180 protein-coding genes and 2 pseudogenes (1 of these 182 cut by a window edge) are annotated in these 230686 nt (G+C 73.9%); 79 read left to right on the top strand and 103 right to left on the bottom strand.

Going from position 1 to position 230686, the window contains the following annotated elements; genetic code table 11:
- Both AQJ30_RS25490 and AQJ30_RS25485 read right to left on the bottom strand, forming a co-directional pair.
- Positions 1-225, bottom strand: partial view of a glycoside hydrolase family 2 gene (locus AQJ30_RS25490; RefSeq protein WP_067238437.1) — the 5' end (the start) only. It extends 2169 nt beyond the left edge of the window; the window shows 225 of its 2394 coding nt (coding positions 1-225); it begins with the start codon at positions 223-225; its stop codon lies off the left edge, out of view.
- Between the two features lie 231 nt (positions 226-456).
- Positions 457-1470, bottom strand: a complete 1014-nt coding sequence (locus tag AQJ30_RS25485; protein WP_067238434.1) for a LacI family DNA-binding transcriptional regulator — start codon at positions 1468-1470, stop codon at positions 457-459.
- A gap of 153 nt (positions 1471-1623) precedes the next feature.
- Between AQJ30_RS25485 and AQJ30_RS25480 the strand changes: the two genes are divergently transcribed.
- The 4 genes from AQJ30_RS25480 (at position 1624) to AQJ30_RS25465 (ending at position 6831) form a co-directional block, all read left to right on the top strand.
- Entirely contained in the window at positions 1624-3447 is a 1824-nt protein-coding gene (locus AQJ30_RS25480; RefSeq protein WP_067238432.1) for a glycoside hydrolase family 2 protein, read from the top strand.
- A 163-nt stretch (positions 3448-3610) separates the two neighbouring features.
- Positions 3611-4954, top strand: coding sequence for an ABC transporter substrate-binding protein (locus AQJ30_RS25475; protein WP_067238428.1), 1344 nt, complete (start codon positions 3611-3613; stop codon positions 4952-4954).
- Positions 4955-4988: 34 nt separating this feature from the next.
- Positions 4989-5894 carry a carbohydrate ABC transporter permease gene (locus tag AQJ30_RS25470; protein ID WP_067238425.1) on the top strand — a complete coding sequence of 302 codons (906 nt, stop codon included), beginning with the start codon at positions 4989-4991 and terminating at the stop codon, positions 5892-5894.
- A gap of 1 nt (position 5895) precedes the next feature.
- A complete protein-coding gene (locus AQJ30_RS25465) occupies positions 5896-6831 on the top strand; it encodes a carbohydrate ABC transporter permease (protein ID WP_067238421.1) in 936 nt (311 codons plus the stop codon).
- A gap of 24 nt (positions 6832-6855) precedes the next feature.
- Here the strand turns inward: AQJ30_RS25465 and AQJ30_RS25460 are convergent, their stop codons facing one another.
- Positions 6856-7785 carry a LysR family transcriptional regulator gene (locus AQJ30_RS25460; RefSeq protein WP_067238418.1) on the bottom strand — a complete coding sequence of 310 codons (930 nt, stop codon included), beginning with the start codon at positions 7783-7785 and terminating at the stop codon, positions 6856-6858.
- Positions 7786-7856: 71 nt separating this feature from the next.
- Here AQJ30_RS25460 and AQJ30_RS25455 point away from each other — a divergent pair, with 71 nt between their 5' ends.
- Both AQJ30_RS25455 and AQJ30_RS25450 read left to right on the top strand, forming a co-directional pair.
- Positions 7857-8744, top strand: a complete 888-nt coding sequence (locus AQJ30_RS25455; protein WP_067238415.1) for an SDR family NAD(P)-dependent oxidoreductase — start codon at positions 7857-7859, stop codon at positions 8742-8744.
- A gap of 123 nt (positions 8745-8867) precedes the next feature.
- On the top strand, positions 8868-9290 hold the full coding sequence (locus AQJ30_RS25450) for a PPOX class F420-dependent oxidoreductase (RefSeq protein ID WP_067238413.1): 423 nt from the start codon (positions 8868-8870) through the stop codon (positions 9288-9290).
- Between the two features lie 52 nt (positions 9291-9342).
- On the opposite strand, the gene AQJ30_RS25445 is transcribed toward AQJ30_RS25450, so the two are convergent.
- From AQJ30_RS25445 to AQJ30_RS25435, 3 genes are all read right to left on the bottom strand, one after another.
- A complete protein-coding gene (locus AQJ30_RS25445; protein WP_067238411.1) occupies positions 9343-10311 on the bottom strand; it encodes a pyridoxal-phosphate dependent enzyme in 969 nt (322 codons plus the stop codon).
- 256 nt (positions 10312-10567) lie between these two features.
- The gene (locus AQJ30_RS25440; RefSeq protein WP_067238410.1) at positions 10568-11971 is read right to left on the bottom strand and encodes an MFS transporter; all 1404 of its coding nucleotides are present in this window, start codon (positions 11969-11971) and stop codon (positions 10568-10570) included.
- Positions 11964-13877, bottom strand: a complete 1914-nt coding sequence (locus tag AQJ30_RS25435) for a glycoside hydrolase family 15 protein (RefSeq protein ID WP_079084311.1) — start codon at positions 13875-13877, stop codon at positions 11964-11966. Before AQJ30_RS25435 ends, AQJ30_RS25440 begins: the two co-directional genes overlap by 8 nt.
- Before the next feature lie 216 nt (positions 13878-14093).
- Here AQJ30_RS25435 and AQJ30_RS25430 point away from each other — a divergent pair, with 216 nt between their 5' ends.
- From AQJ30_RS25430 to AQJ30_RS25400, 7 genes are all read left to right on the top strand, one after another.
- A complete protein-coding gene (locus tag AQJ30_RS25430) occupies positions 14094-16739 on the top strand; it encodes a winged helix-turn-helix domain-containing protein (protein ID WP_067238408.1) in 2646 nt (881 codons plus the stop codon).
- A gap of 134 nt (positions 16740-16873) precedes the next feature.
- Positions 16874-17392, top strand: a complete 519-nt coding sequence (locus AQJ30_RS25425) for a hypothetical protein (RefSeq protein ID WP_067238405.1) — start codon at positions 16874-16876, stop codon at positions 17390-17392.
- A 155-nt stretch (positions 17393-17547) separates the two neighbouring features.
- Positions 17548-17745, top strand: a complete 198-nt coding sequence (locus AQJ30_RS25420; RefSeq protein ID WP_067238403.1) for a hypothetical protein — start codon at positions 17548-17550, stop codon at positions 17743-17745.
- Between the two features lie 21 nt (positions 17746-17766).
- Positions 17767-18381, top strand: coding sequence for an HdeD family acid-resistance protein (locus tag AQJ30_RS25415; RefSeq protein ID WP_067238401.1), 615 nt, complete (start codon positions 17767-17769; stop codon positions 18379-18381).
- A gap of 154 nt (positions 18382-18535) precedes the next feature.
- Positions 18536-19012, top strand: coding sequence for an SHOCT domain-containing protein (locus AQJ30_RS25410; RefSeq protein WP_067238398.1), 477 nt, complete (start codon positions 18536-18538; stop codon positions 19010-19012).
- 27 nt (positions 19013-19039) lie between these two features.
- The gene (locus tag AQJ30_RS25405) at positions 19040-19492 is read left to right on the top strand and encodes a DUF7144 family membrane protein (RefSeq protein WP_067238396.1); all 453 of its coding nucleotides are present in this window, start codon (positions 19040-19042) and stop codon (positions 19490-19492) included.
- A 33-nt stretch (positions 19493-19525) separates the two neighbouring features.
- Entirely contained in the window at positions 19526-20479 is a 954-nt protein-coding gene (locus tag AQJ30_RS25400; protein WP_079084293.1) for a YhjD/YihY/BrkB family envelope integrity protein, read from the top strand.
- On the opposite strand, the gene AQJ30_RS25395 is transcribed toward AQJ30_RS25400, so the two are convergent.
- Positions 20445-21779, bottom strand: a complete 1335-nt coding sequence (locus AQJ30_RS25395) for an MFS transporter (RefSeq protein WP_245727111.1) — start codon at positions 21777-21779, stop codon at positions 20445-20447. The genes AQJ30_RS25400 and AQJ30_RS25395 overlap by 35 nt on opposite strands.
- Positions 21780-21938: 159 nt before the next feature.
- Here AQJ30_RS25395 and AQJ30_RS25390 point away from each other — a divergent pair, with 159 nt between their 5' ends.
- Positions 21939-22490, top strand: coding sequence for a CGNR zinc finger domain-containing protein (locus AQJ30_RS25390; protein ID WP_067238394.1), 552 nt, complete (start codon positions 21939-21941; stop codon positions 22488-22490).
- Between the two features lie 18 nt (positions 22491-22508).
- On the opposite strand, the gene AQJ30_RS25385 is transcribed toward AQJ30_RS25390, so the two are convergent.
- Entirely contained in the window at positions 22509-23996 is a 1488-nt protein-coding gene (locus AQJ30_RS25385) for a DHA2 family efflux MFS transporter permease subunit (RefSeq protein ID WP_211279113.1), read from the bottom strand.
- Positions 23997-24069: 73 nt separating this feature from the next.
- Between AQJ30_RS25385 and AQJ30_RS25380 the strand changes: the two genes are divergently transcribed.
- The 6 genes from AQJ30_RS25380 (at position 24070) to AQJ30_RS25355 (ending at position 29446) form a co-directional block, all read left to right on the top strand.
- Positions 24070-24501 carry a MarR family winged helix-turn-helix transcriptional regulator gene (locus tag AQJ30_RS25380; protein WP_067238391.1) on the top strand — a complete coding sequence of 144 codons (432 nt, stop codon included), beginning with the start codon at positions 24070-24072 and terminating at the stop codon, positions 24499-24501.
- Between the two features lie 102 nt (positions 24502-24603).
- Positions 24604-25740, top strand: coding sequence for a molybdopterin-dependent oxidoreductase (locus AQJ30_RS25375; protein ID WP_245727110.1), 1137 nt, complete (start codon positions 24604-24606; stop codon positions 25738-25740).
- Entirely contained in the window at positions 25737-26168 is a 432-nt protein-coding gene (locus tag AQJ30_RS25370) for a hypothetical protein (RefSeq protein ID WP_245727109.1), read from the top strand. Before AQJ30_RS25375 ends, AQJ30_RS25370 begins: the two co-directional genes overlap by 4 nt.
- Positions 26169-26289: 121 nt before the next feature.
- Positions 26290-27342: an NAD-dependent epimerase/dehydratase family protein gene (locus tag AQJ30_RS25365; RefSeq protein WP_067238386.1), complete on the top strand. Its 1053-nt coding sequence runs from the start codon at positions 26290-26292 to the stop codon at positions 27340-27342.
- A 147-nt stretch (positions 27343-27489) separates the two neighbouring features.
- Positions 27490-29022 carry an MFS transporter gene (locus AQJ30_RS25360; RefSeq protein ID WP_245727108.1) on the top strand — a complete coding sequence of 511 codons (1533 nt, stop codon included), beginning with the start codon at positions 27490-27492 and terminating at the stop codon, positions 29020-29022.
- Positions 29023-29104: 82 nt separating this feature from the next.
- Complete coding sequence (locus tag AQJ30_RS25355) at positions 29105-29446, top strand: DUF5713 family protein (RefSeq protein WP_067238383.1); 342 nt, start codon at positions 29105-29107, stop codon at positions 29444-29446.
- A 214-nt stretch (positions 29447-29660) separates the two neighbouring features.
- Here the strand turns inward: AQJ30_RS25355 and AQJ30_RS25350 are convergent, their stop codons facing one another.
- The 3 genes from AQJ30_RS25350 to AQJ30_RS25340 all read right to left on the bottom strand — a co-directional run bounded on the left by AQJ30_RS25350 (position 29661) and on the right by AQJ30_RS25340 (position 33562).
- Positions 29661-30563: a geranyl diphosphate 2-C-methyltransferase gene (locus AQJ30_RS25350; RefSeq protein WP_067238693.1), complete on the bottom strand. Its 903-nt coding sequence runs from the start codon at positions 30561-30563 to the stop codon at positions 29661-29663.
- A gap of 43 nt (positions 30564-30606) precedes the next feature.
- Entirely contained in the window at positions 30607-32040 is a 1434-nt protein-coding gene (locus AQJ30_RS25345; RefSeq protein WP_067238381.1) for a family 2 encapsulin nanocompartment cargo protein terpene cyclase, read from the bottom strand.
- A gap of 106 nt (positions 32041-32146) precedes the next feature.
- On the bottom strand, positions 32147-33562 hold the full coding sequence (locus tag AQJ30_RS25340; RefSeq protein ID WP_067238379.1) for a family 2B encapsulin nanocompartment shell protein: 1416 nt from the start codon (positions 33560-33562) through the stop codon (positions 32147-32149).
- A 345-nt stretch (positions 33563-33907) separates the two neighbouring features.
- Here AQJ30_RS25340 and AQJ30_RS25335 point away from each other — a divergent pair, with 345 nt between their 5' ends.
- Positions 33908-34537: a dihydrofolate reductase family protein gene (locus AQJ30_RS25335; RefSeq protein ID WP_067238690.1), complete on the top strand. Its 630-nt coding sequence runs from the start codon at positions 33908-33910 to the stop codon at positions 34535-34537.
- Here the strand turns inward: AQJ30_RS25335 and AQJ30_RS25330 are convergent.
- Positions 34510-35514 carry a MerR family transcriptional regulator gene (locus AQJ30_RS25330; RefSeq protein WP_067238378.1) on the bottom strand — a complete coding sequence of 335 codons (1005 nt, stop codon included), beginning with the start codon at positions 35512-35514 and terminating at the stop codon, positions 34510-34512. The two genes, AQJ30_RS25335 and AQJ30_RS25330, sit on opposite strands and share 28 nt — an antisense overlap.
- A 3-nt stretch (positions 35515-35517) precedes the next feature.
- Positions 35518-36240 carry a HEAT repeat domain-containing protein gene (locus tag AQJ30_RS25325; RefSeq protein WP_067238376.1) on the bottom strand — a complete coding sequence of 241 codons (723 nt, stop codon included), beginning with the start codon at positions 36238-36240 and terminating at the stop codon, positions 35518-35520.
- A gap of 114 nt (positions 36241-36354) precedes the next feature.
- Between AQJ30_RS25325 and AQJ30_RS25320 the strand changes: the two genes are divergently transcribed.
- Positions 36355-37035, top strand: a complete 681-nt coding sequence (locus tag AQJ30_RS25320) for a TetR/AcrR family transcriptional regulator (RefSeq protein ID WP_067238373.1) — start codon at positions 36355-36357, stop codon at positions 37033-37035.
- A gap of 56 nt (positions 37036-37091) precedes the next feature.
- On the opposite strand, the gene kynU is transcribed toward AQJ30_RS25320, so the two are convergent.
- The 9 genes from kynU to paaA form a co-directional block, all read right to left on the bottom strand.
- The gene (gene kynU, locus AQJ30_RS25315; protein ID WP_067238371.1) at positions 37092-38360 is read right to left on the bottom strand and encodes a kynureninase; all 1269 of its coding nucleotides are present in this window, start codon (positions 38358-38360) and stop codon (positions 37092-37094) included.
- Positions 38357-39205, bottom strand: a complete 849-nt coding sequence (locus AQJ30_RS25310; protein WP_067238368.1) for an alpha/beta hydrolase family protein — start codon at positions 39203-39205, stop codon at positions 38357-38359. Before AQJ30_RS25310 ends, kynU begins: the two co-directional genes overlap by 4 nt.
- On the bottom strand, positions 39195-40043 hold the full coding sequence (locus tag AQJ30_RS25305) for a tryptophan 2,3-dioxygenase (protein ID WP_067238358.1): 849 nt from the start codon (positions 40041-40043) through the stop codon (positions 39195-39197). The genes AQJ30_RS25310 and AQJ30_RS25305 overlap by 11 nt, the downstream gene beginning before the upstream one ends.
- Positions 40044-40128: 85 nt before the next feature.
- On the bottom strand, positions 40129-40905 hold the full coding sequence (locus tag AQJ30_RS25300; RefSeq protein WP_067238355.1) for a glucose 1-dehydrogenase: 777 nt from the start codon (positions 40903-40905) through the stop codon (positions 40129-40131).
- A 123-nt stretch (positions 40906-41028) separates the two neighbouring features.
- A complete protein-coding gene (locus AQJ30_RS25295; RefSeq protein WP_067238688.1) occupies positions 41029-42195 on the bottom strand; it encodes a 2Fe-2S iron-sulfur cluster-binding protein in 1167 nt (388 codons plus the stop codon).
- 8 nt (positions 42196-42203) lie between these two features.
- Positions 42204-42719 (bottom strand): 1,2-phenylacetyl-CoA epoxidase subunit PaaD, encoded by a 516-nt coding sequence (gene paaD, locus AQJ30_RS25290; RefSeq protein WP_169808497.1) that lies wholly within the window; start codon positions 42717-42719, stop codon positions 42204-42206.
- A 41-nt stretch (positions 42720-42760) separates the two neighbouring features.
- The gene (paaC, locus tag AQJ30_RS25285) at positions 42761-43561 is read right to left on the bottom strand and encodes a 1,2-phenylacetyl-CoA epoxidase subunit PaaC (protein WP_067238353.1); all 801 of its coding nucleotides are present in this window, start codon (positions 43559-43561) and stop codon (positions 42761-42763) included.
- Positions 43545-43856 carry a 1,2-phenylacetyl-CoA epoxidase subunit B gene (locus AQJ30_RS25280; RefSeq protein ID WP_067238350.1) on the bottom strand — a complete coding sequence of 104 codons (312 nt, stop codon included), beginning with the start codon at positions 43854-43856 and terminating at the stop codon, positions 43545-43547. Before AQJ30_RS25280 ends, paaC begins: the two co-directional genes overlap by 17 nt.
- Positions 43853-44926 (bottom strand): 1,2-phenylacetyl-CoA epoxidase subunit PaaA, encoded by a 1074-nt coding sequence (gene paaA / locus AQJ30_RS25275; protein ID WP_067238347.1) that lies wholly within the window; start codon positions 44924-44926, stop codon positions 43853-43855. The genes AQJ30_RS25280 and paaA overlap by 4 nt, the downstream gene beginning before the upstream one ends.
- A gap of 356 nt (positions 44927-45282) precedes the next feature.
- Between paaA and AQJ30_RS25270 the strand changes: the two genes are divergently transcribed.
- Genes AQJ30_RS25270 through AQJ30_RS25260 form a run of 3 tightly spaced genes read left to right on the top strand, consistent with a single transcriptional unit; the run spans position 45283 to position 47905 of the window.
- Positions 45283-45531 carry an acyl carrier protein gene (locus tag AQJ30_RS25270; RefSeq protein ID WP_067238345.1) on the top strand — a complete coding sequence of 83 codons (249 nt, stop codon included), beginning with the start codon at positions 45283-45285 and terminating at the stop codon, positions 45529-45531.
- Positions 45531-47015, top strand: coding sequence for a class I adenylate-forming enzyme family protein (locus tag AQJ30_RS25265; protein ID WP_067238343.1), 1485 nt, complete (start codon positions 45531-45533; stop codon positions 47013-47015). The genes AQJ30_RS25270 and AQJ30_RS25265 overlap by 1 nt, the downstream gene beginning before the upstream one ends.
- A gap of 2 nt (positions 47016-47017) precedes the next feature.
- Positions 47018-47905 (top strand): enterobactin synthetase, encoded by an 888-nt coding sequence (locus AQJ30_RS25260; protein WP_245727107.1) that lies wholly within the window; start codon positions 47018-47020, stop codon positions 47903-47905.
- Here the strand turns inward: AQJ30_RS25260 and AQJ30_RS25255 are convergent.
- Complete coding sequence (locus AQJ30_RS25255; RefSeq protein ID WP_067238340.1) at positions 47839-48504, bottom strand: MBL fold metallo-hydrolase; 666 nt, start codon at positions 48502-48504, stop codon at positions 47839-47841. The two genes, AQJ30_RS25260 and AQJ30_RS25255, sit on opposite strands and share 67 nt — an antisense overlap.
- Positions 48505-48589: 85 nt before the next feature.
- Between AQJ30_RS25255 and AQJ30_RS25250 the strand changes: the two genes are divergently transcribed.
- Positions 48590-49012 carry a MarR family winged helix-turn-helix transcriptional regulator gene (locus tag AQJ30_RS25250; protein WP_067238338.1) on the top strand — a complete coding sequence of 141 codons (423 nt, stop codon included), beginning with the start codon at positions 48590-48592 and terminating at the stop codon, positions 49010-49012.
- 90 nt (positions 49013-49102) lie between these two features.
- Here the strand turns inward: AQJ30_RS25250 and ccrA are convergent, their stop codons facing one another.
- The 3 genes from ccrA to AQJ30_RS25235 form a co-directional block, all read right to left on the bottom strand.
- A complete protein-coding gene (ccrA, locus tag AQJ30_RS25245) occupies positions 49103-50332 on the bottom strand; it encodes a crotonyl-CoA carboxylase/reductase (protein WP_067238335.1) in 1230 nt (409 codons plus the stop codon).
- A gap of 61 nt (positions 50333-50393) precedes the next feature.
- Positions 50394-54227, bottom strand: a complete 3834-nt coding sequence (locus AQJ30_RS25240; protein ID WP_067238681.1) for a type I polyketide synthase — start codon at positions 54225-54227, stop codon at positions 50394-50396.
- Positions 54220-62964, bottom strand: coding sequence for a non-ribosomal peptide synthetase (locus tag AQJ30_RS25235; protein ID WP_067238334.1), 8745 nt, complete (start codon positions 62962-62964; stop codon positions 54220-54222). The genes AQJ30_RS25240 and AQJ30_RS25235 overlap by 8 nt, the downstream gene beginning before the upstream one ends.
- A gap of 481 nt (positions 62965-63445) precedes the next feature.
- Here AQJ30_RS25235 and AQJ30_RS25230 point away from each other — a divergent pair, with 481 nt between their 5' ends.
- Positions 63446-64774 (top strand): phthiocerol/phthiodiolone dimycocerosyl transferase family protein, encoded by a 1329-nt coding sequence (locus AQJ30_RS25230; RefSeq protein WP_067238331.1) that lies wholly within the window; start codon positions 63446-63448, stop codon positions 64772-64774.
- Between the two features lie 98 nt (positions 64775-64872).
- Entirely contained in the window at positions 64873-65391 is a 519-nt protein-coding gene (locus AQJ30_RS25225; RefSeq protein ID WP_067238329.1) for an RNA polymerase sigma factor, read from the top strand.
- Positions 65392-65542: 151 nt separating this feature from the next.
- On the opposite strand, the gene AQJ30_RS25220 is transcribed toward AQJ30_RS25225, so the two are convergent.
- Positions 65543-66283 (bottom strand): LuxR C-terminal-related transcriptional regulator, encoded by a 741-nt coding sequence (locus tag AQJ30_RS25220; protein WP_067238314.1) that lies wholly within the window; start codon positions 66281-66283, stop codon positions 65543-65545.
- A 645-nt stretch (positions 66284-66928) separates the two neighbouring features.
- On the opposite strand from AQJ30_RS25220, the gene AQJ30_RS25215 reads away from it, so the two are divergent.
- Positions 66929-68197 carry a helix-turn-helix domain-containing protein gene (locus tag AQJ30_RS25215; RefSeq protein WP_067238312.1) on the top strand — a complete coding sequence of 423 codons (1269 nt, stop codon included), beginning with the start codon at positions 66929-66931 and terminating at the stop codon, positions 68195-68197.
- A gap of 276 nt (positions 68198-68473) precedes the next feature.
- Entirely contained in the window at positions 68474-70447 is a 1974-nt protein-coding gene (locus AQJ30_RS37280) for a lamin tail domain-containing protein (RefSeq protein ID WP_079084291.1), read from the top strand.
- A 72-nt stretch (positions 70448-70519) separates the two neighbouring features.
- Here AQJ30_RS37280 and AQJ30_RS25205 read toward each other — a convergent pair whose 3' ends face one another.
- The 3 genes from AQJ30_RS25205 to AQJ30_RS25195 are packed head-to-tail and all read right to left on the bottom strand — an operon-like array spanning position 70520 to position 73280.
- Positions 70520-71179, bottom strand: a complete 660-nt coding sequence (locus tag AQJ30_RS25205) for a response regulator (protein ID WP_067238311.1) — start codon at positions 71177-71179, stop codon at positions 70520-70522.
- A complete protein-coding gene (locus AQJ30_RS25200) occupies positions 71176-72423 on the bottom strand; it encodes a sensor histidine kinase (RefSeq protein ID WP_067238308.1) in 1248 nt (415 codons plus the stop codon). The genes AQJ30_RS25205 and AQJ30_RS25200 overlap by 4 nt, the downstream gene beginning before the upstream one ends.
- A gap of 23 nt (positions 72424-72446) precedes the next feature.
- Entirely contained in the window at positions 72447-73280 is an 834-nt protein-coding gene (locus tag AQJ30_RS25195; protein WP_067238306.1) for a CPBP family intramembrane glutamic endopeptidase, read from the bottom strand.
- A 239-nt stretch (positions 73281-73519) separates the two neighbouring features.
- On the opposite strand from AQJ30_RS25195, the gene ppk2 reads away from it, so the two are divergent.
- Both ppk2 and AQJ30_RS25185 read left to right on the top strand, forming a co-directional pair.
- On the top strand, positions 73520-74476 hold the full coding sequence (gene ppk2, locus AQJ30_RS25190; RefSeq protein ID WP_079084290.1) for a polyphosphate kinase 2: 957 nt from the start codon (positions 73520-73522) through the stop codon (positions 74474-74476).
- Between the two features lie 238 nt (positions 74477-74714).
- Positions 74715-75872 (top strand): chitinase, encoded by a 1158-nt coding sequence (locus tag AQJ30_RS25185; protein ID WP_079084289.1) that lies wholly within the window; start codon positions 74715-74717, stop codon positions 75870-75872.
- 33 nt (positions 75873-75905) lie between these two features.
- Here AQJ30_RS25185 and AQJ30_RS25180 read toward each other — a convergent pair.
- Positions 75906-76591 (bottom strand): annotated as a pseudogene (locus tag AQJ30_RS25180) (imine reductase family protein).
- A 96-nt stretch (positions 76592-76687) separates the two neighbouring features.
- Between AQJ30_RS25180 and AQJ30_RS25175 the strand changes: the two are divergent.
- Complete coding sequence (locus tag AQJ30_RS25175; RefSeq protein ID WP_067238300.1) at positions 76688-77050, top strand: winged helix-turn-helix transcriptional regulator; 363 nt, start codon at positions 76688-76690, stop codon at positions 77048-77050.
- 34 nt (positions 77051-77084) lie between these two features.
- Here the strand turns inward: AQJ30_RS25175 and AQJ30_RS25170 are convergent, their stop codons facing one another.
- The 4 genes from AQJ30_RS25170 to AQJ30_RS25155 are packed head-to-tail and all read right to left on the bottom strand — an operon-like array spanning position 77085 to position 82461.
- Positions 77085-78776, bottom strand: coding sequence for an ABC transporter ATP-binding protein (locus tag AQJ30_RS25170; protein ID WP_067238298.1), 1692 nt, complete (start codon positions 78774-78776; stop codon positions 77085-77087).
- Positions 78769-79725: an ABC transporter permease gene (locus AQJ30_RS25165; protein ID WP_067238296.1), complete on the bottom strand. Its 957-nt coding sequence runs from the start codon at positions 79723-79725 to the stop codon at positions 78769-78771. Before AQJ30_RS25165 ends, AQJ30_RS25170 begins: the two co-directional genes overlap by 8 nt.
- Before the next feature lie 4 nt (positions 79726-79729).
- Positions 79730-80815: an ABC transporter permease gene (locus AQJ30_RS25160; RefSeq protein ID WP_067238294.1), complete on the bottom strand. Its 1086-nt coding sequence runs from the start codon at positions 80813-80815 to the stop codon at positions 79730-79732.
- Complete coding sequence (locus AQJ30_RS25155) at positions 80812-82461, bottom strand: ABC transporter substrate-binding protein (protein WP_067238291.1); 1650 nt, start codon at positions 82459-82461, stop codon at positions 80812-80814. Before AQJ30_RS25155 ends, AQJ30_RS25160 begins: the two co-directional genes overlap by 4 nt.
- Positions 82462-83045: 584 nt before the next feature.
- Between AQJ30_RS25155 and AQJ30_RS25150 the strand changes: the two genes are divergently transcribed.
- The 4 genes from AQJ30_RS25150 to AQJ30_RS25135 all read left to right on the top strand — a co-directional run bounded on the left by AQJ30_RS25150 (position 83046) and on the right by AQJ30_RS25135 (position 86803).
- Positions 83046-84074, top strand: a complete 1029-nt coding sequence (locus tag AQJ30_RS25150; protein ID WP_067238289.1) for a transporter substrate-binding domain-containing protein — start codon at positions 83046-83048, stop codon at positions 84072-84074.
- 13 nt (positions 84075-84087) lie between these two features.
- The gene (locus AQJ30_RS25145) at positions 84088-85314 is read left to right on the top strand and encodes an MFS transporter (protein WP_067238288.1); all 1227 of its coding nucleotides are present in this window, start codon (positions 84088-84090) and stop codon (positions 85312-85314) included.
- Positions 85315-85401: 87 nt separating this feature from the next.
- A complete protein-coding gene (locus tag AQJ30_RS25140) occupies positions 85402-86238 on the top strand; it encodes an LLM class flavin-dependent oxidoreductase (protein WP_067238286.1) in 837 nt (278 codons plus the stop codon).
- Positions 86239-86269: 31 nt separating this feature from the next.
- Positions 86270-86803: a nucleoside deaminase gene (locus tag AQJ30_RS25135; RefSeq protein ID WP_067238281.1), complete on the top strand. Its 534-nt coding sequence runs from the start codon at positions 86270-86272 to the stop codon at positions 86801-86803.
- Positions 86804-86900: 97 nt separating this feature from the next.
- Here the strand turns inward: AQJ30_RS25135 and AQJ30_RS25130 are convergent, their stop codons facing one another.
- The 8 genes and pseudogenes from AQJ30_RS25130 to AQJ30_RS25100 all read right to left on the bottom strand — a co-directional run bounded on the left by AQJ30_RS25130 (position 86901) and on the right by AQJ30_RS25100 (position 98334).
- Positions 86901-87353 carry a cupin domain-containing protein gene (locus tag AQJ30_RS25130; RefSeq protein WP_067238279.1) on the bottom strand — a complete coding sequence of 151 codons (453 nt, stop codon included), beginning with the start codon at positions 87351-87353 and terminating at the stop codon, positions 86901-86903.
- A 65-nt stretch (positions 87354-87418) separates the two neighbouring features.
- Positions 87419-88684, bottom strand: a complete 1266-nt coding sequence (locus AQJ30_RS25125) for an MFS transporter (protein WP_079084288.1) — start codon at positions 88682-88684, stop codon at positions 87419-87421.
- 8 nt (positions 88685-88692) lie between these two features.
- Positions 88693-89949: an ATP-grasp domain-containing protein gene (locus tag AQJ30_RS25120; RefSeq protein WP_067238674.1), complete on the bottom strand. Its 1257-nt coding sequence runs from the start codon at positions 89947-89949 to the stop codon at positions 88693-88695.
- Positions 89950-90028: 79 nt separating this feature from the next.
- A complete protein-coding gene (locus AQJ30_RS25115; protein ID WP_079084286.1) occupies positions 90029-91303 on the bottom strand; it encodes an ATP-grasp domain-containing protein in 1275 nt (424 codons plus the stop codon).
- Positions 91300-92604 carry a cysteine synthase gene (locus AQJ30_RS39525; protein ID WP_425424171.1) on the bottom strand — a complete coding sequence of 435 codons (1305 nt, stop codon included), beginning with the start codon at positions 92602-92604 and terminating at the stop codon, positions 91300-91302. Before AQJ30_RS39525 ends, AQJ30_RS25115 begins: the two co-directional genes overlap by 4 nt.
- Positions 92578-93546, bottom strand: a pseudogene (locus AQJ30_RS39520) (ATP-grasp domain-containing protein); the annotation flags it as partial. The pseudogene AQJ30_RS39520 and the gene AQJ30_RS39525, both read right to left, overlap by 27 nt.
- A gap of 82 nt (positions 93547-93628) precedes the next feature.
- On the bottom strand, positions 93629-94237 hold the full coding sequence (gene epsC / locus AQJ30_RS25105) for a serine O-acetyltransferase EpsC (protein ID WP_067238274.1): 609 nt from the start codon (positions 94235-94237) through the stop codon (positions 93629-93631).
- Between the two features lie 62 nt (positions 94238-94299).
- Positions 94300-98334 (bottom strand): amino acid adenylation domain-containing protein, encoded by a 4035-nt coding sequence (locus tag AQJ30_RS25100; RefSeq protein ID WP_245727106.1) that lies wholly within the window; start codon positions 98332-98334, stop codon positions 94300-94302.
- A gap of 1245 nt (positions 98335-99579) precedes the next feature.
- Between AQJ30_RS25100 and AQJ30_RS25095 the strand changes: the two genes are divergently transcribed.
- From AQJ30_RS25095 to AQJ30_RS25085, 3 genes are all read left to right on the top strand, one after another.
- The gene (locus tag AQJ30_RS25095) at positions 99580-101766 is read left to right on the top strand and encodes a discoidin domain-containing protein (RefSeq protein ID WP_067238264.1); all 2187 of its coding nucleotides are present in this window, start codon (positions 99580-99582) and stop codon (positions 101764-101766) included.
- Between the two features lie 134 nt (positions 101767-101900).
- Complete coding sequence (locus AQJ30_RS25090; RefSeq protein ID WP_067238262.1) at positions 101901-102992, top strand: DUF1996 domain-containing protein; 1092 nt, start codon at positions 101901-101903, stop codon at positions 102990-102992.
- A gap of 84 nt (positions 102993-103076) precedes the next feature.
- Entirely contained in the window at positions 103077-105515 is a 2439-nt protein-coding gene (locus AQJ30_RS25085; protein ID WP_067238260.1) for a beta-glucosidase H, read from the top strand.
- A gap of 36 nt (positions 105516-105551) precedes the next feature.
- On the opposite strand, the gene AQJ30_RS25080 is transcribed toward AQJ30_RS25085, so the two are convergent.
- On the bottom strand, positions 105552-106595 hold the full coding sequence (locus AQJ30_RS25080; protein ID WP_067238257.1) for a LacI family DNA-binding transcriptional regulator: 1044 nt from the start codon (positions 106593-106595) through the stop codon (positions 105552-105554).
- Positions 106596-106671: 76 nt separating this feature from the next.
- Positions 106672-106902 carry a hypothetical protein gene (locus tag AQJ30_RS25075; RefSeq protein ID WP_245727105.1) on the bottom strand — a complete coding sequence of 77 codons (231 nt, stop codon included), beginning with the start codon at positions 106900-106902 and terminating at the stop codon, positions 106672-106674.
- Between the two features lie 178 nt (positions 106903-107080).
- Between AQJ30_RS25075 and AQJ30_RS25070 the strand changes: the two genes are divergently transcribed.
- Positions 107081-107734: a carbonic anhydrase gene (locus tag AQJ30_RS25070; RefSeq protein WP_067238254.1), complete on the top strand. Its 654-nt coding sequence runs from the start codon at positions 107081-107083 to the stop codon at positions 107732-107734.
- Positions 107735-107812: 78 nt separating this feature from the next.
- Here AQJ30_RS25070 and AQJ30_RS25065 read toward each other — a convergent pair whose 3' ends face one another.
- Together AQJ30_RS25065 and AQJ30_RS38110 are read right to left on the bottom strand one after the other, a co-directional pair.
- Positions 107813-108547: a dienelactone hydrolase family protein gene (locus AQJ30_RS25065; RefSeq protein WP_067238252.1), complete on the bottom strand. Its 735-nt coding sequence runs from the start codon at positions 108545-108547 to the stop codon at positions 107813-107815.
- Positions 108548-108639: 92 nt separating this feature from the next.
- Positions 108640-108894, bottom strand: coding sequence for a winged helix-turn-helix transcriptional regulator (locus AQJ30_RS38110; RefSeq protein WP_107119698.1), 255 nt, complete (start codon positions 108892-108894; stop codon positions 108640-108642).
- 150 nt (positions 108895-109044) lie between these two features.
- Between AQJ30_RS38110 and AQJ30_RS25060 the strand changes: the two genes are divergently transcribed.
- Both AQJ30_RS25060 and AQJ30_RS25055 read left to right on the top strand, forming a co-directional pair.
- The gene (locus AQJ30_RS25060; RefSeq protein WP_067238251.1) at positions 109045-109587 is read left to right on the top strand and encodes an MOSC domain-containing protein; all 543 of its coding nucleotides are present in this window, start codon (positions 109045-109047) and stop codon (positions 109585-109587) included.
- A gap of 125 nt (positions 109588-109712) precedes the next feature.
- Entirely contained in the window at positions 109713-109994 is a 282-nt protein-coding gene (locus AQJ30_RS25055; RefSeq protein WP_067238248.1) for a hypothetical protein, read from the top strand.
- Positions 109995-110019: 25 nt separating this feature from the next.
- Here the strand turns inward: AQJ30_RS25055 and AQJ30_RS25050 are convergent, their stop codons facing one another.
- The 3 genes from AQJ30_RS25050 to AQJ30_RS25040 form a co-directional block, all read right to left on the bottom strand.
- Positions 110020-110460 carry a VOC family protein gene (locus tag AQJ30_RS25050; protein ID WP_067238246.1) on the bottom strand — a complete coding sequence of 147 codons (441 nt, stop codon included), beginning with the start codon at positions 110458-110460 and terminating at the stop codon, positions 110020-110022.
- A 59-nt stretch (positions 110461-110519) separates the two neighbouring features.
- Positions 110520-111026, bottom strand: a complete 507-nt coding sequence (locus tag AQJ30_RS25045; RefSeq protein WP_067238244.1) for a DUF6584 family protein — start codon at positions 111024-111026, stop codon at positions 110520-110522.
- Between the two features lie 103 nt (positions 111027-111129).
- The gene (locus AQJ30_RS25040; protein ID WP_067238243.1) at positions 111130-112119 is read right to left on the bottom strand and encodes a magnesium and cobalt transport protein CorA; all 990 of its coding nucleotides are present in this window, start codon (positions 112117-112119) and stop codon (positions 111130-111132) included.
- Between the two features lie 80 nt (positions 112120-112199).
- Between AQJ30_RS25040 and AQJ30_RS25035 the strand changes: the two genes are divergently transcribed.
- The 5 genes from AQJ30_RS25035 (at position 112200) to AQJ30_RS40140 (ending at position 115349) form a co-directional block, all read left to right on the top strand.
- Positions 112200-113036: a helix-turn-helix domain-containing protein gene (locus AQJ30_RS25035; protein WP_079084308.1), complete on the top strand. Its 837-nt coding sequence runs from the start codon at positions 112200-112202 to the stop codon at positions 113034-113036.
- A gap of 153 nt (positions 113037-113189) precedes the next feature.
- Complete coding sequence (locus AQJ30_RS25030; RefSeq protein ID WP_067238238.1) at positions 113190-113882, top strand: SDR family NAD(P)-dependent oxidoreductase; 693 nt, start codon at positions 113190-113192, stop codon at positions 113880-113882.
- 119 nt (positions 113883-114001) lie between these two features.
- A complete protein-coding gene (locus AQJ30_RS25025; protein WP_067238235.1) occupies positions 114002-114379 on the top strand; it encodes a MerR family transcriptional regulator in 378 nt (125 codons plus the stop codon).
- A gap of 108 nt (positions 114380-114487) precedes the next feature.
- The gene (locus tag AQJ30_RS25020) at positions 114488-114838 is read left to right on the top strand and encodes a cupin domain-containing protein (RefSeq protein WP_067238233.1); all 351 of its coding nucleotides are present in this window, start codon (positions 114488-114490) and stop codon (positions 114836-114838) included.
- Positions 114839-115091: 253 nt separating this feature from the next.
- Positions 115092-115349, top strand: a complete 258-nt coding sequence (locus AQJ30_RS40140) for a GNAT family N-acetyltransferase (protein WP_067238231.1) — start codon at positions 115092-115094, stop codon at positions 115347-115349.
- Between the two features lie 12 nt (positions 115350-115361).
- Here the strand turns inward: AQJ30_RS40140 and AQJ30_RS25010 are convergent, their stop codons facing one another.
- Complete coding sequence (locus AQJ30_RS25010) at positions 115362-116165, bottom strand: TetR/AcrR family transcriptional regulator (RefSeq protein WP_067238229.1); 804 nt, start codon at positions 116163-116165, stop codon at positions 115362-115364.
- A gap of 149 nt (positions 116166-116314) precedes the next feature.
- Between AQJ30_RS25010 and AQJ30_RS25005 the strand changes: the two genes are divergently transcribed.
- Positions 116315-118027: an MFS transporter gene (locus AQJ30_RS25005; protein ID WP_067238226.1), complete on the top strand. Its 1713-nt coding sequence runs from the start codon at positions 116315-116317 to the stop codon at positions 118025-118027.
- A 43-nt stretch (positions 118028-118070) separates the two neighbouring features.
- On the opposite strand, the gene ligA is transcribed toward AQJ30_RS25005, so the two are convergent.
- On the bottom strand, positions 118071-120158 hold the full coding sequence (gene ligA / locus AQJ30_RS25000; RefSeq protein ID WP_079084283.1) for an NAD-dependent DNA ligase LigA: 2088 nt from the start codon (positions 120156-120158) through the stop codon (positions 118071-118073).
- A gap of 96 nt (positions 120159-120254) precedes the next feature.
- On the opposite strand from ligA, the gene AQJ30_RS24995 reads away from it, so the two are divergent.
- Both AQJ30_RS24995 and AQJ30_RS24990 read left to right on the top strand, forming a co-directional pair.
- Positions 120255-120848, top strand: coding sequence for a helix-turn-helix transcriptional regulator (locus AQJ30_RS24995; protein WP_067238665.1), 594 nt, complete (start codon positions 120255-120257; stop codon positions 120846-120848).
- Positions 120849-120990: 142 nt separating this feature from the next.
- Positions 120991-121863, top strand: a complete 873-nt coding sequence (locus AQJ30_RS24990; RefSeq protein ID WP_067238221.1) for a class I SAM-dependent methyltransferase — start codon at positions 120991-120993, stop codon at positions 121861-121863.
- A 50-nt stretch (positions 121864-121913) separates the two neighbouring features.
- Here the strand turns inward: AQJ30_RS24990 and AQJ30_RS24985 are convergent, their stop codons facing one another.
- The 10 genes from AQJ30_RS24985 to AQJ30_RS24940 all read right to left on the bottom strand — a co-directional run bounded on the left by AQJ30_RS24985 (position 121914) and on the right by AQJ30_RS24940 (position 135689).
- On the bottom strand, positions 121914-122783 hold the full coding sequence (locus tag AQJ30_RS24985; protein WP_067238218.1) for a class II glutamine amidotransferase: 870 nt from the start codon (positions 122781-122783) through the stop codon (positions 121914-121916).
- 219 nt (positions 122784-123002) lie between these two features.
- Entirely contained in the window at positions 123003-124178 is a 1176-nt protein-coding gene (locus AQJ30_RS24980; RefSeq protein WP_067238664.1) for an AI-2E family transporter, read from the bottom strand.
- A 163-nt stretch (positions 124179-124341) separates the two neighbouring features.
- Positions 124342-125412 carry a glycoside hydrolase family 43 protein gene (locus AQJ30_RS24975; RefSeq protein ID WP_067238215.1) on the bottom strand — a complete coding sequence of 357 codons (1071 nt, stop codon included), beginning with the start codon at positions 125410-125412 and terminating at the stop codon, positions 124342-124344.
- A 129-nt stretch (positions 125413-125541) separates the two neighbouring features.
- Positions 125542-125904: a hypothetical protein gene (locus AQJ30_RS24970; protein WP_067238213.1), complete on the bottom strand. Its 363-nt coding sequence runs from the start codon at positions 125902-125904 to the stop codon at positions 125542-125544.
- A gap of 310 nt (positions 125905-126214) precedes the next feature.
- Positions 126215-127477 carry an MFS transporter gene (locus AQJ30_RS24965; protein ID WP_067238210.1) on the bottom strand — a complete coding sequence of 421 codons (1263 nt, stop codon included), beginning with the start codon at positions 127475-127477 and terminating at the stop codon, positions 126215-126217.
- 64 nt (positions 127478-127541) lie between these two features.
- Entirely contained in the window at positions 127542-129833 is a 2292-nt protein-coding gene (locus AQJ30_RS24960; RefSeq protein WP_067238207.1) for an AMP-binding protein, read from the bottom strand.
- Positions 129830-133102 carry an FAD/NAD(P)-binding protein gene (locus tag AQJ30_RS24955; protein ID WP_245727101.1) on the bottom strand — a complete coding sequence of 1091 codons (3273 nt, stop codon included), beginning with the start codon at positions 133100-133102 and terminating at the stop codon, positions 129830-129832. Before AQJ30_RS24955 ends, AQJ30_RS24960 begins: the two co-directional genes overlap by 4 nt.
- A complete protein-coding gene (locus AQJ30_RS24950) occupies positions 133099-133560 on the bottom strand; it encodes a cobalamin B12-binding domain-containing protein (protein WP_245727100.1) in 462 nt (153 codons plus the stop codon). The genes AQJ30_RS24955 and AQJ30_RS24950 overlap by 4 nt, the downstream gene beginning before the upstream one ends.
- A gap of 147 nt (positions 133561-133707) precedes the next feature.
- Positions 133708-134766 carry an EamA family transporter gene (locus AQJ30_RS24945; protein ID WP_067238200.1) on the bottom strand — a complete coding sequence of 353 codons (1059 nt, stop codon included), beginning with the start codon at positions 134764-134766 and terminating at the stop codon, positions 133708-133710.
- Entirely contained in the window at positions 134730-135689 is a 960-nt protein-coding gene (locus AQJ30_RS24940; RefSeq protein WP_067238197.1) for a LysR family transcriptional regulator, read from the bottom strand. Before AQJ30_RS24940 ends, AQJ30_RS24945 begins: the two co-directional genes overlap by 37 nt.
- Positions 135690-135966: 277 nt before the next feature.
- On the opposite strand from AQJ30_RS24940, the gene AQJ30_RS24935 reads away from it, so the two are divergent.
- Both AQJ30_RS24935 and AQJ30_RS24930 read left to right on the top strand, forming a co-directional pair.
- Positions 135967-140112, top strand: a complete 4146-nt coding sequence (locus AQJ30_RS24935; protein WP_159052387.1) for a type I polyketide synthase — start codon at positions 135967-135969, stop codon at positions 140110-140112.
- 271 nt (positions 140113-140383) lie between these two features.
- A complete protein-coding gene (locus tag AQJ30_RS24930; RefSeq protein ID WP_067238192.1) occupies positions 140384-141013 on the top strand; it encodes a TetR/AcrR family transcriptional regulator in 630 nt (209 codons plus the stop codon).
- A 38-nt stretch (positions 141014-141051) separates the two neighbouring features.
- On the opposite strand, the gene AQJ30_RS24925 is transcribed toward AQJ30_RS24930, so the two are convergent.
- Positions 141052-141549, bottom strand: coding sequence for a GNAT family N-acetyltransferase (locus tag AQJ30_RS24925; RefSeq protein WP_067238189.1), 498 nt, complete (start codon positions 141547-141549; stop codon positions 141052-141054).
- A gap of 212 nt (positions 141550-141761) precedes the next feature.
- On the opposite strand from AQJ30_RS24925, the gene AQJ30_RS24920 reads away from it, so the two are divergent.
- Both AQJ30_RS24920 and AQJ30_RS24915 read left to right on the top strand, forming a co-directional pair.
- The gene (locus AQJ30_RS24920) at positions 141762-142916 is read left to right on the top strand and encodes a S1 family peptidase (protein WP_067238187.1); all 1155 of its coding nucleotides are present in this window, start codon (positions 141762-141764) and stop codon (positions 142914-142916) included.
- Between the two features lie 232 nt (positions 142917-143148).
- The gene (locus AQJ30_RS24915) at positions 143149-144666 is read left to right on the top strand and encodes an alpha/beta hydrolase domain-containing protein (RefSeq protein ID WP_067238658.1); all 1518 of its coding nucleotides are present in this window, start codon (positions 143149-143151) and stop codon (positions 144664-144666) included.
- 67 nt (positions 144667-144733) lie between these two features.
- Here AQJ30_RS24915 and AQJ30_RS24910 read toward each other — a convergent pair whose 3' ends face one another.
- Positions 144734-146086, bottom strand: coding sequence for a helix-turn-helix domain-containing protein (locus AQJ30_RS24910; RefSeq protein WP_245727098.1), 1353 nt, complete (start codon positions 146084-146086; stop codon positions 144734-144736).
- Positions 146087-146356: 270 nt separating this feature from the next.
- On the opposite strand from AQJ30_RS24910, the gene AQJ30_RS24905 reads away from it, so the two are divergent.
- The 4 genes from AQJ30_RS24905 to AQJ30_RS24890 all read left to right on the top strand — a co-directional run bounded on the left by AQJ30_RS24905 (position 146357) and on the right by AQJ30_RS24890 (position 149625).
- Positions 146357-146731 (top strand): hypothetical protein, encoded by a 375-nt coding sequence (locus AQJ30_RS24905; protein WP_079084280.1) that lies wholly within the window; start codon positions 146357-146359, stop codon positions 146729-146731.
- Positions 146732-146787: 56 nt separating this feature from the next.
- Positions 146788-147312 carry a hypothetical protein gene (locus AQJ30_RS24900; protein ID WP_067238181.1) on the top strand — a complete coding sequence of 175 codons (525 nt, stop codon included), beginning with the start codon at positions 146788-146790 and terminating at the stop codon, positions 147310-147312.
- Positions 147313-147562: 250 nt separating this feature from the next.
- Positions 147563-148603: a tetratricopeptide repeat protein gene (locus AQJ30_RS24895; protein WP_067238179.1), complete on the top strand. Its 1041-nt coding sequence runs from the start codon at positions 147563-147565 to the stop codon at positions 148601-148603.
- Positions 148600-149625, top strand: a complete 1026-nt coding sequence (locus tag AQJ30_RS24890) for a polyprenyl synthetase family protein (protein WP_067238177.1) — start codon at positions 148600-148602, stop codon at positions 149623-149625. The genes AQJ30_RS24895 and AQJ30_RS24890 overlap by 4 nt, the downstream gene beginning before the upstream one ends.
- Positions 149626-149664: 39 nt before the next feature.
- Here AQJ30_RS24890 and AQJ30_RS24885 read toward each other — a convergent pair whose 3' ends face one another.
- The 6 genes from AQJ30_RS24885 to AQJ30_RS24860 form a co-directional block, all read right to left on the bottom strand.
- Positions 149665-150954, bottom strand: a complete 1290-nt coding sequence (locus AQJ30_RS24885) for an alginate lyase family protein (protein ID WP_067238174.1) — start codon at positions 150952-150954, stop codon at positions 149665-149667.
- On the bottom strand, positions 150951-152645 hold the full coding sequence (locus AQJ30_RS24880) for a glycosyl hydrolase family 28-related protein (protein ID WP_067238171.1): 1695 nt from the start codon (positions 152643-152645) through the stop codon (positions 150951-150953). Before AQJ30_RS24880 ends, AQJ30_RS24885 begins: the two co-directional genes overlap by 4 nt.
- A 23-nt stretch (positions 152646-152668) precedes the next feature.
- Positions 152669-153898, bottom strand: a complete 1230-nt coding sequence (locus AQJ30_RS24875; RefSeq protein WP_067238169.1) for a glycoside hydrolase family 88 protein — start codon at positions 153896-153898, stop codon at positions 152669-152671.
- 92 nt (positions 153899-153990) lie between these two features.
- On the bottom strand, positions 153991-155145 hold the full coding sequence (locus AQJ30_RS24870; RefSeq protein ID WP_067238654.1) for an alkane 1-monooxygenase: 1155 nt from the start codon (positions 155143-155145) through the stop codon (positions 153991-153993).
- Positions 155146-155341: 196 nt separating this feature from the next.
- The gene (locus AQJ30_RS24865) at positions 155342-156016 is read right to left on the bottom strand and encodes a TetR/AcrR family transcriptional regulator (RefSeq protein WP_079084279.1); all 675 of its coding nucleotides are present in this window, start codon (positions 156014-156016) and stop codon (positions 155342-155344) included.
- Between the two features lie 182 nt (positions 156017-156198).
- Positions 156199-157635, bottom strand: a complete 1437-nt coding sequence (locus tag AQJ30_RS24860) for a hypothetical protein (RefSeq protein ID WP_245727096.1) — start codon at positions 157633-157635, stop codon at positions 156199-156201.
- 281 nt (positions 157636-157916) lie between these two features.
- On the opposite strand from AQJ30_RS24860, the gene AQJ30_RS24855 reads away from it, so the two are divergent.
- The 5 genes from AQJ30_RS24855 (at position 157917) to AQJ30_RS24835 (ending at position 163265) form a co-directional block, all read left to right on the top strand.
- Positions 157917-158873: an ABC transporter substrate-binding protein gene (locus tag AQJ30_RS24855; RefSeq protein WP_067238166.1), complete on the top strand. Its 957-nt coding sequence runs from the start codon at positions 157917-157919 to the stop codon at positions 158871-158873.
- Entirely contained in the window at positions 158870-159859 is a 990-nt protein-coding gene (locus AQJ30_RS24850; protein WP_245727094.1) for an amino acid ABC transporter permease, read from the top strand. Before AQJ30_RS24855 ends, AQJ30_RS24850 begins: the two co-directional genes overlap by 4 nt.
- 8 nt (positions 159860-159867) lie before the next feature.
- The gene (locus AQJ30_RS24845) at positions 159868-160620 is read left to right on the top strand and encodes an amino acid ABC transporter ATP-binding protein (RefSeq protein WP_067238642.1); all 753 of its coding nucleotides are present in this window, start codon (positions 159868-159870) and stop codon (positions 160618-160620) included.
- The gene (locus AQJ30_RS24840) at positions 160617-161867 is read left to right on the top strand and encodes a M20 family metallopeptidase (RefSeq protein ID WP_067238165.1); all 1251 of its coding nucleotides are present in this window, start codon (positions 160617-160619) and stop codon (positions 161865-161867) included. Before AQJ30_RS24845 ends, AQJ30_RS24840 begins: the two co-directional genes overlap by 4 nt.
- Positions 161868-161963: 96 nt before the next feature.
- Positions 161964-163265 (top strand): cyanophycinase, encoded by a 1302-nt coding sequence (locus AQJ30_RS24835; RefSeq protein WP_067238162.1) that lies wholly within the window; start codon positions 161964-161966, stop codon positions 163263-163265.
- A 46-nt stretch (positions 163266-163311) separates the two neighbouring features.
- On the opposite strand, the gene AQJ30_RS24830 is transcribed toward AQJ30_RS24835, so the two are convergent.
- The 5 genes from AQJ30_RS24830 to AQJ30_RS24810 form a co-directional block, all read right to left on the bottom strand.
- On the bottom strand, positions 163312-164199 hold the full coding sequence (locus tag AQJ30_RS24830) for a MurR/RpiR family transcriptional regulator (RefSeq protein WP_067238159.1): 888 nt from the start codon (positions 164197-164199) through the stop codon (positions 163312-163314).
- A 210-nt stretch (positions 164200-164409) separates the two neighbouring features.
- On the bottom strand, positions 164410-165168 hold the full coding sequence (locus AQJ30_RS24825; RefSeq protein ID WP_067238157.1) for an anti-sigma factor: 759 nt from the start codon (positions 165166-165168) through the stop codon (positions 164410-164412).
- A complete protein-coding gene (locus tag AQJ30_RS24820; RefSeq protein ID WP_067238155.1) occupies positions 165165-165749 on the bottom strand; it encodes a sigma-70 family RNA polymerase sigma factor in 585 nt (194 codons plus the stop codon). The genes AQJ30_RS24825 and AQJ30_RS24820 overlap by 4 nt, the downstream gene beginning before the upstream one ends.
- A 213-nt stretch (positions 165750-165962) precedes the next feature.
- A complete protein-coding gene (locus AQJ30_RS24815; RefSeq protein WP_245727092.1) occupies positions 165963-166652 on the bottom strand; it encodes a GAF and ANTAR domain-containing protein in 690 nt (229 codons plus the stop codon).
- A gap of 71 nt (positions 166653-166723) precedes the next feature.
- On the bottom strand, positions 166724-167302 hold the full coding sequence (locus AQJ30_RS24810; RefSeq protein ID WP_079084278.1) for a MarR family winged helix-turn-helix transcriptional regulator: 579 nt from the start codon (positions 167300-167302) through the stop codon (positions 166724-166726).
- Positions 167303-167423: 121 nt separating this feature from the next.
- On the opposite strand from AQJ30_RS24810, the gene AQJ30_RS24805 reads away from it, so the two are divergent.
- On the top strand, positions 167424-169511 hold the full coding sequence (locus tag AQJ30_RS24805; protein ID WP_067238152.1) for an MMPL family transporter: 2088 nt from the start codon (positions 167424-167426) through the stop codon (positions 169509-169511).
- A 257-nt stretch (positions 169512-169768) separates the two neighbouring features.
- Positions 169769-171337: an alpha-L-arabinofuranosidase B gene (locus AQJ30_RS24800; protein WP_067238149.1), complete on the top strand. Its 1569-nt coding sequence runs from the start codon at positions 169769-169771 to the stop codon at positions 171335-171337.
- Positions 171338-171428: 91 nt separating this feature from the next.
- On the opposite strand, the gene AQJ30_RS24795 is transcribed toward AQJ30_RS24800, so the two are convergent.
- Entirely contained in the window at positions 171429-172451 is a 1023-nt protein-coding gene (locus AQJ30_RS24795; RefSeq protein ID WP_067238146.1) for an LLM class flavin-dependent oxidoreductase, read from the bottom strand.
- A gap of 159 nt (positions 172452-172610) precedes the next feature.
- Here AQJ30_RS24795 and AQJ30_RS24790 point away from each other — a divergent pair, with 159 nt between their 5' ends.
- The 9 genes from AQJ30_RS24790 (at position 172611) to AQJ30_RS24750 (ending at position 189740) form a co-directional block, all read left to right on the top strand.
- Positions 172611-174149 (top strand): cryptochrome/photolyase family protein, encoded by a 1539-nt coding sequence (locus tag AQJ30_RS24790; protein ID WP_067238143.1) that lies wholly within the window; start codon positions 172611-172613, stop codon positions 174147-174149.
- 94 nt (positions 174150-174243) lie between these two features.
- Positions 174244-175071 (top strand): class II glutamine amidotransferase, encoded by an 828-nt coding sequence (locus tag AQJ30_RS24785; RefSeq protein WP_067238140.1) that lies wholly within the window; start codon positions 174244-174246, stop codon positions 175069-175071.
- Positions 175072-175185: 114 nt separating this feature from the next.
- The gene (locus tag AQJ30_RS24780) at positions 175186-176196 is read left to right on the top strand and encodes a LacI family DNA-binding transcriptional regulator (protein ID WP_067238137.1); all 1011 of its coding nucleotides are present in this window, start codon (positions 175186-175188) and stop codon (positions 176194-176196) included.
- Between the two features lie 280 nt (positions 176197-176476).
- On the top strand, positions 176477-179863 hold the full coding sequence (locus AQJ30_RS24775; protein ID WP_067238635.1) for a CARDB domain-containing protein: 3387 nt from the start codon (positions 176477-176479) through the stop codon (positions 179861-179863).
- A 234-nt stretch (positions 179864-180097) separates the two neighbouring features.
- On the top strand, positions 180098-184384 hold the full coding sequence (locus AQJ30_RS24770; protein ID WP_079084277.1) for a discoidin domain-containing protein: 4287 nt from the start codon (positions 180098-180100) through the stop codon (positions 184382-184384).
- 251 nt (positions 184385-184635) lie between these two features.
- Positions 184636-186048, top strand: a complete 1413-nt coding sequence (locus AQJ30_RS24765) for an extracellular solute-binding protein (RefSeq protein ID WP_067238133.1) — start codon at positions 184636-184638, stop codon at positions 186046-186048.
- A gap of 67 nt (positions 186049-186115) precedes the next feature.
- Positions 186116-187075: a carbohydrate ABC transporter permease gene (locus tag AQJ30_RS24760; RefSeq protein ID WP_067238130.1), complete on the top strand. Its 960-nt coding sequence runs from the start codon at positions 186116-186118 to the stop codon at positions 187073-187075.
- 16 nt (positions 187076-187091) lie between these two features.
- A complete protein-coding gene (locus AQJ30_RS24755; RefSeq protein ID WP_067238126.1) occupies positions 187092-187967 on the top strand; it encodes a carbohydrate ABC transporter permease in 876 nt (291 codons plus the stop codon).
- 165 nt (positions 187968-188132) lie between these two features.
- On the top strand, positions 188133-189740 hold the full coding sequence (locus tag AQJ30_RS24750; RefSeq protein ID WP_067238123.1) for a glycoside hydrolase family 13 protein: 1608 nt from the start codon (positions 188133-188135) through the stop codon (positions 189738-189740).
- Between the two features lie 194 nt (positions 189741-189934).
- On the opposite strand, the gene AQJ30_RS24745 is transcribed toward AQJ30_RS24750, so the two are convergent.
- From AQJ30_RS24745 to AQJ30_RS24725, 5 genes are all read right to left on the bottom strand, one after another.
- Positions 189935-190600 carry a DUF3618 domain-containing protein gene (locus AQJ30_RS24745; RefSeq protein WP_067238120.1) on the bottom strand — a complete coding sequence of 222 codons (666 nt, stop codon included), beginning with the start codon at positions 190598-190600 and terminating at the stop codon, positions 189935-189937.
- Entirely contained in the window at positions 190576-190995 is a 420-nt protein-coding gene (locus AQJ30_RS24740; protein WP_067238117.1) for a phage holin family protein, read from the bottom strand. Before AQJ30_RS24740 ends, AQJ30_RS24745 begins: the two co-directional genes overlap by 25 nt.
- A 1-nt stretch (position 190996) precedes the next feature.
- Positions 190997-191719, bottom strand: a complete 723-nt coding sequence (locus tag AQJ30_RS24735; protein ID WP_067238114.1) for a hypothetical protein — start codon at positions 191717-191719, stop codon at positions 190997-190999.
- 115 nt (positions 191720-191834) lie between these two features.
- The gene (locus AQJ30_RS24730; protein ID WP_067238111.1) at positions 191835-192440 is read right to left on the bottom strand and encodes a dihydrofolate reductase family protein; all 606 of its coding nucleotides are present in this window, start codon (positions 192438-192440) and stop codon (positions 191835-191837) included.
- 92 nt (positions 192441-192532) lie between these two features.
- Positions 192533-193810 (bottom strand): ROK family transcriptional regulator, encoded by a 1278-nt coding sequence (locus tag AQJ30_RS24725; protein ID WP_067238109.1) that lies wholly within the window; start codon positions 193808-193810, stop codon positions 192533-192535.
- Positions 193811-194027: 217 nt separating this feature from the next.
- On the opposite strand from AQJ30_RS24725, the gene mmsA reads away from it, so the two are divergent.
- The 4 genes from mmsA to ypfJ all read left to right on the top strand — a co-directional run bounded on the left by mmsA (position 194028) and on the right by ypfJ (position 199202).
- Complete coding sequence (mmsA, locus tag AQJ30_RS24720) at positions 194028-195578, top strand: multiple monosaccharide ABC transporter ATP-binding protein (protein ID WP_067238106.1); 1551 nt, start codon at positions 194028-194030, stop codon at positions 195576-195578.
- Complete coding sequence (gene mmsB, locus AQJ30_RS24715) at positions 195575-196873, top strand: multiple monosaccharide ABC transporter permease (RefSeq protein WP_067238103.1); 1299 nt, start codon at positions 195575-195577, stop codon at positions 196871-196873. The genes mmsA and mmsB overlap by 4 nt, the downstream gene beginning before the upstream one ends.
- 158 nt (positions 196874-197031) lie before the next feature.
- On the top strand, positions 197032-198141 hold the full coding sequence (locus AQJ30_RS24710; protein ID WP_067238100.1) for a substrate-binding domain-containing protein: 1110 nt from the start codon (positions 197032-197034) through the stop codon (positions 198139-198141).
- 170 nt (positions 198142-198311) lie between these two features.
- Positions 198312-199202 (top strand): KPN_02809 family neutral zinc metallopeptidase, encoded by an 891-nt coding sequence (gene ypfJ / locus AQJ30_RS24705; protein WP_067238098.1) that lies wholly within the window; start codon positions 198312-198314, stop codon positions 199200-199202.
- Positions 199203-199247: 45 nt separating this feature from the next.
- Here ypfJ and AQJ30_RS24700 read toward each other — a convergent pair whose 3' ends face one another.
- The 22 genes from AQJ30_RS24700 to AQJ30_RS24595 all read right to left on the bottom strand — a co-directional run.
- Positions 199248-199571 (bottom strand): hypothetical protein, encoded by a 324-nt coding sequence (locus AQJ30_RS24700; RefSeq protein WP_067238633.1) that lies wholly within the window; start codon positions 199569-199571, stop codon positions 199248-199250.
- A gap of 112 nt (positions 199572-199683) precedes the next feature.
- Complete coding sequence (locus tag AQJ30_RS24695) at positions 199684-201069, bottom strand: MFS transporter (protein WP_067238095.1); 1386 nt, start codon at positions 201067-201069, stop codon at positions 199684-199686.
- Between the two features lie 109 nt (positions 201070-201178).
- Positions 201179-201478, bottom strand: a complete 300-nt coding sequence (locus AQJ30_RS24690) for a hypothetical protein (protein ID WP_159052386.1) — start codon at positions 201476-201478, stop codon at positions 201179-201181.
- Positions 201475-202371 (bottom strand): 4'-phosphopantetheinyl transferase family protein, encoded by an 897-nt coding sequence (locus AQJ30_RS24685; RefSeq protein ID WP_067238089.1) that lies wholly within the window; start codon positions 202369-202371, stop codon positions 201475-201477. Before AQJ30_RS24685 ends, AQJ30_RS24690 begins: the two co-directional genes overlap by 4 nt.
- Positions 202355-203527 carry an acyl-CoA dehydrogenase family protein gene (locus AQJ30_RS24680; protein WP_067238087.1) on the bottom strand — a complete coding sequence of 391 codons (1173 nt, stop codon included), beginning with the start codon at positions 203525-203527 and terminating at the stop codon, positions 202355-202357. Before AQJ30_RS24680 ends, AQJ30_RS24685 begins: the two co-directional genes overlap by 17 nt.
- A complete protein-coding gene (locus AQJ30_RS24675) occupies positions 203524-204258 on the bottom strand; it encodes an acyl-CoA dehydrogenase family protein (RefSeq protein ID WP_079084276.1) in 735 nt (244 codons plus the stop codon). The genes AQJ30_RS24680 and AQJ30_RS24675 overlap by 4 nt, the downstream gene beginning before the upstream one ends.
- Positions 204255-205112, bottom strand: coding sequence for a beta-ketoacyl-[acyl-carrier-protein] synthase family protein (locus AQJ30_RS24670; RefSeq protein ID WP_067238084.1), 858 nt, complete (start codon positions 205110-205112; stop codon positions 204255-204257). Before AQJ30_RS24670 ends, AQJ30_RS24675 begins: the two co-directional genes overlap by 4 nt.
- Positions 205113-205116: 4 nt before the next feature.
- A complete protein-coding gene (locus tag AQJ30_RS24665) occupies positions 205117-205407 on the bottom strand; it encodes an acyl carrier protein (RefSeq protein ID WP_067238081.1) in 291 nt (96 codons plus the stop codon).
- Positions 205408-205552: 145 nt separating this feature from the next.
- A complete protein-coding gene (locus AQJ30_RS24660) occupies positions 205553-206863 on the bottom strand; it encodes a type III PLP-dependent enzyme (protein WP_067238078.1) in 1311 nt (436 codons plus the stop codon).
- Positions 206856-208280: a preATP grasp domain-containing protein gene (locus tag AQJ30_RS24655; RefSeq protein ID WP_067238075.1), complete on the bottom strand. Its 1425-nt coding sequence runs from the start codon at positions 208278-208280 to the stop codon at positions 206856-206858. The genes AQJ30_RS24660 and AQJ30_RS24655 overlap by 8 nt, the downstream gene beginning before the upstream one ends.
- Positions 208281-208351: 71 nt before the next feature.
- Positions 208352-209281 carry a 3-oxoacyl-[acyl-carrier-protein] synthase III C-terminal domain-containing protein gene (locus AQJ30_RS24650; RefSeq protein WP_067238071.1) on the bottom strand — a complete coding sequence of 310 codons (930 nt, stop codon included), beginning with the start codon at positions 209279-209281 and terminating at the stop codon, positions 208352-208354.
- Positions 209278-210678, bottom strand: a complete 1401-nt coding sequence (locus AQJ30_RS24645) for a glutamate synthase-related protein (RefSeq protein WP_067238068.1) — start codon at positions 210676-210678, stop codon at positions 209278-209280. Before AQJ30_RS24645 ends, AQJ30_RS24650 begins: the two co-directional genes overlap by 4 nt.
- Positions 210675-211802, bottom strand: coding sequence for an asparagine synthetase A (locus AQJ30_RS24640; protein WP_245727090.1), 1128 nt, complete (start codon positions 211800-211802; stop codon positions 210675-210677). Before AQJ30_RS24640 ends, AQJ30_RS24645 begins: the two co-directional genes overlap by 4 nt.
- Before the next feature lie 14 nt (positions 211803-211816).
- Positions 211817-213109, bottom strand: coding sequence for a methylaspartate mutase (locus AQJ30_RS24635; RefSeq protein WP_067238065.1), 1293 nt, complete (start codon positions 213107-213109; stop codon positions 211817-211819).
- The gene (locus AQJ30_RS24630) at positions 213106-213654 is read right to left on the bottom strand and encodes a cobalamin-dependent protein (RefSeq protein WP_067238062.1); all 549 of its coding nucleotides are present in this window, start codon (positions 213652-213654) and stop codon (positions 213106-213108) included. Before AQJ30_RS24630 ends, AQJ30_RS24635 begins: the two co-directional genes overlap by 4 nt.
- Positions 213655-213891: 237 nt before the next feature.
- Positions 213892-214095, bottom strand: a complete 204-nt coding sequence (locus AQJ30_RS24625; RefSeq protein WP_067238060.1) for an MbtH family protein — start codon at positions 214093-214095, stop codon at positions 213892-213894.
- A gap of 3 nt (positions 214096-214098) precedes the next feature.
- Positions 214099-221496 carry a non-ribosomal peptide synthetase gene (locus tag AQJ30_RS24620; protein ID WP_079084275.1) on the bottom strand — a complete coding sequence of 2466 codons (7398 nt, stop codon included), beginning with the start codon at positions 221494-221496 and terminating at the stop codon, positions 214099-214101.
- Between the two features lie 205 nt (positions 221497-221701).
- A complete protein-coding gene (locus AQJ30_RS24615; RefSeq protein ID WP_067238058.1) occupies positions 221702-226246 on the bottom strand; it encodes a condensation domain-containing protein in 4545 nt (1514 codons plus the stop codon).
- Positions 226243-228144: a non-ribosomal peptide synthetase gene (locus AQJ30_RS24610; protein WP_245727088.1), complete on the bottom strand. Its 1902-nt coding sequence runs from the start codon at positions 228142-228144 to the stop codon at positions 226243-226245. Before AQJ30_RS24610 ends, AQJ30_RS24615 begins: the two co-directional genes overlap by 4 nt.
- Positions 228078-229130 (bottom strand): TauD/TfdA family dioxygenase, encoded by a 1053-nt coding sequence (locus AQJ30_RS24605; protein WP_067238055.1) that lies wholly within the window; start codon positions 229128-229130, stop codon positions 228078-228080. Before AQJ30_RS24605 ends, AQJ30_RS24610 begins: the two co-directional genes overlap by 67 nt.
- Before the next feature lie 70 nt (positions 229131-229200).
- On the bottom strand, positions 229201-230001 hold the full coding sequence (locus AQJ30_RS24600) for a thioesterase II family protein (protein ID WP_067238054.1): 801 nt from the start codon (positions 229999-230001) through the stop codon (positions 229201-229203).
- A gap of 94 nt (positions 230002-230095) precedes the next feature.
- A partial coding sequence (locus AQJ30_RS24595; protein ID WP_159052385.1) for a phosphopantetheine-binding protein occupies positions 230096-230686 on the bottom strand: 591 nt, incomplete at its 5' end.

Raw genomic sequence — 230686 nt, 5'->3', positions numbered from 1 at the left:
CGGGACCTGCGCGGTCCAGGGCGTCGTCATGGGGGAGGGCTTGGGGGTCCAGGCGGCGGCCTGCGCGGCAGCCCTGTCGGTCACGGCGGTCTGCGCCGCGGCGCTGCCGGCCGAGACCGACGCGGCCCCGCACAGCAAGGCCAGGGCGGCGAACAGGGCCGCCGCGGTGGAGCGCAGGGTGCGGGGGCGGGCGGTGTGCGGGTCCGGCGGCGGTGACGAGCCCATGGGCTGCTCCTCGGGGGCGTGGGGCGGAGCGCTGACGGCGGTGCTGGCAGGTGCATGACATGCAGAACGGGACGCAGAGGAAGCCGGCGTGCGGGGAGCGAGGTGCTGCGCGGCGGCTGGAAGCGTCGATCCGACCCCGGTTTTACATCGTTGCAAGGGCGGTGTAAAGGGTCGCCGCAGCGGACGGCGGCGACCCCGTGATCCACTCGACCCGCCTGCCGCTGGGCCCGTTCACCCCCCGCTGCTCTCCCGCACGACGAGCCGGTGCTCCACGACGTGGTCGGTGGCGTCCTCGGTGCCGTGCCGTTCGATGCGGTCGAGCAGCAGGGAGACCGCGGAGTCGGCGATGGCCGCCTTGTCGGGGGCGACCGTCGTCAGGCTGGGCACGCTGAAGCGGCCCGCCTCGATGTCGTCGAACCCCACCACGTCCAGGTCGCGCGGGGCGGCGAGCCCCGCCTCGTGCAGGGCGCGCAGGGCACCCAGGGCCAGGTGGTCGTTGAGGCACAGCAGTGCGTCGGGGCGCACGTCCCTGCGCAGCACCGCACCCACCGCCCGGGCGCCGTCCTGCCAGTGGAACGCGTCGACCGGCACGACCAGGTCGGCGTCGAAGGGCACGCGGGCCGCGCGCAGCGCCTCGCGGTAGCCGCGGGTGCGCAGCCGGTCGGTGCCCTGCCGGCCGGTCAGCGCCCCGCCGACGACGGCGATGGAGCGCCGGCCGCGGGCCAGCAGGTGCTCGGTGGCCTCCCGGGCGGCCGCCACGTTGTCGATGCCCACGTGGTCGGCGGAGCCCGGCTGGGAGCGCTCGCCCAGCAGGACGACCGGCAGGCGCGTGTCCCGCGTCGCGAGGTCGCGCGGCAGCAGGGACAGCGGGCTGAGGATCGTCCCGTCGGTGAACTGCGCGTCGAAGCCGTGCAGCGCGGCCAGCTCCCGCTCACGCACCCCGCCGGTCTGGTGCAGGAGCACGGTCAGGCCGCGCCGGTCCGCCGCCGCCATCACGTGCTTGGCCAGCTCCGCGAAGTACGCCACGTCCAGTTCGGGCACCGCGAGCGTGATCATCCCGGTGCGGCCCTTGCGGAGCTGGCGCCCGGCGATGTTGACGCGGTAGCCGAGGGCCTCGATGGCCTCGCGCACGGCGCTCCTGGTCTTCTCCGAGACGTGCTCGTAGTCGTTGATGACGTTCGAGACGGTCTTCGGTGAGACGCCCGCGTACTCGGCGACGTCCTTGATCCGGGGTCGGGGGGCCACGCTCCTCCTCGTTCTCGTAGCTGGCGTGATCCTATCGACTGTCACGAAAAGGTTGCGGCCGGATCCTGTCCCTCGCCGACATATTTACATCGATGTAATCGGCGTGGTGCCATAGGCCCGCACCGCAACGCACCAGGCAACACGAGGAGCCCCATGCCCGTCCCGCACCCGTCGGACCTGCCGCGCCCCGAGTACCCCCGGCCCCAGTTCGTCCGCGACGCGTGGCTCAATCTGAACGGCACCTGGCAGTTCGAGACCGACCGCTCCGACAGCGGACGGGAGCGCGGGCTGGCCGGGCGCCCGCTCGCGGACACCATCACCGTGCCCTTCTGCCCCGAGTCGGCCCTGTCGGGGATCGGGGACACGGACTTCCTGGAGGCGGTCTGGTACAGGCGCACCGTGACGGTGCCCGCCGACTGGGCCGGCTCCCGCGTCCTGCTGCACTTCGGGGCCGTGGACCACGACACCACGGTCTGGGTGAACGGCGTCGAAGTGGCCCGCCACCGCGGGGGCTTCACCCCCTTCACCGCCGACCTGGACGGCGTCGCCGAACCGGGCGCCGAGGCGACGGTCGTGGTCCGCGCCCGCGACAGCCGGCACGGCCCGCAGGCGCGCGGCAAGCAGGCCACCTGGTACGCCAACTCGCACTGCCACTACACCCGGACCACCGGCATCTGGCAGACGGTGTGGATGGAGCCCGTGCCCCGCTCCGTCGCCCTGAAGCGGCCCCGCATCACCCCGGACGTCGCCTCGGGCAGCTTCTTCCTGGAGCTGCCGCTCACCGCCAACCTGCCCGGCCACCGGGTGCGCGCCGTGCTCAGCGACGCGTCGGGGGAGGTCACCGCCGCCGCGACGCGTGCCGACCTCGACCTGGCACCCCGGCTCGTGCTCACCGTGCCCGAGGACCGGGTGCGCCTCTGGGCGCCGGAGGACCCGCACCTGTACGGGCTGCGCCTGGAGGTCCTGGACGCCGACGGCACGGTCGTCGACGCGGCCGACTCCTACGCCGGTCTGCGCTCGGTGGCGGTCCGGGGCAGGAGCGTCCTGATCAACGGGCGCCCGGTCTTCCAGCGGCTGGTGCTGGACCAGGGCTACTGGCCCGAGAGCCTGATGACCGCCCCGAGCGACGAGGCCCTGGTGCGGGACATCGAACTCGGGCTGGCCGCCGGGTTCAACGGCGCCCGCCTGCACCAGAAGGTGTTCGAGGAGCGCTACCTCTACCACGCCGACCGCCTGGGCTACCTGGTCTGGGGCGAGTTCGGCGACTGGGGCTGCGAGACCGGCGAGCGGGACGACAACCAGCGCCCGGACGCCAGTTACGTCGCCGAGTGGCTGGAAGCCGTGGAGCGCGACTACTCGCACCCCTCGATCGTCGGCTGGTGCCCGCTCAACGAGACGTACCAGCACCTGCACGACCGCATCACCCAACTCGACGACGTCACCCGGGCGATGTTCCTGGCCACCAAGCGGGCCGACCCCACCCGGCCCGTCATCGACGCCTCCGGCTACGCGCACCGCGTCCCGGAGACGGACGTGTACGACTCCCACTGCTACGAGCAGGACCCGGCCGCCTTCGCCAAGACGATGTCCGGCCTCGCCGAGGGCAGGCCCTACGTCAACGCGGCCCCCGACGGGCGCCCCTGGTCGGTGCCGTACCGCGGACAGCCGTACTTCTGCAGCGAGTTCGGCGGCATCTGGTGGGACCCGCAGGAGGCCGCCCGGGCGTCCGGCAACGAGGCGGACGCCTCCTGGGGCTACGGCGAACGCCCGCGCACCGAGGAGGAGTTCCTCACCCGGTTCGAAGGACTGACCGGCGTGCTGCTCGACGACCCGGACATGTTCGGCTACTGCTACACCCAGCTCACCGACGTCTTCCAGGAGCAGAACGGGCTCTACCGCTTCGACCGCTCCGTGAAGCTCGACATCGAGCGGATCCGGCGCGCCCAGACCCGCCCGGCGGCCTACGAGCGCGACTGACCTCTCCGCGCACGACCGCACCCGTCCGGCCCCCCTCGTCCGGACCGCATGCTTCCAGACACTTCCAGGCACGCTTTACAACGATGTAGATGAGAGGGTGGTCCGGTCACGGGCGGCGCGGGAACGCGCCCGGCCGCACCACCCGGGTCAGGGAAGGAGCCGTATGACCGACCGGCCGGACACCAGGGAGAACCGGGGCCCCACACGCCGCCGGCTGCTCGCCGCCGGACTCGCCTCCGGGGCGGTGGTCCTCGGCGGCGGAGCACTCAGCGGCTGCGGCTCCGCCCAGGCCGCGGACACTTCGACCGTCCGCCTGTGGGACCTCTTCAGCGGCGCCGACGGCGGCCTGCTCAACGACATGGTCGAGGCCGCCCGGCCCGACATGCCGGGCAGCCGCATCGAGCGCACCGTCCTGGAGTGGGGCACCCCCTACTACACCAAGCTCGCCATGGCCTCGGCCGGCGGGCGCGGCCCCGACGTCGCCGTCGCGCACATGTCCCGGCTCGCCGGCTACGCGCCCACCGGGCTGCTGGACCCCTGGGACCTCGACGTGCTCGCCGAGTACGGCGTCACCGAGGAATCCTTCACCCGGGCCGTCCGGGACCGCACCCGGTACCGGGGCAAGACCTACGCCGTGCCGCTGGACACCCACCCGTTCATCGTCTTCTACCACCCCGAACCGGCCCGCAAGGCCGGGCTGCTCACGGCCGACGGCAGCCTCGACACCGAGGCGTTCTCCTCCCCGGACGCCTTCCTCGCCGCCGGCCGCGAACTGGCCAGGGCCTCCGGCGAGCAGGGCATCGCCTTCGGCTACGTCACCGACACCGCGCAGGGCTGGCGGCTGTTCTACGGGCTGTACCGGCAGACCGGCGGCCGGTTCGACCTGCCGGAGGGCGGGCCCGCCGAGGTCGACGTCGACCGCATGGCCGAGGTCATCGGCTTCATGGCGAAGATCGTCGACGGGCGGGTCAACCCCAGGCGCCTCGACTACGCCGCCGCGATCGCCGCCTTCGCCAACCGGCAGACCGCGATGATCCTCTCCGGCGAATGGGAACTGGGCACCTTCCGCACGGCCGACCCCCAGATCGGCGCGGCACCCTTCCCGACCGTGTTCGGCACCCCCGCCGTGTACGCCGACTCGCACTCCTTCGTCCTGCCGCACCACCCCGACCCCGACCCCGGGCGCCGCCGCCGCACCCACCGGGCCGTGGCCGCGCTGCTGAAGGCGGGCCAGATCTGGGCCACCGCCGGGCACATCCCCGCCTACGGCCCGGTCACCCGCACCAAGGCCTACGCCGCGCTCCAGCCGCAGTCCCACTACGTCCAGGCCCAGCAGCACGTCGTCCTGGACCCGGCGGTGTGGTTCGCCGGCGCGGGCTCCGACTTCCAGAACTCCATGTCCCAGGTCCTCCAGCAGGCACTCCTCGACGGGCTCTCGCCCGACCGCGCGGCGCGCGCGATGGTGCGGCGCCTCAACACCTTCCTGTCCCAGCCCAGCCCGGCCTGACCCGGCCACGACCTTCCGCGCAGGAGGAACGACGATGTCCTCTCCCCACGCCTCGCCCCGCTCCGGGGCCCCGTCGGTGCGCCGGCTGCTCCCCCCGGGTCTGCTGTTCGCGCTCCCCTTCCTCGTCCTGTTCGCCCTCTTCATGGTCTGGCCGCTGGTCCAGGGCCTGTGGATGAGCCTGACCGACACCTCGCTGTCGGCCCACACCCCCGGCTTCGTCGGCCTGGACAACTTCACCGAGGCCTTCCAGGACGCCGAGATGTGGCGTGCCCTCGGGCACACCGTCTGGTTCACCGTGCTGTCGACGGTCCCGCTGGTCGTGGTCGCCCTCGGCATGGCCCTGCTCGTGCACACCGGGCTGCCCGGCCAGTGGGTGTGGCGGCTCGCCTTCTTCGCGCCCTACCTGCTGCCCGTCGGCGTGGTGAGCCTGCTGTGGATCTGGCTGTACCAGCCCGACCTGGGCCTGCTCAACCACCTCCTCGACATCGTCGGGATCGGGCCCGTCGGCTGGCTCAGCGACGAGTCGGTGGCGATGTGGGCGGTCGCCCTGACCACCCTGTGGTGGACGGTCGGCTTCAACTTCCTGCTCTACCTGGCCGCCCTGCAGGCCCTGCCGGACCACCTGTACGAGGCGGCCGCCATCGACGGGGCCGGCGCCTGGCGGCGGCTGCGGTCGATCACCCTGCCCCAGCTCAGCCGGATCACCGTGGTCGTCACGGTGCTCCAGGTCCTCGCCTCGCTGAAGGTGTTCGACCAGATCTACCTGCTCACCAAGGGCGGCCCCAACGGCTCGACCCGGCCGGTCGTCGAGTACGTCTACGACGTCGGCTTCACCGGCTACCGGCTCGGCTACGCCTCCGCCATCAGCTACGTCTTCTTCGCCCTCGTCCTGCTCGCCTCCGCGGCCCAGTACGCCGCCCTCCGCCGCCGGGAGAAGTGACATGACGTCCACCGACCTGCCCCTCCGCACGTCCTCCGCCCCCCGCGTCCCACGGGCCGCGCGTCCGGCGCCGGCGCGCGGCCGGCTGCGCGGCAACCACCACGTCCTCGGCGACAGCCGCCTCGCGCGCGTGCCGGCGCTCGCCGTCCTCGCGGTCCTGGCGCTGGTCTGGCTGGTGCCGATGCTGTGGGCCGTGCTGACCGCCTTCAAGTCCGAGCAGGACGCCAGCGACCCGGACCACTGGCTGTGGCCGCGGCACGGGCTGACGCTGAAGGGGTTCAGCACCGTGTGGGAGCGGGGCGACCTGCCGCTGTGGATGCTGAACAGCTTCCTGATCGCCGCGGCCGTCACCGTGGTCACCGTGCTGGTGTCCGCCATGGCCGGGTACGCCTTCTCCCGCACGCTGTTCGCGGGACGGCGGGTGCTGTTCGCGCTGACCGTGGCCGCGGTGCTGGTGCCGCCGCAGATCCTCATCGTGCCGTGGTTCCGGCAGATGCTCACCCTGCACCTGGTCGACACCTACGCGGCGGTCATCCTGCCGCAGACGGTGGCGCCGGTGATGGTGTTCATCCTGAAGAAGCACTTCGACTCGCTGCCCCGCGAACTGGAGGAGGCCGCCCGCATCGACGGCGCCGGCCACTGGCGCATCTTCTGGTCGGTCCTGCTCCCGCTGTCCCGCCCCATGCTCGCCGCCGTCGCGATCTTCGTGTTCATCGGCGCCTGGAACAACTTCCTGTGGCCCTTCGTCTCCACGTCCGACCCCGCCCTGATGACCCTCCCGGTCGGCATCACGTCGGTGAAGGACGCGTACGGCATCCCGTACGCCCAGACGATGGCCTCAGCGGTCCTGGCCGCCCTGCCCCTGGTCGTGGTCTTCCTCTTCTTCCAGCGTCAGATCGTGAAGTCGGTGGCCACGACGGGGCTCGGGGGCCAGTGAGGGTGCCTGCGCCGGCGGGCCCCCTCACGGGCCGGCCGGTGTGTCCAGGTCGAGGGCCGTCGCGCGCAGGGCCGCCGCCAGGCGGATGACCGGCTCGGGCGGTTCCAGGGGGAGGCGGGCCAGCAGCAGGCGCCGCTGCTCCTGGGGGCCGCCGCGCACGGGCAGGACACGGACGCCCTCGGGAGCGGCCGGGGCGAGGGCGGCGGGCACCGTGGTCAGTCCGCAGCCCGCGGCGACCAACTGGAGCTTGGCGAGCCAGTCGCGCGCCGTGTGGGCGATCTCCGGCCGCTCGTCCAGGCCCGGCCACACCCCCATGAGCCGGTCCTCGCCCGAGGGGGAACTGGTGATCCAGCGCTGCCCGCGCAGGTCCGCCACGTCGACGAACTCCCCCCGGGCCAGGGGATGGTCAGCGGGCACGGCCACGTGCAGCGGCCGCTCGGTGAGCGTCGTCAGGACCAGCGCCGGTGACTCGGTGTCGGGCGGGCGGAACGGCGGGGCCGACGCGAGCAGGGCCAGGTCGACGCTGCCGGCGCGCAGGGCGCGTACCAGCGCCGGCGTGGTGCCCTCCCGGCCGACGACGTGCAGGTCGGGATCGGTGGCGCGCAGCGCGGCGAGGGCGCGCGGCACCAGGACGGCCCCGGCGCTCGGGAACCAGCCCAGCCGGACGGTGCCGGTCTGCCCGGGCAGGCCGGACAGCTCCCGCGCAGCCGCGTCGATCTCGTCGAGCACGACCGTGGCCCGCCGCAGCACGAGCCGGCCGGCCGCGGTCAGCCGTACCCCGTCGCGCCGCCGCTCCAGCAGCTCCGCGCCCGCCGCGCGTTCGATCGCGGCGATCTGCCGGGAGACCGCGGACTGGGTGTAGCCCAGGGCCGCGGCGGCGGCGGTGAAGGTCCCCCGGTCGGCCACGGCGCGGAAGACGCGCAGCGCGGTGAGCGAGACATCGGTGAAGTCCATGACGTTTTCGCATGCTACCCGTGCCGAACTCTCGTTGGACGCATGGCTGCGCGGTTCCTAGCGTGGCAGGCATGAACGCTTCTCGCACCGCGCTCGTCACGGGCGCCAACCAGGGACTCGGCCGCGCCCTCGTCGAAGGGCTGGCCGCCCGGATGACCCCGGCCGACCTGGTCCTGCTGACCGGCCGCGACCCCGAGCGGGTCGGGCTCGCCGCCGAGGAGGTCGCCCGGCTGCCCGGCACCCGGGCCCGGGTCGAGGGCCGGGTCCTGGACGTCACCGACACCGCGGCCATCGCCCGTCTCGCCGCCGAACTGGAGGAACGGCACGGAGGCGTCGACGTCGTCCTCTCCAACGCGGTCGCCCGGGTGCTTCCGGACGAGTCGCAGGCGGAGCGCGCGGACGAGTTCATCGACGTCTCCAACACCGCCACGCACGCCGTGCTGCGTGCCTTCGGCCCCGTGCTGCGGCCGGGTGGACGGCTGCTCGTCGTGGCCAGCGGCCTCGGCACCCTCGGCCACCTCGATCCGCGGCTGCACCCCCTGTTCGACGGCGTGGGCCTCGACCAGGTCGAGCAGGCCGTCGAGTCCTGGCGCGCCGCCGTCCACCAGGGCACCGCGACCGAGGCCGGCTGGCCTGTGTGGCTGAACGTGCCCTCGAAGGTGGCGCAGGTCGCGGCCGTCCGCGCGGTCGCCGCGGAGCGCCGTGCGCGGGACCTGGCCAGCGGGACGCTCGTCGCGGCCGTGTGCCCCGGCATGGTGGACACGGCCACCTCGCGCCCCTGGTTCAGCGACTACAGCCAGGCCCAGACGCCCGCGCGCGCCGCCGAGGCGGTCCTCGACCTGGTCTTCGCGGAGGGCGCCGACCCGGCCCTGTACGGCCGACTGGTCCGCTTCGGCGAGGTCCTGCCCTGGTACGGCGGGAGCCCGCTGACCGAGCAGGACCGCATGGTCAGGCCGTGAGCACGGCCGGCCGCGCCTCTTCGTCGGCCGCATGATCCGGACGGGCGGGGAACCGGGGTGTGCGACACCCTCGAGGGGTGTACCCGGTCGGCTGGTACGACTCCCGACGGAAACGGAGACTCCATGTCCAAGCCGCCCCTCCCCGACGACGCCCAGGACCTGCTGCGCCGCCCCAACCCGGCCGTGATGGCCACGCTGCGCTCGGACGGCGCCCCGGTGTCGACCCCCACCTGGTACGTGTGGGAGGACGGCCGGGTGCTGCTGAGCCTCGACGAGGGCAGGGTCCGCCTGAAGCACCTGCGCCGCGACCCGCGGGTCACCCTGACCGTCCTCGACGGGGACGACTGGTACACCCACGTCACGCTCATCGGCCGGGTCGTCGAGATGTACGAGGACGAGGGACGGGGCGACATCGACCGCATCTCCACCCACTACACCGGCAAGCCGTACCCGGACCGCGTCCGTACCCGGTACAGCACCTGGATCGAGGTCGAGCGCTGGCACGGCTGGGGCGCGCACCGCGACAGCGGCCAGGCGTCCACCTGACGCCGGGCCGGACGGACCCGGAGGGGTGCCCCGGACGGGTACCTCCGACGGGTCAGGGCCCGCTGAGCAGCATCCGGCCGAGGCGGTCCGCCGCCTCGGCGTGACCGAACAGGCCCGGCAGGCCGCCGGTGTGCAGCAGCACGGTGCGCTCGCCGGGCCGGATCGTGCCGTCGCGCACGGCGGCCACCAGGCCCGCGGCGGCCCGTCCGGTGTACACCGGGTCCAGGACGACGCCCTCGGCGCGCGCCACGGTGGTGATGGCCTCCAGGACGGGTTCGTGCAGCACGCCGTACGCCGTGCCCACCTGCTCGCCCCGCACCCGCAGCCGGTCCGCCGTCACCTCCTGGCCGGTGAGTTCGGAGGCGAAGGCGGCGGCGACGGTCGCGGGGTCGGGGAGCGCGCCGACGTCGACGCCCAGGACGCGGTCGGCGCCCAGCGCGGCGACCAGGCCGGCCATCGTGCCGCCCGAGCCCAGCGCGGTGACGACGTGCCGTACGCCGGGCTGCTGGGCGAGGATCTCCGCGCCCGCCTCGCGGTAGCCGCGGGCCCCCAGGGCCGAGGAGCCGCCGAACGGCACCAGGTACGGCACGGCGCCGCCGTCGCGCAGCGCGGCGCACGTCGTCTCCGCGTGCGCGGTCAGCTCGGCGGGTCCGGCGGCCTCGGCCCACACGATCCGGGCGGCGAGGGCGGCGTCCAGGAGCAGGTTGCCCCCGGGCCGGTCGGGCCGGCCGGCCGCCGGCATCACCAGCACGACGTCCAGGCCCGCCCGGGCTCCCGCGGCCGCAGTGAGCCGGGCGTGGTTGCTCTGCGGGCCGCCGGTGGTGACCAGGGTGTCGGCGCCGCACCGCAGGGCGTCGGCGACCAGCCACTCCAGCTTGCGGACCTTGTTGCCCCCGCCGCCGAGGCCGGTCAGGTCGTCGCGCTTGATCCACAGGTCGTCCGGGGCGAGACCGATCTCCGCGGCGAGCCGGGGCGCGGCCTCCATCGGGGTCGGCCAGGCCGACAACGTCACCTTCTCCATCCCGCACGTCCCTTCCCTCGCGGCTCGGCGCACGAACCCTCTCACACGGGGCGCGCGCTCGCGTGGCGGGAGTGGCCCGCACGCCCGCACGCCGCGAGGAATGCCGGGGCAGCCACGCGGCGCCGCGTCCGAGCGGCCCGGAACAGGAAGGTGAGCGGCTCGGGTGCAGCGGGCGGCGGTCACGGCGAGGTCGTCGTGGTCCGGGCGAGGTCGCGTGACGGCCTCATCGCCGGTTCGGGCGACACCACGGACGGGGTCAGGCCGTCCCTCCTGCCCCGGGTTCCCCGGGACGCGATCCGCGGGGCAGGCGGGCCGCTGCCGCCAGGCCGCCGACCCCGATGACGGCCAGGGTGATCATCGCCGTGGCGTAGGCGCCCTTGGTCAGCCCGGAGACCAGGATCGTGCCGGCGACCGCCGTGCCGAAGGACGAGCCCAGGTTGGACACGCAGCGGGACAGCCCGGAGATCTCCCCCTGCTGCTCCTCGGGGAAGCTCGACTGCACCACGGTGACGGAGGGGGTCAGCATGGCCCCGAGCCCCAGCCCGATCAGCACGAGTCCGGGGACGAAGGCCCAGGCGGTCGAGAAGGCGGCGGCCATGGCGACGAGCAGGACGATGCCGGCCACGGACACCGCGAACCCAGCCATGACGAGCGTGCGCGGGGAGTGCCGCGAGGCGAGGCGCTTGGCGGACAGGGAGGTCAGCAGCAGGCCCAGGGTGGCCGCGGTGAAGACGACGCCGGTCCGGATCGCGTCGTAGTGGCGTACGACCTGGAGGTAGGCCGCCACCGTGAAGGAGGTGCCCATCAGGATCAGCCACTGGATGTTCTGGGTGACCAGCCCGATGTCGGAGGTGCGGTTGCGGAACAGGGACAGGGACAGCAGCGGCTCCCGGCCGGAGGCCTCCTTGGCCCGCACGGAGCGGAAGAACAGGGCGAGGACCAGGGCACCGGCGGCCAGCAGGCCGAGCATGAGCCAGAGGCTGTCGTCCGCGGCCAGGATGCCCGTCACCACCAGGACCAGGCCGACGGCGGACAGGACGGTCCCGGTCACGTCGAGGGAGCGGGTCGGGTCGGGCGGCAGGGGGTCGGCCATCCCGCGGCTCAGCCAGATGATCACGGCGATGACCAGCGCCTGGAAGACGAACGCCGCACGCCAGCTGATGGCGGTGGTGATCAGACCGCCGATGAGGGGCCCGGCCGCGGCGCCGAGGCCGCCCAGCGCCATCACCACGCCGAAGGCGCGGGCCCGGGAGACCGCGTCCCGGTGGAGGAGTGTGGTCAGGATGTAGACGGGCGGGATGAGCAACGCGGTGCCGACGCCCTCCAGGATCGAGTTGCCGAGGATGAGCACGCCCAGACCCGGCGCGGCGGCGCTGAGCAGGGCGCCGACGGCGTAGACGGCGAGACCGGCGATGAAGCACCGCTTGCGGCCGTAGCGGTCGGTCACCTTGCCGCCGGGGACCATCAGCGCGGCCATCACCAACAGGAAGACGGTGATGGCCACTTGGACGCCCTGCACGGTGGTGTCCAGGTCCTCGCTGATGTCGTTGATCATCACGTTCATGTTGGAGCCGGCGAAGCTGCAGATGAACTGCGCCAGCGCCAGCGCCGCCAGCGCGTCGCGGTGCCGGGTCCGCCGCGGGGCGGTCGTGTCAGTCACCGGTGTCGTCCGCCGTGGAGTCGTCGGCGGGGGCCGTGAACCCGTGGCGGGTCGGCTGCAGGTGGCCGTCGGCGCCCGGGCGGGTCCGTGCCGCCGCCAGTTCGTCGTCGAGGGCCATGGCGGCGGTGACCAGGGCGAGGTGGGTGAACGCCTGCGGGAAGTTGCCCAGTTGCTCCCCGGAAGGCCCGATCTCCTCGGCGAACAGGCCGACGTGGTTGGCGTAGGTGAGCATCTTGTCGAAGGCGTACCGTGCCTGGCTGAGCCGGCCGCTGCGGGCCAGGGCCTCGACGTAGAAGAAGCTGCACAGGTTGAACGTGCCCTCCGAGCCCCGGAGTCCGTCGGGGGACGCCGCGGGGTCGTAGCGGTAGACGAGGCTGTCGCTGACCAGTTCCCCGTCCATGGCGTCCAGGGTGCTCAGCCAGTCGGGATCGTGCGGGGACAGGAAGCCGACCTTCGGCATGAGCAGCAGGGAGGCGTCCAGGACGTCGGAGTCGTAGTGCTGGACGAACGCCTTGCGCTTGTCGTGCCAGCCGCGCTCGGCGATCTGCCGGAACGCCGCGTCGCGGGCCCGCGTCCAGCGCTCGGTCTCGGCCGGGCGGGAGAACGCCTGGGAGGCGCGCAGGGCGCGGTCGAAGGCGACCCAGGTCATCAGCCGGCTGTAGGTGAAGTCCTTGCGGCCGCCGCGGGTCTCCCAGATGCCCTCGTCCGGCTGGTCCCAGTGGTCGCTGAGCCAGTCCAGGACCTCGGTGAGCGCGGCCCAGCCCCGGATCGCACCGATGTCCCCGCCCACGATCAGCGCGTCGGCGGCCTCGCCGTAGATGTCGAGCTGGAGCTGGTCCGCCGCCGCGTTGCCCGCCCGCACCGGGTACGAACCCCGGTAGCCCTCCAGGTGACCGAGGGTCTCCTCCGTCAGGTGGGGGTCGCCGTCGACCCGGTACATGATCTGCAGCGGATCGCCGGTGGCCGTGTCCCGCGCCTCGATCCGGTCGCGCAGCCAGTGGCGGAAGGCGTACGCCTCCTCGTGGAAGCCCAGGTCGATCAGCGCCTTCACCGACAGGGAGGCGTCGCGCACCCAGGTGTAGCGGTAGTCCCAGTTGCGCTCGCCGCCGACCTGCTCGGGCAGGCCCATGGTCGCGGCGGCGATGGGGGCACCGCTGGGCGCGTAGGTGAGGAGTTTCAGCGTGATGGCCGAGCGGTGCACCTCCTCCTGCCAGCGGCCGTTGTACGTGCACGACCTGAGCCAGGACAGCCAGAAGACCCGGCACGCCTCCAGGTCCGCGACGGCATCGTCCAGCGACAGGTGGGGCGGGACGCCCTCGCCGTCCACGGTGCCGGTGAGGACCACCGCGGCCGCCTGGCCCTGGGACAGCTGGAACCGCGCCGTGACGTCGTCGCCCTCGGCGCGCAGTGCGACTCCGGCCGTGGACTGCACGTGCAGCTCGGTGCCCGGCCCGTCGAAGACCGCGTGGTGCGCGTCCGGGACGGTCAGGCTGTGGGGGGCACGGCCGTAGTCGAAGCGGGGGCGGCAGTCGAGGGCGAACGACACCGTGCCCCGCACCACGCGGGCGACCCTGATCAGACGGTGGTGGGCCCGCGGCGCGCCGGTGGCCAGGGGCACCATGAAGTCGGCGACCTCGCCGACCCCGTCGGGCGCCATGAAACGGGTGACGAGGACGGCGGTGTCGGACAGGTACAGCTGACGGACCGTCATGTCACCGGGATCGGGCGTGTCCGCGGTCAGACTGCAGTGGCCGCCGCGCTCGGCGTCCAGCAGCGAGGCGAACACGCTGGGGGAGTCGAAGCGCGGTGTGCACCACCAGTCGACGACCCCCCCGGAGGACACCAGGGCCGCTGTCTGGAGATCGCCGATCATCCCGTGCTCGGCGATGGGCGGATAGCTGTTCACGGACACCTCCGACGCCAGGACGCGCACTGCGGCACGGAGCCGGTCCGGCCGGCCCACGGTCAGCCTCGGTGCCGGACGGGCCCACGGCATCACCCACGGGGGGTGAGGCGCGGCGCCGGACCTGCCGGGCGCCCATGGTCCTTTTGCCGCGCGGGATCGGCACGGCGATGTCATGGTGGTGGAGGGGAGAGCGCGACCTGGCGGGCGGTGAGAGCCGTGGAACCGAAGGACGAGAACCCCGACAGCCATCCCGGTACGTACGTCGATCCCCTGGGCGACCCGTTCCTGCGGACCCGCTTCGCCCTGCCGACGCGACCGGCCACCTTCCTGCGGCGGGCCCGCCTGCTCGAGCACCTCGACCGCGAGCCCCGGACGCCGCTGGTCATGGTGAACGGCACCGCCGGCGCGGGCAAGACGCTGCTGGTCGCCGACTGGGCCGCGCAGCTGCGCCGGCCGGTCGCCTGGCTGACCCTGGACCCGGCGATCGGCGGGCCGGGCATGTTCTGGGCCCACGTGCTGCAGGCCCTGCGTGCGGGCGGGGTGCCCGTGCCGCCCGACACCGGCACGGTCGTCGGCGGCGCGGGGAGCGGCCTGTCGCCGCTCGGCAGGCTCGCCGCCCAGCTCGGCGGCACAGAGGAACCGGTGATCCTGGTGCTGGACGACTACGACCACGCCGCACCGGAGGTCTCGGAGCAACTGGCGTTCGTCCTGCACCACGCGGGGCCGGGGCTGCGCCTGGTCCTGGTCACCCGCACCGAACCCCTGCTGCCACTGCACCGCTACCGCGCGGCCGGCGAGATCACCGAGGTCAGGGACGCCGAGCTGGCCTTCACCGCCGAGGAGACCGCCGCCCTGCTGGACCTGCACGGGGTGCGGGTGACCGTGCAGGCGGCCGACGCCCTGGTGGAGCGCACCCGGGGCTGGGCGGCCGGGGTGCGGCTGAGTGCCCTCGCGGCCCGCGAGAGCCCGGACCCGTCGCTGTACCTCAAGGAGTTCGAGGCCGGGCACAGTGCCGTGGCCGACTTCCTGCTGTCCGAGGTGCTCAACAGCCGGGCGCCGCGGATCCAGGACCTGCTGCTCCGGATCAGCGTGCTGGAACGCTTCTGCGCCGACCTGGCCAACGCGCTCGTCGGCGGCGACGACGCCGCGTCCCTCCTGGCCGCCCTGCACCGTGACAACGCCTTCGTCGAGGACCTCGGGCACGGCTGGTACCGGCTGCACCCGCTGTTCCGGGAGATCCTCCGCGTCCACCTGCGCGAACGCTGCCCCGGACTGGAGCCGGAACTGCACCGGCGCGCGGCCCGCTGGCTGCGGCGGCACGGGGCGCTCCCCGAGATGGTCGCCCACGGGGCCGCCGCCGGCGACTGGGCGGCCACGGCCCGCGCCCTGGTCGACGACCTCGCGATCGGGGAGCTCTTCACCGGCCTGCGCTCCGACGACCTCGCCGGGCTGCTCGCCGACCTCGACCCCGGCACCGACGGCGCCGCCCCGGACCTCGTCCGCGCGGCCCGTGACCTGGCGCGCCACGACCTCGACCGCGGCCTGACCCACCTGCGCCACGCACACGAGGAGCTGCCCTCCGGCGCCGACGCGGCGGCGGCCCGACTGAGCTGCGCCCTGCTGGAAGCGCTGGCCGCCCGCCTGTCCGGCTCCCCGCGCCGGGCCGAGCAGGCGGCGCGGGCCGCCCGGGAGGTCCGGCCGGAGGTCCCCGCCCACCTGCTCGACCGGCACCCCGAACTGTCCGCGCAACTGCTCACCCACCTCGGCTCCACCCGGCTGTGGGCGGGCCACTTCGAGGCGGCCCGGGCGGCCCTGACCGCCGTGCTGGCCGGCCCGGACGCCGCGGCTACGGTGCTCCCGCGCGTGGAGTCCCTGGGGCGGCTGGCGTTGATCGAGTACCTGGACGGGTGGCCGGGCCGGGCGGAGCGGTACGCGCGCGCCGCGCTGTCCGAGTCCGAGCGCTTCGGCCTCCACGGCCCCGTCGGACCGGACCTGGCACGGCTCGTCCTGGCCGGCGTCGCCGTGGACCGCGGCGAACTGGGCCGCGCGCAGGAACTGCTCGACCCGACGCCCGACACCACGGCGCAGGACCCCGTGGCGACCGTGGGGCGGTCCATCGTCACGGCCCGGTTGCTCCTGGCCCGGGGCCGTTCCCGGGCCGCGGCCGAGACCGCCGGGGCGCCGGTGCCGGCCGTCGTCACGTCGCCCTGGGCGGAGGGCCGGGCCACCCTCGTGGCCGCGGAGGCCCACCTCGCCGAGGGCCGGCCGGACGCGGCCGCTCGGGTCCTGCGGGAGGTGGCCGACGACGACCCCGAGTGCGCCGTCGGCGCCGCGCGGGCCCACGTCGCCGCGGGCGACCCGTCGGCCGCCCTGCGCGTCCTGGACGAGGCGACCGCGCACCGGCGCCTCGGACCGGCGGTCCGCGTACGGGCCGCCCTGGCGCGGGCGCACGCGGCCCAGGTCGAGGGCAACCAGGTCGCCGCGCGGCACCTGCTGGCCGACGCGCTGCAGGACGCCCGCCGCGACCGGCTGCGCCGGCCCTTCGCCGAGGCCCAGCCGTGGATCGAACCCCTCCTCGCGGCACCCCCCTTGCGACAGCTGGCCGCCGGCTGGCTGCTCCCGGACGCCGAGGCGCCCGCCCGGCAGGCGGAGCCGGCCCCGGTGCTCGTGGAGCGGCTGAGCGGCCGTGAGCGGGACGTGCTGGCGCGGATGGCCGAGCTGATGTCGACCGAGGAGATCGCCGCGGACCTGTACGTGTCGGTGAACACGGTGAAGACCCACGTCAAGAGCGTCTACCGCAAGCTGGCGGTCAACCGGCGGCACGACGCGGTGCGCCGGGCGCGCGAGCTGGGCCTGCTCTGACCCTGCGGCGCCCGGCGCGGCTCGCCCGTGGCGGGTGAGGCGCCAGGGCGCCGGGTGCGGTCGGATGGCGCGGTGGGAGGGAGCCGGCACCCGCTCGGGTCCGGCGGCAGCGGCCAGCGACCCGAGGGGCTGACATGCTCGATGTGCACCCGGCGTCCCGGCGTGAGCGCCGCGCGGAGCGGCGGGCCCACGCCGACTACACCGGCGGCGTCTACGGCTCGCTGCTCGCCGCCTCCGTGGTGGTCGGCGCCGGGACGCTGGGCTCCTTCCCGCGCGCCGAACTGGTCGTGCTGCTGCTGGTGAGCGGCGTGGTCTTCTGGGTGGCCCACGTGCACGCCCAGCTGTTCGGCGCCCGTCTCGCGGCGCATGCCCTGGACCGCCGCACCGTGCTGCACGTCTGCCGCGACGAGTGGCCGATCGTGAAGGCGGCCGTGCCGCCGGCGCTGGCCGTCGCCGTCAGCCCTCTGCTGGGCCTGGGCCTGGAGGGCACCCTGTGGCTGGCGGTGTCCGTGGCCGTCGCCGGGCAGGTCGGGTGGTCGGTGGCCGCTGCGCGCAGGGCCGGCGCTCCCTGGCGGCTCCTGGTCCTCACCGCCGTGGTGAACCTGCTCCTCGGCCTGTTGATCATCGCGTTCAAGGTCGTCCTGAAGCACTGAAGCACTGAAGCACTGAAGCACTGAAGCACCGAAGCACTGGGGCCGGGAGACCAGTGGGTTCACCTGCGCCGGGTGATGCCGGGAGCACCTGACCATCGGGAGGCTGGAGCAACAGCGCACCCCACGTTGCCATCGACCGCCGGCGGGAGCAGCTCATGCGCTACGAGATCCGCGTGGAGGGCCAGGTGTCGGAGACCTTGGCCAAGGTCTTCCCCGAACTCGACCACGTGATGGTCTCCGGCCAGACCCTGCTCTACGGCCCGGTGGTCGACGAGGCGCACCTGTACGGCCTGCTCGCCCGCTTCCGGTCGCTGGGCCTGCGCGTGGTGGAGATGCGGCAACTTCCCGACTGACGCGTCCCGCGAGGAGGACTCATGACCGTGCCGCGTGGACCACGCACGAACGGCGACGTGGAGGGAGGGCTGGCCGACCTCAGCCGTTCCTGGCTGTGGCTGCTGGGCCCGGCGATCGCCACCCTCGTCCCCGGCATCCTCGCCCTGGTCTGGCCGGACGCCACCCTGCACGTGCTGGCGGTGCTGATCGCGCTGTCGCTCATCGTGACGGGCGCCTTCCGGTTCGTCGCCGCCGTGTCCCCGCAGCACGGCGACCGCTTCACCGGGCTGCTGATCGCCGTGCTGTACGTGCTGGCCGGTGTGCTCTGCCTGCGCCACCCGCTGCAGACCGTGGCCGCGCTGGCGCTGATCACCGGCGCGGTGTGGCTGGTGACCGGTCTGCTGACCGCCTTCACCGCCCTGGGCACCCGTGACCTGCCGCACCGCGGCGTCGTCCTCGGCGTGTCCGCGCTCGTGGTGGTCGCGGGGATCGTGGTGCTGGCCCTGCCCACCGAGTCGGCCCGGGCCCTGACCCGCCTGCTGGGCCTGTGGCTGGTCCTGCTCGGCCTGGCCGAGCTGTGCCTCGCCCTCGCGCTGCGGGCCGCCCTGCGCGCGCCGCGCGGCGGTCCGGCGGCGGGCGCGGAGCGGCCCGGATGACCTCGAACAGGAGCAACGACAGGGCTCCGACACCGCTCGGCCGCCCACCCACGGACTTTCACCCGCCCCGGGTGAGGCCGCCCCGCACCAGGACGGCACACGCTGGGTCCACCGGGACCGAGCGGTCGGACCCGCCCCCGCAACGGAGGAAGAGATGAGCAGTCACGTGTACCTCGCCTACGACTACCCGCTGCTGAGCATGTTCTGGACCATGCTCTGGTTCTTCCTGTGGATCATGTGGTTCGTCCTGCTGTTCCGGATCATCGGCGACATCTTCCGCGACGACAGCCTCGGTGGCTGGGGCAAGACGGGCTGGCTGGTCTTCGTGGTGGTGCTGCCCTTCCTCGGCGTGTTCGTCTACCTCATCGCCCGCGGCAAGGACATGGGCGGCCGGGAGATCAAGCACGCGCAGGCACAGCAGACGGCCTTCGACAGCTACATCCGGGACAGGGCCGGCGAGGCCCGGCCCAGCAGCATCGCCGAACTCGACAAGCTGTCGCAGATGCGCAGCCGCGGCGACATCACCGACGACGAGTTCCGCCGCGCCAAGGAACTCGTCCTGAGCGGCAGCCGAGGCGACGCCGGGCCGGGGGCGTCCGCGACCACCACGGGCGTGTCCTCCGCCCACTGAGCACCGACCAGGAAACGAGGTACCGAGATGACCGCCACCCACGCGTCCAGGCCGCACTCGGCGAAGTACCAGTGGGCCGCGGGGCTGATGGCCTTCGCCGCCGTCATGCTCAGCATCGTGGGCATCCTCGACGTCTTCCGCGGCATCGCGGCCATCGCCGAGGACGACATCTTCGTCACGACCCGCAACTACGTCTTCGAGTTCGACCTGACGGGCTGGGGCTGGATCCACCTGATCCTCGGGGTGGTCGCGGTGATCGTCAGCGTCGGGCTGTTCCAGGCCGCGACGTGGGCCCGGGTCGCCGGTGTGGCCATCGCCGCACTCGTCATCATCGCCAACTTCCTGTCCCTGCCGTACTACCCGGTGTGGTCCGTGGTCGTGATCGCGATCTCGGGTTTCGTCATCTGGGCGCTGTGCGTGGCCCGGAAGGACGACTTCGACGACGCCTTCGAGAGCGGGCCGCCACGGGGCGACATGTGACGACCGCCGTGCCTCCCACCGGTCATGGCCCCCATGGCCGGCGGTAGGCCGTCGGGCGCGCGCCGCCGGGTCGTCGCGGCGCTGACCTTCTGGCTGCGTCCCGCCTTCGCCCTGCGCGTCGTCAACCGCTTCCAGAGGATCGCCGGGTTCGACCGTGCGATGGCCCTGGCGTCCAGCGCCCTGACGGCCCTGGTGCCGCTCGTCCTCCTCGTCGGCACGGTGCTCAGCAGCGTCGTCGACCAGGACGTGGCCGAACGCCTCGTCGAGCGCTACGGGCTCACCGGCGCGGGCGCCGACGCGGTGGACCGGCTCTTCTCCCCGGCCGGGGAGACGAGCACCGGCGTCGGCGTGTTCGGCGTGGTGTTCCTGGTCATCTCCGTCCTCAGCTTCGCACGGGCCTCCCAGCGGCTGTTCGAGCAGGCGTGGGAGCTCAAGCCGCTCGGCGTCCGCAACTCCCGCAACGGCCTGTGGTGGATCCTCGGCCTCGGGGCCTACGGCCTGGTCAACGGCTGGCTGGCCGGCCTGCTGGGCGGCGTGCCCCGGTCCGACCTGGTGACCGGGGTGGTCCAGGCGCCGGTGACCGCCGTGTTCCTCGTCTGGAGCGGCTGGATCCTGTCGGCGAAGCGCATCGCCTGGCGGGGGCTGATCCCCTTTGGCGTCACCGCGGCCGTCATGACCACCCTCTACTCCTGGGGCGCCGCCCTCTACCTGCCGCGCCTCTTCAACACCTCCGTGTCGCGCTACGGCGTCGTCGGTGCCGTGTTCGCCCTGCTGTCCGCGCTCTTCACGGCCATGCTCGCGCTGGTCGGGTCGGCCGCGTGGGGGCGGGAGGTGACGCTGGAGCTCGACCGGATCCGCAGCGGGCTCCGCCCCTCCGAGCACGAGGTGCGCCGGCAGTGGGACACGGTGGTCGAGCAGACCCGTTCCCGGTGGCGGTCGGCCCGCCACCACGTCAGCCGTCGCGGGAACGGGAAGCCGGACCGCTGAACGGCGCGGTACGGGAGCGGGAGGCCGGACGGCCGAGCACCGCGGTGCGGAAGCGCGACGTCGGACCGCCCGGCAGCACGGTGCGCAAGCGAGAGACCGGACCGCCGAGCAGTACGGCGCCGAGCGCGGCGGCGAGGGCCTGGCAGCCGGCCGCCGCGAGGGCGAGGCGCACCGGACCGGCCGTCTGGCAGGCGCCCGCGAGCGCGGCCCCGCCCGCGGCGAAGGTGCTCTTCAGGCTCGCCCCCAGCGTGAACACCTGGGTACGGGCCGCCTCGGGCGCGTAGCGGTCGCGCCCGGCGAGGAGCGCGGCGAAGAGCGGGCCGGTGCAGCAGCCGGCCAGGGCGAAACACCCGAGGGCCAGGGCGACGCCGGGCACCGCGGCGACGGCGGCCAGCGGTACCCCGGTCGCCAGCAGCAGGACGGCGACGGTGCATTCGGGCCGCCGTACGCCCCAGGGGCGCCAGGCGTACACCAGGGAGCCGGCCAGGGAGCCGAGCGCCATCGCGGTCATCAGACCGCCCGCCGCCCAGGGTGTGGCGTAACGGCCGGCGAGCAGGACGCAGACCACGGGGAGGGCACCGATGCCGAACTGGCCCACCGCGCTGGCCCAGGTGAGCGACCGCAGGGGCCGGTCGCGCAGCAACAGCGCGGCGGCGGCGCCCAGGTCGGCGACACGCAGCGCACGGCCGCCGCCGGGGCGCGGTCGCAGCGGCAGGGCGAGGACGAGCACGCCGCCCAGGACGGCCGCGGCGCCCAGCGCCGCCAGTGCGAGCCCGGCGTCGGTCGTCGCCGCCAGGGCGGAGGCGAGGGCCGGTCCGGCGATCCCGGCGAGGTTGTAGGAGACGGCGTCCAGGCTGAAGGCGCGGCCGCGTGCCGTGGACGGCACCAAGTCGCCCAGCAGACTGGTCAGTCCACCGGTCAGCAGGGGAGTGCAGCAGCCCGCCGCGCCCGCCACCGCCAGGACGGGTCCCGTGGGCGCCCGGCCCGCAGTCCCGGCCACGGCGACCAGTCCCGCACCGTGGAGGACCAGGCAGCCGGCGTGGAACAGCCGGCGCCGCCGGACCCGGTCCGCGAGCGCACCGGCCAGCGGGGCGGCGACCACGCCGGGCACCAGCAGGGCCGCGACCAGGGCACCGCCGAAGCCGGCACTCCCGGTGCGGTCCACGGCGAGCACCACCAGGGCGACCCGCGCCCCCTCGCAGGCGAGCCGGGCCAGCAGGGCCACCTGCAGGTACCGGACGAGCAACCACCGTTCCCCGCCCGACCGGACCACCGGACGGGCGGACGTCTGCGTACGCACTGCGTGCCTCCACGGGCTATCGGAGCTCTGCGGGCACGGAAGCTCTACGTGCACGAGAGCCTTGCGTTCTCGGCGACCGGTGCGGCTCACCCTCCTTCGTCATACCCTTGAGGTATGACGTCATGGGTGCCCGAGGACCCCGCCGCTCATACTCGACGCGTGAGCTTCCTCTTCGTCAGCGATCACCTGGCCCTCGACTTCGCCGCCACGGTGGCCTGGCGCGCCACGCACCCGAAGGAACTCCTGGCCGAGCCCGGGGACTTCGCCCGGTGGGCCGTCGAGGCGGGAGTGGTCGACCGACTGGACACCGTCACCCAGGACGACTTGGACCACGCGCGCGCCCTGCGCGAGGCCATCTACCGCCTGGCCCGCGCCGCCACCGCGGAAGAGCCGGCAGACCCGGAGGACGTCACCCGGATCCGGCAGGCCGCCGCCCACACCCCGGTCCGCCCCGCCCTGCACGACCTGGGCCGGGTCGCACGCCGGGGCGGGGTCCCGGAGGTCCTGGCCACCCTCGCGACGTGCGCGAGCGACCTGTTCGGCGGCCCCGACCGCCTCCTCGTCCGCCGCTGCGCCGGCACCCCGTGCACCCGCCTCTTCCTCGACCGCTCCCGAGCGGGCACCCGCCGCTGGTGCGACAAACGCAGCTGCGGGAGCCGGATCAACGCTGCGGCGTACCGCCGCCGCAGCGGACGGTCCGAACAGGCCTGACCTGCGGGCGTCCCGGGGTCACGAGCCGACGCGGGTCCGGCGGCGTCCCGATCGAGGAACGCGGTCCGCCGTGCCGGTGTCCGGGCTGTTGCCGGCCGCGATGCGGGCCGGGCGGTCGGGCATCGTGAAGGCGAAGGCCGCTGTCGCCGCCGCGATCGCCGCCAGGGCGACGTACGCGTGCTGGTAGGCGGGCAGGGGAGGTGACGCGGCGGCGGCCTGCGGGGTGCCGAGGACGAGGACCGTGGTGACCGCCGCGGGGGCGAGCGCCCCGCCGGTCTGGCGCACGACCGTGTTGAGCATCGTGGCCTGGGGCAGGTCCTTGCGGTCGATGGTGGCCAGCGAGGCGACCGTGGTGGGAACGAAGAAGCAGCCGATCGCGGCGCCGAACAGGAACATGTACACCCGCACCGTCCACAGCCCGGTGTCCGCCGTGCACGTGGCGAGGACCAGCAGCACGGCGGTCACGCCGACCAGGCCGGAGCCCACGATGACGCGCGGGCCGACCCGGGCGTACAGGGCGCCGGCGACCTGCACGGTCAGCAGGACGCCGAACGCCTCGGGGAAGGTGGTCAGCCCCGACTCCAGCGCGCTGCGGCCCTGCGCCTGCTGCAGGAAGAGCGGGGTGAGGTAGAGGGTGCCCATGATGGGGACCAGGCCGACCAGGTTGATCAAGTTGGTGTCCCGGAACAGCCGGTCGGAGAACAGCCGCAGCCGCAACAGCGGGTGGGCCCGGCGCAGTTCCACCGCCACCGTGGCGGCCAGCAGCACCGCGCCCAGCACCAGCGAGGAGACGACGGCGGGGGAGGACCAGCCCCGGTTGGGCCCCTCGCAGAGCCCGAACATGCCGCTGCCCAGGGCCCCCGCGCTGAGCAGCAGGCCGGGCCGGTCGAACGGGCCCGGCCGCCGCCCCCGGCCGCCGGCCAGGAAGAGCGCGCCGAACAGCACGGCCGGCAGTCCCACGGGCAGGTTCACGTAGAAGACCCAGCGCCAGGACAGGTGGTCCACCATGAGCCCGCCCAGGACGGGGGCCGCGGCGGGCGCGATCTGCTGCGGGATGATCATGTACCGGGACATGCGGATCTGCTCCGCCGAACTGAACGTGCCGAACAGCAACGCGGTCGAGGCCGGGAAGAGGACACCGGCCGACACCCCCTGCACGGCCCGGTACGCGACCAGCTGGCCGAGCCCGGTCGCCGCTCCGCACAGCAGCGACGAGCCGAGGAAGCCGGCCAGCGCGGTGAGCAACACCCTTTTGCCGCCGAAGCGTTCGACCAGCCAGGCCGAGGCCGGGATGGTCATGGCCAGGCAGACCGGATAGACGACCACCACCCCGTCCAGCGCGGCGGTGGTCAGCCGGAACTGGCGGGCGATCGAGGGCAGGGCCACGGTCGTGATCGCCCCGTCGACGATCGCGATGAACGTCACGCTGACGCAGACGACGGGAACGACCAGGCGCTGGCTGAGACGGGTGGGCAGGGCGGACAGCACGGAGGGGCGACTGGGCATAAGCTGAGCATACTCACTATGTGCATGCTCACCAGATGGCGTCCAGGTCGCGGGGCAGGAGAGACTGGGCACCATGGCGGTACAGGGAAGCAGTGACATCCTCATCGACGAGCTGTACGAGACGACCAACCAGCTACGGCAGTTCGTGGAGGGACGCCTGCGGGAGAAGGGCGCCTCGGTGGCCCGGCTGCGCGCCCTGCGCATGCTGGCCCGGGCCCGGCAGCCGCTGCGCATGCGCGACTTGAGCGACATGGCCGGCATCGCGGCCCGGACCGCCACCGCGATCGTGGACAGCCTCGAACGCGACGGCCTCGTCGAACGCGTACGCCACCCCCACGACCGGCGCGCGTTCCTGCTGCGGCTCACGGACGAGGGGGTCCGCTGCCACCGCGAGGCGGAGGAGGTCGACCGCCTCGCCCTCGCCGAGGCCACCGCCGCCCTCGACGCGGCCGACCGCGAACACCTCCGCACGCTGCTCGCCCGCATCCGCGACCACACCGTGTGACCCGCGCGGCTCGGGGGCCCGTGCCGCGCGTGCCGTGACGTCCCGGTTCCGTAAGGGGCTCCGGCATTCCGAAGGCGCTCCCGGGCGAGTGGGATGGACGGCATGAAACCGCATGTCTTCCCCCCGGCGTTCCGGGGCAGGCTGCACGACCCCCGCACGGCGACCGCGATCGGACGGTGGCTCGGCCCGGCGTTCGTCGTGTGCTTCCTCACCGGACTCGTCAGCCACCTGCTGCAGCACCCGCCGGGCTGGCTGCTCGACCGGATCCCGAGCCGCCCGGTGTGGGGGTACCGGCTCACCCAGGGCCTGCACGTCGCGTCGGGCACCGCGGCGGTCCCGCTGCTGCTGGCCAAGCTGTGGACGGTGTACCCGCGGCTGTTCGCGTGGCCGCCGCTGCGGTCGGTCCGGCACGCGCTGGAGCGGCTGTCGGTCGCCGTCCTGGTGGCCGGCGCCGTGTTCGAACTCGCGACCGGCCTGCTGAACACGGCCCAGTGGTACCCGTGGCCGTTCTCCTTCGTACCCGTGCACTACGCGGTCGGCTGGCTGGTCGTCGGCGCGCTCCTGCTGCACGTCGCCGTCAAGCTGCCGGACATCCGGGCGCACTGGACCCGCCGGTCCCCGGGGACCCTCGCCCTGCCCCCGGCGGACGCCCCCGACCGGCGTTCGCTGCTCGCGGCGGTGGGCGCGGCCGTCGGCGCCGTGACCCTCACGACCGTCGGGCAGTCGTTCACCCCGCTGAAGGGCCTCCTCCTGCTCGCGCCCCGGCACCCCGACGTCGGGCCGCAGTCCCTGCCGGTGAACCGGACCGCCGCCGCGGCGGGCGTCGGCCGGATCGACGCCGAGGAGTACCGCCTCGTCGTCACCGGCCCGCGGCCCTACACCCTGACCCTGGCCGACCTGCGCGCCCTGCCGCAGCACGACGTGGACCTGCCGATCGCCTGTGTCGAGGGGTGGAGCCGGTCGGCGCATTGGACGGGCGTGCGCGTCCGGGACCTGGTGGAGCGCGCGGGAGCCCCGGCGGACGCGCGCGTACGGGTGGTGTCGCTGCAGCTGAGGGGCGGCTACCGGGTCTCGGAGATGGGCCACGAGCACGTCCGTGACCCGCTGACGCTGCTCGCCCTCCGGCTCAACGGCCGCGAACTCGTCCCCGACCACGGCTACCCGGCGCGGCTCATCGCCCCGAACCGTCCCGGCGTGCTCCAGACCAAGTGGGTCGGCCGACTGGAGGTGCTGGCGTGAACGCCCTCCGTGTGACGGCCGCAGCGGCCGGGCTCGCGCTGATGGGCGTCGGGGCGTCCCTGCTGACCGACGTACGCGACCTCACGGGCGCGCTGCTGTGGCTGGGCGGGGCGGTGGTCCTGCACGACGTGCTGATCGCCCCGCTGGTGCTCCTGGTGGGACTGGCCCTCGTCCGGGGCGGGGCGCGCGGCCCGGTCCGCGGTGCCCTGCTGGTCGCGGGCGCGCTGACGGCGGTGGCGCTGCCGGTCCTGCTGCGCCCGGGCCGGACGGCCAACCCGTCGGTGCTGCCGCTGGACTATCCGCGCAACTGGCTGATCGCGCTGGCGGCGGTGGTGGTGCTCACGGGGGCCTGGGTGGGGGTGACCCGCGGGGTGGCCCGCCGTCGTCACACGCGGGCGCGGGCGCGGGCGCTGGGGCGGAAGCGGTGACGGACACGGGAGTGCCGTGCAGGGCCGTGCCCTGGAGTGCCGTGCCCTGAGGCCTTACGAACTCCTGACGTACGCGTCGTCGGCGCGCCGCGGGAGCGGGCCCGGCCCTACGGTCGATGTCATGTTGATCCTGGTCACCGGAGGCGCGGGCTTCATCGGTTCGCACCTCGTCACCGCCCTCCTCGCCGCCGGGCACGAGCCGCGCGTGCTCGACGCGCTGCTGCCCGCCGCCCACCGCACGGCCCCGTCCGTCCCCGACGGGGCCGACTGGCGCCACGCCGACGTCCGCGACGCGGAGGCCGTCACCGACGCGCTGCGGGGCGTGGACGCCGTCTGCCACCAGGCCGCGATGGTCGGCCTGGGCAAGGACTTCGCCGACGCTCCCGACTACGTGGGCTGCAACGACCTCGGCACGGCCGTGCTGTTGGCCGCGATGGCCCGGACCGGCGTGCGCCGCCTGGTGCTGGCGAGCTCGATGGTCGTCTACGGCGAGGGCCGGTACGCGTGCGCCCGGCACGGAGTCGTACGGCCCGGTCCGCGCCGCCCGGCCGACCTCGACGCCGGCCGCTTCGAGCCCCCGTGCCCGCGCTGCGGGGCACCCCTGACCTCCGGCCTGGTCGGCGAGGACGCCCCCGCCGACCCGCGGAACGTGTACGCGGCCACCAAGCTGGCCCAGGAACACCTGTCCGCCGCCTGGGCCCGGGCCACCGGCGGACGCGTCGCCGCCCTGCGCTACCACAACGTCTACGGCCCGGGCATGCCACGGGACACCCCGTACGCGGGCGTCGCCTCCCTGTTCCGGTCGGCGCTCGCCCGGGGCGAGGCCCCCCGGGTCTTCGAGGACGGCGGCCAGCGCCGGGACTTCGTGCACGTCCGGGACGTCGCCGACGCCAACCTCGCGGCGCTGTACGGCACGGACGCCCTGCCCGAGGGCGCGCTGCGCGCCTTCAACGTCGGCAGCGGTGACCCGCACACGGTGGGGGAGACGGCCACCGCCCTGGCGCGGGCCCACGGGGGACCCGCGCCGGTCGTCACCGGGGAGTACCGGCTGGGCGACGTCCGCCACATCACCGCCTCCTCGCAGCGCCTGCGCGACGAACTGGGCTGGAAACCCCGGGTGACCTTCGCGGACGGCATGACGGAGTTCGCCACGGCACCCCTGCGGGCCGGGTGAGCCGACGCCGGGCGCGACGGACCGCTCCGACGGCAGCGGGTGTAGCATCGGCGCCACCGGAAGTAGAAACGCGTGGCCGGCAGACCGGGCACGCGCGCACACGCGGTTCGGACGATCCGCCACTTCTTCACCTCGAAGGAGTGCGCAGTGAAGGTCCGTCGCAGTGCCAGGACGGTCGGCGAGCAGGCCGGCACCCCCACCGGAGCCCCGGTCCCGCAGCCGCCGCGCTCGTTGCGGGAGGCGTGGGTGGCCCTCGCCGGGCTGTCGGCGGTGTTCCTGTTCGAGATGCTCGACAACTCGGTCCTCAACGTCGCCCTGCCGACCATCGGCCGCGACCTGTCGGCGTCGGCCACGGAGCTGCAGTGGGTCACGGGCGTCTACGCGGTCGTCTTCGGCGGACTGATGCCGGTCCTGGGCGCGCTGGCCGACCGGGTGGGCCGCCGCACGGTGATGCTGTGCGGACTGGTGCTGCTGGCGGCGGCGAGCGGGGCCACCGCGTCCGTCACCACCGCGGGGCAGCTGGTCGCGGTCCGCGCGGCCATGGGGGTCGCCGCCGCGATGACGACGCCGGGCAGCATGGCGCTGGCGTTCCGCCTGTTCGACGACGACGGCCTCCGCGTCCGGGCCACCACACTCGTCTCGACGGTGGGACTGGTCGGACTCGCGATCGGCCCCACGGCGGGTGGCTTCGTGCTCGCCACGGCGCCGTGGCAGGTACTGCTCCTGGTCAACGTGCCGATCGCCGCGCTGGCGTTCCTGGGCATCCGCCGGGGCATCCGCGCCGACCGGCCCGACGAGCTGCACCGCGACCCGGTCGACGGCGCGGGCGCCCTGCTGGGCACGGCCACGACCGTGCTCACCCTGACCGCGCCGACCCTGTTCGTCGAGGCGGGCACGGCGTCGCCGCTCCCGTGGCTGGCCACGGCGGGCGCCGCCGTGCTGGCCGTCCTGTTCGTCCGGCGCGAGCGCTCGGCCCGTCATCCGCTGCTCGACCTCTCCCTCGTCGCCCGTCCGCTGGTCTCCAGCGGCCTGGCGTTCAAGGCCGCCGCGAGCCTGGCGACCGCCGGCCTCGGCTACCTCGTGACCCTCCAGCTCCAGCTCGACTGGGGCTGGACGCCGGCCCGGGCGGCGCTGGGACTGCTGCCGCAGGTGGCCGTGCTCATCGCGGGCGGCGCGCTGATCGGCCCGCTGGTCACCCGCGTCGGTCTGGGCAGGGCCGCCTGGCTCAGTGCCCTCGCGGTCGTGTGCGGCCTCGCCGTGTACGCCCTGCTGGGCCGCCTCGGATACGTGTGGGTCGCCCTGGCCCTGGTGCTCGTGGCCGCCGGCATGCGCGTCGTGGGCGTGGTCGCCGGGACCAACGTGATGCGCGGCCTCCCGCCCCACCGCACCACCGTCGGAGCGGCACTGGTGGACACGGCGGGAGAGGTCACCACGGGGATCGGCATCGCGGTCAGCGGCACGATCCTCGCCACGGTCTTCACCGGCGGCCTCGCCGCACGGCACTGGACCGCCGACCAGGCAGCCCGGTTCGACGAGGCCGTCACCTGGGCCGGTCTCGCGCTCACCGCGCTGGCGGGGGCGTTGGTGGGGTGGGGGATCGCCCGGGCCCGTCGCGCGGCGGACGGGCCGGACGGCCCGCACGGCACGGACGGGCCGGACAGGGTGGCCGGCGGGCGGTGAGGGAGCACGGGGACGCGTTGTCAGTGGTGGCATGCATGATCGGTCCGTTGTTCCTTCCAGAGTGACGGAGGCGGGGCGGGTCATGGCGATCACCAACCAGCAGGTGGCGGGGCGTACGTTTCTGCGGCAGCTCTACGCGGACGCGTACTACCCCGACCACGTCGTGGACCGGGGCCGGGCGATCCTCCTGCGGCTGTGCGAGCGCATCGAGACGGAGCAGCCGTCGGACCTGGCGGCCCTGTACGCCCTGACCCACGCGGCCACCGAGGAGTTCAACTCCCTGGAGGACGACTTCGAGGCGGCGGGCAGCCAGATCGAGACGGTGGCCCGCGAGGAGATCGCCGAGGACTTCTGGTTCGTCGCCTCGGCCTACGGGTTCCCGGACGCGGACGTGGAGGAGCTGATCGCTACGCGGGAGTGGTGAGCAGGTTCGCCACGCGGCTCTATCAACTGGCTCTGCTCGATCCCTTCCGGCGGGTCACCGGACATCCGGGTCCGGCCCGGAGCGATCCCTGATCAACCCCTGACGCGAACCGGGGGCCGGGACGCGACCGGTGGCCGGGGCCGGGGCCGGAGACGGCGATACGTTCCCGGCCCCGGCCACCGATCTCCGACCCCCGGCCCCTACAGGCGCGCCCCTACACCCGGTCGGCCGCGATCAGCACGTACTGGAAGGAGCCGTCCCGGTAGGACTCGATGAATGCTTCCTCGATGCCCGTGACCAGGGACGACGTGGCGCGCAGCTCCCAGTAGGGGAGCGTGTCGGGGGTGAGGTCCACGACGGTCTGCGGCACGAGCCGGTTGTCGGCCATCGCGCGCAGGTACTCCCGGCGGGAGTGGATGTTGCACTCGAAGTGCGCGTTGATCTGCGACACCCACTTCGACGGCTGGCCGTACCGCGGGTTCCAGCAGCCGGTGACGGTCACGTACCGGCCGCCCACCCGCAGGAACCGGGAGTGCTCGGCGAACAGGTCGTGCAGGTCGACGTACATGCTCGACTCGTTGTTCCACGAAGCGGCGACGGTGCCCTTCTCGAAGGGCGTGTCGAGCATGTTGCACACCCGGGAGCGGACGTGGTCGTCGATGCCCAGCTCCCGCGCGCGCCGGTTGCCGAACTCCGCCTGCGCGGCGGACAGGGTGACGCCCTCGACCTTGCAGCCGAAGCGCTGGTGGGCCATGACCATGGACCCGCCGCGCCCGCAGCCGGCGTCGACGAGCGTGTCGCCCGGCCCGACCGGCCCGAGGTGGTCGAGGAGGAACTCGGCCTGCGCCGACTCCAGTCGGTGCAGCTCCGCGATGAGCCTCGCCTCGTACGCGCCGTCCGCCGGGTCGCCGAGCGCGGCGTGGTCCACGGCCCCGATGCCGTAGTGGTGGTGGTAGAGCCCGTCCACGTCCCCGAGGCGGAGGTTGACCGGCCGCGCCTCGTTGTTCCAGTAGCGGGCGATGTCCTCCTGGTACGGCGTCGCCGGGGCCGGGATCCGCGCCCGGGCGGACGAGGACGCACCCTCGGGTCCCGGGGCGGAAGCGGAGGCGGCGGCCATGGCCTTGGAGGTCGTGTCAGTGGTCACAGAGGTGTTCCGTTCCTTACCAGAAGTCGGGCAGGCTGTAGCGGTAGGTGTTGGTGCGGTGCCAGTCGTGGTTGCCGTCGACCCAGGCGGCCACGCCGCGGAGGAAACGCAGCACGGCCGGCACGGGGCAGTCCGCCGCGAGCTGGGCCGCGGCGGCCTCGAAGGCGTGCATGAGCTCGTTGTGGACCTCGACCGCCTTGAGGTAGGCGTCGCGGTCGGAGAGGTGCTCGCGTTCCGCGATCACCACCGGCAGGTTCAGGTGCCGCCCCGGGCTGTTCAGTTCCTTGGTGTACGAGTAGAGGTCGTTGACGATGGTGGTCGCGTTGCCGGCGAGGGCGATGACCCGCTGCATGTCCGGCCGGGCGTGCAGGTCGGCGGGCAGTTCGTAGCCGCCGACGGTGTCCGTGATCGTGGGGCAGGGGCGGAAGTTGTTGAACTGGCGCATCGCCAGGTACTCCCACACCTCCGGCACGTGACCGGTCTCCGCCCAGGCCGCCTCGGCGAGGTACCCCAGGTGCAGTCGCGCCATGTCGTGCCGGAACCGGTCGGCCTGGGAAGGGGTGGCCGCGCGCACGAAGTGGTCCATCGCGCTGCGGTACGCCCGGCGCGGGGCGTCCGACCCGAGCGACTCCTGCCACTGGGGCGCGTACTCCGCGGTGGTGTGGAGGTGGTCGAGCGCGGTGTGCGCGAGCAGGAGGCGGCCGCCGAGACCGACGGGCGACCCGCCGTGGTCCTCGCAGTAGCAGTCGTCCACCGCGTTCTCCGCGACCATCAGCCGGGTGGCGAGCATCAGGTGGTCGACCGTCGGGGCGTCCGGGTGGCAGGCCACCATGTAGCGGCCCACGGAGAAGCCGTCGAACTGGCCCTCCCACTCCTGCGGGTACAGCTGGACCTCGTCCTCGGCCCACTGCTTGATCCGCCGGCTCACCTCCGCCACCCGCACCGGGTCGGGCTCCAGGATCGGGTGGTGGTAGAGGCCGGGTACGACCGGACCCTCGGCGCTCGGTCCGGAGGGCGCGGGCGCGCCGTCGGGCGGTACGGCAGCCTGCTTGCGGGCCAGCGAGAGCGCCGTGGTGCCCAGGCCGGTCGGCCCGCCGAGCAGGCGCCGGACGACGGAGTCGGACGCGCTCACGTCCGACGTGCCGGGTACGGCGGCGAGGTCGGGTGCGTTCCGCACGAGGACGTCGGATGCGGGTGGCAGCGACGGCGAGGGCGGTGACGGTGGTGACGGCGGTGTCCAGGCCGCAGGTGGCGTCGACGGTGAGGGCGGCGAGGGCGACGACGACGGCGTCGTGACCGGGGGGTGCAGCCCGGCCAGGAAGTGCGCGGCGGACGAGGTGACGGGACGGTCCGGGGCCGTCGCCGCGGGCGCGTCCGGCGTGGTGGCGGGCGGCGCCGGCGGCTGTTCGGGGAGGGAGGTCGGTGGTCCGAGGGACCCGGAGTCGGGCATCGGCGGCTCCTTGGTGCGGTGGCGTCGGGCGCTCCGGCCTGGGCGACGACGGCCACGACGGCGGACGACGGCGGGCAGGCGCGGGCTGGTCGGGCGGTCCGGGGCGTCAGCGCGGCCTGGGGGCGATCTGCACGTTCTCCAGCACACCGAGCGCGTCGGGCACGAGCACCGCGGCGGAGTAGTAGGTGCTGACGAGGTAGGAGATGACGGCCTGGTCGTTGATGCCCATGAACCGCACGGACAGGCCGGGTTCGTACTCGTCGGGCAATCCGGTCCGGCGCAGCCCGATGACACCCTGGTTGTCCTCGCCGAGGCGCATCGCGATGACGGAGCTGGTCTGCTCCTTGCTGATCGGGATCTTGTTGCAGGGCAGGATGGGCACCCCGCGCCAGGCGGGCACGGACTGTCCGCCGAGGTCGACGTGGTCGGGGTACAGGCCGTGGGCGCTGAAGCCCCGCCCGATGGCGGCGATGGTCCGGGGGTGGGCGAGGAACAGCTTGGTGCCGCGCCGGCGGCAGAGCAGCTCGTCCATGTCGTCCGGCGTGGGCGGGCCCGCGTGGGGCTGGATGCGCTGCTTGAAGTCGGCGTTGTGCAGCAGTCCGAACTCGCGGTTGTTGATCAGCTCGTGCTCCTGGCGTTCACGCAACGCCTCGATCGTGAGCCGCAGTTGTTCCTCGGTCTGGTTCATCGGGCCGTTGTAGAGGTCGGCGACCCGGGTGTGGACCCTGAGGACGGTCTGTGCGACGGAGAGCTCGTACTCGCGCGGGTTGAGCTCGTAGTCGACGAAGGTGCGCGGCAGTTCGGCCTCGCCGACGTGCCCGGCGGACAGGGCGATCTCGGCCTCGCCGTGCTTGTTCTGCCGCTGCCGGGCGTGGGAGCGGAAGGCGTCGAGGTGGGCCCGGAGGCCGGGCGCGGAGTCCTGGACGGCGGCGAAGTCGGCGCGGGTGAGCGTGAGCAGCGTGCCGGAGGTCTCGGCGGTGACCGTGGAGTCGTGGCGGGCGTCCGGGTCCAGCAGGGCGTCCTCACCGAAGTGGTCGCCGTCCGCGAGGACCGCGAGGACGATCTCCCCGCCGTACTTGCCCTCGGCGGTCCGGCTGAGCCGGCCGTGGGCGATGAGGTGGATCCGGTCCGCGGGGCTACCGCGTTCGACGACGACCTCGCCGGCCGCGACGTCGCGCTGGACGCAGCGGTCCGCGAGGGCGGAGAGGACGTCGGTGTCCTCGAAGCCGCGCAGCAGGGCGAGTTCGCCGAGCTCCCGGGGGATCACCCGGACCGTGGCGCCCTCCTGCACGAACTCGATGCGGCCGTCGCCGACGGTGTGGCGCAGGCGCCGGTTGACCCGGTAGGCACCGCCCTCGGCCTCCACCCAGGGCAGCATCCGCAGCAGCCAGCGGGAGGTGATCTCCTGCATCTGCGGGGCGGACTTGGTCGTGTGGGCGAGGGTGCGGGCGGCGGCGGTGCTGAGGGACTGCCGGGGGGCGTCGGGTGTGGTCCGCGCCTCCGGGACGCTGTCGACGGTCATCGCGGGAAGGGTCTCCTTGCACGGCGGGGTGTCCGGCGCGCACGGGCGCACCGGACGGGAGCCAGGGAGGGTGGGCGGTGCAGGGGGAGGATCACCGGGATCCGCCCGCCTGCCGGAAAGCTAGCCCCTGGGCCGCCCGGATCCGCCGGGGAGACGAGGCACTTACCTCGAAGCAGTGACAATCAGTTCAATGCGGTTTATGTGCCCGGAGGACGACATCAGGCCATCGGGCCGACTCGTGGCCGGGCGATGAGTTCCCGGCGTGGGGCCGGTCCACCTCGTACGGGCCGATCACGAGGTCCCGTGGGCTACGGCGGCACGGGCCGCCACGAGGAGGGCTGGGGCATGACGACACGGGCCGGGAAGGTGACCTGCGACCTGTCGGTCTCCCTCGACGGGTACGCGGCCGGGCCGCACCAGAGCGAGGAGCGTCCGTTCGGGGACGACGGCGGCGACGGCTGGGGCGGCAGGCTGCACGGCTGGATGTTCGAGCGCCGGGAGGAGAACCGGGCCGAGATCGAGCGGTCGACGGAGGCCGCGGCGTACATCATGGGCCGCAACATGTTCGGGCCCGTACGGGGCGCCTGGGACCGCGAGTGGCGCGGCTGGTGGGGTGAGGACCCGCCCTTCCACACGCAGGTGTTCGTGCTCACCCACCACCCGCGCGCGTCGCTCCCGATGGACGGCGGCACCACGTTCCACTTCGTCACCGACGGCATCGGGTCCGCGCTGGCCCGGGCCCGCGAGGCCGCCGGGGACGGCACGGTCTCCGTCCAGGGCGGCGCGACCACCGTGAACCAGTACCTCGCCGCGGGACTCGTCGACGAGCTGCGGCTGCACGTCGTGCCCTTCACGCTCGGCGCGGGCCCCCGGCTGTTCGACGGGGTGCCCCCGCTCGACCTGGAGCAGGTGGCCTCGCGCGCGGCGACGTCGGTCACCCACCTCACCTACCGCGTGGGGTCCTCGCGCAGCTGAAGCAGGTACGTCGCCGTCAGCGCCACCGCCCGGTCCGCGTCCCCGGACAGCCGTGCCAGGGCGGCCGACGCCCCCGGGCCCGGGATGTCGGCGAGGGCCTGGGTGAGCCGTCCGCGGGCGGGAGCCGTCGTGGTGGCGTCGGCGAGCCGTTCGACGATGCCGTGCGCGATCCGGTCCGCCGTCGCGGGGTCGCCCGACAGCACGCTCAGGGCGTCGGCCGCGTCCGTGTCGTTCCTGCCCTCCACGACCATCTCCAGGAGGGTCGGCACCGCCTCGGCCGCGCCCCTGCTCCCCAGTGCCAGGGCCGCGTACCCGCGGACCACCGGGTCGGCGTGCGCGAGGGCGTCCCGCAGGCGCGCCCCGGCCTCGGCGCCGGGCAGCTCGACCAGGCACCGGACGGCACGCTCGCGTACGGCGGCCACGGGGGAGCCGAGGCCCCGCGCCAGCAGGGCCGGGCCCGCGCCGCCCGCCCGGGCCAGCGCCCAGCGCAGGGCACCGGCGACGTTCGGGTCCGTCTCGCTCAGCGCCGCCTCGGCCAGGGCCTCCGCCGGCACCTCGTCGGCCGAGGAGAGGGCCGCGCGCTGGCGGGCGGCGGGGCTCGTCGACTCCAGTCCGTGCAGCAGCGCGACGACCTGGAGGACGTCCTCCCACCCGGACGGGTCCGCGGCGTCGATACGGCGCAGCCGCGTGAGCAACTCGGTCTCCGCGGCGATGCGTTCGCGCGTCCGCTGGACCAGGTCGCCGACGAGCGCCGCGGGCGTGAACCCGGGGTCGTCCAGCGCCCGCCCGATCTCCCGCAGCGACAGCCCCAGCGACCGCAGGCTCTCGACGTGGAAGATCCGCCGGATGTCCTCCCCGGAGTACTCCCGGTAGCCGGAGCCGCTCCGCGCCGAGGGCCGCACCAGGCCGAGCGACTCGTAGTGCCGGAGCATCCGCGCGCTGACCCCGGACCGCCGCGCCACCTCACCGATCAACACGCCTCATTGTCCCCCGTGCTGCGACGCGTCGCCGGGCAGCCGCCCCGACCCGCTCCCGGCCGCCCGTCCCGCTCCGCCGCCCAGTGCCACCACCCGCTTCGCCTCCTCGACGGCGGACTCGAAGCCGGCCTCCGGGTCGTGCAGCAGTCGGTGCGTGGCGAGTGCGTGGGCGCGCACCCCCGGATCGGGCGCCGTCGCGGCGTCCCGCAGCGCCGGTTCCGCCGCCTCGCCCAGGGTGACCAGCGCGCGGCTGAGGCTGAGCCGCGTCTCGCGTCCACCACGCCCGAGCCGAGCTGCCAAGGTCGTCGCCAGCGCCGCCTCCTCGCCCTCCGGCACCAGCAGGACCGCGGCCCGCCAGGCGCTGCGCGCCACCTCGTCGTCCGGGTCGGCCAGGAGCCGCGGCGTGATCGCCGGCCACGCCCGCCGGTCCCCGATCTTGGACAGCGTGTGCAGGGCCTGACTGCGCGCCTGCGCCCGCTCCGAGCGGACCTCGCGGAGCAGCGCGGGGAGCGTCACCGACACGGGGTGCCGGGTGAGCGCCCAGGTCAGCATGTCGCGGACGAAGAACTCGGGCTCGACCGCGCACCGCTCGACCAGCGCGGCGACGTACCGCGGGTCCGGTGCCGTACCGACCGCGAGAGCCGCCCGCAGCCGCACCGCCGAGCGGCCGTCGTCCAGCGCCCGGTGTGCTCGCCGCGCGTCCGTGTCCTGCCCCGTGACCGTCATGGGGACCACCTCCTCGGCCAGCAGTGAAGGCCTTGTCACCGTGTCAAGGTCAAGCCCGGCGCCGGGGAGGGGCGAGTGGCACACGCGCGGGACGAGGGGGAAAGATAACCGTCCATGAGCAAGCCACCTGCACGGGTCCGCCTGGCCGACGCCGCGTTCGCCCTCTTCGACGAACGCGGTTACGAGCAGACGACCGTCGACGACATCGCCGAGCGGGCAGGGGCCGGACGGACGACGTTCTTCCGGCACTACCGGTCCAAGGAAGACGTGATCTTCCCCGACCACGACCGGCTCCTGGAGCTGATCGACCACCGGCTGGCCACCTCCAGCCACAGCACCGCCCTGGTCGCCGTGTCCGACGCGGTACGGCTGGTGCTGCTGCACTACCTCGACGAGGGGGACCTGGCGCGGCGGCGCTACGCGCTCACCAGCAAGGTGGCCGCCCTGCGGGACCGTGAGATCGCCAGCGTGGCCCGCTACCAGCGGCTGTTCCGCGAGTTCATCGCCGCCTGGATGGGCGACCCGACGAAATCGGCGTCGCTGCGGGCCGAGCTGATGGCCGCGGCAGTGGTCTCCGCCCACAACCACGTGCTGCGGCGCTGGCTGCGCGGCGAGTCGGCCGACCCGGTCGCCGAGGTGGACGAGGCCATGCGCGAGGTCCTCGCCCTCTTCCCCGCGCGCCCCTCCCCGTCGGGCTCCGGGGGCACGACCGTCATCGCGTTCCGCAGCGGACAGGACATCGACACGCTGCTTCCCGAGCTGCGCCGTCTGATGGAGGTCGGACCGGAACGGTGAGCGGCCCGACCTCCCGGCCTCCGTCGGACGCCGGGACTGCTCACCCGTGTGTCCCCTCAGGTCACCGGCCCCGTCACCCGCGGCGTCGGGTCGTACGCCCCCTCGGCCACGATGTCGCGCAGGCACCCTGCCGCCGTGAGCAGGTCGCCGTGGCTGGTGTAGAGCCCGTGGACGCCGAAGCGCAGCAGGTCGGGGGCGCGCATGTCGGCGATCACCCCCCGCTCCGCCAGCGCGCGCGTCAGGGCGTGGGCGTGCGGGTGGCGCAGGGAGACCTGGCTGCCGCGGCGGTCCGGGTCGGCCGGGGTGACGGAGGTGAAGCCGAACGGGGCGAGCAGCTCGTCGGCGCAGCGCAGGAAGAACCCGGTCAGCGACAGGCTCTTGGCCCGGACGTCGGCGAGGTCCACGCCGTCGTAGGCGGTCAGGGCCGCTTCGAGGGCGAGCAGGGACAGGATCGGGGGTGTGCCGATGCGGGCCCGGGCGATGCCGGGCGCGGGCGCGTAGTCCCTGCTGAGGCCGAAGGGGTCCGCGTGGCCGGTCCAGCCGGGCAGCGGCGTGCGCAGCTCGGCGTGGTAGCGGTGGGCCACGTATAGGTACGCGGGTGCGCCGGGGCCGCCGGAGAGGAACTTGTAGCCGCACCCCACGGCGAAGTCGACGCCGAGGGCGTCCAGTTCGACGGGCAGGGCGCCGGCCGCGTGGCACAGGTCCCACACGGCCGGGGCGCCCGCGTCGTGCGCGGCCCGCGTCAGGGCCCGCATGTCGAACAGCTCGCCGGTGCGGAAGTCGACGGGCGAGTAGCTGACCACGGCCACCCGCTCGCCCTCGGCGCGCAGGAACCCGGGCAGCTCGGCCGGCGGCACCCGTCGCAGCTCCAGTCCCCGGCGCTCGGCGACCGCGGCGGCCACGTAGCGGTCGGTGGGGAAGTGCCCGGGGTCGGTGACGAGCAGGGTGCGGCCCGGCCGGAGCGCGACGGCCGCGTCCAGGGCGGTGTACAGCTGCACGCTGGTGGAGTCGCCCGCGACGGTCTGTCCCGGCGCGGCGCCGAGGAGCGCGCCGATCGCGTCGCCCACCCGCAGCGGCGCCTCCCACCAGCCGTTGTCGTTCCAGGAGCCGATCAGGTCGGTGCCCCACTGCCGGGTCATGACGTCGGTGAGGACCGGCGGGACGGCGGCGGGCAACGGACCGAGGGAGTTGCCGTCGAGGTAGACGACGTCCGGCGGGAGCAGGAAGCGGTCGCGCGCGTGCGCCAGCGGGTCCTCGGCGTCGAGGCGCGCGGCGACCTCGGCCAGGTCGGTCGTCGCAGGGGAAGCAGTCGGCGTGGTGGTCATCGGTGCGCGGTCTCCTCGTGGGCCGGTTCCGGTCGGCGCTCCGGGAAAGTGGCCGCCAGCTCGCGGAGGGTGTCGGCGACGGCCCGCGCGCCGGGCGCGCCCGGTTCGATGAGGGTGTAGTGGCCGGTGCCGGGCAGGACGACCGTGCGCAGGTCGCGGTGGACGGCCGCGTAGTCGGCGAACTGGGTGAGCGGGACCTCCTCGTCGACCGCGCCGTGCAGCAGGACGGTCGGCACGCCGGTCGTGCCCGCGCCGCGCAGCAGGGTCAGCGGGTCGACCTCAGGCAGGCGCTCCGCGAAGTGCTCGGGACCGCCGAGGAGTTGCAGGGCGGCGCCGTTGCTGAGGTCGTCGTCGCGGGTGGCGACGAGGTCGGTGAGCGGCGCCAGGGCGAGGACGCCCGTCGGCAGGGTGCGGGTGTGCCAGCGCGAGCCGGCCGACAGCAGCCCGCGCGCGGCGCACCACAGGGCCAGGTGCCCGCCCGAGCAGTGCCCCGCCAGGACGTACGGCCGCCCGTCGGGCAGCGTGTCGACGATGCGGGCGACGTCGTCGAAGGTCTCCGGGTAGCCGCCCGCCCCGCCCGAGCGGCGGAAGCCGGGCAGCAGGACGTCGAAGCCCTGCTCCGCCAGGTAGGCGGCGAACGGGGTCAGGTGCATGCGGTCGTAGCGCCAGTAGCCGCCGTGCAGCAGGATCACCCGCGGCGCGTCCGGGTCGTCCGCGGGCCAGGCGTCGTACACCTGGTGGGGGTGGTCGCCGTAGCGGCCGTGCACCGGTGCCAGGACCGGCTTCAGGCTCAGGACGCGCTGCTCCTCCTCGGCGGCGAAGGCGGAGATGACCCTAGACGTCACCGCGCACCTCCCACAGCTCGGGGAAGACCGGGCGGGCCGCGCGCTGTTCCAGCCACGCCAGGCCCGAGGAGCCGGCGCTGCCGGGCTTCGAGCCCATGGCGCGGCGCACCACCAGGACGTGCTCGAAGCGCCAGCGGGTGACCAGTTCGGCGATGTCGGTGAGCAACTCGCCCAGCGCCAGGTGCGGGTGGTGCTGCGGGCCGGCGTAGATCTCCCGCCACACGTCCACCACCCCGGGGTCGGAGGCGTACGGCTGGGTGACGTCCCGCTCGCGTACGCGCATCGGCACGTGCAGGCCCTGGCGGTGCAGGAAGCCCAGCACCTCGTCGTACAGGGAGGGTTCGCGGTAGGTCTCGCTGAGCGCCTCGTGGACGGCGGGGTCGCCCCGGTGGGAGCGCAGCAGTCCGGCGGACTTGTCGCCGAGCAGGAACTCCAGGTGCCGGTACATCGCCGACTGGAAGCCCGACGCCTTGCCGAACGCGGCCCGGAAGCCGTTGAACTGGGCGGGCGTCAGGGCGGCGATGGGTGCCCAGGAACCGTTGAGCGCGGTCAGCGCGCGCCGGCTGCGGGTGAGGGCGTCCATGGCCGCCGGCAGGTCGTCCTTGGCGAAGGCCACCCGCGCGGTGCGCCACTCGTGGACGATCAGGGTGAACCAGAGTTCCATCACCTGGGTGGTGACGAGGAAGCCCATCTCGTCCGGCGCGTCGGTGAGCGGCTGCTGCATCGAGTTGAGCACGGAGGCGTGCACGTAGCTGTCGTAGGGGCTGGCGCCGGTGAAGGGCCGGGTCAGGGCGTCGTCCGCGATCGGGTCGGCGAGCGCGGTGGAGCGGTCGTTCATCGCATCTCCTGGTGCTGCGGTCGTGCGGACCACGGCCGCGTGAGGGTGCGGCGGGTGTGGGGGGAGGGCCGGCGGGGCCGGGCGGTCAGACGCCGAGGTGGGCCCCGCCGGAGGCGTCGATCCACTGGCCGGTCACCCAGCGGGCGTCGTCGCTCGCGACGAAGGCGACCACGTCGGCGATGTCCGTGGGCTGTCCGAGCCGGTTGAAGGCGGACGCCTCGGAGTAGCGGCGGCGGATCTCCGGGACCGCCAGCGTGGGGTTGATCTCGGTCTCGGTGTAGCCGGGGGCGACCGCGTTGACGGTGATGCCCCGCGGGCCCAGCTCCTGGGCGAGGGTCAGGGTGAGGTAGTCGAGGGCGGCCTTGGTCATCGTGTACGACACGATCGCCGGGAACGCGACCCGGGTGGCCACGGAGGAGACGTTGACGATCCGGCCGCCGTCACGCAGCCGGGACAGGCCGCGCTGGATGATGAAGAACGGCGCCTTGGTGTTGATCGCGAACACCCGGTCGTAGTCGGCCTCGGTGACGTCGGCGAGGGGGCGCGGGACGGTGATGCCCGCGTTGTTGACCAGGATGTCCAGGCCGTCGTCCGCGCCCTGGTCGGCGAGCGCCCGGTCGAAGGCGGACCACAGGGTGTCGGCGTCGCCGGGCACGCCGAGTTCGGCGTGGACGGCGAACGCCCGGCCGCCGTCGGTCTCGATCTCCTTGACGGTCCGCTCGGCGGCGGTCAGGTCGTGGCCGTAGTGCACGGCCACCAGCGCGCCCTCGCGGGCGAGGCGACGGCTGATGGCCCGGCCGATTCCCCGGCTGCCGCCGGTGACCAGGGCGGTCTTGCCTGCAAGGCGGGCGGTGCTGCTCAACGTACGTCTCCTTCGCTGGGGGCGGGCGGTGCGGGGTGGTCGGGGCAGGGTGCGCCGTGCTCGGCGGCGGTCACGCGGTCGGGTGGGCTCGTGTCCCGGAGGCCGGGCACGCGCGGTCGGGTGTCATGCGTCGAAGTCCAGGACGACCTCGGGGGTCTCCGGGCGCGCCCGGCACACGAGCGTGTAGCCCGCGGCGCGGTCGCGGTCGTCGAGGGCGTGCTGCCGGTCGGCCCGCACCCGTCCCGACAGCACCTTGGCGCGGCAGCTCCCGCACACGCCCTCGCGGCAGGCGTACGGCACGTCCGGGTGCGCGCGCAGCAGGGCGTCGAGGATCACCGTGTCCTGCGGCCCGACGGTGGCGTGCCGGCGGTGTCCGTCGAGCAGGACGGTGACGTGCCCGGCCCCGGCGGCCGGGGGCGGCGGCGGGGTGCCGTGGGTGACGGCGGGCGGTGCGGGGGCCGCGGGTGCGGCGTCCGAGGTGAACAACTCCCAGCGGACGAGCTCCGGTTGCGCGCCCCAGCCGTCCAGGAACCGCCGCACGGTGTCGATCAGGCCCCGGGGCCCGCATAGGGCGAACGTGGTGTCGCCGGAGGGCCGGGCGTCGAGCACGGTCAGCAGACGCGACAGCAGACCGGCGTCGATGCGGCCGCGGAACGTGCCGCTCCCGGCGGCCCCCTCGTCGCGGGTGAGCACGTACTGGACGGTGAAGCGGTCGAGGAACGTGTCCTTGAGGGCGGCGAGTTCGTCGGAGAGGAGGGCGTGCGCGGCGGTCGGCACGGAGTGGACGAGGGACACCCGGCAGGCGGGGTCCCGGCGCAGGGCGTCGGCGGCCAGCGCGGCCAGCGGGGTGATGCCGGAGCCGCCCGCGATCAGGACGTGGTGGGCGCCGGGCAGGTCGGGCAGCGCGAAGTGGCCGGTCGGGGGCGACAGTTCGAGGCGGTCGCCGGGGGCCAGTCGGGCGGCGAGGGCGCCGAAGCCGTCCGGTGACCCGCGCTTGATCACCAGGCGGAGGGCCGTGGGGTCGTCCGGCGGCGGGCACAGCGAGTAGGTGCGGCGCAGTTCGCCGTCGGGCCGTCGGTGGCGGACGACGACGTGTTGACCGGGACGGTCGGCGAAGACCTGGAGCAGCGCGGCGGGCGCCTCCAGGGTGAGGGCCACGGCGTCCGGGGTGAGGGGGCACACCTCGGCGACCGTCACGGGGTGCCAGTGGGTGCGCGCGCCCCCGGGCCCGGGCCGGTCGGCGGACATGTCCGGCCGCAGGATGGCCGGCGGGGTGGCGGCGGTGTTCACGGTGTGCCTCACAGCGCGGTCAGGTGGGGGAAGGGTTCGCGGCACGCCGTGCACCACAGCACCGACTGGCAGCGGGACGGGCCGAAGGGGCTGTGCGGCCGGGTGGCGCGCGAACCGCAGTGCGGGCAGGCGACCGCGCCCAGCTCCACGGCGACCGGGCCGCCGCCCGTGGCGGGCAGCGGCGGGGCGATGCCGTGGGCGGCGAGGGTGCGCCGCCCTTCGGGGGTGATGCGGTCGGTCGTCCAGGGCGGGGACAGCACCTGCCGCACCCGGCCGTCGGGGTGGCCACAGGCGGCCAGCACCTCCTGGACGGCGGCGGTGATCGCGGGCAGCGCGGGGCAGCCCAGGTAAGTGGGGGTGATCTCCACCTCCACGACCCCGTCCGGTCCGGGGCCGACGGAGCCCACCACCCCCAGGTCGCCGAGGCCGATCACGGGCAGCTCGGGGTCGGGCAGGGCCTCCACCCGGCCGCGCACCTCCGCGACGCCGAGGGGCGCTGCGGTGTGCCGGGCGGCGCTGCTCACGGCGTTCTCGTCGGTGTCCACCGCCGCGTCCACCGCCGCGCTCACCAGGTCCCCCCGGGGAACTGCCGGTGCACCGACTGCAGTTCTCCGACCAGGTCGGTGAACTCCTCGGTGTGCAGACCCGAACGGCCGCCGCGCGCCTGCCAGGAGGGCGTCGGCACGGTGAGCCCCGCGCCGGTGACCACCTCGGTGACGCGCCGTTCCCACTCGGGGCGCAGCGGCGCCGGTGAGGGCACCGTGCCGGTGGCGGCGAGGCGTCGTACGACGTCGTCCTCGTCGAAGAGTTCGGCCGTGTAGGGCCACACCCGCTCCAGGCCCCGCTGCATCCGGCGCGCGCTCTCCGGTGTGCCGAGACCCAGTTGACGGACCCAGCGGTCGGCGTGCAGCCGGTGGAAGGCCACCTCCTTGGCCGCCCGCGCGCCGAAGGCGGCGAGTTCCGGGTCCGGGCAGCCGGCCAGGGCCTCGTACAGCAGCGACGCGTAGTGGGTGTGGGCGAGCTGGCGCGCGACGGTCACCGCGAAGTCGCCGTTGGGCAGCTCGGTCAGCAGGGCGTTGGTGAACTCGCGTTCGCGGCGCGTGAAGGCGAAGTCGTCCTCGGTGCGGCCGGTGCCGTCGAGCCGCCCGGCGAGGGTGAACAGCGTCCGCGCGTGGCCGACGAGGTCGAGGGCGATGTTGGACAGGGCCAGGTCTTCCTCGATCAGGGGCGCCCGCGTGATCCACCCGCACAGCCGCTGCCCGAGCACCAGGGCGTCGTCGCCCAGGCGCAGCAGGTAGGTCGCGAGGTCGGCGTCGGCGGAGGGGACGGCGGAGGTGTCCGTCCGCGTCTCACTGGTCGTGGTCACCCTCGGTCCCCTTCTCGGTGAGCGGCGGGAAGTGCTCGGGGTAGCGGTACGGCTTGTGCCGGGCGCCCGCGAAGTACGGGTCGCGTTCGTCCGGGGACGCCGTGTGCACGGCGTCCGAGCGCACCACCCACAGCGACAGCGGGTCGCCGCGGCGCGTGTACAGGTCGCGGGCGACGGCCAGCGCCGCGTCGGGACCGGTGGCCCGCACCGAGCCCACGTGCTGGTGGGCGAGTCCGCGGCGGGCCCGCAGGAAAACTTCCCAGGACGCGGGCGCGCCCTCGTCGTCGCGGTTCATGCGCGCTCCTCCTGCGTCTGCCGGGGGACGTCCGCGCCGGGACCGGCCGGTGGCCCGGCTGCCTCCTCGCGGGCCGCGTACGCGGCGGCGGCCTCCCGGACCCAGGCGCCGTCCTCGTGGGCGGCCCTGCGGTGGTCGATGCGCCGGCGCGCCCAGTGGGTCTCCTCGCCCAGGGCCGTGCGGTAGGTGTCCCAGTCGATCGGGGTGAAGTCGTAGTGCCCGCGCTCCTCGTTCCAGCGGATCGCCGGGTCGGGCAGGGTCAGGCCCAGGCGCTCGGCCTGCGGGACGCAACTGTCGACGAAGCGCTGGCGCAGCTCGTCGTTGGTGTGCCGCTTGATGCCCCAGGCCATCGCGCGGCGCGAGACGGCGGCGCCGAGCGCGGCGGTGCGCGCGTCGGACCCGCCCGCCTCGGTGTCGGGCGGCCCGAACATCAGCGCCACGGCCGGCAGCCACCAGCGGTCCACCGCGTCCTGCGCCATCGCCTTCTGCTCGGGTGTGCCCTCGCACAGGGCGCGCATCAGGTCGTAGCCCTGGCGCACGTGGAAGGCCTCCTCCTGGCAGACGCGGCGCATGGCCCGTGCGTACGGCCCGTACGACGTGCGGCACAGCGGGGCCTGGTTGATCACGGCGGCGCCGTCCGTCAGCCAGGCGATGGCGCCGGTGTCCGCCCAGGTCAGCGCCGGGTGGTTGAAGGTGGCGGAGGCGCGCTGGCGGCCGTGGTGCAGGGCGTCGAGGAGGTCGGCACGGTCCACGCCCAGCGTCTCGGCGGCGGAGTACAGGTACAGGCCGTGGCCGGCCTCGTCCTGGACCTTGGCGATGAGCACCGACTTGCGGTGCAGGGACGGGGCGCGGGTCAGCCAGGCGCCCTCGGGCTGCATGCCGATGATCTCGGAGTGGGCGTGCTGGGCGATCTGGCGGGTCAGCATGCGGCGGTAGCCGTCGGGCATCCAGTCGCGGGGCTCGATCGTCTCGCCCTCGGCGATCAACGCGTCGAAGTGGGCGAGGAGTTCGTCCTCCGCGGCGCCCGGGGCCGGCCCGGTGCCGTGGGTGACGGCGGTCGGCGCGGTCACCCGGCACCGCCCGGGCGGACGGGGGCCGCCGGGTCGGCGGGGCGCACGGGGGACTCGGGGCGCACGGGCCGTCCTGCCGTGGACCGGACCCGTACCGGCTGCCTGGGCACGCGCATCACTCCCTGGTCGGTGGTCCGCCCGCGCCCCGTGGTGCGGGACGGACCGGGCGGAGCAGGTGTCTTCGTTCCGGTACAGAGGCCGGGCGCACGCCCCGGCTATCCCCGCCGCCCGCGGTTCGGGCGCGTGACAAAGGTCACGGGCGGGCCGGGGGAGTGCGGACGGCCCCGGCCGCCTCTTGAGGGGGTGACAGTCCAGGCCCGCACGGCGGCCGGCGTGCCGCGGCGAAAGGGGAAACCATGAGCACCATCAGGGAGTTGCTGGTCGAACTCACCGGCACCGCCGAGTACGCGGACCAGGTCGGCGACGACGTCGACCTCGCGGCCAGCGGCATCGACTCCGGCGACCTGGTCCGCCTGGTGCTGCTCGTGGAGCAGCGGCTCGGCGTGGAGATCACCGCCGAGGACATGGAGGAGCTGCACACGATCGCCGACTACGAGCGGTTCGTCGCCGAGCGCTCCGTCGCCGGCGCCGCCGGCGGTGCCTGATGTGGCTGACCCAGCTGCTGGAGCGCAACCGGCAGTGCTGGCCCGACCGGACCGCCCTCGTCGACGAGCAACGCAGCGTCACCTGGGCCGAGTTCCACGACCGCACCGCCGAACTCGCCCGCGGGCTCGCGGAACTGGGCATCGAGCGCGGTGAGCGGGTCGCCGTGCTGTCCAAGGACCGCATCGAGGTCCTGGAGAGCTACTTCGCCCTCGCCCGCCTGGGCGCGCTGTTCGTGCCGCTGAACCACAGCCTGGCCGAGCCCGAGGTCGCCGGCATCGTCGAGCGCGTCGGCGCGGTGGCGGTGCTCGGCGAGGCGGAGCTGCTGGACCGCCACCCCCGGCTGCCGGAGTCGGTGCGGGTCCGGCTGGCGCTGGACAAGCCCGCCTTCGCGAGCCTGGGCACCCTGGCGCCCGCACGGGACCTGCCCGTGGTGGCCGACACGGACCCGATCGCCGTGCTGCACACCTCGGCGACCACCGGACAGGCCAAGGGCGTCACCGTCGACAGCGCCTCGTTCCGGGCGATCGCGCTGGGCTGGCTGGTCATGGCCCGGCCCACCGACGACATCGTCATGGTCAATTGCTGCCCGCTGTACCACGGCAGCATGGTCGTCTCGCTCACGTACATGGCGGCCGGCGCCACCGTCGTGCTGATGCCCGGCTTCACCCCGCAGCGGGCGCTGACCGCGGTGGAGCGCCACCGGGCCACCCATATGTGGATGGTGCCGCAGATGCTGCGGTTCATGCTCCAGGCCAAGTCCTCGCGGCGCACCGACTTCACCTCCCTGCGGGAGGTCCTCTACGGCGCCGCGCCGATGCCCCTGGACGTGTACGCCGCGGCGGTGGAGCGGCTGGGCTGCGGCTTCCGCCAGGTGTACGGCATGACCGAGGTCGGCGGCCCGTTCGTCACCCTCGGCCCCGACGAGCACCCCGCGCCGGGCGACGTCACCGCGCGGATCCCGTGCGGGCGGGTGGTGCCGGGCATGTCGGCGCGCGCCGTCGACCGGGAGGGCCGGGAGGTGCCGCGCGGCGAGATCGGCGAGATCGTGGTGCGCGGGCCCGGCGTCATGCAGGGCTACTGGAACGACCCCGGGGCCACCCGCGAGATCACCCTCGACGGCTGGACGAGGACGGGCGACCTGGGGTTCGTCGACGACGAGGGCCGCATCAGCCTCGTCGACCGCACCAAGGACGTCATCATCCGCGCCGGGCAGAACGTGTACCCCTCGGAGATCGAGCGCGCCCTGATGACCCACCCGGCGGTCCACGACGCGGCGGTCGTCGGCATGCCCGACGAGGACTACGGCGAGGTGCCGCTGGCCTACGTCGCCCTGGAGCCGGACGCGGACGCGAGCGCGACGGAACTGCTGGGCCACGTGGCCCGGTTGCTCGCGCCGTACAAGCGCCCGCGGAGCGTGGAGTTCATCGAGCAGGTGCCGCGCAACCCCGCCGGGAAGATCATCAAGAAGCTGCTGCGGGTCTGACCGTGGGGGGCGCGGGGCGCGTCGGAGGCTCCGGCGAGGCCGACCGGGAGGCGCGGACCGCCGCGGACGAGGTGACGGCCGCGGCGCCCGCGGCCCTCGCCGCGCTCGAGCGGCTCCGTCCCCGCCTGGCCGCCGCGGGGATCGGCCTCGGACTCGCCCACGTCGGCGAGCCAGGGCTCGCCCCCGCCGGTCCGGCCGAGGCGTCCGCGGCGGCGACCATGCCGCCGCGCCGCCGCCGCGAGTTCCTGGCCGGGCGCGAGGCCGCCCGCCGGGCCCTGCGCGCGGTGGGCGTGGACTGCGGTGAGATCCCCCGCGAGGGGCGGCTGCCGGTGTTCGCCCCCGGGCGGGCGGCGTCGCTCTCGCACAGCGCCGGGATCGCCGTCGCCGTGGCCCGCGCACCGGGTGGACACGCCCCGCTCGGCTGCGACCTGGAGCTGCGGCCGCTGCCGTGCGACGCGGCACGGCTGGTGCTGGGGCCGGACGAGGAGCCGCTGCTCGGCACCGCCGCCGGCGCCGGAACCTGGTCGCTGACGGGCCTGTTCTCCGCCAAGGAGACCGCGTGGAAGGCGCTGCACCTCGCGCAGGGTCGGGCCGGTACCGCGTCGATGCGCACACTGCGCGACCTGCGGGCGGAACCGTGCGGCGACGCCCTGCACATCGGGCCGCGCATCGATCCTCGCGTCGGTCGGAGCAGCCGTCCGGGCCTCCGTGCGAGCAGCCGTCCGCGCAGCGGTCCGAGCGGCCTGCCGTGCACCGGTGCGCGCGCCGGGCAGTCGTACGGGGTCCGGGTGCGGGTCCTGCCGGTCGGCGCGGGCGTGTTCAGCTACGCGCTCGGCTGGGCCGGTGCCGACGGCAGGTCGACGCCCGTGCCGACGGCGAGGCGGTCGTAGGGGGCGCCGGTGCCCGGGCCGGCCGCGCCGAGGAGACCGCCGACCATGGCGAGGCCGGTGTCGTTGAGGGCGCCGTCGTGGATGGCGTAGGCGTGGCGCGGCGCGACCTCGCGGACGTAGTCGATCAGCCGGCCGGTGGTGGACCAGGGGCCGTGCACCGGCAGCAGCAGGGTGTCCACGGGGGTCTCCGGGACGGTCAGGGCGTCGCCGGGGTGGAAGAGGATGCCGTCGACGAGGAAACCGACGTTGCCCACGCGCGGGATGTCCGGGTGGAGGACCTCGTGCCAGGTGCCGTGCACCTGGACGCCGAAGCCGGCGGCCGCGAACGCCTCGCCGTGGCCGACCGCCGTGACCCGCCCGCCCAGGCCGTCGAGCCGGCCGGCCACGGACGTGTCGGTCCAGATCCGCAGGGCGGGGTTCGCCTCCGCCGCCCTGCGCAGGTTCTCCTCGGAGAAGTGGTCGACGTGCTCGTGGGTCACCAGGACCGCGTCCGCCCCGTCGAGCACCCGCGGGTCGGTCAGGCCGCCCGGGTCGAGGACCAAGCGCCGGCCGTCCTTCTCGAGACCGACGCAGGCGTGTCCGTACTTGATGAGCCGCATGGCGGGCTCCTCCCGTGAACTGTGCAACCAAGTTGTACAACTAAACTGTACAGCACGGCTGTGGGGGTTCGTTAGGATGAGCGCCATGGACGACACCCTCGCCGAGGACCTGCGGCGCGCCGTCGGGGACCTGGTGCGTGCCGCGCGCACCGTCGACACCATGCCCGCGGGGGAGGCGGCCGTGCTGGGCCACCTCGACCGCGGCGGGCCGTACACGACCGCCGAACTCGCCCAGTTGCGCGGCGTCACGCACCAGTCGGCCGCGAAGACCGTCAAGGAGCTCCAGGGCGCGGGGCTGGTGCGCGCCGAACCGCACCCGACGGACGGCCGCAAGCTGCTGCTGCACCTCACCGACACCGGGCGCCGGCGTCTGGACGGGGAGCGGACCCGGCGGGCCGACTGGCTCACCGCGGCCATCGAGGACACCCTCAGCGCCCGGGAGCAGGAGCAGCTGCGCCGGTGCGTCCCGCTGATCGCCCGGCTGGCCGGCCGCCTGAACGAGCGCTGAGGGCCGGGAACCGGAAGGCCCCGCGTCCGGGCGGCGGTGACGCGCCGGACGCGGGGCCTTCGCCGCCTTCGTCGCCTTGTCGTGTCAGGCTCAGGCGCGCGCGTTGACCAGTGCCGCCATGTTGCCCGCCGGGTGGCGGTTCTCGTGGATGAGCTGGTGGGCCAGGCCGATCTCGTCGAAGGCGAAGGTGCGCGACAGGCACGGGTCGATGACGCCCTGCGCGATCAGCCGGGTCACCTCGCGCGCCTCCCGGGCGCTGGCGACGTGCGAGCCCTGGAGCCGCTTCTGCCGCATCCACAGGAAGCGCAGGTCCACGTCGCCGTTGTAGCCGGTGGTGCCGCCGCACAGGACGACCATGCCGCCGTTGTCGACCAGGTACATCGACGTGGGCACGGTGTCGGCGCCGGAGTGCTCCAGCACGATGCGCGGGCTGCGGCGCTCGCCGAGCACCTCCCAGAACCGCCGGCCGAAGGCGCGCACCCCGCTCAGCCAGCGGGCCATGGCCTCCTCGTCGGACGTGTCCGGCAGTCGTCCCCAGTGGTCGAACGCGCGCCGGTCGATGTAGCCCTCGGCGCCGAGCTTGAGGCAGAACTCGCCGCGCTCCGGGCTGGAGACGACCGCCACCGGGATCCCCCCGACGTGGCGGACGAGCTGGATGGCGATGCAGCCGAGCCCGCCCGCGCCGCCCCAGATCAGCACCGGGTCGCCCGGGCGCACGGTGTGCGGCTGCCAGCCGAAGAGCTGGCGGTAGGCGGTGGCGGCGGTCGCCATGTAGCAGGCGGCCTCCGCCCAGGACAGCCGGGCCGGCTTGGGGTGGAGCATGTAGTCGTCGACGACCGCGAACTGCGCGAAGGAGCCGTAGTTCTCCTCGTAGCCCCACACCCGCTGGCTGGAGGAGAACGCCGGGTCGGCGCCGAGGCGGATGTCCTCGGCGGACTCGTCCCAGCGGTTGGCCAGGACCACGACCTCGTCGCCGAGTGCGACGCCGCGCACGTCCTCGCCGACCGCCCACACGATGCCGGACAGGTCCGAGCCGCCGATGTGGAAGTCCTCGGTGGCACCGGCCTTCTGCCGGGCGGTGATCACGTCGAGCGGCTCGCCCAGCGCCGCCCAGACGTTGTTGTAGTTGATGCCGGCCGCCATCACCTTCACCGCGACCTGTCCACGGCCCACGGGCGGGACGTCCACCACCTCGGTGCGGAAGGCGTCGACGGGCTGTCCGTAGCGCTCGCGGCGGATGAGCGAGGCGTACATCCGGCGGGGCACGGTGCCGATCTCGGGCGCGTCGCCGAGCTCGTAGAGGTCCTGGGTCGCGGTCACGCGGGGTCTCCTGAACGGTCGGGGCGTTCTCGGGTGGGGGGTGCGGGCGGCCGCCCGTGGTTCAGTCGCCGAGCGCGCGCAGCGCCTTGGCGACCGTCTCGCCGATGCGGGCGATCGGCTCGGCCTCGGTCATCTCGTAGTGGCCGCAAGGTACTTGGTGGTCGTGCAGGGTGCCGTCGACGTACGGGCGCCAGGCGTCGGCCTTGCCGGGCTGGACGGCGAGGTCGCCGGCGGAGGCCGTGGCCGGTTCCTCGGCCGCGCTGAAGAACAGCACGTCCCCGCGGAAGCGGCCGGGCGCGAACTGCGGTGCGATGCGCAGGTTGTTGCGCATGACCGTGGCGATCGCGGCGCCCTCGGCCCGGGTGATCGGCGCACTCCCCGCGTCGGCGTCGATGCGGTCCAGCACGCGCTCCACGTCCGCCGCCCCAGCGTTCGCCGCCCCCGCCCCCGCGTCCGGTCCGACCGGCAGGCCGGCCACCCGGGACAGCAGGGCCGCGACCTGGCGTTCGGCCGTCCCCGGGTCGTAGGAGGAGCCGTGCGGCTGGGGCGCGTCGAGCATGGCCAGCAGCTCCACCCGCTCCCCGGCCTCCTGCAGGGCGCAGGCCATCGCGTGGGCCACGAAACCGCCGTAGGACCACCCGAGGAGCCGGTAGGGGCCGTGCGGCTGCACCCCGCGCACCACGTCGAGGTACGCCTCGACCATCGCGGCGGCGTCCGGCGCGGGCGGCCGGGTGCCGTCCAGGCCGAGCGCCTGGACGCCGTAGACGGGCTGGTCGCCGCCGAGGTGGGGGAGCAGCCCGGTGTAGCGCCAGGACACGCCCGCCCCGGGGTGCAGGCAGAACAGCGGGACGGCGGTGCCCTCCGCCCGCAGCGGCAGCAGGGGACCCAGCGCGGTGGCCGGAGCGGTGCCGGACGGGGCGCCCTCCGGTTCCTCGGCGAGGAGCCCGGCGACGGTGGGCGCGGCCAGCAGTTTCGCGGCGGGCACGTCCAGGACGCCCGCCTGGCGCAGCCGGCCCGCCAGGAGCACGGCGCGCATGGAGTCGCCGCCCAGGTCGAAGAAGTTGTCGTGCACGCCGATGCCGCCGATGCCGAGGGTCTCCTCCCACAGCCGGGTGACCGTCTCCTCGCGGTCGGTGCGCGGCGGGACGTGACGCGTCGTCAGGCGGGGCCGCGGCGCGAGGCCGTCGCCCGTCGCCGCCTGCTCGGGGCCGTCGCCCGCGGTGGGGTCCGTGCGGGCGCCGGGCGCGTCGATCCAGTGCCGGTGGCGTTCGAAGGCGTACGGCGGCAGCGGCACGCGCCGGGCGGTGTCCGGCGCCGGGGGCAGGGCGCCGTCGACGCCCGCGCTCCACAGCCGGCCGAGCGCCTCGGCGAGCACGAACCCGTCGGCGGCCTGGGCCTTGGCGTGCCGCATGGTGGTCACCGTGACCGGCGCCCGGTCGGCGAGCCGGTTGCCGGCCAGCTTGGTCAGGGTGTCGCCGGGGCCGATCTCCACGAGCACCGGCCGCAGGCGGTCCCACAGTGCGGCGATGCCGTCGGCGAACCGCACGGTGTGCCGGGTGTGGTCCAGCCAGTGCCGCACGGAGGTGGCCCGGTCGTCGGTGATCCAGTCGCCGGTGACGTTGGTGACGTAGGGGATGCGCGGCGGGCGCAGCGTGACCTGGCGCAGGTGCTGCTCGAAGGCGGGCAGGACCGGGTCCAGGACGTGGGAGTGGGCGGCCACGGGGATCCGAAGCCGGCGGAACGGCACGTCCCGGCGGGCGAGTTCGGCCTCGAAGCGCGCGACGGCGTCCAGGTGCCCGGCGACGGTGCACGCGGTGGGGCCGTTGACCGCCGTCAGCGACAACTCCGCGTCGAGCAGCGGCAGGACGTCCTCCACCGGGGCGGCGACCCCGGTGGTGGCGCCGCCCGCCGAGCTGATCAGCCGGATGCGCTCGGTGACCAGCGGCAGCATCTCCTCCAGGTCCATCACCCCGGCCAGGCAGGCCGCCGTGTACTCGCCGAGCGAGTGGCCGATGAGGGCGTCCGGCCGGACGCCCGCCTCCATCAGGGTGCGGGCCAGCGCGTACTCGGTGACCACCAGGCCCAGGAAGGCGTCCGTGTCGTCGCCCGGGCCGCGCTCGACGAGCGTGGCGCGCAGGTCGCCGCCGAGGACGGGCCGCAGGATGCGCGCGCACTCGTCGACGGTGTCCCGGTACACGGCGTTCTCGCGGTACAGCTCCGCGCCCATCCCGGGGTACTGGGTGCCGCCGCCCGGCAGCAGGAACGCCACCCGGACCGGGTCGTCGCCCACGGGCGGGGTGACCGGCGCGGCGGAGCGCAGGGCCTCGACGGCCTCCTCGGGGGAGGAGGCGGTGACGGTGAGGCGGTGGCGCAGCGCGGGCCGTTCGGTGCGCAGGCTGTGCGCCACGTCGTCCAGGCGCAGGCCGGGACGGCGTTCCAGGTGCCGGGCGAGGGCGTCGGCCTGACCGCGCAGGGCACCGGCGGTCCGGGCGGACAGGGGCAGCACCAGGCGCCGGCCGTCCTCGGGCGGGCGCGGCGCGGCCGGCGCGGGCGCCGGGGCCTCCTCCAGGACGACATGGGCGTTGGTGCCGCCGATGCCGAACGCGGACACGGCGGCCCGGCGCGGGTGCTCGCCCCGCGGCCAGTCCTCCAGGGCGGTCGGCACCCGGAACGGGCCCGCGTCGAAGTCGATCAGCGGGTTGGGCCGGTCGAAGTGCAGGCTCGGCGGGATCTGCCGGTGCTCCAGGGCCAGCACGGCCTTGATGAGCCCGGCGATGCCGGCGGCCGCCCCCAGGTGGCCGATGTTGGTCTTCACCGAGCCCAGGGCGCAGAACCCGCGGGCGTCGGTGCTGTGCCGGAACGCCTCGGTGAGCGCCGCCACCTCGATCGGGTCGCCCAGCTTGGTGGCGGTGCCGTGCGCCTCGATCAGCCCGATGGTGCCCGCGTCGACCATCGCCTGGGCCTGCGCGGCGAGGATCACCTCGGTCTGGCCGGCGGCGCTCGGCGCGCTGAAACCGACCTTGCGGCGCCCGTCGTTGTTCACGGCGCTGCCGCGGATGACGGCGCGGATGCGGTCGCCGTCGGCGAGGGCGTCCTCCAAGCGCTTCAGGACGACGGCCCCCACACCGTCGCCGGAGGAGGTGCCGGCGGCGTCGGCGGCGAACGCGCGGCAGTGGCCGTCGGGGGAGAACGGCCCGTCGGGCACGTGCCGGTAGCCCAGCGCGGCCGACGGGTTGAGGGAGACCGCCGCGGCCAGCGCGGTGTCGCACCGGTAGTCCAGCAGGTCCTGGCAGGCGGTGTGCACGGCGACCAGCGCGGTCGAGCAGGCCGTCTGCAGCGACACGCTCGGTCCCGTCAGGCCCAGTTCGTAGGAGACGCGGGTGGCGAGGGTGCCCAGGGAGTTGGCGGTGGCCGCGTGCACGAGGGCCACCGAGCCGGGCTGTCCGGCGAAGCGCGGGTGGACGTGGGCGGGGTAGTAGCGGCTGTCGCCGCTGCCCGCGTACACCCCGAACGCCCCGGTGTCCCGGCCCTCGCCCAGGCAGCCGGCGTCCTCCAGCGCGTGGTAGGCGGTCTCCAGCAGCAGCCGCTGCTGCGGGTCGACCACGGCGGCCTCGGCGGGGCTGTAGCCGAAGAAGCCGGAGTCGAACCGGTCGATGCCCTCCACGGTGGAGACCATGCGCACCAGGGAGGGGTCGTCCAGGTCGCTCGGGCTGCCGCCCGCGGCGAGGAACTCCTCGTCGCCGACGGGGCGCACCGACTCCCGGCCGGCCGCCAGGTTGTCCCAGAAGGCGTCCAGGTCGTCGGCGCCGGGGAACCGGCCCGCCATGCCGACGACGGCGACGGCGGGCACCTCCTCCTCGGCGGCCTCGGTGTGCGCTGCGGGGGTGTCATGCATGGCCGCGGTCCTTTCCGTGGCGTGCGGTGCGGCGGGCGCGGGCCGCTCGCTGCCGTTGTGCTTGTTCCTTGGCGCGGTCCAGGCCGCTGGGCGCGGGCCCGGCGGACCGGTGCCCGGCCGGGTCCTCCGCCCGGGCACCGGAACCGTCCGACCCCGGTGCCGGCTGGGCGGCGGGCCGGGCGGTGGCCGCCAGGTGGCGGGCCAGGGCGCGGACGGTGGGGTGGGCGAACAGGTCGACCACCGACACGTCGGCGTCGAAGGCGCTGTTGACGGCGGACTGCGCGGTGACCAGCAGCAGCGAGTTGCCGCCCAGGTCGAAGAAGTTCTCGTCCAGGCCCACCCGGTCGCGGCCCAGCACCGCGCACCACACCTCGGCGAGCCTGCCCTCCAGCCGGCGGGCGTCCTCGCCCGGGTCGGCCTGCTCGTCCTGGTGGCCGGTGGTGCCCGCCGAGCGCAGCACCCAGTCGTCCGCCAGGCCCGCCGCACGGGCGGCGTCCCCTGCCGCGCGGTACAGGGCACCCAGGTCGGCGCCGTCCGCCAGGCCGACGCGGGCGGCAAGGCGCCGCACCGGCCGCACGGGCGCCGTGACGTGGCTGCGCACCCAGGGGGCGGTGCGGTCGGCGCCGATCAGCAGGTGCGGGACGTCCAGCGAGCGCGCCAGGTCGAAGGAGCGCAGCGCGGCCGGCCCGTCCAGCAGCCGGTAGCCGCGGGCCTCGGTGAGCGCGGCGAGCCGGTAGCCGCGGCTGACGCCCTGCTCGCGCCACATGCTCCAGGCCAGCGACTGCGCGGGCAGCCCACGGCTGCGCCGGTACAGCGCGAGGGCGTCCAGCGCGGCGTTGGCCGCGGCGTAGGCGGCGTTCATCGCCCCGCCGAAGAAGCCGTTGACGGAGGAGAACGTGACGAAGGAGGAGACGGGGTGATCGGCGGTCAGCCGGTGCAGCGTCCACGCGCCGCCCGCCTTCGCCGCCAGCGCCTGCCGCCAGGTGTCCTCGTCCAGCTCGCCCACCGGGCGCTCCACGAGCGTCCCGGCCAGGTGCAGCACCGAGGTCAGGGGCACTCCCCACACCTCGGCGGCCGCGTCCACGGCGGCGCGCACCCGGGGCTCGTCGGTGACGTCGGCGCAGGCGTAGCGGACCTCGCCCAGCTCGCGCAGCCGCCGCAGCACCTCCCCGCGCCGTACTCCGCCGGCGGGGACGTCAGGGGCGTCCAGGGCGTCCTCGGGCGTGCGGCCCAGGACCAGCAGCCGGGTGCCGGGCGTGCCCAGCAGGTGCGCCGCGACCTCGCCGCCGACTCCGCCCAGACCGCCGGTGACCAGGGTGAAGCCCTCGTCGGTGGCGGTCTGGGGACGCGGGGGCGCCTCCGGCAGCGGGGCGAGGCGGCGCACGTGGCGGTGGCCGTCGCGGTACGCCACCTCGGCGGCGTCGGGGTCGACGCGCGCCTCGGCGAGCAGCAGCTCCACCGCCTCCTCACCGGCGCCCGCCGGCAGGTCGACGTGCGTGCCGCGCAGCCAGCCCAGCTCCTCCGCAAGCGACTTGAGCAGGGCGCCCGCCATGGCGTGACCCGGGTCGGCCGGCTCCTCGGCGTGCACTTGCCGGGCGCCCGTGGTGGCGTACACCAGATCGACGGGGCGCTGCCGTCCGGTGCGGGAGACGAGGGCCCGGGCGAGGGCGAGCAGGGACAGGGCGCCGGTGTCGTCGTACGGGGTGGTCGGCGCGGAGTCCGCGTCGCGCAGGCCACCGAGGTGGACCACGGCGTCGACCGGCCGCTCGTCGCGCTCCAACTCGTCGAGCAGCGCGGCGAGATCGGCCTGCTCGCCGGGCCGCACCCGGTAACGGGCCGCGTCGAGGCGGGCGTACGACGTGCCGTCGGAGGCGACGGTGCAGCGCTCGCCCGTGGCCCGCAGGGTGACGGCGATCCGCTCGGCGAACCGCAGCGAGCGGGCGTCGTCGCCCGCGAGGACCAGGGTGTGCCGGCCGGGCGCGGTCTCCCGCGGGGCGTGCTGCCGTGCGCGCTGCCAGACCGGCCGCAGGAACCAGTCGGGCACGGTCGCGGCGGTGCCCAGCAGCAGCTGGGTCGCGCGCACCTGCTCGTCGAACGCGCCCGCCTCGAAGCTCTTGCGCAGCTTGGTGCGCTGGATCTTGCCGATCTCCGTCTTGGGGATGGCGTCCTGCGCGACCGGGACGAGGAAGGCGGGGCTGACGCCGATCTCGCGGGTCACCTTGCCGGCGATCTCCCGCAGGGCGGCCGCGGTGTCCCCGTCGGCGGCCTCGGGGGCGAGGTGGAAGAACAGGGCGAGTTCGTCGGTGGGCGCCGAGGGGTCGGAGCGCACCGCGACGGCGGCGGTGAAGCTCCGCTCCACGTGCGGCAGTTCCTCGACGCACGCCTCGATCTCGTGGCTGTAGTGGTTGACGCCGTTGACGATGATGACGTCCTTGGCGCGCCCGGTGATGTAGAGCTCACCGCCGCGCAGGAACGCCAGGTCCCCGGTGTCGAACCAGCCGTCCTCGGTGAACGCCTCCGCGTTCGCACCGGGGTTGTCGTGGTAGCCGCCGGTCACGGAGGTGCCGCGGACCTGGAGGCGGCCGGCGTCGCCCTCGGCGAGCACCGTGCCGGAGTCGTCGACGACGCGCATCGCGAACCCGGGGTACGGCAGCCCGCAGCTCACGAACGTTCCCTCGCCGGGGACCGGTCGGGGAGCCAGGGAGACGTCGGTGACCACCGAGCAGGTCTCGGACATGCCCCAGCCGGGGTGCATCACGTCCTGCGGCAGGCCGAACGGCTCCAGGACGTGCAGGAAGCGGCGGGCCGCGGCGGCCACGACGACCTCACCGGCGTTCATCACCAGCCGCATCGGCGACAGGTCCCACGAGCGGTCGGCGAACCGGTCGGCCTGCTCGGCGAGGAGACCGAACGCGAAGTTGGGCGCCCACGTGACGGTGACCCGGTGCCGGTCGGCGAGGTCCATCCAGCGTGGCGGGTCCTGCAGGATCCACGAGGTGGGCGCGTGGACCTGGCGGCAGCCCAGGTACACGTCCCGCAGGTGGAACATCACCACGCCGGTGACGTGGTCGAGCGGGATCCAGTTCAGGGAGACGTCCGAGGCGTCGAGCCCGTTCATCTGCTCGGTGGCGGCCGAACGGGTCAGCACGTTGCGGTGGGTGAGCCGCACCGCCTTGGGCAGGCCGGTGCTGCCGGACGTCATCAGCATCAGGATGAGGTCGTCGGGCCGGGCCTCGTACCAGTCGTGGTCCTCCGGTGCCTCCCGCAGCTCGTCGGCCGTGGTCAGGCGCAGGCCGGGCCAGTTCTGTCGGGCGGCCAGGCCCCGCAGGCCGCCCTCGCGGTCGGCGGAGCACACGACCCAGGGCCGGCCCAGCATCCGCCAGATGCCCTCCAGCTTGGTGAGCGCCGCCGAGGGCGTGTCGTAGGAGGCGGGAACGGTCAGCGGGACGGCGACGAAACCGCCCAGGATGCAGCCCCACAGCACGGCCAGGAAGTCCTCGGTGACGTCGCACTGGAGGATCACCTGGTCGCCGGGCCGCAGGCCCGCCCGGCGCAGTCCGGCCAGCACCCGGGACGCCTCGGGGACGAGCGAGGCGTAGCTGCGCCGGTGCTCGCTCCCGTCGGCGTGCACGTGGACGATGTCGCCCCGCCCCCGCTCGGCGGCGCGGCGCAGGGCCTGCGCCCAGCCGGCGACGGACGGTTCGACCAGCGCCGGGCCCTCGCTGAGCGCCGGCACGGCGGACGCCGGGGTGCCGGCCGAGGCGGACGCGGCGCCCGTGGTGTCCGGGGCGCGGTCGGCCCGTCCGGCGTGACGGCGGTCCAGTTCCTCCGGGGTGTCCTCGACCGTCACCTCGGCGTGGGTCACCCCGGGGACGCGGGCCAGGCGCTCGTGCCAGGCGGCCGCCGCGGCGCGGTCTACGGCGGGCAGGGCGGACAGCGCGTCCGTGTCGAGCCGTCCGTCCTCGTCGTGCGGCAGGGCGTTGACGGCGGTGACCCGGACGGCGGTGTGGCCGGCGCGGTCCAGGACCTCCTCGACGCGGTCCGCGGCGTCGGCGCGCCCCGGCACCACGTACAGGCGCGGAGCGCGGCCGTCGGCGCCGGACAGGGCGCGGGCGGCGCGGATGCCCGGCACGGACAACGCGGCCGCCTCCAGCTCCCCGGCCGCGGGCCCGGCCGGGACGGGCGTGCGCTCGGGGACCGCGGGCAACTGCCCGACGCGCACGGCGGGGTCGGCGCTCACCGCGCGCAGGACGTCGTGCAGGGCCCGGGCGAACGCCTCGGCGGTGGAGGGGTCGTAGAGGTCGGTGGCGTACTCGACGTGCAGGGTCAGGCCGTCGGGGGTGCCCTCGGGGGTGTGCCGTTCCAGGACGTCGACGAAGAGGTCGAACTTGGCGGTGCCGGTGGCGGTCGGCCGCAACCGGTCCCGGTGCCCGTCGAGTTCGAGGACGGCCGGGTCGTTGTTCTGCAGGGCCAGCATCACCTGGAACACGGGGTGCCGGCCGGGGTGGCGGGGCGGGTTGAGCTCGTCGACGAGCCGGTCGAAGGGCAGGTCCTGGTGGTCCAGGGCGGTCAGGTCGGCGGAGCGCAGCCGGGCCAGCAGGTCGCGGAAGGCCGGGTCGCCGGAGGTGTCGGCGCGCAGCACCAGCGTGTTGGTGATCAGCCCGATCAGCGGGTCCAGGGCGGGCTCGGTGCGGCCGGCCACCGGGGTGCCCAGGACGACGTCCTCACCGGCGCCGCAGCGGGTGAGCAGCGCGCTGAGGGCGGCGTGCAGCACCATGAACAGGCTCGCGCCCTCCCGGTCGGCCAGGGCGAGCAGGTCGCGGTGCAGGGCGGCGTCCACGGCCGCCTCGAGGTGCGCGCCCGTCCCGCGCGGTGTCGCGGGGCGCGGCCGGTCACCGGGCAGGCCGCACTCCTCGGGCAGGCCGGCCAGGGCCGCGCGCCAGTGCGCGGTCAGCCGCTCCAGCCGGCCCGTGCCGTCGGGCTCCGGCGCCAGCAGGGCGCGCTGCCACAGGGCGTAGTCGGCGTACTGCACCTCCAGGGGCGTCCACACGGGGGCGCGGCCGGCACGGCGGGCGGCGTAGGCCGTGCCCAGGTCCTCGGCGAACGGCCGCAGCGACCAGCCGTCGGCGGCGCTGTGGTGCAGCAGGAGCACCAGCGTGCGCGCGTCGGCCGGGCCCAGCAGCCAGGCGGCCAGAGGGCTCTCCGCTCCCAGGTCGAAGCGGTGGCGCAGGGCGGCCTCCACGTGGGCGGCGCTCTCCGCGGCCGGGCAGTCGACCCGGTGCAGCCGCGGGCGCAGCGCACCAGGCGGCAGGACGCGCTGGTAGGGGGTGCCGTCGTGCTCGGCGACCACGGTGCGCAGGCTCTCGTGGCGGTCGGCCAGGTCGCCGAGCGCGGCCTCCAGCGCGTCGGCGTCCAGGCCGGGGGGCGCGGTCACCACGAGCGGGATGTTGTAGGTGGCGGCCCGGTCCCCGAGCCGGTGCAGGAACCACATGCGCTCCTGCGCGTACGACAGCGGCACCCGCTCGGGACGGACGGCGGCGCCCAGGACGGGCCGGGGCAGCGCGTCGGAGGGGTCGGCCGAGTCCGCGGCGAGCCGGGCCGCGAGCGCGGCCGGGGTGGGTGTCTCGAACAGGGCGGTGATGGCGATCTCCGCGCCGGTGTCGTGCCGCAGCCGGGCCAGCAGGCGGGTGGCGAGCAGCGAGTCGCCGCCCAGGTCGAAGAAGTTGACGTCGATGCCGACGCTGTCGCGCGGCAGCTTCAGCACGTCCTCGAACAGGGCGCACACCAGCGCCTGGTGCGGGGTCGCGGGCCGGGTGCCGGAGGCGGCGGCGGTGAAGTCCGGTGCGGGCAGCGCCCGTACGTCGAGCTTGCCGTTGGCGGTCAGCGGCAGGGCGTCCACGGCGACACAGGCGGCCGGGACCATGTGCTCGGGCAGGCGGGCGGCGGCGTGGGCCCGCAGCTCGGCCGGGTCGGCGGGCGTGTCGCCGGCGGTGAGGACGTAGGCCACGAGCTGCTGGACGCCGTTGTCGGCGCGGCGGGCGAGGACCGCGGCCCGGGCCACCCGCGGGTGGGCGGCGAGGACGGCCTCGATCTCGCCCGGCTCCACGCGGAAGCCGCGGATCTGCACCTGGGCGTCGGCACGGCCCAGGTAGTCCAGGGTGCCGTCGGGACGGCGCCGCGCCAGGTCGCCCGAGCGGTACATGCGGGTGCCGGGCGGCCCGAACGGGTCGTCGAGGAAGCGCTCGGCGGTCAGCTCGGGCCGGTGCAGGTACCCGGCGGCGACCCCGGCACCGGAGACGTACATCTCGCCGCTCGCGCCGGGCGGGACGGGCCGGCCCCCACCGTCCAGGAGGTGGACGCGCAGGTCGGACAGGGGCCGGCCGATGACGCTGCCGCGCCGCGGGTCGTCCAGGTCGGCCCGGGTCAGGCGGTGGTGGGTGACGTGCACGGTGGTCTCGGTGATGCCGTACATGTTCACCAGCTCGGGCCGGTCCAGGCCGTGCCGGTCGGCCCAGGGCCGCAGCCGCGCCGGGCGCAGGGCCTCACCGCCGAAGACGACGTAGCGCAACGCCCCGCTGTCCCCGCCGCGTTCGAGGTCGGCGTCGGCCAGCTGCTCGAAGGCGGACGGCGTCTGGTTGAGGACGGTGACGCCCTCGCGGTGCAGCAGGTCCAGGAAGTCCCGCGGGGAGCGGCTGACGGCGTGGGGGACGACGACGAGGCGTCCGCCGTGCAGCAGCGCGCCCCACATCTCCCACACCGAGAAGTCGAAGGCGTAGGAGTGGAACAGCGTCCACACGTCGTCCGGGCCGAAGCCGAAGTGCTCGGCGGCGGCCGCGAACAGGCGCACCACGTTGGCGTGCGGCACCGGGACGCCCTTGGGGCGGCCGGTGGAGCCCGAGGTGTGGATGATGTACGCGACGTCGGCGGGGCCCGTCGGCCCGTGCCGGTCGGCGTCGGTCAGGTCGCCGGCGGGGCGCGCGGCCAGGTCCGCGGCGACCCGCGGGTCGTCCAGGAGCACGGTGGGCACCGACCCGCCGCCCAGGTGGGCGTGGGCCCGCTCGGTGACCAGCGCGACGGGCGCGGCGTCCTCCACGACCAGGCGCAGCCGCTCGGCCGGGTGGCCGGGGTCCAGGGGCAGGTAGGCGGCGCCGGTCTTGAGGACGCCGAGCAGCGCGGGCAGCAGCCGTACCCCGCGCTCCAGCGCCAGCGCCACCACCCGGCCGGGACCGGCGCCGTGCTCGGTCAGCAGCCGGGCCAGCCGGTTGGCCTCGGCGTTGAGCTCCGCGTACGTCAGCCCGGTGTCGCCGCAGGTGACGGCGGTCCGCCCGGGAACGGTGGCCGCCTGCTCCTCGAACAGCTCGGTGAGAGTGCGCTCCACCGGATGCGTGCGCACCGTGGTGTCGCGGGGGTGCTCGCCGGGCAGCAGGACGTCCAGCTCGGCCGGCGCGGCCGTCGGGGCGGCCTCGGCCAGCCGGCGCAGCACGGTGAGGAACCGCTCGCGGTGCAGGGCGAGTTCGTCCTCCTCGTACAGGGCGGGGTTGGCGTCGAAGGCCAGCCACAGCCCCCCGGCCTCGGCGCCGGGCCGCACCGAGATCTGGAGGTCGTCCACGGCGCCGCCGGACAGGTGGTGCCAGGTGGTGGGGCGGCCGTCGAACACGGGCGACTCGTCGAAGGGCACGATGTTCAGCACGGGCCCGTACAGCCGGCGCCCGGTACCCAGCAGTCCGAGGTCGCGGCGCAGGTACTCGCCCCGGTACGCCTGGTGGCGGCGCAGGGCGCGCAGCTCCTCGGCGACGCCCCGCGCGATCTCCTCGAGCGGCGTTCCCGCGGTGGCGCGCACCCGCAGCGGCAGCACGTCGGAGGCCGTGCCCGGGGTGCGCAGCGCGGCGCTGCCGAGGCGGCTCATCGTGGCCAGGCCCAGCACCAGGTCGTCGGCGCCGGTCATGCGGTGCAGGTACAGGGCGGTGGCCGTGGCCAGCAGGTCGGCGCGGGCGACGCCCAGGCGCGAGGCCGCCGCGTCCAGGGCGGCCACCTCGGCCGGCGCCAGCTCGGCGGTGCGGCGCAGGAAGGGAGCGGTCGGGGCGGCCGCACGGGAGGTGAGGCGCGGCGGTTCGGGCAGCCCGGCCAGGCGCTCGGCCCAGTGGGCGCGGTCACGGGTGTGGCGGTCGCCCGCGCGGTAGGCGGCCTCCTCCTCCTGGAGCCGGCCCGCCGGCGCGAACCCGGAGGGGTCCGGCTCGCGCCCGGCGGCGAGCGCGTTGTACACCTCGGCCAGCCGCCGGCCCAGCAGCTTGTAGCTGTAGCCGTCGAGCAGGATGTGGTGGGCCCTCAGCAGCCAGATGTACCGGTCCGGCGCCAGCGCCAGCAGGGCGTGCGAGAACAGCGGGCCCTTCTCCAGGTCCACGGGGGTGGCCAGGTCGGCGCGGATCCAGTCCCAGGCGGCCTCCTGGGGGTCGTCGGCGTCCCGGACGTCGACGAGGTGCAGGGGCCAGTCGTCCGGGTCGGCGGCGCGGTGGCAGCGGGGACCGTCCTCGGTGTCGGTGAACCGCAGGGCGAAGGTGTCCGCCTCGGCGACCGTGCGGCGCAGCGCGGTCTCGAACAGGCCCGTGTCGAGCGGCCCGTGGATCTCCACCGCCTCGCCGGTGTTGTACGCGGCGCTGTCCGACGCGAGCCGCCCGGCGTACCAGAGACCCTCCTGGGCCCCGGACAGCGGACGCCGCTCGTCCTGCTGGAGTGACATAGCACAACCCTCACGTGGCAACCGAAGTGTCCCGGCCGGCGACGGCACGACCGGATCGGACCGGACAGGAGCGGTGCGGCCACCGCCCCGCGCCGCCCTCGCGTGTGACTGCGCGCCGGACCGGTCCACGAAGCGGGGAAGGAGGTCGCACGCCGGGAATCCGGTGAACACCCGTCGTCCCGGCCCCGGTTCTACGGCTCATCACGGTGCGCCACCGCGCTCCGGCCGGTCAAGGCGGCACCGGCCCGCGCGCGGCAATTCAGGGAATTCCCCAGAGAACGCCGGCCGGGGGAGTGTGCATGCGCCACGAACTTCTAGGGAAATCACGCGACTTCCCTTTCCGGCGGCGTTCCGGGTGGAATCGGCGGCGGCGCGCGGTGCACTCTCGGACGCGACTTCGACGCCCCGGGACGCAATTGCGGCGACAGGCCGGACCCGCCCGGGGCCACCCCGTTGGACGACCGAGAAGAGGGCCGCCGTCATGCACCGTCCGCTGTGTCCGGTTGAGACGCTCTACGTGGGCCAGCGCAGCAGGGCCGTCCTGTCCTGCACCCTGCGCGGCCACGTCGACGTCGAGGCGCTGGCCGCCGCGTTCCAGACCGTGACGCAGGCCCACCCGACCCTGCGCTCCCGCATCGTGACGGACGGCACCGGCCCCGCGCTGGCGCTGCTGGACGAGGCCGCCCGGCCCCGCCTGGAGACGCGCACCGGAGACCTGGCGGAGGCCTACGCGACGGAGCTGAACCGGCCCCTCACCGTGGGCGGTCCGCTGTCCCGGGCGACCCTGGTCAGCGCGCCGGACGGCGAGGAGCACCTGTTCGTCCTGCTGGTGGACCACACCGTGACCGACGGGCACAGCAGCATCGCCCTCCACAACACGCTGTGGGACCACTACCGCGCCCTCGTCACCGGCGGACGGCCGCGCACCGGGGCGCCCGGCGCGGACCTGCCGGACACCCCGGACTGGCCGGAGCCCGTGAGCGCGCTGCTGCCGCCGGCCGACGAGGCGGACACCGCCGCGTACCTGGCCGCGCGCACCGCGCACGCCGAGGACCACCCCGTCGACCTGGTGCGCTACGACGCGGCGCCGCCCGGTGCGCCCGGGGAGGCGGCCGACGAGGGGCACATCGAGGTGTGCCGGCTGACGCTGGACACCGACCGGACCGCCCGCCTGCGCGAGCGGGCACGGCAGGCCGGCGTGTCCGTCCACGCGCTGGTCGCCGCCGCCCTGCTCGCCACCGCCCGCCGGCGGCTCACCGGCGACGGCCCGCGCACCCTGGGCTGTCTGTCACCCGTCGACCTGCGCTCGCGGCTGACGCCGCCGCTGGAGCCGTCCGTGATGGTGCCCGCCGTCACCACGCACCTGCAGACCCTGGAAGTCGCCGAGACGTCCGACCCGCTGGGCCTGGCCCGCACCGTCCACGCGCGGCTCACCGACTTCATCGCCGGGGGCGGTCACTTCCACGAGATGCGCATCACCCCGGAGATCCCCCGCAACCCCGCCCTCCAGCTGGCCACGGTGATCGTCACCAACATGGGCGTCGTCCCCGGGCCCCGCCTGCCGGACGGCCTGGACGCCGTCGACGTCCGCCTGGTGCCGGGCCGCGAGAACTACTTCCCGCAGGCCGGGCGCAGCCCCGTCATGGCGTGCGTGGTCTCCTTCGAGGGCCGCCTGTCCATCGAGTTCCCGCACTACACCGGCTGCTTCACGCCGTCCTTCATGACGGCCTTCCGCGACGAGGTGCTCGACGGCCTCCTCGCCTTCGCGTCCGAGGCACACCCCGAGCCCGTCACCGCGGACGCCGGCTGAACGCCGCCTCCCCGCAAGCGGGTCGACCACCCCCCACGTCCGAACGAGGGCCGCCCCCGCCCCTGCCGCCCGGTTGCCGTAAGGAGTGCTCCTCCGCCATGTCCACCGTCAGCGAACTCCCGTCGCCGCTCACCCTGGTGCCGCGCGCCCAGTCGGGCGACGAGCACGCGATGAACCACCTGCTGAACCACATCACCCCCTACGTCAGCCGCATCTGCCGCTCCATCACCCGCGACGACGCGGCCGACGCCACCCAGGAGGCCCTGCTCGCGATCTACCGCGGACTGGGCACCCTGCGCGAACCGGTCGCGTTCTACGGGTGGGTGCGCGCGGTGACGGTCCGCGAGGCCGTGCGCACCGCCAGGCGCTTCGGTGAGGAACAGACCTGCTCCGAGGTCGAGTCGCGGCACCAGGCCAACCCGCTCGACGCCGTGCACATCACCGACGTGCTCGATCGCCTCTCGCGCGCGCACCGGCAGGTGCTGACCCTGCGCGCCTACGGCCTCAACGAGGAGGAGATGGCGGAGGTGCTCGCCCTGCCCGTGGGCACCGTGCGCTCCCGCCTCTTCCGCGCCCGCCGGCGCTTCCAGGAGGCGTGGCAGCCGTCGGCGGCCTGACCCCGGCCCGCCGTGCGGCGGGCGTACGACGAGGGCCGTGGCGTCGTCCCTGACGGCCACGGCCCTCGTCGGGGGCGGGCTCCCGCTCCGCCCGGAGGCCGGACACCCGCGAGGAGGCGGGCTCCCGCTCCCCACGGACGTCCGGACACCCCTACGGCTTGACGCGCTCCGGCAGCACGCGTGGCGGCCACTGCCCGGCGGCGAACATGCCCAGCGCGTGCGCGCGGGAGACCAGCGCCGGCCGGTTGGGGGTGTCGAACCGGCGCAGCATCTGACCGATGCGGTACTCGATGCCCTGACGGCTCAGGTAGAGGCGCGAGGCGAGCTGCACCGTCGACTCGCCGCGCGCCACGCCCTCCAGCACCTGCGCGTCGAGGGCGCTGAGGAGCGGTCCCTCGTGGGCCACCGGCCGGGTGACCGGCAGCGGTCCCACGGGGGCGGGAGCGGTGGGTCCGGGTGCGGCGGCTGCGGGGTGGTGCAGGAGGACGACGGCGCCGGACGTCCCACCCGCAAGGCCCCGTACGGCGATGGCGGTCATGTCCGCGTGGAAGTCCACCCCGGTACCGTCCTTTCCGGTCACCTTTTCGGTGAATCGGGGCTGACGGCCCGAGGAGAGGGCGACGAATTGTTCCCGCAGCCGGTCGGGCACGGCCGAATGCAGGAGGTCCAGAAGCCCGTACCCGCATATCTCCCCGCTGCTGAGGCCGAAGGGCCGGGCGAATTCCGGTTCCGCGGACGTGATGACGAGGTTGTCGGGAAAGGAGCGGACCGTGCAGACGGCTCTGGAGGCGGAGGCGGAACGCGGAGCGTCCCTGCGGAGGGCGGGGAGAGCCGGCTGGGCGTCCCGGTGGTGCTTGCGGGGCGAGGCGTCGGGGAAACTCGTGGTCGCCACGGACGTACCGTCCTTATGGTGCGCATGGGGGGGGTGGAGGGGGGTGCGCGGAACGGACCGGCGTGTCGGTGCCGGGGTGCCGGCAGCGCTCCGGTGCACGGGCGTGCCGCCAAGTCGGCGGCCACGGGCCGTCGTTCCGTCGGAGGAGGGACAGGGCCTACGCGTCTGCGCGGACCCCGGGCCGCCGTTCACGGGGAGCGGATGCACCCGGCGGGGGCCGGCCGGTGGCCGGAAAACGTTGTCACGGCCATCGGGGTGCGCCGCTCGGTGCGCGGATCGGGCTGGGCCCCGGGCAGGCGGGGTGTGGCACGGAAACCTCCATGAGACGAAATGGGGGAGTCGCGTCAGGTCGGTGCCTTTGAGGCTATGGTGCGGCAACCCCCTTGGCAAGGCGTTGCCAGGTGACCTGGGCAACGTGTCAACTCCCGTGGCCGCAGGCGGGATTGAGCGGCGTTCAAGCGTGCCGGAAGCGGGTCCCGGTAGGGCAACACGCGCAGTGAGCAGGGGAGTTGGTGATCGCTATTCGCCTTGCGACCCCTTTCCCGGGCTTCGTAAAGTGTTGGCAACCCCAGGTGTCCGGTCGGGCGGGCCAGGGGTGGGTCTCGGGGCGGAGGTCCGGTGCGTCATGGGAGCGAAGGTGGGGAGATGCTCGAGCAACCGTACTTCGGCCGCCGGCTCAAGCGGCTCCGGCTGGAGCGGGGGTTGAGCCAGGCTGGACTGGTCGGTGAGGGGATGTCGACCGGGTACCTGTCGCGGCTCGAGTCGGGGGACCGCAGGCCCACGGAGCGCGCGACGGCGTACCTCGCCGAGCGGCTGGGCGTCGACGCCTCCGTGCTCACCGGGCCGCCGCCGCAACGGCCCCTGACGTACGAGCTGGCGGTCGCGTCCTCGGCGCCGTCCGGCACGCACGACCTCGCCGCCCTCGGCCGGGCGGTCGACGAGGACGCGGGAGACGATCCCGCCGCCCGCTGGCAGGCCCTGTGGCTGCTGAGCCGCAGCGCGCGCCGCGCCGGTGACTACGCGGAGGAGCGCGAGCACCTGGACCGGCTCGTCGAGCTGGGCGAGGCGATGGAGGTGCCGGAGCTGAGGGTGCGCTCACTCGTGGCGTACGCCCGTTGCACCCGGGCCCTGGGTGACATGCGCACGGCAGAACCGGTGGCCGCCAAGGCGTTCGGGCTCGCCCGCTCGGAGGACCTGGCCGTGTCCGACACCCTGGCCTCCCTGACGGTGCTCATCGACATCGAGGCCGAGCTGGGCCGGCTGGACGCGGCCGCCCGGCACGCCGACGACCTGGAGCGGGACCTGCTGCCCGCGGCCGCGCCGGGGCAGGCGGCGGAGGGCTGGTGGACCGCCGCCACGGTCTGCGGCCGCCGGGGCGACCACGCCGCCGCCCGGTCCCGGCTCGACACGGCACTCCGTCTCCTGAGGGGCACGGACAACCTGGCCCTGTGGACCCGGCTGCGGATCGCCGCCACCGCGGCCGCGCTCGAGATGACACCGCCCCACGTGGGCACCGCCGAGTGCTGGCTGGCCGAGGCCGCGTCCGTCGTGGACCTGATCGGCACCCCCGCGCAGACCCAGGAGCTGCGCGCCCTGCGGGCCCACCTGGCGTTCCACCGGGGCCGGCCGGACGAGGCCCGCGCGATCAGCGCCGCGCTGCTGGCCGAGGAGGACCTGCGGCTGTCCTACCGGGACCGGGTGCGGCTGTCGGTCCTCCACGGCCGGCTGACGATCCTGTCCGGCCGCGTCGAGGAGGGCATCGCCGTCCTGCAGGGGCTGGGCCGTCAAGCCGCCGAGTCCCGCAACCTGGACCTGTCCGCCCACGTCTGGCAGACCCTCGCCCAGACCCTGGCGGAACTGCGCCTCCCGCACACGACGAGCGCCGAGGGCGGCGCACCGCGGGGGGTGCGCTGAGGGGCGGGTCGGGGCCGGGGGCCGGCCGACCCTGCTCGGCCAGGGTGACCGCAGGGCCTCACCGGCGGCCGGCCGTCGCCATCGGAGTGCCGAGCGCGTCCCGGGTGCGCATGAGGTCGCGGGCCGGACCCGACGTGCGTCCGTGGCGCGAGCTCGCCGGTGCGCAGGCCGGGTGCGCGGCGTGACCCGCCCCGCCTCGGGCGTTCCGGCGCGCCACAGGGCCCGTTCAGGCGGCGTTCACCCGGTTTCCAGGTCGTGTCACCAGAGTTCGGCGTCGTGCCTACCTCACCCCCGCGTTCCGGCGTGGCGACCGCGTGCGCCGCGGCCCTGACGCTCTCCGCACTGTTCACCGGGGCGGTCGCGGCCCAGCCCGCAGCCGCCGCGACCCCCGTCGGCTACCAGAACGTCCGGATCAACGAGGTCACCTCGTCCGGCAACGACACGGTGGAGCTCTACAACACCGGCCCCTCCGCGGTGAGCCTCAGCGGCTGGAAGACGTCCGACGACAGCTTCTCGCCGCAGGCCTTCACCCCGTCCTCCACCACGATCCCGGCGGGTGGCTTCGTCACCTTCAACTCGCCCAAGGGACTGGGTGACGCGGACAAGCTCGTGCTCCACACCTCCGACGGGACGGTGGTCGACCGCGTCGACTGGGCGACCGACGCGGCCAAGCCGGCCCTCGCGCGGTGCGGGGGCGACGGCACCGGGGCGTGGGTGGTCACCACCGCGGCGACCACCTTCGGCGCCGCCAACGCCCCCGGCTGCCCGTCCTCGGCACCGGCGTCGAGCCGGATACGGATCAACGAGGTCACCTCGAACGGCTCGGACACCGTGGAGCTGTACAACGGCGGCACGAGCGCGGTCGCCCTCGGGTCGTGGAAGTACGTCGACGGCGACACCGCCCACACCCCGGTGTCGCTCGCGTCCTCCTCGCCGAGCGCGACCACCGTCCCCGCGGGCGGGTACGTCACCTTCAACTCCACGCTGGGCCTGGGCGACAACGACTCGCTCTTCCTCCTCGACGCGAGCGGCAGCAGCGTCGACTCGGTGACCTGGGCGACCGACGGAGCCAAGCCGTCGGCCGAGCGGTGCGCCGACGGCACCGGCTGGTTCCGCACGGCGACGACCGCCACGCCCGGCGGCCCCAACTCCTGCTCGGGCAGCGGTGGCGGCGGCGGAGGGGGTCAGACCGGTCAGCTGCTGGGCGGTGGCGGCTCCCTCACCAGCGGCTGCACCCCGGAAGCACCCTCGGGAACGGGATCCGCCCCCGCGGGCACCCTGGCCTGGCCCGGCGGCCTCGACGTCACGATCGCGGACACCGTCTGCGCGTTCACCACGTCCACCGGCCCCGAGGGACGCGACCTCAGCGGTCTGGCCTTCGACCCGGGGAACCCGTCGGTGCTGTGGGCCGTGAAGAACAAGAACTGGCTGTACAAGCTGGTCAGGAGCAACGGCAGATGGGTCCCGGACTCCTCGTGGAGCGCGTCCGGCAAGCAGATCCGCTTCGCGGGCGGCACCGGCCAGCCCGACTCCGAGGGGCTGACGGTCGGCGGCGACGGACACCTGTACGTCACCTCCGAACGCGACAACACCAGCAACACCGCCCCCAAGGACACGATCATGGAGTTTGACCCGTCGGCCACCGGAGCGACGCTGACGCCCCTGCGCCAGTGGGACATGACCGCGCAGTTCCCGCAGCTGGACACGGGCAGCAAGGACGACGCCAACCTCGGCTTCGAGGGCGTCGCCTACGTGCCGGACAGCTGGCTGACCGCGAACGGCTGGGTCGACCCCCGCACCGGTTCCGCCTACGCCCCGGCCCGCTACCCGCTGCACGGCTCGGGCCTGTTCTTCGCCGGCCTGGAGTGGGACGGCACGCTCCACGTCTACGGCCTGAACTCCGACGGCACGTACACGACGTTCGGCACCGTCTCCACGGGCAAGGCCTCCGTGATGGACGTGCTGTTCGACGCCGGCACCCAGCGCATCGTCGCCACCTGCGACAACACCTGCGGTGAGACGCACACCCTCCTGAAGGTCGGCGCCGGCGGCGCGATCGTCCCGGACGCCACCTACACGAACCCGGCCGTCATGCCGACCGACAACCTGGAGGGCTTCGCGCTCGCACCCGTCTCCACCTGCGTCAACGGCGGCAGGGAAGCGGTCTGGAGCGACGACGGCAGCTACGGCTTCGGCTCCGGCACCACCTCCTTCGGCCACGCCCTGTACAGCGGCACCTTCCCCTGCTGACCCGGCGGAGCGGGCACGACGGTCCCCGCCCGGGGGCCGGCGCACGGCGCCGCGGCCCACCCGGCCGCGGCGTCACGTCGCCAGGCCGTGGCGGTAGGCGTACACCACGGCCTGGACGCGGTCGCGCAGCTGGAGCTTGGCCAGGATGCGGGAGACGAAGGTCTTGACGGTCTCCGGGCTGATGACCAGGACCGCGGCGATCTCGCTGTTGGAGAGGCCGTCCGCGATGAGGCGCAGCACCTCCAGCTCCCGGGGGGTGAGCGGGGCGTGGCGGGAGGCGTCCTCGGCGGGCCGGATCCGGGTGGCGTACCGGCCGACGAGCTGGCGCGTCACCTCGGGGTCGAGGAGGGCCGCGCCGCTGGCCACGGTGCGGATGCCGTGCAGCAGCCGGTCCGGGGGCGCGTCCTTCAGGAGGAAGCCGGCGGCACCGGCGCGCAGGGCCTCGTAGACGTACGCGTCGAGGTTGAACGTGGTCAGCACCAGGACCTTGACCGGGTGGGGCACTCCCGCGCCGGCCAGCAGACGGGTGGCCTCCAGGCCGTCGAGGACCGGCATGCGGATGTCCATCAGCACGACGTCCGGGCGTACCTCCCCGGCGAGTCGTACCGCGGTCCGCCCGTCCCCGCACTCACCCGCCACCTCCATGTCGGGCTGGGCGCCGACGATGGTGACCAGCGCGGTGCGGATCAGCATCTGGTCGTCGCAGACCAGGACCCGGACCGGTGCGCTCACGAGGGGCTGCCGGGGATGCGCGCCCGTACCGTGAAGCCGCCGTCCGTGCCGTGCCCGGCGCTGAAGTCGCCGCCCAGGACGTGGACGCGGTCGCGCAGCCCGGCCAGGCCCCGTCCGCCGCCGCCGCCGACGGAGGCGGCGGCACTGCGCGAGCCGGATCCGTCCGTGCTCACCTCCACGGTGATCTCCCTTTCGCCGTGCCGCACCTGGACGGAAGTCCGGCTGCCGTGAGCGTACTTGAGGGCATTGGTCAGCGCTTCCTGCACCACCCGGTAGGCGACGAGGTCGGCGCTGCCGGCCGACACCGCGGGGGTGCCCTCCTCGCGGAAGTCCACCGGCTGCCCGGCATGACGGGTCTGCTCGACGAGGGTGAGGACCCGGCCCACGGCGGGACTCCTGGGCTCCGCGCCGTCCGACACGTCGGTGCCGGTGCCGGTGCCGGTGCCGGTGCCGGGTCCTCCTGTGCCGGGGCTGTCGCCGTCGCCGTCGCTCGTGCCGTGGTCGGGGTTCAGCAGGTCGAGCAGGTGGCGCAGGTCGGCGATCGCGCGGCGGCCGGTGTCGCCGACGGCGGCCAGCGACCGGTCGAGCCGCTCGGGCGCGGCGGTCAGGTACCGGGCGGCCTCGGCCTGGACGACCATCGCGGTCACGTGGTGGGTCACCACGTCGTGCAACTCCCGCGCGATCCGGTTGCGTTCGGCGGCCCGCGTCCGTGCGGCGATCCGCTCCCGGCGCTCGGCCTCGGTGATCCGGGTGGACCGCAGCCACGCCCCGGCTCCCCAGGCCAGCGCCAGCACCAGGAAGAACGTCACGAACTCCTCCGGCGTCTCGCCGCCCGACCCCCGCAGGGAGAGACCGATCGCGAGGGGCACGTACGCGACGGAGAGCAGGACCACGGCGGTGCGGCGGTGGCGCTCCAGGTGGGACCCCGCGCTGATCAGCACCAGGGGCAGCGTGCTGCCCGCGGCCGAGTGGTAACCCCGGAGCTGGTCGAGGGCGAAGCCGCAGCTCACCAGGGCGAGACAGACGAGCGGCCACCGCCGCCGCACCGCCAGCGGCAGGCATTCGAGGCCGAGCACCACGACGGCCAGGGCGTCGAACGGGCGGGTCGGCAGGTCCCCGACCTGCGTCCCGTGGCCGCGCAGTCCCGGCAGGAACGACGCGACCAGGAACAGCAGCCCGAGGGGGAGGTCGCGGACGGTGGCGGGCAGCCGGCGCCACCGTCGGCGGGCCGTCTCGGGGCTCATCACCGGACTCTTCACCGGGCTCTTCACCGGGGGAGTGTAGCCAGCGTGTCGGCCCGCCCCGCCCGCCGCCGCGGGACCACGGTGCCCCGGCGCCGGGCCAGCCCCAGGAAGGCGACCGTCAGCAGCGCGCCGAAGAGCATCGCGTAGACGCTGGCCTCCGGCCCGAACGTGCCGCCCGTGACCAGGGTGGCACCCGAGGTCGAGCTGTCCAGCAGGCCGTGGGTGTCGCCGTTGCCCGAGACCTCGGTGCCGAAGATCCCCGCCTCGGCGAAGTTCCAGCCGAAGTGCAGGCCGATCGGCAGCCACAGGGAGCGGGTGGCGGCGTACGCGGCGCCCAGCATCCCGCCCGCCTCCACGGCGATGGCGACGGCGCCGAGCAGGGTGGCGTCCTCGTTGAGCAGGTGGGCCGCGCCGAACAGCACGCTGGACAGCACGAGGGCGGCGTACGTGCCGAGACGGCGTTCCACCAGGCGGAGGAGCAGGCCCCGGAACATCAGCTCCTCGGTGACGGCGGCGCCGGCCATGAAGCCGGCCAGCGCCACCGCCCCGCCCGTCGACCCGGAGCCGTGCACCTCGTAGTCGCCGAGGAAGGCGATGTTCGCGATGACGCAGCCGAACATCGCGACACCGAGGAGCACCCCGCGCAGGACCGCACTCCGGGCGCCCTCCCGGGCCAGCTCCGCGACCGGCCGCCGCTCGGTGCGCCCCACCACCCACCGGTAGACGGCCACCGAGAGCACGACCGTCAGACCGCCCAGGAGGAGCGACAGCCACGGGTCGCCCTGCACGGCGCCGACGGCCTGACCCCCGGCCGCCCCGACCGCGACCACGGCCAGTACCTGCCACACCAGCTTCACGACGACTCCCTCCCGGCCCCGTCCCCGGTTCCGTGTCCGTCCGCGGCGGGTCCCCGCGGCTGACTGGAACGCTAGGGAAGCGGCGCGGGGGAATCGTCACCTCACGGAGGACACCTTCCCGTAGTCCTCACGGGGGACGGCGCCAGGTGCGGGCCACCGCGGCGCCGCCACATGGACGGCGTCGGACGGGGCACTCGGGTGCCCCGACCGACCGCGACAGCCGAACGGAATGCCAGTTGATGAACGCGCAAGACGCCGAGAAGCTGCTGGACGGGCTCACCGTGGACGCCAGTCGGCGTGAGCAGCCGATCGTGCTGGACGCCGACGGGCGGCCCATCCAGACCTGGAGGGAGAACTACCCGTACGACCACAAGGTGGGACGCAAGGAGTACGAGCGCGCCAAGCGCGTGCTGCAGATAGAGCTGCTGAAGCTCCAGCGCTGGGTCAAGGACACCGGTGCGCGCGTCGTCGTGGTGTGCGAAGGGCGTGACGCGGCCGGCAAGGGCGGCACGATCCAACGGCTCACCGAGCGCCTCAACCCGCGGGGCGCCCGCGTGGTCGCCCTGGACAAGCCCACCGAACGCGAGGCCGGGCAGTGGTACTTCCAGCGCTACGTCGGCCAGCTGCCGACGGCCGGGGAGATCGTGTTCTTCGACCGCTCCTGGTACAACCGGGCCGGTGTGGAGCGGGTGATGGGCTTCTGCTCCGACGAGGAGTACGAGCTGTTCCTCGACCAGTGCCCGACGTTCGAGCGGATGCTGGTCGACAGCGGCGTCCTGCTGGTGAAGTTCTGGTTCTCGGTGTCCCGCTCCGAGCAGCGCACCCGCTTCGCGATCCGGCAGGTCGACCCGGTGCGCCAGTGGAAGCTCTCGCCGACCGACCTGGCGTCCCTGGACCTCTGGGACGCCTACACCGAGGCCAAGGTCAACATGTTCCGCGCCACGGACACCCCGCACGCCCCGTGGACCGTGGTCAAGAGCAACGACAAGCGGCGGGCCCGGCTGGAGACCATGCGCAGCCTGCTGGCGCGCATCGACTACGCGAGCAAGGACCCCGAGGCGGTGGGCACGCCCGACCCGCTCGTCGTCGGCGCGGCCGACACCCTCCTGGAGCCGGGCGAGGAGGACACCCAGCTGTCCCCCACGCCGCTGTCGCCCGGCGTCGGCGTCCCCGGCAAACACCCCGGCCAGGACTGACCCCCTCACGTCAGGGCCCACCCGTCGGGGTGGGCCCTGACGCATGTGTGCCGCGGTGACTCCTCGTGCCGTCCCGGCCCGCACATACCGGGCCGCACCGGGGGCGTCGGCCCTCTCTCTTGGCATGCGCACGTCTTGACCCCCCTGGTCCAGACCATTAGCGTCTGAACCCCAAATTCCGCTCCCTCGCGCCCAGTTGCGCCACCCGACTGCCCCGCACTCGAGGAGATGCGAGCACATGACCCCCCACACCACCCCCCACACCAGCCCCCGCACCCCACGCGGCCGCCGGCCGGCGATCCGGACGGTCCTCGCCGGCGTCGTCACCGCCGTGCTGGCCGCGCTGCTCACCGCTGTGCCCGCGCACGCCGCCACCGGTGCCGTCACCGGCCTGGCCGGCAAGTGCGTCGACGTGGCCGGCGCCAACAGCGCCAACGGCACCGCCGTCCAGCTCTACGACTGCAACGGCACCGGAGCCCAGGCGTGGTCCAGCCCGGGCGACGGCACCCTGCGCGCCCTCGGCAAGTGCCTGGACGTCGTCGACCGGTCCACCGCCGACGGCGCCGCCGTCCAACTGTGGGACTGTTCCGGTGGATCCAACCAGCAGTGGGTGGTCACCGCCGCCCACGACATCGTCAACCCGGCCGCGAACAAGTGCCTCGACGTGCGCGACAACACCAGCGCCAACGGCACCCGCCTGCAGATCTGGACCTGCACGGGCGCGGCCAACCAGAAGTGGAACGCCCCCGCGAGCGGCGGCGGCACCGGCAACACCTCGGGCTTCGTCGTGAGCGAGGCCCAGTTCAACCAGATGTTCCCGAACCGGAACTCCTTCTACACCTACAGCGGGCTGACCGCCGCCCTGTCCGCCTACCCCGGCTTCGCCACCACCGGCTCCGACACGGTCAGGAAGCAGGAGGCGGCGGCGTTCCTCGCCAACGTCAACCACGAGACCGGCGGGCTGGTGTACGTCGTCGAGCAGAACACGGCCAACTACCCGACGTACTGCGACTGGAGCCGGCCCTACGGCTGCCCGGCCGGACAGGCCGCCTACTACGGCCGCGGCCCGATCCAGCTGTCCTGGAACTTCAACTACAAGGCGGCCGGCGACGCCCTGGGCATCGACCTGCTCAACAACCCCTGGCTGGTGCAGAACGACTCCTCCGTCGCCTGGCGGACCGGCCTGTGGTACTGGAACACCCAGACCGGGCCCGGCACCATGACCCCGCACAACGCCATGGTCACCGGCGCGGGCTTCGGCCAGACCATCCGCTCCATCAACGGCTCCCTGGAGTGCGACGGCCGCAACCCGGCCCAGGTCCAGAGCCGCGTCGACGCCTACCAGCGCTTCACCCAGATCCTCGGTGTGAGCCCCGGCGCCAACCTGTACTGCTGACCGCCCGCACCGGACCGGCGCGCCACGACCCGCTCAGCGCGCCAGCAGGTCCACCAGGCCGGTGAGGCCCTCGGCGCCGCCGCCCCCGTCCAGGCGGCGGCGCATCAGCTCGAAGAAGGGCCGCAGCAACTCCGTACCGACACCCTGCTGTTCGGCCGTGCGCAGGAAGGTGGGCGTGCCCGCCACCTGCATGGCGAGGGTCGAGACCACGTCCTGGGTGTGGTCGCCGCTGCGCAGCCGCTCCGCGGTGTCGTGGACCGACGGGGTCATGGCCACGAGCCAGTCGGCGAGCAGCGGGGCGAACGCGACGGGGTCGACGTCCTCGTGGCGGACCAGGGCGAAGGCGTGGGTGATGCCGGCGAACATGCCGTACATGGCGCTGAGCAGGGCCACGTCGTGCAGGGCGGCGAAGCCCGGGTCCTCGCCGACGTACGTGGGGCCGGCCGCGACGGCCAGGGTCGGCCCGTGCCGGTCCAGCAGCTCGCGTGATCCGCTGTAGAGGACGTGCAGACGACGACCAGGGAGTTCGCCGCGACGGCCCGCGCGGCGGTGTCCGCGACCGTCGCGCCCTCGGCGGCGAGGGCCTCGGCCCGGGCCGGGGTGCGGTTCCAGACGGTCACGGGGTGCCCGGCGGCGAGCCAGGCTCGGGCCAGCGCGGTGCCCATCGCGCCGAGGCCCAGCAGCGAGAGGGGAGTCCTGTCGGGGGAGTGGTGTGTCATGCCGATTAGGCTGCTGGCACGTCCGGTGGTGATCAAGTACGCACTTCGCGGTGGGTGGTTACCCCGGGGTGAGCGAGCACGTCGGGAGGGTGGGGGATGGCGACGCTGAACCGGCCGGGTGCGGCCGGGGGACACGTCTGCGGGATCGACGCGGCGATGGAGGTGATCGGCGGCAAGTGGAAGGTGCTGATCCTCTGGGCACTCCACGAGCACCCCGGCCGGCGCTTCGGCGCGCTGCGCCGCCTGCTCCCGGGCATCACCGAGAAGGTGCTGGCCTCCCACCTGCGCGAGCTGGAGGCGGACGGCGTGGTGCGGCGCGTCTCCTACGACGAGGTGCCGCCGCGCGTCGAGTACTCGCTGACCGAGGACGGCCTGCGCCTCAACGACGCACTGGGGCCCCTGGCCGCCTGGGGCCGCGAGCGGCCGGCCGCCCGCGGCGCCCAGGACACGCCCGGCTGAGGCCGGGGGCCGGACGCGACCCCCGAGTCCTCGCTCAGGCGCCCGCCACCTCCTCCGCCACGGGCCGGGGCCGGCGTCTCGCCTGGCGGGCGGGGTCCGGGACGGGCAGGGCGGCGACCAGGCGGCGGGTGTAGGGATCGCTCGGACTGCCCAGCACCTGCCCGGTGGGTCCTTCCTCGGCGATGCGTCCCCGGTGCAGGACGACCACCCGGTCCGCGACCTGCTCGACCACGGCCAGGTCGTGGCTGACGAACAGCGCGGCGAAGCCCAGCTCCCGCTGCAGCGAGGTGAACAGGTCCAGCACCTTGGCCTGGACGGACACGTCCAGCGCCGAGGTCGGCTCGTCCGCGACGAGCAGCTCCGGCCGCAGCGCGAGCGCCCGGGCGAGTCCGGCGCGCTGGCGCTGCCCGCCGCTGAGCTCGTGCGGGTAGCGGTCGGCGTAGGAGCGGGGCAGGTGCACGGCGTCCAGCAGCTCGGCCGTCCGCGCGCGGACGTCGCGCGCGCTCAGCTCGCGCCGGTGCACGACGAGCGGTTCGGCGATGCTCACGCCGATCGTCAGCAGGGGGTCGAAGCTGGTGGCCGGGTCCTGGAAGACGTACCCGATCCGCCCGGCCGCCTTCCGGCCGCTCCGCCCGGCCGCCCTGCTCCCGTGGGCCGGCGGCTCGCCGAACACCTCCAGGCGGCCGCCCGTCACCCGGGTCAGCCCGGCGACGGCCCGCCCGATGGTGGTCTTGCCGCTGCCGCTCTCACCGACCAGCCCGAGGACCTCACCCGGCCCGATCTCGAAGCTGACCCCGTCGACCGCCCGGAACCCCTTGCCGCGCAGCCGGCCGGGGTAGTCGACGGTCAGCCCGCGGGCCCGTACGACGGGTGCGTCCACGGGGCGTCCGGGCGCGGGGACCGGCGGCGTACGGCCACCGCTGCCGTACTGCGGTACGGCGGCCAGCAGTTCGCGGGTGTACGGGTGCTGCGGCGCCGCGAACAGCCGGTGCACCGGCGCCTGTTCCACCACCGTGCCGGCGCGCATCACCGCGACCCGGTCGGCGAGGTCGGCGACGACGCCCATGTTGTGGGTGATGAGCAGCACCGCGGTGCCGAAGTCGGTGCGGCAGCGGTGCAGCAGGTCCAGGATCTCCGCCTGGACCGTGACGTCCAGCGCGGTGGTGGGTTCGTCGGCGACCAGGAGCCGGGTGCCGAGAGCGAGGGCCATGGCGATGACGGCGCGCTGCTTCTGGCCGCCGGACAGCTGGTGGGGGTAGTGGTCGACGCGGGTGGCGGGGTCGGGGATGCCCACCTTCTCGAGCCACTCCACGGCGAGGGCCCGCCGCTCGGCTCCGCTGCCGCCGCGGCCGTGGGCCCGCAGCCCCTCGGTGAGCTGCCAGCCGATCGTGAAGACGGGGTTCAGCGCGGTGGAGGGCTCCTGGAACACCAGGGCGGCGTGGGTCCCGCGCAGCGCCCGCAGCCGGGCCGGGGACGCGGTGAGCACGTCCTCGCCGGGCTCGGCGGTGCCGTCGCCGAGCAGGACACGGCCGCGCGCGGTGGCCGTACCGGGCAGCAGGCCGAGCACCGAGCGGGCGGTGACGGTCTTGCCGCTGCCGCTCTCGCCGACCAGGGCCAGCACCTCGCCCGGTGCCACGGACAGGCTGACGCCGCTCACGGCGGGTGCCGGTCCGGCGTCGGTGGCGAAGCCGACGTGCAGGTCCTCGATGCGCAGCAGGTCAGTCATCGTCCCCGCCCTTCTCCGTCTTCTCCGTGGCGGGGGCCGGTGCGCCCGTACGGCGCCGCAGCCGCGGGTCGGCCAGGTCGGTCAGGCTCTCGCCGAGCAGCGTCGTGCCCAGCACGGTGAGGACGATGCCCAGGCCGGGCGGCACGGCCGTCCACCAGATGCCCGACGTGACGTCCGCGACCGAGCGGTTGAGGTCGTAGCCCCACTCCGCGGCCGAGTTGGGCTCGATGCCGAAGCCCAGGAAGCCGAGCCCCGCCAGGGTGAGGATGGCCTCCGACGCGTTGATCGTGAAGATCAGCGGGAGCGTGCGCACCGAGTTGCGCAGCACGTGCCGGGTCATGATGCGCCACGGACCGGCGCCGATCACCCGGGCCGCGTCGACGAACGGTTCGGCCTTCACCCGGATCACCTCGGCCCGCACCACCCGGAAGTACTGCGGCACGAAGGACACCGCGACCGAGCAGGCGGCCGCGCCGAGTCCGCCGACCGGACTGGAGCGGCCGCCGCTGATCACGAGGGACATGACGATGGCGAGCAGCAGCGGGGGGAACGCGTACAGGGCGTCCGCCAGCCCCACCAGCAGCCGGTCCAGCCGGCCCCCGAGGTAGCCGGAGGCCAGGCCGAGCACGGTGCCCGGCACCACCGACAGCAGCAGCGCGGCCAGGATGATCAGCAGCGCCGTGCGGGCGCCCCAGACCGTGCGGGACAGCACGTCGTACCCGGCGATGGTCGTGCCCAGCGGATGGGCCGCGCCCGGGTGCTGCTGGGAACCGAACAGGCCGTGCCCGTGCTGGAGTTGGGCGTAGCCGTGCGGGGCGAGCAGGGGCCCCAGCGCGGCGGTGAGCACGAACAGCGCCGTCAGGGCCGCACCCGTGAGCAGCAGGGCCCGCTGCACCCCCGCGCCCGTCCGCAGGCGCAGCGGCAGCCGTCGTACGAGAACCAGCGCCATGACGTCAGTACCTCACTCGCGGGTCGATCAGCGCGGCGACGACGTCGACGAGGAAGTTCGTCACCGCCACGACCACGGCGAACAGGGCCACTATCCCCTGCACCGCCGGGAAGTCACGCACCGTCAGGTAGTGGGCCAGCTGGTAGCCGAGGCCCTTCCACTCGAACGTCGTCTCGGTCAGCACCGCCCCGCCGAGGAGCCCGGCGACCTGGAGCCCCAGCACGGTGACGACGGGGATCAGCGCGGGGCGCGCCGCGTGGTGGGTGACCAGGCGCAGCGGGGCCACGCCCCGGGACCGGGCGGCCTCGACGTAGTCGGCGGACAGCGTGCCGATCAGGTTGGTGCGCACCAACCGGAGCAGCACGCCCGCCACGAGCAGGCCGAGGGCCACGCCCGGCAGGACGGCGTGGCGCAGCACGTCCCCCACGGCCGTGCCGTCACCGCTGCGCAGCGCGTCGATCAGGTACACGCCGGTGGTGCTGCTCTGGTCCTGCAGGAACAGCTGGACGTCCGTGCTCGCCCGGCCGGACGAGGGCAGCCAGCCGAGCCGGATCGCGAAGACCAGCTTCAGCAGCAGGCCCACGAAGAACACGGGCGTGGCGTAGGTCAGGATCGCGAACAGGCGCAGCCCCGCGTCGGGTGCCCGGTCCCGGTGGGCGGCCGCCACCATGCCGAGCGGCACCCCGACGAGCAGGGCCACCAGCAGGGCGTAGCAGGCGAGTTCGGCCGTCGCGGCGCCGTAGGTGCCGAGGACGTGGGTCACCGGCTGGTTGTCGGTGACCGTGCGGCCGAAGTCGCCGGTGGCCAGCCCCCGCAGGTAGTCGAGGTACTGGGTGAGCAACGGCCGGTCGTAGCCCGCCTGGTGGAGCTTGGCGTGGAGCTGGTCCGGGGTGAGGCGGCCGCCGAAGGCCGCGGTGATCGGGTCACCGGTCAGCCGCATCAGGAAGAAGACCAGGCTGACCAGGACCAGCACGGTCGGGACGATGAGGAGGAAGCGGACCACCAGGTATGGGACGAGCCCCTGCCCGGTGGGGCCGCCGTCGTCCGGGTCGGCGGCGGCCCCGGGGACCTCGTGGGTCAGCGTGGTCACTTCTTGGCCAGTCCGGCCCAGCGGAACTGGTACGTGCTGTCCAGCTCCGCCGGCACGCCCACGACGTCGGTGCGGGTGACGATGGCGGTGGAGCCCTGCAGCAGCGGCAGCAGCGGTACCTGCGCGGCCGCCTTGTCCTGTGCCTCCTTCAGCAGCGCGGTGCGCTTCGCGGCGTCGGTCTCGGTCTCCTCCCGCTGGATCAGGGCGCGCACGGCGGGGTCGGCGTAGCCGTTGGCGACCCAGCTGCTGGCCGCGTAGAACGGCGAGAGGTAGTTGTCCGCGTCGAGGTAGTCGGCGTACCAGCCGAGCTGGTACAGCGGGTAGAGGTGCTTGACGCGGTCCTTGCCGTACTGGGTCCACTCGGTGGACTGCAGGTTCACCTTGAACAGCCCGGTCGCCTCGAGCTGGGTCTTGACCAGCGCGTACTCGTCGGCCGACGAGGAGCCGTAGTGGTCGCTGTTGTACTGGAGGTTGAGCGTCACCGGCGTGCTCACCCCCGCCGCCTTCAGCCGGGCCGCCGCCGCGGCCCTGTCGGGACCGCCCTTCCGGTCGCCGTACAGCGACTTGAACGAGGGGGTGGCGCCGGTGAGGCCGTCGGGCACCGAGGTGTAGAGCGGCTGGTAGGTGTTCTTGTAGACCTGCTGGGCGAGTTGGGCCCGGTCGACGGAGTCGGCGACGGCCTGGCGCACGGCGAGCGCCTTGCGCGGGTCGGCGTTCTTGGTCTTCGTGCCGTACGGCTGGGTGGTGAAGTCGAAGACGATGTAGCGGATGCCGTTGCCGGAGCCCGTGTGGACCTTCACGCCCTGCTGCTTGCCGAGGTCGTCCAGGTCGGCGGTGGTGAGCGTCCGGTAGACGGCGTCGATGGTGCCCTGCTGGACGTCCAGCTTGAGGTTGCCGGCGTCGGTGTAGTACTTCAGCTGGATGTTCTTGGTCCTCGGGGTGCCCAGCCGGCCCCCGTAGCGCGTGTTCGCGGTGAAGGACACCAGCGAGTTCTTGTCGTAACTCCTGATGCCGTACGGCCCGTTCCACGGCTTCGCGGCGACGATCGCCTTGTCGTCGAGGACGCGGTCCGCGGGGAACACCTGCTCGTCCACGACATAGCCGGCGGCCGTGGACAGCACCTGCGGGAACAGCGTGTCGTTCGCGGACTTCAGGGTGAAGACGACCGTGGCCGGGTCCGGGGCGGCGACCGAGGCGAGGTTGTACAGCAGCGACGACGGGCCGTTCTCGTCGGCGATCTTCAGGGTGCGGTCGAAGGTGAACTTGACGTCGGACGACGTGAGGTCGTGCCCGTTGGCGAACGTCAGGCCCTTCCGGACTGTCACCGTGTACTGCTTGGGCCCGGTCAGCTCGATCCCGCTCGCCAGGTCGGGGGAGACGTCCGCGGAGCCGTTCTTCTGGCTGAGCAGGGTGGCGTAGACCTCGCTCTCGATCGTGCCGGAGCCCGCGTCCCAGGCGCCGGCCGGGTCGAGGCTGGTGACCTGGTCGGTCGTCCCGACGGTGATCGACGGGCCGGAGCCCGCGGTGCCGCCGTCCTTGCTGCTGGTGCAGCCGGTCAGCGTGACGAGGACGGCCGTGCCGAGGGCGAGCGCGCCGAGGCCGGACCACGGGCGTCTGTACGGCGCCGGGCCGCTGGGGAGTGTCATCAGGAGTCTCTGCTTCCGTGCCGGGACACGCGGGGCCGCCACGGCGCGCGGCGGACCGCGGCGCGCGGGGGACGCGTGCGAAGAAGGGGGGGAGAAGAGGCGAGCGCTCGACGGGCCGACGGCCCGCCGGGGTGTTACCAGGTCAGCCGTGACACAGACAGCTGGAGACCCGCAGCAGGTCGACGTGACAGCGGGAGAACAGCACGAGGGTCGTCACCACGCCGTCCTCCCGGGTGCGTCGGCCGACGCGCGGCCGATGCCGGCGCGTGCGGAAAAGCGGACAAGGGGCTCCTCGGCTGATCGCCGGCCCTTGGTTCGCGCCGACCGTAGATCGGCGGTTCTCGCGCAGTCAAGGGCGTGCGTCGTCACTCCGCGGGCAACACCAGGGCCTGCGCGGACAGTTGGCCGGAAGCTTCATGTGCCTGCAATGATCCTCCGCGGTTCTGCCTGGTAGACATGAGGACGTGCGGTCGTGGAGCGGCCGGAAACCGCCCGGCGCTCACGAGGCGCACCACCGCGACCCCCTCGCGCACGCACCCGATCCCCCCACGCCGCCCTTCTTCCCTCAGCGACAAGGAACGGCCATGCCTACCCACTCCTCCTCCAGACCCCGTCTGCTCCGCGGCCTGACCGCGGCCACCGCCCTCACCACGCTCGCCACCGGGCTGGCCGCCTGCGGCGGTGACAGTGACGCCGCCACCCGGACGGGCGACGCCGCTTCCGGGAGTGTGACGATCGGCCGGCTCTCGAACGGCGCCGCCACGGAGACCACCCTCAAGGTGTCCGAGGTGAAGTCGATCAGTGCCGAGCTGCCCGCCGACGTCAAGAAGAGCGGCAAGCTGGTGATCGGCCACGGCGTCCTGCCGTCCGGCTCCGCCCCGCTGGAGTTCATCGGGGAGGACCAGAAGACCCTCACCGGCTCCGAGGCCGACATCGGCCGGCTGGTCGCCGCGGTCCTCGGACTGGAGCCGGTGAGCCGCAACTTCACCTGGGACAACCTGTTCGTGGGGATCGACAGCGGCAAGGTGGACGTGGGCTTCTCCAACATCACCGACACCGAGGAGCGCAAGCGCAAGTACGAGTTCGCCTCCTACCGGCAGGACAACCTCGCCTTCGAGGTGCTCAAGTCCAACGCCTGGAAGTTCGACGGCAACTACGAGAACCTGGCCGGCCGGACCGTCGAGGTCGGCTCCGGCACCAACCAGGAGCGCATCCTGCTGGAGTGGCAGAAGAAGCTCAAGGGCGAGGGCAAGAAGCTCACCATCAAGCACTACCCGGACAACAACGCCGTCCACCTGGCGCTCAGCAGCGGCGAGATCGACGCCCACTTCGGCCCCAACCCCACCATCTCCTACCACATCACCCAGACCGCGAAGTCGCCCAAGCCCACGGCCAACGCGGGCACCTTCTCCGGCGCCGGCGAGTCGCTCCAGGGCCTGATCGCGGCCACTGTCAAGAAGGGCAGCGGCCTGGCCGAGCCGGTGGCGGACGCGATCAACTACCTGATCAAGAACGGGCAGTACGCCAAGTGGCTGGCGACCTGGCACCTCTCCAACGAGGCCGTCACCAAGGCCGAGGTCAACCCGCCCGGACTGCCGCTCGACGACGCCTGACCCGTCGCCCCCGATGACGCCACCGGACCCCTCCGCCGCGACCGACCTCCGCCCGGCCCCGACCGCCGGCCGGAGGCGGGTCGCGGTGGCCGGCGCCCTGATCGCCGCGTTCGGCGGCTTCGCGAGCTTCAACCTGACGCTCTCCGCGCTGCCCGCGTACGCCGTCCGCTCCGGCGCCGGACCGTCGGGCGCCGGAGCGCTCACCGCGACACTGATGGCGGCGACCCTGGTCGTCCAGCCCGTCACCCCGTGGCTCTTCGCCCGGCTCGGGCGCCGGCACTCCCTCGCCCTGAGCGGCGCGCTGTTCGGGCTGCCCTGCCTGCCCCTGCCGGCCGTCTCCGCGCTGTGGGCGCTGACCGGTCTGGCGGCGCTGCGCGGTCTGGGTTTCGGCGTCTTCGTCGTCGCGGGGGTCACCTTCACCGCCGAACTGTTCCCGCCGGGCGCCCGGGGCAGGGCCATCGGCTGGTACGGCGCGGTGGGCGGGGCCGCCGGCGTGCTGGGGGCACCGGCGGGCATCGCCCTGGCCCGGGAGGGGGCCTACCCGCTCGTGTTCACCCTGGCCGCGCTCACGGCCGGGCTGGTCGTGGCCGGCGCGTTCTGCTTCCCCCGCACCGCGCCGGCCCCCGTGGCCACTTCGGGATCCGGCGACCGGGGGAGCCCACGGGCCACGCGTCGCGCCCTGCGCCCCATGGCCGGCCCCCTGCTGGTGGAGGCCGCCTCCACCATGGCGTACGGCGTCGTCTTCACCTTCCTGCCACTGACCGCCCCGGCCGCGCCCGGGGCGCTGCTCGCGGCGCAGCTGTCCCTCGTGCCCTCCCGGCTCGGCGCCGGATGGCTCGTCGACCGCTACGGCGGCCGCCGGGTGCTGGGCCCCGCCGTACTGGTCACCGCGCTCGGCACCGCCGCCGGCGCCGCCTCCCACCAGCCGGCCGTGCTACTGGCCGGAACCGCCCTGTTCGGAGCTGGGTTCGGCGCGATCCAGAGCGCCACGCTGGTCCTCGCCCTGCACGCCGCGGGCGACCACCCCGCCGGGCTCGGACTCGCCGGGGTCGCCTGGAACATCGCGTTCGACGGTGGCACCGGCGCGGGCTCGCTCCTGGGCGGCCCGCTGCTCGCCCTCGGCGGCCCGCCCGCCCTCTTCCCGGCCACGGCCGCCGTCCTGGCCGTATTCCTCCCCCTCTCGCTGCGCTCGGCACGGCCACCGGAAGCAGGGAAATCCGGCGCTCCCCCCGACGGGTGAAGTGCGGCGCATTTCCCCGTGGATTCGGCCGCCATAAGGCTCGTGGACAACTGCACGCCACCGCCGCCCAGTTGCTAGTGTGGGGCCATGCGGATAGGCGTGAATGTTCCCAACTTCGGTCCGGGCGCCACCCCGGACAACCTGGCCCGCTGGGCCGAGACGTCGGAGGGTCTGGGTTTCGACCTGTTGATGCTCTCCGATCATGTGGCGATCACATCGGATGTGGCGAAACAATATCCGGCCCCCTTTTACGAACCCGTCACCACACTGGCCTGGCTGGCCGGGATCACGACCCGGATCCACCTGGGCACGACGGTGCTCATCGCGCCCTACCGGCACCCCCTGCTGGTCGCCCGCATGGCGGCCAACCTGCACCAACTCAGCGGCGGGCGGCTGGTCGTGGGCGTCGGGGTCGGCTGGGCACGCGAGGAGTTCGCGGCGCTGGACGTCCCGTTCAACCGGCGCGGCGCGCTCACCGACGAACTCCTGCGGACCCTGCGGACCGCATGGGCCGACGAGGCCGACTACGGCAGCGGCCGGATTCCGATCTGGGTCGGCGGAAACAGTGACGCCGCAATACGGCGGGCCGTTCGTTTCGGTTCTCCCTGGCACCCCCTGCGGTTCACCATGTCGTGGTTCCGGGAAGCGCTGCCGCGGCTGCGGAATATCGCGGACGAACTCGAACTGCCCGTTCCCGAGTTGGCCCCGCGCATCTATCTCCAGCTGACCGAAAAACCGATCGACGACCCCGACCGGCGGGCCGGCGAAGGAACCCTCGAGCAGGTTCTCGAGGACATCGAGGAACTGCGCCGGGCCGGTGCGGAGACCGTGCTGCTCGACCCGTACCACGGTGACCCCGAAGAGACCCTGCGACCCGAGGCGGCGTGGCAGGCCCTGGCCACCGTGGCCGCACACCGGCCGTAGCCGACCCCCCCCACAGAGAGACGGAGTGACAGTGGCCCCCAACGACCACGACCCTTCCCGGCCCGGCACCGTCGACGAGGCCGAGCTGCCCTACCTGCGCCGCTGCATCGAGCTGGCCGCGGAGGCGGTGGACGCCGGCGACTGGCCGTTCGGCTCGGTGCTCGTCGACGCCGACGGCAAGATCCTCGCCGAGGACCGCAACCGCGAGTCCACCACGGGCGACCCGACCCGGCACCCCGAGTTCGAACTGGTCCGCTGGGCCGTGACCCACCTGGGCCCCGAGGAGCGGGCCACCGCGACGGTGTACACCTCGGGCGAGCACTGCCCGATGTGCGCGGCCGCCCACGGCTGGGCCGGGCTCGGCCGCATCGTGTACGCCAGCTCGTCCCAGCAGGCCCGGGACTGGAAGGCCGAGTGGGGCGTCCCCGTGACCTCCCCGCTGGCCCCGCTGGCCGTCCAGGACGTCGTCCCCGGCCAGGAAGTGGCGGGCCCGGTGCCCGAACTCGCCGAGCAGGTGCGCGAGTTGCAGTGGCGCTTCCGGCAGAGGAACAGCGCGGGCGACTGACCGCGGCACGCCCAACGGGGCCTGGCGGCGCGATCGCTGCCAGGCCCCGTTCGTTCGCCGTCGGCCGGCCCGTCGGGCCGTGTCGCCGGTCGGCGGGTCAGACCATGAACTGGTCGTACTTCGCCATGTGCTCCTGGAGCTCCTCCAGGCTGGGGTTGCGCCCGTTGGCCGTCAGGCGCCCCAGACCGCGGAAGTAGTCCTCGCGGTTGTAGATCGGGTAGAACATGATCAGCAGCGTGGCGTCCTCGTTGCCCCGGTTGGTGAAACCGTGCGGCTCGCCCTTGGGCACGTAGGCGAACGCGCCGGGCTCACCCACCACCTTGCGGTCACCGATGGTGAACTCGATCTCGCCCTTCACCACGTAGAACATCTCGGTGGACTGCTTGTGGATGTGCGGGCTGGCACCGCTCGCCTCCGGCGCCATGTGGTGCTCGAAGAAGCCGAACTCGCCGTCGGAGTCCGCCGTGGTGAGCTTGAGGTACGTCCTCTTGGTGTCGCGGATGTTGACGAACTCGCCTTCGCCCGACGGAACGTACAGCGGAACGGACATGTCTCTCCTCAGATGGTTGATCACACAGTGCCGACACGGTCGAGCGGCCGGCGGTTCAGGGGTGGTTACGTGGCCTCGGCCAGGGTCGGGTCCGGCTGGGGCCTGCTGTCGGCCCGGGCCTGCGCCCAGCGGCCGATGGCCGGCGCGGCGAGGCCGCAGACGGCGAACAGCGCGGCCAGGACGACCCAGCCCGAGGTCCCGGTCGTGACGACCAGGCTGACCAGGACCGGCGCCGCGATCTGCTGGATGGCCACGCCGAGCCAGAAGACCGAGAGGTAGACGCCCTCCTGGCCGGGCGCGGCCAGCAGGTAGGAGCCGCCCCAGCCGCCGGCGGACTGGAACAGCTCGCCGCCGGTCAGCGCGACCATCGCCAGCAGCAGCACGCCGACGGCCAGGACCACCGGCAGTTTCGGCGCCGCGACGAGCAGCAGGCAGCACAGCGCGAGCGAGATGCCCGCCCATACCAGGGCCCGGGCGGCACCCGCGATGGTGTCGGTCCCGCGGCTCGCCCGCACCTGGAGGGCGACCGCGAGCACGGTGTTGACCGCCACCAGCGGCGAGATCAGCGCCGAGGAGACGTCGGTGTGCTTGACGATCCACAGCGGGATGCCGATGCTCAGCAGCGTCATGTGCATGGTGAGCACGGCGTTGATCCCGGTGAACGACAGGAACGACCCGTCCCGCAGCACGCTGACCGAGAAGCGCCGGCGCAGGCTCTTCGCCGGGGCGCTGAGCACCGGCAGCCGCGCGGCCAGGCTCGCAAGGACCGCGAAGGAGGCGGCGTTGACCAGCAGGATCGCGCTGTACCCGGCGCGGGTGTCGATCAGCAGGCCGATCCCGCCGAGCAGGGCGCCCACCGTGAAGCCGACGTTGCGCAGCGACCGGAGGATGGCGACGACCCTGACCCGGTCCTCGGTCGCCGTGACCTGTCCGACCAGGGCCTGCTCCATCGGGGCCGCCGCCTTGTCGACCAGGCCGAGCAGGCACACCACGGTCAGGAACTGCCACAGGTTCTGCACGAACGGGTAGAGCACGAAGCAGGCGCAGCGCCACAGGCTGACCCCGACCAGCACCTTCTTCGGCCCGATCCGGTCCGCGAGGACGCCGATCGGGATGGCCGTGGCGAGGGCGACGGCGGCGGACAGCGTCAGGCCGAGGCCGAGGTTGCCCTCCGACAGGTGGACCGAGCGGGTGATGAACGGCACGGACACGGCCAGGAAGGCGCCCGTGCCGACCGCGTCGATCATCGCCATCACGGCCAGCCGCAGACCGACCGAGCCTCCCGGCATGGAGCCGCGCCACCCGCGGACGCGTTGCCACACAGCAGACATGTCGATCCTCAATCGGTAGCGATGCGGATGGCGGCGTCCGCGTCCAGGACGCGCCGGCGGGTGGTGTCCGCGTCCGGTCCGGTCGCGATGACGTGGCCGGCCCGGTCCCAGGACGACGCCCAGGGGCGCACCTCCTGGCCGGCCTCGACGTCCACCTCCGCGACGTGCACGCCCGGCAGCCGCTGCGCCTCTTCCAGGCCGGTGATCCCGGTGACGGTGCCCGGCTCGGCGGCCAGGAACCGGATCGCCGAGGTCCGCTCGGCGGAGCGGGGCAGCGTGACCGGACGGCCGGCGAGCAGGTCGATGAGGGTCAGCCGGACGCGGGTGCCGTAGGCCAGGTCGATGAGGTCGACCAGGTAGTCACCGGGGCAGCGGCCGGCGCACTCGACCAGCGTCGGGCCCTCGTCGGTCAGGATCCACTCGGCGTGCAGGATGCCCGTGCCGAAGCCGGTGGCGGCGACCAGTTTCCGGATCGCCGTGCCGAACGCCTCCTGGGTGGCGGGGTCGAGCGGAGCGGGCAGCAGGTGGCCCTGCTCCACCGGGTACGGCCCCGGCACGACGGTCTTGGCGGTGACGTTCTCGAAGACCACCTCGCCCTCGCGCACCAGCGCCTCGACGCTGAACTCCGGTCCGCGCAGCCGCTCCTCGGCGAGGAAGCGCCAGGTCAGCTCCCGGTCGGGGACCTGCTCGTACTCGGCGGCCGACGAGGTCCGCTCCCAGGCCTCGGCCGCGGTGGCCTCGTCGACCGAGTCCAGCAGCTGCACGCCCACGCTCGCCTGCCGGTTCGCCGGCTTGACCACCACCGGGCCGCCGTCGGCGAACTCCAGGATGTCCGCGGGCCCGTGCACCTCGCGCCAGCGCGGGTTGCGGACGCCGCCGGCCCCGGAGACCTCGCGCAGCCGCACCTTGTCGCGCAGCGCCTGAGCGGCCGCCTCGGTCGCCCCGGGCAGTCCCAGCTTCTCGGCGAGCGCGGCCGTGGCGGGTACCGCGTACTCCAGACCGGGGACGACGGCGGCCACCGGGCGCGTGGCCGTCAGCTCGGCGGCCAGGTCGAGGGCCCCGGCCGACTGCTGGTAGCTCGCGGGGACGATCCGGTCCAGGCAGTCGAACCGGTCGGCGGCGTCGTGCAGTTCACGCTTGCGGATGATGTCGGGTTCTTCGATCACCACGACGGACCCGCTGGGGACGCTCCCGTCGATGGCGCGCAGGTAGGCCGCGTTGTAGCCGACGAACACCACCTGTGCGTCGCTGGCGGGGCTGGTCATGGCGATCTCCTGGTGGGTGTGGACCACTGCATGGTCACTGCCTTTCTTCGAACGTGGGGGGACTCGTGACCGACGGCGTTCATACGGGCGTCCCGAGCACCGAGGTGCGGCCGTCCGCCCGGACGGGCGTGCCGTCGATGACGACCTCGAGGGCGGCGAGCACCTCCGCGGAGCGGGCCCGGGCCTCCTCGGCGGTGGCGCCCGAGACGATGACGTGCCCGTGCCGGCTCTTGGAGTCGCGGACCTCCGGGACCGTGTCACCCTCACTCAGCCGCAGGCTCAGCTCGTCGACGTGGGGGAGCGCGGCGATCGTCTCCAGGCCCCGGATCTCGCCGATGCGGCCGGGCGGGAAGGTGAAGAACCGCACGATCGCCGTCGCCGTCGCCCCGGAGAGCGCCACCGGCCGGTCCGCGAGGGCGGTGAAGATCGCCTGCTCGATGTCCAGTCCGGTGGCCAGCTCGACGAGCCGCGGGATGCGGTCACCGCCGAGACGGGCCTGCGACTCGACGATCCGCGGGCCGCGCTCGGTCCATATGACCTCGGTGTGGGCCGGCCCGAACCGATAGCCGCACGCCGTGAGGAGCTCGGTGGTGAGGTCCTCCACGGCCCGCCGGCGGTCCTCGGGGAGCGGCGCCGGGTGGACGTGCCCGACCTCCACGAACAGCGGCGGCGGGCCCAGCAGCTTCTCGGTGATGCCGACGACCTGGTGGTGGCCGTCCCGGCTCAGCGTCTCCACGCTGTACTCGGGACCCCGCAGGTACTCCTCGACCAGGAACGGCCCGTCGTAGCCGTACGCGTCTACGAGCGCCGTCCACGTCGCCCGGTCCTGCGGCTCCTGCCACAGGAACACGCCCCGGCTGCCGGCGAGCGCGGCCGGCTTGACGACGGCGGGGCAGCCGATCCGCTCGACCGCGCCCGGCACCTCCCGCCGGGTCGGCGCCGCCTCGAAGGACACCGGGGACAGCCCGCGCCGGGCGAGCAGGTCACGCATCGCGTGCTTGTCGGCGAGGAAGCGGATCGCCTCGGCCGGGTTGAGCTCGGCGTGCAGTTCCTCGGCCACCTCGTGGGCGGTGACCATCGTTTCCTCCCGGCCGATGTGGTAGATCACCGTGGCCCGGTGCTCGCGGGCCACCTCGCGCAGGGTGCGGCGCAGCGCGTCCGGGTCCTGGAAGTCGGTCTCCACGTACAGGTCGGCCAGGGCGCGGACGTCGTCGAGGTAGGCGGGCGACTCCAGCCGGGGGTCCCAGACCGCGCCGACCCAGAACCCCTCGGCCTGGGCCTTGCGCACGAACTGGCGGTACGGCATCACCATCAGCAGGCGCGGCCGGCCGTCGGCGGGTGCGGGTGTCGTCACCGGGCACCGCCCGCCCCGGCGGCCACGGCGCCGGCCGGCCCGGCCTCGGCCTCGCGGCCCAGCACGCTGAGGTAGCGCTCGCCGGTGTCGGGCAACAGGGTCACGATGCGCCGGCCCCGGTACTCCGGGCGGGCCGCCAGGACGCCGGCCGCGTGGACGACGGCACCCGCCGAGACCCCGACCAGCAGACCGGCGCGCGCCGCGAGCCGCCGGGTGGTGTCCAGGGCGTCCTCGTCGGAGACCGCGATCACCTCGTCGATGAGGTGGCGTTCGGTGGTGGGCGCGATGAAGCCGCCGTTGAAGCCCGGGATGGAGTGCGTCCCCGGCTCGCCGCCGGACAGCAGCGGCGAGCCGGCCGGCTCCACCGCCACGATCCGCACCGCCGGGTGCGCCTCGCGCAGGTAGCGTCCGGCGCCGCTGAGCGTCCCGCCGGTGCCCACCCCGGCCACGAACACGTCGATCCGCCCGTCGGCGTCGCTCCAGATCTCCGGGCCGGTCGTCTCGTAGTGGGCGCGGGTGTTGTCCGGGTTGTCGTGCTGGCAGCAGAACCAGGACCCGGGGGTCTGCCGGTGCAGCTCCTCCGCCTTGTCGACGGCCGCCTGGTAGCCGCCCGTGTGCGGGGTCCGTACGACCTCGGCGCCGAGGGAGCGCAGGATGGCCACCCGCTCCTGGGTGGCGTTGTCCGGCAGCACGATGACGCAGCGGTAGCCGCGCGCCGCGGCCAGCGCGGCCAGCGAGATGCCGGTGTTGCCCGAGGTCGCCTCGATCACGGTGCCGTCGCCCGGGGTGAGCAGCCCGCGCTCCTCGGCGCCGCGCAGCATCGACAGCGCGGCCCGGTCCTTGCTGCTGGACCAGGGGTTGAACAGCTCCAGCTTGGCCAGCACCTCGGCGTCGTCCGGGGCCCCGTCCACGACGCGGTGCACCGGCAGCCGCAGCAGTGGGGTGCCCCCGATCAGGTCGGCCAGGGAGTCCGCGACCGGGCGCCGTACGACGGGCTCGGTGCGGATGCTGATCTCCTGCGCGGCGGCCTCCGCGGTGCGCGCCGCGAGCTCGGCGGTGTCGGCCACCACGAGCACGTGCCCGGCGCGGTCGCCGTTGCGGCGCAACTCCCGTATCACGGAGCCCTGCTTGGGCTTGACGACCACTTCCTCGACGCCGGGCAGCGCGGCGGCCCGTTCCCGGCCGCCGACCGACACGACCCGGCCGGGCGGTGCGGTCAGGTAACGGATGGCGGCGCCGCCGACCGGCTTCTCGGGCAGGACGCGGGCGGGCAGGGGCTGCCCCAGGTACTGCCGGGCCACCAGCTCCAGGGACTTGATGCCCAGGGCCCGGTCGACCAGGTAGGTGATCTTGCCCCCGGCGGGCCGGGGGTTGATCTCGATGAGCTTGGGCCCGCCCGGCGTCACCTTGATCTCGACGTGCGCCATGCCCAGGTCGAACCCGACCGCGCGCAGCGCCTCGACGGCCAGGTCGCCGCAGGCGCGGACCACCGGCTCGGGCAGGCTGGAGGGGAAGGTGTGGGCCAGCTCCACGAAGTAGCCCTGGCCGACGACCGACTTGTCGGTGACGCCGAAGACCTCGTAGCGGTCGCCGTCGGCCAGCACCTCCACGCTGACCTCGGGGCCGCTCAGGTACTCCTCGACCATCAGCTCGTGGTAGCGCGCCTGACCGCGGGTGTTCTCCCTGCGGGACTGGATCAGCGCGACGTGTTCGGCGGCCTGCGCCGCGGTGTCGACCAGCCGCACGTCCGCGCTGCTGGTCTCGTCGGCCGGCTTGACCACGCAGGGCAGTCCGATCTCGGCCGCGGCCGCCTCCGCCTCGGCGGCGTCGCGCACGGTGCGGAACGCCGGTATGGCGACGCCCAGTTCGGCGCAGCGCCGGCGCATCAGCGCCTTGTTGCGCGCGGTCGCGACACCGTCGACGCTGACCGTGGGGAGCCCGAGGTGGACCGCCACCTGGGCGGCCACCACCACGTCGTACTCGGCGAGGGTGAGGAACGCGTCGAAGGGGTGCTCCGCCCCGGCCGCGTGCACGTGCGGCAGGAGCTCCTCGTAGATGTTCGTCTCGCAGTGGACGATCTCGTCGACGTACTGCTCGAAGTAGGCGGGTCCGCCGGGCACGGCCAGGTAGCGGTCCAGGTCGCGGGTGAAGAAGGTGACGCGGCAGTCGAGTTCCTTGATGATCTGCAGGCCCTCGAAGCCGGATCCGGAGAGATTGCTCTCCACGACTCCGACGTGAATCATGTGTGCCTCCGATGGCTGCCGACGCGTGGTCGGGGGGCGGGGAACGGCGGGCGACGTGCGGGGTGGGGGACGGGGCCGGCCGTCACCAGCACCCGGAGGTGGCCAGCGCGCGCAGCAGCTCGTCCGCCTCCTCGCGGTCCGCGGCCGACAGGCGCGGCGTGACCTCGCCCAGGGGGGCCATCACGCGGGCGCCCGGCGGCACGTCACCCAGGACGAGCGACCCGGCGCCGACCAGCGCGTCGTCGCCCACGGTGACCGGGCCCAGCACGATCGCGTTGGTGCCGAGCACCACGCGGTCGCCGACGACGGGGTGCCGGCGGGCGCCGGCCGCCCGGCGCCCGTCCCGCCACCAGCCGACCGAACCCAGCGTGACCTGGTGGAAGATCGTGACGTCGTCGCCGACCTCGGCCGTCTCCCCGATCACCACCGCCGCGCCGTGGTCGATGAACACGCGCCGGCCGAGCCTCGCGCCCGGGTGGATCTCGATGCCACCGGTCACCGAGCGGGCCACATAGGCGAGGAGCCGGGCGAGTTGACGGTGCCCACGGGTGTAGAGGGCGTGCGCCAGCCGGTGGGTCCACAGCGCCGGCAGGGCGGGGTGCAGCAGCGCCTCCGCGCGGGTGCGGACCGACGGGTCCCGCGCGACGATCACGGAGAGGTCCTCCCTCGCCCTGACGATCAGCCTACGCATGCGATGCTCCGTAATGTCATGTCTGGTCTTTCCCGGTGGCACGTCGAATTCCGCGGCGGGCGTCAGTAGTTGGGGGCCTTCACCAGGTTCGCCGTCCCCTGGACGATCTCGGGTATGTACACCCGCTCGGTCCAGGCCTCCTGGGCGACCGGTTCGAGGGCGATCGACACGGCGCCCTCGTCGACCGAGAAGGCGGTCCGCACGGCGCTGGTGATCGCGTCGACGAGCGCGGAGATCTGGTCGGCCGCGAGGTTGTTCGGGAAATGCTTGATGCTGACGTGGGGCACTCCGATGGCCTTTCCGGTGAGGTGCGCGGCGTCCAGGGCGGAGACGAGTTCGTCGATGCCCCGCGCGCGCAGCAGTTCGTAGTGGTCCGCCTGGAGCCGGCTGATCTGCAGGGACGTCCGCGCGAGCCCGGGGGCGGAGTCGATGAAGGAGTCCTGGTCGCCCCGGGCCCGGAGCACGGTGATCGGCGCCGTGACGCCGCGCCGGGCCAGCTCGTCGGGGGCGTACTCGAAGGGGAAGGTCGTCCGCACCACGCCGACGATGCGGCGCACCAGGTCACGGTCCAGGTGCTCGAACCGGCCGCAGACGAAGTCGACGAAGGAGTCCTCGTCCCGGGTCGCGGCGAGGCACGCCTCGACCGCCGACCGCTCCAGGTTCCCGGCGAACACCGAGTACAGGATCGAGACGAAGGTGGGGTCGGCGTAGCCGGCCGCTGCCTCCGCCGCATGCTCGGCGCCGGCCTCCACGGGCGGCTTGCCCGGCGCGATCAGGATCAGCTCGTCGACCTGCTCGCCCGCCCGCTCCAGCTGGTGGGCCACCTCGAAGGCGACCCGGGCCCCGAAGGAGTACCCCCACAGGGTGTACGGGCCGACCGGCTGGACCCGCCGGACGAGTTCGATGTCCCTGGCGACCATCTCCTCGAACGTCGGGTAGGGCACCTCGCCCTCGTTGATGCCGTGGGCCTGCACCCCGAGGAACGGCCGGTCCAGCTCCAGCCGGCCGGCCAGCAGCCGCAGGCTCATCGGGTAGCCGCCGAGCCCGGGCCAGCAGAACACCGGCCGGGCGCCGTCCCCGGCGCGCAGCCGCACCAGCCGGGTGAGCGCGGTCGCGGGCTCCCGGTCGACGCGCCGGGCCAGCTCGGCGATGGTCGGCGCGTCGAACAGCACCTGGAGCGGCAGGGAGCTGCCGAGTTCCCGGTTGATCCGCCCGACCAGGTTGACCGCGGTCAGCGAGTGGCCCCCGGCGGCGAAGAAGTTGTCCCGGATCGAGACGCGTTCCTGGCGGAGCACCGCGCCCCAGAGCGCGGCGATGGCCTCCTCGGTGGGCGTGCGGGGCGGGACGACCGGTGTGTCGGTGTGGTCGACGGCCGCCTTGTCCCGCTCGCGCAGGGCCTGGTGGTCGATCTTGCCGTTCGGGGTGAGCGGGAAGGCGTCCAGCACGGTGACCCGGTTGGGCACCATGTACGGGGGCAGCGTCTCGGCGAGGTTGTCCTTGACGATCTCGGCCGGCCCCCGCATGTGGACGGAGTCCTCCTTCATCCCCTCGCTGAGCCGCTGTTCGGCGCTGATGCGGCCGCCGACGGCGAAGTAGGAGGCCGTGCCGGGGCCGAGGTCGACGATGTCCGCGATGCGCCGGGCGGACGGCAGGGGGTTGCCGGTCTCCGAGCTGTAGCCCGACGACATCAGCCCCACGTCGAGACCGTTCAGCTGCAGGCGCTGCAGCTCCCGGCCGAGGTCGACGTAGCGCTGCCAGGGCTCCGGTGCGCGGCCGATCAGGCTGACGCCGAAGCTCGCCCGGTCGTACACCTCCTGGTTGATGGCGATGACGTCCTGCTTGCGGACCAGGTCGTCGGACACGTGCACCAAGTCGGCGCCGTCGAAGCGGTACTGGCCGCCGTGCAGGTCCACGACCCGGTCGGGGTGGGCCTGCACGTACAGCTCGACCGGGCTGGGCACGGCCGGTGCCGCGGCCGACTCCACCTCGTAGGTCGCGAGGTAGTAGTCCTCGTCCGGGCAGCGCAGCAGGTCCTTGACCCCCGGCGTGGCCGGGCCGGGGTTGATGCGCAGCCCGTACTCGGGGAGGACGTGGTCGAACAGGCCGACCATGTGGCCCGCTTCGAACTGGAGGACTTCCTGGATGTTGTTGCGGTAGACCGGCTCGATCGCCGACCGGCGTCCGACGAAGTGCACCCGCAGCCTGGGCCCGCCTGCCGCGGCCGCTCCGATCAGCACGAGCCGGTGCTCGACCGGGTGGTAGTAGTAGAGGCCCGCGTCGAGGCCCGCGACCCCGGACAGCTCCAGGTAGAGCTGCGTGGCGTACAACGAGCCGGGGGAGGCGTACCCGTACTTGGGCAGCAGCCGTTCGCCGCTCGGGAACTGCCCGAACCAGCGCAGCAGCGTGCCGAGTTCGGCCAGGCTCAGGGCGGCCGGGTCCCGGTGCGCGGCCGGTGGCCCATCCGGGCGGGCGAGCAGGCCCAGGAGGTCGGCGCGGGTGACCTCGCCGCCCTCGAAGAACCGGTACGTCTTGCGGGCGAACACGGTGCGCCGCTGGCCAGCCGTGGCCGCGCGGCCGGGCAGCTCGACGACGGCCGCGCCGTCCTCCTGACGCACCCCCAGGTTGGCGAGCTGGGCCTTGAGCTGGAGCCTGCTCTGCTTCGACTGGTGGTGGCTGCCGTGGTTGCCCTGGTCCATCAGCGCGGCGCGCTGCGGGTCGAGCTCGATGAAGGCGATCAGGTTGGCGCCGACCCGGGCGTCGTCCCGGACCAGGACGGCGGCCCGCTTCACCCACTCGTGCTTCTCGATGGACACCTTGATCTCGTCCAGTTCGACCCGGAAGCCGCGCAGCTTGACCTGGCTGTCGGTCCGGCCGAGGAACTGGACGGTGCCGTCGTCGTTCCAGCGGGCCAGGTCACCCGTCCGGTACAGACGGGCGGACGCCGGGTCCGAGGAGAACGGGTTGGCGATGAACCGTTGCGCCGTCAGCTCGGGGTTGTTGAGGTACCCGCGGGCCAACTGGTGCCCGGCGATGTGTAGTTCACCCGACTCGCCGGGAGCCACCGGTCTGCGTGCCGCGTCGAGGATGTGGAAGCTCATGCCCGGGACCGGCCGGCCGATGGAGACGTGGTCGGGACCTTCGTGGACGGTGTCACGGTCCACGGTGTGCGCCGACGCGTTGATGGTGCACTCGCTCGGGCCGTACAGGTTCACCAGGTCGACGTGCGGTAAAGCGTCGAGGAGTTCGACCGCCAGGGTCTTGGTGAGCGCCTCGCCGCCGCTGAACACGTGCGTGAGCGAGGTGCAGTCGGAGAGCCGGCCGGTGTCGACGAGCGCCTGCAGCAGCGTCGGCACGCCCTGCAGGGTGGTGACCCGGTGCGCCGTGATGAGGTCGATGAGCCCGCCGGGATCGGCGTAGATCCCCGGCTCACTCATCACCACGCTGCTGCCGCAGGCCGGGGCGAGGATCTCCCACTGGGCCGCGTCGAAGCTCAGCGGCGTCTTCTGCAGCACCGTCCGGCGCTCGTCGAGGCCGTGCTCCTCGGCCAGCCACCGCATCTGGCTGACGATGCTGTGGTGTTCGATGCCGATGCCCTTCGGGTTGCCGGTGCTCCCCGAGGTGTAGATGACGTACGCGAGGGAGTCGCCCCGCGGGGGGACGAATGCCGCCGGCCCGGCGGTCGGACCGTCGGCGGGCCCCTCCGTGCGGACCCGGCCGTCGGCGACGGTGACGATCCGCGTCCCGGGCGGCGTCAGGGCGGCCAGCCGGGGCACCAGGGACTCCGAGGTCAGGACGACCTCGGTCCGCGAGTCCGCGACCATGTAGCGCACCCGCTCGTCCGGGTACTCCGGCGACAGCGGCAGGTACGCGGCGCCCGAGTGCAGGACACCCCAGACGCTCGTCATGAGGTCGACGGACGGCTCCATGAAGATGCCGACGGGTTCGTCCGCCCGCACACCGAGCCGCCGCAGGTGGGCGCCCACATGCTCGCTGCGCTCACTGAGCTGCTGAAAGGAGAGCCGCTCCGTGCCACAGGAGACGGCAGTCCGGTCGGGCTGGGCGGCGGTGGCCGCGCGCAGCATTTCTGACAGGGACAATTCTCCGGACCCCGCTGGTTTCGCCATCATCCTTCGAACCTGGAATTCGTCACGTTGGAGCCTTGAATTAGGGCAGGTGGAGTCGACGCGCGTAACACGTCCACGACATCGGGCATGCGAAAGGCGCGTTCCATGGTCGGTTTCGGCCGCACGGGGCAGCCGTGAAAAAGGTCAGAACGGCGACGAATCGGTGAATCGTTCGCCGGAGGAACTGCTCGAACCGTGTGCGCGGAGCGGGCCCTCAGAGTGCGGCCGGCATCGCCCTACATCGGGTGCAGGACTTCCGCACGTAGCCGGGACACGGTGCAGACATCTGTGTACGCCTCCCCCTACCGAACCGTGTGCCTGCGCCAACCGTACAACTCCCCCCAGAGGGTGCCGCGCAGGCGAAATCAGGTCAGTACTTTGCGTGATCGATCGGAACGTACACGAAGGAGGTGCCTTGCGCGACACCACTTAACTGTCGGGCGTGTCAGTGCCGTTCTCGCGGGGGCGCCGTCGTGCGGAGCGGGAGGCAAAGGCTCAGCACTTCTTGAACGCAAATCGAACGAGGGTGCTCCGGTTGTGGCCGTCGAGGCGCGCGGTGCGGTCGACCCGCTGGCCGCGGTGCGGATCCTTGCTCCGGGACCGGGTGTACGGCCCGGCTCGCCGTCCTGTAACAAGCGCACACCCGTGGCCCTCTGCTCCAGCGAATCCCCAGCGCGCCTCGAGTCGTGATCGGGTCCGTCACCGGGGCAAGGCTGTAAGGAAGCGTTCATGGAGCCGCAATGAAAAACGCCGGTCGGAATCCCTGATACCGCTTGGCGGAATCGTGCAACGACAGGATCGAGCCGTCGTCGTGCACGGCCATAACGCGTCCGAACCCGTACGGCATTGGCCATTCTTTGCCGAATCCTGAGCATCGCGCGGCCCGGCGTCGGCCGCCGCGCATGCCTCCGGGTGGCGTCCGGGGCCGGCCGGACCCGGGGCTCGTCGAGCGGACGGCTCAGGTCGCCCGGTCCGTCCGCAGGGCTCCCGGCCTCTGGCTTCAAGCCTTGAAACAAGGTCGAAGAAAATCCCGCACACCTCCTTGACCGCTCCATGACCACGCGGCATGGTCGGAGAGCGCTCTCCCACTCCGTTCCGGCGCGCGGTCCCCACCGCAGGCGGCACCGGCCACGGAGCCCGAGGGCCGACGCACCACCCCGCCCCCGTCCGCCGCCACCCCCACCCGCCTCCCGCACGGCGACCGAACCAGGAGCACGCGTGTCCAGAGCCTCCCTCACCGACCCACCACCCCGCCGCCGCACCGGCGGAGCCCTCCTCGCGGCCGGGCTCCTCCTCGCCTCCTCGCTCACCACCCTCGCGCTCGCCCCGGCCGCCCACGCCGCCGACACCCTGCTGTCCCAGGGCCGGCCCGCCACCGCCTCCTCGCAGGAGGGCGACGGCTACGCCCCCGCCGCGGCCGTGGACGGCAACCTCACCGGCACCCGCTGGGCCAGCCAGTGGAGCGACCAGCAGTGGATCCAGGTCGACCTCGGTCAGCAGGCCACGCTCAGCCGGGTCGTCCTGACCTGGGAGGCCGCCTACGGCAAGGACTACGCGGTCCAGGCGTCCGACAACGGCACCGACTGGCGCACCCTGAGGACGGTGACCGGCGGCGACGGCGGCACCGACGACCTCGCCCTGTCCGGGACGGGACGCTACGTCCGGATGCAGGGCATCGCCCGGGCCGGCGGATACGGGTACTCCCTCTGGGAGTTCCAGGTCTACGGCTCCGCCACCGGGGGCGGCACCACACAGCCCCCGCCCGGCGGACCCGTCAAGGTCGAGGGGACCCAGGGCGCCTGGCGCCTCACCGTGGGCGGGCAGCCGTACACCGTCAAGGGCGTGACCTGGGGCCCGGCCGCCTCCGCGGGGCCGACCTACCTGCCCGACGTGAAGGCCATGGGCGCCAACACGATCCGCACCTGGGGCACCGACGCCTCCACCAAGCCGCTGCTGGACAGCGCCGCCGCCAACGGCATCCGCGTCATCAACGGCTTCTGGCTCCAGCCGGGCGGCGGCCCGGGCGCCGGCGGCTGCGTCGACTACGTCACGGACACCACGTACAAGACCAACGCGCTCACCGAGTTCGCCAAGTGGGTGGACACCTACAAGAGCCACCCGGCGACCCTGATGTGGAACGTCGGCAACGAGTCCGTGCTCGGCCTCCAGAACTGCTACAGCGGAGCCCAGTTGGAGACGCAGCGCAACGCCTACACCAGCTTCGTCAACGACGTCGCCAAGAAGATCCACAGCATCGACCCGGACCACCCGGTGACCTCCACCGATGCGTGGACCGGCGCCTGGCCGTACTACCAGCGCAACGCGCCCGACCTGGACCTGTACGCGATGAACTCGTACAACAACGTCTGCAAGGTGCGCCAGGACTGGATCGACGGCGGCTACACCAAGCCGTACATCATCACCGAGACCGGCCCCGCGGGGGAGTGGGAGGTGCCGAACGACGTCAACGGCGTCCCCGACGAGCCGACCGACGTGCAGAAGGCCGACGGCTACACCAAGGCCTGGAACTGCGTCACCGCCCACCAGGGCGTGGCCCTGGGCGCCACCCTCTTCCACTACGGCACCGAACACGACTTCGGCGGCGTCTGGTTCAACCTCGTGCCCGACGGGCTCAAGCGGCTGTCGTACTACGCGGTGAAGCGCGCGTACACCGGCACGACCGCCGTCGGCAACACGCCCCCGGTGCTCAGCAACATGACCGTCAGCCCCGCCACCTCGGCGCCGGCCGGCGGCGAGTTCACCGTGCACGCCGACGTGCGCGACCCCGACGGCGACCCGGTGACCTACAAGGTCTTCCTCAGCGGGAACTACGCCGGCGGCGACAAGGGACTGGTGGCCGCGCAGTGGCGGTCCACCGGCAACGGCACCTTCGCCGTCACCGCCCCGCAGAAGCTCGGCGTGTGGAAGGTGTACGTCCAGGCCGAGGACGGTCACGGCAATGCCGGCATCGAGACCAAGTCGGTGCGGGTCGTCGCCCCACCGGTCGGCGGCACCAACCTGGCGCTGAACCGCCCGGCCACCGCCTCCTCCTCCCAGCAGTCCTACGGCGACTGCCCCTGCACGCCCCAACTGGCCGTCGACGGACGCGCCGACACCCGCTGGGCCAGCGACTGGAGCGACCCGCAGTGGATCCAGGTCGACCTCGGCGCGGCCAAGGCGCTGCGCACCCTCCAGCTGGTCTGGGACCCGGCCTACGGCAAGGCGTACACGGTGCAGCTCTCCGACGACGGCACCACCTGGCGCTCGGCGTACTCGACCACCGCCGGGGACGGCGACGTGGACACCATCGGCCTGACGGGAACGGCCCGTTACGTCCGCCTCCAGCTCACCGCGCGCGGCACCGGCTGGGGCTACTCCCTGCACGAGATCGGCATCTACGGCTGACGCAGCGGTCCGGTGGCGGCGGTTCCCGTACCCGGCCCGGCGCCACCGGACCCGCCCGTCACCCCCGCGTGGCGCCCCGGCGCGACGCGGTCCCCACCCCCCCCCTTCCACCCCCCTCACGGGCAGGAGATCCCATGAGATCGAGTCCACGCCGGCTCCCCGCACTCCTCCTCGGCACCGCGCTCGTCGCCACGGTCCTCGGCGTCGGCACCATCGCCTCGGCCACCACCGACACGCACACCGGCCGGGACGCCACCACGGCCACCACCGCCCACCTGGGGCACACCATGGCGGTGTCCACCCAGGCGTCCGGCGACGACCCCGACGGAGACGGCTACATCCCGGCGGTCCCGCAGGTCACCGGCGTCACCCCGTCCACGGCGACCCCGCCGACCCGCTACTTCCACGAGTTCCAGGCCAACTGCTCGGTCACCCACACCGCGCCCGACGACCCGATCGTCTACCCCGGCCAGCCCGGCAAGTCCCACGACCACACCTTCATGGGCAACACCTCGACCGACGCCAACAGCACCACCGCCTCCCTCACCGGCGGAGCCACCACCTGCAAGGCGCCCGCCGACGCCTCCGGCTACTGGATGCCGTCGCTGTACAACGGCGACCGCAAGATCCTCCCCGTCGGCCCGCAGACCATCTACTACAAGGCCGGCGTCACCGACTACACCAGCGTGCGGCCCTTCCCCAAGGGCCTGCGCTTCGTGGTGGGCAACCCGATGCAGACCGCCGACGAGTTCCGCCACCACCGCGGCTTCGTCGAGGGCTGGGAGTGCGGCGACAGCTACTTCAACACCGACTTCCCGGCGAGCTGTCCCGACCGGGCCGACGTGCAGCTCAACATCCGCTTCCAGGCGCCCAGTTGCTGGGACGGGAAGTACCTCGACACCCCGGACCACAAGAGCCACATGGCGTACCCGGTGGTCAAGCCCGGCACCAACGACAACATGTGCCCCGCCGACCACCCGGTCGCCCTGCCGATGATCGAGTTCAAGATGGCCTTCCCGGTCAACGGCGACATGTCCCAGGTGCGCCTGGCCAGCGGGCGCGGCTACTCCTTCCACTACGACTTCTTCAACGCCTGGGAGGACCGCACCCTCAAGGCGCTGGTCGACCACTGCATCGTGGGCGGCCTGCAGTGCGACGCGCGCGGCTACGACCAGACGCACCCGGAAGCGGGTGCCACGCTCAACAGCGACTACCGGCTGCCCTGAGCACCGGCCGGGAGCCGCACGGCCCGGTCCCCTGCCGCCCGGCGGCGGGGCGACCGGGCCCTTCGTCGCCGAACAAGGGGTGGGATGAACGACGAACAACTCGACCGTTTGGTCGACAAGTTGAGCCTCGACCAGAAGGTGCGCCTGCTCACCGGCGCCACCACCTGGCGCACCGCCGCCGAACCGGACCTGGGACTGCGGGCGATGGTGTTGTCCGACGGGCCGGCCGGCGTGCGCGGGGAGTCCTGGGACGAGCGGCGCACCTCCGCGCTGCTGCCCTCGGCCTCCGCCCTCGGCGCGCTGTGGGACGAGGAACTCCTCACCGAACTGGGCCGCCTCCTCGCGGCCGAGGCGATCCGCAAGGGGGTGCACGTCGTCCTCGCACCCACCCTCAACCTGCACCGCAGCCCGCTCGGCGGCCGGCACTTCGAGTGCTTCTCCGAGGACCCGGAACTGACCGGCCGCACCGGCGCCGCGCTCGTCCGCGGCATCCAGTCCCAGGGCGTCGCGGCCACGGCCAAGCACTTCGTCGCCAACGACTCCGAGACCGACCGCCTCACGGTCGACGTCCGGGTCCCGGACCGCGTGCTGCGCGAGGTGTACCTGGCGCCGTTCGAGCGGGCCGTGGAGGCGGGCGCGTGGCTCGTCATGGCCGCCTACAACCGCGTCAACGGCACCACCATGACCGCCAGTCCGCTGCTCGGGGAGGTCCTGAAGGGGCACTGGGGCTTCGACGGGGTTGTCGTCTCCGACTGGGCCGCCGTGCGGGCCACGCGGGAGACCGCCCGCGCCGCACTGGACCTGGCGATGCCCGGCCCGGACAGCCCGTGGGCCGGCTCCTTGACCGACGCGGTCCGCGCGGGCGAGGTCCCCGAGCCGGCCGTCGACGACAAGGTGCGCCGCCTGCTGCGGCTGGCCGCACGCGTCGGCGCCCTCGGCCCGCACCGCCCCCGCACGGTCCCCGCCCGGGCACACCGCGGCCACCGGGCGCTGCTGCGCCGGACCGTCGCCGCGGCGAGCGTCCTGCTCCGCAACCACGACGACGTCCTGCCCCTGGACCCCGCTGCCCTGTCCACCCTCGCCGTCATCGGCGCCCACGCCGCCACGCCGCGCACCCAGGGCGGCGGCAGCGCCGAGGTCCACCCGACGGGAACGGTCACCCCGCTGGACGCCCTGCGCAGCGCCCTGCGCGGCCGGGCCCGCGTCGTCCACGTCCCGGGCCCGGCCCTCGACGTACCGCCCGCCCCGGTCACCCCCGACCACTGCACCGATCCGCGCTCGGGCGCCCCGGGAGTGCTGGTACGACTGCTGGACGCCGACGGCCGCGAACTCCACGCGGAACGACGGCTGTCCGGACGCCAGCTGGAACCGACCCTGGTGGCCGGCGCGCACACCGTGGAGATCAGCGCCCTGCTGCGCCCGACCACCACCGGCACCTGGACGTTCGGCGTCGCCGGGTTCGGCCGGATGACCCTCCGGGTGGACGAACGGACCCTGCTCGACGCCGCGTTCCCCCGGCGGACCGACGATCCGGCGATCGTGCACGTCACCCCGCCGCTGCGCACCGCCCGTACCTCCCTCACCTCGCTGCGGCCCGTACACGTCGTGGCGCGACGGGAGTTGCTCCCCGGCGACGGGCGCGCCACCGTCCTCGCGGCCGCCCCGCCCGCTCCGGACACGCGGGCCGCCCTGGCCGAGGCGGCGGCCGCGGCCGGCGGCGCGGACGCCGCGGTCGTCTTCGTGGGCACCACCGAACACAGCGAGCGCGAGGGCCGCGACCGCACCTCGCTGGCCCTGGACGGCGCGTACGACGACCTGGTGCGGGCCGTGGCGGCGGCCAACCCGCGCACCGTCGTGGTCGTCAACAGCGGGGGCCCCGTCGAACTGCCCTGGCGCGACCGGGTCGCCGCCCTGCTGCTCGGCTGGTTCCCCGGCCAGGAGGCCGGCGCCGGCATCGCCGACGTCCTCCTCGGCCGCGCCGAACCCGGGGGCCGCCTGCCCACCACCTGGGCGGCCCGCCTCGCCGACGCCCCGGTCACCGAGACCCGCCCGACCCGCGGACGGTTGCCGTACGACGAGGGCCTGCACGTCGGGTACCGGGCCTGGCTGCGGACGGGCCGGGAACCGGCGTTCTGGTTCGGCCACGGCCTCGGCTACACCCGGTGGGACTATGAATCGGTGGACGGGCCGACCCGGGCTACGGAGGGCTCCCCGATCACGCTCCGGGTGCGCCTGCGCAACACGGGGCCACGGGCGGGACGGGAGGTCGTCCAGGTCTACCTGGCGCGCCCCGGCTCCACGGTGGACCGACCGGAACGCTGGTTCGCCGGGTACGCGGCGGTCCGCGCCGAGGCGGGACAGCGGGTGACCGCCGAGGTGGTGGTGGAACCCCGCGCCCTGCGGCACTGGTCGACCCGGGACCAGGAGTGGCGGACCGAACTCGGGACCTACCGGCTGCTGGTCGGGCGCTCGGCGGGCGACGTCCGGTGCGAACGCCCGGTCACGGTCACGGGCGCGCCGTGAGCGGGCGGACGGGAGCGCTTTCCCCGCGCGACGCGCTCACGCGGAGGCGCGTACGACGAGTTCGGGGTCGAAGACGACGCCGGTCGGGGCCCCCGCCTCACCGCGCACCTGGCCGTCGAGGAGCCGGGCCATCTCCTCGGCCATCCGTTCCACCGGCTGCCGGACCGAGGTGAGCGGCGGCTCACAGGTCACGGCCACACCGCTGTCGTCGAAACCGACCACGGCGACGTCGCCCGGCACCCGCTTGCCGCGCTCGCGCAGCAACCGGCAAGCACCCTGCGCCATCAGGTCGTTGGCCGCGAAGACACCATCCAGGTCGGGGTGCCGGGCGAGCAGCTCGGCCGTGCCCGCGATGCCGCTCGCGAGCGTGAAACCACCCTCGGCGAGCGGCACGTCCGTCACCCCGGCTTCCGCGAGGGCCTCGCGGAAGCCGGCCAGCCGCTCCCGGCTCGCCCGCACGTCGAGCGGCCCGCTCACCGTGGCCGGCCGGCGGCACCCGCGCGCCAGCAGGTGCCGCGCGGCCAGCGCACCGCCCGCCCGGTGGTCCAGGTCGACGTAGGTCAGCGGGACGGGTCGCGAGGGCCGGGCGAAGAGCACGGCGGGCAGCTTCGCCCCGGCGAGCAGCGCGGGCAGCGGGTCGTCCGGGTGGGTGGAGACGACCAGGGCGCCGTCGGCCCGCCCCTGCCGCAGGAAGGAGACCACCTCCTGCCGGTCGGCGTCGGACTCGGCGAGCATCAGCACCGGATGCATGGAGCGCGGCCGCAGGAAGCTCATCACGCCGCCGACCACCCGCCCGAAGAACGGATCGGTGAACACGCGGGTGGCGAACACCTCCCGGGCCGCGTCGTCCGCCGCGCCACCCACGCCGGAGATGACCAGGGCGACCGTCTCGGCACGCCGGATGACCAGGGAGCGGGCAGCGCGGTTCGGGGCGTAACCCGTCAGCTCGATCGCACGGAACACGACCTCCTGGAGGGCGGGATCGACGTTGCGCACGCCGTTCACGACCCGGGACACCGTGGCCCGCGACACCCCCGCCGCCCGGGCGACGTCCTCGAGGGTCGGTGGCTGCCTACTCACGCGTGCACTGTAACGGCACGGCGAAAAGGCTGGGTAGATCGCCCGGGGAGCCGGGGCCGCGGGGTGGGGGCCGGGATCAGTGCGTCCACACGTCCGGGCCGCCTCCCCGCCAGTCGATCCACGCCGCCTGAGCCACCTCGGACGGGTCGATCTCCAGGCCGGCGCGGCGCAGGAACTCGGCCACGTCGCGGACGCCGTACGCCATCCCGGAGATCTCGCTGTCGATGCGCACGCGGCGGCCGCCGCGCTCGTCGGGCGGGTAGACGACAACAGGGGGCGTAGAGGGCACGGAGGGCATGGAGGGCATGGCACCAGGGTGCGCCGTGACCGGGCGGGGTGCATGCGGGACGGCGCTCCACGCCCCCCATGACCGCCATGCGGGTGGCGTCACCGCGTGTGCGCACGGGGCGGGCGTCTCCCAGCTGGTGAGACGAGTCGGGACCAGGCCGTGCGTTCGTTGGCCAGGGGTTCTAGGCTTTCGGCCCATGAGCGAGATCGAGACCCCGACGCCCCAGGAAGCCTTCGAGCTGCTGCTGGCCGGCAACCAGCGCTTCGTCGCCGGTACGCCCGAGCACCCGAACCAGGACGCCACCCGCCGCGCGGAGATCGCGCCGGGCCAACAGCCCTTCGCGGTGCTGTTCGGGTGTTCCGACTCCCGGCTGGCCGCCGAGATCATCTTCGATCGCGGACTGGGCGACCTGTTCGTGGTGCGCACCGCGGGCCACGTGGCCGGCGGTGAGGTGCTGGGCAGCGTCGAGTACGGCGTCGAGGTGCTGAACTGCCCGCTGGTCGTGGTGCTGGGCCACGACTCGTGCGGCGCGGTCGGTGCCGCGTGCGCCGCGGTGGAGAACGGCGCGACGCCGGGCGGCTACGTCGGCGACGTCGTCGAGCGCGTGACCCCGAGCGTGCTGGCGGCGCGGGCCGCCGGACGGACCGAGCCCGACGACATCCTCGCCGAGCACGTGCGGCGTACCGTCGACCAGCTCCTCGAGCGCTCCCGGTACCTCGCCGAGAAGGTCGCCGCCGGACGGACCGCGGTGGTGGGCCTGCGCTACCGCCTGGCCGACGGCACCGCCCAGGTCGTCGCGGCGCGCGGCCTCGAGGCAGCGGTCCCGGCGGCGGTCCCCGCGGCGTCCTGACCCGACCGAGGGCGGCTGCCCGCCCCGGGGCGCGTGGGTGACGCGCCCCGGGGGCCGGGCAGCCGCCTTCGTCACGTCCTACTTCAGATGCCGGTCCAGGAACCGGCAGCCGTCCTCCAGCTCGAACGCCGGGGTGCCCGTGTGGCCGCCCAGGTTGGCGTGGAGCGTCTTCTCCTTGCTGCCGAAGGCGTCGAAGAGGTCCAGGGCCCGTCGGCGCGGGTTGCCCTCGTCGTCCCACTGGAGCAGGAACAGCAGCGGGACGGTGACCCGGTGGGCCTCCTCGCGCTGGGCGCGGGGCACATAGCCCCCGGCGAAGAAACCGGCGGCCACGATGCGGGGTTCGGCCACCGCGAGCCGGATGCCGAGGGCTGCCCAGCCCCCGGAGTACCCCACCGGCCCGCCGATGTCCGGGAGGCGGAGGAGGGCGTCGAGGGTCGCCCGCCATTCCGGCACCGCGTCGGCGACCAGCGGGCCGACGAGGGACTCGAAGAGCTCGTCGAGCTCGTCGGCCGGCCGGCCGGCCTGCACGGCCCGCCGGAGTTCGGCGCGGGCCTGCTCGGCGGCGGCGGACCGCGGACGGTCGCCGCACCCGGCGGCGTCGATGGTGGCCACCGCGAAGCCGCGTGCCGCGGTGTACCGGGCGCGGGCCACCAGCCGGGGATCCGCCTTGGGCAGGCCGTTGTTGTGGGCCATCAGCACCAGCGGGAGGGGGGCGTCGGACGCGGGCGTCCACAGGGTGCCGGGGATCTCGCCCAGGGTGAAGTCGCGTGCGAGGACGCCGTCGTCGAGGTGCTGTTCGGAAGTGAAGTGCACGGTCGTGCCTTTCGGGAGTGCGCGTGGACGGCGCTCCCGGACGGCCTACCGCCCGACCGTGACCCCGCAGGGGAGCACCCATGTCGAAACGTTCACGGGTACCACCTCCTCGGTCTCTCGCACGGCCTCGGGAACCGTAGCAGCGGCCGTCCCGGCCGGCCAACGCAATTTCCGGAGCCCCTCGTGGGCAGGGGTCGTCGGCTCGACGGCTCGATGTCGTCCAGGTGGTCCTCGACCCAGGTCCGCAGCCGGCCCAGCGGGCCGGCCACGCTGCGGCCGAGTGCGGTGAGCGCGCACTCGACGTGCAGGGGGACCGCCGGGTACTCGGCACCGTTGGCGCCGCGCACCTGCGGAAGCGCACCGCGTCCTCGAGTCGGGCAAGGCGGTCGGCAAGATCACGCTGACGGGTTTCTGAGGGCCCGAGGGGTCTGCGTGCGTGGGGCGGCGTCCGGGCTAGGCTCGTCACCGATCACGCGGACGACGAGGGGAAGTCGGGCATGACCGGGGTAGTCACGGCAGTGAGCAGCAACGGCGCGTACTCGTTCACCAAGCCGAACCGGGACAGCATCAGGGTGCTGGCCGGGTTCGGCGTCGAGGGGGACGTCCACGCCGGCGTGACCGTCAAGCACCGCTCCCGCATGGCGCAGGACCCCACCCAGCCGAACCTGCGCCAGGTGCACCTCATCCACGAGGAGCTCTTCACCAAGGTCGGCGCGCACGGCTACGAGGTCGCGCCCGGCGAGCTGGGCGAGAACATCACCACGCGCGGCCTCGACCTGCTCGGCCTGCCGGTGGGCACCCTGCTGCACATCGGCGACTCCGCGGTCCTGGAGGTCACCGGCCTGCGCAACCCCAGCCGGCAGATCGACGGCTTCCAGGACGGGCTGCTGAAGCAGGTCGTCGGGCGCGACGAGCACGGCAACGTCGTGCGCAAGGCCGGGATCATGAGCGTGGTGAAGGAGGGCGGTGTGGTGCGCCCGGGCGACACGATCGACGTCCGCCTCCCGGACGGCCCGCACCGCCCCCTGGACCGGGTCTGACGTCCCGCACCGAGGTGGTGGGCGGCGGCACCCGGCCCGGACACCCCCCGCAGGGGTGGCATGAACGGCCGCACTCGGGACACCCCCTATGCATGGGCCTGGTCGGGGGAGAGTCGGGGAGTGTCATGCGGGTGATCTCGTCGCGCGAGGTACTGGCCATCACCGCGGCCGCCGCCGCCGGAGCGGCCTGCGCCGCGCGCTGGTGGGCCGGGCGAGGCGTGCGGTCCGGGCCGCGCGCCGCCGGGGAAGTGGGGGACCGGGTCGAGGAGTTGCACCTCGCCTTCCGCGACCGGGCCGAGGCGTCCGCCGGGATCCCGGAGGACGTGCTGCGCCTGTACTGGAGCCAGTTGTACCCGCTGGAGCTCGAACCCGGCGAACCGGCCCGGCCGGTGGCCCCGACCGCGTGAGGCGTAGGCGGCACCGGTCCGGCCGTCACTCCTGCTTCTTCAGCTCCTCGGCGAGCATCACCAGGATGCCGCTGGGACCGCGCAGGTACGTCAGCCGGTAGACGTCCCCGTACGTCGCCACCCCGCGCAGCGGACGGCAGCCGTGCCGCGCGGCCGTCGCCAGCGCCGCGTCGAGGTCGTCGACCGAGAAGGCGACGCGGTGCATGCCGATCTCGTTGGGGCGCGTGGGCTCCGTCTCGATCGCCTCGGGATGGATGTACTCGAACAGCTCCAGGCGGCCGTGGCCGTCCGGCGTCCCGAGCATCGCGATCCTGGCGTGGTTCCCGTCGAGGCCGACGGCCGTGTCGGTCCACTCACCCCGGACCGTGTCACGGCCGAGGACTGTGAGGCCGAGGTCGGTGAAGAAGGAGATCGCGGCTTCGATGTCGCGAACGGCGATGCCGACGTTCTCGAGTGTGATGGCCATGCGCGGGATGCTACCCAGCGGGGCCCTCCACCGACGTCACCTCGCCGGGCCGGCCGACGTCAGTCGAAGAGGGCGACGAGTCCGTTCACCCAGATCGCGAGGAACGCCAGCACCGCCACCAGGCACCCCGCCCCTGCCAGGAAGCCGGTGACGGTGCTGCCCGTGCCGTCCGCCTCCGCGGCGGAGGGCACCGCGTCCCAGTCGACGGGGCGTCCCATGGCGTCGGAGCACGCCACCCGGACGGCCGCGAGCTGTTCCCTGGCGAAGGCGGTGGGGGCGAGCGACTCCGGGCCCTGCCAGGCCAGGGCCCGCATCCGCTGCGGGGCCGTGGGGTACCGCGCCTCGAAGGCGGAGGTCTCCGCCGCCTCCCGGTCCTCCTCGAGGTACATCCAGCGGCCCGCTTCCGCGGGGTCGCCGTAGAGGCGGTACACCTCGGCCAGGCGCCGGCGGACCACCAGGTCGTCGGGGAACGACGACACCAGCCCGCGCAGGCGCTGGCGGGCGACGGGGACCCGGCCGGCGGCGAGGTCCGCGTCGACTCGGGCGAGGGTGTCTCTCAACGGCATGACCGCATGATCGGGTACGGCGGCGATCGCCGTCGACCCGGTTTCCCGCACCCCGCGCCCGCCGCCCGGCGGCGCCTGTGCGAATGGCGCTCCCCGCTCCTCCTCACAGCCAGCCGTTGCGCCGGAAGGCCCGGTACAGGAAGCCCGCGCCGAGTGCCATGACGGCGAGCGCGCACGGGTAGCCGTAGCGCCAGTCGAGTTCGGGCATGTGCGCGAAGTTCATGCCGTAGATGCCGGCGACCATGGTGGGTACGGCGAAGATGGCCGCCCAGGCGCTGATGCGCCGCATGTCGTCGTTCTGCCAGGTGCTCACCTTCGCCAGGTGGGCGTCCAGGACGGAGGACAGCAGGTCGTCCATGGCGCGGACCTCGGCGTCGGCGCGGGTGAGGTGGTCCGCGACGTCACGGAAGTACGGCGCCACCTCGTGCGGCCAGTCCGGCCGTGGGGTCGCGAAGGGCTGCAGGACCGGCACCAGGGGCTGGATGGCCTCGCGGAACTCCACCACCTCCCGCTTGAGGGAGTAGATCTGCTCGGTGAGGTCCTCGCGGGCGGGGGAGAACACGCACCGCTCCAGCTCGGTCAGGTCCGTGCGCACTTGGGCGGCGGCCCGGGTGTAGGCGTCGACGACCACGTCGGTCACCGCGTGCAGCACGCTCACCGGGCCGAGCCGCGCGAGTTCGGGCTGCTGCGCGAGCCGTCGCGCGGCCTCGGCGGCGGGGTCGGCCGCGCCGTGCCGGACGGTCAGGGCGAAGGACGGACCGAGGAAGATCATCACTTCGCCCGTCTCCACGTCCGACGTCCGCTCGACGAACCACAGGGTCTTGACCGCCACGGCCAGTACGTCGCCGTAGCGTTCCGACTTCGGCCGCTGGTGGGCGTGGACCGCGTCCTCCACGGCGAGCCGGTGCAGGTGCAGGTGCTCGGCCAGTTGCTGCAGCTCCTCCTGCCCGGGTTCGTCCAGGCGGATCCAGGCGAACTCGTCGGGCTTCAGCTCCGCCAGGCGGGCCAGGGTGGCCTTGCACCCGCCGTCCTCCTGCCGGCAGTCGATCTGCTCCCACTCATCCGTCTGCTCCTGATAGATCGCGCACTCCATGCCCCTCCGAGTGCTTCGGCCTCGGCATTTCATGCCCGGGAGGCCCACCTCCGCCGGGGGGAGGCGCGAGGATGGTGGGCATGAACGAACTCGGTGCCGCGCTGCGGGCGTGGCGCGACCGCCTGGACCCGGCGACCGTGGGCCACGCGCACGGCTCACCGCGCCGGGTGCCCGGCCTGCGCCGCACGGAGCTGGCGACACTGGCCGGCATCTCCGTGGAGTACGTGGTCCGGCTGGAGCAGGGCCGGGTGGCGACCCCGTCGGCGCAGGTCTGCTCGTCGCTGGCGCGGGCCCTGCGCCTGTCCGACGACGAGCACGCGCACCTGCTGCGCATGGCCGGTCACGCCGCGGACCCCAGCCGGGTGCCGCGCATGATCCCGGGGAGCCTGTACCGGATCGTGGACCAACTGGCCGGCAGCCCGCTGGCGGTCTACGACGCCACCTGGCAACTGCTGCACTGGAACGCGCTGTTCGCGGCCACGTTCGGCGATCCCACGGCCCCCGGTGGTGAGGAACGCAACATCCTGGTCCGGCAGTTCCTGGGCGAGCTGCCCCGGATCCGGCAGACGGCGGCGGAGCGTGCGGCCTTCGAGGAGTCCCTCGTCGCCGACCTGCGCGCGACGACGGGCCGCTACCCGGGGGACCCCGAGCTCGCGGCGCTGGTGGCGAGGCTGGGGGCGAGCCCCCGGTTCGCCGAGCTGTGGGGCCGGCGGGCGGTGGGCGGTCACCGCAGCGCGCACAAACGCGTCCAGCACCCGGACGTGGGAGACATCGCCCTGGCCTCCGACATCCTCACCACCCAGGACACGGACCTGCGCCTCGTGGTGTACACGCCGCAGCCGGGCACCGACGCGGGCAGCAAACTCGAACTCCTCGCGACCGTGGGGCTCCAGGACATGTCCGCCTCCCCGGGCTGACCCACCGGCGCCGCGCCCGGTGCGGGGGAGCCGGCCGCCGGGTGGTACGCCCGGTACCAGGAAGCGCCGTCACTCCCGCCCCTCCCGCCGCGTGCCCAGCATGGAGTGCGTACACGGCGCACGACGGCGCTGTGCGGACCACCGGGAGCCGGCATGACCACCACCTTCATCACCGGGGCCAACAAGTCCCTCGGCCACGAGACCGCTCGTCGCCTCGTCGAGGCGGGGCACACCGTCCTCCTCGGGGCCCGCGACCGTGAGCGCGGCCTGGCCGCTGCGGCGTCGCTCGGCGCGCGGTTCGTCCAGATCGACGTGACCGACGACGCCTCGGTCCGGGCCGCGGCCGCGGACGTCGCCGCCCACGAGGGCGCGATCGACGTACTGGTCAACAACGCCGGTGTGCTGGGCAGGGTCGGTCCCGTCGAGGAGTACACCGCCGCCGACATGAGCGCCGTGCTGGACGTGAACGTCGTGGGCATCGTGCGGGTCACCCACGCCTTCCTCCCGTTGCTGCGCAGGTCACCGCACCCCGTCATCGTCAACGTCTCCAGCGGCATGGGCTCGTTCGGCATGACCCAGGACCCGGCGCGCGTCGAGTCGCAGTACGCCCTGCCCCTCTACAGCGCCTCGAAGGCCGCGGTCACGATGCTGACGACCCAGTACGCCAAGGAACTGAAGGACGTGAAGGTCAATGCCGCCGACCCCGGGCAGACCGCGACCGACTTCACCGGCGGCCTCGGGCACAGCGTCGCCGACGGCGCGGACCCCGTCGTGGCCCTCGCCACGATCGGCCCGGACGGACCGACGGGCCGGTTCATCGGCCGGTCCGGAAGCCTCCCCTGGTGACCCCGCACCGCTCCCGCGGCCGTCGGCCCCGGCCCCGGCCCCGGGGCAGGTACCCTCACACCTGACGTCGGCGTCAGGGGCAAGGGCCGACCGGCGGAACCGGGGTGAGAGGGACCACCATGTCTGTCACAGTGGACGGGACCGAGCGGCTGATGCGCATCGGCGAGGTGGCGCGGGGCGCCGGCGTCTCGGTGCGCGCCGTGCGCTACTACGAGCAGCAGGGGCTGCTCACCGCGGACCGCAGCCCGTCCGGCCAGCGCCTGTACCGGCAGGACGCCATCGCCAGGGTCCGCTTCTTCCAGCAGATGTACGCCGCCGGCCTGACCAGCCGCAGGATCACCGAACTCCTCCCGTGCTGGGACGCCGGGCACACCGACGCCGACCAGCGCGCGATGCTGCGCGCCGAGCGCGAGCGCATCCAGGCCAGGATCGACGACCTGGTGGCCGCCCGGGACCGCCTGGACCAGGTCATCGCGCTCACGGACACGCACCCGTAGCGCGGCCTCGCGATGCTGGTGTGGAGGGACACAACGTCTGGCCTCACGGCGCAACTCCCCACACCCTGTCGCCCCCGCGGACGGCGCCCGCCTGATTAAGGTCGCCGCATGTCACTCGCACAGAGCCTCGCCCTCCACGTACCCGACGCCGAACTCGAGGCGGAGCCCCTCGATCCGCAGCAGATCGTGTCCGGGAACCCCACGGTGACCGGGAAGGTCCTGTGGGGCTCGGAGGACAGCGGTCAGCTGGGCGGGATCTGGCAGATCACACCGGGAGTGGTCACCGACACCGAGGCGGACGAGATGTTCGTCGTGGTCAGCGGTTCGGCGACGGTGGAGGTGCAGGACGGGCCCACCCTGCACCTCGAGCCCGGCGACCTGGCCGTACTGCGCGAAGGCGACCGCACCACGTGGACGGTGCACGAGACGCTGAGGAAGGTGTACGCGGTCCGCGTGTGACCCGGGCCGTCGCACCCTTGCGGGGAGAGGAGACCCACGACTACGTTCCGTCGGTGCTTCCTCCAGCCCCCTCCCTGCCGCCCGGCTACCACTCCCGACCCTGTACGCCCGAGGACGTCCCGGTGCTCCACGCCCTGGTCACGGACTGCGAACGGGAACTGTACGGCCGGAGCCGCACCGACGCGGGAGCCGTCGCCGCCGATCTCGGGCGACCCGGTCTGGTACCGGAGCCGGACACCGTCCTGGTGCGCTGGTGGGCGCCGCCCTGGCGCTCGACGCGCCCGGCACCGACGAGGGATACGTCGAGCAGCTCGCCGTCCGCCGCGATCACCGCGGCCGCGGCATCGCCCGACTCCTGCTGCGCCACACTTTCCGAGCCTTTCACCGCACCGGAGTTCACTCCTGCACCCTGTGGACCCACTCCGACACCGGCGCCCTCGGCCTCTACCTCCGGGCGGGCATGACGGTCAGACAGAGCTCCACGGTCTTCTGCAAGGAACTCGAGGGGTGAGCTCGTTCGTGGTCAGTTCCGCGGGCCCGTGTCGTCCGGTGCCGTGCTGTCCGTCCGGTCCGGCAGGTAGCTCGCGAGGCCGCGCAGGATGATCTGCAGGCCGATGTCGAAGCGCTCGTCGGAGGAGTCCGTCACCATGAGGCCGGACAGGGCGCGCAGGTGCGGGAAGTCGGCCTCGGGCAGCGAGGCGAAGTAGTTCTGCATCTCTCCGGCCATCTCGCGCCAGTCGGGGCGGCTGGGGGAGGAGGCGCTGCCCTGCTGGGCGGCGCGGTCCTGCCACATGCCTTCCTCCAGGACGAACCCGTCGATGTACGTGGAGATGAGGTCGCCCGCCTCCGCGGCGATGCGGTCGGGCAGGCCGGCCGTGCGGAAGATGGCGAGCAGCCCCTCGACGTGCGGGAGCAGTTCCGCGGTGAACGGGACGTGGCCCATGGAGATCCGGGCCATGTCGCGATGGGACAACAGGCGGCGTCTGCTGGCCCGCGCGAAGTCCAGCAACTGCTCCTGCCAGCGGTCCGGGTCCGCGGCGGGGATCTCGAATCCGTCGAAGAGGCGTGTGTACATCAGCTCCAGGAGGTCGTCCTTGGAGCTGACGTGGGCGTAGAGGGCGGAGACGGTGACGTCCAGTTCGGCGGCCACCTGACGCATCGACAGTCCGTCGAGTCCCTGCCGGTCCAGCACGGTGAAGGCCGCCTCGACGACGCGGTGACGTGACAGCGGTGTGCGCGCGGGAGCGGCGTGGGCACGGGCGGGGCGCTCCCGCTCCCACGGAGACGGCGGTGGGGTTGCTGGGCTGTCGGCTGCCGCGTCGGTCATGCGGCCAGTCTAGGCATTCAGGAGAACAGTGTTCTCCCGCGCATAGAGGTCGCGCTATATCTTGATGAACAGTGTTCTCTGGCTGAGCACTGTTCTGCTACGGTGAACACCGTTCACCCATCATCCGCCTCACCCCGCCAGGAGTTCCGATGACCCCCACCGGTGTCGCGTCCGCGGAGACGCCCACCGACTCGCCCGCGCCCTACCGGTGGCGTTGGGCCGCGCTCTTCGTGATCCTCGCGGCGGAGGTGATGGACCTCCTCGACGCCGTCGTCACGAACATCGCCGGCCCGTCCATGCGCGCCGACCTCGGCGGCGGGGCCTCCACCCTCCAGTGGCTCGCCGCCGCGTACACGCTGTCGATGGCCGTCGGGCTCGTCACCGGTGGGCGGCTCGGGGACATCCACGGACGCCGCACGATGTTCCTGGTGGGCGCCGCCGGCTTCACCGTGGGCTCGCTGCTGTGCGCGGTGTCCGTGTCGCCGGAGCTGCTGATAGGCGCCCGTGTCGTGCAGGGCCTGTTCGGCGCGGTGATGCTGCCCCAGGGCCTCGGCATGATCAAGGAGATGTTCCCGCCGAAGGAGTCGCAGAAGGCCTTCGGCATGTTCGGCCCGGTCATGGGGCTGTCCGCGGTGTGCGGGCCGATCCTGGCGGGCTGGCTGGTGGACGCCGACTACTTCGGCACCGGCTGGCGGATGATCTTCCTGATCAACCTGCCGCTGGGGGCCGCGGCCTTCCTCGGCGCGGTGCGCTACCTGCCCCGCGGCCGCTCCGAGAGCAAGCCCCGCCTCGACATCCCCGGCATGCTCCTGGTCTCGCTCGCCGCGCTGCTCCTCATCTTCCCGCTGGTCCAGGGCCGCGAGTACGACTGGCCCGTGTGGACGTTCGTGATGATGGGCGCCTCGGTCGTCGTCTTCGCCGTTTTCGCCAGGTACGAGTCGCGGCGCAGCAGCGCCGGTCTGGACCCGCTGGTCGTCCCGAGCCTGTTCCGCAAGCGCGGATTCAGCGGCGGCATGGTCCTCGGACTGGTCTTCTTCTCGACCATGCAGGGCTTCATGCTGGTCTTCAACCTCTACACCCAGATAGGCCTCGGCTATGCGCCGCTCAAGGCGGGCCTGGTCATGGTGCCCTGGTCCGGCGGCATGATCGTCGGGTTCGGGATCGCGCAGGGTGTCGTACGGTTCGGACGTGCCGTCCTCCAGGCGGGCACCGTCGTCATGGCGGCCGGCGTGTTCGGCGTGTGGCTGACCCTCGACGTGGTGGGCAGCGGCGTCGGCCCCTGGCAGCTCCTGCCGTCCCTGCTCGTCACCGGCATCGGCATGGGCCTGCTCATGGCCCCGTTCTTCGACATCGTGCTGGCCAGCGTGGAGCAGCAGGAGACGGGTTCGGCGTCCGGCACCATGACCGCGATGCAGCAGCTCGGCGGCGCCTTCGGCGTGGCCATCCTCGGCACCGTGTTCTTCGGCCTGCTGGGCGGCGGGATCGCCACCGCCGTCGACCACCGTTCGGACGGTCTGCGCGGGCAACTGGCCGCCGCCCACGTCGCGCCCGCGGCACAGGACCGCGTCGTGGCGGACCTGCGCGCCTGCGCCTCGGACCGCGCCGTGGCCAAGGACCCCGCCGCCACCCCGGCGTCGTGCGCGCGCCTGGAGAAGGACACGCGGTCCGCGGTGACCTCACCCGGGGCCGGCGCCCGCATACCCGCGGCCCTGCAGGCCACCGCCACCTCGGCCTTCAAGGGCGGCTTCGGATCGGTCATGAAGACGGTGCTGTGGATCGTCGACGCCATGCTCGCGCTGACCTTCCTCCTCTCCTTCCTCCTGCCGCGCCAGGCGCGCCCCGAGCAGCCCGGCGGACACTGACCCGCACACCGGTGGCCGCCTGACCATCGGCGGGATTGATCACCTAGTCGAGGTAGTCGGCCACCAGCGCGGCGAATTCGTCCGGCGTGGCCAGGCGGATGCCGAGGTCCTCGGCCTTGGCGCGCTTGGACCCCGCGCCGTCGCCCGCGACGACGAGGGTGGTCTTCTTGGAGACGCTGGAGGACGAGCGGCCGCCGGCCCGTTCGACGAGTTCGTTCACCTGGTTGCGGCTGAGCTCCTCCAGGGGGCCGGTCATCGCACCGGTGACGACCACGGTCATCCCGGCCAGCGGTCCACCAGCGTCCTCGGAGTTCTCCTCGTGGTCACCGGTGGCACGGTCGGACGAGGCGGGTGGCGTGGCTCCGGGTTCCGTCATGTTCACCCCGGCCGCGGCGAGCTTGTCGATGAGCGGGGCGAGTTCGGCGAGCTCGGCGACGATCGAGGGGGCCTTCTCGGTGCCGATGCCCTCGACCGCCTGCATCGCCTGCGCGTCCGCGGCCCGGATGTGGTCCATGGTGGCGAAGTGACGGGCGATACGGCGGGACATGGAGCGGCCGGTGCCGCGGACCCCGAGCGCGCACAACACCCGTGACAGCGGCCGCCCCTTGGCCGCGGCGATGGCGGCGAGGAGGTTGTCGGTGCTGGTCGCGCCCATCCGCTCCAGGCCCATCAGCTGCTCGCGGGTGAGGGTGAACACGTCGGCCAGATCGGTGACGAGGCCGGCGTCGACGAGCTGGACGACGCGGGTGTGGCCGAGGCCCTCCACGTCGAGCTGGTCACGGCCGGCCGCGTAGGACAGGGCGGCCACCAGGTGACAATTGCGTCCGTTCTCGCACCGCCAGCGCTGCTCGCGTGTGTCGATGGCGGACCCGCAGCGCGGACACGCCTCGGGGAAGGCGATGGGTTGTTCGTCGCCGGTGCGCAGGTGGGCGACGGGGGCTTCGACGCGCGGGATGACGTCACCGGCCCGGTGCACCATGACGTGGTCCCCCAGACGCAGGTCCCGGCGGGTGATGTCGGCCGGGTTGTGGAGGGTGGCGTAGGTGATGGTGGCGCCGTCGATCTCGACCGGTTCCAGGACGGCGCGCGGGGCGATGATGCCGGTGCGGCCGACGTTCCACTCGACCCCGAGCAGCCGGGTGATCTTCTCGACGGCCGGCAGCTTGTAGGCGATCGCCCAGCGCGGAGCGCGCGAACCCGATCCCGCTGCCCGCTGGTCGGCGGCCAGGTCGGCCTTGACGACGATCCCGTCGATCCCGAACGGCAGCTCCGCGCGCAGGGCGGCGATCTCCTGCACGCGGGCCAGCACCTGCTCGACGCTGTCGGCGGTGGTGCCGGGCACCGCGGTGCCGGCGGTGGTGTTCACCCCGTATGCGGCGGCCTGGACCATGAGGTCGCTGTGCGCGAGGTCGCCCAGCCGCGCGACGAGCGCCGTGTCGGTGTCGGGCAGGGGCAGCAGGCCGTAGCCGAAGAACGTCATCGGCACCGTGTACGCACGCTCCTTTGCGCGCAGGGTGCCCGCCGCGGCGCCGCGCGGGTTGGCGAAGGGCTGTCCGCCGTGGGCGGTGCGCACCTCGTTGCCGTGCTCGAACTGGGCGGTGGTCATGAGGACTTCGCCGCGGACTTCCACGGTGACCGGCTCGGCGAGCGTCTCGGGCAGGCCCTCGATGGTGCCGATCGCGTGCGAGACGTCCTCCCCGGCCGTTCCGTCCCCGCGTGTGATCAGCTGTCCGAGGCGGCCGTCGGCGTACCGGGCGGCGACCGCGAGCCCGTCCAGCTTCGGCTCGACGCTGAACCGCTCGACGTCGTGGCCGATGCGCCGGGCGAGGGAGGCCGTCCAGGCGGTGAGCTCCTCCGGCGAGAACACGTTGTCCAGACTCAGCATCGCCACCGTGTGCGGGACATCGCCCTCCACGGCGCCGCCGGCGACCTTCCCCGTCGGGGAACCGGGCAACACCTGGTCGGGATGGTCGGCCTCCCAGGCGGCGATGCCCCGCACCAGCCGGTCGTAGGCGTCGTCGTCCAAGGCCGACGTCCCACCCGCGTAGTAGGCGGCCGACGCCTTCACCGCGTCCTCGACCGCCTGCGCGTAAGCGGCGGAATCCATGATCACAGCTGCCGGTGTTGTCATGCGCGTCATCCTGCCTGCCACCACTGACATCGCCCGCTGCACCGCGACGGAACGGCACCGCTCCCGCGCATGCGGCCCCGGCATACCCTGTCGCCCATGACGCAGGAAGAGGGCGATCTGGACGGTCTCGTCCGCAAGCGGATCCGCGCCTTGCGCAGGGCGCAGGGCTGGTCCCTCGACGAGCTGGCCGCCCGCGCCCATCTCAGCCAGTCCACCCTGAGCCGCATCGAGAACGGTCAGCGCCGCCTCGCGCTGGACCAGCTCGTCATCCTCGCCCGCGCCCTGGACACCACGCTGGACCAGCTCGTGGAGACCGCCGCCGATGACGTGATCATCAGCCCGACGATCGACGCCGCTCGCGGTTCGATGCGCTGGCCGGTGAAGGGCGACCCGGGCATGAGCGTGGTCCGCCAGCGCCTCACCGGTCCACCGCCCGACGACCCGTCGCGCATGCGCGCCCACCCCGGACGCGAATGGCTCGTCGTCCTGTCCGGCACCGCGGTCCTGCTGCTCGGCCACCGCCGCTTCCGCGTCGAGACCGACCAGGCCGCCGAGTTCCCGACGATGATGCCGCACGCGCTCGGCGCCGAGGGCGGCCCGTGCGACGTCCTCGGCATCTTCGACCGCGACGCACGCCGCGGCCACCAGCGCGGGGGCGACGACGGCGACGCTCAGACCGCCAGTGGGTGACCTGGTGAGCGGCATGCAGGCGGCCGCCGCTCGGGTCACGGTCGGCGCGGCTTCTTGCGCATCGGGCAGCGCAGGCACCCATCTTCTTGCGCAGACCGGGACAGGTCATGCCCGGAGCGCATGAGCGTCCTAGCGTGAAGGCATGAGTCAAGCGCACCCGCACACCCACCAGCACGTCCACCCCGAGCACGACGACTCCGACGGGCTGGCGGAGATCCTCGACCTCGACGCCGAGGTCCTCGCCGAGCACACCGCCTCCATCACCGCATGGCTGCCGTTGCAGGACGACCCGCGCCAGGTCGTGGACCTGGGCTGCGGCACGGGCGCGGGCACCTTCGCCCTCCTGGACCGGTTCCCCGACGCCTACGTCACCGCCGTCGACGCGTCCGCCGGACACCTGCGCCGCCTGCGGGCGAAGGCGTGCGCCCGTGGCCTGGAGGAGCGGGTACGCACCGTGCAGGCCGACCTCGACGACACCGCGTGGCCCGACCTCGGCACGCCGGACCTGGTGTGGGCATCGGCCTCCCTGCACCACCTGGCCCACCCCGAGCGCGCACTGGGCGCCGTCCGCGAACTGCTGGCGCCCGGTGGTGTGTTCGCCGTCGTCGAGCTGGCCGGCTTCCCACGCTTCCTTCCCGAGGACGCCCCCGAGGGCCGGCCCGGACTGGAGGAGCGCTGCCACGCCGTGGTCGAGCACCTCCAGAGGGACCACATGCCCCACCGGGGCGCCGACTGGGGGCCGATGCTCACGGCCGCGGGCTTCACCGTCGAGGGCCGGCGCACCATCCCCGTGAACATCGAGCCCCCAGGCACCCGCACCGGCACCGATGCCGTCGGCCCCTACGCCCTCGCCGGTCTGCGCCGCATCCGCGGTGCCGTCGCCGCCGCGCTCTCCCCCGAGGACCTCACGGCGCTCGACCACCTCCTCGACACCACCGGCCCGCACAGCATCCTGCGCCGTGACGACCTGCGCGTCCGCACCGAACGCACCGTCTGGGCCGCACGCCGCACCTGAAACGCCCGGCCCCGGTCGCCCGACACGTCCGGCCCCTCGCCCCGCTTGACTCAGGCCGCCCGCTGGGAGGCGGCCGCGTCGGGGTGCAGGTCGTCCAGGGTGAGCGGGTGTGCGGGAGGGTCGGGCAGCACGATCTGCCGGCTCACGCCCAGGTCACGGCCGACCGTGAGCAGTTCCCCGGGCTCCAGCGCGCTCCAGCGTGGACTGTCGTCCATGCGCTCGCTCGCGACGACCACGGCGTGCCGGCCGGCCAGCTTCGCGGAGTGGACGCGCAGACGGCCGTGACTGCCGCTGTGGTCGAGGTGCCGGTTGCCGTGCTCACCGCCGGCCGGCCGGTCGAGGACGTACAGCTCGTGGGTGTCGGGGTAGCGCAGCGCCCAGAGTTCGTCGGGGGTGGTGAGGACGAGGTTGAGGGCGAAGACGGGCAGGTTCGCCGCGATCCAGCCGACGGCCTGGCGGAGGCCCGCGCCGACGTCGCCGTCATGACGCCGGATCTCACGGGTGATCAGGGCGAACACCCGCTCGGAGTCGGTGTCGCCGCGCACCAGCGACCGGTCCTCGCCCAGGTGGTCGTCGAGCCGGTCGAGTCCCTCGACGACCCCGTTGTGGGCGAAGAGCCGCCCGTCCTGCTCGAAGGGGTGGGTGTTGCGCGTGTCCAGGCTGCCGGTGGAGGCGAAGCGCACGTGGGCGACGAAGGTGGTCGACTCCACCTCGCGCGCCTCCCGGGCGAAGGCCTGGTCGCGGTAGGCCGCCAGGGGCGCCTTGTCGGTGCGCGGGGTGCCGTCGGCGCCGAAGTAGCCGAGGCCCGTGCCGTCCGGGTCACGGTGACTCTGCCGGCTGAGGCTGTCGGGGGCGTCGAGCAGCCAGAAGGTGGCGTGCGTGCGGTGCGGTGCACTGCTGAGGCCGAACAGACGGCACACGGTGTCCTCCCTGCGGGGTCGGCCGGTCGTCCCGGCTCGCGTCGTACGGTCAGTGTCGGCCGGGCCGGCGGGCATCCCGGGTACCCGCGCCGTGGGCGTGGCGGCCACCGGCCTCCGTGTCCGTGCCGCGTGAAAGGTCGCCCCGGCGTCCGCTGGGCGGCTCGCGCCCGGCTGCGCGCACGGCGGTCCTCCTGCTCGCTTCGCGACGGCTCTCGGTCGTCAGGTCGGCGTCGGCCGCAGGGCACGGAACACCGCCCAGACGACCGAGACGAAGGGCACCGCCACGACCGCGCCGATCACGCCCGCCACGGTGCCGCCCGCGAGCACGGACACGGCCACCACGAGTGGGTGGAGGCGCACCGCCCAGCCCATCACCAGGGGGTGCAGCACGTGCCCCTCCAACTGGCCGACGATCACGATGAGCGCCAGCACCACGAGCGCGATGGCGGGGCCCCGCCCGGCCAGCGCCACCACCGTGGCCACCCCGAGCGCGACCGGCGAGCCGACGAGCGGCACGAAGGCGGCGAAGAACTCCAGCAGGGCGAGCGGCAGCGCCAGCGGCACCTCCAGGACCAGCAGGGCGATCCCGACGATCACGGCGTTGGTGGCGGCCACGATGATGATGCCCCGCGTGTACCCGGCGAAGGCCCGCCAGGCCGCCCGGCCCGCCCGGTCCCAGCCCGGCCGGGCGCGGCCGGGCACGACCTCGTCGCGCGACCAGGTCCACAGCCGTTCACCGGAGTGCAGGAAGAAGACCGAGGCGAAGAGGGCGAGCGCGCCTCCCGTGACGAACTCCACCGCGCGGCCGAGGCCGCTGACGGCGCTGCTCAGGAGTCCTGCCCGGTGGGCGGAGACGTAGTGGACGATCTGGTCCTGCAGGTCGGACAGTTTCCGCCGGCTCAGCCGGAACGGGGGGTGCTGCAGCCACACTTCGATGCGGTGCACGCCGTTGCGGAACTCGTCCGCCAGGGTCGAGGACTCGTTGGCCACCGCGTCGCCCACCAGGGCGAGCAGCCCGAGCAGGACGACGATGCTGCCGACGAGGACGAGCGCGACAGCGAGCGGCCGGGGCACCAGGCGGGCCAGCTGATCGGTGGCCGGGCGCAGCACCGACGTGATGACCAGGGCGAGGAACAGGGCCACGGCGATGGTCTCGAACCGGCCGAGGACCACGAACAGGCCGTAGACGACGATGCCGACGAGGATGAGCCGCCAGGCGTGGGCGGCGGCGGAACGCAGGAAGGGCCCGGTGCGGTCGGCCACGGGGGCCGGGCGGCGCGGCGGGAGCCGTACGGAGTGCGCGGGGCGGCTGCCCAGCGGCGTGCGGCTGCCCCCGCGCCCCCCTCCGGCTGCCCCGTGCCCCTCTCCGGCCGCCCCACGACCCGCTTTCGCCACCACGCCGTACGCCTCTTTCGTTGCCCGGGGGACCGGTCACCCGCGGAGCACCGTACGCACGATCGGAGCGGGGAGCGGGCCGCAACGCCGTGCGGGGCACCCGCTCGGTGGGCTCACGCGGGTGGTGTCACGGCGCCTCGGGCCGTCGGGTGACGCCGGGTCGCTACTCGAAGAACTTGAGGCTCCAGCCGGTGTTCGTGTTCGGGCCGGGCACGTTGGCGCGGCTGTAGGTGGTCCCGCCCCACCAGGCGAACGTACCGGTGTACCAGTACCGGTTCTCCCAGGCGTACGGCGTCCCCTTGGGCACCGCGTGGTACATCAGCGGGAAGCGCGGGCCCGCGGGCGGGCTGGTGCCGATGTCCCCGTCCAGCAGGACGAAGCTGTGGTGGCCGGGCCCGTCGGCGTACAGCGTGGGGTCCCAGCCCGCCATCATCGTGGCGCGGTGGGAGCCGAAGAGGCAGCCGTTGGACTTGTACCAGTCCCAGACGTACGTCGGGTCGCCCCCGGCCCGCAGCCGCAGGTCGGCCAGGCAGTACTGGTCGCTCCAGCTGCCGTTGGCGGAGTAGACGACGTGCAGCTGCCCGTTGGGGTCCTTGATGGGTTCGGGACCCTCGTTGATGTACGGGTTGCCGACCACGCGCTCCCAGGGTTCACGCGGCTGCGAGATGACGTACCGCGCACCGGTGGGGGTCGTGGGGCTGCTCATCCGGGCGACGTAGAGGTTCTGCTCGACGTTGGTGTCACCGGCCCAGCCGGACCACACGAACCAGCGCTGCCCGTTGAAGGTGAACAGGGCCCCGTCGATGGCCCACTTGTCGTCCGGCAGGGCCAGCCTGCTCGCGCCGGTGTAGCCGCTGTCCGCGGTGGCGGAACTGATGACGTACATGCGGTGGGCGGATCCGCGTCCGGCCGTGAAGTAGATGTAGTAACGGCCGCCGTCCCGCACGATCTCCGGGGCCCAGACCTCCCCGAGGTTGCCCGTGTCCGACCAGACCCGGCGGGCGGGCGCCGAGGCGAGCGCGTCCGTCGAGGACGCCTGCCGCACGGCGATGCCGTCGCCGACGGACTGCACCGAGACGTACGTCCCGCCCACCCGCAGCACGCTCGGGTCGGCGGCCCGCAGGCCGGTCTGGCCGGCTTGCGCGGGCCCGGCGGACGTCAGGGACAGCACGGCGGTGAGCACACCGGCCAGCAGCAGGGCCGCGGTGCTCCTCAGACAGCGGTATGGGTTCATCGTCCCGTCCCGTGATCGGCGTTTTACATCGATGCAAAGAACCTGCCTTCAGCTTCGCGATGGGGGGTGGACATGTCAAGGCTGGGCGGCCGCGGCAGCGGTCGCGTCCGTGCACGACCGCCTACGCCCTCACGGCCCGGTCTGCGCCTCGTACGGTTCGCACAGGGCCAGGTGGTCGACATGACCGTGCGTGCCGAGGTAGCCCTCGCCGACGGTGGTCTGGGTCCGCGGGGCCAGCGCGTAGCACAGGCCTGTCGCGCCGTCCTGGTAGACGACTTGGACCTGGTGGGGGGTGGCGCAGTCGTTGGACGCGGTGACGTAGCGCCAGCTCTCGTACAGGGCGACGCACGCGGGGGCCGGCGGCGCCGTGGGCAGGGGTGCGGCGGAGGAAGGGGCCGCGGAGAGCAGCGGGAGGCCGCACAGGGCCACGGCGGAGGCGGCGGTCGTGAGGGCGCGGGCGCGGTGCGTCCAGCGGTGCGTCCGGGTGAACATGGGATGACCTCGCAGTCGGTGGGTCGGCAGACTCCGGCACGCAGAAGGGCGTGCGTTCGAGAAGTGAACCTCGCAGGAGGGCGGCGTCCGGGGCAAGGGCAGCGACTGGTTCGGGACAGACGAGTCCTTGCAGCTTGGAAGGACTCGGACCTGGGTGGTCGGTCGCCGGAGGGGTCACTGCGTCGACCCGACCGTTCAACTATTGCAATCACCGCAGGGCCGCCCTCCGGCATGCAGCCAGGTGGCGGCCCTGTGTCGGCGCGCGCGTCGTGCACTCCTTGCAAGCGGCCCCGACGTCGGATTGTCGCGGTTACCTGCCCTCGCGGGGCATGACCACCGCCGACAGCACGGCGGGCACGGCTCCGACGAGGAGCATGACCACGGACCACGACGTGGCCGCGAGGATCCCCGGGATGACGAGCGGGGTGAGGAAGGCGCCGGCGAACACCATCGTGTTCTCCAGCCCGAGGGCCGTCCCGGAGCGCTCCTTGCCCGCCATGATCGCGATCTCGGCGTAGTGCACGCCGTGCCAGCCGCAGGAGAGCAGACCGGCCACCACTATCAGCGCGGCCGCGATCCACGCCGGTCCGGACCCGCACAGCGCGAGTCCGACGAAGCAGGCGGCGATGACCCAGCTGTAGACGATGACGATGCTGCGACGGTGCCGGCCGCCCCGGCTGTCGGTCCAACGCCCGCTCCACACACGGGAGACGGCGCCCAGCGCCTGGACGGCGAACAGCAGGCCGGAGATGGCGGTGAGGCCGATGCCGTGCTCCCGGTGCAGGTAGATCGCGGCGAACGACAGGACCGTGAACTGGGGGAAGTCCAGCAGGAAGGCGCTCAGCGAGATCCGCCAGATCTTCCAGCGGCGCAGCGGGCTGACGGTGGTGTTCCGGTGCCCCGCGGGCGGCAGCGGCGGCTCGTCCAGCCAGCACACGATGGCGACGGTGGCGGCGAGCGCGAACGCGGTCAGGAAGCCGAACACGCCCCGGAAGCCGACGCTCAGGGCGAGGGCGGGCAGTGCGAGCGCGCCGATGGCGCCGCCGAGGGGGACGGCCGCGACGCGCAGGCTGATGGCGAAGCCGTGGTTGCCGGGCGGGAACCAGCCCAGGACCGCCCGGCCGGAGGCGCTGTTCACGCAGCCGCCCAGCGCGCCGGCGAGCAGCAGGACGGCGGACAGCAGCCAGGACGGCGGGGTGTACCCGCCCGTGGGCACGAGGAACGCGGTGGCGGCGGCGAGGCTCACGGTGGTGCCCGCCAGGCCGGTGACCAGCACGGCCCGCTCGCCGAACCGGTCGGTGAGCAGCCCCCAGACGATCTCCGTGACCGCCGCACCACAGGTCAATGCGGCCAGCACCAGGCCGAGTTGGCCGGTGGAGTAGTGGTAGTCGGACTGGAGGACCGCGCTGGCCATGGGGATCCCCTGGAAGGCCGCGCTGAAGGCCGCCTGGGCGATGATGCCGATGCCGAGGATGCCCCACTTGTAGTGGGGGGAGTGGGTCTTGCCCGACCTGCCGACGGGGAGCGGGGCCGCCACGCGGGCGACCGGTGCCGTCGTGATCTGCTGGGACATGGTCTTGGGGCGCTTTCTGCTCAAGGGTGCGGAGAGGGGGGAACGGGGCCCGTGGCGGGGCGCGTCAGGAGGGGGTGACCGGTGCGCCGTCCAGGGCCAGTCCGGTGTCGGGGAGTTCGCCCGGCAGCAGGGCCTCGGTGCGCTTCTCCCGGATCACCAGCAGGGTGCAGCCGTGCATGCTGCTGACCCGGTGCACGCTGCCGGGCTTCTCCAGGACCAGGCAGCCGGGGCCGTAGACGTCGCCGTTGTCGTTGCGCAGTTCGCCGTCCACGACGACGATCAGCTCGAAGCCGAGGTGGCGGTGGAGGTCCCCGTGCGCGCCGGCGCCGAAGCGCGCGAGGTAGGCCTCGGCGCCGTCGGGGCCGGTCTCCTCCGCGGTGTAGAGCCAGTGCACGTCGACCGCCTGGCGGCCGGGCTGGACGTAGGCCTGCCAGGTGAGCCGGTCGAGGGCCGTGCCGTTCAGCAGGTCGCGGACGACCAGGACGTCACGGCGCCGGGGCGTGGGGGTGGTCACGGTCATGGGGCTGCCTTTCGGCTCGGGGGGCGCGGGGGGCTCGGAGGTCTCAGAGGGCTCGGAGGGTTCGGGGTGCTCGGCGTGCGGGGCGTGCCCGAAGTGCGGGGTGCGCTCGGCCTGTTCGGTGTGGGGGAGGCCGGGTGCGGGGCCCGCGTCGGCGGTGGTGCGCAGGTGCGCGCTCACCTCCGAGCGGCGGATCTTGCCCGACGTGGTGCGGGGCAGCGCGTCGGTGAAGGAGACGCTGTGCACGCGCAGGGCGCGGGTGACGTGCAGGTCGACGTGGTCCAGGAGGTCCGCCCGCGTGACCTCGGCGCCGGGCTCGCGTTCGACCACGGCGTGCGCGGCGAGCGTCAGCATGGGGTGCGGCACGGGGACCACGGCGGCCGCGCGGACGCCGGGGTGGGTGCGCAGGATCGCCTCCAGCTCGTACGGGGACACGCGGTGCCCGCCGGACTTGAACACGTCGTCGCTGCGTCCCAGCAGCCGTACGTACCCGTCGGACGCGAGGACGGCCGAGTCGCCCGTCGCGTACCGGTCGGCGCCGAGGACCTGCCGGGTACGCCCGGGGTCGCCGTCGTAGCCGGCCATCATCCCCACGGGCGCGGAGGCGAGTTCGACGTACAACTGCTCGCCCCGGACGCTGAGGTCCCAGCCGGGCAGCGGCTTGCCGAGCCAGCCCGGCTTGTGGGGCAGGCCCGGGGTGGTGCCGACCAGGGCGGTCGTCTCGGTCTGCCCGTAGCCCTCGCGGACGGTCACGCCCCACTCGGCTCCGATGACCTCGCTGACGTGCTGGGCGAGGGGTTCGCCCGCCGTGGTGGCCTCGCGCAGCCGGGGCTGGGCGGTCGAGGCGTGCGCGGCGAGGCGCGTCCACTGGGCCGGGGGAGCGCACAGGCTGGTGACGCCGCGTTCCTGCAGGAGCCGCGGCAGGTGCCCGGAGTCGACGAGCGCGGCCGGCGGGACGACGAGCGTCGCCTCCGCGGTGAACGGCACGAAGAAGCTCGACCAGGAGTGCTTGGCCCACCCGGGCTCCGAGACGTTGACGTGCCGGTCGCCGGGGATCAGGCCGTTGAAGTACATCGAGGACAGGTGTCCCACCGGGTACGACGCGTGGGTGTGGACGACCAGCTTCGGCGCCGAGGTGGTGCCGGACGTGAAGTAGGCGAACGCCGTGTCCGAGGCGGGGGTCGGACCGGCCGGCAGGTAGGCGGCGGAGACCTGGTAGGAGTCGTCGTAGGCGTGCCAGCCGGCGACGGGCGCGCCGACCGCGATGCGCGTCAGCGGGGTGTGCGCGCCGGGGACGTGCGAGGGGACGAGCGGAGCCAGCTCGCTGCGGCAGACCACGTGGCGGACCCGGCCGCGCCCGATCCGGTCGGCGGCCTCGGCGCGGGTCAGGGAGGTGTACGTGGGGATCGCCACGGCGCCGGTCTTCAGGCAGGCGAGGAGCGTCTCCCACAGCTCGACCTGGGGACCGAGCACGATGAGCACCCGGTCGCCGCGCCGGACGCCGGTGCGGGTGAGCCAGTTGGCGAGCTGGTCGGAGCGGGTGGCCAGGTCCTGGTAGGAGATGCGCTGGTCCCGGCCGTCGGGCCCGATCAGTTCGAGGGCGGTGCGCCGGTTGTCCCGGGCGATGACGTCGAACCACTCCAGCGCCCAGTTGAAGTGGGTCATCCGGGGCCAGGTGAACGCCCGGCGGGCCGCCTCGTGGTCGGCGCGCAGGTCCAGCAGGAGGTCCCGGCCGCGCCGGAAGGCGGCGTGGGCGGGAGTACGGCGGTGGGTCCAGTGGGCAGCGGAGGGGGCGTGGACGGAGCGGACGGGGTCGCGGTGGTCTCGGGCCGTCGTCATGCGCGGGCTCCTTCCAGCGTCCGGGCGGTGGCCGGCCGGGGGAGCGCCGCGAGCGCGTCCCGGGCGATGGCGTCGGCGTCGCCGGTGAAGTCGGTCCAGGGACCGGGCCGCGCGGACCCGACCTGCATGAACCAGCGCTGTCCCTCGGAGGGGATCCCCAGGACGTACACGCCGTCGGCGGGCGTGCCCGCGGCGGTCACGGGCCGGTACGGCACGGTCGTGGTGGCCACGCCCCCGGTGAGCGGACCGCCGTCGCCCTGGTGGTTGGTCCAGGGTGTCCACAGGCCGGTGGCGCGCAGGTGCCGGGTGAGCGGCGCGGTGTCGCGGCCGAGGTCCGGTGCGGGGATGCGGGCGTCGACGAGCGCCTCGCAGTGGTGCAGGGAGCCCTCGACCTGCCGGGAGCGGACGGTGAAGTGCCCGCCCGCCTCGTCGGCGGCGAACTCGGCCGACGGACCGACGACCCGCAGGACGCCCGCGTCGAGCAGGGCGCGGGTCTGGCGCAGCCGCTGCGCGGGGGGCCCGGCGGCCAGGAAGGAGCTGAGCGGCGCGAACCAGCCGAGGAAGTCGTCCCGGTGCGACGCGGCGGTCAGGCCGTCGAAGTCGACCGCGCGCCGGATGGTGCCCCGGACGTCGCGCAGGACGTCCAGCGCTGCCTTGCGGGGCCCGTCGTGGTTGCCCAGGCCGGCGTGGTGCAGGTCGTCGTCGATCACCTCCCGCAGGGCGGCGTGGAACGCGGCCGGACTGGCGAAGCCACGGCCGGCGAAGGGACGCGCCAGGGCGTCGATGTCCAGCGGCGGCAGACCGTCGACACCGAGCCGCGCGGCCGCCGCGCGGACCACCTCGTCCGCCGCTTCCGCCGCCGCGGCCTCGACCAGGGCGGCGGCGCGGGCCAGGAACTCCTGCTCCGCGCGCCCCCCGAGCCGGGCGCGCACCTCGGTCCCGTAGTGGACCAGGTGCATCTCGGCGTGCAGCCACGGCCACACCTCGGTGCGGAAGTCGAGGGGACGGCCGGGGGCGCGCAGGGCCGCGATCCGCTGCGGGGTGAACAGCCGCGCCCGGTAACGCCACAGCGGGCCCTTCTGGTTGAGGCCGCGGGCCGGCAGCGGCACCCCGGACCGGGAGCCCGCCACCAGGACGGGTTCGAGGCCGGAGGGCAGGTACCGCAGCGTGCCGTCCGGACCCTCGCGGAACTGGCCGCCGCGCCCGGTGGTCAGGGCGGCGACGATGTCGTAGAACGTCAGGCCCATGCCGAGCACCGCCACGCGGGCCCCGGGCGCGATGCGCTCCAGCGGCATGTCGGCGGCGCTGTCGCCGCGGACGTACGCGAGCCGCGGGACGCGCGCGGCGAAGTCCGCGAAGCGGGCCTGGGCCGCGGACAGTTCGGTCAGCGGGTGGCCGGTGGCCAGCACGACCCGGTCGGCGTCGATCAGTTCACCGTCGGCGCACCGCAACTGCCATGCCGCACCGTTGCGTTGCATCGCCGTGACGTGTCCGGTGTGCCGGCGGAGCGTCGCACCGGCGGGGAGGGAGTCCTGCACGGCCTGGAGGAAGAACCCCAGGTACGCGCCGTACAGGGCGCGGGGCGCGTAGGCGTTGGGGCCCGGGTAGCAGGGGTCCTCGGTGGCGGCCCACCACTGGGCCAGCGTGGGGCCCGCCCCGGCCCGGGCGGGACCGTCGTCGGCGGGGCCGGAGAACATGGTCACCTCGCCGCAGGCGGTGTTCATCAGGAAGACGGGGTTCTGGTCGCTGCGCCAGACGCGGCCCGCGCCGACCTCGTCCTTGTCGATGAGGACGATCTCCACCGCACGGTCGGGTGCCTCGTCCCGCAGCCGGGCCACGAGGCGTTCGACGACGGCGAGACCGCGCGGTCCGGAGCCGACGACCGCGACCCGGTGCGGGGCGGTGACCTGGGCGCGGGTGCGGGCCAGGAGTTCCGCCGACCGGTCATGGGCGTCGGCGGTGAAGCGCAGCATGCTCAGCAGCCGGCTGGAGGTGACCACGTGGTGGGTGCCCTTGGGGGCGGGCAGGGGCATGGCGCCGGTGGCGGCCCAGACGAGCCGGCCGTCGTCACCGATCGCGCCCCGCGCCGCGCCCGCGTTGTCGCGGTGCAGGCAGAACGGCACGTCGAGGGTGCCCGAGGCGAAGGCGGCGCGCAGGCCCGTGCCGATGTCGGAGCCGTGGTCGAGGACGGCGGTGATGAGCCGCAGCGCCTCGCTGTAGACCGTCTCGTAGTCGGCCTGGCGGGCCCACGGCAGGGGGCAGTCGTCGCGCAGGGCCTCGCGGGACACCCGGGCCGCCCGCTCCAGCGCCGCGACGTTCTCGGCGACGGTGGGGATGCGGTGGGCCTCGGCGACGGTCTTGACGATCAGCCGCTGGGCGCCGCCGCGCACGGCGAGCTGTGCGGAGGAGTCCAGGAGCAGTTCCGCCCCGGCCTCGGTGGCGGGGTAGACCCCCATGTAGGTGTAGAGCACCACGTGGCGTGCGACGTGGGTCGGCAGGAAGAGCTCCGCGAGGTGGTGCAGGGCGGCCAGCGCCTCGACGTCCTGGACCGCGTTGGTCTGCTGGGCGTACGACAGCGAGACCGAGGTGATCCCGTTGCGGGCGAAGAACATCGCCTCCAGCACGCTGATCGCCACCAGCAGCGAGGGCGGGCACATCTGGCCGAGCATGCAGCCGCCGAAGGTCTCCAGGTGGGCCCGCAGGCCCTGCTCGGCGGCCTGGTCGGCGAGCTGCTGGGTCGCGTCGACCCAGGCGGGCACCGCCTCGGCGAGCGGGAGCCGGGAGTAGGGCAGGCAGTAGGAGACGGGGCCGCCCTCGGAGGCGGACAGACCCGCCGCGACCATCGCGTCGAAGATGTGGGCGGGCCGTGCGGAGCCGTGCCGGACCTGGACGGGGATGCCGTCGGCGGCGCGGGCGACCTCGGCGGTCAGGCGCGGCCCGTGGTTGACGAGCGGGAACCCGTTCAGCGCGCGGCCGGCCGTCAGGGCCGCCTCCGCGCCGGCGATGTCCTCGACCCGGGTGTAGGAGTCGATGGTGAGCGTGGCGAGCGTCCTGGCGCGGGCGGCCGCGACGGCCGCCAGGCCGTCGGCCATGCTCCGCGGGTCCGACATGCCCATCCGGGGCTGCACGACCAACTGGCCGGTGTGCGCGGCTTGTTCGACATACGTCTGCATGTCGGTGGTGGCCGCGGGCGTGGCGGGAGCGCCGGCGGTCGCGGCGCGGGTGCCCTGCGGAGGTACGGAGGCGCCCTGCGGGCGTATGCCGCTCATGCGGCGACTCCGGCGATCCGGGGGCGCTGTCCCGTCATCCGCTGCAGCGCGGTGCCGAACTCGGCCGGGTCCGCGCCGTCCGTGAAGACCGCGTCGAACCCCTCCGCGACCAGCTCGTCGGCGAGGTGGGACTGGGCCGCTCCCTGGATGCCCAGCTTGCCGCCGATCATGACGGGGACCGCGGCCAGGGCCGGGTCGCCGTCCGCGCGCAGCGTCCGGATGAGCCGGCGGCCGTCGATGTGCCCGTGCCCGTTCACCGAGGAGATGACGACGGCGTCGGGCCGCTGGACGCGTACCTGCTCGACCAGTTCGGCGTCGGGCACGCACGGGCCGAGGTTGACCACCTCGTAGCCGCGCTCTTCCAGCAGCAGTTGGAGGAACACCAGGTTCCAGGTGTGGGAGTCGGAGGAGACCGTCGAGAGCAGGATGCGTTTCGCTCTGGACTGGATGGGACGCACGAGGAAGACCTCCTGTCGAGGGGCCGCGGTCTTGTCGCGGCACATCGAAGATCTCTGGTTGCGGAGCCGGATCCCAGGCCGATTCGGCAGTCGTGAACCGGAGTTCGGGGATGCCGTACCGGCCCGGTCCGCGGGCCGTCCGGCGCACTAGGCTCGGACCGTGCCCGCCCGGGCCGGGGCCGACGGCTCCGCCGGTTCCCCGTCGGGGGATCGGCGTCCGCAGACGGCGACACCGGCGATCACCAGCAGCGCCCCGCAGCACTGGGGGAGCGTCAGCGCCTGGCCGAGCCACAGGTAGGCGACGACGCTGGTGGCGACGATCTCGAAGGTGCCGAGCATGCTCACGCGCGTCGGCCCGAGGACGCGTACGGCACTCAGCACGAGCGCGAAGGGAACGGCCATGCCGAGGACACCGATCAGGACGAGCGGCACGAGCGTGCGCGGCTCCCACGCGCTGCTCCCGATGCGCCACGGGGGCTGCACGCAGCACCACGCGAGGGCGGCGACGAGCGAGCCGTACAGGGTGGAGGTGCCGGCCGGCACGGTACGGCCGAGGGAGCGGCCGCACACGAGGTACCCGATGTAGGAGGCGGCGGTGGCCAGTCCGAAGACGAGCCCGAGGGGGTCGAGGTGGCGGAGCTGCGCCCCGCCCACGCCGACCATCAGGACGACACCGCCGAGGGTGAGGGGCAGGGCCACCAGGACGCTGGTGGGCGGGCGTCCGCGCCGGCGTACGGCGTCGGCGGCGGTCAGCCAGGCGGCGGCGCTGTACTGGAGCACCAGCGCGATCGCCAGGGGCAGCCGGGCTATCGCCATCGAGTAGCAGTAGATGAGTGCGGCCAGGGCCAGACCGAAGACCGCCACCCGCGGCAGGCTCCGCCATGGCAGGCGCAGCAGGTCGCGGCGGGCGAGGCACAGGCCGGCGAACAGGCTCAGGAAGCCGAACAGCATGCGGAACTCGGTCACGGTGACCGCGCTGACGCCCCGGTCGATGACTTCGCGCGAGGCGGTGCCGCTCAGGCCGAAGAGCACACAGGCGGTGACGACCATGAGGCAGCCGGAGGCACCGGACCGGCGGGGGTGTCGGCGGGTCCTGGCGTCCGAGGGACCTGCGTCGGAGGTGCCTCGCACGTCGGCGTCCGGGGAGTCCGCGCCGGAGGCGTCCCGGCTCAACTCGCGGTACCGGTCGTGACGTACGCGGGACACGGCCGGGCGGAGGGGAGGTTCCGTGGCGCGGTGGGTGACAGGGGCTGCGGCGGGCGCAGCCGTTGCAGGTGCGGGACCACGTGCGCGGGGGTGACCTCGGCGTTCCAGATCAGCTCGGTCATCACCGGGGACAGCGCCGGCAGCGGCAGCTCGACCAACTGTCCCGACTGCAGCTGCGGTCCGACCGCGACGGCCGGCACCACGCCCACGCCCATGCCGCCCAGCACGGACGACTTGACCCCGTCCACGCTGCCCACCTGCTGCACCCGGACGCGCCCCAGGCGGGGGAGCGCCTGCCGCTCGGCGATGTCGCGGTAGACGCAGCCCGGTGCGGTGACCAGCAGCCGCTGGGGGCGGGCCACCTGTTCGGGCGCGCCGACCACGACGACCTGGTCCGTCCACAGGTGCCGGCGGTCGCCCCCCTCGCCCGGCCCGTCGGCCGAGGGCACGGTCGACGGGTGCGCCGGGGCGACGGTGGCCGAGTTGACCAGGGCGGCGGACAGTTCGCCCCGGCCGACCTGGTCCCGCAGCTCGGCCACCGAGCCGACGAACACCTGCGTCTCCAGGTGGGGCATGAGCCGGCGCAGGGTCCGCAGGAAGCCGGGCAGCCGGTAGGTGCACAGCGACGCCGTCGCGCCGATGCTCAGGCTGCCGGGCCGGTCCTCCGCCGCGGCCGCCACCGCCGCCTGCGCCTGCGCCAGTCTGTCGAGGATGTCGGTGGCGTACTCCAGGAAGCGGGCGCCCGCCTTGGTGAGCCGGTTGACGGCCGCGCCGCGCTCCAGCAGGGAGGCGCCCAGGGCCCGTTCGAGGCCCTGTAAGTGGCTGGTGACGGTCGATCGCGCGTAGCCGAGCCGGTCCGCGGCTTCGGCGAGCGTGTTGCTCTGGGCCACGGCCACGAACGTTTCCAGTCGCTGGACGTCCACGGTGCGGTCTCCTTCCGGTCGGTCCCCCGGGGGCGTTCTGCCGTCCCGTCCGCCTCGAAACGAGGATCTTGAGCCAAGATTAGATCAGACCTCATTCATGTACTCAAGTGCACGGATCCGCGGGCGGAGAACCATGGGCAAAGATTTGCTTAACCCGGAAGACAAAATTGACCCCGAGTGTATGTTTGAATCCGACTGCAGGGAGTGGCTTCGGCCCTCCACTGCGCACACACGGGGGAGGCCGGTCTCCTCCATGCCCGACAGAAGGGGGACAGCCGTGCGCGCTTCGCGTACGACCGAACGAACCGCGGTGGCCGTGGTGGGGATGGGCTGCGCCTTCCCCGGAGCGAACGGCCCGCAGGAGTTCTGGGACCGGCTCGTGTCCGGGACCGACAGCGTGACCGTAGTGCCGGCCGACCGGTTCGACATCGCCGAGCACTACTCCGCGGACCGGCAGGAACCGGGCCGGACCGTTTCCCGCCACGGCGGCTTCCTGGCCGACGCCTACGCGTTCGACGCCGGCTTCTTCGGCATCTCGCCCGCGGAGGCGGCCGACATGGACCCCCAGCAGCGACTGGTGCTGCAGGTCGCCTGGGAGTCCCTCGAGGACGCGGGCCTGAAGCCGTCGGCCCTCGCCGGCTCGCGCACCGGTGTGTTCGTCGGCCAGGCCACGTCCGACTACGACGAGGTCCACCAGCCCCTCGACGGACGCACCACCGTACGAGGGGCCGCGGGCCGGAGGTTACGGGCCGTCACCGCCGGCCGCATCTCCTACGCGCTCGACCTCCGCGGCCCGAGCGTCGTCCTGGACACCGCCTGCTCGTCGTCCCTGGTCGCCGTCCACGCCGCACGGCAGAGCCTGCTCACCGGCGAGAGCGACCTGGCCCTCGCGGGCGGGGTCAACGTCATCCTGTCGCCGCGGGACGCCGTCGTGTACTCGCAGAGCGGCATGCTCTCGGCCGACGGGCGGTGCAAGTTCGGCGACGCCTCGGGGGACGGCTTCGTCCGCAGCGAGGGCGTCGGCCTCGTGGTGCTCAAGCGGCTGTCCGACGCCCTGCGCGACGGCGACCCGGTGCGCGCGCTCCTGCTGGGCACCGCCGTCGGCAACGACGGCAGGGGCAGCGGGCTGCTGCTGAAGCCCGCCGAGTCCGGCCAGGTCGCCGCGATCGAGGAGGCCTGCGCGGCGGCGGGCATCTCACCCGCGCAGGTCGACTACGTGGAGGCGCACGGCACGGGCACGCCGGTCGGCGACGGTGTCGAACTGGCCGCGCTCGCCTCCGTCAACCAGGACCGGGACGCCGCCCGCCCGCTGCGCGTCGGGTCGGTGAAGACGAACATCGGCCACCCGGAGGCCGCGGCCGGGGTGGCCGGGCTGATCAAGGCGGTGCTGATGGCCGAGCACGGTGTCATCCCCGCGTCCCTGCACTGCACCGACCCCCACCCGCTGCTCGCCACGGGAGCGCTGCCGCTCCGACTGGTCACCGAGAACGAGCCCCTGACCAGGAACGGCGACCGCGCCCACCTCGGCGTCAGCTCCCTCGGCCTGTCCGGCACCAACGCCCATGCGATCGTGGGCGAGTTCACCGGGACCGCCGAGTTCGCCGAGGCTTCCGGGGTCACCGAGGCCGCGGAGCCCTTCCAGGTCACCGAGTTCGCCGAGCTTTCCCAGGTCACCGAGCCCTCCGGACCCTCCGAGCCCTCCCGGTTCACCGACGTCGCCGAGCCCACGGGATCCGCCGAGCGCGCCGAGCGGCGGCCGCTGCTCGTCCTGTCCGCCCGCTCGCCCGCGTCCCTGCGCGGCCTGGCCCGCGCCTACGCCGCCCACCTGCGCGGCCGGGGACGCAGCACCCCCCTGGCCGACCTGTGCGCGGCCGCCGCCCTGCGCCGGGACCACCACCCCTTCCGCCTGTGGGCGACGGCCGCGACGCACGAGGAGCTGGCGGACCGGCTGCTGTCCCTGGCACGGGGCGAGGAGATCGCCGACGGCGGCACCGGGGAAGCGGGCTTCGGCACCGACCGGCGCACCGCGCTGGTGTTCCCCGGCCAGGGCTCCCAGTGGCAGGGCATGGGGCGCGGCCTCCTGGCCTCGTCCCCCGCCTTCCGTACGGCGCTCACCCGGTGCGCGGACGCCGTGGAGGCGGAACTGGGCTGGTCGCCGCTGGAGTTGCTGACCGACGACCGCGCCGACCTCCCCGACGACGTGCAGACGGTGCAGCCGTTGCTGTGGGCCGTGGAGGTGGCGCTCGCCGCCGCGCTGCGGGAGGCGGGGCTGTCGCCCGACCTGTGCATCGGCCACAGCATGGGGGAGGCGGCCGCCGCCCACGTCAGCGGTGCCCTCACCCTGCGCGACGCGGCAGCGGTGATCTGCCGCCGCAGCCGCCTCATGGGCCGGGTCGCCGGGCGCGGGGGCATGCTGGTCGTCGGCCTGTCCGCGGAAGAGGCCCAGCAGGTCGTCACCGACGCCCACCCCGGCGTCGGCGTCGCGGCGGAGAACGCGCCGCGGTCGACCGTACTGGCCGGCCCCTTCGGCGAACTGGCGCGACTGACCCGTGCGTTGGAGCGGCGGGGCGTGGTCTGCCACCCGGTCCGCGTCGACGTGCCCTCCCACTCGCCGGTCATGGAGGAGATCCGCCAGGACCTGCTCGACTCCCTCGCCGACCTCACCCCCGCACGGCCCGGGCTGCCCATGGTCTCCACCGTGCGCGGACACGCCCTGGTCGGCGCCGACGGCGGCTCCGTGCCCGACGCCGCCTACTGGGCGGAGAACCTGTGCGGCCCCGTGCACTTCACGCGCGCCGTCAGGGCGGCGGCGAAGGCGGACGACACCGTCTTCGTCGAGGTCAGCCCGCACCCCATGTTGTCCGGCGGCATCAGGGACACGCTCTCCGCGCACGGCGCGAGCGGGTCCGTCGTGCCGACCCTGCGCCGGGACCAGGACGAGCCGGAGGCGCTGGCCCGCACCGTCGGACAGGTCTACGCCGCGGGCGCGAGCGTGGACTGGACCCGCTGGTTCGACCGGGAGACGACCCCGGGCGTGCGCCTGCCCACCTACGTCTGGGACACGCGCGACTACCTCCCCGCCACCTCGGCGCCCCGGCCTCCGGCGTCCGCGTCCGAGGTCCGCACGCACACCGTTCCCCTCGCCGACTGGGCGGCCGACGACGGCTGGCGTGACGCCCTCACCGTGCGGGGGAGCACCCCCGTTCCGGCCGTCGTCCACCTCCTGGCCGCGATCGACGCGGTACGGGACGTCTGCGGCGACGCGACTCCGGTCCTGCGCGACGTACGGCTGTCCCCGCACGTCCTGGACGCCCGCGACGCCGCCGCCACGGCGCTCACGGTCGAGGTCGGCGCCCCGGGCCGCGACGGGGCGCGCCCGGTGTCGGTCACCTCCACCCGGTCGGGCGGGACCGTCCCGCACGCGGACGGCGTGGTCACGACGGCCGGTTCCCCCGAGGGCGCCGACGCGGCCGCCGTACTCGCCCTGCTGGACGCGGCGTTGGCCCGCTGCACCACGTACGTGCCGCGCCACCGCTTCGAAGCGCTGGCCGACCTCCACGGCCTGACCATCGGGTCCGGTCTGAGCTCGGTGGAGCACCTGTGGTGCGGGGAAGGTGAGTTCGTCGCGCGGGTCCGGCGCCCCTCCCTGCCGGGCCCGGCGGCCTGGGAAGCGGGGCTGCTCCCGCTCCTCTCCCTGTGGCCCGAGGAGCCCGGCTCGGGGTCCGGCCGCCGGACCGCGGAGCCGGAGACCCGGGGCGAACGCCTGCACGTGCCCGAGGAGTTCGGCGAGGTCCGTGTCCTCGGCGACCTGCCCGAGAGCTTCTGGAGCGTCGGTCGCTGCGCGCCGACCGGCCCCGACTCCGCCCTCGCCGAGGTCCGGATGTACACGCCGGACGGGCGCGAACTGGCCTCCTTCACCGGCATACGACTGCGGCGGCTCCCCGCGGACCCGGTCACGGTGCCGGGACCCGCGCTGCCCTCCGCCGGGGCGGTGGCGGGCTGGCTCACCGAACGGCTCCTGCCGCCCGTGGTCGCCCGGACCCTGCACGGGATCGGCTCCGCACTCCTGGGTGCGGTCGCCTCGCGGAACGACGACCCGGCGGAAGCCGGACAACGCCCCCCGGCGGCAGCCGCGCCCCTGACCGTTGCGGAGCCTCCGTCGCCGGGGGACGCGAACCGGCCCGAAGACAGCGCGGCGCCCGAACCCCGACAGGTGCTGCTCGACCGTGCCGCCGACCTCCTCGGACTGCCCGCGTCCCAGGTGGACGTCCGCCGCCCGCTGACCGCGCTCGGACTGGACTCCCTGATGGCCGCCCACCTGCGGCAGCGGCTGCTCGCCGACCACGGCATCGACGTCCCCGTGGGGCGGCTCCTGTCGCCGCTGCCGATCGCGGACCTCCTGACCGATTCCGCCGCGGCATGACACCTGCGGGACAGGGCGGCCGGCGCGCCCACGTGGCCCGTCGGCGGCCCTGTCACGTGCGGTGTTCAAACAAAGGGCGACTGTAAACCATCAATGAACTGTGGTATAAGAATGCGTAGGGCCGGGGCCCGGGCGGCCGGCGACCGGTGAGTGCGAGAACGCAGGGGAGTCCACCCGACATGTCACTGCCGACTCAGGCGCCCATCCGCGGTACTCGGCCGCGACGCACGTCTCCGTCCTGTTACTGATCCGGCGCGTGCAGGAGGAAGAGATGGACACGTCCCCACCCGAGAACCAGGCCCAGCCCCTGGGGCGCCGCGAGCGGAACAAGATCAAGATAAAGGAGCGCCTCTACACCGCCGCGCTGGAACTGTTCGCCGAGCGGGGGTACGAGCAGACGTCCGTCGACGAGATCGCCGAACGCGCCGACGTGGCCCGCGGGACCTTCTTCAACCACTTCCAGCGCAAGGAAGACCTCATCAGCACCTGGGGCGAGCGGCGCCGGGAGCGGCTGGTCGCGATCATGGCCGACGCCTTCCCCGAGCGGATCGGCGCCGCGGACCGGCTGCGCCGCTGCATCACGATCCTGGGCCGGATCAACGAGGAGGAGCACGAGCGCGCCGCCGCGATGCTGATCGCCTGGGTGAAGGCCGGCCGGCCGCTCATGGAGGAACCGTACGTCGCCGGGCTGTTCGCGGAGATCATCGAGGAGGGCCGGGACGGCGGGGAGTTCCGCGCGGACGTCCTCCCGCAGCAGGTGGGGAACGTGCTGCGGGACATCTACCTGGGCGCGCTGTACCGCTGGTTCCGTGAGGCGGACGCCGAGCCCAACGGCCGGCTCGAACAAGAGCTCCAACAGGCCCTGGAGTTGCTGCTGAGCGGCATCACCGTCCGGGACTGACGGGCCCCTAGGGGGTGTCCGCCGGTGCGCGACGGGCGTCAGGGGGACGCCAGGTCGCGCTCGTACCAGGTGCCGGTCCTGCCGCCGAGTGCGTCCGGGCCGGCCGGGCCCACCGCGGCGAAACCCGCCTTGGCCAGCACCCGGTGGGACGCGGGGTTCGTGTCGGCGACGGCCGCCCGCAGCCTGCGCAGCCCGTGCCGTGAGACCGCCAGCCGGCACAACTCCCGTACCGCCGCTGTCGCCACGCCCCGGCCGGTGGCGTCGTGCGCGACCCGGTAGCCCACGTCGGCGCAGCCGTCCTCGAGGTCGTACAGGTTGAACCGGCCCAGGACGGCGCCGTCCTCGTCGAGGAGCAGGTAGAAGGCGCAGACACCGGCCTCCTGTTCGCCCAGCAGGGCGCGGAACCGCTCGGTGAACGCGTCGAACCAGGCGTCCCCGCGGTCGGAGACCGACGCGGCGAACCAGGCGCGGTTCGCGCGTTCGAACGCCAGGACCGCCGGGGCGTGCTCTGCGGTCAGCGGCGTCAGCTCGGGCATGCCCCGACTCTACGACGCGTGCGCCGCGCGTGAGGGCGTGGCCGGAATGTGTCCCCGTGCGCGTCCCCTCTGGAGTCAACCCGCACCAGGTATGGACCAGTTGACCGGGTCGGCGTAACCTCCCCGCTGGAGTTGAGAGCGCTCTCACCGTCAGTGCCGCCGGCCGTCCCCGGCCGGCGTGCGCCCCCCACGCGAACGGAAGGAAGCACTCCATGCGTCCCCTACGACCGCGCGCCGTCGCCGCCGTGCTGATCGCCCTCGGAGCCGGCGCCGCCGTCCTCTCCCCGACCGCCCAGGCCGCCCCGGCACCATCCGCCGACACCCGGGCCGCCGCCGAACCGTCCCCGGGCCTGCTGCAGGCCATGCAGCGCGACCTGCACCTCACCCAGAGCGAGGCCGAACACCGCTTGCTCGCCGAACGGCGGGCGACCGCCCTGGACCAGCGCGTCAGGCGCCTGGCCGGCAGCTCCTACGCGGGCAGCTGGTTCGACGCGTCGACGGGCAGGCTCACCGTCGCCTCGACCGACCCGGCCCTCACCGGCAGACTGCGCGAGGCGGGCGCCGACGTGCGTCGGGCCGAGTACTCCGCCGCCCAGTTGGACGCCACGAAGAAGCACCTCGACGCCGCCCCCGCTCCCCGGGGCGTCGCCGCGTGGCGCGTGGACCCGCGGGCCAACCGCGTGGTGGTGGACGTCGTCGCGGACCAGCGGGCGGACAACGATGTCAGGGCGTTCGTCGCCAAGGCCCTCGAGGCCGGCCCGGTGACGGTCCGCGAAGTACGGGCCGCCCCGCGCACGTTCGCGGCCGGAACGGTCGGCGGCGACCCGTACTACACCGGCAACGTGCGCTGTTCCATCGGCTTCTCGGTGCAGGGCGGGTTCGTCTCGGCCGGCCACTGCGGGCAGCCCGGCGCCGGGGTGAGCGGCTGGGACCGCAGCTACATCGGCACCTTCCAGGGCTCCTCCTTCCCGGACAACGACTACTCCTGGGTGAGTGTGGGCAGCGGCTGGTGGACCGTCCCCGTGGTCCTCGGCTGGGGCACCGTGCCCGACCAGTTGGTGCGCGGGTCGAACGTGGCCCCCGTGGGCGCGTCGATCTGCCGCTCCGGTTCCACGACCCACTGGCACTGCGGCACGGTGCTCGCGCAGAACGAGACGGTCAACTACAGCCAGGGCGCCGTCCACCAGCTCACCAAGACGAACGTGTGCGCCGAACCCGGTGACTCCGGCGGCTCGTTCATCTCCGGCGACCAGGCCCAGGGCGTCACCTCCGGCGGCTGGGGCAACTGCAGCAGCGGCGGGGAGACCTGGTTCCAGCCGATCAACGAGATCCTGAACCGCTACGGCCTGCGCCTGCACACGGCATGACCTCGACGGGGGCCGGCGCGCACACGCCGGCCCCCTCCTGTCGGTCCGGTGCAGGCCCCGGGCGTCCTGGGGGAGCACGACCGGAGCGGGAGCCTCGGTTGCCCGGTGCTGCCGGTGGGCGTCGTCGGCCGGTGACGCCGGTGGATTCGCCGATGCCAGGGCAGGCGTCGGCCGGTGACACTGCGGTCGCAACCCCGGAGACTCCCTTCCCTCACGGAGGTACCTCGTGCGCATGCCTGCCCGCTTATCAAGGCGGTCCGTCACCGCCACCGCGCTGGGGGCGCTGCTCTGCGGCGCCCTGCTCCACGGTCCGCAGGCCACCCCGGCCGCGGCCGCGACCGCCGGGCCCACGGTCACCGTCCCGCCCGCCGGCAGTCACGGCTTCCCGTTCCTCGCCGCGGCGGAGGACCTCGGCTCGTACGGCTACACGGAGAGCGAGTACTTCCTCTCCGGCACCGCCACGTCGTACGTCAAGTCCGGACTGTGGACGTCGGACGGCCGGTGGAACGTGCGCGCGTCCGGCACCGCCGCCTACAAGAGCCGCCTGCTGGTGCGCCGCCCCACCGACCCCGCGAAGTTCAACGGCACCGTGGTCGTGGAGTGGCTCAACGTCAGCGGTCAGATCGACCTCTCCCCGGACTACTGGTTCGAGCGCGACGAGCTGCTGCGCCAGGGGTACGCCTGGGTCGGCGTCTCGGCCCAGGCCGTCGGCGTCAACGGCGGACTCGGCGAGATCAAGGGCCTGAAGGGCTGGGACCCGGCGCGCTACGGCAGCCTGGTCCACCCCGGCGACGCCTTCGCCTACGACATCTTCTCCCAGGCGGGCCGGGCGCTGCGCGCACCGAACGGACCCGACCCGCTCGGCGGGCTCCCCGTGCGCACCCTGCTCGCCGACGGCGAGTCCCAGTCGGCCGGCTTCATGACGACGTACGTGAACGCCGTCCAGCCGGTGTCCCAGGTGTACGACGGCTTCATGGTGCACAGCAACAGCGCGGTCGCCGCCCCGATCACCGGCGTCCTGGCCGACACCCTGCTCATGCCGAACCCGTCCCGGATCAGGACCGACCTGACGGTGCCGACGTTCGTCGTGCTCACCGAGACCGACGTGCCGGGCGCCGCGGTCGCCCGGCAGCCGGACACCGCGAGCGTCGTGCACTGGGAGCTGGCCGGCACCGCCCACGGCGACCAGTGGGCCTACGACCTCGGCCAGCCCACCGTGGAGAAGTCGGCGGGCCAGGCCGCGCCCTCGGCCGACTGCGCCGCCGGTTCGGCGCCCTTCAACGACGGCCCCGGCCACTGGGCGATGAACGTCGCACTGCGCCACCTGGCCGGCTGGGCGCGGGGCGGGCCGCGGCCGCCGAGCGGTCAGCCGCTGAGCACGGTGCTGCGCGACCCGGCCACCGGCCTGGCCACCGGCGGCGTCCGGCTGCCGGACGTCACGGTGCCCACCCGCACGCTGACCGGCTCGCGCGACACCACCGACAGCGGCGTCTTCTGCGGCCTGTACGGCGCCCGCGACCCCTGGAACGGCGACGCCGACGCCTGGGACCGGCACGACGACGGCGACCCGTCCGACCCGGCGTTCCCGCCCACCGCGGAACCGGTGCTCAGCCGCCTGTACCCGACCCACGCCGACTACGTGGGCAAGGTGCGCACGGCCGCGCAGCGGTCCGTCGACGCCGGCTACCTGCTGCCGGAGGACGCGACGGCGATCGTCGCGGCCGCGCAGGACTCGGGCGTCGGCGGCTGACGCCCACCCGTCCGCGGTCCCGACCCCGCGCCGCGGGGCCGGGGCCGCGGACGGTCGAGCGGCGGCCTCAGGACTGCGGGTGATCGGGCACCCAGGCCCGCTCGCCCGCGTCGTCCGTGCCGTACCAGTAGTGCGGCAGCCCGGTGATGCCGGTGGTGCGGAACGGGCGGCCGTGGTCGTCGATGCGGACCGTACCGGTGCGGCCCTGGCAGGACCAGTCCAGTTCGAGGTACCAGCGGGTGTCGTGGGCCCGGGCCGTCGCGTCGACCAGCAGCACCTCGGGGTCCTCGGCGGACACGCGGTACGGGAAGCTGACCGCGGGCAGCCTCCGGCCGGCCTCCGCGCCGTCCCGCGGGCGGGCGACGGGACGGTCGACGTCCAGGTCCACGGCGAACCTGCGGGGCGCGAAGTCCCCGCCGCACCCCTGGTCCATGGCGTACGCATTGCCGGCGGCCGGGGCGTCACGGCCGGCGACGCGGACGTGGAGCGCCTCCAGGACGACGGCCGTGGACGACCGCCCCTGCACCGTGATGCGCACCTGCATGTGCCGCCCGTGCACCGCGTGCTGGGTCGCCGCCCACAGCCCGGCGTCCTGCTCGAGCGGCGGCGGGGGCACGTCGGTCGGCGGCTTGCCGATGACGTAGTCGTGGTCGCAGCCCTTGTCCCAGACCAGGGAGTCCGTGGTCCAGGCGAGGGGCAGTACGGTGGCGGGCCTGGCGGCCGTGGTGGGACCGCCGCGGGTGCCGGTCGGGGTGCCGGTCGGGGTGACGCCCGGAGTGGCGTGCTCCGGTGACGGCGTGGCCGACGGGTGGGGCGCGTCGGGGGCGGCGGTCGTACGAGGGGCGGGGGTACGGGGTGCGCCCGCCTCGGGGGAGTGGTCGCCGCCGGGCAGGCCGAAGGTGCCCGGCACGGTCGCGAGCAGCGCGCAGGCCACGGCGGCGGAGGCGAGCACGGCTCGGCGGCGGTACCGGGGACGGGCGGCGGGGGAGGACCCGGGCTGGGCCGGGACCGGCGCGACCCCCGACGCTCCGACGGAGTCGCGTTCCACCGGACGTCCCGCGTCCGCCTCGGCAACCTCCGTCCGCGCCGGTGGAATTGATCCCACTGTCTGCGCCTCCGCGACCGCACGCGCCGACGGCTCCGGCTCCGCGGGCGGCGCGTCCGGGCCCGCCCCCTGCCGGGCGGCCAGCGCCGACAACCACAGCCGGTGCAGCCGCAGCCGCTCCTGTGGCGTCGCCGCGCAGAAGACCGCGAGGCGTTCGACGGGCGCGAAGTCGCGCGGTACGGCCTCGCCCGTGCAATACCGGTGCAGCGTCGAGGTGTTCATGCCGACGCGCCGGGCCAGCGAGCCGTAGCTGCGGTCCGTGCGGTCCTTCAGCGTGCGCAGCAGCGCCGCGAACTCCTCGACCTCGTCCGGCATCGACACCGTTCCTCCGTCCCGGCCCGCGATCCGGCATCCCAGGCACCCATGTCCCTGCACGTCAGGCGGGCTGGGATGGTTCCACCGTCCCGGAAGGGGCGAAGATCGTTGCGCCGGGGGCGGGTGGCCGCCGATGCTCTTGGTGTCGCACCGGCCGCGGGTCTCCCAGACCGACCGGTGCCGCCCCCCCGAGCCCGTTCCGCGAGCGCGCACCGACCGCTGCCCGCACGGCTTCGTACTGCCCATTCCCCCTTTCCTCCTGGAGGTTCGATGGACTCCGTCCGCAAGCCGGCGCGCCTGGCGAGCGTGGCCCTGGCCGCAGCGGCCCTGTCCCTGACCGGCCTGTCGGCGGCCCACGCGGAGCCGGCCACCCATGGCTGCGCGTACCCCTACGTCTGCTTCTACGTGGACGAGCACGCCTACGAGGCGGGCACTCCGATCACCAAGTACCGCGACGTGACGAGCTCCTACCAGACCGTCAGGTCCCGCCCGCACTACCACGTCGTCAACACCCGCAACGACGACGTCGCCCACCTGCGGCTCCAGGACGGGTCCTCGATCTGCCTGCCGCCCAACACCGAGACCGTCTTCTCGAACGCGTACAGCGTCACGGGGATCCGGATCTCGACCAGTTCGACCTGCTGACCACGACCTGTCGTCCCCCGCACGAAGAGACCCGCACACAGAGAAGGAAAACCCACATGACCACGCACCCCTCCCGCCCGCACCGTCCGGCCCGCCGCGCCGCCGTCGCCACCGCCCTGGCCCTAACCGTCGGACTCGGCGTGTCGACGCAGGTGTCGGCGCAGGCGTCCGTCCCCGCCCCGGCGAGGACGGCCACCGCCGCACCGCAGCCGGTGGCCGGCACGCAGGGCCAACCGCTCACCCGGGTCGCCGACTTCTACGGCGCCTACATCGACGCCAAGGGCGACTACACCGACCCGGACGCCACGCTGGCCAAGGCGCTGCGCGCGCACTACCTGACGCCCGAGTTCGCCACCCGGCTGGCGGCCTGGGAGAACACCAACGGTGCCGACGGCGTCCTGCGCGCCCAGAACGTCCCGACGCGCTGGACGGTGACCGACAACGGCGCCGTGGGCATGGGCCACGAGGTCGTGGTCACCCTGACGTTCGGCAGCGGGTCGACGGCGCACACGACCAAGCTCTTCGTGCTGCTGGAGCGCTACAACCGCGTCGTCGACATCCAGACCACGAGCAGCCGCTGACGCGGACGCCGGGCGGTGGGCCTCTTCACGGGGCCCGCCGCCCGGCTGGTGTGCGCCCCGCGGTCCGAAGCCTTTTTTGATCACCGCAGGCAACCCCGGACGTCGATCCTCCGTCTTGCCGGACGACGAACGGGCCGCAGCCCTTCCCACCCCCTCCTCCGCAGAAGGGCGGACGGCCGCCGGACTATACACCTCATGTATACGCGAGGTGCATACACGCGGGTCCGGCACACCGAACAGAAAGGCTTCGATGTACGGCAAGGCATTCGCCCCGGAGTACCAGGGCGCCCTCACCACCCTGTCCGTCAACGCACCGCTGGCGGACGTGCTCGCGGCCGGCACCGAGCAGATGCAGGAGGCCGTACGGGCCGGACGGACCGCCGAGGCGGCGCGCACGGGCCTGGCGGTCGCCGAAGCGCACCGGCGCCTCGGGCACGTGCAGGACGCCGAGCGGGCCTGGAAGGCCAGTTACCGCACGGCTCGGGAGGCCGGGGACCCCGCGGGCATGGCCTGGGCGCTCTGGAGCGGCGGCACCCTGGCCCGTCAGCGGGGCGCGTTCCCGCTGGCCCGCAGGCTCCTGGCCCTCGCCGCCGAGGTCGGCGAACGGGCGGGCGACGTCGTCGTCCGCGGCTATTCGCTGGCGGGTCTCGCCGAGACCGGCCGCATCCAGGGCGACTACGAGGCCGTGGGCCGGCTGCACGAGCAACTGCTGGACGAGGCCCGCAAGCGCGGCGAGGCCCGCCACACGGTCTGGGCGCTGGAAGGCATCGCCCAGATGCGTCGCAACACCGGCCAGTACGACAGCGCCCACGCACTGTTCGCCGAGGCGGCCGAGATATCCGCGCGCGCCGAGGACCGGCGGGGGCACGCCTGGGCCCTGCGCGGCCTCGCGGACGTCGTCTCCGTGCGGGACGGCGACACCGAGCGGGCCCTGTCCCTGCTGTCGGAGGCCGAGGCGACGTGCCGGGAGATGAAACTGAAGAGCGCTCTCGCCTACAACCTCAAGATGCGGGGCAACGTCCTCTACCGCGCCGGGCGGTACGCCGAGGCCCGTGACCTGTACGGGGAGGCGCTGGCGGAGTTCCGTGAGATGACCGAGCCGCGCGGGGAGACGCTGGCCCGGCTCGGGCTGGCCAAGGCACTGGCCCGACTGGGCCGGGACCGCGCCGCGACGGCGGCCGAACTCGCCGAACTCGCCCGGCTGACCGAGCGGATCGGACTGCGGCACGCCCGGGAGATGGTCGCCGAGGCCCAGGCGGAGTTCGTGGCGGACGAGGAGGTCTCCGCGTGACGGTGGCGGACGTGGCGGCGGCACCGGCCGAAGTCGTCGACCGCTGCGCGCGGTTGACCCGGCCGGCGCTGCGGGAGGCCGTGGACCGGCTGCACCCCTGGGTCGGCGAGATGGCCGCCTACTCCTTCGGCTGGTGCGACGTGGGCGGCGCACCGGTCACCGCCCCCGGGGGGAAGGGCCTGCGCCAGGCGCTGGCGGTGCTCGGGGCGGAGATCGCCGGAGCGTCCCCGGAGGCAGGGGTGCCCGCCGCCGTCGCGGTGGAACTGGTGCACACCTTCTCGCTGCTGCACGACGACGTCATGGACGGCGACCCGGTGCGGCGCGGCCGTCCCGCCGTCTGGCGGGCGTACGGGACCGGCCCGGCTGTCCTCGCCGGCGACGCCCTCTTCGCGCTCGCCGTCGACACCCTCGCCACGTCCGCCGGCGGAGCCGGGGCCGTACGGCTGCTGTCGGCGGCGCTGGGCGACCTGGTGCGCGGACAGGCCGACGACCTGCTGTTCGCCGGACGCCCGTGGACCGGGCCACAGCGCGTGCGGAGCACGGACTACCGGCTCATGGCCGAGGGCAAGACCGGTGCGCTGCTGGGCTGTTCGCTGGCCCTGGGGGCGCTGCTCGGCGGCGCGTCCCCCGCGGTGGTGGCCGGCCTCGACCGGGCCGGCCGGCAGGCGGGGGTCGCCTTCCAGATCGCGGACGACGTGCTCGGGACGTGGGGCGATCCCGCCGTCACCGGCAAGCCCGTCCACGGGGACCTCCGCGAGCGGAAGAAGACCCTGCCGGTGGTGTCCGCCCTGGAGAGCGACCGCCCCGCCGCCCGTCGTCTCGCCGCCCTGCTCGAAGCGGACGGGGACGTGGCCGCGGCGGCGGAGCTGGCCGAGGAAGCGGGAGGACGCGCGGCGGCGCTCGCGGTGGCGCGGGGGTGCAGCGCGGCGGCGCTGTCGGAGCTCGACCGGATCAGGGCACCCGCACGGCCGGTGCGGGACCTGCGCGCGCTGCTGGACGGTGTGGTGGCGCGCACCCGGTGAGGCCCGGCGCCGGTGCTGCCGCCGGACGGGCGCCGACGCTCACCCCGCGATCGAGTCCAGCTGCTCGGGTGCCGGGCGCAGCAGCCACAGGTCGCCTCCCGGCGGTGCTTCCAGGGACGCCAGGGCCTTGCGGGCCCGGGGGTCTCCCGCGTCGGCGGCCGCGTGGACGACGTCGGTCGCGGCGTAGCGGTGGAACTCCAGTTCCGGGTGCGGCCAGGCCGCGGCCCCGGTGGCGGCGGGCAGCAGGTAGTCGACGGCCTTGAACAGGCTCTGCCCGGCGGGGCCCTCGTAGCCCCACAGGTCCACGCCCAGGTGCCGGCCGATCGCGGCCAGCCGGGTGTGGGCGACCAGGGTGAAGGCGGAGTAGTGCCAGCTCCGGGTGCGGGCCAGCTCCTGGGGCTGGCTGCCGTCCGCGGCGATCTGCGGGGTGATGCGGGTGTCCGCCGCCCGCCGGACGGTGCGGCGTGCCAGGTCCTCGTCGCCGGTCGCGTAGGCGAGGGCCGCGAGCTGCAGGTCGTGGAAGGTGCCGTGGTTGTTGGTGGCGGCGCCCTCCTGGTGGCCGAAGTCGCTGTCGCCCAGCCAGCGCAGGAAGTCCTCGTTCCACCGGGTCATCGCGCCGCGGTCCCCGGCGGACCAGCCGGGGGCGCCGGTGTCCAGGAGGGCGATCGCGTCGAGGACGCCGGTGTACGACTGGGAGAAGTCGATGATGCCGATGGCCCGGCCGTCGTACCGGCAGGGGATGAACTGGGCGTGGTCCAGGTGGGGGTTCATCCGGGTGGCCGGGTCCAGGAACCAGGTGCGCAGGACCTGGGACGCCTTGCGGGCGTAGCGGCTGTCGCCGGTGTAGTACCAGGCGAGGGAGAGGTCGTACACCGAGTCGACGACCTTCTCCAGGTCCTGGCGGTCGGTGCCGGTGTCGACCTCGGGGTTGCGCTGCCCGTCGCGCTGCACGTACGGGCAGCCCCACGGGTTGTCGGGACCGGGCGGCTGGGAGGGCCACCAGTAGGGCGCCTGGCTCAGGTAGTCGTGGACGTCGCCGCCGGGCGCCGGACGGGGCTTGTCGACGACCGTCCACGGACCCTGTCCGAGCCAGGCGTCGGCGCGCGCGGTCAGGGCCCGGGCCGCCCGCCGCAGCCGGGCGTCACCGTGCTCCAGGCGGATCTTCGTGCGGTGCAGGCGGGGGCCGTCGAGGACGACGGTGCGGGGGACGCCGTGCGCGGGGGGCGCCGCCGGTGCCGGGGAGGCGGGTGGGGCGCCGCCGGTGACGAGCGCGGCGCACGCGGCCAGGGCGGTGACCAGGACGGTGGCCCCGCGGTGTGCGGTCCTCATCGGCCGGCTCCCTTCGTGAGGGCCCGCTGGGCCTCGTACAGGTTGCGGGGGCGCACCACGTCGCTCGTGCCGTACAGCTCCAGCCGGCTGTGCAGGTCGCCGTCGAAGTCGGGGACGTCGGTCTGGCCGAACTCGCGGACCTCGTTGATGCCGACGGTCGCGGAGTACGGGGCCAGGCCGTCGATCCTCACCAGGCCCGCGCGCCCGTTGGTGACGCGGATGTTCCAGTGGGTGAAGCGGGCGCCGAACAGGGGGCCCGCGCTCGCGTCGCCGCCGTGGCGGCCGTCGTTGGTCACGGTGATGTCGGTGCGGACGTCGGCGAACGGCAGCCCGCGGTGGCTGTCGAAGGTGCCCGTGCGCATGTCCCCCCGGGACCAGACGTTGTACGACGACAGGCCCTCGACGTTGATGCCGTGCAGTTGGGTGCCGGGCGGCGCGGGGACCGTGCGCTCCTCGATGGTGAAGTCCTCGATGAGGTTGTCGTGCGAGCCCTCACGGCAGAAGTACGGGTGGTGGGAGCCGCGCCCCGCGACCCGGGTGTGGCGCAGGGTGCACGCGGAGGCGGCGACCAGGCCGAAGCCGTTGTCGGTGTGACGGACCGTCACGTCGTCGACCCAGCAGTCGTACGCGCACTGCAGGACGACGCCGTTGTGGCCGAGGTCGAGGAGGTGGGGGCGCTGCGGGGTCTCCACCGCCTCCAGCGTCAGCCCTTCGACGCCCGCTCCGGTCAACTCGGGTACGTGCGTGGTGAAGTGGGGCTCCCACTCGGGACGCACGTCGAGGGGGAGGGGCCGCTCCAGGGTGACCCTGCGGCAGTGGACCCGGGTGACGCGCACCGGCCACTCGTAGGGGACGTACGACAGCAGCTTGGACTTGTCGGCCCAGGTGTAGGCGGCGGGGCCGGGCCCGTCCCCGGCCATGTGCCGCAGCAGGGTGTGCCCGGCGTCGTCGGCGAGGCGCAGCAGCACCAGCGCGCCGGGGCGCAGGCCGGCCGGGTCGGCGACCGTCACCGTCCGGTCGCCCCGGCGGGCGGGCGCGACGGCGGTGAGCGCGCGCCACTCGTCGCGCCGGTTGCCGGTCCAGCCCTCGAACGGCCACTGCCGGGCTCTGATCGCCTCGGTCAGCGCGTTCCAACGGGCCTGCGGCGCCAGCCAGATGAGCCCGCCGGCCCAGGACCACGACGACTTGTCGCCGCCGTAGCGGGAGCCGTACGGGCCGATCAGCTCGGTGAGGTTCCTCGTCGCGTACAGCGTCGTGCGGCCGCTGCCGGCGCCGCGCAGGACGACGTGGGAGTGGCCGAGGCGGACCAGACCGTCGATGCGGAAGGTGCCGGCCGGGACGGTGACCGTGCCGCTGCCCGCCTCGCCCGCGGCCGCGAGGGCACGGTTGATGGCGGGGGCGCAGTCGGTCCGCCCGTCCGCCACGGCCCCGAAGTCCCGTACGTCGGCCACGACCGGTGGCCGGGGCAGCCGGAGTGCACCGCCGCCGTACCCGGCGCGTCCGACGTACGGGATCTGGGGGTGCCGGACGGGGTCGTGCGCGAACTCGCGCCAGAGCTGCGGTACGTGTCCGGGGTCGGCCGCGGCGGGGACCGCGGCCGCGGTCACGGCGCCGAGCGCGCCGACGGCGGCACCGCCGAGCAGCGTGCGCCTGCTGATGCCCGGAGTGCCTGCGGTGTCGTTGCCGTTCATGTCGTCCGTCTCCTGCTCCCGGGTCAGTGGCCCGACAGGTCGAGGGCCCGGTCGGCGTCCTGGGGGCGCAGCACGCGCAGGAGGCCTTCGAGCAGGTAGTAGTCGGCGTAGGGGAGCGAGATCTCGACCCCGTCCTCGGCCGGACGGTTGCGGGTGCACCGGGCGACGACCGCGTCGGCGCGCGCCGACGCGCGCGTCAGACAGGTCCGGGACAGCGCGGTGAGCAGCCGCAGCGCCACGTCGCGGTAGGCGCGCTCGCCCGTCGCGGCGGACAGGTCCCACAGTCCGCAGGCCATGACCGCCCCCGCCGAGGCGTCCTTGACGTCGTACGGCTGCTGCGGCGCGCGGTAGTCCCACACGGGTACGTGGTCGCTGCCCAGCGCGTGCACGGCGAAGTCGGCCAGTCGGCGCGCGGTGGCCAGGAACGCGGGGTCTCCGGTGCGGCGGTGCATCGTGGTGAAGCCGTAGATCCCCCAGGCCTGGCCCCGCGACCAGCAGGACGCGGGGCTGTAGCCCTGGACCGTGGCGGGGCCGACGGGGGCGCCGGTGTCCGGGTCGAAGTCGAAGACGTGCGGGGTGGAGCCGTCGGGCCGGGGGAAGTGCCGCTGGGTGGTGGTGGCGTGCTGGACGGCGATGTCGAGGTACCGGCCGTCCCCCGACTCCTGGCTCGCGAAGGCCAGCAGGTCCAGGTTCATCATCGTGTCGATGATGACGCGCCCCGCGTTGGCGGCCTCGTCCGGCCGTCCCCAGGCCCTCAGGAAGCGGCCGCGGGGGTGGAAGCGCCGGATCAGGGTGTCGGCGGCCTGGAGGGCGCCCGCCCGCCAGTACGGGTCGCCGGTCAGGCGCCAGGCCGTGACCCACGACGGGCCGAACAGGAAGCCGAGGTCGTGGGTGGTCGTGTCGTACTGGCGCGGAGCGAGCCGGCGGGCCCAGTCGAGGGCCGCCGTCCGCAGCGCCGTGTCGCCGCTGTACAGGTGTGCCAGCCACAGGGTGCCCGGCCAGAAGCCGCCGACCCAGTCGCCGTTCTGCGAGTACACCCACTTCTCGAACTTCGTCCCGACGGGGAAGCCGGTGACCCGCGGGGCGACGGCCCGCACCTTCTCGACGGCGTACTCCGCCGCGGACTCCAGGGTGCGTCTCACTTCCGCGGGCGCCGGCACCGCCGCCGCGGCTCGGGCGCCTGGTGCGGCGGGGACCTGGACGGCGGTGACGGCGGCCGCCGTGGTGAGCACTGTGCGCCGGGAAACGGCCATGCGTGGGTGACCCCCAACTCGTGACGACGGGCGGGCAGTTGTCAGGAGCGTGACACAGGGGAGGGGGGTCGGTACACCCATGTGCATGGAGTTCAAGTACGTGAACGTGGCCGACGGTGGTGCAGGTTGGCCCGCTGGACGTCGCCGCCGTAGTGCGCCAGCACCTTGGGGTCCATCACCCGCCGCCACAGCGGTGTGAGCCACGCCAGCACGATCATGGACGCGTAACCGGACGGCAGTTGGGGTGCCTCGTCGAAGTGGCGCAGGGTCTGGTAGCGGCGCAGCGGGTTGGCGTGGTGGTCGGAGTGCCGCTGGAGCTGGTACAGGAAGATGTTGCTGGTGGTGTTGTTGCTGTTCCAGCTGTGGCGCGGGGCGACCCGCTCGTACCGCCCGTCGGGCCGCCGCTCCCGCAACAGCCCGTAATGCTCCAGGTAGTTGACCGTCTCCAGCAGCAGGATGCCGCACGCGGCCTGGAGCAGGAGGCAGGGGAGGACCACCGCTCCGAAACACGCGGCGAGCAGCGCGTAGAGCGCGGCGGTCAGTCCCCAGGCGGTGAGCACGTCGTTGTGGCGCGACCAGGTGCGCTGCCGGCGGCGGCCCAGGCGGCGGGCCTCCAGGCGCCAGGCGGACCGCAGGCTCCCCACGACCGTGCGCGGCAGGAACGCCCACACGCTCTCGCCGAGCCGCGAACTGGCGGGGTCCTCACGTGTCGCCACGCGCACGTGGTGCCCGTGGTTGTGCTCGACGTAGAAGTGGCCGTACCCGGCCTGGGCCAGCGCCAGCCGGGCCAGGCGGCGTTCGGCGGTCTCCCGCTTGTGGCCGAGTTCGTGGGCCGTGTTGATGGCGACGCCGGCCACGACGCCCACGGTGGCCGCGAGGCCCAGCGCGTCCGGCACGGCCATGCCCCGCGACCAGAGCAGACAGGCGTAGCCGAGACCGGCGTACTGCAGCGGCAGGTACAGGTAGGTGCACCAGCGGTAGTAGCGGTCCTGCTCCAGCAGCGGGATCACCTCGTCCGGGGGGTTCTCCCGGTCCGGGCCGATCACCGCGTCCAGCAGCGGGATGAGCACGAAGGCGAAGAACGGCCCCCACCACCACAGCGGCGCCCAGTCGGTGACCGCGACCAGCGCCGCCGCCTGGAAGGGGAGGGTGGGGACGGCGAGGCCGAGCAGCCACGCGTAGCGCTTGCGGTCGCGCCAGGGCGGGGCGGCCGGTGCGGGAGGGGGAGTCGTCGACGGGGCTGTCATCGTGCTGCGCTCCTCGGGGGACGACGGCTCCGCGACGCGGTGCGCCGCCGGATGCCGGTGGGTGCGGGGCACCGGGCGGCTCGTCGGCCGCCTGCGGCGCGGGGGTGCGGGTCCGGGATCCGGACGCCTGGCAGAGCGTGGCACCACCGGCGGTCGCTGACAATCGGGGACGCGCTGTCAACGTTCTGACGTGCCGTCAGCTCGCTTGCGCGTCGTCCGAGCGGGGCGGATGAGGGCGCCGTTCCAGTACCCCCAGGGCGGCGGCGGTGATGAAGTCGGCCGTCTCGCGCAGGGTGTGGGCGGGGGGAGGCAGGACGATGCAGGACAGGGTGAGGCGCACGATGACGTCGGCCGCCTGGTCCGTCCGCACGTCGTCGTGGTGCCGGTAGTGCGCCTGGTACCACGACCGCACCAACTCCCGCGCCCCGGTGACCACCGGCTCCGAGCGGGTGGTCAGGTAGGGCAGCAGGGAGTCGCTGCCCTCGCGGGCCGCCTGGACCACCGAGGCGACGAGGGCGTTGCCCATGGCCTGCTGGAGGGCGTGCAGGACGGCGGCGGACAGGGCGTCCGGCGCGGTCGCGGCGGGCCGTTGCAGGGCCGCCGCCACGCCGCCCAGGAAGCGCTCGGCCTCCCGCTGCACCAGCGCCCGGCTCAGTCCGCCGCGGCTGCCGAACTCCTTGTACACCGACGGCCGGGACACCTCGGCGCGGGCCGCCACCTGGGAGAGGCTCACGGAGTCCCAGCCCCGCTCGGCGGCCATGGAGCGCGCCGCGTCCAGGACGTCGTCCCGCATCCTCCTCCGCCAGGCCTCACGGGGCGGCAGGGCGGCCGCGGCGCGCCCCTCCACCGGGGCGGACGACGCGTCCTCCACGATTCCCTCCTCGCAACCGGTCCTCGCACGGGTGCCGGACGGGGCGGCCGCCCGGGGCGGCGCGTCTCCGCCTGCCGCCCGGCGAAGGCGGAGACGCACCCTTGGGGGGAGCACGAGCCTGTCAGCGACCCACCGCTGATGACAAACGGATCACGCTGTCAACGTTCTGACGTTCCGTCAGGTCAGGCGTCGGTCACGGTGCACGAGTACGGGGCGGTGCCCCACCCGCTGTAGGCCTCCATGTCGAGGTAGTAGGTGCCGGTTCCGGAGGCGGTCCGGGTGAAGCTCAGCGCCTCGTCTGCGCCGGCGCCGTTGTTCACCGAACGGGCCACGGTCCGCCCGGAGGAGTCCAGCCAGTACAGGTCGGCGTCGTAGGCGGCCGGCACGGAGCAGTTCACGGTCGCCGTCCGGCCGGAGGCGAGTGCGACGGCGAAGTAGTCGCGGTCGGACGTGGACTTCATGGTGCCGGTGAGGACCTTGGGGGACGGCAGCCCGGTCGCGTCGTCGGCGGTGTCCCGGGTGTCGTTGGGCTCGCTCTCGGCCAGGGTGGAGCCCGTGGGGGAGCCGCAGTCCGTGACCGGGGTCCCGCTGTACGGGTCCGCGTCCAGCACGCCGCCGACCACGCTGCGCAGGTAGTAGCCGCAGGTCGGCCGGTGCCTGAAGTCGAACGCGGTGCCGGGCGCGAGGCGCCAGATCTTGAAGCCGGAGTAGGTCAACGGCTGGCGCGCGGTGGCCTGTTCCGGCTGGTGGTCACCCAGGACGACGTAGGCGTCCTTGCCGTACTCGGTGGCCGTGCCGTCGCGGTCGATGAAGAGCGAGCCGCCCTCCTCCACGCCGACGCCCCAGGCGGCGCCGCCGGTGACGAGGCCGTCCTTGACCGCCCGGGCGACGAACGCCATGGTGCGGCCCATGCGGTCGCGGGTCACGAAGTGCGAGTCGTTGATCACTCCGGCGTAGTCCGGCCACTGGAACAGGCCGGTCGTGAAGGTGATGGCCTTGTCGTACGGGTCGGCCAGCGCCTCGGAGCTGGTCACGCTGCCGTTGCAGGCGTCGTACACCACGGGGCTGTTGACGTGGTGGCCGGCGCTGCCGCCGCCGGAGCCGCCGCCCTTGGCGACCACGGACTCCACCGACGCTTCGAGGGCCGTGCCCTTCCACGCGGCGTACCGGCACTGGTCGCCGCCGGCGAAGTAGACGAACTCCGCCTTGCGGATGTCGGCGTTGACCTGGCTGTCGTTGCCGTCGGCGGCCGTGGTGAGGGTCCAGGTGGTGCAGGAGTTGACCCCGGTCACGGTCATCGCCGTGTCGCACTCGGGCGTGGCGCTGCCGGACGTGGGTGCGGAGCCCGCGAGGACCACCACGTCGATGCTGCCCGTGCCGCCGCGGATGGTGTCGACGGCCCTGGACAAGGTGGCCGGTACGACGGCTCCGGCGCCGTTCATGGTGAACGCCCGTCCGTTCCACGAGGTCCGGTCGACGTCGGCGGCACTGCCGAGCCGGACGCGCTGCGCGGCGGCGTGAGCCGGCTGCTGGGAGGCGAGCGAGGCGGTGAGGGCGGTCAGGACGAGCGCGGCGGCGGCAGCACGACGCGGCACCCGGCGGGGAAGGGAACGGGCCATCGGAAGCTCCTCACGGAGTCGGGACGAGGTGTAGCGGAACATACAGCGAGAAGCGGTGGCCGAGAATATGTATGACGCCCCCCGGCACCGCACGATCCCCTCCTGCGCGTTGACTCCGCACTATGGCCCCGTTGCGCCGCCTTTGTCGGCGCTTGGTCCCGCGTTATGCGAACGTAACGCGAGTTACATCTAGCCACTGACTTGCTTCATCTGTACTTTCCTTGCTGTGTCGCCGACGGCTGGATCCCGTCGGCAGTTCTCCCTCGAGAGGTTCGACCGCGATGAACGCTCGTTCCGTCCCCCGCGCCGCGGCCGCCGCCACGGCGGCCCTGGCCCTCGCCGCGCTCTCCGCCTGTTCCGACAGCGACGCGCCCGACCCCGCCGCGGCGGACAAACCCGCCTCCGTCGCCGGAGTGCGGATCAGCAAGGACCGGACCCTGCACGACCTGCTGCCGGACCGGGTGAAGGAGGCGGGCCGGGTCAGGGTCGCCACCGACGTGCCCTACCCGCCCTTCGAGATGTACGTGAAGGAGGGCGACAGTGCGCTCACCGGCCTGGACCACGACCTCGGACAGGCGCTCGGGGCGAAGCTCGGGGTGACGTTCGCGTTCACGCCGCAGAAGTTCGACGGGATCGTCCCGGCCATCCAGGCGGGCAAGTTCGACGCCGCGATGTCCGCGATCACCGACAACAAGGAACGCCAGCAGGTCGTCGACTTCGTCGACTACTCCCGGTCCGGCTCCGCCCTCCTCGTCGCCGACGGCAACCCCGAGCACCTCGCCGTCCTGGACGACCTGTGCGGGCGCAAGGTCGCCGTGCAGGCCGCGACGCACCAGCTCGACCTGCTGAAGTCCCGGCAGAGCGCCTGCGCGAAGGCGGGCCGGGGCAGCATCGACATCCAGACCTTCCCGAAGGACTCCGACGCCCAGCTCGCCCTGCGGGCCGGCAAGGTCGTCGCCCAGCTGCTCACCAAGCCCGCCGCCGGCTGGGTGGCCAAGACCGCGGACGGCGGCAAGGCCTTCGACCTGGTCGAGGACCCGCAGGCACCCGGCGGCTACGACGCCACGCCCAACGGCATCGCCGTCAGCAAGCAGCAGCCCCAGTTGACCACGGCGATCCAGAAGGCGCTCCAGGCGCTGATCGACGACGGCACGGTCACCAAGATCTTCGAGAAGTACGGCGTGGCCTCCATCGCGGTGCGCGAAGCCACCAAGAACGCGGCGGCGGACCAGCAGTGATCGACACCAAGCCCCCGCTCGGCACCCTGCCCGACGGCGACCGCAGCACACCGGAGCTGGAGGTCGTACCGGTGCGCGCCTACGGCCGCTGGATCGCCACGGTGCTCGCCCTGACCGCCCTCGTCGGACTGGTCGGCTCCCTCGCCCGCAACGACAACGTGCACTGGGACGTCGTCGGCGACTACCTGTTCGCCCCACTCATCTTCGACGGCCTGACCACCACCCTGTGGCTGACCGCAGCCGCGATGGCCCTCGGGCTCGGCCTCGGCACGCTGATCGCCGTCATGCGGCTGTCCGCCAGTCCGGTGCTGTACGCCGTCGCCACCGGCTTCGTCTGGGTCTTCCGCGGCACCCCGCTGCTCGTCCAGATCATCTTCTGGGGCTACGCCGCCGCGCTGTACCACTCCGTGCAGATCGGCATCCCGTTCACCCACGTCACGTTCTTCCAGGCCGAGACCAACTCCCTGCTGACCCCGGCCGTCGCCGCCCTGCTCGCCCTCGGCCTGAACGAGGCCGCCTACGCCTCCGAGATCGTCCGGGCCGGCATCCAGTCCGTCGACCCCGGACAGACCGAGGCCGCGCACTCCCTCGGCATGCGCCCCGCCCTCACCCTGCGCAGGATCGTGCTGCCGCAGGCGATGCGCGTCATCATCCCCCCGATGGGCAACGAGACCATCAACATGCTGAAGATGACCGCCCTCGTCTCGGTCATCTCCGCCCACGACCTGATGTCCAACATCCAGGACGTCTACGCCCAGAACTACCAGGTCATCCCCATGCTGGTGGTCGCCAGCATCTGGTACCTGGCACTCGTCACGGTGCTGGGCGTGCCCCAGGCCTGGCTGGAGCGCCGCTACGGCCGCGGCACCGCGCGGGGCGGACACGTCTCGCCGTTCCGCCGCCTGTTCGCGGGCGCCGGCGGCCTGTTCCCGCAGCGGAACAACAAGAACGACACCAGTGACACGATCGAGGAGGGCGGCCGATGAGCACCCCCATGGTGCGGGCCGAAGGAGTGCGCAAGCACTTCGGCCGGCTCGAGGTGCTCAAGGGCATCGACCTGACCGTGGAGCGCGGACAGGTGTGCTGTCTCCTCGGCCCCTCCGGCTCGGGCAAGTCCACCTTCCTGCGCTGCATCAACCACCTGGAGAGGATCGACGGCGGCAGGCTCTCCGTCGACGGGGAACTGGTCGGCCACCGCCGGCACGGCGACCGCCTCCACGAACTGCGCGAGCGGGAGGTCGCCGAGCGCCGCCGCGACATCGGCATGGTCTTCCAGCGCTTCAACCTCTTCCCGCACATGACCGCCCTGGAGAACATCACCGAGGCGCCCGTGCGGGTGGGCGGAGCGTCCCGGGCCGACGCCCGGGAGCAGGGGATGGTGCTGCTGGAGGAGGTCGGGCTGCGCGACCGGGCCCACCACTACCCGGCCCAGCTCTCCGGCGGCCAGCAGCAGCGCGTCGCCATCGCCCGCGCCCTGGCGATGAGGCCCAAGGTCATGCTGTTCGACGAGCCGACGTCCGCCCTCGACCCCGAGCTCGTCGGAGACGTGCTCGACGTGATGCGACGACTGGCCGCCGACGGCATGACGATGGTCGTCGTCACGCACGAGATCGGCTTCGCCCGCGAGGTCGGCGACACGGCGGTCTTCATGGACGAGGGCGTCGTCGTCGAGGCGGGTGACCCGAGCCGGGTCCTGGTCGAACCGGAACAGGAGCGCACGCGGGCCTTCCTGTCCAAGGTCCTGTGACCGCCCCGGCCCGGCGGCGGGAACTGGCCACGGAGTTCCTGGCACTCGCCCGCGCGCGCCACGCGCGTTACCTGACCGACCTGGCGGAACTCGTCTCCATCGACTCCGGTTCCTACCACGCCGACGGCGTGAACGAGGTGGCCGACTGGGTGCAACACCGCCTCCACCGGCTCGGGTTCGCCGTCGACCGGATCCGGCCCGCCGCCCCCGCCCAGGGACCGGGCTCGGGCGACGTGCTCGTGGCCCGCAAGCGGGGAGCGCTGCGGGAGTCCGACGGCGGGCGCAGGATCCTCCTCGCCGGCCACATGGACACCGTCTTCGACGTGGGCACCGCGGCCGCGCGGCCCTTCACCCTCGACGGCCGCACGGCCCACGGTCCCGGTGTCAGCGACGACAAGGGCGGCCTCCTCGCCGGGCTGACGGCGCTGGAGGTCCTCGACGAGCACGGCGTCGACGGCTACCAGGAACTGGTGTTCCTCGCCACGCCGGACGAGGAGATCGGCTCGCCCGCCGCCCGCGCCGTCATCGAGGAGACCGCCCTCGGCGTGCACTACGGACTCGGACTGGAGTGCGCCCGGGAGAACGGCGACCTGGTCATCGTCCGCAAGGGCGTCGCCGACTTCCGGCTGACCGTCACCGGGCGCGCCGCCCACGCCGGCATCGAACCCGAACGCGGCGCCAACGCCGCGCTGGAGGCCGCCCACCTCACCGTCGCCATCCAGTCCCTCAACGGCAGGTGGGACGGGGTCACCGTCAACGTCGGTGTCGTACGGGCCGGTTCCCGGGCCAACATCGTCTGTCCGCGGGCGGAGTTGCGCGTGGAGGTCCGTGCGACCACCGTCGCGGGGATCCGGCACGCCAGGCAGGCCCTCCACGAGGCCGCCGGCCGTCCCACCGTCCCCGGCACCACCGTCGAGGTCGAACAACTGGACCTGTGCCCGCCGATGGAGGACACCCCCGCCGCGCGGCGCATGCTCGACACGGCGCAGCGGGCCGCCGCCGCGCTCGGCATCACCCTCGGGGCGGCCGCCACCGGAGGGGTGGGGGACGCCAACCTGATCGCCGGGGCGGGTGTCCCGGTCCTGGACGGACTGGGCCCGGTCGGCGGCGCCGACCACACCCCGCAGGAGTGGCTCGACACCTCCAGCGTCCCCCCGCGCGTCGCCCTGCTGGCGGCACTGATCACCGCACTCGGGAACGCCGGCCCCGCGCACACGGCACCCGGGGACGCCTGTCCCGCGCGCTGACGGCCGGCCTGCTCACCCAACCGCCGTACCCGACCCGGCAACCGTCCCACGGCGACGGGCGGTTGCGCCATCACCCCGTTCACGCCTGGAGGCGTCATGCGTACCGACCCGCCCCGCACGACCCGTCGCACCGTCCTGGCCGGCGGGGCCGCCACCCTCGGCCTCGGCCTGCTGTCCGCCGCACCCGCCGCCCGGGCCGTGCCGGCCGGGAAGGCGCCCACCCCCGGGTCCCTCGTCCTCGTCGGCGGCGGCCTCAAGGACGACAACGCCCAGGTCTACGGCGAGATCGTCCGGCGGGCCGGCGGCGCGGCCGCCCGCATCGGCGTCATCACCGCGGCCTCCGTGCCCGAGAGCCAGGACCCCGACGCGGCCGATCCCGACCTGTGCAGCAACTCCGCCTGCAACGGCGCCTATTACGCGGGTCTGTTCAAGCGCCACGGCGCGGCCGACGCGCAGTGGATCCCCGTGGACCTCGACCACGTCCCCGCCGCCGACGCCGACGAGGTGGTCGCCCAGGTCGAGTCCATGACCGGTTTCTTCTTCGGCGGCGGTGACCAGTACCGCTATCTCACCTGCCTGCTGAACGGTGAGCGGCACACCGACTCCCGGGTGCTGGCCGCGATCCGGGCCAAGCTGGCGCGGGGCGCCGTGGTCGCCGGCTCGTCCGCGGGCGCCCAGATCGCCTCCGGGCCCGACATGGTCAGCGGCGGCGAGTCGTACGAGGGCCTGCGCGACGGCAGCAGCCCCGGCTACTTCGACGACGCCACCCGCCTGGCGTACATCCCACGGGGCGGCTTCGGTTTCCTGCGCTCCGGCCTCCTCGACACCCACACCGGGGTGTACGGACGGGAGGGCCGGGCGCTGCGGCTGGCCGCCGACACCGGGCACGACCGCGTCTACGCCCTCGACGAGAACACCGCCCTCGTCGTCGACCACCCCGGCAGCCGGCACGAACACCTCACGGTCCTCGGTCCCCAGGGCGTCTCCGTCCTCGACCTGCGCGAGGCCCGCACCCGCGCGACCGGGTCCGGCTGGAGCCTCAGCGGCGCCCGGTACAGCTACCTCACCGACGGCGACCGCTACGAGGCCCGTACCTGGCGCGCCCTCCCGGCGCCCGACAAGCGGCGGCTGGTGCCCGCCGGCACGGAACCGGTGCCGGTGGCCACCGACGTGTTCCACTCGGCGGCCGACCCGGAGGGCACGCCGTACGCGTTCCGCGCGACGGCCCGCGCCCTGGCCGAGACCCGGGCCCAGCGCACGGCCACGGCGACCACCTGGGAGTCCGGACCGCGCTTCCAGGTCACCTTCACCAAGGCGGGCGGCTTCTCCGCCTGGACCGCCGACGGCACCCACGCCCGCACGCTCCTCGGCCTGCGGGTCGACGTCGCGCCGCGCTGACCCGGACGGGCCGGGCACCTCCGCGAGGTGCCCGGCCCGTCCGCCGTCACAGCAGGCCGATGCGCCGGGCGACCCCCTCGGCGTCCTTCATCCGCTGGTGCGCGGCGGGCCCGATCCGGTGGAGCACCGCCGCGACGAGCGACTCGATCAGCGCGAACGTCGGCGTCAGGCTGTCGTACGGCGAGGTGGACGTGACGTGGCTGGTGAGGACGACGTCGGCGTGCGCCGCCGCCGGGGACAGCCACGGGTCGGTGAACACGACCACCTTGCCGCCGTTCTCCCGCGCCAGCTCCGCGACGACCGTCTTGTCCTCCTCGTAGCGCCGGTAGTCGAAGACCACGGTGACGTCACGCCGGCCCAACTGGGTCAGGTACGCGGTCCGTTCCACGTCGCGGTCGGGCAGGAAGGACACCTGGTCGCGGAACTGCATCAGGTGCAGTCCGAGGTACTGCGCCAGCAGGTGCGTGAACCGGCCGCCGGCCAGGTGCACGCGGCGCCGCTCGTCGCCGAGCAACTCGACCGCGTGGCCGAAGTCGTGGGGCGACACCTCGCGGAACGTCCGCGACACCGCGTGGGTGACCGTGCTCAACTCCCGGTCGAGCAGTGGCCCTTCCTCCGGCCCGCCGGAGGCGTCGGCGGTTCCCTCCGGACCGGGCGCGGCCGTGGCGCTCTCGTACAGGGTGATCGGTGAGGCGTTGCGTTCGTCGAGCTCCGCGCGCAGGGCGGCCTGGAGGTCGGGGAAGCCGCGGTAGCCCAGCCGGGTGGCGCACCGCAGCACGGTCGGCGTCGACACCGCCGCACGCTCGGCGATCGTGGCGACGGTCTCGAACACGGCCGCGGGGTACCCGGCGAGCAGGACCCGGGCGACCTTGCGCTCGGCGGGGCTGAGTTCGCCGAGCCGGGCGCGGATCTCGTCGGCCAGCGTGCCGCTCATGCCGCACGCCCCGGGCGGAACGCCTGGGCGGGGGGCCGCCGGTCGGCGGCGCGCCGGTACAGGAAGTGGTTGCTCACGGTGCGAATGTATCGCCTGTTACGCCCTCGGCGACAGCCGCCCCCGGTCTCCCGCGGGCGGCCCGCCCAACCACTCCCGTAAGCACCGGCACCCGGACCGCGCCCGCCCGCCACCGCTCGCCCCCGCTCACGCTCACGCGGGGAAGGCCACCAGCGCGATGGGCGCGGACGTCGGACGGTCCGATCCGCCGGCCGGTTCCACCGTGATGCCCAGGCCCGACGCCGCCACCACGTCACCGCGCAGCAGCACCGCCTCGCTCTCGCGCTCGGGGTCCATCAGGCCGGCGGGACGCATGGTGCCGTGGTCGTTCAGCCAGAGCTGGTACACCTTGCCACCGGGCGGCCGGTCCATCCCGGTGGCGACGAACACCGCCCGGTCCAGACGGCGCGAGACGACGAGCGTGCCGTCGGCGCCCGAGTCGAACCGGGTCCTGGCCGTACGGGCGTCCGGCGCGGACAGGACGGCGCTGATGTCGTCCACCCGCTGTTCGGCCCGCCGGGCCGCGACGTGCGCCGCTTCGGCCCGGTCGTGCTGCCACACGGCCACCCCGCCCAGGCCCACGGCGCCCGCGAGGCAGGCCGCGAGCGCCCACCGCGCGGCGCGCCGCCTGCGCGGGGTGCCCCGCCACCGGGCGGGTACGGCCGCCGCCCCGCCGGGGGGCTCCTGCCGCACGGTCGTGACGCGGCGCAGCACCTGTTCGCGCAGGACGGCGCGGGGTGTGTCGACCGCGGCCAGGCCGAGCCGGGCGGCCGTGGCGGAGAACCCGGCGACCTCCTGCGCGCAGGAGTCGCAGTGGTCGAGGTGCCGCCGGAAAGCGGTCCGCTCGTCCTCGTCGAGCGCGTGCAGCGCGTACGCGCCGGTCAGCGCGTGCAGGTCGTCGCGCGTGGTCATGCGGTCACCCCCAGGCAGTCGCGCAGCCGGATCAGTCCGTCGCGCAGGCGGGTCTTCACGGTGCCCAGCGGCAGGCCCAGCGCCTCGGCGACCTGGCGGTAGGTCAGCCCGCGGTAGTAGGCCAGCGTCACGGCCTGGTGCTGCAACTCCGTCAGCGTCCGCAGGCAGCGGCGCACCTGCTCCCGCTCCAGACGGGTCTGCACCTGCTCGGTCACCTCGTCGTACTCCGGCAGCTGATCGAGCAGGGCCGCCCTGTGCTCCCGTACCGCCGAGGCCTCCACGGACCGCACCCGGTCCACCGCGCGCCGGTGGGCGAGGGTGAGGATCCAGTTGATCGCCGTACCCCGGTCCGACCGGTAGCGGGGCGCCGTGCGCCACACCTCCACCAGGACCTCCTGCATCACTTCCTCCGACTGCGCCCGGTCCCGCAGCACGCTGCGCACCACGCCGAGGACGGGGCCCGCGGCCACGTCGTACACCGCCGCGAACGCCTCCTGGTCGCCGAGGGCCACCCGGCCGACCAGTTCTTCCAGGTCCGGCTCGGCGACGGGTTTCCTGCCGATGAAGACCGGCTCTTTCACGAGGCTCCTCCCGTGGGGGTTGCGCGATGGTCCGGTGGAATCCGGAGCCGGACGGCCGGCGGATTGGTCCCGCGTTCCGCGGATCGCTCCGGCGTCCCGCGGTTCTCTTGGCCGGACCGGCCCCTGGCGGATGCAGGCGGGAGCCCGGGAGGGCACAACGGTGTGGGGCGGGAGCCCGGGAGGGCGTACGGCGAGATGCCGCCGTCGGCCCGGTCAGGGCTCCAGGCCGCCCTGTTCGCAGACCTGCCGGGCCACTTCGCGCAGCTTGACGTTCCGCTCCTGGGAGTAGCGCCGCAGCACGTCGAACGCCTGGCTCTCGGAGAGCCGGTGACCGCCCATGAGGATGCCCATCGCCTCGCCGATGGTGTGCCGGGTGGCGATGGCCTCGCCCAGCTGCGCGTGGGTACGGGCGGACGACAGGGCCACGGCCGCGTGCGAGGCCAGCAGCCACCCCGCCGTCTCGCTGTCCCGGGTGAACGCGCCCGCCCGGCGGGCGTAGAGGTTCATCGCCCCGAGCTCCTCGTCCTCGGTGTACAGCAGGAAGCCCATCATGCTGCCCACGCCCAGCGCACGCGCCGGGGGAGCGTAGGCCGGCCAGCGCTGTTCCTGCGCGGTGAGGTCCGCGATGCGGAACACGTTCTTGGTGCGGCTGCGCGCCGCGTCGAAGCAGGGGCCCTCCCGCAGGCGCTCCTGGAGCCGGTCGCTGTCGACGACCAGCTGGTCGGTGGGTGCGAGGGTCTCCACGGTCGCCCCGTGCAGGATCAGCACGCCGGCCGCGTCACACCCCTCCACCAGCTCGGTCGCGGACCGGGTGATGCGCTCCAGTGTGGCGTCGACCGAGTCCTGTGCCAGGAGATCACGCGCCATCGTCGCCATCTGCTCGGCGAATCCCCGCCAGTCCACTGCGCCTCCCGCGCCTCCTCAGGACCCGTCGGTCCTCTCCGGGCACATCTACCCGCTCCGTCCATGACCGCTCATCCCGCCGTGCGACCGGGTGCGGCCTCCGCCGTCAGCTCCTGGTTCAAGGTGTGCAGGAAGTCGGCGACCGTGGCCAGCTGCGCGGGCGTGAACCGCTGCATCGCGGCCTCCGTGCTGCGGGCCAGCGGGCTGAAGTACTGACGGGCGAGCGCGCGCGCACCGGGGTTGTACACCAGGTGCACGACCCGGCGGTCGGCGCTGTCCCGGGTCCGGCTGATGTGCCCGGCCCGCTCCAGCCGGTCCAGGCAGGCGGTCACCGCGCCGGAGGTGAGGTTCAGGCGTTCGGCCAGCCGCGACGGGGTCATCGGACGGCCCTCCAGGGCGGTGGAGTCGAGGATGGCAGCCAGCGCGTGGACGTCGGTGGCGTGCAGGTCGTGGCGCTGCGCGAACGCGTGGGCGTGCCGGTTGAACTCGCTGTTCAGGGTGCGCAGCAGGACGGCGTAGGTCTGCAGGTCGGGAGCGCCTTCGGGAGCGCTTGCGGAGGCACCTACGGAAGCGCCTACGGAAGCGCTGCTCTCGTCGGTGGCGCTCTCGTCGGCGGTGGCGGGACGGCCGTCCCGGCTGCTGCGTTCCATACCCCCCAGGATACGATCACTCAATGGTTGAGATACTTTTCCACTGAGATACTTCACGTTTGAGTCGCCTCGTCGGAGGCACCCTTCCGTCGACGTCTCCCTCACGCCTGTTGGGAAGTGCATGAACGCCCTGCGCCGACCGGTCCGCCGGCTGGTCCCCCTCGTCCTCGCCCTCGTGTGGCTCGGCCTGGGCGGAGCCTTCGGCTCCTACGCGGGCAAGCTCGGCGAGGTCGCCACCAACGACCAGGCGGCGTTCCTGCCGCGCAACGCCCAGTCCACCCGGGTCATCGAGGAGCAGAAGGCGTTCCACCAGCAGGAGACGCTGCCCGCGGTCGTCCTGTGGACCGCGCGGGACGGCGGGGAGGTCGACGCCGCCCAGCAGGCCGACGCCACCCGGCGGCTGGCCTCCCTGGCCGACGCCGACGGCGTCGCGGGCAGGCCCTCGCCCGCGCTGCGCTCACAGGACGGCCAGGCGCTGCAGGGCGTCGTCCCGCTCAGCCCCACCCTGGGGGAGCGGCTGCCCGAGGTGCTCGACCAGGTCCGGGCGACCGCGGGCCAGGTCCCCGGCGCCCGGGTGCAGATCGCCGGGCCCGCGGCCACTCAGGGCGACCTCGGCGACGCCTTCGCCGGCATCGACGGCATCCTCCTCGGCGTGGCGCTGGCCGCCGTGCTGGTCATCCTGGTGGCGGTCTACCGGAGCGTGCTGCTGCCGTTCCTGATCATCGTCAGCGCCGTCTTCGCGCTCGGCGTGGCCTGCGCCCTCGTCTACGTCCTCGCCGACCACGACGTCGTACGCGTCGACGGGCAGGTCCAGGGCATCCTGTCCATCCTGGTCATCGGCGCGGCCACCGACTACGCGTTGCTGCTGACGGCGCGCTTCCGCGAGGAACTGGCGCACCGGGACGACAAGGCGGCCGCCGCCCTCGCCGCCCTGCGCGGGTCCCTCGGCGCGATCACCGCCAGCGCCGCGACCGTCGCCCTGGGCCTGCTGGCCCTGCTGATCAGCGACCTGACCAACAACCGCGCGCTGGGCCCGGTCGGCGCCATCGGGATCGTGTGCGCGGTGCTCACCACGCTGACGTTCCTGCCCGCCGTGCTCGCCCTGGTGGGCCGGGCCGCTTTCTGGCCGGCCAAGCCGCGGTCGGCCGACGCGGCAACCGGCGGCCACGGCATCTGGCGACGGGTCGCGCACCGGGTCGACACGAACCCCCGGCGGCTGTGGCTGGGCACGACGGCCCTGCTGGTGGGCGCGGCCGCCTTCTTCCCCACCCTGGAGTCCAAGGGCGTGCCCCTGGACGAGCTGTTCATCAACGACGCCCCCTCCGTCGCCGCGCAGCAGGCCCTCGGCCGGCACTTCCCCGGCGGCTCCGGCCAGCCGGCCGTCATCATCGCCGACGCGTCGAAGCGGGCGCAGGTGGAACGGGCCGCCGCCGGCACCCGGGGCGTGGCGGACGTCCGCGCGGTGACCGCGTCCGGCGCCCCCGGTGGGGCAGCGCTGGTGGTCGACGGCCGGGTCCGCCTCGACGCGACCCTCACGGCGGCGCCGGACAGCGGTGCGGCCAAGGACGCCGTGCGCCGGCTGCGGGACCGGCTCGACGCCCTCGACGCCGGTGCCCTGGTCGGCGGTTACACCGCCCAGCAGTACGACACCCAGCGCACCGCGGCGCACGACCGCACGCTCATCATCCCCGTCGTCCTCGCGATCATCCTGGTCATCCTGGTGCTGCTGCTGCGTTCCCTGCTGCTGCCGGTGCTGCTGGTGGCGACCGTGGCCCTCAACTACCTGGCGACGCTGGGGATCGCGAGCCTGGTCTTCACGCACGGCTTCGGCTTCTCCGGCACGGACGCCTCCGTCCCGCTGTACGGGTTCGTCTTCCTGGTGGCCCTCGGCGTCGACTACAACATCTTCCTGATGTCCCGGGTCCGGGAGGAGACGCTGCGCCACGGCACCCGGCAGGGCGTGCTCCGCGGACTGATCGCCACCGGAGGGGTGATCACCTCGGCCGGCGTCGTCCTGGCGGCGACCTTCGCGGCCCTCATCGTCATCCCGCTCGCGTTCCTCGCGCAGATCGCCTTCATCGTGGCCTTCGGCGTGCTGCTGGACACCATCGTGGTCCGCTCGCTCCTTGTGCCGGCCCTCGTCCGGGACGTCGACCGCACGGTCTGGTGGCCGAGCCGCCTGGCCCGGGAGGCGAAGGAGCAGGACTAGGCCGGACACGAGCGGGGGCGCTCCGTTCCGTCCCGCGACGGGGACGGGGCACCCCCCGCTCGACCCCCGCACCATGCTTTGCGTACCGGTGTATTGACTGCCCGTCACGGTGTCCCTAGGGTCCTGGACGAATTCACGAACAGTGTTCGGTATATCGACCGCACGACCGTACCGAACCGGCCGTGGATGCCGTGTATGTCATGCGCATGACTAAGCGGAGAACGGACTCCATCCCCCCGATCCCCAGGAGACCGCCCATGTCGGTGACAACGTCCCGCACCTGGCGGGACAGGCCGCTCGTCCTGCTCGCCCTCGCACTGGCCCTGGTCAGTGCCGTGTTCGCCGCCCAGACCTCCGCGAGCACCAGAGCCGCGGCCGCCGGCTCGCAGCCCTGCGACCTGTACGCCGCGGGCGGCACCCCCTGCGTCGCCGCGCACAGCACCACCCGTGCCCTGTACTCCGCCTACAACGGCCGCCTGTACCAGGTGAGACGCGCCTCCGACGGCGCCACCCGGGACATCGGCGTGCTCAGCGCGGGCGGCTACGCCGACGCCGCCGCACAGGACGTGTTCTGCGCCGGCACCAGCTGTCTGATCACCGTCCTCTACGACCAGTCCGGCCGCGGCAACCACCTCACCCAGGCCCCGCCCGGAGGCTTCCAGGGCCCGGCCGCCGGAGGCTACGACAACCTCGCCGAGGCCTCCGCCGCACCCGTCACGGTGGGCGGCCACAAGGCGTACGGCGTCTTCGTCGCGCCCGGCACCGGCTACCGCGACAACAGCACCAACGGCATTGCGACCGGCGACCAGCCCGAGGGCATGTACGCCGTCCTCGACGGCACCCACTACAACGGCGGCTGCTGCTTCGACTACGGCAACGCCGAGACCAACAGCCGCGACAACGGCAACGGCACCATGGAGACCATCTACTTCGGCAACAGCAGGACCTGGGGCTACGGCTCGGGCAACGGTCCCTGGGTCATGGCCGACCTCGAGAACGGCCTCTTCTCCGGCGTCAACCGCGGCTACAACGCGGGCAACCCCAGCGTCGGCCACCGCTTCCTGACCGCCGCCGTCAAGGGCGGCCCGAACCACTGGGCCATCCGCTCGGGCAACGCCCAGTCGGGAGGCCTCGCCACCGCCTACGACGGGCCGCGCCCCAACGCCACCGGCTACAACCCGATGAAGAAGGAAGGGGCGATCATCCTCGGCATCGGCGGCGACAACAGCAACGGATCGGCCGGCACCTTCTACGAGGGCGTCCTGACGTCGGGCTTCCCCTCCGACGCCACCGAGAACGCGGTCCAGTCCAACATCAACGCGGCCGGCTACGCCCCGTCCGCCGTGGCGGGCGCGCCCACCGTCGGCTCCCGCGTCTCCCTGCGGGCCACCACCTCCTGCTGCACTGCCGACTACCTGCGGCACAACACCGCCGACAGCAACGCCGTCATCGCGGCGACGTCCTCGTCCAGCCCGGCCGCCGACCGGGCCGCCGCCACCTGGACCGTGCGCGCGGGCCTGGGCGACGCCTCCTGCGTGTCGTTCGAGTCCGCCGACAAGCCGGGCCAGTACCTGCGCCACTACGACTTCCGGCTGCGGGTCGACACCGTGGACACCACGCTCGCCCGGCTGGACGCCACCTTCTGCCCGCAGGCCGCCCACAACGGCCAGGGCGTCTCGCTGGGGTCGGCCAACTACCCCGCCGACTTCGTCCGCCACTACACCTACGCCGCCTACGTGGCCTCCGACGGCGGCACCCACGCCTGGGACAGCGCCACCGCCTGGGCCGACGACACGAGCTGGGTCGTGACCTCCCCCCTGGCCTGACCCGTCGGTCCTGACCCATCGGCCCAGACGGTTCAGCCTTGGACGTGAAGACGGCCGTGCCGCACCTCCCGTGCGGCACGGCCGTCGCCGGTCAGCGCCAGCCGAGTCCCGGCGCCACGTGCGTCAGGATGCTGCCGATCACGTGCGCGTTGTACTCGACGCCCAGCTGGTTCGGCACGGTGAGCAACAGGGTGTCGGCTGCGGCGATCGCCTCGTCCCGGGCCAGCTGCTCGACGAGCACGTCGGGCTCGGCGGCGTAGGACCGGCCGAAGACGGCGCGGGTGGTCGGGTCGATGTAGCCGATCTGGTCCTCGGAGTTCCGCTCCCGCCCGAAGTAGGCGCGGTCCCGGTCGTCGACGAGGGCGAAGATGCTGCGGCTGACCGACACGCGCGGCTCACGGGCGTGGCCCGCGGCCCGCCAGGCCTCCCGGTACGCCTCGATCTGCTTGCGCTGCTGGACGTGCAGCGGCTCGCCGCTCTCGTCGTCCTTGAGCGTCGAGCTCTGCAGGTTCATCCCCAGCCCGGCCGCCCACACCGCGGTCGCGTTGGAGCTGGACCCCCACCAGATCCGCTCCCGCAGGCCCTCGGAGTACGGCTCCAGGCGCAGTGGCCCCGGCGGGTTGGCGAACATGGGGCTCGGGTGCGGCTCCGCGATCCCCTCGCCCTTCAGCACCTCCAGCAGCCGCTCGGCGTGCGCCCGGGCCAGGTCGGCGTCGGTGCCGCCCTCCGGCGGCCGGTGGCCGAAGTGCCGCCAGCCGTCGAGCGCCTGCTCGGGGGAGCCCCGGCTGATGCCCAGCTGCAGGCGGCCGCCGGAGATCAGGTCCGCGGCCCCCGCGTCCTCGGCCATGTACAGGGGGTTCTCGTAGCGCATGTCGATCACCCCCGTGCCGATCTCGATGCGCTCGGTGCGGGCACCGATCGCCGCGAGCAGGGGGAACGGGGAGGCGTGCTGCCGCGCGAAGTGGTGGACCCGGAAGTAGGCGCCGTCGGCCCCCAGCTCCTCCGCCGCCACCGCCAGGTCGATCGCCTGGAGCAGCGAGTCCGCCGCGGAGCGGGTCTGCGAGTGCGGAGAGGGCGTCCAGTGCCCGAAGGACAGGAACCCGATCTTTTTCATGCTTGCTACAACCACCGTGCGCGCCGTTCATTCCGGGTGCGCGGGTCACCCGACCGGCTGACCCGCGCGGCGCGACCGGGCGCCGCCGCGCACGGTGGACACGGACGGACGCGCGAGCGGACCCGCGCCCGACGGCCGCGAGGAGAGGGGACGGTCACGGTGGCGAACGACCTCACCGGTGCCGGCAGAGCGGACGACACCGCCGCGCACTGGCTGTTCGGCGACCAGCTCGGTCCCCGTTTCCTCACCCCGGACGAGGACGGCCCCGCGCACGGCACCCCCGTGGTGATGATCGAGGCCCGCTCGGTGCTGCGCCGGCGCCGTTTCCACCGGGCCAAGGCCCACCTGGTGCTGTCCGCGATGCGGCACCGGGCCGCCGAGCTGGGCGACCGGGTGCGCTACGTCCGCGCCGAGACCTACCGGGAGGGCCTGCGCGAGGCCGTCGGCGGGGCCCCCGTCACCGTGCGCCACCCCACCTCCTGGGCCGCGCTGCGCCTGGTCCGCTCGCTGGAGCAGGTGCGGGTGCTGCCGGCCCGCGGGTTCCTGATGCCGCAGGACGCCTTCCGCGCCTGGGCGGACGAGCACACCGGCCGACTGCGGCAGGAGGACTTCTACCACTGGGTGCGCCGCGCCCACGACCTCCTCATGGACGGCGGCGCCCCGGCCGGCGGCCGGTTCAACCACGACCACGACAACCGCGAGCCCCCGCCGAAGGGCGCCCGCACCCTCGGCGCGCCCCGCCCCTACCGGCCGCGCGAGGACGACGTCGACGCGGAGGTCCGCGCCGACCTCGACCGCCTCGAACGCGACCACGGCGTCCGGTTCGTCGGCCGCGACGGGCCCCGGCTCTTCCCCGCCACCCGGCGCGAGGCGCTCGCCGCCCTGCGGCGCTTCATCGACCACCGGCTCGCCGGGTTCGGCCCGCACGAGGACGCCGTGCTCGCCGCCGACCCCGTGATGAGCCACAGCCTGCTGTCGTCCTCCCTCAACCTCGGCCTGCTCGACCCGCTGGAGGTCGTCACCGCCGCCGAGGAGGCCTGGCGGGCCGGGAACGCCCCGGTGAACAGCGTCGAGGGGTTCGTCCGGCAGGTCGCCGGCTGGCGCGAGTACGTGTGGCAGCTCTACTGGTACTTCGGCGACGACTACCGCCGGCGCAACGCCCTCGGCCACCACGCCCCGCTGCCCCCGTGGTTCCTGGAACTCGACGCCGACGCGGTCACCGCCCGCTGCCTCGCCACCGTCCTCGCCCAGGTGCGCGACACCGGCTGGACGCACCACATCCCGCGCCTGATGGTGCTCGGCAGCCACGCCCTCCAGCGCGGCTGGGACCCGCGGGCGGTCACCGACTGGTTCCACCGCTGCTTCGTCGACGGCTACGACTGGGTCATGCTGCCCAACGTCACCGGCATGTCCCAGTACGCCGACGGCGGCCTGATGACGACCAAGCCGTACACCTCGGGCGGGGCGTACATCCACCGCATGAGCGACCTGTGCGGGGGCTGCGCCTACCGGCCGGGCGACCGCGTCGGCGACCGGGCCTGTCCCTTCACCACCGGGTACTGGGCCTTCAGCCACCGCCACCGCGCCCTGCTCGCCGGGAACCGGCGCACCTCCCGGGCGGTGCAGGGCCTGGACCGGCTCGGCGATCTGGAGGAGGTGCTGGAGACCGACCGGCGCTGGGACGAGCGGCCACCGTGACCCCGGCTCCCGCAGGCGCGGCCGAGGCAGACGTCCTTACCCTGGGAGTGACCCGGGCGGACACCGTCCGTCCCCCCACGGAGGAGGCCCGGACATGTGCCGCTGGATCGCCTACTCGGGTACGCCCATCTTCCTCAGCAGGGTCCTGTTCGACACCCAGCACAGCCTGATCGACCAGAGCCTGCACTCGCGCCTCGGGGTGGAGACGACCAACGGCGATGGCTTCGGGATCGGCTGGTACGTGCCCGACCTGGACACGCCCGCCGTCCTGCGCGACACCGGCCCGGCGTGGAGCGACCGCAACCTCCACGACGTGGCGCACCACGTCCGCTCGGGCATGTTCTTCGCCCACATCAGGGCCACCACCGGAACGGCGGTGCAGCAGACGAACTGCCACCCGTTCCGCAAGGACCGCTGGCTGTGGATGCACAACGGCGCGATCAGCGAGTACGGCCTGCTCCGGCGCGACCTGGCGCTGGCCGTCGACCCCGCCCTCTACGCCGAGATCGAGGGGTCCACCGACTCGGAGCTGATGTTCTACCTGGCCCTCACCTTCGGGCTCGACGACGATCCGCCCACGGCCGTGGCCCGGATGGCCGGGCTCGTGGAGGAGACCGGCCGCCGGCACGGCGTCCGCAACCCCCTCCAGATGACCGTCGCGGTCGCCGACGGCGTACGCCTGTGGGTCTTCCGCTACTCCAGCGAACGCGCCTCCCGGTCCCTGTTCGTCAGCGCCGAGGTGGACGCCCTGCGGGCGCTGCACCCGGACGTCTCCTTCCTCCAGCAGGTCGCGGAGGACACCCGGCTGGTGGTGTCCGAGCCGCTGGGCGACCTGCCGGGCGCCTGGAAGGAGGTCCCGGAGAGCAGCTACGGCGTCATCCAGCCGGGCCTGGACGTCTTCGAGGCCTTCCAGCCCCGGTGACGGAGCAGCGGGAGCGTGACCACCGTCCGTCTTGCAACGCGCTTGCGTTCGACCGACCCAGGAGTCGCGGCAGACACGTAAACTGTTTGCGCTTCTTGCGCTAGCCTTGCAGGCATGACGCGACGACTTGCTCAGGTGGCCAAGAAGGTGGGGGTCAGCGAGGCCACGGTGAGCCGTGTCCTCAACGGGAAGCCCGGTGTCTCCGAGGCGACACGGCAGGCCGTGCTGACGGCGCTGGACGTCCTCGGCTACGAGCGGCCGACGCAGCTGCGCGGCGAACGCGCCCGGCTGGTCGGCCTGGTGCTGCCCGAGCTGCAGAACCCCATCTTCCCGGCGTTCGCCGAAGTCATCGGGGGCGCCCTGGCGCAGCAGGGCCTGACGCCGGTGCTGTGCACGCAGACCCAGGGCGGGGTCTCCGAGGCCGACTACGTCGAACTCCTGCTGCAGCAGCAGGTCTCCGGCGTGGTGTTCGCCGGCGGTCTCTTCGCGCAGGCCGACGCGCCGCACGAGCACTACCGGCAGCTCGCCGAGCGCAACATCCCCGTCGTCCTGATCAACGCCTCCATCGAGGGGCTGGACTTCCCGTGCGTCTCCTGCGACGACGCGGTCGCCGTGGAGCAGGCCTGGCGCCACCTGGCCTCCCTCGGCCACGAGCGGATCGGCCTGGTCCTCGGCCCCGTCGACCACGTGCCCTCGGGCCGCAAGCTGCAGGCCGCCCGGGCCGTGGTCCAGGCGGCCGGGGGCGCGCTGCCGGACGACTTCGTGGTCCGCTCGATCTTCTCGCTCGAAGGCGGACAGGCGGCCGCCGCGCGCCTGCTGGAGCGCGGCGTGACCGGCATCGTGTGCGCGAGCGACCCCCTGGCCCTGGGCGCCATCAGGGCGGTGCGCCGCCGCGGACTGTCCGTGCCGGGGGACGTCTCGGTCGTCGGCTTCGACGACTCCGCCTTCATGAGCTGCACCGAGCCGCCCCTGTCGACCGTCCGCCAGCCCATCGAGGCGATGGGGCGGGCCGTGGTGGAGCTGCTGTGCGCACAGATCCAGGGCACCCAGGCCCACCCCGGCGAGCTGCTGTTCGAGCCGGAACTGGTGGTCCGCGGCTCGACCGCGCAGGCCCCCGTGAGCTGACCCCACACCCGTCGCACCGGTCGGCGCCGGCACCTGGAACCTTTCCCGGGTGCCGGCGCCGACTGCGTTTCCAGGCAGCCGCCGTCCCGGGCCCCGCGGCGGCCGTGTGCACCCGCGCCCCCCAACGGCCCGTGCTGTGACGGCCGTTGACAAAGTCTTCATCTGCTAGAAACCTGTCTCGTCAGCGGCGCAAATATTTGACGAATTCACTCAAAACCTCATTCATGCGTCGCAGTCCACCACTGGTCATGCACCGCGGCCGGATCACGGAGAGGCCATGATGAGAGGGAGACACGCGCGCCTACGGACGACCGTCGGCGCCCTGATCGCAGCACTGCTCGCCCTCGCGCTGCTGCCCGCCGGCGCGTACGCCGCCCCCGCGGGCGCGACCGCCGAGGTGAACCTGGCCCTGGGCAAGCGGGCGAGCGCGAGCGGCGCGCACGACGGCTACCCGGCGGGCCAGGTCACCGACGGGACCCAGCAGTCGTACTGGGAGGGCCCCGCCGGGTCGTACCCCGCCTGGGTGCAGGTGGACCTGGGCAGTTCCGTCCGCGTCGACCGGGTGGTGCTGAAGCTGCCCGCGGCCTGGGAGGCGCGCACCCAGACGCTCGCCGTGCTGGGCAGCACCGACGGCAGCGCGTTCACCCCGTTCGCCGCCTCCGCCGCCCGCGCCTTCACTCCTGCGCAAGCCAACACGGTCGGCATCGACGCCGGAGCCGCCACCGCCCGCTACGTCCGCGTCCAGGTGAGCGCCAACACCGGCTGGAACGCCGCCCAGTTGTCCGAACTGGAGGTGTACGGGCAGGGGCAGGACCCGACCGACCCACCGCCGGCCACCGGCTCGAACCTGGCGCGCGGCAAGCCGGTCGAGGCCACCTCGACCACCCAGACCTACGTCGCGGCCAACGCCGTCGACGACACCACCGGCACCTACTGGGAGTCGTCGGGATTCCCGTCCGGTCTGACCGTGAAGCTCGGCGCGAACGCCGATCTCCAGGCGGTCGTGGTCAAGCTCGACCCCGACCCGGCCTGGGGACCGCGCACCCAGTCCTTCCAGGTCCTCGGGCGGGAGGAGTCGGCGACCGACTTCGTCCAGCTCAAGGCCCGCGCCGACTACGCCTTCAGCCCGTCCGCCGGGCAGAACACCGTCACCGTCCCGGTCACCGGCCGCTACGCCGACGTCCGCCTCACCTTCTTCTCCAACACCGGCGCCCCCGGCGGGCAGGTCGCCGAGTTCCAGGTGGTCGGTACGGCGGCGCCCCACCCGGACCTCACCCTCACCGGCCTCGACTGGAGCCCGGCCGCGCCCACCGAGGCCGACCCGGTCACGGTGAACGCCACCGTGCGCAACGCCGGCACCGCACCCGCGCCCGCCACCACCGTCGACGTCAGCCTCGAAGGCACCGTCGCCGGTTCCGCCGCCGTCGGCCCGCTCGCGGCCGGCGCCTCGGCGACCGTTCCGGTGACCGTGGGCAAGCGGCCGACCGGGACCTACACCGTCTCCGCGGTGGTGGACCCGCGCGGCACCGTCCCCGAGCTGGACGACACCAACAACAGCCGGACCGCGGCGACGAAGCTGGTCGTCGCCCGGAGCCCGGGCCCCGACCTGACCGTCACCGGCATCTCCACCGACCCCACCGCCCCGGCCGCCGGTGCCACGGTGTCCTTCACCGTCACCGTCCACAACCGCGGCACGACCACCGCGCCCGCGGGCAGCGTCACCCGTCTCACCGCCGGCGGCACCACGCTCGACGGCACCACCGGCGCCGTCGCGGCGGGCGCGTCCGTCGCCGTCGCGGTCCCCGGCACCTGGACGGCCACCGACGGCGGGGTCACGCTCGCCGCCACGGCCGACGCCACCGACGTGGTCGAGGAGACGAACGAGGACAACAACACCTTCGCCCGCTCCCTCGTCGTCGGACGCGGCGCCGCTGTGCCGTACACGGAGTACGAGGCGGAGGACGGCCGCTACGACGGCACCCTGCTGAGCACGGACGCCAAGCGCACCTTCGGGCACACGAACTTCGCCACCGAGTCCTCCGGCCGCAGGTCGGTCCGGCTCACCTCGACCGGCCAGTACGTGGAGTTCACCTCCACCACGCCCGCCAACTCCGTGGTCGTGCGCAACTCGATCCCGGACGCGCCGGGCGGCGGGGGACAGGAGGCGACCCTCAGCCTGTACGCGGACGGGACGTTCGTGCGCAAGCTGACCCTTTCCTCCAAGCACAGCTGGCTCTACGGCAGCACCGACGACCCCGAGGGACTGACCAACCGGCCCGGCGGCGACGCCCGGCGGCTCTTCGACGAGTCCCACGCCCTGCTCAGCGACACCTACCCGGCCGGTACCCGGTTCCGCCTCCAGCGGGACGCCGGGGACGGCGCCGCGTACTACGTCGTCGACCTCGTCGACCTGGAGCAGGTGGCACCCCCGGCCGCCAAGCCCGCCGAGTGCGCCTCCATCACGGACTACGGCGCGGTGCCCAACGACGGCATCGACGACTCCGACGCCCTGCAGCGCGCGGTCACCGCGGACCAGAACGGGCAGGTCCCCTGCGTCTGGATCCCCGCCGGACAGTGGCGCCAGGAGAAGAAGATCCTCACCGACGACCCGCTCGACCGGGGCCAGTACAACCAGGTGGGTATCCGGGACGTCACCGTCCGCGGCGCCGGCATGTGGCACTCCCAGCTGTACTCGCTCATCCCGCCCCAGGACGCGGGCGGCATCAACCACCCGCACGAGGGCAACTTCGGCTTCGACATCGACGACAACACCAGGATCTCCGACATCGCGATCTTCGGGTCCGGCACCATCCGCGGCGGGGACGGCGGAGCCGAGGGCGGGGTCGCGCTGAACGGCCGGTTCGGCAGGAACACCCGGATCACCAACGTGTGGATCGAGCACGCCAACGTCGGCGCCTGGGTCGGCCGGGACTACTCCGACATCCCCGAGCTGTGGGGCCCCGGCGACGGCCTCGAGTTCAGCGGCGTCCGCATCCGCGACACCTACGCGGACGGCGTCAACTTCACCAACGGCACCCGCAACTCCACCGTGTACAACTCCTCGTTCCGCAACACCGGCGACGACGCGCTCGCCGTGTGGGCGAACAAGTACGTGAAGGACCCCGCCGTCGACGTCGGCCACGACAACCACTTCCGCAACAACACCGTCCAGCTGCCCTGGCGGGCCAACGGGATCGCCGTCTACGGCGGTCACGGCAACACGATCGAGAACAACCTGGTCTCCGACACCATGAACTACCCGGGGATCATGCTGGCCACCGACCACGACCCGCTGCCCTTCTCCGGTCAGACGCTCATCGCGAACAACGGCCTGTACCGCACGGGCGGCGCCTTCTGGGGCGAGGCGCAGGAGTTCGGCGCCATCACCCTGTTCGCCCAGGGGCAGGACATCCCGGGCGTCACGATCCGCGACACCGACATCCACGACTCCACGTACGACGGCATCCAGTTCAAGACGGGCGGCGGCGCCACCCCGGGCGTGCAGATCCGGGGCGTCACCATCGACAGGTCCCTGAACGGCTCCGGGATCCTCGCCATGGGCGGTGCGCGCGGCAGCGCGACGCTGACCGGCGTCACCATCACGAACTCCGCCCAGGGGGACGTGGTGGTCGAGCCCGGCTCGCAGTTCGTCATCGACCGAGGCTGACGACCGCGGCACCGGTACGGCGGTCCGCCCCGCGCGGTCCGCCGCACCGGCATGCCCCCACGCCCTCCGGGTGCCCCTCGGGGGAGGGGTGGAGACCGTCCAGGACGTGCTGCCCGATCCGTAGACGTTCGGACGTTCGTCTGCAACTCTCTGAGCCGCCAGCGCAAAAAACTAACTGCGCCAACTCACTGCGCCTCCCCGTCGCCCCCGGCGACCGGGAGAGATCGAGGACCGATGACATTCCACCGATGGAGATCACGGGCCCTGAGCACCGTGATCGTGACCAGCCTCCTGACCCTGGGCGGCCCCGTGCTCGCCGCCCGGGCCGCCGGGGGCCCCAATCTCGCGCTCGGCGACCCCGCGTCGGCGAGCAGCGCCCAGAGCGGGTACGCGGCACCGAACATCACCGACGGCAACCAGGGCACGTACTGGGAGAGCGCGGGCTCCGGGCTCCCGCAGTGGGTGCAGACCGACCTGGGCACCACCGAGCGCGTCGACGAGGTCGTCCTGAAGCTGCCCGCGGGCTGGGAGAGCCGAGACCAGACCCTCTCCGTGCAGGGCAGCGCCGACGGGACCAGCTTCGCCACCCTGAAGACCAGCGCCACGTACACCTTCAGCCCCGCCTCCGCGAACACCGTTACGGTCGCCTTCCCGGCAACGCAGGCCCGGTTCGTGCGGATCGCCGTCACCGCCAACACCGGCTGGCGGGCGGCGCAGCTGTCCGAGCTCGAGGTGCACGCCGCCACCGGGTCGTCGGCCAACCTCGCCGCCGGCCGCACCCTGACCGCCAGCAGCACCACGCAGGTCTACGCCGCGGCCAACGCCAACGACGGCAACCGTGCCACGTACTGGGAGAGCTCCAACAACGCCCTGCCGCAGTGGCTCCAGGCCGACCTCGGCTCCTCCGTGCGGATCGACCGCGTCGTGCTGAAGTTGCCCGCCGCCTGGGAGACCCGCAGTCAGACGCTGAAGATCCAGGGCAGCACCAACGGCAGCGACTTCACCGACCTCACGGCGTCCAAGGCGTACGGCTTCGACCCCGCGAGCGGCAACGCGGCCACGATCTCCTTCGACGCCACCACCACCCGCTACATGCGCGTGCTGGTCACGGCCAACACGGTCCAGCCCGCCGCCCAGATCTCCGAACTGGAGGTCTACGGCCCGGAGGGCGGCGACACCCAGGCGCCCAGCGCCCCGGCCGGACTCGCCCTCACCGAGCCGGCCACCGGGCAGATCCGCCTCACCTGGAACGCCGCCACCGACAACGTCGGGGTGACCGGCTACGACGTCTACGCGAACGGCTCCCTGCTCAGCAGCGTCGGCGGGGACGTCACCACCTTCACCGACACCCGGCCCGCCGCCGAGACCGTGTCCTACTACGTGCGCGCGAGGGACGCGGCGGGCAACCAGTCCGCCAACAGCACCACCGTCACCCGCAAGGGCGACACCGGCGACACCCAGGCGCCGACCGCGCCCGGCAGCCTCGCCCTCACCGAACCCGGCGCCGGGAAGATCAAGCTGACCTGGACCGCCTCCACCGACAACGTCGGCGTGGCGACGTACGAGATCTACGCCAACAACGGCCTGCGGGCCACGGTCACGGGCGACGTCACCACGTACACCGACACCCAGCCCGCGACGAGCACCGTCACCTACGCGGTGCGGGCGAGGGACGCGGCCGGCAACCAGTCGGCGCCGAGCAACAGCGTCACCCGCAACGGCACCGGCGGTGGCGGCTCCAACCTGGCCGTCGGCAAGCCGATCAGCGCCTCCTCCGTGGTGCACACCTACGTCGCGGAGAACGCCGACGACAACGACCTCAGCACCTACTGGGAGGGCGCGGGCGGCAGTTACCCGAACACCCTCACCGTCAAGCTCGGTGCCAACGCCGACCTGGACCACCTGGTGCTCAAGCTCAACCCGGACGCAGCCTGGTCCCGGCGCACCCAGACCATCGAGGTCCTCGGCCGGGAGCAGAAGGCCGACGGCTTCACCTCCCTGGTGGCCGCGAAGGGCTACACCTTCGACCCGGCCGACGGCAACAGCGTCACGGTGCCCGTCGCGGCCCGCGTGGCCGACGTCCAGCTGAAGTTCACGGCCAACTCCGGCTCGTCCGCCGGGCAGCTCGCCGAGTTCCAGGTGATCGGCGTCCCCGCACCCAACCCCGACCTGGAGGTCACGGGGCTGACCGTGTCGCCCGCGGCGCCCGTGGAGTCGGACCCCCTGACCGTCTCGGCCACCGTACGCAACTCCGGCCCGGCCGACGCCCCGGCGAGCTCCCTGGCCGTGCGCCTGGGCGGCACCGAGGTCGCCACCGCGCAGGTCGGCCCGCTGGCGGCCGGCGCGCAGACCACCGTCACCGCGTCCCTGGGCCGGCGCGAGGCCGGCACCTACCCACTCAGCGCCGTCGCCGACGAGTCCAACGCGGTGATCGAGCAGAACGAGACCAACAACACCTACACCAGCCCCACTGCGCTCGTCGTCAAGCCGGTCGAGAGCGCCGACCTGGTGGCGTCGTCCGTCACCACCACGCCGTCCAGCCCGGCGGCCGGGGACACCGTCACCTTCAAGGTCACGCTGAAGAACCAGGGCAACAAGGCCAGCGCGGCGGGCAGCCACGGCGTCACGCTCACCCTCACCGACTCCCAGGGCGGCACCGTCAAGACCCTCAGCGGCGCGTACAGCGGCACCCTGGCCGCCGGCGCCTCCGCGGACGTGGAGCTCGGACCGTGGACCGCCGCCAACGGCTCGTACACGGTGCGGACGGTGATCGCCGACGACGCGAACGAGGTGCCGGTCAAGCGGCCCAACAACAGCGCCGCCCAGCCACTGTTCGTCGGCCGCGGCGCCCACATGCCGTACGACATGTACGAGGCGGAGGACGGCACGGCAGGCGGCGGGGCCACCGTCGTGGGCCCCAACCGGACCATCGGCGACATCGCCGGTGAGGCCTCCGGCCGCAAGGCGGTCAGCCTCGACGCGACCGGCGAGTACGTGGAGTTCACCACCCGCGCGGCGACCAACACGCTGGTGACCCGCTTCTCCGTCCCGGACGCGCCGGGCGGCGGGGGCATCGACTCGACGCTCGACGTCTACGTCGACGGGGTGTTCAAGAAGGCGCTCCCGCTGACCTCCAAGTACGCCTGGCTGTACGGCGCGGAGGCCTCACCCGGCAACTCGCCGAGCGCCGGGGCCCCGCGGCACATCTACGACGAGGCGCACGTCCTGCTCGGCGAGACCGTGCCCAAGGGCAGCCGCATCCGGCTGCAGAAGGACGCCGCCAACACCTCGACCTACGCGATCGACTTCGTCAACCTGGAGCAGGCCACCCCGGTCGCCAACCCCGACCCGGCCACGTACGCGGTGCCCACCGGCTTCACGCACCAGGCGGTGCAGGACGCCCTGGACAAGGTGCGCATGGACACCACGGGCAAGCTGGTCGGCGTCTACCTGCCGCCCGGCGACTACGAGACGTCGAGCAAGTTCCAGGTGTACGGCAAGGCGGTGCAGGTGGTCGGCGCCGGCCCCTGGTTCACCACCTTCCACGCCCCGGCGGCGCAGGAGAACACGGACATCGGCTTCCGTGCGGAGGCGTCGGCCAAGGGGTCGGTGTTCAAGGGCTTCGCCTACTTCGGCAACTACACCTCGCGCATCGACGGACCGGGGAAGGTGTTCGACTTCTCCAACGTGTCGGACATCGTCATCGACGACGTCTGGAACGAGCACATGGTGTGCCTGTACTGGGGCGCGAACACCGACCGGATGACCATCAAGAACTCCCGGATCCGGAACCTGTTCGCCGACGGCGTCAACATGACCAACGGCTCCACCGACAACCTCGTCACCAACAACGACGCGCGCGCCACCGGCGACGACAGCTTCGCGCTGTTCTCGGCGATCGACGCGGGCGGCGCGGACGAGAAGAACAACGTCTTCGAGAACCTGAGCACCACCCTGACCTGGCGGGCCGCGGGCGTGGCCGTGTACGGCGGGTACCACAACACCTTCCGCAACATCCACATCGCGGACACACTGGTCTACTCTGGGATCACCATCTCCTCGCTGGACTTCGGCTATCCGATGAACGGCTTCGGGACCGATCCGACGACGTTCGAGAACATCTCCGTGGTGCGGGCCGGCGGTCACTTCTGGGGCCAGCAGACCTTCCCGGGGATCTGGCTGTTCTCGGCCTCGAAGGTGTTCCAGGGGATCCGGGTGAACCACGTCGACATCGTCGATCCCACCTACAGCGGCATCATGTTCCAGACGCAGTACCTCAACGGCCAGCCGGTGAACCCGATCAAGGACACCGTGTTCACGGACATCTCCATCACCGGGGCGCGCAAGAGCGGTGACGCCTTCGACGCCAAGTCCGGCTTCGGCCTGTGGGCCAACGAGATGCCCGAGCCGGGCCAGGGCCCGGCGGTCGGTGAAGTGACGTTCAACGGGCTCGAGATGAGCAACAACGCCGTCGACGTCCGCAACACCACCTCCACCTTCAAGATCAACACCAACCCCTGACGGCGGGCGCCGCGCAGGCGCTGCCGTGTCCACTCAGGCCGGTGCGAGCTCCGTGGGGGGCTTGCACCGGCCCGTCCGCGTGTGCCGGTGGGCGGACACCTCACGGAGCGCCGTCTTCCATGTTCTGTCGAGGAATTACGAAATCTGCGCGCGATATTGCGTTCCCTTGCTGGCGGTGGTTGAGTGTGCGACGCCCCACCACGCACCGGCGACGGGGCCACCTCATCGTTCCTGCCGAAGGGGAACCACCCATGAGAACAGCCCGGCTCCGCCGTACCCGCCGCACCGGCGCGGTCGTCGTCGTCTCCGCCCTCGCGCTCAGCGCCCTGGCCGCCTGCGGCACGAGCAGCAGCAGCGACGACAGCGGCAACTCCGGCAGCGGGTCCTCGGACCCGGCCGCGCCGCTGGACCCGAAGACCAAGGTGACGATCACCATCGACTGCATGCCGCCGGCGGCCAAGGCGGCCGAGCTGAAGGAGTGGAAGGAGGACGTCGCGGCGTTCAACAAGACCTACCCGAACGTCACGATCGAGGGCCGCTCTACCCCCGGCCAGTGCCTGGAGCCGCCGCGGTTCACCGCGATGCTCAAGGCCAAGTCGCAGCCGGACGTGTTCTACACGTACTTCACCGACCTGCCGCAGGTGCTCGACAACGACGGCGCCGAGGACATCACCGCCTACGTCACCGACAAGACGGTGCCCGCGCTCAAGGACATCGACCCGAACGTCCTCGGCTCGCTCAAGCAGGACGGCAAGCTGTACGGGCTGCCCACCAGCAACTACACGATGGGCCTGCTCATCAACCGCAAGCTCTTCCGCCAGGCCGGCCTCGACCCCGACAACCCGCCGCGCACCTGGGAGGACGTCCGCGCCGCGGCCAAGAAGATCGCCGGGCTCGGCAAGGGCATCGCCGGCTACGGCGACTACAGCGCGGCCAACACCGGCGGCTGGCACTTCACGGCGGCCGTGTACAGCCTCGGCGGCGACGTCGTGGACTCCAGTGGCAAGAAGGCCGCCTTCAACGACGCCATCGGCAAGCAGGTAGCGCAGAACCTCCACGCGATGCGCTGGGAGGACGACAGCATGGGCAAGACCCAGCTGCTGAAGTGGGGTGACCTCCAGAAGCAGATCGCCACCGACAAGCTCGGCATGTTCCTCGCCGCCCCCGACGACATCGCCTACATGGTCCAGCAACTGGGCGCCACCTACGAGAACTTCGGCATGGGTCCGATCCCCGGCGGCAAGAACACGCTGGCCGGCGGCAACAACTACATGATCAAGAAGGGCATCTCCGGCGACAAGATCAAGGCCGCGATCGCCTGGCTGAACTACAAGAACCTCACCGTCGGCAAGGGCCAGTTCGACTGGGCGCGCACCAAGGCGGACAAGCTCCCCGTCGGCGTCCCGCAGCCCAACTTCTGGCTGGGCGAGTCCAAGAAGCAGGACGACGCCGCCCGCACGGCCAACGCCACCATGCCGGTCGCCAACTTCAAGACCTTCATGGACAACCCGGTGGCCGGCAAGGCGGAGCCGCCGAAGGCCCAGGAGATCTACAAGGTCCTCGACAACGTCATGTCGGGCATCCTCACCGACAAGGACGCCGACATCGACAAGCTGCTGTCCACGGCCGAGTCGCAGGTCAACCAGGTCCTCGCCAACCAGTGACCGCCCCCGGCGGGGGCGGACCCCGAGCGGTCCGCCCCCGCCGGCCAGCACGCACCGAGGAGCGACGATGTCGGCCCCCAGCCTGACCCCGAGCACCACTGACGCCCCCCGCCGCACCCTGCCCCGCCGGGCGGGCCCCCCGCCGAGCCGGGACCGTTTCACCAGGAGCCTGCGCCGCAACCTCACCGCGCACGCCTTCCTCATCGGCGCCCTGGTGTGCTTCGCGGTCTTCTCCTGGTACCCGATGGTCCGCGAGTTCGGCCTCGCCTTCCAGAAGACCGAGTCGGGCCACACCCGCTGGGTCGGGCTGGACAACCTCACCACGGTCGTCAACGACCCGGCGTTCTGGCAGGCCTGGCGCAACACCGCCCTGTTCACCGTGCTGGCCCTGGTGTTCGGCTTCGCGGTGCCGTTCGTCGCCGCCCTCGTCATCAACGAGTTCCGCCACGGCCAGGCCTACCTGCGGCTGCTCGTCTACCTGCCGGTGATGCTGCCCCCGGTCGCCTCGGTGCTGCTGTTCAAGTACCTCTACGACCCCGGGTACGGCCTGCTCAACGAGGTGCTGCGGTTCCTGCACCTGCCCGAGCAGCAGTGGCTGCAGGACGCGGACCTCTCCATGCTGTCCGTCGTGATCGCCGCGACCTGGATGAACATGGGCGGCGCCGCGCTGATCTACCTGGCCGCGCTGCAGAACATCCCCGGCGAGCTGTACGAGGCGGCCGAACTCGACGGCGCCGGCCTGCTGCGCAAGATCTGGTACGTCACCATCCCGCAGACCCGGCTGATCCTGTCGCTGATGCTGCTCATGCAGATCATCGCCACCATGCAGGTCTTCGTCGAGCCGTTCCTGCTCACCGGGGGCGCCGGACCCGAGGGCTCGACCACCACGGTCGTCTACCTCATCTACCAGTACGCCTTCAACTTCAACAACTACGGCGCCGCGGCCGCGCTCGGCCTGCTCCTGCTCGTCCTGCTCGCCGGTTTCTCGGCGGCGTACGCCAGGCTCAGCCGCGCCGACGACGAGTGACCCGGGGGAGACCGCCATGTCCCAACGCACCCTCATCTCACCGGCCCAGCTCGCCAGGCCCCGCGGGAAGATCGTCTACTGGACGGTGTTCGCGGTGGTCGTCACCGGCTTCACGCTGGTCTTCCTGGGCCCGCTGTACTGGATGATCTCCAGTGGCTTCAAGGACAGCCAGGAGGTGGTCCAGACGCCCCCGACCTGGGTGCCGAAGTCGTTCAGCCCGGGCAACTACTCGCACGCCTGGGAGGTCATGGACCTCTCCACGCTGCTGCTCAACACGCTGTACTACGCCTTCGGCGCGCTCGCCTTCCAGCTCGTGCTGGACGTCGCCGCCGCCTACTCGCTGTCCAGGCTGCGGCCGGTGTTCGGCAAGGCCATCCTCGGGATGATGCTCGCCACGCTGATGATCCCGGCGACGGTGCTGGTCGTGCCGCAGTACCTGACCGTCCTCGACGTGCCGATCGTGCAGCGCAACCTGCTCAACTCACCGTGGGCGATCTGGCTGCCGTCCGTCACCAACGCGTTCAACATCTTCCTGCTCAAGCGGTTCTTCGACTCCATCCCGCAGGAACTGCTGGACGCGGCCGCCATGGACGGCGCGTCCCCGATGCGCGTGCTGTGGTCCGTCGTGCTGCCCATCTCCCGGCCCGTCCTCGGGGTGGTGTCGATCTTCGCGGTCGTCGGCATCTGGAAGGACTTCCTGTGGCCGATGCTGACCCTGCCCGACCCCTCCAAACAGACCCTCAACGTCGGCATCTACTCGCTGTCCAACGGCGTGCCCGTGAACGTCCTCATCGCGGCGCTCACCATCGCCTCCATCCCGACGCTGCTGCTGTTCCTGGTGTTCCAGCGCAACATCATGAGCGGGCTCACCGCCGGCGGCCTCAAGGGCTGACGCCCGCCGCTCCAGGGGCCCAGGCCCCCGCCGGCACGGCCACGCACCCCTGCCGCAGGCCCGTACCGCGCACCCCACCCATGCCTTCGCCGCCGGTCCGTCCGACGCCCCGCAGCCTCCGGGCCGGCGGCGAAGCACCACCCCTGCCCGAAAGGACCGTTTCACGTGGCAGCCCCTCACCCGCCCCGCACCGACTCCTGGTGGCGAGACGCCGTCATCTACCAGATCTACCCGCGCAGCTTCGCCGACGGAGACGGCGACGGCACCGGGGACCTCGCGGGCGCCCGGGCGAGACTGTCCCACCTCGCCGAACTCGGCGTGGACGCCGTGTGGTTCACCCCCTGGTACGCCTCACCGATGGTCGACGGGGGCTACGACGTCGCCGACTACCGCGCCGTCGACCCGGCCTTCGGCACCCTCCAGGAGGCGGAGAAACTCATCGCCCAGGCCGCCGAGATGGGCATCCGGGTGATCGTCGACATCGTCCCCAACCACGTCTCCGACCAGCACGCATGGTTCCGCGCCGCGCTGGAGGCCGGGCCGGGCAGCCCCGAGCGGGAGCTGTTCCACTTCCGCCCCGGCCGCGGCGCGGACGGCGAAGTCCCGCCCAACGACTGGCCGTCGCAGTTCGCCGGGCCCACCTGGACCCGGGTCCCCGACGGTGAGTGGTACCTGCACCTGTTCACGCCCGAGCAGCCGGACCTCAACTGGGCCCACCCGGCCGTGCGCCGTGAGCACGAGGACATCCTCAGGTTCTGGTTCGAACGCGGGGTGGCCGGGGTGCGCATCGACTCCGCGGCCCTGCTCGTCAAGGACCCGGCGCTCGCCGACTTCACCGAGGGCGTCGACCCCCACCCGTACATCGACCAGGACGGGCTGCACGACGTCTACCGCTCCTGGCGCCGGATCGCCGACGAGTACGGCGCCGTGTTCGTCGGCGAGGTCTGGCTCCCCGACGCCGAGCGCTTCGCCCGCTACCTGCGCCCCGACGAGCTGCACACCGCCTTCAACTTCACCTTCCTGACCTGCCCCTGGGACGCGGGCCGGCTGCGACGCGCGATCGACGACACCCTCGCCGAGCACGCGCCCGTGGGCGCCCCCGCCACCTGGGTGCTGTGCAACCACGACGTGACCCGCACGGTCACCCGCTACGGCCGCGAGGACACCGCGTTCGACTTCGCCACCAAGGCGTTCGGCACGCCCACCGACCTGGAACGGGGCACCCGGCGCGCCCGGGCCGCCGCGCTGCTGACCCTGGCGCTGCCCGGCTCCGTCTACCTCTACCAGGGCGAGGAACTGGGCCTGCCCGAGGCCGAGGTGCCGCTCGACCGCATCCAGGACCCCATGCACTTCCGTTCCGGTGGCACCGACCCGGGCCGGGACGGCTGCCGCATCCCGCTGCCCTGGGAGGCGGACGCCCCGCACGCCGGCTTCGGCCCGGGCGCGGAGCCCTGGCTGCCGCAGCCCGAGGGCTGGGCCGGCTACGCCGTCGACCGGCAGAGCCGGGACCCGGACTCGATGCTCTCCCTGTACCGCACGGCCCTGGCCCTGCGCCGCGCCGAACCGGGCTTCGGCGACGGCCCGTTGACCTGGCTCCCCGCACCGGCCGACGTCCTGGCCTTTACCCGCCCGGCCGACCTGCTCTGCGTCGTCAACCTCTCCGCTGCCCCGGTGGACCTGCCACCCCACGACCGCGTACTCCTGGCCAGCGGGCCATTGACGGCGGACGGCGGACTACCGGGCGACACGGCGGTGTGGCTGCGCACGGAGTAGCCCCCGGGGGCGGCGCATCCTCACCGGTGTGCAGGAGGGGCCCGTCGCGCGCGGGGGCGGCCCCCGACCTGCCTCTCGGGTTCGTCACCGTGGCCGACGTGTACCGTCTGCGGACGCAGCACAACGGAACGCTGCCTGGACGGTGGCCCGTCGGCAGGAGGGCGGTTCCGCCGACGGGCGACACGCCCCTGGCCTCACTGCTGCTTGGTGTCCTGCGTGACCTGCTGTGTGGAGTCGCGGGCCTGTTCGGCGACCGTGCCGGCCTGGTCGCGGGCCTCGTCCTGGGTGGTGCGCAGTGCCTCCTGCGCGGTGCCCTTGACCTCGTCGGCCGCGGACTGCGCCGCGTCCCTGGCGTGCTCCTTGAGGTGCTGCGCGGAGTCGAGGGCGGCCTGCTTGACGGGTTCGAGGGACTCCTTGCCCTGTTCGACGAGCGAGGAGGCGGCCTGCTCCTCCGTTTCCGTCGTGGGCAGGAGGGACGAGGCCAGGACCCCGACGCCGAAGGCGATCAGACCGGCGGCCAGCGGATGTCCCTGGGTCTGCCGCCGGGCCTGCTCGGGCGCCTGGGTGAGCATCTCACCCGCCTGCTGGGCGGCGTCGCGCGTCGTGTCGGTCACCTGCCCGGCGCCGTCCTGCAGCGAGCCCGCCGCGGAGCGGGCGCCGCCCGCGAGGCCGTGCGCGGTGTCGGAGGCCGAACCCATGATCTGCTCCTTGAAGCCGGTGAAGGTGCCGCGCACGCGCTCGGTGCGGCGACGCACCATGTGCCGGGGGCTGGCGTGGTCGGCGAGCCGGCTGACGTCGTCGGACAGGCGGTCGCGGGTGGCGTTGATCTCCGCCCTCACTTGGTCGGGTGACGTGCCCATCGGGTGTTCTCCTTCATCGTTTCGACGGTCCGCTCCGGAGTGGGGGAGACGGTGCGCATCCGGGAGCGGCCCTGTGTGTAGAGCACGCCCGCGATCACGGCCCAGACGGCGGTGACGATCAGGGCCGCCCAGCCACCGTCCATCACGTTGGACAGGCCCAGGACGGCGGCGAGGGACAGGAACAGCAGCACCATGTAGCCGGCGAAGCCGGCGCCGCCGTACATGCCCGCCGCCTTGCCCGCCTTGGTGGCCTCCTGCTTGACCTCGGCCTTCGCCAGCTCCACCTCCTGCTGGAACAGGGTCTGCAGGTCCGAGGTCACCCGCGACAGCAGGACGCCCACGGAGGGCTCCTCGCCGTAGGAGACCGCGCGGTCCGGCTGGGGGGACGACGCCATGTCACACCCCCGGGTGCGGAGGCGTGAGGCCGGCCGGGCCGGCGGTCGCGGGCGGGACGGGCGGCGGCGCCGCGGGGACGGGCGGAACGGCCGGCGGGGGAGTCGCCCCGGCCGGCTGGGCCGGCGTCCACTGCCCCGAGCCCGGGGCGGGCGCCGGTACGTCCGGCTCCGGCGTGCCCGCGGCCGGCAGTGCCGCTGCGGCCTGCTCCTGCCCCGAGCCGGCCGACTGCGCGGCCCTGCTCGCCGACTTCCCCAGGCGTCCCGCGGCCAGACCGGCCACCAGCGCGCCGCCCAGGAACAGCCCCGGGCGCCGTCGGGCGAAGCGCTGGACGTCGCCGACGATGCCCTCGACGCCGTGCTGGTCCACGTAGTCGGCCGCGCGGTGCCCGCGGTCGGCCAGCTGCGCGGTGAGACTGCGCGCGGGGGTGTCCCCGGGGGCGTTGTCCGCCAGCTCGGCGAGGTCGTGGGCCCACTGCCGCAGCACCCCGGCGGCCCGTTTGGTCTGCCCCTCGGCCTCGTCCATGACGCGGCCCCGCAGGTCCCCGACGACCGAGCCGGCCTGCTGCCGTACCTCGTCGGCGACGGTCTTCGCCTGCTCCGCGGCCGTGCTCGCGACCTGGCCCGCGGCCTGGCGCGTCTGGCCGGCCGTGGCAGTCGTCTCCGCCCGGACCGACTCCCCGACCTGTTGCAGCCTTCCGCTGTTCTCCGGTACGGACTGACTCATGCCGCTCTCCTCACCACCGGTGCATGCCGTTCATGAACCTTTGGTGACGAGTGACTTGATACGCCCGATTCACTCGCGATCGTCGGAAAATATCCGCGGGGCGGTCAGCGCGACCCTAGTAGCTGTCGTACGTCGGCTCGCCGTTCGTCCGGTAGACGGCGAGGACCGTGCCGCTCTTGGTCGTCGTGACGCTGACCGGCTCCAGTGCGGTGGGGACCGCCCCGTCGGCGAACAGCCGCTTGCCGCTGCCGATGATCACCGGGTGGACGGTCAGCCGGTACTCGTCGACGAGGCCGTGCCGCATGAGGGTCTGGGCGAGGTCGCCGCTGCCCACGACGTTGATGTCACCGCCTTCGGACGCCTTCAGCGCGCGGACGGCGTCGACGACGTCGCCCTCCAGCAGGCTGGAGTTCTGCCAGTCGACGGACGTGAGGGTCCGGGAGGCCACGTACTTGTGCATCGCGTTCATCCGCTCGGTGAACGGGTTGCCGGGGTCCGCGGTCGGCCAGTACGACGCGAAGATCTCGTACGTCTTGCGGCCGAGCAGCATCGCGTCGGCGGGCTCGTACCAGCCGGCGATGGCTTCGCCGACCTCGTCGTCGGACACCGGCTTCTGCCAGCCGCCGTGCTCGAACCCGCTGGTGGGGTCCTCGTCCGGGCCGCCCGGTGCCTGCATGACGCCGTCGAGGGTGAGGAACGTGCAAACGATGACCTTGCGCATGGTGCGCTCCTTTCGTCGAGGAGGTAGACCGCGGGGTCGTCGGAAACTCATCGGCGGCGGCGCCGGGCGCCCCCCGGCGAGGGGGCGCGTGCTCAGCGGCCGCCCGTCCGGTCCGCCGACGGCGTCCCCGTGCCCAGCAGGGCCGACAGCTGCGGGGAGTACGTGGCGTGCAGCACCAGCGCCGCACTCCCGACGACCGCCGCGTCCACCCCGAGCCAGGACGCCTCGACGCCGACGACCCGTACGTGCCGCGACAGCGGGCGCCGGGCCAGCGTGGCGGCGACGACTTCCACGTAGCGCGACTCGACGTGCTGGATGCCGTGGCCGCCCAGGACGATCAGGTCCACGTCGAGGAAGTTGGCGATGTCGACCGCGACCGAGGCCACGTGCTCGGCGCTCTCGTCGACGACCGCGGCGGCGACCGGGTCGCCCGCGGCCGCGGCCAGACCGATGGCGGGGTGGTCGACGGCCTCGGGGTCCTGCGCGTAGGCCCGGGCCAGGGCGCTGTCCGGGTGGGCTCCGGCGGCGAGCCTGCGGTGCACCTCGGCCACGATGGCGGTGGGGTTGACCAGCCGCTCCAGACAGCCCCGGTTCCCGCAGTAGCACTCCGGGCCGTCGGGCAGCACCGAGGAGTGCCCGAACTCGCCCGCGTTCAGTGAACCGCCCCGGTACACCTGGTGGTTGAGGATGAGGCCGCCGCCGACGCCGGTGCCGAAGTAGAAGTAGGCGAAGTCCGCCACGCCCCGGCCCGCCCCCGACCAGCGCTCACCGACCGCGGCCGCGGTGGCGTCGTTGTCGAGGGTCACCGGCAGTCCCGTCGCCTCGCTGAGCATGCGCTGCACGGGGACCCGGGTCCAGCCGGTCAGCTGCGGCGCGCCGACGATCGCGCCCTGTTCGAGGTCGATCGGCCCGGGGGTGGCCAGTCCGAGGCCGAGGATCTTGTCGCGGTCGACGCCCGTCTCCGCCAGGACGTCGGCGACCAGCTCGGCCATGGCCTTGACGACCTGGGGCGGGTCTGCGTCCGGGTGTGTGGGCCGCCTCTTGACGAGCAGCGGACGGCCCAGCAGGTCCACCACGGTGCAGCTGAGCTGCACGGGGTCGAAGTGCAGGCCCACGGCGCTGCCCGCCTCGGCGTTGACGCGCAGCGTGGTGCGGGGCTTGCCGCCGCTGGCCACCCTGCTCGCGCCGTCCTCGCGGACGATGCCCTCGTCCAGCAGCCGGCGCACGATGCCCGACACCGTCTGGGGTGTGAGGCCGGTGTGCTCGGCGATCTCGACGCGGCTGATGCCGTCGGCGAGCTGGATCTGGTCGAGCACGACGGCCCTGTTGTAGCGCCCGACCTTGGGAAGGTTCGTTCCTGCCTGCCGCACCTGCGGTCCTCTCTCGTTGCCCCCCACCAACCTATCTCCACCAGGCCATTGACTTAGTAAAACAAATGGATTTAGTGTCCGGTGCCGCAGCAGACGAAATCTCGGACACGCCCCCGCGGGGCTGTGTCATCGGAGGCAAGTTGATGTCCATGCAATGCCGCAGGACCGGAGGTCCGTGGACGCCGGTGCGCGTTCCGGGCGGTGGGGAGCGCCGCCCATGACGCCCACCCGCCCGAACCTCCTGGAGATGCGGTCGATCACCAAGACGTTCCCCGGCGTCACCGCGCTCGCCGACGTCAACCTCGTCGTGCGGGAGGGCGAGATCCACGCGATCTGCGGGGAGAACGGCGCCGGCAAGTCCACGCTGATGAAGGTGCTCAGCGGGGTCCACCCGCACGGCAGTTACTCCGGCGACATCGTCTACCGGGGCGAACAGGTCCGCTTCCACGACATCCGGGCCAGCGAACAGGCGGGCATCGTCATCATCCACCAGGAGCTCGCCCTGGTCCCCGGGATGTCGATCACCGAGAACCTCTTCCTCGGCAACGAGCCCCGCCGCCGCGGCGCCATCGACTGGAAGACGGCCCAGCGCCGGGCGCTCGAGCTGATGGAACAGGTCGGACTGCGCGAGGACCCCGACACCCTCATCAAGGACATCGGTGTCGGCAAGCAGCAACTCGTCGAGATCGCCAAGGCGTTCGCCAAGGACGTCAAGCTGCTCATCCTCGACGAGCCCACCGCGGCCCTCAACGAGGACGACTCCCGGCACCTGCTCGACCTGCTGCGCGGCTTCCGGGAGCGCGGCATCACCTCGATCATGATCTCGCACAAGCTGAACGAGATCGAGGCCGTCGCCGACACCATCACCATCCTGCGCGACGGCCGCACCATCGAGAGCCTCGACGTGCACGGCGACGGCGTCGACGAGGACCGCATCGTGCGCGGCATGGTGGGCCGCGAGCTCGCCAGCCGCTTCCCCGACCGTACGCCCGACGTCGGCGAGGTCTTCTTCGAGGTGCGCGACTGGACGGTGCGCCACCCCGCCTCGGACGAACGCATGGTGTGCAAGGGCTCCTCGTTCCACGTCCGCCGCGGGGAGATCGTCGGCTTCGCCGGGCTCATGGGTGCCGGCCGCACCGAGCTCGCCATGAGCCTGTTCGGACGCTCCTACGGCACCTGGCTGTCCGGACGGGTCTTCAAGGACGGCACGGAGATCCGCCTGAAGACCGTCGCGGACGCCATCCGCCACGGACTGGCCTACGTCAGCGAGGACCGCAAGTCCATCGGCCTCAACCTGCTCGACGACATCAAGACCTCGATGGTGTCCGCGAAGCTGTCGAAGATCACCCGGCGCCGGGTGATCGACCCGGTGCGCGAACACCGGGTGGCCGAGGAGTACCGCCAGAGCCTGCGCATCAAGACGCCCAGCGTCGACGAGGGCGTCGTCAAGCTCTCCGGCGGCAACCAGCAGAAGGTCGTCCTGGCGAAGTGGATGTTCACCGACCCGGACCTGCTGATCCTCGACGAGCCGACCCGGGGCATCGACGTCGGGGCCAAGTTCGAGATCTACCGGATCATCCAGCAGCTCGTCGCCCAGGGCAAAGGGGTGATCGTCATCTCCTCCGAACTGCCCGAACTGATCGGCCTGTGCGACCGCATCTACACGGTGTTCGAGGGCGCCGTCACCGGCGAGGTGGCCCGCGCCGACGCCGACCCCGAAGTCCTCATGAAGCAGATGACCGCGACGAAGAAGAGCCGAACGCCATGAGCCGCATCACCGACCTGCAGAAGAACCTCTTCGGAGGCACGACCTCCAACGCCCGCCAGTTCGGCATGATCTTCACCCTGGTGGCCATCGTCCTGCTGTTCCAGATCTGGACCGGCGGGCTGACGCTGACCTCCGGCAACCTCATCGCCGTGGTCAGCCAGTACTCCTACATCCTGATCCTGGCCATCGGCATGCTGATGGTGATCGTCGCCGGGCACATCGACCTGTCGGTCGGCTCGGTCGCGGCCTTCACCGGCATCGTCGTCGCCAAGGCCATGCAGGAGCACGACGTCCCCTGGCCCCTCGGCATCCTGCTCGGCCTGCTCGTCGGCGCGGCCATCGGCGCCTGGCAGGGCTTCTGGGTCGCCTACATCGGCGTACCGGCGTTCATCGTCACCCTGGCCGGGATGCTGCTGTTCCGCGGCGGCAACCAGTACATCGGCAACGCCGACACCGTCCCCGTGCCCGAGGGCTTCCGCAAGATCGGGGCCGGTTTCCTCCCCGAGGTCGGGCCCGACACCGGCTACAACAACCTCACGCTGCTGCTCGGCGTCGCCGCCTGCGCGGGGGTGGTGTGGCGCGAGTGGAAGGCGCGCCGGACCCGGCTGGAGATGAAGGCCGACACGGCACCCCTGTGGGTCGCGGGCGTCCGCCTGACCGTCATGCTCGGCGTCATCGTCTTCGCCACGCTGCGCTTCGCCGGCGGCCGGGTCGGCACCAGCCTGCCCATCTCCGGCATCATCCTGATCGTCCTCGTCCTGGCCTACTCGCACTACACCCGCAACACCATCGGCGGCCGCCACATCTACGCGGTCGGCGGCAACGCACGGGCGGCCGAACTGTCCGGCGTGAAGCTCAAGCGGGTCAACTTCTTCGTCATGATGAACATGTCGGTGCTGGCCGCGCTGGCCGGCATGATCTTCGTGGCGCGGTCCTCCGCCTCCGGCCCGCAGGACGGCCTCAGCTGGGAACTCGACGCCATCGCGGCCGTGTTCATCGGCGGCGCGGCGGTCTCCGGCGGCCTGGGCACCGTCAGCGGCTCCATCGTCGGCGGCCTGGTGATGGCCCTGCTCAACAACGGCCTCCAACTCGAGGGCGTCGGCTCGGACATGGTGCAGATCATCAAGGGCCTCGTCCTGCTGCTGGCCGTCGCCTTCGACGTCTACAACAAGAGCCGCGGGCGTTTCTCCATCACCGGGACACTGATGCGGCCCTTCCGGCGGGACGACCCGCCCGGGACGGCGCCCGTCCCGGCCCAGGCCCCCGACGCCGACACGGCCAAGGTGGCCGGCTGACCGGCCGGCCGTACTCCGAGCGGTGCCGGCGCGCCCCACCGCGGCCCGCCCCCGCCCGTCCCCGACGGCCGGTCACCCGGCCCCCTGACAGCCGGGTGACCGGCTCATCCCCCCGCGACCAGGTTCCGCCCCGCACGCACGAAGGGTTCTCCACCACCATGCGCACCTCCCTCATCAGAACCGTCGCCGCCGTCGGCGCCGCCGCCCTGCTCACCCTCGGCACGGCCTGCTCCAACGAACGCGAGGGCGCCTCCGGCAGCGACAGCGCCGACGGCAAGGGCTTCGCCAAGGACTCCCTGATCGGGGTCGCCCTGCCCTCCAAGACCTCGGAGAACTGGGTGCTCGCCGGCGACCTGTTCACCAACGGCCTCAAGGACGCCGGGTTCAAGGCCGACGTCCAGTACGCGGGAGCCTCGACCACGGTCGCCGACCAGCAGGCGCAGATCTCCTCCATGGTCACCAAGGGCGCCAAGGTCATCGTCATCGGCGCCACCGACGCCTCCCAGCTCGCCACCCAGGTCAAGCAGGCCAAGGACGAGGGCGCCGTCGTCATCGCCTACGACCGGCTCATCACCAACACCCCGGACGTCGATTACTACATCGCCTTCGACAACTTCAAGGTCGGCCAGCTCCAGGGCCAGGCCCTCGTCGACGGCATGAAGGCCAAGAAGCCCAAGGGACCGTGGACGATCGAGCTGTTCTCCGGCTCGCCGGACGACAACAACTCCAAGGTGTTCTTCGACGGCGCGATGCAGGTGCTCAAGCCCCTCATCGACAAGGGCGACATCGTTGTCGGCTCGGGCCAGACCGACATCAAGCAGACCGCGATCCAGGGCTGGAAGGCCGAGAACGCGCAGCAGCGCATGGACTCCCTGCTGACGTCCGCCTACGGCGGCAAGAAGACCCTGGACGGCGTGCTGTCCCCGAACGACACGCTGGCCCGCGCCATCCTCACCTCGGTGAAGGGCGCCGGCAAGCCCGTCCCGGTCGTCACCGGCCAGGACTCCGAGGTCGAGTCGGTCAAGTCGATCATGGCCGGGGAGCAGTACTCGACCATCAACAAGGACACCCGCAAGCTCGTCGCGGAGACCGTGGGCATGGTCAAGGCGCTGCAGAAGGGCGACAAGCCGACCATCAACGACACCAAGTCCTACGACAACGGTGTCAAGGTCGTGCCGTCCTACCTCCTGCCGCCCGTGATCGTCACGAAGCAGAACGCCGCCCAGGCCTACGCCAACGACCCGAAGCTGGCGCCGCTCACCAAGTAGCCGCCGCCGGAGCCGTCACCCGAGCCGTCGCCCGCCCCGTGTTCGTGGGGGCGGGCGACGGCGTGCGCGCACCCGGGGGAGCGGGGTCGGGCCCGCAGGCGCGAGACACCGCGGACGGGGTACAAGCAGCAGCGACATCCAGGCAACGACGTGCGGCTAAGGCGGGTCCCATGCAGTTCGACGACGACGCCCCTCTGGACACCTCCGAGGTGCGGGACGAGAGGGGCAGTCGCCTCCCCGGCGGCGGCGCGACCATCGGCGGCGGCATCGTGGGCCTCGTCGTCCTGGTCGTGGGCCTCTTCCTCGGCATCAGCCCCGACCACCTGGGCCTGTCCTCCGGGGGCGACGCGCCGGCGCCGACCTCGTCCTCCGCGGGCCAGGTCCAGCAGGAGTGCCGTACCGGCCAGGACGCCAACACCAAGGACGAGTGCCGGATCGTCGCGGTGGTCAACAGCGTCCAGGACTACTGGGCGCAGGAGTCCGGCCGTCACCGGATCAGCTACTCCGAGGCGCCCACGGTGCTGTTCAGCGGGCGCACGAGCACGGCGTGCGGGGCGGCCACCTCCGAGGTGGGCCCCTTCTACTGCCCGGGCGACAAGCGGGTCTACCTCGACCTCGGCTTCTTCGACGAGCTGCGCACGAAGTTCGGCGCGCAGGGCGGCCCGTTCGCCCAGGCCTACGTCGTGGCCCACGAGTACGGCCACCACGTCCAGGACCTCGAGGGGACGCTGGAGAAGCACCGCAGCGGGGTCACCGGCGCCGACAGCGACTCGGTGAAGACGGAACTCCAGGCCGACTGCTATGCGGGCGTGTGGGCGCACCACGCGACGACCGTCAAGGACGAGACCACGGGCCGGCCCCTCATCACGCGCCTGACGGACGCCGACATCCGGGACGGGCTGGACGCGGCCGCGGCCGTCGGCGACGACCGCATCCAGCAGGAGTTCCAGGGCCGGGTGACCCCCGACACCTGGACCCACGGCTCGGCCGCCCAGCGCCAGCAGTGGTTCCAGCGCGGCTACCGCACGGGCGACGTGGCCCAGTGCGACACGTTCAGCTGACGGCCGGCGGCTGACGGCCCCGCCGTCGGCCGCCCCCTCCGGGCCTCAGCCGTGCTCCCCGGCGTCGAGGCCCGCGAGTCCCTCCTCCCAGCGCCGACGGCGCTCGTCGTGGGACTGCTCCCACCAGGGGGTGCCCCGCTCGCCGAGCGCGACCTTCGCCCGCTGCACGCGGGCCCGCGCCGCCCGCTCGGCCGCCGCGTCACCGGCGCTCGTCGCGGAGCGCACCGCGCGACGCGCCGCCATCAGGTGCTGCCGAAGGCGGGCGCCCACCTCGTCCGGGACGAGCGGATCGGTCGCGCGCCACTTCCTGCCCTTGATCACCACGAAGTGCCCGTCGGGCGTCCTCTCCGGTGACTGGTCCGCTTCCACGCCCACCAGTGTGGTCGAGCGGGACGCCGCACCGCCGGTTCCCGCCGCGGTGCGCGCGGCGGGAACCGGCGGGTGTGGGCCGGCCTCCCCGGCACGGGTGTCCCCGCGTCGTTCACGCCGGTGTCGAGGCGGGCTGCGGAGCCGGCTCGGAACGGCCCGCGTCCCGGGTGGGCGCGCTCGCCGTGTCCGGACGGGTCGCCTTGACCGCGAGCCCGGTCGTCGCCTGCTCGGCTCCCTCGTCCTCGGCCTCGACCGACTCGGGGTGACGCAGCGCCAGGAGGACGGCCGCCGGCGCCACCAGGGCCAGCACCGCGCACAGCAGCCACGTCGTCCGCAGGCCCAGTCCCGCCGACAGGGAGCTGAACAGGGCGATGGACACCGGCCCCGTGCCGATGCTCGCCAGCGACAGCGTCGACATCGCGGCACCCATCCGGGAGGCGGGCGCGGCCTGCTGGTACACCGTCACGATGGCCGGGCCGTTGAACCCGGACATCACCCCCACCCCGGCGGCGACCACCGCCAGGCCGGTCACCGACGGCATCAGGGCCATCACCCCGATCCCCGCGCCGATGCCCGCGCCCGACACCACGAGCCGGACCATCACCGGGATCCGGTGCGCCAGGGCGGCACCCACCGCGCTCGCGCACAGCGCGCCGCCGCTGAACGACGCGATGATCACACCGACCGCGCCGACGCCCCAGCCCCGGTCCGACACCAGGAGCGGCAGCGCCACGTCGATCGGCCAGCCGAACGCCATGTCCAGGCAGAGCGAGGCGACGAACATCCAGCGCAGCCGGCCGTGCGCGGCCAGCAGCCGCAGGCCGTCCCCGGAGTGCCGGATCAGCCCACCGTCGCGGCGCCCCCGGGCCGGCCGGGGCAGCCCCCGGGTGACGTACACCAGGCAGGCCAGCCACACGGCGCTGGTCAGCGCGGTCACCAGCAGCGCCTGCCACAGCCGGCCCACCGCGATCAGCCAGGCGCCGACCGGCGAGCCCACGATCGGGGCCACCCGCAGCACCATCGCGTACAGGGAGTTGGCCCGCGCCAGGTGGGTGCGCCGGGCGAGGTTCGGGATGATCGACCCGGTCGACGGGCTGGACAGCCCGAACAGCACCCCGTCCAGTACGGCGATCACCATCAGCGGCCACAGCGACTGGGCGGTGGCCACCACGGCGGCGCCCGCGGCGAGCACGGCGATCCGGGCCGAGGTGGTGCGCAGCAGCACGAAGCGGGGGCCGAGCAGGTCGGCGACGGCGCCGCCGAACACCAGCATCACCGCGCGCGGCACGGTCGCGGCGAGCATCAGGGCCGTGACGGCCGAGGAGCCGCCGAGCCGGATCGCCGTCCAGTTCATGGCGATGAGCAGGACGTATCCGCCGCCCAGCGACACGCCCTGGCCGCCCACCAGGGCGATGACCTTGCTCCACTGCACCGGGCGCTCGGGCGCGGCGCTGCCGCCGCTGTCCTGCGAGGGGGAGGCTTCGTTCTGGGAGTTCATGGAGTGACCTGTTCCGTGTGGTCTGCGGAGGAGGAGAGGGAAGCGGGAGGGAAAGAGGGGAAGGGCAGGGAGAGGGGAGCGAGGGACGAGGGCGTTCCCTCGCTTGGAATCAGTCGGGAGGAGCGGGCGCGGCGGGCGCGCCCCGGACCGGCGGCCCGGGCGGCCGACGGCGCAGCGCCCGCTCCACGGCCCGGGCGACCGCACGTTCCTGTGCGGCCGGGTCGCCGGACGGGCCGTCGTGTCCCGCCGTGAGGACGAGGTGGCCCCCCAGGTCGGACCGGCCGAGCCGGGCGAGCGCCCGCCCCGCGGCCCGCACCGCGTGATCGGCGCGGGCCGGGGTGGACGTCAGGACGGGGATGTCCGACGGCACGAACCGGGCGTACGGCACGGGCCCGCGACGGCCGTTCACCGGGCCCCACCGCCGACCGGCTCGGGGACGTCGGCGGGGACGTCCACGGGGTCGTCCGCGGGGCGGCCCGTCCGTGGTGCCCGGGCGCCGGGCGGCAGGACCAGCCGGGACTCCGCGGGGCCGTCGGCGGGCGGGCCGGTGGCCCACTCCCAGTCGAACAGCCGCAGCCCGGGCTCCGCGTCGCCCAGCGTGGCCAGGGCCGCCACGAAACCGGGGGGTGCGGGCAGGTCCCGCAGGAACCAGCGCTCCCCGGCGAACGCCCCGTCGCCCAGCACCGCGCCCGGGGTGAGGACGTCCAGCCGCAGACCGTCCAGCAGCCGTCCGCCGCTGGCCTTGACGCAGGCCTCCTTGCGGGACAGCAGCCGGTGGTAGGCGACGCGCGCGGCCGGGCCGTCCGGGTCCGGGTCCGCCCCGTCGGCGTCGGGACCGGTCGCACCGCTCAGCCGTCCCACGTCGGCCGCCTCCAGGGCGGGCAGGAACCGCCGGGCCAGCGCGAGCGCCTGGGTCTGGGCGCCCACCCGCTCCAGGTCCACGCCGACGGGGGCGGTCGTGCACACCGCGAGCAGGGCGAGCCCGTCCGCCCGGCTCAGGCTCCACTGCCACGCCCCCCACGGGCCCGTGAAGTACGGCTTGCCGTGCGGTCCGACGGACCAGTGCACCGCCGCTCCGGACACCCCGAGGTAGCGGCCGAGGATGCTGCGGGCCGCCGCGTGGGCGAGGACGAAGCGGTCGGCGGCCAGCGCGTCGCGGAACCGGTCCGCCCGCTGCCGCTCGCGCGCGTCCAGCAGCCGCACCGCCTGCCGCACCGTACGGTCGCCGCCGTCCAGCCGGATCCGCCACACGTCCGCCTCGGGGCCGCGCCGCGGCGGCGCCGGCTCAGGCCGCGCGGTCATCGGACAGCCGCCCGTGCAGGTACCCCTGGGCCACGCCCAGGCGCTGGATGTTGCCGGTGCCCTCCATGAACTCGAAGGCCCGCGCGTCGCGTACCCACTTGTCCAGCAGCGGGTGGTCCCACCGGGCGCCCGGCCCGAAGCAGTCCACCGCCGCGAGCGTGAGCTCCTCGGCCAGCCGGGTGGCCCGGATCTTCGCGGCCGAGGCGAGGGTGCCGTCCCCCGGGTCCCGGTCCGCCGACCGCGCCGCCTCCAGGACCAACGCCCGGACACCCACGAGGCGTTCGGCGAAACGCTCCATGGTCCAGGACTCCTCGGCCCGCAGCCGGCGCCGGTGCGCGAGGACGTAGTCGTACGCTGCCTGCGCCACGCCCAGGGCGAAGCACGCCACCACCGGACGGAAGCGGTTGAAGGTCCGGGTCGCCGCCCACATGCCCTGCCGGGTGGCACGGCGCCCGTGTCCCAGGACGTCCCGCTCGGTCACCGGTACGGCGTCCAGGTCGAGTTGACTCAGCTGGAGGCCGCGCAGGCCCGACGTCTCCAGCGGGGTCGCGGTGAACCCGGGCCGGTCGGTGTCGACCAGCACGGCGGTGACGCCCAGCGGCCCGGCGTTGCGGCGGGCGAAGACGACGCCCAGGCCGGCGCGGGCCCCGTTGCCCACGAACCGCTTGGTGCCGTCGAGGGTGAGTCCGGCGCCGTCGTCGCGGGGCCGCAGGACGGTGGCCATGCCCGCCGGGTCGGACCCGTGGGCCGGTTCGGTCATGCCGAAGAAGGTCCAGGTCGGGGTCTGCGCGAGGCGCCGGTAGTAGCGCTCGCGCTGCTCCGCGTCGGCCAGTTCGGCCACCACCTGCCCGGACATCGACGGGCCGGGCAGCGCCAGCACCGCGGCGGCGTCCCCGCGGGCCAGCTCCTCGAAGACGACGACCTGTTCCACGCAGCGGTCCAGCAGGACCGGCCGGCCCGCGATCCGCAGCGGGTCGTCGGCGAAGTCGGCGGGCAGGCCCATCAGCTGCCGCCAGGGCAGCGGTCCGTGCAGCAGCAGGTCGGCGGCGCGCGTCGGCGCCCGGTCGAGGTCGAGCGAGGTGGTGCGGACCAGGTCGGCGAACTCCCGTCCCTGGGACCTCAGTTCGCCGAGGAAGGCCTCGGTGTGGGTGGTCATGGGCGGTCTCCTTCCGGTACCGGGGGAGGCGGGGCGTAGGTGTCGGCGAGCAGCTCGGAGGCGCGCACGAGGTCCCCCGTACCCCCGGTGGCGAAGCCCGCGGCCCCGAGCAGGTGCAGACAGGCGCGGCCCGACTCGTCGAGCGCCCGGTGGGCCCGGCGCAGCTCGGCGGGGTCCCGGTGGCCGGCGGGCGCGGAGGTCAGCGCCGCCGCCTCGGCCAGGCCGCACGCGGCGTCCGCGACCAGGGCGCGGACCAGGGGCAGGTGGAGCATGACGGTGCCCTGCACCGTACGGTCCTTCAGCCGGTCGGTGGCCTCGCGCAGGGCCCGCTCGGCCAGGCCGAGCCGCAGCGCCACGAGTCCCTCGGCCCAGGCGGCGCCGCCGTCCGGGCCGGGACCCGCGCCCGGGATACGCAGCGCCACCAGGGTCTCGCCTCCGGGCAGGGGCAGCCGGGCCAGGAGTTCCTCGCCCGTGCCGGGCCGGCGGGGACGCGGTCCCGCGGGGGTGTCGTACCGCGAGACGGCCGCCGCGACGGTCTCCGGGATGAGGGCGTGGCCGCCCGGACCGGCCGGCAGCACGCCGGGCAGGGTGGCCGCGTGCAGCAGCGCGAGGGCGTGCGCGGCCCCGTCCTCCCGGGCGGCGGCACGGACCCGCCGCGCGAGTGCGGGGGAGCGGCCGTGGCCGGGTCCGGGGTCCGCGTCGGAGCGGGCCGCGGGGATCGTCAGGCTCATGCGACCGGCTCCAGTACGGGCCGGACGGCGACCTCCGGCAGCAGGTCGGCCTGGGGCGCCGGCCGGGTGAGGGCGGCCCGGCACGCGTACGGCAGGACCGGGTCGCGGTCGGCGACCACCAGCCGTCCGTCCGGGCCGTACGGCGGTCCGCCGGGGGCGGCCAGCTGGTCGGCGAGCGTGAGCCAGGCCCCGGCGCACGGGTGACTGGGAACGGCTGCCGGCGCGGTCGGCGCGGCTCCGGGGCCGCGTCCCGTGACGCCCACCTCGGGGCGTTCCAGGCGCGGTCCGGGTCCGGGGCCGGCGTCGAGGAGCAGCGCCACGGCCACGTCCTCCACGGGCCCGGCGAAGGAGCCCGGCGGCAGGGTGCTCTGCTCGACGACGAGGACGAGCGCTCGGCGGCGCAGTCCCGCGCGCAGCTGGTCGTGGGCGAGGCGCAGGGCGGTGAAGGGACCCGCGACCCCCTGTTCCGAGATGCCGAGGACCAGCGGGTCGCCGGGCAGTGCCGCGGCGAGCAGACAGGCCGGGAAGCTCTGGTGGCGGCAGTCGGGGCTCGCGTCGACGGTGACGACCAGGTCGACGCCGGCGAGTTCGGCCCCCAGCCGCTCCACGACCACACGGGCCATGTCGTGGTAGCTCACCCGGGCGCCGCCGGTCAGCCAGTCGAGCGCGACGGTGGGGTCCGGGGTGCCCGCGGCCCGGTGCAGGGCGCGCAGGTGGTCGACGTACGGCTGCGGGTCGCCGGGCGCGGGGTCGCGGTCGGCGGCGGAGAAGCGGAAGGGGACGACGTGTTCCAGGCGGGGCCCGGCCGGTTCGGCCGGGGCGGGTGTCCGCCGGGCGGTGCGGATGGCGGGCACGGGGTCACCGGCTCTCGGCGATGAAGCCGGCCAGCGCGCCGACGCTCTCCAGGTGGTGCTGCTGCAGGCTCTCCGGGTCGACCTCCATGTCCAGGGCGTCCTCCAGGGCCATCAGCAGGCCCAGGACGGCGGTGGAGTCCAGGCTCAGGTCGTCGAACAGCCGCGTCTCGGCGGTGATGTCGGTCAGCTCCTGCCCCAGGACGTCGCAGAGGGCGGTGACGATGGCGGCGACGATCTGCGGGTCGGCGGGGACGGCGTCGGCGGTGGTGGCGGAGGTGTGGGCGACGGTGGTCATGACGGGTCCTTGTCTGTGTGGGTCGCTGAGGAGCGATGAGGGAGGAGGAACAGCGGAGGAACGGAGTGGCGTGGAGCGGGAGTTCGGTGGTGCGGAAGCGCCGGGGGCGCCGGGCCTCGCGCGCGGACGGGTCGAGCCCGCGCGGTCAGTCCTCGTGGGTGGTGAAGTCGTGCAGGATCTGGCGGGCGAGCATCTCCTCGGCGTCGTCCCGCGACCGGATCAGGCGGGCCCGGCCCCGGTGGACCAGGACCTCGGCGGGGTAGCCGTGGCTCAGGAAGTGCACGGGGGACGCGGTCGGCCCGTAGGCGCCGGAGCGGTCCACGCCGACCAGGTCGCCCGGCTCCAGGTCGGCCGGCAGCTCGACCGCCTTGCCGAGGGTGTCGTTCGGCGTGCACAGCGGGCCGGTGACGTTCCACTTGCGGCGCTCGTCGGAGCCGGCGCGGTTCAGCAGCCGCATGGGGAAGTTCCGCTTGACGAAGGAACCGATGCCCACCGCGGCCATGTGGTGGTTGGTGCCGCCGTCGGCGACGGCGAACTGCTCGCCGCGGGACTCCTTCACGTAGCGCACCCGTACGGCGTAGGTGCCGCTGTGGCCGACCAGGTAGCGGCCGAGCTCCATGACGAGCCGGGTCCCCGGGTGCCGTGCGGCGAAGTCCTCGAAGTGCGGGTTGAGCAGCTCGACGGTCCGCTCGGGGTCGAGGTCGCGCTCGCCGGCGAAGTAGGCCACGCCCAGGCCGCCGCCCACGTCCACGAGGTCCAGGGGCACCCCGAGCCGCGCGGACAGGCGTTCGGCGAGGTCGAGGATACGGCCGGTGTTCTCGGCGACGACCTCCTCGGTGAGGATGCGGGTGCCCATGTACACCTGGAAGCCGCTGAGCCGGACCGCGGGGTGCCGGCCCGCCAGCTCCGGGTCGGCCAGCAGGGCCTCCTCGTCGATGCCGAACTGGCGGGGCTTACCGCCCATGGTGAGGCCGCTGCCCTTCACGGCGAACGCCGGGTTGACGCGCAGCACGACCCGGGCGCTGGTGCCGAGGCCGGCGGCGACCTCGTCGATCAGGGCGAGTTCGCCGAACGACTCGCAGATCAGCAGCACGTCGTCCTTGACGCAGGCGGTGACCTCGGCGCGGCTCTTGCCCGGGCCCAGGAACATGATGTGCTCGGCCGGGACTCCCGCCCGCTGCGCGGTGATCAGCTCGGTCAGCGAGGACACCTCGGCGCGGGCGCCGAGCGAGTGCAGCAGCGCGCAGACGCTGATGTTGGGGTTGGCCTTCAGCGAGTAGAAGACTTCCACGCCGGGGTGCAGCCGGTCGAGCAGGCCGCGCAGCCGGGCGGCGATCTCGTCGCCGTCGTACACGTACAGCGGGGTGCCGAAGCGGTCGGCGAGCTCGCTGAACGCGATGCCCTGGACGGCGCGTTCCTGCGTCGTCGGGGCGTCGGTCACGGGGGTGTCAGTCATCGGGGTTGGTCTCCTTCCGGACGGCCTCGGCGACGGCGCGGTCGAGGGCGTCGAGCTCGGCGGTCGATCCGGCCAGCAGCAGGCCGTAGAGGCGGCCGGTCCACGGACGGCCGTCCGGGTCGGCGGGGGCGGCGGCGTTGACCGTGGCGAAGTTGTTGATGATCAGCCCGCGGCCGGTCGCCGGGTCCAGCAGCAGGTCACCGAGCCGGTCCCGCAGCCGGGCGAAGGACACCCGGGCCGTCGGCGACAGCTCGTACTGGCGCGCGAGGGCCGTGGTGCCCGGGCGCATGAACCGCTCCTGCAGGGAGGTCTGGTAGGTCGACATGTTGTTGCGGGCGTTGATCTCCAGCAGCGGCAGCAGGCCCCGGTCGCGGGTGAGCATCGCGTCGACGCCGACCACTCCGTGGAACCCGTCGGCGGCCAGCCGGGCGCCGATGCGGGCCGACGCGTCCTGGACCGCCGCCACGTGCCCGGGGTCCAGCTGCGCGGGGAACCGGTGGCCCTTGTGGACGCCGTTCTCGGTCAGGGCCTCCTTGACGAAGTCGAAGCGCACCGAGCCGTCGCGGCCCACCGTGAAGTGGTAGTTCAGGTCGGTGGTCTTGTCCGCCCACTCCTCGATGACCAGCGCGATCCGGTCGTCGCCGCGCTTGGCGGCGCCCCGCGCCACCATGCGCACCAGCTGGCGCAGCCGGCGGCTGTCGTCGATGACGGCGATGCCCTTGCCGGAGACCCCGTACGCGTCCTTGACGCCGACCCGGCGGCCCTGGTCCACGCAGAGCGCGGCCGCTTCCTCGGCGGCCTCCTCGAAGGCGCCGACCGTCTCGCACTCCCAGCCGCGGGCCAACGGCAGTCCCAGCTCGGTGGCGAGGCGCCGGCTGTAGATCTTGCTGTTGACGGACTTCACCAGCGGGGAGGGCGGCAGTGCGGACGCCAGGCCGGTGCGCTCGCACAGCTCGTCCTCCAGGGCCGACTGGCCGTGCGGCAGCAACCGTGCGCCCCGGCCGGCGAGTTCGCGGAGCGCGGCCAGCAGGCGCGGGGAGCGCAGCGCGTCCACGGTGACCGAGTGGGCCGGGTCCTGCACGTCGGTGACGAGCACGCTCGGCAACGCGACGCCCAGGGAGGCCAGGTGGTCGAGGTAGTCGGCGTCGGGCGCCGACTTGAGGACGACGTGGTCGTCCGGGCCCGCCAGCAGCAGGGCGAACTCGTCCATCCGGTTGACGATGGCGGCGGAGTTGCGGCCCGCGAGCATGGGCAGCCCCGACTCGCCCTTGGCCCACTCGTCCTCCACCTCGAAGTTGCCGAGCAGGACCAGCGGGGTGCCGGCGGTGCCGGTCAGGGCCCGTCGCGCCCCGTCGAGGAAACCGGCGGCGGGCGGGGCGGGGGCGTGTCGTACGGGCGACACCAGGGGCGGGGACATGGGCTGTCCTTTCGGAAGGGACACGGGGGACAGAGGTCAGGGGGAGGAACGGGGCTGCGCCCGGGGGGCGTTCAGTGGCGCAGGACCGCCGCCGAGAACGTGGCGCCCAGGCCGACGGCGGCCATCAGGTACAGGTCGCCGGGGCGCAGCAGGCCGGCGGCGCGGGCGTGCACGTGGTTGACGAACGGGTCGGCGGTGAAGCAGTGCCCGGTGACCGGGATGTTGTCGAGGAAGACCCTCTCCAGGGGCAGGCCCAGCTCGCGGCAGGTCCAGGACCACGACAGCCGGTTCACGTTGTGCGGCAGCACCAGCGCCAGGTCGTCGAGGGTGACGCCGGCCGCCTCGACGGCCTCCCGCACGGTGGCGGCGAGCAGGGTGTTGTGGTCCTTCAGGAACGAGGGGTTCAGCGCGTGCGGCGGGAAGTCCTCCGCGTAGCGGCCCTCGGTGCGGCAGGCGTAGCCGAGGAGCCGGTCGCGCGGTCCGTGCGGGGCGACCAGCGCGGCGGCGGTCGCCTCGCCCATCACCGTGCTCTCGGGGATGAGTTGCAGCGCGGCGCCGAACGTCTTCTCCCCGGTCAGCACGATCGCCAGCGCGTCGGGGTCGCCGTCGGCGTCGAGCAGCCGGCCGGCCAGGTCCAGGGCGAGCAGGCCGGTGGCGCAGCCGTGCTGGGTCAGCGTGAACGCCACCGCCCGGCTCAGCCCGGCCGCCGCGCACACGTCCTCCAGCGGTGCCTCGCCCGCCGGCGCGACCTGGGAGACCGTACGGGCGTACAGCACGTGGGTCACCCGGTGCTCGTTGCCCGGCAGGGCGGTCAGGGAGGCGACGGCCGCGCCGAGGGTGTCGCGCAGGCCCTGGTCGGGCGCCCGCCGCACCTCCCGCAGGCCGTAGAACCGGCGGAAGGTCCACATCTGCCGTTCCTCGGCGCCCGCCTCCGCGCCGACGACGTCGACGGGGACGGAGGAGCCGGGCAGGTGGCAGCCGACTTCGACGAGGGCGGTCATGCGGGGCCTCCGACTCGGTGGGGGACGGACGGGCGGACGGGGGCCGCGCCGACCGGGGTGGGCGCGTACGGGGAGGTGGCGGTGTCCGCGGCGGACCCAGGTGCCGTGGCCGCGGGGTCCTCCGGCCACCACACGTCCTCCGCGGTGAGCGCGGACGGCGCGTACCTGCCGAGGGCGCTGATCAGCAGGCGGCACTCCAGGGCGATGCTCTCCGCGAGCCTGACCAGCCCGTGCGCGGGGTCCTCGTCGACGGCCAGCAGCGCGGCCCGGCCCAGGCCGGCGGCCCGGGCCCCCAGGGCGAGGGCCCGCACGGTGCGGCCGCCCTCGTGGAAGCGCCCGGTGACGAGCAGGCAGCCCTCGGGCGTGCCGATCCGGCGCAGGCACTCGGCCAGTGGCAGGCCCACCTGGTCCAGGAAGGCGCGCGGCGCCCAGCCGGTGCCGCCCTCGGCGCCGTCGACGGTGACGGCGTCCGCCCCGGCCTGCCACGCGGTGCGCGCGGCCAGGGCGACGTCACGGCCCGGTGGCAGCTTCACCCACACCCGGGCGCGCGGGAAGTTGTTGCGCATGAAGCGGACCTGCTGGCGCACGATCTCCTCGGTGAACGTGCCGGGCGTCGCGCAGCGCAGCCGGGCGGCCACCGGGGCGCCGAAGACGTCGCGGACGGTGAAGGCGTCGGACAGCCGGTCCGCCGCCTCCCGGTCCACCACGGTCATCCCGCCGAGGCCGGGCTTGGCGCCCTGGCCGATCTTCAGCTCGAAGCCGAGCCGCCCGGACTCCACCAGCGGCCGCAGCGCGGGGTCGCTGTAGAGCAGGTTCCACACCTCGGCGTCGGCGTCCTCGGTGCTCTGCTGGACGACCACACCGCCCGACGCGCCGTCCGAGGCGTCCGCGTAGGCCCGGATGCGGGCCGCCAGCGCCGGGAGGGTGCCGTCGGCGGGGCCGGCGTACCCGTGGACCGGGACCATGTTCTCGCCCAGCACCATGGGGATGCCGAGCCGTCCCGCCTGGACGCTCGCCGCCAGGGCCAGGTCGCCGCTGCCGGCCCGGGTCGAGCCGAAGGCCGACAGGAACAGGGGCAGCGGTGAGGCGAACCCGCCGACGTTCGTGCGAAGGTCGACGTCGTCGTACACCGGTTCCCGGCCGAGCTCGACGAGCTTCTCCAGCCGCTGCGGCATGAAGACCGGCGGCACCAGACGGGCGCGGTCCAGCGCGTCGGCGGACGGAGCGTGCGGCCCCGAGGACCCGCTCCCGGCGCCGAACAGGGCGTTGCCGTAGGCGTCGACCGGCGGGAAGACCGCGGCGGTGCCGGCGCGGGCCCGGGCGCGGACCTCGTCCTCGGGGAACCCGGCGGCGCTCAGGGAGTCCGGGCCGGTGCCCTCCCGGTGTGCGGCGGTCACGGCGCGATCACCCCCGGCAGCTTCGGGTAGGCGGTGACCTGCCACAGGGCGTCCAGGCCGGTGAGGAAGCGGACCAGGCGCTGCAGCCCCATGCCGAACCCGGCGCTGGCGGGCAGCCCTTCGCGGGCGGCGTCCAGGTACCAGGCGTACTTGGCGGGGTTCTCCCCGCTCTCGCGCATCCGCGTGACGATCGTGGCGTAGTCGGCCTCGCGCTCGCTGCCGCTGACGAGTTCGCCGAACCCGCCGTGCGCGATGAGGTCGAAGTTGCGCAGGGAGCCCGGGCGTTCCGGGTCCTCGCGGTCGTAGAACCCGCGGGAGCCCTTGGGGTAGTCGGTGATGAAGAACGGCCGGTCGGCCGCCCGTGACAGGGCCTCCTCGCCCGCCCAGTCGATCTCCGCGTCCGGGTTCTGGGCACGGCCGTCGTCCCACAGCCGCGCCACCGCCTCGGCGTGCGGCAGCCGGTCGAACGGCGCGGAGCGCAGGGCGGAGAAGAAACCGGGGTCGCGGCCCAGGGCGGCCAGCTCCTCCGGCACCCGCTCGACGACGTGCTCGACGACGTGGCGCAGCAGACCGGCCGCGGTGTCCATGGCGTCCTCGCGGGAGGCGCCCGCGATCTCCACGTCGATCTGGTGGAACTCCACCAGGTGCCGTCCGGTGCCGGCCGTCTCGGGCGGCTCCACCCGGACGTTCGGCGCCACGTAGAACAGCTTCGGGAAGCCGTGCAGGGACGCCTGCTTGTAGAGGATGGCGCTGGTCATCAGCTTGTAGCGGCGGCCGTAGTAGTCGACGTCGAGGGCCTTGGCCCCACGGCCGCCCGGGTCGGTCACCGGGCCCAGCAGGGGCGGCAGCAGTTCGACGAAGCCGAGGCCGCGCAGGTGGTCCCGCGCCGCGGCCAGCGCCTCCTGCTGCACCAGCATCGCCGACCGCAGCCGGGGCGAGGCCAGGTGCCGCGCGGGGTCCGGCGGACCGGCGGGCCCGCCGGCGGGGGCCGCGGAGGACGTGGTGGGCGTGGTGGGCGTGGTGGGCGTGGTGGACGCGGTGGGCACCCCCGCGCGCGCCTCGGTGTCCGCGCCGGTGTGGGGGCCGGCGGGGGCCGGACCGTGCATGACGGCCGTGTGGTTCATCTTGACTCCCGGTCTCATCGGTCGTATCGGAGTGCCACGCTGTTCAGGGCGGTCAGCAGCCCTGCCGAGGTCATGACCTCGTGGCCGCCCGGCGGGCCGTCGGCGGTGAGGGGCATCGCGCCCACGGACGACCAGCGCAGCCGGCCGGAGGCGTCGACGACGCTGCGGGCGCGGCCCGCGTTGTCGGGGTGCAGGCAGTAGGGGACGTCCAGCAGGCCGTGCGCGAACGCGGTCCGCAGCGCCAGGCCGACGTCGGGGGAGAGGCTGAGCACCGCCTCCACCAGGGCCCGCGCCTCGGCGTGCACCTCGGAGTCGGCCGGCGGCACGGGCCGCGCGGTCCGTCCGTCCCGCTGCCGGGCGGCGGCGAGTTCGGCCGCGGTGCCCGCCGACTCCAGCGCGCCGACGTTCTCCGCGACCGAAGGGATGCGGTGCGCCTCGGCCGCGGTCTTCACGACCAGCCGCTCCACGCCCGTGCGCACCGCCAGGCGCGCGGAGTCCTCCAGCAGCCGCCGGGCGCCCGTGCCGGTGCGCGGGAACACCCCCATGTACGTGTAGAGCACCAGGTGCCAGTCGGTGCCGGGCGGCAGGAAGCGGGCGGCCAGCTGCCGCAGCGCCAGCAGGGCGTCCTCGTCCTGCCCGGGGTGGGTCTGCTGCGCGTAGCTGAGCGAGACGCTGCGGATGCCGTGCTGGGTGAAGAACAGCGCCTCCAGGACGCTCACCGCGACCAGCAGGGCGGGCGGGCACAGCTGGCCCAGCAGGCAGCCGCCGAAGGTCTCCAGGTGCGGCAGGCGCGGCGCCGGGACGAGCCGGGTCAGCAGCTCGCAGGCGCGCGCCCAGTGGTCCACCGACTCGCGCAGCGGTGTGCGGCCGTAGGGCAGGCAGTACGACACCGGACCGCCCTCGGTGGCGTCCAGGCCGGCCCGCGTCATCGCCTTCACGATGGCCGTGGGGCGGGCGGAACCGTGCCGCACCTGGACGGGGAAGTCCGGGCCGAGCAGGCCGTCGAGCAGCCGGCGGGTCCGCCCGGCGGGCAGGTCCACCAGCGGGTAGCCGTTCAGCGGGAGCCCAGCGCGCAGGGCGCGGCGCACGGCGGCGTGGTCGCCGAGCCGGGTGTAGCTGTCCAGGGTCAGGGTGCCGACGGTGGTGGCGGCGGCGAACCGCGTGCGCTCCAGTCCGTGGCGCATGAGGCCCGGGTCACCGAACCCCATGCGGGGCTGCACCACCAGGCGTCCGCCCGCGGCCGCCTCGGCGACGAACCGTCCGAACGGCGAGGCCGGTACGGCGGCGGGGGAGGGACCGGTGCTCATGCGCGGCTCCCCCCGGTCGGCGCGCCCGCGGTGGCACGGGTGCGGGCACCGCGGTCGGCGGTCGGACGGTCGGCGGTCGTACCCGTCCGGGCACCGCGGTCGGCGGTCGCACAGGTCGGCTCCCGGGGGCCGGCGAGCTCGTCCACCCAGCCGCGGAACGCGTCCAGGTCCCCGTCGTCGAACACGGCGGTGCAGCCCGCGGCGCGCAGCGCGTCGGCGGCCGCGGCGTCACGCCCCCCGGCCACGCCCAGCTTGCCGCCGAGGGCCACCGGGACGGCCGCCAGCGACGGCTCGCGCCGCAGGCGGCGCACGGCCCGCAGACCGTCCTGGTACCCGTGTCCGTTGACGCTGCCGATCACCACCGCGTCCGGACGGTGCGTCAGGCACTCCCGGGCGAGCAGCTCCTCCGGAACGCAGGGGCCGAGGTTGGTCACCCGGTGGCCCGCCTCCTCGAGCAGGAGCTGGAGGCAGACCAGGTTCCAGGTGTGCGCGTCGGAAGCGCCGCCGCACACCAGAACGTGGAGGCCGTGCTGCGAATGAACCATGGAATGCTCTCTCCGGGGGAGGGGATGATCTCTCATCTCGATCTCTCGATCTCTCATCTCGCCCTTTGAATATAGGAGTTGAGCAGGTTCCGGAACGGTAGTTGGAGCGGCAGGAGTGCGGCAGTGGGAAAGTGCCGTCGGGACAAGAGAGTCGGGGGCCGGGAAACGCCGGAGCGGAAAAGGAAAAGGCGGCCGGCGGCGCCCTGGGGCACCGCCGGCCGCCGGCCGGGAAGGGGTTCAGTACTGCGCGAGGAGGCTCTTCGGGCGGATGTCCCGCCAGTGCGCCTCCACGTAGTCCAACGCCTCCTGCCTGCTGCTCTCACCCTGGACGACGGTCCAGCCGGCGGGCACGGCGGCGAAGGAGGGCCACAGGGAGTGCTGGTCCTCGTGGTTGACCACGACCAGGAACGTGCCGTCGTTGTCGTCGAACGGATTCGTCATGGTTCAGTTCCTCTGCTGTGTGTGGGAGACGGTGGACGAGGTGCGGGAAAGTCTTTCGTCGAGCACGCGGCCGATGTGTTCCAGCGATTCCGGTTCGGCCATCCTCAAATGGGCGGAATCGATCCGGTGGTTCTCGATCGGGCCCCCGATATAAGGGGTCCATTGCTCGGCGGTGAAGGACGTGGTGTCGCGGTGCCGGTCGGCCGTGAAGAAGAGCAGGTCCCCGTCGAAGCGGCGCAGCCGGTGGTGGCGCATCAGGTGGGCGTGGTTGACGGAGGTGCCGACCAGGCGGGTCACCTCGGCGTGGCTGAAGCCGGCCAGCACCGGGTCGCGCTCCTGCAGCAGCCGGGCCGTCCCGGCGGGGTCGAAGCGCAGGTCCTCGTCCTTGGCGTCCTCGTCGACGCCGACCAGGATCTGCAGGATCTCCCGGTCGGTGAGCGGCCGGCCCACGTCCTCGGGGGGCATCGGGTAGACGTCCATCAGCGCCAGCACCTCGACCCGCTCGCCGGCGTCCTGGAGCCGGGTGGCCATCGCGTGGGCGACGTACCCGCCGAACGACCAGCCGAGGAAGCTGTAGGGGCCCTCCGGCTGCACCCGGCGGACGTGCTCCAGGTAGTCCGCGGCCATCTCCTCGATGCTCGCGGCCCGGTAGTCGGGGCGGCTGAGTGCCCGGGTCTGGAGCGCGTACAGGGGGCGGCCGCCGCGCAGGTGCCGGGCCAGGCCCGCGTAGGGCCAGCCCATGCCGGAGCCGGGGTGCACGCAGAACAGGGGACGCAGCGCCGAGCCCGTCTTCGCCTCGCGCAGCGGGAGCAGCACCCCCAGGCTGTCGTCGCCGGCGCCGTCGTCGAGCAGTCCCGCCACGGTCGGTGCCCGGAACAGGTCGCGCACGGTCAGGTCGACGCCGAGGACGGCCCGGGCCCGGCTCATCAGCCGCACCCCGAGCAGCGAATGGCCGCCCAGGTCGAAGAAGTTGTCGTCGATGCCGACCCGGTCGATGCCGAGCACCTCCGCGAAGAGGCCGCACAGCACCTCCTCGCGGGCGTTGCGGGCGGCCCGGCCGTCCGCCGCCGCGATCCGGATCGGGGCGGGCAGCGCGGCCCGGTCCAGTTTGCCGTTGACGGTCAGCGGCAGCCGGTCCAGGACCAGCACCGCGGACGGCACCATGTGCGCGGGCAGCGCCCGGGCGACCGCCGTGCGCAGCTCCGTCTCGTCCAGCGCGGCGCCCTGCTGGGCCACGACGTAGGCGACGAGCCGCTTGTCGCCTGGCCGGTCCTCGCGGACCAGGACCGCGGCCTGGCCGACCGCCGGGTGCGCGGCGAACGCGGCCTCGATCTCGCCGGGTTCGATGCGGAACCCGCGCAGCTTGACCTGCCCGTCGGCCCGCCCCAGGAAGCGCAGCTCACCGTCGGCCGTCCAGGACACCAGGTCACCGGTGCGGTACATGCGCCCGCCGCCGTCCGGGTCGAACGGGTCGGCGACGAACCGCTCCGCGGTCAGCGCCGAGCGCCGCAGGTAGCCGCGCGCCAGGTGGGAGCCGGCCAGGTACATCTCGCCGGTGGCACCGGGCGGCACCGGCCGCAGCCGCTCGTCCAGCACGTACACGCGGGTGTTGTCCATGGCCCGGCCGAGGAACACGCCGGGCAGCTCGCGGTCGCCGCCGGTCGTCGCGAACCGCTGGTGGTGGGAGGCGAACGTGGCCTCCGTCGGTCCGTACGAGTGCACGACCACGGTGTCCGGGCAGTGCGTGAGCACCCGCTGCAGGGCGACCGGGGAGGCCACGTCGCCGCCCGTCCACACCTCGCGCAGCCGGGCCAGCGTGTCCAGGCCCTCGTCGGCCATGATGTGGAACAGGCCCATGGTGAAGTACGCGGCGGTCACCTCGTGCCGCTCCACGGTGCGGGCGAGCTCGGCGACGTCCGCGCCGTCGCCGGGCGCCACCACCAGGCAGCCGCCGTGCAGCAGCGGCACCCACAACTCGTAGGTGGAGGCGTCGAAGCCGTACGCCGAGTGGACCAGCATCCGGCGGTGGTGGTCGGCGTCCCAGCAGCGGTCCAGGACCAGTTGGACCACGTTGCGGTGGGTGACGCCGACCCCCTTGGGGCGGCCGGTGGAGCCCGAGGTGAACATGACGTACATCAGGGACTCCACGGGCACCGGCAGCCCGGGATCGGTGTCCGGGACCTCCTGCTCGTGCGGTGCGGGGCGCTCGGCGACGAGCACCGTGGTGCCGGCCCCCGCCTCCGCGCGCACGGCGTCACCGTCGGCCAGGACCGTGTCGGTGAGCAGGACCCGAGCCCCGGTCTCCGTCATGATCATGCGCACGCGGGCCGGCGGGAGCTTCGGGTCGACCGGCACGTACGCCGCGCCCGCCTTGAGCACCGCCAGCGTCGCCACCACCAGGTGGTCGGTGCGGTCCATCAGGACGCCCACCGCCGCGTCGCCGTCCGGGGCGCCCTCGCGGACACCGGCGGCCAGCAGGCGGTGCGCGAGCCGGTTGGCGCGCCGGTTCAGCTCCGCGTACGTCAGCTCGGTGTCGCCGAACACGACGGCCGGCGCGTCGGGCGTGCGGCGGGCCCGCTCCTCGAACAGCTCGTGCGTGCAGCGCTCCGGCAGTCCCGGCACCGCCGTGTCGTTGTAGGCGTCGACCAGCGTCCGGCGCCGCGCGGGCGTCAGGGCGTCGAGCTCGTCGACGCGCCGCTCGGGGTCGGCGGCGACCTGGGCGGCGAGGTGCGTGAACACCTCGGTGACCACCTGGGCGGTCGCGGCGTCGAAGAGGTCGGTGGCGTACTCCAGCACACCGTCGAGACCGGCGGGCCGTCCGTCGGTGTCGCGCCGGTCGTGCAGCGCCAGCGTCAGGTCGAACTTGGTGAACTCCGTCGCGAACGGCACGGGCGTGCCGTCCAGCGGCCGCGGTCCGGCGGCGGTGCCGGCCGGTGCGGCGTGCAGCTGGAGGAGGACCTGGGTGAGGGGGTGGTGAGCGGTGGTGCGCTGCGGGTTGAGGTGCTCGACGAGCAGGTCGAAGGGCAGGGTGTCGTGGGCGTAGGCCGCGAGGTCGGTGGTGCGCACCCGCTCGAGGAGCTCGGAGAAGCGCGGCCCGCCCGACACGTCCGTGCGCAGCACCAGCGTGTTGACGAAGAAGCCCACGAGCCCGTCGAGCCGGGGGTCGGCGCGCCCGGCGGTGACGGTGCCGATGGGCAGGTCGTGCCCGGCGCCCAGGCGGCTGAGGGTGACGGCGAACAGGGCGTGCAGCGTCATGAACAGCGTGGCGTCGTGCCGGGCGGCGACGCGGGCCAGCGCCCGGTGGGTGTCCGCGTCCAGCGCGAGCGGCAGCGCCGCGCCGCGGCCGCTGGGCTCGGCCGGCCGGGGCCGGTCGGCGGGCAGCTGGAGGACGTCCGGCGCGCCGTCGAGCACCGCGCGCCAGTGGGCGGTCTCACGGGCCAGCAGACTGTCCGGGTCGGCGCCGTCGCCGAGGACGTCGTGCTGCCAGAGGGCGTAGTCGGCGTACTGCACCGGCAGCGGCTCCCAGGCGGGCTCCCGCCCCGTGGCGCGGGCCTCGCAGGCGGTGGCGAGGTCGTCGAGGAGCCGGTCGAGGGACCAGCCGTCGGCGGCGATGTGGTGCAGGACCAGCACCAGCGTCTGGGAGCCGTGTTCGTCGGTGTACAGGCGCGAGCGCAGGGGCGGTTCGGCGGCCAGGTCGAAGGTGTGGCGGGTGTCCCGCTGGACCAGGCCCGCCAGCTCCTCGGCGGTGGTGCGGTGGTGGGCGAAGTCCGGGACGAGGTGCGCGTGCACCCGCTGGGCGGGACGGCCGTCGGTGGCGGCGTACGTGGTGCGCAGCGTCTCGTGCCGCCCGGTCAGGTCGTCCAGGGCGGAGGCGAGGACGGCGGGGTCCAGCGGCCGGTCGAGGCGCAGCACCACGGGGATGGTGTAGCCGGGGCCGGGCCCCTGGAGCTGGTCGATGAACCACAGCCGCCGCTGGGCGTGGGAGAGCGGCAGCACCGCCGGGCGCGGCACGTAGGGGGTCAGGGACGGCAGCCGGGTTCCGCTGTCGCCGTCGACCCGCCGGGCGAGCGCGCGGGGCGTCGGGGCGAGGAACAGGTCGCGGACGGTGAGGGAGGCACCCAGCACCGTGCGCACGCGGTGGATCAGCCGGATGCCGAGCAGCGAATGACCGCCGATGCGGAAGAAGTTGTCCTCGGGGCCCACCTGTTCACGTCCGAGGACGTCGGCGAACAGGCCGCACAGGATCTCCTCGCCGGGCGTGCGGCAGTCGGTGCCGCCCGGCGCGGCGGTCAGGGTGTCGGGGCCCCGGGAGGCGGCGGCTTCGGCGAGCCGTTCGCGCCGCTCGCGCAGCCCGCGCGCCTCGTCCTCGGACAGCGGCGCGGCGGCGGGCCCCGACGGGTCGTCGGCCAGGGCCGTCAGGGCGCGGACCAGCAGGTCGAGCAGCAGCCGGGCCGTGGGCTCCTCGAACAGGTCGGAGGCGTACTGCAGCCACACCTCCATGCCCTCCGCGGCGCCGTCGGCACCCCGCACCTCCACGCAGGAGGCGCTGAGGTCGAACTTCGCCGTCTCCGTCCCGGCCGGCAGCACCTCGCCCTCGGCCGTGCCGAGCCGCACCCCGTCCTGGGCGCCGGACGCCGTCTGGAGGGTGAGCATGACCTGGAAGAAGGGGTGGTGGGCGAGGGAGCGTTCGGGGTTGAGGTGTTCGACGAGGAGGTCGAAGGGCAGGTCGTCGTGGGCGTAGGCCGCGAGGTCCGTGTCGCGGACCCGGGCGAGGAGGTCGGTGAAGGAGGGCGCGCCGGACAGGTCCGTACGCAGCACCAGGGTGTTGACGAAGAAGCCCACCACGTCGTCCAGCGCCTCGTCGGAGCGGCCCGCCACCGGTGTGCCCACGGCGACGTCCTCGCCGCACCCGGCCGTCGCGAGGGCGACCGCCAGCGCCGTGTGGACGGCCATGAACAGGCTCGCCCCGTGCGCGGCGCACACCTGGAGCAGCCGGGCGTGCGTCCCCGCGTCCAGCCGGGCGCCCGACGTGGCGCCCCGGAAGGTGGGTTCGGCGGGCCGCGGCCGGTCCGCCGGGAGGTCCGTGACGTCCGGCAGCCCCTCCAGCGTCCCGCGCCAGAAGTCGAGTCGGCGGGCCAGGACACTCGCGGGGTCGTGCGGGTCGCCCAGCATGTCGTACTGCCAGAGGGTGTAGTCGGCGTACTGGACCGGCAGGGGCTCCCAGGCGGGCGCGTGTCCTTCCGTACGGGCCGTGTACGCGTCGACGAGGTCGCGCAGCAGGGGGCGCAGGGACCAGCCGTCGGTGGCGACGTGGTGCAGCAGCAGCACCAGGACCGAGCCGGAGGCGTCGGAGCCGTCGGTGGCGGAGTCCGACCCGGTGAACAGCCGGACCCGCAGCGGCAGATCGCGGGTGATGTCGAACGGCTCGGCGGTGAACTCCTCGACCCGCGCATCCTGTTCGGCCGTGTCCCGCCCGCACGCCACGACGGCGAAGTCCACGGGGGCGTCGGCCGGCGCGATCCGCTGGTACGGCTCGCCGTCCGGGCCGGCCGGCAGCGTGGTGCGCAGGCTCTCGTGGCGCGCCACGACGTCCCGCACGGCCGCCTCCAGCGCCCCCGGGTCCGGCACCCGGTCCAGACGGATCACCACGGGCACGCTGTAGGTGTCCGAGGGCCCCTCCAGCCGGTTGAGGAACCACAGTCGGCGCTGCGCGTACGACAGGGGGACGCGCTCGTCGTCGGAGCTCAAGTCGGCGTCGACGGCGGGAAGTTCCTCGATGGGCGGGACCGGTGCCGGGGGAGCGGCGTTCACCCGCACCTGGCGCAGCAGTGCCCGGTCGGTCTTGCCGGTGCTGGTGCGCGGCAGCGCGGCGATCCCGTGCAGCGCGCCGGGCACGGCCTGCGGCGGCAGCCGGTCGGCCAGGTGGGCGCGCAGGTCCTCGGCCAGGTCCGCGGGCAGCGGGGCCGGGGTCGCCGTGGGGGCCGGGGCGCAGGCCGCGCGGGGTGACGGCACGACGAAGGCGACCAGGGCGCGGTCCCCGCCCGGCAGCAGCGGGGCGACCACGGCCGCCTCCCGCACCGCCGGGTGCTCGGACAGCACCGTCTCCACGGCCGCCGGATCGATGCGGTGCCCGCTGATCTTCACCTCGTCGTCCCGGCGTCCGCGGTGCAGCAGCTGGCCGTCCGCCGCGAGCCCGGCGAGGTCCCCGGTGCGGTAGGCGGGCGCGCCGTCGAGGGTGGTGAAGCGCTCGGCGGTGAGCGCGGGACGGCCGAGGTAGCCGTCGGCCACCGTGGGTCCCTGGAGCCAGAGTTCGCCCTCGACGACGGCGGCCCGGACGCCCGGCAGCGGCCGTCCGATCGGCACCGGGCCGCCCGGGTGGCCCGTCAGGTCGGCGACCGTGGCGACCACCGTGGTCTCCGTCGGCCCGTACGTGTTCAGCAGCCGGACCCCGTCGCCCACGGCACGGCACCAGCGGGTGACGTGCTGGGGCAGGGCGGCCTCGCCGCCGATCAGGACGGTGCGCACCGACTCCGGCAGCGCGGCCGTGCCGTCCGCCAGCACCTCGGTCAGCTGGCGCCAGTACGCGGTGGGCAGGTCCAGCACGGTGATGCCGTGCGCGGCGCACCCGGCGGTCAGGGCCGGCACGTCCAGCATGTCCTCGCCGCGCAGCACCAGGGTGCCGCCGGCGCACAGCGTCACGAAGATCTCCTCGACGCTGGCGTCGAAGTGCAGCGGCGCGAACTGCAGGACCCGGTCGTCGGCGCCGATGCCGTAGGCGCGCGCCGCGACCGTGGCGAAGTGGTCGAGCGCCTCCCGGCCCACCGGCACCCCGTTCGGCGTCCCGGTCGAGCCCGAGGTGTACATGACGTAGGCGGTACCGGGGGGCACCGGGTGGCCGGGCAGCACGGTCTCGCCGGGGCGGGCGACCGGCGGCTCGGCCGGCTCACCGCCCAAGGTGCCGCACGGGCCGGACAGCTCATCGGCCCCGGCCGCGCACACGTCGGCGAGGATCGCGGCGGTGCGGGCCGCGGGGGCGTTCACGTCGAGCGGCAGGTACGCGGCGCCGGCGTGCAGGGTCGCGAGGATCGCGGTGACGGCCTCGATGCCCCGCGGCCGGCGGACGGCCACCAGCCGGCCGGGGCCGGCCCCCTGCTCCCGCAGCCGCTCCGCCTTGCGCACGACCGCGTCGGCGAGTTCGCCGTACGTCAGCCGTACCCCCGGGCGGGAGGCGTCGACCACGGCGGTGCGGTCCGGCATGGCCTCGGCGTGCGCGGCGATCAGGTCGAGCACGGGGCGGGGCCGCACGGCCGGTGCGCCGCCGTCCACGACGGCGGACGGCCGCGGCGCGGCCCGGCCGGGCGCGCCGGCGGTCGTGGTCACCGTGGTGCCGGATGGGGGCATCGCGCTTCCTCCTGACGGTTCGACGGGCGACGGCTGCCGCTGTGACGAGGCTAGGTACGGCGACGGACCCGGAACGGCAGGAGCAGCGGCAGGTGGAGGGGCGGCAGTCGGGGCGGCCGGGTGCCGCCTCCCGGTGCCCGCACGCGCGGGGAGGCGGACCCGGCAGTGGGTCCGCCTCCCCCGTGCGCGTGGCGCGTGGCGGGTGCTACCGGCCGGCGCCGGCGCGGGCACGGCGCCGCAGGGGCGGCGGAGCGGCCTCGGTGGCACCGGCCGTGCGGAGGTGTTCCGCGAGCCGGGCCGGGGTCGGTGCCTGGAACACGTCGCGCAGGCTCAGCCGCACCCCGAGCACGGAGCTCACCCGGTTGACCAGCCGTACCGCGAGCAGGGACTGGCCGCCGACGCGGAAGAAGTTGTCCCCGGCCGCCACCGGGCGGCCGCCCAGCACCTCGGAGAACAGGCCGCGCAGCACCTCGGTTCGCGGATCGTCCCCCGCGCCGTCCGAGGAGCGCGCCGCGGACCCGGGGGCGGGCAGCGCCGCCAGGTCCACGCGGCCGTCCGGTGTGCGCGGCAGCGCCGGCATCGTGACGACCGCCGACGGCACCGCGTACTCCGGCACCTCCCGCGCCAGGGCCGCCCTTACGGCGGCCTCGTCCACGTCCGCCCCCGGCCGCGCGGTCCGGGCGCGGACCACGTACGCCGTGACGGTGGACCCGCCCGGACGGACGGTCACCACGGCGTCCGCCACGTCCGGCAGGCGCAGCAGGGCCGCCCGCACCGCCCCGGTGTCCACGGGCAGCCCCGAGACCCGGACCCGCTCACCGGGCCGGCCGAGGAACCGCAGCGTCCCGTCGGCGGTGCGCCGCGCCCACCGTCCGGTCCGCAGCAAGGTCGCGCCGGGCGCGCCCAGCGGATCGGGCACGACGGTGACGGAGGTGGTGCCGGCCCGGCCCGGAACGCCGTACACGCTCCCTGATGCCGGTACGTACACCTCTCCCGGCACCCCGTCGGGCACGGGCCGCAGACGGGTGTCGAGCAACCGCACCGGACCGGCGCCGTCCGTCGTACGGGTCACCTCGCCACGGTCCGCCCGCTCGTCGCCGTCCGCCGCACCGGCGGGGCCACCGAGCAGCGCGGACCACAGGGCGAGGGAGAAGTCGGCCGAGGTGACGGGCGCGTCGGCCGCCCCGGTCGCGCCCCGGCCCACGGCGGCGGCCAGCGCCCGGTGCGTGACCAGCACGGGGGCCGGGGCGCCGTCGGGCCCGATGACGTGGTGGACGCAGGCGACGTCGTCACCGCGTGCCCGTCCGGCGTACGGGGCGTCCGGTGCCGGGACCTCGGCCTCCGTCACCACGTCCGCCTCGGTCAGCACCAGGTGGGCCCCGGCGTCCCGCGCCACGGCCGCGTCGCCGAGGACGTACCCGGCCCCGCAGCGCAGCACCGCGAGCACGGCCACGGCCAGCGGCTCCCCGGGAGCCATGCGCAGGCCCACCAGCGCGCCGGGCCGCACCCCGCGCCGCCGCAGCCGTTCGGCCAACCGCAGGGACCGCGAGGCCAGTCCGACGCGGGTCACCGGTGCGCCGTCGTGGCCGACGGGGGAGGCGAGGCCGTCCGGCGCGGCGGCCGCGCGGGCGTCGAACAGGTCGGTCAGCGTCGGCACGGGGCGCTCGTACGCCCTTGCGCCCTCGGTGCTCCCGTCGTTCCCGTCCGTGCCGGGGCCGGTGAGCCCCAGGTCCGCCACGCGCCGGTCGGGATCGGCCGCGACCTCCTCGGCGATGCTCACGAAGCGCTCGACGATCAGGCGGGCGGTGCCGGGGTCGAAGAGGTCGGTGGCGTACTCCAGTACGCCGTCCAGTCCGGCGGGCCTGCCGTCGGCGTCGCGCCGGTCGTGCAGGGCCAGGGTCAGGTCGAGCTTGGCCCGGCCGGTGTCCACGGGGACGGGGGTGCCGTCCAGCGGCTTCGGCCCGGCGGTGGCGCCCGCCGGGGCGGGGTGGACCTGGAGGACGACCTGGGTGAGCGGGTGGTGGCTGGTGGTGCGGTGCGGGTTGAGGTGTTCGACCAGGAGGTCGAAGGGCAGGGTGTCGTGGGCGTAGGCCGTGAGGTCGGTGGTGCGGACCCGGGCGAGGAGTTCACGGAAGGTCGGATCGCCGTCCGTGCGGGTGCGCAGCACCAGGGTGTTGACGAAGAAGCCCACCAGCCGGTCGAGTCGGGGATCGCTCCGCCCGGCCGTCACGGTGCCGATGGGCAGGTCGTGCCCGGCGCCGAGCCGGGTGAGGGTGACCGCCAGCAGGGCGTGCACCGTCATGAACAGCGTGGCGTCGTTCTGCGTGCTGACGCGGACCAGCGCCTCGTGCGCCGACGGCCCGAGGGCCACCGGGGCGAGGGCTCCGCGCTGCGTCGGCCGGGCCGGCCGGGGCCGGTCGGTGGGCAGGTCGAGCAGCTGGGGCGCGCCGTCGAGCTCCCGCTTCCAGTGGGCGGTCTCGCGCGACAGGAGGCTGTCGGGGTCGGCGCCGTCGCCGAGGATCTCGTGCTGCCACAGGGCGTAGTCGGCGTACTGCACCGGCAGCGGCGCCCAGCCCGGGGCGTGGCCCTCGGCCCGCGCCCGGTAGGCGGTGTCGAGGTCGTCGAGGAGCCGGTCCAGGGACCAGCCGTCGGCGGCGATGTGGTGCAGCACCAGCACCAGCGTCTGGGAGCCGTGCTCGTCCGTGTAGAGGCGGGAGAACAGCGGCGGTTCGGCGGCCAGGTCGAAGGGGTGCCGGGTGTCGAGGTCGATCCGCTCCGTCAACTCCTGGGCGGTGGTGCGCACATGGCGGTGCCGGACGGCCGGGTCCGCGTGCACGGTCTGCTGCGGGCGCCCGCCGGACGCCGTGTACGTGGTCCGCAGGATCTCGTGGCGGGCCACCACGTCCCCCAGGGCGGCGTGCAGCGCGTCGGGGTCCAGCGGCCGGCGCAGGGCGAGCACCACCGGCACGTTGTAGGCGGGCCCTGAGCCCTGGAGCTGGTCGACCAGCCACAGGCGGCGCTGGGCGTGCGACAGCGGCAGCACCGCCGGGCGGGGCCGGTACGGCGTCAGCGGCGGGACGGTGGCGCCGTCGGGCCCGGACAGCCGCCGGCCGAGGGCGTGCGGGGTCGGCGCGAGGAACAGGTCGCGGATCGTCAGGGACGCGCCGAGCACGGTGCGGATGCGGTGGGTGAGGCGGATGCCCAGCAGCGAATGGCCGCCGATCCGGAAGAAGTTGTCGTGCGGGCCGACCCGGTCGCGGCCCAGCAGGTCCGCGAAGAGCCCGCACAGGATCTCCACCCGGGGATCGACCGGGTCCCCCGCCCCGGCGGCGCCGTCCGTCTCCGGGCCCGCCGGACCGGCGGGGGCGCTCCCCGTACGGGCGGGCAGCTCCCGCAGGGCGCGCTGTTCCGCCGGGCGCAGGGGCGCGGCGGCCGGGGCCGAGGGGTCGTCGGCCAGGGCCGTGAGCGTGCGCACGAACAGGTCGAGCAGCAGCCGGGCCGTGGGCTCCTCGAACAGGTCCGTCGCGTACTGGAGCCAGACGTCGAGGCCGCCCTGCTGTCCGTCGGCGGACGGCAACTCCGCGCAGAAGAAGGTCAGGTCGAACTTCGTCGTCCGCAGCTCCACCGGTTCGACGCGCGCGGTGAGACCGCCGAGGGACGGCCCCCGCGCCTCCTCGGGGGCCGTCTGGAGGGTGAGCATGACCTGGAAGAAGGGGTGGTGGGCGAGGGAGCGTTCGGGGTTGAGGTGTTCGACGAGGAGGTCGAAGGGCAGGTCGTCGTGGGCGTAGGCCGCGAGGTCCGTGTCGCGGACCCGGGTCAGGAGGTCGGTGAAGGAAGGGGTGCCGGACAGGTCGGTGCGCAGGACGAGGGTGTTGACGAAGAAGCCGACCAGGTCGGCCAGGTCCTCCTCGGGCCGGCCCGCGACCGCCGTGCCGACCGCGACGTCCTCGGTGCCGGCCACCGCGCCGAGCGCGACCGCCAGCGCGGCCTGCACCGCCATGAACGGGCTCGCGCCCCGGCCGCGGGCCACGGCGGCCAGCCGCCGGTGCGTGTCCCGGTCCAGGCGTGCGGTGACCGTCGCGCCCCGACCGCTGGGCTCGGCCGGGCGCGGACGGTCGCACGGCAGGTCCAGCACCGCGGGGGCACCTGCCAACGCCTCCTTCCAATGGCCGAGTTGTTCGGCGGCGACGCTCGTCGGGTCCTGGGCGTCGCCGAGCATGTCGTGCTGCCACAGGGAGTAGTCGGCGTACTGGACCGGCAGGGGCTCCCAGCCGGGTGCGCGTCCCGCCGCACGGGCGGCGTAGGCCTCCGCCAGGTCGCGCAGGAGCGGGCGCACGGACCAGCCGTCGGTGGCGACGTGGTGCACCAGCAGCACCAGGGCCGCCCTACGGGTGTCCGCACCGGTGAACAGCCGTACCCGCAGCGGCAGGTCGCGGGAGATGTCGAACGGCTCGTGCACGAAGGCCCGCACCGCCGCGTCCACTCCGTCGCCGCCGCACTCCACCACGGCGACGTCCACGGGCGCGCCGGCGGGCGCGATCCGCTGGTACGGCTCGCCGTCCGGGCCGGCCGGCAGCGTGGTGCGCAGGGTCTCGTGGCGCGCCACCACGTCCCGCACGGCCGCCTCCAGGACGACCGGGTCCGGCACGCCGTCCAGGCGGAGCACCACCGGCGCGTTGTACGCCGCCGACGGTCCCTGGAGGCGGTTGAGGAACCACAGCCGCCGCTGCGCGTACGACAGCGGGATCATGTGCGCACCCCCGCCCCGTCGGCCGCGCCCTCGGCCAGCGCGCCCTCGATCCGCGCGGCCAGGTCCCGCAGCCGCGGGTGGGCGTAGACCGTCTTCACGGGCAGGCTCACGCCGAGTTCGGCCTTCACGCGGGACACCAGCTTGATCGCGAGGAGCGAATGGCCGCCCAGCTTGAAGAAGTTGCTGTCGGCGGTGAGCGTGCGCACGCCCAGCACGGACGACCACACCCGCGCGATCAGCTCCTCGGCCCGCCCGGCGGGCAGGTCGGCGGCGGACCCACGGGTCTCCTCGGGCGGCTCGGGCAGCGGCAGGGCGGCCCGGTCCAGCTTGCCGTTGGCGGTGGTCGGGAAGCGGTCCAGGGCGACCAGCGCGGACGGCACCATGTACGCGGGCAGGCGCGCCGCCAGGTGGTCGCGCAGTACGTCGGTGGTCAGCGGCGCGGCGGCCCGGTAGTACGCCACCAGGCCCGGGGCGCCGTGCAGGTCGTCCACGAGGACCACCACGGCCTCCGCCACCGACGGGTGGGCGGCGAGCCGGGCGCGGATCTCGCCGAGCTCGATCCGGTGGCCGCGCAGCTTGACCTGCCCGTCACCACGGCCCAGGTACTCCAGCCGCCCGTCGGACCGCCGCACGCAGCGGTCGCCCGTGCGGTACATCCGCTCACCGGCCCCGCCCGCCGGGTCCGCCACGAAGCGCTCGGCGGTCAGCCCCGGACGGTTGCGGTAGCCGCGGCCCACCCGCGGGCCCGCCAGGTACAGCTCACCTGGGGTGCCGTCGGGGACCGGCCGCAGCCCCTCGTCCAGCAGGCGGGCGCGCAGTCCGGGCAGCGGACGGCCGATGTGCGGGGCCGCGTCCGCGCCGATCCAGCCGGCCGTCGCGTCGACCGTGCACTCCGTCGGGCCGTACAGGTTGACGGCGCGCAGCCGGCCCGCGTCGGCGTGCCCGGCGATGCGGCGCCACAGGGCGGGACTGATCGCCTCGCCGCCGATGAGCAGCGTCAGCGGACCGCCCTCGCCTTCCGCGGCCGGCGCGGTGGACGCCGCCAGCCGGTCGATCACCGGGTCGGCGTGCGAGGGGGTGATGTCGAGGTCCGTCAGCCGCTGCTCCTCGACGCAGCGCACGAGCAGGTCGGGATCGGCGCGGGTCTCCTCGTCGATCATCACCAGGGTGTCGCCACGGCACAGCCGTACCCACTGCTGCACCGAGGCGTCGAAGGACGGCGAGGCGTTCCAGCCCACCCGTCCCGGACCGGGCCGCACGATGCCCGTGGCCGGCGACTCCAGCTCCGTGAGCAGGGCGGCCGCGGCGGCCCGGGTGATCTCCACGCCCTTGGGGCGGCCGGTGGAGCCGGAGGTGAAGATGACGTACGCGAGCGCGTCACCGGGCACCGGCACCGGACCCGCGGGGTCCTCGTCGAGGCCGTCCGCCGCGGCGAGTTCCGCGAACGGCACCTGCGTGGCCGCCTCCTCGCCGGACCCGCCGACCACCAGGTCGGCCGCCGCGTCCGTCACGAGCTGCCGGCGCCGCTCGGCGGGGAGCCGCGGGTCGACCGGCAGATAGGCGGCGCCCGCGGTGAGCGTGCCGATCAGCGCGCTCACCAGGTCCGCGCCGCGCGGCAGGCCCAGCGCCACCACGCTCTCCCGGCCGACGCCCCGCGCCGCCAGGCGGCGGGCGATCCGGGCGGCCTCGGCGCGCAGCGCGCCGAAGGTGAGGGTGCGGTCGGCCGCCACGACGGCGATCCGGTCCGCGGGCACGCGCGCCAAGCGCGCGATCAGGTCGTCGTCGGCGAGGGCCGGCCGGGGACGCACGGCGGTCATGACCGTCATCGCCGTCACCGCCCGCTCGTGGTGCGGGAACCGGCCTGCGTCCCCGTCGCCGGGGACACCGTCGGACTGCACGCGTCCAGCGACACCGGGTCGCCCATCGCGACGAGGATCCTGCGGTCGCCCCGGAAGGCCTCCCGGCCATGCGCGCACAGGATGTTGTCCACCAGCATCAGGTCGCCCGGCTGCCAGGTCTCGCGGACCGTGACGCGGTCGTACACCGCGTTCACCGCGTCCACCTCCTCACGGGTCAGCGGCGAGCCGTCCCCCAGGTAGGTGGCGAACGGCAGGCCGTCCGGACCGTACGTCTCGGTGAGCACCTCGCGGATGTCCTCGTCGAGCGTCCACTCGTTCCAGAAGGCGAAGTGGTTGAACCAGACGCGCTCGCCCGTCACCGGGTGCGTGACGACCGCCGAGCGGACCTGACGGGTGCGCAGCGCGCCGTCCTCCAGCCACTCGTGCCCGATCGTGTTCTGCCGGCAGTACTCCTCGACCTCCGCCTCGTCGTCGGTCGCGAAGCTCTTGTACCAGGGCAGTCCGGCCAGCTCGGAGAAGTTGCGCACCAGCAGCCAGCCGGCCGCCTCGAAGCGCTCCCTGAGCTCCGGCGGCAGCTGCCGCAGCGCCTCCCGCATGTCGCCCACGGTCGTGGCGCCGCCCTCCTCGGGCGCGGTGAGGCAGCAGAACAGCAGGGTGCCGGGGAAGTCGAGCGTGTAGCTGTTCTCGTTGTGCAGCCGGATCGGCTGCACGGCCGGCAGGTCGGTCGAGGAGAAGACCCCCTCGCCGAAGTCGGTACGGGGGGTGGCCTTCTCCTTGTAACCGGCCCGCTGCTCGATCAGCACGTCGCGGGCGGCGGCGAAGTCGGCGGCCGACCGGACCGGCAGGCCGCGCACCAACAGGGCCCCGGAGCGCAGCAGTTCCTCCTTGACGGCCGTCCGGTGGGCGCGCAGCCAGTCGAGGGCGCTGTCCAGGTCGGACAGCTCGGGCGCACGCAGGACGACGGGCGCGCCGGGGGTGCGGACCAGGTCGAGGTCCACTACGGAGCCGTTGGGGGCGGTGGGCATGACATCTCCTCAGGTGTCGGGAGCGGTGACGCGGGTGGGGTGTGCGGGGCGGGCGGGGGACGGCGCGGTGTCAGACCAGGGCGCCCCGGCCGGCAGCGGCGGACGCCCGGTCGAGGACGTCCTCGAGCAGGCCGAAGAAGCGCTCGCCCTGCTGCTGGAAGTAGAAGTGGCCGCCGGGCAGGGTCGCGGTCGAGCAGGGCCCGTCGGTCACCTCGGACCAGCGGCCGAGGGCGGACACCGGCACGATCGGGTCCTCCCGGCCGCCGATCACCGTCACCGGGCAGGACAGGGACCGGGCGGGCCCCTCGTGGCGGTAGTCGTCGTCCAGGGCGAAGTCCGCGCGCAGGGACGGCAGGACGATCTCGCGCAGCTCGGGCTCGTCCAGGACGCCGTCCTCGGTGCCGCCCCGCTCCTTGATCGCGGCGACCAGTTCGTCGTCGGTGAGCCGGTCCGGGTACACCTTCGCAGGGTTGGGCAGGAACGGCGCCCGGCAGGCGGACACGACGAGGGCCCGCGGGGGGCGGCCGGCCGCCGTCAGCGCGCGGGCCACCTCGAACGCCACCAGCGACCCCATGCTGTGCCCGAGGACCACCAGGTCGTCGGCGTCCGCCGGGAGGGCGTGCACCACGGGGCCGGCGAGGTCCGCCATCGTGGTGGGCAGCGGCTCGGCGAACCGCGCGCCGCGCCCCGGGTACTGGCCGATCAGCAGCCGCACCTCGGCCGACAGGGCGTCCCGCCACGGGGCGTACGCGTGGGCGTTGCCGCCGGCGTGGGGCAGGACCAGCAGGGACAGCCGGTGCCCGGAACCCGTCTCGGGCAGCCGCCAGACGACGTCCTCGTCCGGGCACGGCGCGGGCAGGGCATGACTCATCTCGGACTCCGTTCACACAAGGGATGGACACGGCGGAACACAGGGGACGGACACGGGGGAGGGGCACGCAGGGATGAGCGGTACGGGGCGGGCGTCAGGACTGCGGGAGCAGCGCCCCCGCCGACGTCCGCCGGCGCAGGGCCGGCCGGGCACGCCGGCCTGCCGGTCCGCCGTCCGGACCCGCCCGCATCGCGTCGATACGGGTGGTGAGGTCGGCGACGGTGGGTGCCTGGAAGACGTCGCGGATGGTGAGGTGGGTGCCGAGGGTGTGGTTGGCGCGGTGGGTGAGGCGGGCGGCGAGGAGGGAGTGGCCGCCGAGGTCGAAGAAGTCGTCGTCGAGCGTGACGGGCCGGCCGGTGTTGAGCACCTCCCCGAACAGCTCGCACAACAGCCGCTCCCGGTCGGTGCCCGGCGCCCGGCCCTGCTCACCGACCGCGAACCGCGGGGCCGGCAGCGCCCGCACGTCCAGCTTGCCGTTCGGCGTGAACGGCAGCCGCTCCAGCACCGTGAAGGCGGCCGGGACCATGTAGTGCGGCAGCCGGTCCCGCAGCCAGGACCGCACCTCCCGCGTGTCCAGGTCGGTTCCGGGTGGGGTGGTGAGGTAGGCGGCGAGGCAGGGTTCGCCGGTGGGGCTGGTGGTGGGGGTGAGGGCGGCTTGGGTGATGTGAGGGTGTTTCAGCAGCGC

Origin of the sequence: Streptomyces longwoodensis, from assembly GCF_001514125.1 — a bacterium.
In the GTDB taxonomy this organism is placed as follows: Bacteria; Actinomycetota; Actinomycetes; order Streptomycetales; family Streptomycetaceae; genus Streptomyces; species Streptomyces longwoodensis.
Note: the sequence above shows the minus strand (reverse complement) of the source record. Positions and strands in the feature narration are given on the sequence as shown.

Coding starts and splice junctions, on each gene's coding strand:
- AQJ30_RS25480 (WP_067238432.1), top strand. CDS start 1,624: ATGCCCGTCCCGCACCCGTCGGACCTGCCGCGCCCCGAGTACCCCCGG.
- AQJ30_RS25475 (WP_067238428.1), top strand. CDS start 3,611: ATGACCGACCGGCCGGACACCAGGGAGAACCGGGGCCCCACACGCCGC.
- AQJ30_RS25470 (WP_067238425.1), top strand. CDS start 4,989: ATGTCCTCTCCCCACGCCTCGCCCCGCTCCGGGGCCCCGTCGGTGCGC.
- AQJ30_RS25465 (WP_067238421.1), top strand. CDS start 5,896: ATGACGTCCACCGACCTGCCCCTCCGCACGTCCTCCGCCCCCCGCGTC.
- AQJ30_RS25460 (WP_067238418.1), bottom strand. CDS start 7,785: ATGGACTTCACCGATGTCTCGCTCACCGCGCTGCGCGTCTTCCGCGCC.
- AQJ30_RS25455 (WP_067238415.1), top strand. CDS start 7,857: ATGAACGCTTCTCGCACCGCGCTCGTCACGGGCGCCAACCAGGGACTC.
- AQJ30_RS25450 (WP_067238413.1), top strand. CDS start 8,868: ATGTCCAAGCCGCCCCTCCCCGACGACGCCCAGGACCTGCTGCGCCGC.
- AQJ30_RS25445 (WP_067238411.1), bottom strand. CDS start 10,311: ATGGAGAAGGTGACGTTGTCGGCCTGGCCGACCCCGATGGAGGCCGCG.
- AQJ30_RS25425 (WP_067238405.1), top strand. CDS start 16,874: ATGCTCGATGTGCACCCGGCGTCCCGGCGTGAGCGCCGCGCGGAGCGG.
- AQJ30_RS25420 (WP_067238403.1), top strand. CDS start 17,548: ATGCGCTACGAGATCCGCGTGGAGGGCCAGGTGTCGGAGACCTTGGCC.
- AQJ30_RS25415 (WP_067238401.1), top strand. CDS start 17,767: ATGACCGTGCCGCGTGGACCACGCACGAACGGCGACGTGGAGGGAGGG.
- AQJ30_RS25410 (WP_067238398.1), top strand. CDS start 18,536: ATGAGCAGTCACGTGTACCTCGCCTACGACTACCCGCTGCTGAGCATG.
- AQJ30_RS25405 (WP_067238396.1), top strand. CDS start 19,040: ATGACCGCCACCCACGCGTCCAGGCCGCACTCGGCGAAGTACCAGTGG.
- AQJ30_RS25400 (WP_079084293.1), top strand. CDS start 19,526: ATGGCCGGCGGTAGGCCGTCGGGCGCGCGCCGCCGGGTCGTCGCGGCG.
- AQJ30_RS25385 (WP_211279113.1), bottom strand. CDS start 23,996: ATGCCCAGTCGCCCCTCCGTGCTGTCCGCCCTGCCCACCCGTCTCAGC.
- AQJ30_RS25380 (WP_067238391.1), top strand. CDS start 24,070: ATGGCGGTACAGGGAAGCAGTGACATCCTCATCGACGAGCTGTACGAG.
- AQJ30_RS25375 (WP_245727110.1), top strand. CDS start 24,604: ATGAAACCGCATGTCTTCCCCCCGGCGTTCCGGGGCAGGCTGCACGAC.
- AQJ30_RS25365 (WP_067238386.1), top strand. CDS start 26,290: ATGTTGATCCTGGTCACCGGAGGCGCGGGCTTCATCGGTTCGCACCTC.
- AQJ30_RS25355 (WP_067238383.1), top strand. CDS start 29,105: ATGGCGATCACCAACCAGCAGGTGGCGGGGCGTACGTTTCTGCGGCAG.
- AQJ30_RS25350 (WP_067238693.1), bottom strand. CDS start 30,563: ATGGCCGCCGCCTCCGCTTCCGCCCCGGGACCCGAGGGTGCGTCCTCG.
- AQJ30_RS25345 (WP_067238381.1), bottom strand. CDS start 32,040: ATGCCCGACTCCGGGTCCCTCGGACCACCGACCTCCCTCCCCGAACAG.
- AQJ30_RS25340 (WP_067238379.1), bottom strand. CDS start 33,562: ATGACCGTCGACAGCGTCCCGGAGGCGCGGACCACACCCGACGCCCCC.
- AQJ30_RS25335 (WP_067238690.1), top strand. CDS start 33,908: ATGACGACACGGGCCGGGAAGGTGACCTGCGACCTGTCGGTCTCCCTC.
- AQJ30_RS25325 (WP_067238376.1), bottom strand. CDS start 36,240: ATGACGGTCACGGGGCAGGACACGGACGCGCGGCGAGCACACCGGGCG.
- AQJ30_RS25320 (WP_067238373.1), top strand. CDS start 36,355: ATGAGCAAGCCACCTGCACGGGTCCGCCTGGCCGACGCCGCGTTCGCC.
- kynU (WP_067238371.1), bottom strand. CDS start 38,360: ATGACCACCACGCCGACTGCTTCCCCTGCGACGACCGACCTGGCCGAG.
- AQJ30_RS25305 (WP_067238358.1), bottom strand. CDS start 40,043: ATGAACGACCGCTCCACCGCGCTCGCCGACCCGATCGCGGACGACGCC.
- AQJ30_RS25280 (WP_067238350.1), bottom strand. CDS start 43,856: ATGAACCGCGACGACGAGGGCGCGCCCGCGTCCTGGGAAGTTTTCCTG.
- AQJ30_RS25270 (WP_067238345.1), top strand. CDS start 45,283: ATGAGCACCATCAGGGAGTTGCTGGTCGAACTCACCGGCACCGCCGAG.
- AQJ30_RS25265 (WP_067238343.1), top strand. CDS start 45,531: ATGTGGCTGACCCAGCTGCTGGAGCGCAACCGGCAGTGCTGGCCCGAC.
- AQJ30_RS25255 (WP_067238340.1), bottom strand. CDS start 48,504: ATGCGGCTCATCAAGTACGGACACGCCTGCGTCGGTCTCGAGAAGGAC.
- AQJ30_RS25250 (WP_067238338.1), top strand. CDS start 48,590: ATGGACGACACCCTCGCCGAGGACCTGCGGCGCGCCGTCGGGGACCTG.
- AQJ30_RS25240 (WP_067238681.1), bottom strand. CDS start 54,227: ATGCATGACACCCCCGCAGCGCACACCGAGGCCGCCGAGGAGGAGGTG.
- AQJ30_RS25235 (WP_067238334.1), bottom strand. CDS start 62,964: ATGTCACTCCAGCAGGACGAGCGGCGTCCGCTGTCCGGGGCCCAGGAG.
- AQJ30_RS25230 (WP_067238331.1), top strand. CDS start 63,446: ATGCACCGTCCGCTGTGTCCGGTTGAGACGCTCTACGTGGGCCAGCGC.
- AQJ30_RS25225 (WP_067238329.1), top strand. CDS start 64,873: ATGTCCACCGTCAGCGAACTCCCGTCGCCGCTCACCCTGGTGCCGCGC.
- AQJ30_RS25215 (WP_067238312.1), top strand. CDS start 66,929: ATGCTCGAGCAACCGTACTTCGGCCGCCGGCTCAAGCGGCTCCGGCTG.
- AQJ30_RS25200 (WP_067238308.1), bottom strand. CDS start 72,423: ATGAGCCCCGAGACGGCCCGCCGACGGTGGCGCCGGCTGCCCGCCACC.
- ppk2 (WP_079084290.1), top strand. CDS start 73,520: ATGAACGCGCAAGACGCCGAGAAGCTGCTGGACGGGCTCACCGTGGAC.
- AQJ30_RS25185 (WP_079084289.1), top strand. CDS start 74,715: ATGACCCCCCACACCACCCCCCACACCAGCCCCCGCACCCCACGCGGC.
- AQJ30_RS25175 (WP_067238300.1), top strand. CDS start 76,688: ATGGCGACGCTGAACCGGCCGGGTGCGGCCGGGGGACACGTCTGCGGG.
- AQJ30_RS25170 (WP_067238298.1), bottom strand. CDS start 78,776: ATGACTGACCTGCTGCGCATCGAGGACCTGCACGTCGGCTTCGCCACC.
- AQJ30_RS25165 (WP_067238296.1), bottom strand. CDS start 79,725: ATGGCGCTGGTTCTCGTACGACGGCTGCCGCTGCGCCTGCGGACGGGC.
- AQJ30_RS25155 (WP_067238291.1), bottom strand. CDS start 82,461: ATGACACTCCCCAGCGGCCCGGCGCCGTACAGACGCCCGTGGTCCGGC.
- AQJ30_RS25150 (WP_067238289.1), top strand. CDS start 83,046: ATGCCTACCCACTCCTCCTCCAGACCCCGTCTGCTCCGCGGCCTGACC.
- AQJ30_RS25145 (WP_067238288.1), top strand. CDS start 84,088: ATGACGCCACCGGACCCCTCCGCCGCGACCGACCTCCGCCCGGCCCCG.
- AQJ30_RS25140 (WP_067238286.1), top strand. CDS start 85,402: ATGCGGATAGGCGTGAATGTTCCCAACTTCGGTCCGGGCGCCACCCCG.
- AQJ30_RS25130 (WP_067238279.1), bottom strand. CDS start 87,353: ATGTCCGTTCCGCTGTACGTTCCGTCGGGCGAAGGCGAGTTCGTCAAC.
- AQJ30_RS25125 (WP_079084288.1), bottom strand. CDS start 88,684: ATGTCTGCTGTGTGGCAACGCGTCCGCGGGTGGCGCGGCTCCATGCCG.
- AQJ30_RS25120 (WP_067238674.1), bottom strand. CDS start 89,949: ATGACCAGCCCCGCCAGCGACGCACAGGTGGTGTTCGTCGGCTACAAC.
- epsC (WP_067238274.1), bottom strand. CDS start 94,237: ATGCGTAGGCTGATCGTCAGGGCGAGGGAGGACCTCTCCGTGATCGTC.
- AQJ30_RS25090 (WP_067238262.1), top strand. CDS start 101,901: ATGAGATCGAGTCCACGCCGGCTCCCCGCACTCCTCCTCGGCACCGCG.
- AQJ30_RS25085 (WP_067238260.1), top strand. CDS start 103,077: ATGAACGACGAACAACTCGACCGTTTGGTCGACAAGTTGAGCCTCGAC.
- AQJ30_RS25075 (WP_245727105.1), bottom strand. CDS start 106,902: ATGCCCTCCATGCCCTCCGTGCCCTCTACGCCCCCTGTTGTCGTCTAC.
- AQJ30_RS25070 (WP_067238254.1), top strand. CDS start 107,081: ATGAGCGAGATCGAGACCCCGACGCCCCAGGAAGCCTTCGAGCTGCTG.
- AQJ30_RS25060 (WP_067238251.1), top strand. CDS start 109,045: ATGACCGGGGTAGTCACGGCAGTGAGCAGCAACGGCGCGTACTCGTTC.
- AQJ30_RS25055 (WP_067238248.1), top strand. CDS start 109,713: ATGCGGGTGATCTCGTCGCGCGAGGTACTGGCCATCACCGCGGCCGCC.
- AQJ30_RS25050 (WP_067238246.1), bottom strand. CDS start 110,460: ATGGCCATCACACTCGAGAACGTCGGCATCGCCGTTCGCGACATCGAA.
- AQJ30_RS25045 (WP_067238244.1), bottom strand. CDS start 111,026: ATGCCGTTGAGAGACACCCTCGCCCGAGTCGACGCGGACCTCGCCGCC.
- AQJ30_RS25040 (WP_067238243.1), bottom strand. CDS start 112,119: ATGGAGTGCGCGATCTATCAGGAGCAGACGGATGAGTGGGAGCAGATC.
- AQJ30_RS25035 (WP_079084308.1), top strand. CDS start 112,200: ATGAACGAACTCGGTGCCGCGCTGCGGGCGTGGCGCGACCGCCTGGAC.
- AQJ30_RS25030 (WP_067238238.1), top strand. CDS start 113,190: ATGACCACCACCTTCATCACCGGGGCCAACAAGTCCCTCGGCCACGAG.
- AQJ30_RS25025 (WP_067238235.1), top strand. CDS start 114,002: ATGTCTGTCACAGTGGACGGGACCGAGCGGCTGATGCGCATCGGCGAG.
- AQJ30_RS25020 (WP_067238233.1), top strand. CDS start 114,488: ATGTCACTCGCACAGAGCCTCGCCCTCCACGTACCCGACGCCGAACTC.
- AQJ30_RS25010 (WP_067238229.1), bottom strand. CDS start 116,165: ATGACCGACGCGGCAGCCGACAGCCCAGCAACCCCACCGCCGTCTCCG.
- AQJ30_RS25005 (WP_067238226.1), top strand. CDS start 116,315: ATGACCCCCACCGGTGTCGCGTCCGCGGAGACGCCCACCGACTCGCCC.
- ligA (WP_079084283.1), bottom strand. CDS start 120,158: ATGACAACACCGGCAGCTGTGATCATGGATTCCGCCGCTTACGCGCAG.
- AQJ30_RS24995 (WP_067238665.1), top strand. CDS start 120,255: ATGACGCAGGAAGAGGGCGATCTGGACGGTCTCGTCCGCAAGCGGATC.
- AQJ30_RS24990 (WP_067238221.1), top strand. CDS start 120,991: ATGAGTCAAGCGCACCCGCACACCCACCAGCACGTCCACCCCGAGCAC.
- AQJ30_RS24975 (WP_067238215.1), bottom strand. CDS start 125,412: ATGAACCCATACCGCTGTCTGAGGAGCACCGCGGCCCTGCTGCTGGCC.
- AQJ30_RS24970 (WP_067238213.1), bottom strand. CDS start 125,904: ATGTTCACCCGGACGCACCGCTGGACGCACCGCGCCCGCGCCCTCACG.
- AQJ30_RS24965 (WP_067238210.1), bottom strand. CDS start 127,477: ATGTCCCAGCAGATCACGACGGCACCGGTCGCCCGCGTGGCGGCCCCG.
- AQJ30_RS24960 (WP_067238207.1), bottom strand. CDS start 129,833: ATGACGACGGCCCGAGACCACCGCGACCCCGTCCGCTCCGTCCACGCC.
- AQJ30_RS24955 (WP_245727101.1), bottom strand. CDS start 133,102: ATGAGCGGCATACGCCCGCAGGGCGCCTCCGTACCTCCGCAGGGCACC.
- AQJ30_RS24930 (WP_067238192.1), top strand. CDS start 140,384: ATGGACACGTCCCCACCCGAGAACCAGGCCCAGCCCCTGGGGCGCCGC.
- AQJ30_RS24925 (WP_067238189.1), bottom strand. CDS start 141,549: ATGCCCGAGCTGACGCCGCTGACCGCAGAGCACGCCCCGGCGGTCCTG.
- AQJ30_RS24920 (WP_067238187.1), top strand. CDS start 141,762: ATGCGTCCCCTACGACCGCGCGCCGTCGCCGCCGTGCTGATCGCCCTC.
- AQJ30_RS24915 (WP_067238658.1), top strand. CDS start 143,149: ATGCCTGCCCGCTTATCAAGGCGGTCCGTCACCGCCACCGCGCTGGGG.
- AQJ30_RS24910 (WP_245727098.1), bottom strand. CDS start 146,086: ATGCCGGACGAGGTCGAGGAGTTCGCGGCGCTGCTGCGCACGCTGAAG.
- AQJ30_RS24905 (WP_079084280.1), top strand. CDS start 146,357: ATGGACTCCGTCCGCAAGCCGGCGCGCCTGGCGAGCGTGGCCCTGGCC.
- AQJ30_RS24900 (WP_067238181.1), top strand. CDS start 146,788: ATGACCACGCACCCCTCCCGCCCGCACCGTCCGGCCCGCCGCGCCGCC.
- AQJ30_RS24895 (WP_067238179.1), top strand. CDS start 147,563: ATGTACGGCAAGGCATTCGCCCCGGAGTACCAGGGCGCCCTCACCACC.
- AQJ30_RS24885 (WP_067238174.1), bottom strand. CDS start 150,954: ATGAGGACCGCACACCGCGGGGCCACCGTCCTGGTCACCGCCCTGGCC.
- AQJ30_RS24880 (WP_067238171.1), bottom strand. CDS start 152,645: ATGAACGGCAACGACACCGCAGGCACTCCGGGCATCAGCAGGCGCACG.
- AQJ30_RS24875 (WP_067238169.1), bottom strand. CDS start 153,898: ATGGCCGTTTCCCGGCGCACAGTGCTCACCACGGCGGCCGCCGTCACC.
- AQJ30_RS24870 (WP_067238654.1), bottom strand. CDS start 155,145: ATGACAGCCCCGTCGACGACTCCCCCTCCCGCACCGGCCGCCCCGCCC.
- AQJ30_RS24860 (WP_245727096.1), bottom strand. CDS start 157,635: ATGGCCCGTTCCCTTCCCCGCCGGGTGCCGCGTCGTGCTGCCGCCGCC.
- AQJ30_RS24855 (WP_067238166.1), top strand. CDS start 157,917: ATGAACGCTCGTTCCGTCCCCCGCGCCGCGGCCGCCGCCACGGCGGCC.
- AQJ30_RS24845 (WP_067238642.1), top strand. CDS start 159,868: ATGGTGCGGGCCGAAGGAGTGCGCAAGCACTTCGGCCGGCTCGAGGTG.
- AQJ30_RS24835 (WP_067238162.1), top strand. CDS start 161,964: ATGCGTACCGACCCGCCCCGCACGACCCGTCGCACCGTCCTGGCCGGC.
- AQJ30_RS24830 (WP_067238159.1), bottom strand. CDS start 164,199: ATGAGCGGCACGCTGGCCGACGAGATCCGCGCCCGGCTCGGCGAACTC.
- AQJ30_RS24825 (WP_067238157.1), bottom strand. CDS start 165,168: ATGACCACGCGCGACGACCTGCACGCGCTGACCGGCGCGTACGCGCTG.
- AQJ30_RS24810 (WP_079084278.1), bottom strand. CDS start 167,302: ATGGAACGCAGCAGCCGGGACGGCCGTCCCGCCACCGCCGACGAGAGC.
- AQJ30_RS24805 (WP_067238152.1), top strand. CDS start 167,424: ATGAACGCCCTGCGCCGACCGGTCCGCCGGCTGGTCCCCCTCGTCCTC.
- AQJ30_RS24800 (WP_067238149.1), top strand. CDS start 169,769: ATGTCGGTGACAACGTCCCGCACCTGGCGGGACAGGCCGCTCGTCCTG.
- AQJ30_RS24795 (WP_067238146.1), bottom strand. CDS start 172,451: ATGAAAAAGATCGGGTTCCTGTCCTTCGGGCACTGGACGCCCTCTCCG.
- AQJ30_RS24785 (WP_067238140.1), top strand. CDS start 174,244: ATGTGCCGCTGGATCGCCTACTCGGGTACGCCCATCTTCCTCAGCAGG.
- AQJ30_RS24780 (WP_067238137.1), top strand. CDS start 175,186: ATGACGCGACGACTTGCTCAGGTGGCCAAGAAGGTGGGGGTCAGCGAG.
- AQJ30_RS24775 (WP_067238635.1), top strand. CDS start 176,477: ATGAGAGGGAGACACGCGCGCCTACGGACGACCGTCGGCGCCCTGATC.
- AQJ30_RS24770 (WP_079084277.1), top strand. CDS start 180,098: ATGACATTCCACCGATGGAGATCACGGGCCCTGAGCACCGTGATCGTG.
- AQJ30_RS24765 (WP_067238133.1), top strand. CDS start 184,636: ATGAGAACAGCCCGGCTCCGCCGTACCCGCCGCACCGGCGCGGTCGTC.
- AQJ30_RS24760 (WP_067238130.1), top strand. CDS start 186,116: ATGTCGGCCCCCAGCCTGACCCCGAGCACCACTGACGCCCCCCGCCGC.
- AQJ30_RS24755 (WP_067238126.1), top strand. CDS start 187,092: ATGTCCCAACGCACCCTCATCTCACCGGCCCAGCTCGCCAGGCCCCGC.
- AQJ30_RS24745 (WP_067238120.1), bottom strand. CDS start 190,600: ATGGGCACGTCACCCGACCAAGTGAGGGCGGAGATCAACGCCACCCGC.
- AQJ30_RS24740 (WP_067238117.1), bottom strand. CDS start 190,995: ATGGCGTCGTCCCCCCAGCCGGACCGCGCGGTCTCCTACGGCGAGGAG.
- AQJ30_RS24735 (WP_067238114.1), bottom strand. CDS start 191,719: ATGAGTCAGTCCGTACCGGAGAACAGCGGAAGGCTGCAACAGGTCGGG.
- AQJ30_RS24730 (WP_067238111.1), bottom strand. CDS start 192,440: ATGCGCAAGGTCATCGTTTGCACGTTCCTCACCCTCGACGGCGTCATG.
- mmsA (WP_067238106.1), top strand. CDS start 194,028: ATGACGCCCACCCGCCCGAACCTCCTGGAGATGCGGTCGATCACCAAG.
- mmsB (WP_067238103.1), top strand. CDS start 195,575: ATGAGCCGCATCACCGACCTGCAGAAGAACCTCTTCGGAGGCACGACC.
- AQJ30_RS24710 (WP_067238100.1), top strand. CDS start 197,032: ATGCGCACCTCCCTCATCAGAACCGTCGCCGCCGTCGGCGCCGCCGCC.
- ypfJ (WP_067238098.1), top strand. CDS start 198,312: ATGCAGTTCGACGACGACGCCCCTCTGGACACCTCCGAGGTGCGGGAC.
- AQJ30_RS24695 (WP_067238095.1), bottom strand. CDS start 201,069: ATGAACTCCCAGAACGAAGCCTCCCCCTCGCAGGACAGCGGCGGCAGC.
- AQJ30_RS24685 (WP_067238089.1), bottom strand. CDS start 202,371: ATGACCGCGCGGCCTGAGCCGGCGCCGCCGCGGCGCGGCCCCGAGGCG.
- AQJ30_RS24680 (WP_067238087.1), bottom strand. CDS start 203,527: ATGACCACCCACACCGAGGCCTTCCTCGGCGAACTGAGGTCCCAGGGA.
- AQJ30_RS24675 (WP_079084276.1), bottom strand. CDS start 204,258: ATGAGCCTGACGATCCCCGCGGCCCGCTCCGACGCGGACCCCGGACCC.
- AQJ30_RS24665 (WP_067238081.1), bottom strand. CDS start 205,407: ATGACCACCGTCGCCCACACCTCCGCCACCACCGCCGACGCCGTCCCC.
- AQJ30_RS24660 (WP_067238078.1), bottom strand. CDS start 206,863: ATGACTGACACCCCCGTGACCGACGCCCCGACGACGCAGGAACGCGCC.
- AQJ30_RS24655 (WP_067238075.1), bottom strand. CDS start 208,280: ATGTCCCCGCCCCTGGTGTCGCCCGTACGACACGCCCCCGCCCCGCCC.
- AQJ30_RS24650 (WP_067238071.1), bottom strand. CDS start 209,281: ATGACCGCCCTCGTCGAAGTCGGCTGCCACCTGCCCGGCTCCTCCGTC.
- AQJ30_RS24640 (WP_245727090.1), bottom strand. CDS start 211,802: ATGAACCACACGGCCGTCATGCACGGTCCGGCCCCCGCCGGCCCCCAC.
- AQJ30_RS24635 (WP_067238065.1), bottom strand. CDS start 213,109: ATGAGCACCGGTCCCTCCCCCGCCGCCGTACCGGCCTCGCCGTTCGGA.
- AQJ30_RS24630 (WP_067238062.1), bottom strand. CDS start 213,654: ATGGTTCATTCGCAGCACGGCCTCCACGTTCTGGTGTGCGGCGGCGCT.
- AQJ30_RS24625 (WP_067238060.1), bottom strand. CDS start 214,095: ATGACGAATCCGTTCGACGACAACGACGGCACGTTCCTGGTCGTGGTC.
- AQJ30_RS24620 (WP_079084275.1), bottom strand. CDS start 221,496: ATGCCCCCATCCGGCACCACGGTGACCACGACCGCCGGCGCGCCCGGC.
- AQJ30_RS24615 (WP_067238058.1), bottom strand. CDS start 226,246: ATGATCCCGCTGTCGTACGCGCAGCGGCGGCTGTGGTTCCTCAACCGC.
- AQJ30_RS24605 (WP_067238055.1), bottom strand. CDS start 229,130: ATGCCCACCGCCCCCAACGGCTCCGTAGTGGACCTCGACCTGGTCCGC.
- AQJ30_RS24600 (WP_067238054.1), bottom strand. CDS start 230,001: ATGAGTCATGCCCTGCCCGCGCCGTGCCCGGACGAGGACGTCGTCTGG.